We start from the raw sequence: 226,562 nt of genomic DNA on the forward strand, positions 1-226,562 counted from the left end.
TCTGCGGCACTACTAACACCAGTGTTAATATAGCGTCAAGCCGCCACCCAATTCTCCCGCGCAATGCCATAAAGCGAGAGGATCGCGGTCAGATCGCCTCGCTCGATCCACCCATCCGCCGCCGCACGCGCCTTGGGCTTGGCGCGATAGGCGATGCCGTGGGTCGCCGCCTCCAGCATCGGAATGTCGTTCGCGCCGTCGCCGGTCGCCAGCGAACCCACGCCCTCGCCCAGCAGCGCCGCCTCATCGAGCAGCACCTTGCGCTTGACCGAACTGTCGACGATCCCGCCGACCACGTCGCCCGTCAGCTTGCCGCCATGCACGCCCAGCCGGTTTGCCACGACATGCTCGAAGCCCAGTTGCTCCGCCACCGGATCGGCAAAGGCGTGGAAACCGCCCGTCACCAGCACCGTCCGCGCGCCCAGCGCCTTCAAAGTCGCAACCAGCGTGCGCGCACCGTCCATCGGGCGGATCCGCTCCTCGAGGCACTGCGCAATGGCGCCTTCCGAAAGGTCCTTCAGCAGCCCCACGCGTTCCCGCAGCGCCGCCTCGAAATCGAGCTCGCCCCGCATCGCCCGCTCGGTGATCGCCGCGATCCGTTCTTTCAGCCCTGCAAAATCCGCCAGTTCATCAATGCATTCCTGCCCGATCATGGTCGAATCCATGTCCGAGACAAACAGCCGCGGCACTTCGATGGCCTCGCGCGAAAGCAGGAGGTCAGTGCTCGGGAAGCACTCGTCCAGAATGCGCCGAACCGCGCCGACATCGGGCGCTACCGCTTCCTCGATCAGCTCCATCTCGAGCACGTCCTCGACTTCCGCGAGCATGCCTGCGCCGGCCACTTCCCAGCCCGCGTCCTCGATCTGCTCCATGGCGAGCGCAAGCCGATCACCTAAGGTGTCACCAAGCGTCTCGGGCTCTGCTATCAGCCTTGCGATGAGCACCAACCATTCCCCTTCAAGCGCGGCCAGCCTGCCGCCGCTCGCGCTCATTGCAGGGCCGACGGCCAGCGGCAAGAGCGATCTCGCCGTGCGCACCGCGCTCGCCGCCGCAGGCAAGGCCGTCGTCATCAATGCCGATAGCGCGCAGGTCTACGCCGATCTCGCCGTCCTCAGCGCCCGCCCGTCAGAAGACGAAATGCAGTGCGTGCCCCACCGCCTGTTCGGCGCGTGGGATGGGGCCGAGGCCTGTTCCGCCGCCGATTGGGCCGCCGCCGCCCGCACCGAAATCGCCGCCGCGCACGGGCAAGGTGCGCTCCCCATCCTCGTCGGCGGCACCGGACTTTACATCCGAACCTTGCTCGATGGCATCGCCCCCGTGCCCCCCATCGATCCCGAGGTGCGCGCCGCCGTGCGCGCCTTGCCGGTGGCGCACGCCTATGCTGCCCTCACCCGCGAAGACCCGGAGCGCGCCGCCGCGCTCGCCCCGGCCGACAGCGCGCGCGTAGCCCGCGCGCTCGAAGTGGTGCGCTCCACCGGCCGCCCTCTTGCGGCATGGCAAGCCGAGCGTACCGGCGGCATCGGCCACGCCGTGGCGCTGCGCCCACTGATCCTGATGCCCGATCGCCCATGGCTCTATGAACGCTGCGACCACCGCTTCGCGCAGATGTGGCGCGGCGGCGCGCTCGCCGAAGTCGAGGCACTGCTCGCCCGCACTCTTGATCCCGCCCTCCCCGTGATGCGCGCCATTGGCGTGCCGGAAGTCACTGATTTCCTTGCCGGCACGTGCTCTGAAGCCGAGGCCATCGCGGCAGGAAGCCAGGCCACGCGCCGCTATGCCAAGCGGCAATACACCTGGCTGAGGCATCAACCACCCCCCGCGTGGCCGCGCATCACGTTGCAAAATTCCCCGCCAGACAGCTTGATTGAAGCATTATTACGTGATTAGCGATTGACGCGGCATTTTATGTCGTATACGCCACACTCAACGCCGTGTAAGGATTCCAGTCCCTCCCCGGCATGCCTGGCCCGGTGCAGTCTGCCTCTGCTCCGGGCCGCATTTTTTGCGGGTTTTCGTGGGATTCGGCCCCGTATCGGGCAGATTTTGGTTTGAACGGCGCGGCGGCACGGCTAACGCGCCGGTTCGCAGCGGCATCCGGGGCAAGACCCAGTAGGGAACACCGGGCCGGGAAGGGAATTGAGCGTGAAGAACGAGCGCAGCGGCGCAGAGATTCTGGTCGAAAGCCTGGTTGCACAGGGAGTCGAATGCGTGTTCGGCTATCCCGGCGGTGCGGTGCTGCCGATTTACGATGCCCTGTTCGGTGAAGAGCGCATTCGCCACATTCTCGTCCGCCACGAAGCAGGCGCCGCCCACGCCGCGGAAGGCTATGCCCGCGCTACAGGCAAGCCCGGCGTCGTGCTCGTCACCTCGGGCCCCGGCGCTACCAACGCGGTCACCGGCATTGCCGATGCTTTCATGGATTCGATCCCGCTTGTCGTCATCACTGGCCAGGTGCCCACCGCGCTGATCGGTTCTGATGCGTTCCAGGAATGCGATACCGTCGGCATCACGCGCCACTGCACGAAGCACAATTACCTCGTGAAAGACCCCAATCAGCTGGGCGAGATCGTGGCCGAGGCGTTTCGCATCGCCACCGAAGGTCGCCCCGGCCCGGTCGTGATCGATATCCCCAAGGACGTCCAGATCGGCCTCGCGCCGTGGACGGGCAAGCCGCTGCGCGAACGCACGCGCTACAATCCGCAGCTTGAGGGCTCTCGCGAGGATATCGCGCTGGCCGTCCAGATGATCGCAGCCGCGCAGGCACCGATCTTCTACACCGGCGGCGGCGTGATCAATTCGGGGCCCAAGGCGGCCGCCCTGCTGCGCGAGCTGCAGGCCCTCACCGGCGCGCCGGTCACCTCCACGCTCATGGGCCTTGGCGCCTTCCCGGCAGAACATCCCGCCTGGCTTGGCATGCTCGGCATGCATGGCACCTATGAAGCCAACATGGCGATGAACCGTGCCGATCTCATCGTCGCCATCGGCGCCCGCTTTGACGACCGCGTCACCGGCCGGCTCGATGCCTTCTCGCCGAATTCGAAGCGCATCCACATCGATATCGACCGGGCCTCGATCAACAAGACCGTGCGCGCCGATCTTCCCATCGTCGGCGATTGCGCGAAGGTGCTGCAGCAGCTTCTTGGCGCGTGGCACGAAGCCCACCACGAGGCGGCAGACCTCACCGAATGGTTCGCCCGCATCGAAGGCTGGCGCGCGCGCAAATCCCTCGCCTATCCGCACCGTAGCGAGGCGATCATGCCGCAATATGCGGTCGAGCGGCTCTACGAACTGACGCGCAGGCACGATCCGATCATCACGACCGAAGTCGGCCAGCACCAGATGTGGGCGGCGCAGTATTTCCACTTCTCCGGCCCCAACAAGTGGCTCACTTCGGGCGGCCTCGGCACGATGGGCTATGGCCTGCCCGCCGCGATCGGCGCGCAAGTCGGCTTCCCCGATGCGCTCGTGATCGACATCGCGGGCGATGCCTCGATCCAGATGAACATCCAGGAGCTCGGCACCGCCACGCAGTATCGCTTGCCGGTCAAGGTCTTCGTGCTCAACAACGAATGGATGGGCATGGTCCGCCAGTGGCAGGAACTGACGTACGAGAGCCGTTATTCGAACTCCTATTCGGACAGCCTGCCCGATTTCGTGAAGCTCGCCGAAGCCTATGGCTGGAAGGGCATCCGCATCACCGATGAGAGCGAGCTCGACGCCGGCATTCAGGCGATGATCGACCATCCGGGGCCAGTCTTCGTCGATTGCCTCGTCGCCAAGGAAGTGAACTGCTACCCGATGATCCCCTCGGGCGCGGCGCATACCGACATGATCCTCTACGGCGACAGCGTCTCCGGCACGATGGACGACGCCGCCAAGGCGCTGGTTTGAGGAGGCCTAGATCATGACCGCCGAAACCCTGATCGCCGCTGCTGAGCGCCACGTCCTCACCATCACCGTCGACAACGAAGCCGGTATTCTCGCCAAGATCGCGGGGCTCTTCACCGCGCGCGGCTACAATATCGACAGCTTGACGGTGGCCGACATTACCGATGGCCACGACGTCAGCCGCATCACCATCGTCACCCACGGCCCGCCCGAGGTGATCGACCAGATCCGCGCGCAGCTCGAACGCCTCGTGCCCGTCCACAAGGTCGTCGATCTCACCGAAGTCGGCCCTTACGTCGAGCGCGAGCTCGCGCTGATCAAGGTTGCGGGCAAGGGCGAGAACCGCGTCGAGGCGCTGCGCCTCGCCGATGTGTTCCGCGCCAAGGTCGTCGATACCACCACCGGCAGCTTCGTCTTCGAACTTACCGGCGCGCCCGAGAAGATCGACAGCTTCGTCAGCCTGATGAAGGAGCTCGGCCTCGTCGAGGTCGGTCGCACCGGCATCGTCGGCATGATCCGCGGCGCTGAGGCGGCTTAGATATTACGGAAATTCGAGAACCTACAGCAACCGAACCACCAAACACCCGTCACCCTGAACTTGGTTCAGGGTCCATCTTGCCGCAAGCACGGCCTTTTCCGGAAGGCCACAGCGCGGGCGGCAAGATGGATGCTGAACCAAGTTCAGCATGACGCCCAAGACGCGAGGGAAGCATACTATGAAGGTCTACTACGACGCCGATTGCGATCTGAACCTCATCACGGACAAGAAGATCGCCGTGCTCGGCTACGGCTCGCAGGGCCACGCCCATGCCCAGAACCTGCGTGACAGCGGCGTCAAGGACGTCGCCATCGCGCTGCGCGCCGGCTCGGCCACCGCCAAGAAGGCCGAAGCCGCTGGCTTCAAGGTCCTTTCGAACGCCGAAGCCGCATCGTGGGCCGATATCCTCATGGTCCTCGCGCCCGATGAGCATCAGGCCGCGATCTACGCCGAAGACCTTCATGCCAACATGAAGCCCGGCGCGGCGCTGGCCTTCGCGCACGGCCTCAACGTCCACTTCGGCCTGATCGAGCCGCGCGCCGATATCGACGTGATCATGATCGCGCCCAAGGGCCCCGGCCACACCGTCCGCAGCGAATACGTGCGCGGCGGCGGCGTGCCCTGCCTGATCGCCGTCCATCAGGACGCGACCGGCAACGCGCATGATGTCGGCCTTGCTTATGCTTCGGGCGTCGGCGGCGGCCGCTCGGGCATCATCGAGACGAACTTCAAGGAAGAGTGCGAGACCGACCTGTTCGGCGAGCAGGCCGTGCTCTGCGGCGGCATCACCCACCTCATCCAGGCCGGGTTCGAGACGCTGGTCGAAGCCGGCTATGCGCCGGAAATGGCCTATTTCGAGTGCCTCCACGAAACCAAGCTGATCGTCGACCTGCTCTATGAAGGCGGCATCGCCAACATGCGCTACTCGATCTCGAACACCGCCGAATACGGCGACATCACCACCGGTCCGCGCATCATCACCGACGAGACCAAGGCGGAAATGAAGCGCGTTCTGGCCGACATCCAGTCGGGCCGCTTCGTGAAGTCGTTCGTGCTCGACAACCGCGCCGGCCAGCCGGAATTGAAGGCCGCCCGCAAGGCCGCCGCAGCCCACCCGATCGAGAAGACCGGTGCCCAGCTGCGCGCGATGATGCCGTGGATCGGCGCCAACAAGCTGGTCGACAAGGCCAAGAACTGATCCGAAAATGCGGAAGGGCGGGCCCATGCGGTCCGCCCTTCGACGAACGACATAAGGAAACCGCCCACCGGCGGTTGTGGATTTACCCCGAAGCCAATACCTCCATCTTCGAAGTATCGGGCATTTTCGAAGTATCGGGGAATTCAAAGAAATGACGTTTCGGTCTGGCGCGGCGGCGCTCGCATGGCTGCCGCTGTGCGCCGCATCAGCCCTGCCCCTGAAGGCAGAACCCGTAGCCCCTGATACCTGCAGCCTTGCTCTCACCGCCCGTTTTGTCGGCGCGCGGGCTGTTGCCGAAGTGCGCAACACCGTAGGCCAGGTTGCCCGCCCTCACCCCGTCCGCTGGATCGCCCCCGGGCAGGTCATCACCCTCGATCAGAATCCCGATCGGCTCAATGTGATCGTCGACGAAGCCGGGCGCATAGCTGTCATGCGATGCGGCTGATCGCGACGCGCTTGCTATCAGGCATCCTGCTGTGGCAGCCACGTTAGGACATTCGCACCGGAGACCGCCCGTGATACGCTTCCCCCGCGCCGCACGCACCACCCTGACGCTCGCCCTGCCCCTCGCGCTGGCCGCGCTCGCCGCGCCGTCGCTCTCGCAAATGCCCAGCACGCCCCCGGGCACGCTCGACAAGTCGCGCGTCACTGCCGGTAATTACACCGTCGATGCCACCCACTCGATGATCGCGTGGCGGGTCAACCATCTCGGTTTCAACGATTATTTCGGCCTGTTCGGCCAGCTCGGCGGTTCGATGACGTTCGATCCCGCCAATCCCGCCGCCGCGAAACTGACCGCGACGATCCCGGTCTCGAAGGTCGTCACGGTCGATCAGGCGCTCACCGCGCATCTCCTCAAGCCCGGTGCCGATGGCGGCAAGGCCGATTTCTTTGGCGCCAACGCGGCGGACGCCGTCTTCGTTTCGACCAAGGTGATCCCCGGCGCGGACGGCCTGAGCGCAACCGTCGAGGGTAACCTCACACTCAATGGCGTCACCAAGCCCGCCGCGTTCACCGCGAAATTCAGCGGCGCAGGCACCAATTTCTTCAACAAGGCGGCCACAATCGGCTTCCACGGCGAATCCACGATCAAGCGCAGCGATTTCGGCCTCGGCTTCTTCGCCCCGCTGGTGGCCGACGAAGTGAAGCTCGAAATCACCATCGCCTTCGAGAAGAAGGGCTGATTGCCTGTGCTCTCTCCCCTTCAAGGGAGAGAGCTTAGAAACTACCGCATCAGCGCAAACGCAGTCCGCAGCTCTCCCACGAAAGCTGCGGGCTGCTCCCACGCGGCGAAGTGCCCGCCCTTGGCCATCTCGCCCCAGTGGACGATATTCGCGCAGTGCCGCTCCATCCACTTGCGCGGCGTCGGTAGCACTTCCTTGGGGAAGGCACTTACCGCGATGGGCATCGCGATATCCCCGCCGCCCGCACTGCCGAAGCTCTCCCAATAGAGCCGCGCCGAAGAAGCGCCCGCCGCCGGCAGCCAATAGAGCATGATATTGTCGAGCATCGCATCCCGGCTCAGCGCGCTCTCGGGCATGCCGTCGTTGTCGGTCCAGGCCCACATCTTTTCATAGATCCAGCCTGCCAGCCCCACTGGCGAATCGACCAGCGAGTAGCCGATCGTTTGCGGCCGGGTGGATTGCTCCTTGGAATAGCCCGAATCCCAATCCTGATAGTACTTGAGCGCGCCCAACGCCTTGAGCTCCGCCGGCGAAGGGTTGGCCATATCCTCCGGCAGCGGCCGCGAAATCGGCATGTTGAGGTGGATGCCCGCACAGCCCTCGATGGCCTGAATGCCGATCTGCGTTGTCACGATGGAGCCCCAGTCGCCCCCTTGCGCAAACCACCGGGCATAGCCCAGCCGCGCCATCAGCACGCCCCAGGCTCTCGCGATCTTCTCGACGCCCCAGCCGTGCTTCTCCGGCTTTCCCGAAAGACCAAAGCCCGGCAAGCACGGGATCACCAGATGGAAGGCATCCTCCGCCCGCCCCCCATGCGCTTCCGGATCGGTCAGCGCGTCGATCACGCCGCGAAACTCGAGGATAGAGCCCGGCCACCCATGCGTCATGATCAGCGGCGAGGCGCCCTCATGCTTCGATTTCACATGCAGAAACCGGATCGCCACCCCATCGATATTCGTGGTGTAGAGCCCCAGCCCGTTCAGCCAGTCCTCGCACTTGCGCCAGTCATACGCATGCCGCCAATAGCGCACGAAATCCTGCAATGCCGCCAGCGGCACGCCTTGCGTCCAGTCGTCCACCGCTTCCTTTTCCGGCCAGCGCGCCATATCGAGCCGCGCATGCAGATCATCCAGCGCCGCCTGCGGAACGCGGTATTCAAACGGCTCGACTGCTTCAGACATCACGCTCTCCCTTGCTTTCATTCTGGACAAGCGCGGCGTCCTTCACCATAGGCTAAATTCATGATCCGCGCTCTGGACCTTACCCTGCGACTTATCCGCCCTTGGGCGTGAAGCAAGGCGGCCGATAGGCGCGCCTTCAGCGCCCAAGGGTCTCCCGTCATGAAGTCGCAATTGCCAGATCCGAAAGCCATCCCATGTCCATGATGAAGAATCCTTCGGTCAAGTACCGCCCCTTCCCGCAGGTCCCGCTGGAAAACCGCCAGTGGCCGTCGCGCACGATCACGCAGGCCCCTCGCTGGCTCTCAACGGATATGCGCGATGGCAACCAATCGCTGATCGATCCGATGGATGCGGACAAGAAGTCGCGCTTTTTCGATCTGCTGCTCAGCCTCGGCCTCAAGGAAATCGAAGTCGGTTTCCCCAGCGCGGGCGCAACCGAGTATGATTTCATCCGGGGGCTGGTTGATTCCGGCCGCATTCCGGATGACGTCTTCATCCAGGTGCTGACGCAATCGCGCGAAGACCTGATCAAAACCTCGTTCGAAAGCCTCGCGGGGGCGAAGCAGGCCATTGTCCACGTCTACAACGCGGTCTCGCCGCTGTGGCGCAAGGTCGTCTTCGGCATGGAACCGGCCGAGATCAAGGAAATCGCCCGCGCCGGCGCGACCTTCCTGCGCGATCAGGCCGCCCGCTTCCCTGAGACGGACTGGCATTTCGAATACAGCCCGGAAACCTTCTCCACCGCCGAACTCGATTTCAGCATCGAATGCTGCGAGGCGGTCATGGAAGTCCTCCAGCCCACCACGGACAAGCCGATCATCCTCAACCTCCCCGCAACGGTCGAGGCGGCAACGCCCAACATCTACGCCGACCAGATCGAATACTTCTGCCGCAACCTGCCGAACCGCGACCGCGCCGTGATCAGCCTCCACACCCACAACGATCGCGGCACCGGCGTCGCTGCCGCCGAACTGGGCCTCATGGCCGGTGCGGACCGCGTCGAGGGCTGCCTGTTCGGCAACGGCGAGCGCACCGGCAACTGCTGCCTCGTCACGGTCGCGCTCAACCTGTATACGCAAGGTGTTGATCCGGAGCTGGATTTCTCGGACATCGACAAGGTCATCCAGACGGTCGAATACTGCAACCAGCTCCCCGTCCACCCGCGCCACCCCTATGGCGGCGATCTCGTGTTCACCGCCTTCTCCGGCAGCCATCAGGACGCGATCAAGAAGGGCTTTGCCGCGCGCGAGACCCAGAACGATGAACTGTGGGCGGTCCCCTACCTGCCCATCGACCCCGCCGATCTCGGCCGCAGCTACGAGGCGGTCATCCGCGTCAACTCGCAGTCCGGCAAAGGCGGCTTCGCCTGGGTGCTCGAGCAGGATCAGGGCCTCAAGCTGCCCAAGAAGATGCAAGCCCACTTCTCGCGCCACGTGCAGGACCTCGCCGATGAAGTCGGACGCGAACTGCAGGCCGGCGATATCTGGGCCGTGTTCCAGAAGACCTACCACCTCGAAGGCGAGCAGCGCTTCACCCTCGTCGACTACGAGGAAGCCCGCGCGCCCGATGGTACCCGCGTGTTCGCCGGCAAGATCGCCGTCGATGGCGAAGTCCGCTCGGTCTCCGGGCGCGGTAACGGGCTGATCTCCTCGGTCGTCGCCACCCTCAAGGACGGCTTCGGCATCAGCATCGACGTACGCGACTACGCCGAGCATGCCCTCCAGGCCGGCAGCGACGCCCGCGCAGCCGCCTACGTTGAATGCACCGGCCCCGATGGCAAAGTCATCTGGGGCGTCGGCATCGACGAGGACGTCGCCACCGCCAGCGTCCGAGCGATCCTGAGCGCAGCGAACGCGGCGGGCTGATCCCGCCAGCTCCTCCCCATTTTCACGAAGTGCAGATGGGGAGGTGGCCCGCCGCAGGCGGGTCGGAGGGGCGTCCAGTGCCTGCGCCACAGGCAATCGCCATGCCGAAATGGACGCATCCCCGGCTTGCCGCCCAACCGCCGCCGCCATAGGCTTGGCTCCGTCCAAGGCCGATGACCGGGGGAAACGAACCATGCTGAAATCCACGCGGCGCACTGCACTGGCTGTCTGCCTGGCGGCGGCCTGTCTTGCTTCGCCGCTCCATGCCCAGCAGGTCGATGCGCCAGCGGCGACCGTGACCGTTGTGGCAGTCCCTGCCGCAGAAGCAGCCACCGATCCCGCCACCGCGCCGATTGATCCGGCCCGCCTCGAAGCCGCAAGGCAGACGGTCCAGTACATCTTCCCTGCCGGCACCTATGCCCGGATGATGGACCGCTCGCTCGAAGGCATGGTCAAGCCGATGATGGATTCGCTGGGCAAGCTTCCGCTGAAGGATATGGCCGCCCTGGCCGGGGTCGACGAGCAAGTTGTCGCAACCAAGCCGGGCGCGACGCTCGACGAGCTCATGGCGATCATGGACCCGGCCTTCAAGGAACGCACCGCCGCCACCATGCCGGCCATGTTCAAGGCGATGGGTTCGCTGTTCACCGAATTCGAGCCGGTCATGCAGGCCAGTCTCGCGCGGGCCTATGCGCGCCGCTTCGATGCCCGACAGCTCGCCGATCTCAACGCCTTCTTCGCAACGCCGACGGGCACTGTCTATGCAGGCAATTCGATGATGATCTTCACCGATCCCGAAGTGCTCGGCAGCATGCAGACGTTCATGCCCACAATGATGAAGCGCATGCCGGAGATCATGAAGGGCGTGGAGGCCGAACTCGCCCGCTTCCCCAAGCGCAAGTCCTACAAGGACCTCACCCCGGCCGATCGCAAGCGCATCGCCGAGTTGCTGGGGATCAAGGAGAAGTAGGCCCCCTTCCCTTTCCCGCCCCATCCGGCATACTCCCCCGCGCGCCCGTCAAGAGGCCGACCACGAGAGAGAGCCATGCCAGAAGCCCACATCGAAGAGATCATCGAACCCGATCTGCCGATCATCGACCCGCACCATCACTTGTGGGACCTGCGCCCGCTGGTCGCCTCGTTCCCGACTCCGCTGCATCCCTTTGTCGAAACGCTGGTTCCGGCGGCTTACTACAACTTCGACACCCTTCACGCCGATACGCACAGCGGCCACAACATCGTCGGCACCGTGTTCATGGAATGCGGCGCGTTCTATCGGAACGGGGCTGAGCATGCGCTGAAGCCGGTGGGCGAGGTCGAATTCGTCAACGGCGTAGCCGCACAGGGCGCCAGCGGACTCTATGGCAGCTACCGCCCCTGCGCCGCGATCATCGGCCATGCCGACATGACGCTGGGCGACGGCGCAGTGCCGGTGCTCGAGGCGCTGATCGCCGCAGGTAACGGCCGCTTCAAGGGCATACGCCATGCCGCAGCCTGGGATGCCGATCCCGAAGTGCTCGGCCCGCCATTCCATGCGCCTGCCGGTCTCTACAACAGCGATGCCTTCCGCGCCGGATTCAAGCACCTTGGCAAGATGGGCCTCACCTTCGATGCATGGCTGCTCGAACCACAACTGCCGGATGTGATCAGCCTCGCCCGCGCCTTCCCCGATCAGCCCATCGTGCTCGATCATTGCGGCACCCCGCTCGGCACCGCGAGCTACAAGGGCAAGCTGCACGAACGCTTTGACGTCTGGCGCGAGAGCATCCGCGAACTGGCGAAGTGCCCCAATGTCTCGGTTAAACTGGGCGGCCTTGCCATGGCCTTCTGCGGCATGCCCGAGCAAGGTCCGGCTGCCGGCACGGCTTCCGAAACCCTCGCCGCGATGTGGCACCCCTATATCGAGACCTGCATCGATGCCTTCGGGCCGGAACGCGGTATGTTCGAAAGCAACTACCCCGTCGACCGCTGGGGCGCGACCTACCTGGTGCTCTGGAACACCTTCAAGCGCCTCGCCCATGGCGCTTCGGCGGAAGAGAAGCACGCGCTCTTCGCCGGCAACGCGGCGCGGACTTACGGCATCGAGCACCTGCTGGCTGCCTAGCCATAAAGGGAGCGGTGCTGGCGTTTGACAGCGCCGCTTCTCCTGCCTAAACCCGGTTTAACCGCCCGCTTAAATCGGAGCTTCACGGATGCCGCTTCCCCCGCTGTTCAAGAACCTGCGCCTCCCCGTCATCGGTTCGCCGCTGTTCATCATTTCCGGCCCCGAACTCGTCATCGCGCAGTGCAAGGCAGGCATCATCGGCAGCTTCCCGTCGCTCAATGCGCGCCCGATCAGCCAGCTCGACGAATGGCTGCATGAAATCACCGAGACGCTGGCCGCGCACAACCGCGATCATCCGGAAAGCCCCGCCGCGCCCTTCGCGGTCAACCAGATCGTCCACAAGACCAACAACCGCCTCGATGAGGACATGGCGCTTTGCGAAAAGTGGCAGGTGCCCATGCTGATCACCTCGCTGGGCGCGCGGGAAGATATCAATCAGGCCGCGCACCGCTGGGGCGGCATCGTGCTGCATGACGTGATCAACGACCGCTTCGCCCGCAAGGCCATCGAAAAGGGCGCGGACGGGCTTATCCCCGTCGCCGCAGGGGCTGGCGGCCATGCCGGCGCGCTTTCGCCGTTTGCGCTGATGCAGGAAATCCGTACCTGGTTCGATGGCCTGATCGCGCTTTCGGGCGCCATCGCGCACGGCCGCTCGATCCTCGCCGCGCAGGCCCTCGGCGCCGATTTCGCCTATATCGGCTCGGCCTGGATCGCCACGACGGAAGCCCGCGCGGCGGAAGGCTACAAGCAGGAAATCGTCAGCAGCCGCGCACAGGACATCGTCTATTCGAACCTCTTTACCGGCGTTCACGGCAACTACCTGCGCGGCTCGATCGTCAAGGCCGGGCTCGATCCCGATAACTTGCCCGTAAGCGATCCTTCGGCGATGAACTTCGGCTCGGGCGGCAACACCGAAGCCAAGGCGTGGAAGGACATCTGGGGTTCGGGCCAGGGCATCGGCGCGGTCGACAAGGTCGAGACCGTGGCCGAGCGTGTCGCCACGCTCACCGCGCAATACCGCGAAGCCGCTGCCGGCCTGAGCGCCGACAGCGCGCCCTTCCTTTAAAGACTGCTCTCCGTCGCTTCCCACAGCATCTCGGCCATGCGGTCGAGGTGGCTGTAATCGAGCGCGGGATCGCGCTTGTTGAGCACGATTTCCTCACCCTTGGGCGGGCTCAACAGGCGGCGGCGCAGCGCGCGCTGCAGCAGGTCGAGCCGCATCAGCGCCTCCATGCTCGCCAGTTCGGAATCAAATTGGCGCGTGCGGCTCCAACCGAGTTCGATCTGGCCGACCCGTTCGGTAACCATTTCCGAATAGGTTCCATGTGGCCCCCGATGTAACGGCAGGCCGATCCGCTGCGCGCCGCTCTCCGTCGCCGGCAGCAGTAGTCCGTTGGCGCGAAAGTCGTGAAAACCGATGCGATCGGGCGTGAGCGCACCGATCATGCGGTTGAACGCCCGGCGATTGAGCAGCGCGCGGGGCAGCAGGTGATGACGCTGCAAACCGGGTGTATAGCCGGATTTGCCCGGCACATTCACCGAGCGGAAGGGGATCCTTCCCCTGGCCTTTTGTCCAGAAGGAACCATGCGCCCTTGTTTGCGCAGGTAAGTTAATGCCGCGCTCGCAAGCGTGCTTTAATTGCCGCCAGCAAGCTTCCTTTACCTAGCGCGGCGCCACGTTAAGCCTGTTGGCCCCGTCCGGCTCGATCCACACCGCCCCTACGCCGGCGAGAACCACTTCGCGCGCGGCATCAACGCGCCCATGCGTGACGAGCCAATCGGTGAGGCGCACCGCGATGCGGCTGTCCTCCCGGTTCGGCCCGCCGCCCCGCGCATGGAGGGTGAATTCCTGGCCCGTGAGGAAACCCAGCCCCTCGCTTTCGATCCCACTCTGGCTGCGCGCCAGCGCAGTCAGCGCGAGAGCGGGAAACGGACCGCCTGCCAGCCAGACGCCGACTGCTTCGGCAAACCACGCCGGCGACATCACGATCCGGGCCGGCCGCCAGACGACTGCCTGCAGGCCCTTCAACTGGGTCAAGTGGCGCAGGATGGCTGCCGCGACCCGCAGCACCGGCAGGAGATGCTCGGCACCGGCAAGGTGGGGGCCCACCAGAAATGATGCGGCCTCCAACGATTCGCAATTGAAATCATTAGACAAAGCGACGCGGTGTACCGCGGCCGGTAGGTCCTGCTTCGGCGCGGGGGCGAGCCCGGCAAGGTCGAAGGTCAACCCGTCCCGCAGCAGTTCTGCCTGCCCCTGTGGTGCCCGCCCGGCATTGAGGATTGAGAACCCGTCGGGCCCGACGGCGAGGTCGGCGACTTCAGACGCAGCCGGCCGGTCATCCCGACCGAACAGCAGCGCGGCAAGGGGCTCACGCCCTGCGGCACGCTCGATCACCACCAGATATGCTCCCTCACTCTGATAAGCAGAGACACCAATGTTATGCAGTCGTCGAGTCCCGTGCAGCCAAAACGGCACGGAATCGGATAAATCCACTGCGCCGACCCCCTAGAACAGGCCCATCGCCAGCCCGGCCGCAAAAGACAGTCCCAAATCATGGCATTTTTTCAGCGCCGCCGCAGGCACCGTCTTGGGTGCCAGAATGGCCGCTGGTGTCTGGGCTTCGAGGTTCACAATGAGCCCTTCGGCGATTCGCCGCAGCCGCCAGCCGGTGACGATCCGCTCGATCTGGCGCTCGGCGCCTGATCCATCCGATCCGGCCGAAATTGCCGTCGCAAAGGGGCGGCCCTCGATCTGCCCGAGCATCGGATAATAGCAGCGGTCGAAGAACTCCTTCATCGCCCCGCTCATCGTGCCGAGGTTTTCCGGGCACACGAACAGATAGCCCTGCGCGGCCAGAAGCTGCTCCGGCTCAGTCTCCTCGGCGGGAAGCAAGCGCGCAGCGCCCTCGCCGACTGCTCCCCGCAGCGCGGCCTCGGCCATCGCGCGGGCACCGCCGGTGCGGCTGTGCCAGATGATCAGCAGCATGGCCGGTTCAGCAACCATCCCCGCTGCCGCCGGCACCGCTCACCGCACCGCCCAGCGCGCCGCCGATCAGGCCGCCAAGCCCGCCCAGCCCGCGCTTCTTCGGCTTGGGCTGGCATTGCTGCTGCGATTGCTGGCCCTGGTTGCGACCGTTGCCGGCATCGGCCTCATCCATGCCCGGCATGCCGAGCAGGAACCCGGTCATCGAACGATGTCGGATATCGGCGGTCCATTCCGGCTTCCACGGTGTCTTGGGATTGGCCGGGCGCGGGGGATAGACGAAGCTTTCCTCTGGCCCATAGGCATAGAGCGTGACCATCTGGAACTGCGGCGCGGCTGCCTTGACCTCGGCAGGGACAGTGCAGGTGGTCGTCCCGGGCGCCAGCACGGTCTTGCTGGCCACCAGCTTGGCCACCGTCGCAGGCGAGAGCCAGTCCGAAAGCCCGCCGCCGAACTCGCGCGTGGCGCTCGAAGACCACCACACCATGTCGCTCATCTCGCTGCCCTTATCCATCTTCCCGCCGATCAGCGAGGCATGGTAGCCAGTCGCGTCGGGCAGCGCGTTCCAGCGCAGCAGGGTCGCCCCGCTGGGCTGCGGAGCGCTCGAAGTCCTGAGCGCGCCCATGAAGTCCTTGGTCAGGGTGAAATTCATTTCGGGCGAGTAATTGCCCGCAATCCTGTGCGCGCCGATCAGCGAACTGTCCGTCCGGACCGACGTCTTGCCCTCGTCGTTGGGCCAGGAGCCATAAGTCTTGCTGCTCGAATAGGAGACGCGGCGCTCCATCGGCACATTGCTTGTCCACAGGCCCGGCGGCATCTGCCCTGCGGCGATCTTCGCGAAGTCGATCACCACCGGCTGACCGGCAGGCGCATGTTCGCCGCAGCCCCAGAAGATCAGCATGCGCCCCTTGGGCCGTTTGAAGTCACGCTTCTCGACCGGTTCCTCGGGGCCGACCGGTCCCTTCACCGGCGTCTTCAGCGGCACCGACAGCCCGAGCCTGGCACCGGCGGGCATGAAGTGGTCAGCCTTGGGCGGACCGCCGGCGGGAACCCGGCTCGAACCCAGATCGAGCCACAGTTCGTGCTGCGGCGCGTTGCGATTGCCGCCGCCGAAGGCCATGCTCATCGCCGCGCCCATCCCTCCGCCACGCATGCCCGCCATGCCGCCCATCAGGCCGGAGGTGGTGCCGGCCCGCATTTCATAGCGGGCAATCGGTGCGGATGTCTGCGCCACGCCGATGCCGACGAGCACGACACTCGCGCTCCCTGCGGCAACGATCAGACGGATGCGGTTCTTGGTCATCGGCTCCAACCCCTTTTGCAAGAGCGGTGCCTGTGCCCCCCTCTGCCTGTTCGTACGGCGCGACCGGATTACCCTTTTGCCGGATGCGACCATATCCGCAGGCCTTCTGTCAATCGCGCTGCGGTGATGCGATGATCTGGCACACAGATATGCAGCGGAATGTGGGCAGCATCTGCCCCGCCCTTCCCCGCGCCGCCGCGATCGGTTAGCGCCTTCAGCATGATCCCGGTCACTGCCATCACCCATTCGCTGTCCGGCCTCGCCTGGCGCTGGCGCGGCGGCAACATGGACCTTGCCGGCGGCGCTCTCGGCCAGCTCGATGGCCTTGTTGATCAGCTGCTGCTGGCGCGCGGTGTGGAGCGCCAGGATCTGGAGCGCCACCGCCGCCCCACCTTGCGCGATTTCCTGCCCGACCCTTCGATCTTCAACGACATGGATGCAGCTGCCGTGCGCCTCGCCGATGCGATCGCCAGAGGCGAGGCGATCGCTGTCTATGGCGACTACGACGTCGATGGCGCGACCAGCGCCGCGCTGCTGATCCGCTTCCTCGCCAGCCTTGGCGTTCAAGCGCGGCCCTATATCCCGGACCGCCTGCTCGAAGGCTATGGCCCTTCGGCCGAGGGCCTCGTCAAGCTGGCGCGCGAGGGTGCGCAGCTCATCGTCACGGTCGATTGCGGCGCAATGGCCTATGAAGCGCTTTCGGCCGCGCGCGCGGAAGGTGTCGATGTCATCGTCGTCGATCACCACAAGTGCAATCCGGAGCTGCCCCCCGCCGCCGCGCTGGTCAATCCCAACCGGCTCGACGAAAGCGACGAGGCCGCCAGCCATGGCCACATGGCCGCAGTCGGCGTCGCGTTCCTCCTTGCGGTCGCAACGCTGCGAACCTTGCGCGCACGCGGCCTGGTCAGCGCTTCGGCCGCGCCCGATCTCATGGGCCTGCTCGATCTCGTCGCGCTCGGCACGGTGGCCGATGTGGCGCAGATCCGGGGCGTGAACCGCGCATTCGTGGCGCAGGGCCTCAAGATCATGGCGCGCCGCGCCAATGTCGGCCTCGCCGCGCTGATCGACGCCAGCCGCCTGACCCGCGCGCCCACTTGCAGCGATCTCGGTTTCGCGCTCGGTCCGCGCATCAATGCCGCGGGGCGCATCGGCGATTCGAGCCTCGGCGTGCGGCTGCTGACCACTTCGGATGCAGAGGAAGCCCGCACCATTGCGGCGCGCCTATCCGAACTCAACGACGAGCGCCGGGCCATCGAGCAGGTCGTGCAGGAAGCCGCCGAAGCGCAGGTTCTGGCGCAGCACAACCGCAGCGTGGTCGTGGTGCACGGCGCGGGCTGGCATCCGGGGGTGATCGGCATCGTGGCCGGCCGCATCAAGGAAAAGACCGGCCGGCCCACGCTGGTCATCGCCGAGGATGGCGATTCTGAAGGCAACGGCAAGGGCTCGGGCCGCTCGATCCCCGGCGTCGATCTGGGCGCGGCGATCATTGCGGCGCGGGCGGCGGGGCTGCTGATCGCGGGCGGCGGCCATGCCATGGCCTGCGGGCTGACCGTGGCCGCGGGCGGCACCGAGCGCCTTGCCGACTGGCTCGACGAGCGCCTCGCCCGTGATGTCGCGGCAGCGCGGCAGAGCCAGTCGCTGCTGCTCGATCTCAGCCTCGCGCCCGGCGGCCTCACCCCCGATCTCGTCGAACGGCTCGAGGCTGCCGGCCCGTTCGGCATGGGCTGGCCCGGCCCCCGCGTGGCCGTGGGACCGGTGCGCCTGATCAAGTGCGACATTGTCGGCGCGGATCATGTGCGGATGATCGCAGGCGGGCAGGACGGCCGCTCGTTCAAGGCCATGGCTTTCCGCGCGGGGGAGAGCGAGATGGGCCAGGCCCTGCTCCACGGCGCGCGCGGACGCCAGTTCTGGCTTGCCGGCCGTGCCAAGATCGATGACTGGGGCAGCCGCCCTGCCGCCGAACTCCATGTCGAGGATGCGGCCTTTGCCGACTGAGACCTTCCCCTTGGGACAGGCGTTTGCGTCTCCACAGGGAGGGGGTTGACCAATCCGATACTCCGTCCTAGACGCGCGGGCCTGCCACGTGGCCTCAGCCAGTGGCCCCTTCGTCTAGCGGTTAGGACGCGGCCCTTTCACGGCTGAAACACGGGTTCGATTCCCGTAGGGGTCACCAACTGAATGCCAGGCGCCCAACTCCTGCCAATGGGCGCGGGCAAGAAGAATACGACCGGGGCGGGACCGCCGACCCGGTTTACGGCAAGGCCCCTTCGTCTAGCGGTTAGGACGCGGCCCTCTCACGGCTGAAACACGGGTTCGATTCCCGTAGGGGTCACCAGCCGGACGGCACCGGCCACCTGGCAACCGCCTCCCGGCACATGGTCTGACATGCGAATGGCGCCATCGGCGCGGGATGCGATGGACTTCGATTCGCTCAGCTACACGGCGGAATTTGTCGGCCTCGGCGCGATCATGCTGATCTGCGGCTTGCTCGCCGGCCTGCGCGAGCGCCGTGAACGCCGCCGCCTCGATCTCGATCGCATCAGCGCGGTGCCCTGGGGGTTCATTTCGGCGCTCTGCTCGATGCTGGCGATCATCACCCTCTCAACGGCCGCCAAGTTCTACTTCGCCGGCACCTAGAGCAAAGGGCTTCAGAAGTTGCCCGTCAGCGCGACCGAAAAGACGTGGTCGTGATTGTCCGCAGCGCCGCGCACGAAACCGTGCTGCAGCAGGTAACCCGCCTCGATCCCGAGCTTTTTGCTGAGTGGCGCGGAAAGGCCCACGAAGTTGCGCATCCGCTCCTCGCCGCGCACGCGCTGGAAGGCAGAGGTGTTCAGATCGATGAAGCTCTCGTGGCTGGCGACAAGGTTCACCTTGCCCGCAACCGGCATGGATGCCTTGATGAATGGGCGCAGCCGCCATGCAGGGCCGCCCTGCCCTTCACGCCAGCGCTCCTCGAGCCGCACGCGGCCGGAGAACTTGATCCCGCCGATCTGCGCAAAGTTGTCGACATTCACCTGCTGGCGAAAACGGTGCTCCATGCGCGTGAAGTCGCCATGGTCATACTGGGGATTGTGCGTATAGCCGAGCCACAGCGTCACCTGCTTGTTCGGCTTGTAGCCGACCATCAGGTTGTCCTCCACCTCATAGAGTCCGCCACGGATATCGCTGAAGCGCAGCACGGTTTCGTTGCTGGCGCGAAAGCCGCCGCCGAGGTCGACATTGACGGTGGCCGCCGCCCAGCCTTGCGCATCGTCGCGCGCTTGGGCCGTACCGGCCACGGCGAGCGCCATGGCGGTGGCGAGGGCAGGAACAGCGATATGTACGAGTTTGCGGGACAAAGCGTGGGCCTTTCAGGACGGCCCCCGCGCACTATGAAGGTTTGATGACATTAATGTTACAGATTGTGTCAATCTTGATGTCTTTTTGACAATCAAGCGCCATTTGTGACAGCCAGCCGGAGCTCGGGCGAAAGTTGGCGGTAAAGCCGTAGTACCCCGGCTTGCATGCACCCTCCCGCCTCGCCTATTGGACCCTTGTCCGGAAAAAGTCCGGCGCCGAACGCCGTGGTCGCAGCGCTTGTCACGGGTCGGTAACACCGGTGGTATCAAGCAGCCTCATGGAATCGCCAAACCTTCCCTGGCCGAGCATGGTCGTTGCCCTTGGCACGGTCATCGCCATGGTCGTGCTCGGCACCAATCCGGGCCTCGGCGTCGCGGTCCTCATCCTCTGGTTGGGCACCTTGTGGCTGGCCCGGCCCGAACCGCAGATCGCCGTGCGCATGGCCGACGAAGGCACCGTCTCGCGCCAGGCCATGGTAGAGCTGGTCGAACCCTTCAGCGTGCCGGTGCTGATGCTTGATGGTCAGCGCATCGCCGCCGCCAATGCCGCCGCACGCGAGGCGCTGGGCTCGCATATCGTAGGGCAGGACGCGCGCGTCGCCCTGCGTCATCCGGAGGCGATCACCCTGCTCGACAAGCCGCAGGGGGATGCGATCGTGCGCGGGCTCACCGGTGCGCGCAGCCTGTGGCACGTGCGCCGTGTCAGCATCGACCAGCGCTATTCGCTGATCGAGCTCGTCAACCGCACCGCCGAAGCAGATATCAGCCGCTCGCATACCGATTTCGTCGCCAATGCCAGCCATGAGCTGCGCACGCCGCTCGCGTCGATCATCGGCTATATCGAAACGCTCGCCGATCCCGATGCCAAGGTCGACGCCGCGACGGCAGCGCGCTTCCACGCGACGGTGCTGCGCGAATCGCGCCGACTGCAGAACCTCGTCGAGGATCTCATGTCGCTCTCGCGCATCGAGGCGGAAAAGCACGATATCCCGCGCGAGACGCTCGATCTCGGCCAGCTCGCGGCCAGCATCAGTGGCGAGATGGGCGCGACGGTCGGCGAAAAGCGGATCGAGGTGCAGACGACCTCCGCCCTTGTCATCGGGGATCGCCAGCAGCTCGATCAGCTCATCCGCAATCTGATCGACAACGCGCTGAAGTACGGAGACCATGACCAGCCCGTGCGGGTAGACGTGGCAAGCGAGGGCGGCGAGGCCGTGCTCAAGGTGGTGGACCGGGGCGAAGGCATCCACGCCGATCACCTGCCCTATCTCACCCGCCGCTTCTACCGCACCGATCCGGGTCGCAGCCACGCGGCGGGCGGAACCGGGCTCGGCCTTGCCATCGTCAAGCACATCGTTGAAAGACACCGGGGCAAGCTCGACATTTCCAGCGAGCTGGGCAAGGGCACTTCCGTCACCGTGCGCTTTGCGCTCGCACCAACCACGCAACACTCGATGTCATAAAACTGTCACGCAAGGGTCACATGGCGCCGAGCGACGCTGCGTCAAAGGGAAAACATCAAATGACTGCGAATCGCCTCATATCCGGATCGGTGCTGGTCCTCGCCACGCTTGGTCTCGCCGCTTGTGGCGGCGGGCAGAGCGCAAGCCGCGATCAGGTCCGCGCCGTGGGTTCTTCCACGGTCTATCCGTTCGCCAAGGCCGTTGCGGAAGCGCTTGCCAAGGAAGACCCGTCCATCAAGTCGCCGATCATCGAATCGACCGGTACGGGTGCCGGCATGAAGCTGTTCTGCGCCGGTGTCGGCCCGCAGCACCCCGATATCGAGGACGCCTCGCGCCGGATGAAGAAGTCCGAGTTCGAGGAATGCCAGAAGAACAACGTGAAGGAGATCGTCGAGATCCAGGTCGGGCTTGATGGTGTCGCCTTCGCCGAAGGCAGCAACGGCCCTGGCATCGCGCTGACCCCCGAAGACGTCTACAAGGCGCTCGCCAAGACCCCGTTCGGCAAGCCCAACACCGCCAAGACGTGGAAGGACGTGAACCCCGCCCTCCCCGCCGAGCCGATCCTCGTCTACGGCCCGCCGTCGACGTCCGGCACGCGCGATGCGCTGAAGGAACTCATCCTCACCAAGGGCTGCGAGAGCGACCCCGCGATGAAGGCCCTCAAGGACAGCGACAAGAAGAAGCATGACGCGGTCTGCGGCGAAGTGCGCGAAGACGGCGCCTATGTCGATGCGGGCGAGAACGACAACCTGATCGTCCAGAAGATCGAAGCCAATCCCAAGGCGATCGGCATCTTCGGCTATTCCTATCTCGAAGAGAACCGCGACAAGCTGAAGGGCCTGACCATGGGCGGCGTCTCGCCGACTTATGCGACGATCACCGACTTCTCCTACCCCGGTGCCCGCCCGCTCTACATCTATGTGAAGAAGGCGCACCTCAAGGCGATCCCGGGCCTCCAGGCCTATGTGAACCAGTGGGCGAAGCTGTGGAGCAAGGACGGCGTCCTCGCCAAGGCCGGCATGGTCGTGGCGCCTGATGACGTGCTGGCCGCCAGCGCCAAGGCAGCGAGCGAGCTGCCCGTGCTCGATGGCTCGCAGCTGAAGTAAGGACCGGACAAGGGGCCATGTCGCCAGCCATTCTCTTCATTCTGGCTTTCGGGCTGGGTCTGGTTGGCTGGCTGGCCGGGCGCTCGCGCGCCTGGGCTTTCCGCAAGTCTGCGCCGGGTGGTCGCATCCATTCACTTCCCGATTTCCATGCATGGTATGTCGGTTTGTGGGTGGCTGTGCCCACCCTGCTCTTCGCACTACTGTGGGATGCGATCAGCCCGGGGCTTGTGCTGCAGCATGTCCTCGCCGATCCTGCCGCCGCCTCGCTGCCCGCGTTCGGCTTCGAGCGCGAGGCGATCATGGGCGAGGCCCGCGCGGTCGCCACCGGCGCGGCGCAGGCCGTCTTCAACAACGAATCGCAAGGGCTGGTCGAACCCTACCGGGTCGCGATCGCGCGCTACAACACCCTCGGCCTGATGGTGACGCTGGTGATCGCCTTCGCGGGCGGCGCTTTTGCGTTCCTGCGCCTGCGCCCGGATTTCACCGCACGCACGCGGGTCGAACGTGCGGTCATGGCGCTGCTGCTGATCGCGTCGCTGGTGGCGATCCTCACCACGATCGGCATCGTTGCCAGCCTCGTGTTCGAAACGGTGCGCTTCTTCGGCATGGTCTCGCCGCTCGATTTCCTGCTGGGCACGCATTGGGCGCCCGATCCGATGAGCACCGGCGCGCCCGATGGCGGCGCCTTCGGAGCGATTCCGTTGTTCTGGGGCACGATCTACATCGGCGCGATCATCGCCATGGCGGTTGCGATCCCGCTCGGTCTGATGAGCGCGGTCTACCTCACCCAGTATGCCGATGCCTCGGTACGCAAGGTGATGAAGCCCTTGCTGGAAATCCTCGCGGGCGTGCCGACCGTGGTCTACGGCTATTTCGCCGCGCTCACCGTCGCGCCCGCCGTGCGCGATTTGGCGCAGGCAATCGGCATTGCCAACGCCTCCACCGAAAGCGCCATGGCGGCCGGCCTCGTCATGGGCGTGATGATCATTCCCTTCGTCTCCTCGATGGCGGACGACAGCATCGCTGCCGTGCCTCAGGCGATGCGTGATGGCAGCCTTGCGATGGGTGCCACCCGCGCCGAAACGATCCGCAAGGTGCTGATCCCTGCGGCACTTCCCGGCATCGTCGCAGGCATCATGCTGGCCGTGAGCCGCGCTATCGGCGAGACCATGATCGTGGTCATGGCCGCCGGCGCCTCGGCCAACCTGACCGGCAACCCGTTTGCCTCGATGACGACCGTCACCTTCCAGATCGTCGCGATGCTCACCGGCGAGGGCAGCTTCGATCACCCGGCGACACTGTCCGCCTTCGCGCTGGGAATGGTCCTCTTCCTTGTCACGCTCACGCTCAATTTCATCGCGCTGCGCGTGGTGAAGCGCTACCGCGAAGCCTACGAGTAGGGCTGATCCATGTCGACCAACGATCTCGCAGCCACCCACGACCGCCGCGCTATCCGCCAGGCGCGCATGGAGGCCGGCCTTGCGCGCCGCTTCCGCGCGGACCGGTGGTTCCGCCTTGCTGGCCTCGGCGCGGTGAGCTTCTCCGCGCTCGTGCTCGTCTTCCTGCTGGGCTCCATGGCTTCCAGCGGCTGGGCCGGCTTCCACCGCACCGAACTGCGCTTTTCCATACCGATCCACGGCCACCTCGAGATCGATCCGGCACGCCTTGCCCAGCCCGATCCGCTCGGCGGGCTGGAATCGGCCGGCCTGCCCGGAGTGGTCAATGCCGCCGCGAACAAGGCCTTCGGCCCCGACGGCGAGGGTCTGCTTGATCCCGGTGCATGGCGTGATGTCGGCGCAAAGCTGATCGGCGATCCTGCCCTGCTGATGAGCGACGAACTCTCCGTTTCGCTCCCGGCCAGTGACGACCTCGCCAATGCCATGCGCGGCGGCGGTGAACCGGCGCTGCGCCAGCATGCCGCCAGCATGGCCCGCGAAGGCACGCTGGTGCGCGCTTTGGATACCGGCTTCCTCGTTCGCGCCGATGCGACCAACCCGCAAAGTGTGGGCATCTGGGGGGCGCTCAAGGGCTCGATGATGACGATGTTCATCACCCTCGTGCTGGCCTTCCCGGTCGGGGTGCTCTCGGCCCTCTATCTTGAAGAATACGCGACCCGGAACCGCTGGACGGACCTGATCGAGATCTCGATCAACAACCTCGCGGCCGTGCCCTCGATCATCTTCGGCCTGCTCGGCCTTGCGGTGTTCCTTGCGGCCTTCCCCAATTACCGCTCGGCCCCGCTGATCGGCGGCATGACGCTCGCGCTGATGACCATGCCGGTCATCGTCATTTCCGGGCGCAACGCGATCAAGTCCGTACCGCCCTCGATCCGCGACGCAGCACTCGCCATGGGGGCCAGCCCGGTGCAAGTGGTCTTCCACCACGTGCTGCCGCTTGCCCTCCCCGGCATTCTCACTGGCACGATCATCGGCATGGCCCGCGCGCTGGGCGAAACCGCGCCGCTGCTGATGATCGGCATGCGCGCCTTCGTCGCCAGCCCGCCGAGCGACTTCACCTCGCCCGCCACGGTCCTGCCCGTGCAGATCTTCCTGTGGTCGGACGAAATCGACCGCGGCTTCATCGAACGCACCAGCGCGGCGATTGTCGTGCTGCTGATCTTCCTGCTCGTGATGAATGGCATCGCGATCTACCTGCGCAACCGCTTCGAGAAACGGTGGTAACATGAACGCTCCAGTCCCTGCTGCAGATGCGGCGAACCAGCCTGCGGCGTCGGTGTTTCCCGATCCGGTCGGCCCTTCCAAGATCAGCGCACGCGGCGTCTCGGTGTTCTATGGCCAGAAGTGCGCGATCGACGATGTCTCGATCGAGATCCCCCAGAACTACGTGACCGCGTTCATCGGTCCTTCGGGCTGCGGCAAATCGACCTTCCTGCGCAGCCTCAACCGCATGAACGACACGATCCCCAGCGCCCGCGTGGAAGGCGAAATCCTGCTCGACGGGATGGACATCTATCGCTCGGGGATGGACGTCGTGCAGCTGCGCGCGCGGGTCGGCATGGTATTCCAGAAGCCCAATCCCTTCCCCAAGTCGATCTACGAGAACATCGCCTATGGCCCGCGCATCCACGGGATCACCGCGAGCAGGTCGGAGCTTGACGGCATCGTCGAGCAGTCGCTCCAGCGCGCGGGCCTGTGGGACGAAGTGAAGGACCGGCTGACCGACAGCGGCACCGCGCTTTCCGGCGGCCAGCAGCAGCGCCTGTGCATCGCACGCGCTATCGCAGTCGATCCCGAAGTGATCCTGATGGACGAGCCCTGTTCGGCGCTGGACCCGATCGCCACCGCGCGCATCGAAGAGCTGATCGACGATCTGCGTGGCCGCTATGCCATCGTCATCGTCACGCACTCGATGCAGCAGGCGGCGCGCGTCTCCCAGCGCACGGCGTTTTTCCATCTCGGCAAGATCGTGGAATACGGTACAACCTCGGACATCTTCACAAATCCGCGTGAGGAAAAGACCAAGGACTACATCACCGGCCGCTACGGTTGAGAGCACGGGTAAGGAATTGCAATGGCTGAACATACCGTCAAGGCGTTCGACGAGGACATCACCCGTCTGCGCGGTCTGGTGGCCGAAATGGGCGGATTGGCCGAACTTTCGGTGGCCGAGGCCATGGACGCGCTCGTCACCGGAAACCAGGAACTTGCCGATGGCGTGATCGCGCGCGACAAGCGGATCGATCAGCTGGAGGGTGAGGTCGACCGCCTCTCCGTCCGCGTCCTCGCCCTGCGCGCCCCGATGGCCGACGATCTGCGCGAGGTGATCGCCGCACTCAAGATCGCCGGCGTGATCGAGCGCATCGGCGACTACGCCAAGAACATCGCCAAGCGCGTCGGCCATATCGAGGGCCGCAAGCGGTTCGAGCCCCTGACCCTGCTGCCGGTGATGAACGAACTGGCGGGTGACATGGTCCACGACGTGCTCACGGCCTATGCCGCGCGTGATCCGGTGGCCGCGGCCGAGATCGTCAAGCGCGACGCCAAGGTCGATGCCTTCTACGACAGCGTGTTCCGCAACTTCGTCTCCTACATGGTCGAAAACCCGGCCACGATCAGCTCGGTCGCGCAGCTCATGTTCGTCGCGCGCAACATCGAGCGTATCGGCGATCATGCCACCAACATCGCCGAAATGGTCTATTACGCCGCGACGGGCGCCTATCTGCCGGAGCGTGACGAAGTCCTGCCACCAGCCTGACGCCCCTCGTCACGACGGCGTAACAATTGTCGTGTCTGCGCAAAGTCACTGTCATGACTGTCGTATCAGGGGTTCAAAATGTCCGCGCCGAAGCTGCTGCTGGTAGAGGATGATACCGCACTCGCCGAACTGGTCGAGTACCGGTTTCGCGGCGAGGGTTATGACGTCCGCACCACCGACGATGGCGATGAAGCCCTGCTCCTCGCCGCCGAGGACACGCCGGACCTCGTCCTGCTCGACTGGATGATCGGCGGCACCAGCGGCATCGAAGTCTGCCGTCGCCTACGCCGCAACAAGGCGACGGCCCACGTTCCCATCATCATCCTCACCGCCCGGAGCGACGAGGACGACCGCGTGCGCGGCCTCGAAACAGGCGCGGACGACTATGTCACCAAGCCCTTTTCCCCGCGCGAGCTCATTGCCCGCGTCGGCGCGGTGCTGCGCCGCGTGCGCCCGGCGCTGGCGGGCGAGACGATCACCGTCGGCGATCTCGCGCTCGATCCGACTGCGCACCGCGTCACGCGGCGCGGGCAGGCGATCAAGATCGGCCCTACTGAGTTCCGCCTGCTGCGCCATTTCATGGAACACCCGGGCCGTGTCTTCTCGCGCGGGCAGTTGCTCGATGCGGTGTGGGGCAGCGGCAGCGACATCGAGCTGCGCACGGTGGACGTCCACATCCGCCGCCTGCGTCAGGCCATCGCGATCCCTGGCGCGGCTGATCCGGTGCGCACCGTGCGCTCGGCCGGCTACGCGCTTGAAGGCGTCTGACATTACCCTCTCCCCTTCAGGGGAGAGGGGTTCTCAAATCCCCAGCAGGGGCGCGATATCCAGGTCTTGAATCGTGATCCAGCGGTTCACGTAGTTCGCGTAGTAGAGCCAGAACAGCACCGTCGAGAGCACGGTCGCGCGGAGCAGGATGCGGCGCGGATTGAAGTTCCCCGGCGCGCTGGGCGCTTGCCCCGGCACTTTGGCGATGCCCAGCTCATCAGAGGTGCGCACGCCGAACGGCATCACGAGGAATGCCGAGAGCACCCAGAACAGCGCCCAGATCGCGATGATCGATGTCCACTTCATCGCTTCACCCCTCCCGCAACATGACCTGAACCACGGGCTTCTTGCCCGACCAGCGCTGCGCCGCGCGCCGCACGGTCAGCCGCACGGTCTCGGATATACCGGCCCGGTCGCGCTTCTTGTCGCCCTTGATCGCGGTCACGGCCTTTTCGACATCGACCTGCGCTTCGGCGATGAACTCGTCCATGTCCTCTTCAAGCGGCAACCCGACTGCGGCAATCTCCACCGCAGACGTCAGCTTGCCCGCCGCCGAAACCGCCAGCGCTGCGACCACCAGGCCGCTTTCCGCCAGCTTACGCCGCTGCCCCATCGCACTGCCATCGGCAGGCGCGATGATGTCGCCATCGAGCACCAGCCGTCCGTTGCGCACTTCCGAGAGCTTCACCGGCCCGTTCGGGGCCAGCCGCACCACATCGCCATTCTTCTGGATGATCGTCCGGGGGATGCCGCTTGCCTTGCCCAGCCGCGCCTGCTCGGCCATGTGGCGCATCTCGCCGTGCACCGGCACAAGCATCTCCGGCCGGATCCAGCTGTAGAGCGCTTCGAGTTCGGGCCGCCCCGGATGGCCGGAAACATGGATCATGCCCTGCCGGTCGGTCAGGATTTCCACACCCTTCGCTGCCAGCTGGTTCTGTACCCGCCCGATGGCAATCTCGTTGCCGGGAATCTGGCGGCTGGAGAAGAGCACCGCGTCGCCCTTCTCGAGCTTTACGGGGTGCGTGTCCGAAGCGATCCGCGCCAGCGCCGCGCGCGCCTCGCCCTGCCCACCAGTGGCGAGCACCATGAGCTGCCCGCGCGGCACGTCCATCGCCGCATCCATGCTCACCGTCTCGGGAAAGTGCTCGAGATAGCCGCTCGCCTGCGCCACCCCGATGATCCGGTCGAGCGAACGCCCCGCCACACAGAGCTTGCGCCCGGTCGCCACGGCCACCTCGCCCAGCGTCTGCAGCCGCGCCACGTTGGAGGCGAAGGTCGTCACCACCACGCGCTTGCCCTTGAGGCCGGCCACCATCTCCATCAGCCCGTCACGCACCGCGCCTTCGGAGCCGGAGGGCTTGGGATTGAACACGTTGGTCGAATCGCAGACCAGCGCCAGCACGCCCTCGTCACCCAGTGCGGTGAGTTCGCCCTCGGTCGCCGGAACGCCGATCAGCGGCTCGTCATCCAGCTTCCAGTCGCCGGTGTGAAACACGCGTCCATGCGGCGTCTCGATCACCAGGGCATTGCCCTCGGCAATCGAGTGCGCCAGCGGCACATAGCGGATGTCGAACGGCCCGAGGCTCAGCGACGAATCGTTGGGAATCGTGTTGAGCGTGACCTGCTTGGAAATCCCCGCCTCAGCGAGCTTCTCCGCCACCAGCCGCGCGGTAAACGGCGTCGCAAAGAGCGGCACGCCGAGGTCCAGAGCAAAATAGGGCACCGCGCCGATATGGTCTTCGTGCGCGTGGGTCAGCACGATTCCGACCAGATCGTCGAGCCGCTCTTCGATGAACGACAGGTCTGCGAACACCAGATCGACGCCCGGATAATAGGGATCGGCAAAAGTCATGCCGAGATCGACCATCAGCCACTTGCCGTTGCAGCCATAGAGATTGACGTTCATGCCGATCTCGCCCGATCCGCCGAGCGCGAGAAACAGCAATTCCTTACCGGGTTTCACAGCATTTCCAGTTCACTAGTGGCGCAGTGGCCAAGGGTTTGCCGCGCGCTTGATTTTCAGCGCGCGGCCACGCGTTCGGCGAGGATGGCGATGCCGTCCAATGTCAGGTCCGTATCCACGTGGTCGAAGATCGAGGTGTGCTGGTCGAACAGCACCGCCAGCCCGCCGGTGGCAACCACCTTGACCGGGCGTCCGATTTCGTTGCGCAAGCGGGATATAAGGCCTTCCATCATCGCCACATAGCCCCAGAACACCCCGATCTGCATCTGATCTTCAGTGTTACGGCCGATAACGCTGCGGTTGTTGCCCTGCGGCGGCGCGATGGCGATGCGCGGCAGCTTGGCCGCCGCCGTTACCAGTGCATCGAGCGACAGGTTGATGCCCGGCGCGATGATCCCGCCCTTATAGGCCCCGCTCGCATCGACTACGTCGAACGTGGTCGCGGTGCCGAAATCGACCACGATCAGGTCGCCCTCATACTTGGCATGCGCTGCTACGGTGTTCACCGCGCGGTCCGCGCCCAGCGAGCGCGGCTGCTCGACATCGGCGACAAAGCCCCACTCCACCGGCGGCTGCCCGGCCACGAGCGGATCGATGCCGAAATACTTCTGCCCCAGCACCTGCAGATTGTGCAGCGCGCGCGGCACCACGGTGGAAATCAGAATCTGCCGGACACGCTCCGGATCGAAGCCCTGCAGCTTCATCAGCTGCAGCAGCCACACCGCATACTCGTCCGCCGTGCGCCGCGGATCGGTGGCCACCCGCCAGCGCGAACGGATTTCGCGCCCATCGAAGAGCGCGAACACGACATTGGTGTTGCCGACGTCAACCGCCAGAAGCATGGCTCTCTCCACTTGCGCCGATAAGCTCGACATCGCCGGCGTGGATGGCACGGACCGAACCGTCCGCCAAGCGCAGAAGGACCGCGCCATCGGGCTCCAGCCCTGCAAAACTGCCGATCACATGGCCCTCTTCGGTGAGGTTTACGCCGAGCAGCGTGCCCTTGGGCAGCGCCCTTGCCAGCCATTCGGCGCGCAGCATGAGCCAGCCGCCGGCATGCCATGTCGTCAGGTCTTCGGCCCAGGTCTCCGCCAGCGCCGAGGCAAACACATCCCGGCTCACCGCAAACCCCAGTGCAGCGAGCGACACCGTCTTGCGGCCCGCCACCTCGGGCGCTTCCGACAGATTGACCCCGATGCCAACAATCACCGCATCGCGCTGCCGCTCCAGCAGGATGCCGCCCAGCTTGGCTTCGCCCACCAGCAGATCATTGGGCCATTTCAGTGAAAGGCCGGAAAGCGCTGGGACGACCGCCTTGAGCGCCCGGTGCACGCTCACTCCCGCCACCAGCGCCAGCGTCTGCGGCAGGGCCTCGCTGTCACGCAAGGCAACCGCAGTCGATCCCATGAAGTTGCCGAGCCCGCCGGTCCACACCCGCCCGGCGCGCCCACGCCCGGAGGTCTGCCGGTCCGCCACCAGCCAGTGGCCTTCCGCCGGAGCCTCACCATTGGCCAGCCGTGCGAGCAAGGCCGAATTGGTCGAGGCGATCTCCGCGACGACCTTGATCAGCGGGTCCGGCACTGCCCGCTCAGCGTGTCATGCGATGTGGAACAATGCGGCCGCGGCATTGCCCGCCAGCACGCCCAGCGGCTTGGTCACCAGCCAGCCCAGCGGCGAAATCGCCACGACGGAGACGAACAGCAGCACGCGCTGCGCCATGTCGCTCTCGCCCGTCACCACATCGGTCGCCTCGTCGAAGTACATCACCTTGACGACCTTGATGTAGTAGAACGCGCCGATCACCGAGGCCGCGATACCGATGGCCGCGAGGCTGAGCAGGTTTGCCTGCACTGCAGCCTGGAACACCACGAACTTGCCCCAGAACCCGAACAGCGGCGGAATGCCCGCGAGGCTGAACATGACTGCCGCCAACGCCAGCGCCAGCATCGGACGGGTCTTGGAAAGCCCAGCCATCGCCGCGATGGATTCAACCGGTGCGCCGTCCGCATCCCGCAGCATCAGCACCGCAACAAAGCCCGCGACCGACATCGCAACGTAGATCGCCAGATAGACCAGCATCGCCGCCGCGCCCGCCTGGTTGGCGCAGGCAAGGCCGATCAGCATGAAGCCGACATTGTTGATCGACGAATAAGCGAGCAGGCGCTTGATGTTGTCCTGCCCGATCGCGCCGAGCGCACCGATCACGATGGAAAGCAGCGCGACGAAGATCACGATCTGCTGCCAAGCCCCCGGCTGCGCGCCAAAGGCGAACAGGCTGACCCGCATCAGCAACGCCAGCGCCGCCACCTTGGGCGCGGTCGCGAAGAAGGTCGTCACCGGGGTCGGCGCGCCTTCATAGACGTCGGGCGTCCACATGTGGAACGGCGCGGCACTGACCTTGAAGGCAAGGCCGGCCAGCACGAACACGATCCCGAAGGTCGCCCCCATCGAAAGCGGCCCGGCTAGCGCGGCGTGAATGCCGGCAAAGCTGGTGCTGCCGGTGAAGCCGTAGGTCAGGCTCACGCCATAAAGCAGGATGCCCGAGGCGAGCGAGCCCAGCACGAAGTACTTGAGGCCCGCTTCGGCCGAACGCTCGTCGCTGCGCAGGAACGCGGCCATGACATAGGCGGCAAGGCTGTTGAGTTCGAGGCCGATATAGAGCGCGAGCATGTCGGTCGCCGAAACCATCATGCCCATGCCCATCGCGGCAAACAGCACCAGCAGCGGGAATTCCGCGCGCATTGCATTGCTGCGCTCGAAGAAGGCGGGCGCGACGATCAGCGTGACCGCAGCACCGGCATAGATCAGCAGCTTGCCGAACGCGGCGAAGGCATCGCCGCTGAACTGGCCGTTCCATGCAACGACGCCGGGGCCCATCGCGGCCTGGCACAGCGCCGGTACGGTCAGCACCGCGCAGACGGTGAGGACGGCCACCGCCGCGATCGAAATCACGCGGCTGGCCTTGTCACCGCCCCATGCAGCGGCCAGCAGCAGGATCAGGCCGGAGATGCTGAGGACCTCCTCGGTCCCGGTGATCGCCAGCGAACGGAGCAGTTCCATCAGCGTGCTCCCTCATGCTGGGCTTCGGCCCCGTGGGATCCTGAGCCGTGTTCCATTGCATCCCCATGTTCATGTGTCGACGTGACCGGCGGAACAGCCGCCAGCTGCACATCGGCGTCGCCCTTGGGCCGCGCCTGTGCCAGTCGTGCTTCAAGGCCTGCGATATCCTTGCGCATCGGCGCGAGGAAAGTTTCCGGATAGACGCCCATCCACAGCACGGCGGCGGCCAGTGGCACCATCATCGCCCATTCGCGCGCATCAAGATCGGACATCGCCGCCGCGTCCTCGTTCTTCTGCAGGCCGAATATCACGCGGCGATAGAGATAGAGCATGTAGGCCGCGCCAAGGATGATACCGGTGGTGCACACCAGCGCCACCCAGCTCGATTGCGCATAGATGCCCAGCAGCGAAAGGAACTCGCCGACGAAGCCGCTCGTGCCCGGCAGGCCGACCGAGGCCATCGTGAACAGCATGAAGAACAGCGCATAAGCCGGCATGTTGATCGCAAGGCCGCCGTAGCGGTCGATCTCACGCGTGTGCAGCCGGTCGTAGATCACGCCCACGGCAAGGAACAGCGCGCCCGACACGATGCCGTGGCTCAGCATCACGATCATCGAGCCTTCGAGCCCCTGCCGGTTGAACGCAAACAGCCCCACCGTCACGATCGCCATGTGTGCGACCGAGGAATAGGCGATAAGCTTCTTCATGTCGTGCTGCACCAGCGCGATCAGCGAGGTGATGACGACCGCCGCCATCGAAAGCCCGTAGATCAGCGGGGCAAACTGCGCCGAGGCCTCGGGGAACATCGGCAGCGAGAAGCGGATGAAGCCGTAGCCGCCCATCTTGAGCAGCACGCCTGCGAGGATCACCGAACCTGCGGTCGGCGCCTGCACGTGCGCATCAGGCAGCCAGGTGTGCGTCGGCCACATCGGCATCTTCACCGCAAAGCTCGCGAAGAACGCCAGCCACAGCCAGGTCTGCGCCTTTACCGGGAAGCTGTAGGCCATCAGGGTCGGGATGTCGCTCGTGCCCGCCTCGTTCACCATCCACATCATCGCGATCAGCATCAGCACCGAACCGAGCAACGTGTAGAGGAAGAACTTGTAGCTGGCGTAGATGCGGTCCGCCCCGCCCCAGATGCCGATGATGAGGTACATCGGGATCAGGCCGGCCTCGAACATGATGTAGAACAGGAACAGGTCCTGCGCGGTGAAGACGCCGATCATCAGCGTCTCCATGATCAGGAAGTTGGCGTAGTACTCGCCCGCGCGCTTCTCGATCGCGTTCCAGCTCGCGCCGATGCAGATCGGCATGAGGAACACGGTCAGCGCGATCAGCAGCAGTGCGATCCCGTCGATACCCAGCTTCCATTCGAAGCCGGCAAACACCGAGGCATGTTCCTGGAACTGCCACTGCGGCCCGCCGATCTGGTACTGCGACCACAGCACCGCGCCGAGCACGAGATCGACCAGCGTCACCGCCAGCGCGATCGCGCGCGCAGCATCGCGCCCCGCCATCAGGCAGGCCACCGCGCCGACCAGCGGCACGAGAAGCATCAGGCTGAGAATGGGAAAGCCGCTCATTTCGCAATCACCCAGCTGACCGCGCCGACAAGGCCGACGAGCATGACCAGCGCATAGCTGTTGAGGTATCCGGACTGCAGCCGAACTGCGATCCGGCTGCTGCGGGCGACCAGCGCCGCCGCGCCATTGGGGCCGAAGCGGTCGATGATGCCGATGTCACCCTGCTTCCAGAACACCCGACCGAGCGCCATTGCAGGCTTCACGAACACCGCGTTGTAGAGCTCGTCGAAGTACCACTTGTTGAGCACGAACCGGTAGAGCGGCCCGATCTGGGCAGTGAACGCCGCCGGGAAGCCGGGGTTCGCGATATAGGCGAAGTACGCGATTGCAACGCCGGTCACCATCACGCCGAACGGAGCCCACTTCACCCACTCCGGCACGCCGTGCATCGCGTGGATCAGGTGCTCGCTGAAGGCGACGCTGCTCTTCCAGAATTCGCCGCTGCCTTCGCTGATGAACGCACCGTGGAACACAAAGCCCGCCAGCACCGCGCCGACCGACAGCAGCGCCAGCGGCACCAGCATCGAAAACGGGCTCTCGTGCGGGTGATAGCCCGCAGTGCCATCATGGCTGTGCGCATGCCCATGGTCGTGGCCATGATCGTCATGCCCGTGGTCGTGCGCATCATGCCCATGAGAATCGTGAACAGCGTGCTGGATATGCTCGGATTGCTCCCAGCGCGGCTTGCCCCAGAAGGTCAGGAACATCAGCCGCCACGAATAGAAGCTCGTCATCAGCGCAGCGATGATGCCGCACCAGAAGCCGAAGTGGCCCGCGCCCGTCCCGCTGGCATAAGCCGCCTCGAGGATCGAATCCTTGGAATAGAACCCTGCGAAACCGAACACGTCGACAATGCCGACACCAGTGATGGCCAGCGTGCCCATCATCATCGCCCAGAAGGTAAGCGGGATATGCTTCCTGAGGCCGCCATAGAAGCGCATGTCCTGCTCGTGGTGCATCGCATGGATGACAGAGCCCGCGCCAAGGAACAGCAGCGCCTTGAAGAAGGCGTGCGTGAACAAGTGGAACATCGCCGCACCCGGCGCGCCGACGCCCGCCGCCACGAACATGTAGCCGAGCTGCGAGCAGGTCGAATAGGCGATCACCCGCTTGATGTCCCACTGCGTCGTGCCGATGGTTGCGGCAAAGAAGCAGGTGGCAGCGCCGACATAGGTCACCACCGTCATCGCGGTTTCGCTCGTCTGGAACATCGGCGAAAGGCGGCAGACCATGAACACGCCCGCGGTCACCATGGTCGCCGCGTGGATCAGCGCCGAAACCGGGGTCGGGCCTTCCATCGCGTCCGGCAGCCAGGTGTGCAGGCCCAGCTGCGCCGATTTGCCCATCGCGCCGATGAACAGGAGAATGCACAGCACCGTCATCATATCGAGCCGGTAGCCGAGGAATCCGATTGTCGAGCCCGCCATGCCCGGCGCCGCCGCCAGAATCGCCGGGATCGAAACGGTGCCGAACACCAGAAACGTGCCGAAAATGCCCATCATGAAGCCAAGGTCACCCACGCGGTTGACCACGAAGGCCTTCATTGCGGCAGCATTGGCCGAGGGCTTGCGGAACCAGAACCCGATCAGCAGGTACGAGGCAAGGCCCACCCCTTCCCAGCCGAAGAACATCTGCACGAGGTTGTCGGCCGTCACCAGCATCAGCATCGCGAAGGTGAACAGCGAGAGGTAGGCGAAGAACCGCGGCTGATCCGGGTCCTCGTCCATGTAGCCCCAAGAGTACAGGTGGACGAGCGCTGAGACGCTGGTGATAACCACCAGCATGATCGCGGTCAGCGTATCGACGCGCAGCGCCCACTGAAAGTCGAGATCGCCCGAACGCACCCATTGCAGCACCGGCACCACCGAGGCTTCGGCGCTGCCACTCAGGAACGAAAGGAAGATCGGCCACGACAGCGCGCACGAGGTGAACAACGCCCCCGTCGTCACGAGCTTGGCCGGCACCTTGCCGATCAGCCGAGCGCCCAGTCCTGCGACCAGCGCCGCCAGCAGCGGCAGGAACACGATAATCTGGATCGGATGCACGGTGGTCTACCCCTTCATCCGGTTGACGTCGTCCACGGCAATCGTGCCGCGCCCACGGAAGTAGATGACGAGAATGGCGAGCCCGATGGCCGCCTCGCCCGCCGCCACGGTCAGCACGAACATCGCGAAGATCTGGCCGACAAGGTCGTGGAGGAATGCACTGAACGCAACGAAGTTGATGTTCACCGCCAGCAGGATCAGCTCGATCGCCATGAGGATGACGATCACGTTCTTGCGGTTGAGGAAGATCCCCAGCACGCCGAGCACGAACAGGATCGAGCTCACCACGACATAGTGTTCAATGCCAATCACGCGCGCAGCTCCATATTCCGCTCGCCCTGAGCTTGTCGAAGGGTCACAGCGTCACCCCCTGGCCCACGGCGGGCTTCACATTCACGGTCGCCTCTTCCGGACGCCGCGCGACCTGCCGGCCCACGTTCTGCCCGCGCGTATCGCTGCGCTGGCGGTGCGTCAGCACGATCGCGCCGATCATCGCGACGAGCAGGACGATGCCCGCCGCCTCGAACAGGAACAGATAGCGCGTGTAGAGCAGCGCACCGATGGCAGCCGTGTTCGAAAGCCCCTCCGGCGTCGCCGAAGCCCCGTTCGCGACGCCCAGTTGCAGCGCGCCGGTCTTCCAGGCGCCCACGCCCAGCACCAGTTCGCACAGCAGCACAGCGGCGATCATCAACCCCAGCGGCGCATTCTTGATGAAGCCTGCGCGCATTTCCGAAAAGTCGATGTCGAGCATCATGACCACGAACAGGAACAGCACCGCGACCGCGCCGACGTAGACGATGACGAGCAGCATCGCGATGAATTCCGCGCCCACCAGCACCATCAGCCCCGCCGCGTTGAAGAACGCGAGGATCAGCCACAGCACCGAATGGACCGGATTGCGGGCAAGGATCGTGATCGCGCCGGAGGCAATCACGAGGCTCGCGAAGAGATAAAAAGCGAACACCTGCATCATGTTGCGCGGCCCCTAGCGGTACGGTGCATCGGCTTCAAGGTTCGCGGCGAGCGCCCGCTCCCACTTGTCCCCGTTGGCAAGCAGCTTGGCCTTGTCGTACAAGAGCTCCTCACGCGTTTCGGTGGCGTATTCGAAGTTCGGCCCCTCGACGATGGCATCGACCGGGCAGGCTTCCTGGCAGAAGCCGCAGAAGATGCACTTGGTCATGTCGATGTCATAGCGCGTGGTGCGGCGGCTGCCGTCCCCCCCTGATTCTAGGCCGCGCGGTTCGGCCTCGATCGTGATCGCCTGCGCCGGGCACACCGCCTCGCACAGCTTGCACGCGATGCAGCGCTCTTCGCCATTGGGATAACGGCGCAGCGCATGTTCGCCGCGAAAGCGCGGGGAAAGCGGGTTCTTCTCGAACGGGTAGTTGATCGTCGCCTTGGGCTTGAAGAGGTACTTCAAGGTCAGCCAGTGCGCCTTGACGAACTCCCACAGCGTGAAGCTCTTGATGATCTGCGAGACGGTCATTTCTTGGCGTCCAGTTCATTGCAGGTCGGCAGGCCGGGAAGTCGCTCATTTGAACAGAGCTTGGCTTCGTATGTCCTGCCCGAGACCATTCCAGCTTCGTGCATGGGACCGTACCTGGTCACCATCAGGACCCCACTGATCGCGAACACGAAGAACAGCGAGAGCGGCAGGAAGATCTTCCAGCCCAGCCGCATCAGCTGGTCATAGCGGTAGCGTGGCACCGTCGCCTTGACCCAGCTGAAGATGAAGAAGAAAAACAGGATCTTGAGCAGCAGCCAGACGAGGCCCGGCACCAGATACAGCACCGGAATATCCAGCGGCGGCAGCCAGCCGCCCCAGAACAGCGTGGCGTTGAGCGCGCACATCAAGAGCACGTTGGCATATTCGCCCAGCCAGTATAGCGCGAACGCCATCGACGAGTATTCGGTCTGATAGCCCGCCACGAGCTCGCTTTCCGCCTCGGTCAGATCGAACGGCGCGCGCGCGGTTTCGGCCATGCCGGAGATCAGGAACATCACCCAGACCGGGAACAGCAACGGGTTCGCCACGAAACCGTTGATGATCCAGACGTGGTCCTTTTGCGCCTTGACGATCTCGTTCAGATTGAACGAACCCGCCCACAGCACCACGCAAATCAGGATGAAGCCGATCGAGACTTCATAGGAAATCATCTGAGCCGAGGCGCGCATCGCGCTGAAAAACGGGTACTTTGAGTTCGACGACCAGCCCGCGATCACCACCCCGTAAACCCCCAGCGACGAGATCGCGAGGACATAGAGCAGCCCGACATTGATATCCGCCAGCACCGCGCCCGAATTGAACGGGATCACCGCCCAGGCCATCAGCGCCACGGTAAACGTGATGATCGGCGCGATCAGGAACAGGCCCTTGTTCGCAGCCGAGGGGATGATGGTTTCCTGCAGGAACACCTTGAGCCCGTCCGCAAACGACTGGAGGATGCCGAATGGCCCCACCACGTTCGGCCCGCGCCGCAGCGCCATCGAGGCCCATATCTTGCGGTCGGCATAGATCACCAGCGCCACCGCCAGCATCACCGGCAAGGCGATCAGCAGGATTTCGAGGACCGTGGAAAGGCCCCAGGCGGCTTCAAAGGAAAGCCCGAGATTCTGGAAAAACGGGATCATTCCGCGGCCTCCGCAAAGCTTTCGCCATGCAGCAGTTCTGCCGAACAGCGCTGCAAGGTCGGGCTCGAACGCGCGATGGCATTCGTCAGATAGTGGTCCTTGATCGGGTAACCCGCGATCACGCCCTCGGCCTTCGCGCCCTTCGGAGCCGCAGGCAGCGCGCCGTAATCGGCAAGACCTTCCGAACCCAGCGCCGGCACTTCGGCAGTCATCGCCGCGCGCAGCTGCTCGAAGCTGTCGAAGCCCACCGCAACGCCCAGCGCATCGGCCATGGCGCGCAGGATCGTCCAGTCCTCGCGCGCGTCCCCGGGCGCATAGACCGCGCGTTCGGAATACTGCACCCGGCCTTCGGTGTTGACGTAAGTGCCGTCCTTTTCGGTGAAGGCCGCCGCAGGCAGGATCACATCCGCCGCATGCGCGGCCTTGTCACCATGATGGCCGATATGCACGATCATCGAGCCAGCAAACTTGGTGTAATCCACCTCGTCCGCCCCAAGCGAGATCACCATCTTCGGCTTCGCGGCGACCAGATCACCCAGCCCGCCAGCCTGCGCATAGCCCAGCATCAGCCCGCCCATGCGGCTCGCCGCCATGTGCAGCACGTTGAAGCCGTTCCATTCCTCGGTCACCAGCTTGAACCGCTCGGCAAACGCCAGACCTGCTTCGAGCGCGCCCTTGGCCAGGCCAGCGCCGCCGATGATGATCGCAGGCTTCTTCGCCCCTTCAAAGGCGGCGACAACTTCGGCGGGCACATCATTGAGAATGGCCGAATCTTCGCCAAGGAACATCGCCGGATACGTCGGCTCCCAAGCAGGGCCGATGATAAACACCTTCGCGCCCTTCTTCGCCGCCTTGCGGAGCCGCGTGTTCACCAGCGGCGCTTCATCGCGCACATGGCTGCCAACGATCAGGATTGCGTCGGCTTCCTCGATACCGTTCAGCGTCGAGTTGAAGGCCACGGCGGCCATGTTGCTCGCGGTATAGGCCAGCCCCGTCTGGCGGCCTTCGAGCAAGCTCGAACCCAGCGCGCGCGCCAGTGCCTTCGCCGCAAACATCGTCTCGCAATCGACCTGATCGCCCGCAATCACCGCGACCGAAGCGCCGGGATTGATCTTGGCCACCGCGTCGAATGCCTCGGCCCAGCTCGCCGCCGTCAGCTTGCCATCCTTGCGCAGCCACGGCTTGTCCAGACGGCGCCGCGTCAGGCCATCGACCACATAGCGTGCGCGGTCAGACAGCCACTCTTCGTTCACATCATCGTTCACACGCGGCAGGATGCGCAGCACTTCGCGGCCCCGGCTGTCGATGCGGATGTTGGAGCCGACCGCGTCGGACACGTCGATGCCCAGCGTCTTCTTCAGCTCCCACGGACGCGCCTCGAACGCATAGGGCTTCGAAGTCAGCGCACCCACCGGGCACAAGTCGATCACATTGGCCGAAAGCTCGTGCTTCGCCGCACCTTCAAGGTACGTCGAAATCTGCATCCCCTCGCCGCGATAAAGCGCGCCGATCTCGTCCACGCCCGCGATCTCTTCGGAGAAACGCACGCAGCGGGTGCAATGGATGCACCGCGTCATCGTCGTCTTGATCAGCGGGCCCATGTACTTGTCGGTCACCGCGCGCTTGTTCTCGTCATAGCGCGACTTGCCCCGGCCATAGGCGACCGATTGGTCCTGCAGGTCGCATTCGCCGCCCTGATCGCAGATCGGGCAATCGAGCGGGTGGTTGATGAGGAGAAACTCCATCACCCCTTCGCGCGCCTTCTTGACCATCTCGCTATCGGTGCGGATTTCCTGGCCTTCAGAGGCCGGCAGCGCACACGAAGCCTGCGGCTTGGGCGGCCCAGGCTTCACTTCAACGAGGCACATGCGGCAGTTGCCGGCGATGGACAACCGCTCGTGATAGCAGAAGCGGGGGATTTCCTTGCCGGCGAGCTCGCACGCCTGCAGCACCGTCGCGCCTGCGGGGACTTCGAGCTCTACGCCGTCTACCTTGAGCTTAGGCATTGCGGAGCCCCCTCAGATTGTTCGAATTGAGCGGCCTGTTCATCACTTCTGACCCTGTTTCGAAAGCGGATCCGACACGCGGAGCCGATAAAGCACCTCGACCAAGGCGTTGCGCAAAATGTTCCTTGAGAAGGCCAAGGTCTGGCCCTTTGGAAGGCAAGCCGAGAGATTTGGAGCAAGCGCACCGAAAGCCGAGTTTTCCTGACCTGATCCGACCACGCTGACGGCAAGAGTGTGGACACCCAAAGGACTTGCCCGCACTACACAGTCAGAAAATTGACGCAAACCAATAGCTTGCAGGTCCTTTTCCTGAGTACTGTCCGAACCGGCCGTGTAATCTGGTGAGGCACGGTCAGCAACGCTGTCTACGGATTTGAACGCGAATTCCTGGCGATAGAGTGCTTGGTAAGCGGCGCCCCGAAACGCGCTTTCGCTGAATTGGAGGCTACCGTTGTCGATACAATCGCTCACAGACAACCGAGCCGCCCGCTTGTTTGCCTCCGCGCTACCCGGGAATGTTCCAAGGTAGAACATGACCCCACCGCGATTGCGCTTGAGCAAACAGATTGCATACGCCGCCATCGTCTTGCGCGCAGCCGCCTGACCTGCCTTTTCGCCAAGCTGTGCGGGCTCCGGGCGGACAAGGCTTCCCGTATCCTGCGCCATAGCTGCGCCGGCAAGGCCGCAAAGCATGCCTCCCCCGATCGGCAGTGAGGCAACAAGATGATGGGCAAGCCTCACTCCGCGGCCTCCCGCTGATTCTCCGCAATCCGGCGTTCGATCTCGGGCCGAAAGTGCTTGATCAGGCCCTGGATCGGCCAAGCCGCCGCGTCGCCGAGCGCGCAGATCGTGTGGCCTTCGACCTGCTTGGTCACCTGCTGCAGCATGTCGATTTCCTCGACCGCCGCATCGCCGGTGCGCAGGCGTTCCATCACGCGCCACATCCAGCCAGTGCCCTCACGGCACGGGGTGCATTGGCCGCAGCTCTCATGCTTGTAGAAGTACGAAAGGCGGGCAATCGCGCGGACGATATCGGTGGACTTGTCCATCACGATAACCGCCGCCGTGCCGAGGCCCGAACCGACGGCCTTCAGCCCGTCGAAATCCATCGGCGCGTCCCAGATTTCCGCTGCCGGCACCAGCGGCACCGAAGACCCGCCGGGGATCACCGCGAGCAGATTGTCGCGCCCGCCGCGAATGCCGCCGCAGTGCTTCTCGATCAGCTCGCTGAACGGGATGCTCATCGCTTCCTCAACCACGCAGGGCTTGTTCACGTGCCCGCTGATCTGGAAGAGCTTGGTGCCCTTGTTGTTGTCGCGCCCAAAGCTCGAAAACCATGCCGCCCCGCGCCGCAGGATCGTCGGCGCAACCGCGATGCTCTCGACATTGTTCACCGTGGTCGGGCAGCCATAGAGCCCAGCGCCTGCCGGGAATGGCGGCTTGAGCCGCGGCTGGCCCTTCTTGCCCTCGAGGCTCTCGATCATCGCGGTCTCTTCGCCGCAAATGTAGGCGCCCGCGCCGCGGTGGACGAAGACATCGAAGTCATAGCCCGAACCGCAGGCGTTCTTGCCGAGCAGCCCCGCCTCATAGGCTTCGGCAACCGCGGCAAACAGCGTCTCGGCCTCGCGAATGTACTCGCCGCGAATGTAGATATAGGCGGCCCGCGCGCGCATCGCATAGCCCGCTACCAGCGCACCTTCGATCAGCTTGTGCGGAGCGTGGCGGATGATCTCGCGGTCCTTGCACGAACCGGGTTCGGATTCGTCGGCATTGATGACGAGGAAGCTCGGACGGCCGTCCTTGCTCTCCTTGGGCATGAACGACCACTTCATACCGGTCGGGAAGCCCGCACCACCGCGACCGCGCAGGCCCGAATCCTTGATTTCCTGAATGATCGCGTCCTGCCCACGCTCCATCAGGGCCTTGGTGTTGTCCCAGTCCCCGCGCGCCTGCGCCGCCTTCAGGTTCCACGGCTGGTAGCCATAGAGATTGGTGAAAATGCGGTCCTTGTCAGCGAGCATTGTCCGCTCCGTTGTTCTTCGGCGCATCGCCGCGCGTCGCGAAGGCGATCATCACTGCGGCAATCGCAATCGCCCAACCGCCCAGCGAACCATCGCGCGCCAGATCGAGCATTCCCAGTCCCATCAGCACCGCACCCACGGCAATCAGGATCTGCTTGAGGGCCATCACCATTCCCCCCGGTAATCGTGGTTCGCACCGACCATGGCGGTGAGCGTCGTCGGCCCGCCGATGGGCTCAACCGTGTGTCGGCCCGGCGCCTGCGTGCCCGTCTTGGGCTGCTTGCCCGCCGCGAGCTCATCGAGGATGCGCGTCATGTCCGCCGCGGTAAGGTCTTCGTAGTTGTCGTCGTTGATCTGGACCATCGGCGCGGAGGCGCAGTTGCCCATGCATTCCACTTCGGTCAGCGTGAACACGCCGTCGTCCGTCGTGTGGCCCTTCTTGAGCCCCTTCGCCTTGCACGCCGCCATGATGTCGTCCGAGCCGCGCAGCATGCACGGCGTCGTCCCGCAGACCTGCACGTGGAACCGGCCGATGGGGGCAATGTTGTACATCGTGTAGAACGTCGCGACTTCGACCACGCGGATGATCGGCATGTCGAGCTCTTTGGCCACGTATTCCATCACCGGAATCGGCAACCAGCCTTGCGTATTCTCTTCGGCGCCAACCTGGCGCTGCGCGAGATCGAGCAGCGGCATCACCGCCGAGCGCTGCCGCCCAGCCGGATAGCGCGCGATGATTTCCTTGGCCTTTTCAGCGTTTTCCGCCGTCCAGGCAAAGCTGCCCCAACGCGCCCTGAGCTCGGGGGTATCGGGTTCGATATGACGGTCAGCCATCAGCGAATGAACTCCACGCGGGCGCACTTGTCGCCCTCGAAACTGTAGATCGTGAGCACCTCGAACGGCTCCGCCGCCGCCGAACGCCGCACCAGTTCATGCAGCACGACGTATTCGCCCAGCTCGTAGGCCTTGACGATCTCGGCGCGGTTCTCGGGGAACTCTGCGAACATCTTCCTGAGACCTTCGCGCGTGCCTTCCTTGCCTTCGCGCACCACCGTGCCGCGATAGCCCGCCTCGCAGGCATCGTCGGTCATGTAGGACACGTAAAGGTCCGCATCTTGCGCGTTGTAGGCCTCGATCATGGCCGTTGCGGTGGCGAGCTTGCTGTAGCCGGCCATTATGAATTTTCCTCATTACGGCGCGATATGGCAACGAACTGCGAGACGCCAATCCATGCTGGAATAGCTGCAACAGCGAGCATTACAGCATAAGCCACCGGCGCGGGTATGAGAGTAAAGAACAATGCAATAAAGAGGACGTATTGGCTCCCGAACGGCAGCCAAGCAGCTAACAAAAGCAGTAAAACGCCAGCGATTGCTCGCATCCAAATTTCGGACGCCTTCACCGGTCGCACTCCCCGAACACCACGTCGATCGCGCCCAGAATGGCGGTCGCATCGGGCAGCATGTGGCCCTTCGACATGAAGTCCATTGCCTGCAGATGGCTGAACGCGGTCGGGCGGATCTTGCAGCGATAGGGCTTGTTGGTCCCGTCGCTCACCAGATAGACGCCGAACTCGCCCTTGGGGCTTTCGGTCGCGACATAGACTTCGCCCGCCGGCACGTGGAAGCCTTCGGTGTAGAGCTTGAAGTGATGGATCAGCGCCTCCATCGATTGCTTCATCTCGCCGCGCTTGGGCGGCACGACCTTGCGGTCGCTGCTCGAAACCGGGCCTTCGGGCATTTCGGCCAGGCACTGCTTCATGATGCGCGCAGACTGGCGCACTTCTTCCACGCGGACCATGAACCGGTCGTAGCAATCCGAGCGCGTGCCCACCGGAATCTCGAAATCCATGCGGTCATAGACGTCGTAGGGCTGGCTCTTGCGCAGGTCCCACGGAATGCCCGCAGCGCGGATCATCGGGCCAGAGAAGCCCCAGGCAATCGCGTCTTCGCGGCTCACCACCGCGATATCGACGTTGCGCTGCTTGAAGATGCGGTTGTCGACGACGAGGCTCATCGCGTCTTCGAAGATCTGCGGCAACCGCGTATCCAGCCAATCGGCAATGTCGGTCAGCAGCTTGAGCGGCACATCCTGATGCACGCCGCCGGGGCGGAACCACGCCGCATGCATGCGCGCGCCCGATGCGCGTTCGAAGAAGTTGAGGCAATCCTCGCGGATCTCGAACAGCCACAGGTTCGGCGTCATCGCGCCGACGTCCATGACGTGGCTGCCGAGGTTCAGCATGTGGTTGCAGATGCGCGTCAGCTCGGCGAACAAGACGCGCAGATACTGGGCGCGCAGCGGCACTTCGATGTTGAGCAGCTTTTCTACCGCGAGCACATACGTGTGCTCCATCGCCAGCGGCGAGCAGTAGTCCAGCCGGTCGAAGTAGGGCAGCGCCTGAAGGTAAGTCTTGTGCTCGATCAGCTTTTCGGTGCCGCGGTGGAGCAGGCCGACATGCGGATCGATCCGCTCGATGATCTCGCCGTCCAGCTCCATCACCATGCGCAGCACGCCGTGGGCCGCCGGGTGCTGCGGGCCGAAGTTGATCGTGTAATTGCTGATGACCTCGTCGCCGGTGGTGGGCGACTGTTCCAGTTGCAGGCTCATGGCTTTGCCCCCTCACCGGCCTTTTCATCGCCCGGCAGCACATAGTCGGCGCCTTCCCACGGGCTCATGAAATCGAACTGCCGCAGGTCCTGCGCGAGTTCGACCTTCTCGTAGACCACGCGTTTGTCTTCTTCCGAATAACGCAGCTCGACATAGCCGGTCAGCGGGAAGTCCTTGCGGAACGGGTGGCCCTGGAAGCCGTAGTCGGTGAGAATGCGGCGCAGGTCCGGGTGCCCGGCGAAGAGCACGCCGTACATGTCGTAGACTTCGCGCTCATACCAGCCTGCGTTGGGCCAGAGCACCGTCGCGGTCGGCACCGGGGTCGCCTCGTCGGTGGAAACCTTGACGATCAGGCGGTGGTTCTTCGTCAGCGAAAGCAGGCAATAGACCACCTCGAACCGCTCGGCATGCGAGGGGTAGTCCACCCCGGCAATGTCCATCAGCTGCTGGTAGTGGTGCTCATCGCGAAGGGCCCGCAGCACGTCGATGATCCGCTCGCGCACGACATGGATCACGATCTCGCCATGCTGCTCGCGCGCGGAGATGACATCTGCGCCAAGCGCGCCGCTCAGCGTTTCGAGCACGCCGTCGAACGGCGCGTAGCGGGGGGCGGAATGAAGCACGGTCATTTCGGCAATCCCCTCAACGCTCGATCGTACCGGCGCGGCGGATTTTCCGCTGCAGCTGCATCACGCCATACAGCAGCGCCTCGGCGGTCGGCGGGCAGCCCGGCACGTAGATATCGACGGGCACGATCCGATCGCACCCGCGCACCACCGAATAGCTGTAGTGATAATAGCCGCCGCCATTGGCGCAGCTGCCCATCGAGATGACGTATTTGGGGTCCGACATCTGGTCGTAGACCTTGCGCAGCGCCGGGGCCATCTTGTTGCACAGCGTGCCGGCCACGATCATCACGTCCGACTGGCGCGGAGAGGCGCGCGGGGCCACGCCGAAGCGCTCCATGTCGTAACGGGGCATGTTCACGTGGATCATCTCGACCGCGCAGCAGGCAAGCCCGAAGGTCATCCACCACAGCGAGCCGGTGCGCGCCCACTGGAAAAGTTCCTCGGTCGAGGTGACGAGGAAGCCCTTGTCCGAAACTTCGGCATTCAGGCTGTCAAAGAAGGCGGCATCGGGCGCGGACGGAAGGTCTGCAGCCGTTGCCGGGATGATCGATGAGGACGTCATGTTGCTCATTCCCAATCCAGCGCGCCCTTCTTCCAGGCATAGATGAAGCCGATGATCAGCTCGAACAGGAACACTATCATCGTGCCCCAGCCGGCCCAGCCGCTTTCCTTGAGGCTCACCGCCCAGGGAAACAGGAACGCCGCTTCAAGGTCGAAGATGATGAACAGGATCGCCACGAGGTAGAAGCGCACATCGAACTGGCTGCGCGGATCCTCGAACGCGGGAAAGCCGCATTCATACTCGCTGAGCTTCTCGGCATTGGGGTTGTGAGCCCCGGTCAGCCGCGAAACGCCCATCGGCAGGAACACGAACACGCAGGAAAGCGCGAGTGCGATGCCGAGGAAAATGAGGATCGGCAGATATTGCGCGAGGTAAGGCAGTTGCTCGGCCAAAGGATTGACTCGCCTGTTTCTATGTCGCCCCGCGCCCTAGTCCCGGGCGTGGCCTTGTGCAAGTGCGGCATCGCCCGATGAGGCTCAAAATCCAAGCTTTTGTCTGTGGATGACCCTGCTTCACGCCGTTTTCTGCGCCCGATGGCACTGCATACGAATGATCAGGAAGTGATACCGATTTGCAATATCACATCCCCTGCCACAAGAACACCGGCCACGCCGCCAGCGCCAGCAGGGTGCCGAGCGGCAGCATCGTATCGCGCGTGATGCGCTGCCCTGCGGCGCGTAGCACGGCGGCAACCGCCAGTCCGCCAAGGCTCGCCACCAACAGCGTGTGGATTACCCCCAGCGGCCCCAGCCAGAGCCCGATTGCGCCCAGCAGCGGCGGGTCGCCGCCCCCCAGCCCCTCCTGTCCGCGCCAGGCGAGATAGCCCTGCCCTAGCAGCCACAGCACCGCGAAGCCGAAGACTCCGCCCACCATGGACTGGACAACGGCCATCACATCCTCGGACCAATAGCCCATAACCAGTGCGAACAGCGCGCCGCTGGCCCCCAGTAGCGCCGAAAGCTGGCGCGGCAGCCACATATGACGCAGGTCCAGCATCGCGAGCAGCAGCAGCTGCCAGCCGAGCACCATCGCCCAGATCGGAAAGGTGCTCAGCATCACGGCCATCGCGCCGATTGCCGCCCCGCCCAGCTCCGCCGCAAGCTGCCAGCGATCGATCGCAGAGCCGCACTCGCGGCACTTGCCGCCCTGGATCACCCACGACAGGATCGGCACGAGCTCGAACGGCTCCAGTTCCTTGTCGCAGGTATCGCAGGTCGAACGCGCCATGACCAGCGGCCGCCCATCCGGCATCCGGATGAGGACCACGCCCAGAAAGCTGCCGATCGCCGCGCCCAGCACCATCGCGCCAAGAATGAACACGATCAGCATGCAGCCCGCCCTCGCATAGCTTTTGCGCCCCTTCGCGAATTGAAATCGTCTCGCCCGGGGTCTACATCAACCGTAACCCCGGGGCCTGGCGCGGTCCCTTAGCACAGGAATGGTTTCCATGGTCCAACTCTCCCCCGCGTTCTCGAGCGCCGATCCCGTCGTCATTCTGTCCTTCGCGCGCACCCCGATGGGCGCGATGCAGGGATCGCTGGCCGATGTCCCCGCCACCCAGCTCGGCGCCACGGCGGTCAAGGCTGCGGTCGAGCGTGCCGGAATCTCGGGCGACAAGGTTGAGCGGCTCTACATGGGCTGCGTGCTCCCCGCCGGCCTCGGCCAGGCCCCCGCGCGTCAGGCCGCGATCCACGCCGGGCTCCCCACTTCGGTGCAGGCGACCACGGTCAACAAAGTCTGCGGTTCGGGCATGCAGGCGCTGATCATGGGGGCGGAAGCGCTGGCTTCGGGTTCCATCGACATGGTCGTCGCGGGCGGCATGGAAAGCATGACGAACGCGCCCTACCTCCTCAAGAAGCACCGCTCGGGCGCGCGCATCGGCCATGATACGGCTTATGACCACATGTTCCTCGATGGCCTTGAAGACGCCTACGAGCCCGGCCGCGCCATGGGCACCTTCGCGCAGGACACCGCCAACGAATACCAGCTCACCCGCGAACAGCAGGATGCCTACGCCATCGAATCGCTGCGCCGCGCGCAGACCGCGATTGCCGAAGGTGCCTTTGTCGCCGAGATCGCGCCGGTCACGGTCAAGTCGCGCAGCGGCGAAACCGTGGTCGATACCGACGAGGCCCCCGGCAAGGGCAAGCCGGACAAGATCCCCGCTCTGAAGCCCGCCTTCGCCAAGGATGGCACGATCACCGCCGCCACGTCCTCCTCGATCTCGGACGGCGCTGCCGCGCTGGTGCTGACGCGTGAAAGCGTTGCCGCCGCCGATGGCCTCACCCCCATCGCCCGCGTCGTGGCGATGGCCGCGCACGCCCAGGCGCCCAAGGACTTCACCACCGCCCCAGTCGGCGCGATCACCAAGCTGCTCGACAAGGCCGGCTGGAGCGTCGCGGATGTCGATCTGTTCGAAGTGAACGAGGCGTTCGCCTGCGTTGCGATGTTCGCGATGCACGATCTCGGTATCAGCCACGAGAAGATCAACGTCCACGGCGGCGCCACCGCGCTCGGCCACCCCATCGGCGCTTCGGGCGCACGCATCGTCACCACGCTGATCGGTGCGCTCCAGCGCCACGGCAAGAAGCGCGGTGTCGCCAGCCTCTGCATCGGCGGCGGCGAAGCGACCGCAGTCGCGATCGAGCTGGTCTAAGCGGGAATCCTTAGGGGGCCTGCCTTGGCGGGTCCCCTTACTCGGCGCCCCCCCCCTACTCGGCGCCCCCCCTACTCGGCGCCCCCCTACTCGGCGCCCCCCTACTCGGCACCCCAAGCCGCGGCCTTGGCCACGTAGCCGCGCCGGCCATCGATATCGAACTTGCACCAGACCGGCCCGCAATCGCCGAGCTTGCCCGTAACGCCGGGCTCCACGCGCCACAGCAGTCGGCCGCTTCCATCCGAGTTCTCGCGGATTTCCGCCACCGTGCCTTTCACCGTCGCGGTGCGCGTGCGGGTCAGGAACTGGGCCAGCATCCAGCCCCGCGCACCGTCGATATCCTCGACCAGCCGCCAGCCGCCGATCGCGCGCAGCACCTTCATCGGCAGCCCTGCGCGCACATAGACCCAGCTGATGCGATACTCGCGCCCCGGCCCCACGCGCAGGTTGGCCGGCTGGCCGCGCAGCGAGACCCAGTAGGGGCCGTTCTCGTCGTCCGCCGCGCGCGCCGGTGTTCCCATCAGCATGCCGAGCAGGACAATGATCGCAATTCGCCTTCCAGACCGGGGCACGCTCAACCTTCCTTCATCTTCGCCGCCCGCGCTGCGATACAGCATTCGCGCGTCCGGGCAACCGGGTGCTTGACCGCAGGGCGCGAGGCGGCATAGCGATACGCCATGCCCGCAGCCCACACGCCCTCTGTTTCCCCAGGCGCCGACTATCGGCCCACCCGCCGGATCGAAGGCCGCCCCCGCGTCTTCGTGACCCGCCGCCTGCTGCCTGAAACGGAAGCGCGCATGGCAGAGCTGTTCGACGTCACGCTCAACCCCGATGATCGGGCGCTGTCGCAGGACGAGATCCGCGCCGCGATGCAGGAAGCCCACGTCCTCGTCCCCACTGTCACCGACCGGATCGACGCGGACCTCATTGCCTCCGCCGGTCCGCAGCTCGGCCTCATCGCCAGCTTCGGCGCAGGCACGGACCATATCGACCTCGCAGCGGCGCGTGCCCGCAAGATTCTCGTCACCAATACCCCCGGCGTGTTCACCGATGATACGGCGGACATGACGATGTCGTTGATCATCGCCGTCTCGCGGCGCCTTGCCGAAGGTGGCCGCGTGATCCGATCGGGTGACTGGGCCGGATGGGCACCCTCCACCCTTCTCGGCCACCGCATCAGCGGCAAGCGGCTCGGCATCATCGGCATGGGCCGCATCGGCCAGGCCGTCGCCCACCGCGCCCGCGCCTTCGGGCTCGAAATCGTCTACCACAACCGCCAGCGCCTGCCCGAAGCGTTCGAACGCATGGTCGGCGCGCGGTATGAGGCCGATGTCGATACGCTGGTGCGCGAGGCGGATATCGTCACCCTCCACTGCCCCTCGACCCCCGAAACGCACATGCTGATGGACGCGCGCCGCATCGCGCTGATGAAGCCCGAGGCCTATCTCGTGAACACCGCGCGCGGCGATGTGGTAGACGAGAACGCATTGATCGAGGCATTGCAGTCCGGCCGCATCGGCGGCGCCGGGCTCGATGTCTTCGCGCACGAGCCGAAGATCGATCCGCGCCTGCTCGCGCTTGGCAACGTCTCGCTCCTCCCGCACATGGGCAGCGCCACATTCGAAGGGCGCACCGCTTCGGGCGACAAGGTTGTTGCCAACATCCGTTTCTGGGCCGATGGGCATCGTCCGCCCGATCAGGTCCTCGAAGGCTGGGCATAAGAACAAAGCGAATCGCGTGGGGGAGTGTTCGGAATGAAGAAGTTCTTCGCGGTGGCCCTTGCCGCCTGCGCCCTTGCGCTGCCCGCGCTGGGCCACGCCCAGGCCGCTGATGCCGTGGATGCAGCAGATAGCGGCGATACCGCTTCGCTCCTCGCCTCCTCCGCGCTTGTCCTCCTGATGACGCTGCCGGGCCTCACGCTTTTCTATGGCGGGCTGGTGCGTGCCAAAGGCTTCCTCGCGGTTGCCATCCAGATCGGTGCGATTGCCGCGATCACCTCGCTGCTGTGGATCGTGGTGGGCTATACGCTGGCCTTCGGTCCGGTTTCGATCGGCTGGCTAGGCGGCGGCTCGGCGTGGATGCTCGGCCAGCTCGGCAATGTGCGCGAAGGCACGCTCGTCCCCGAAAGCGCCTACGTGCTGTTCCAGATGATGTTCGCGGCGATCACGCCCGCGCTGATGGTCGGCGCATGGGTCGATCGCGCCCGCTTCGGCTGGGTCGTCGCGTTCACGGCGCTCTGGAGCCTGATCGTCTACGCCCCTGTCGCGCACTGGATCTGGGGCGGCGGCTGGCTGGCGAGCCGCCTTGGCACGATGGATTTTGCCGGCGGCATCGTCGTCCACACCACCGCGGGCGTTTCCGCGCTGGTCGCTGCGCTGCTGATCGGCAAGCGCAGCGGCTTCCCGCGCACGCAGATGCTGCCGCATTCCCCCGCACTCACAATGATCGGCGCGGCCATGCTCTGGGTCGGCTGGTTCGGCTTCAACGGCGGCTCCTCGCTCGCCGCGACGGATGATGCCGCCTCGGCGATCATCAACACCCATGCCGCCGCCTGCGCCGCTGCACTCGCCTGGCTCGCCATCGAAAAGGTCAGCATCGGCAAGCCCACGTCGGTGGGCTTTGCCACCGGCGCGGTTGCGGGCCTGGCGACCGTGACGCCCGCAGCCGGCTTCATCGCGCCGGGCGCCGCAATCCTCTTCGGCCTTGCTGCCGCCGCCGTCTGCTACCCGATGATCCTGCTGGTCAAGCGCCGGATCGAGATCGACGATTCGCTCGATGTCTTCGCCGTCCACGGCATGGGCGGCATCGTCGGCTCGCTGCTGCTCGCGATTTTCCTCGAGCCATCGCTCGGCGGCACCGGGTATGCGGAGGGCATGGGCCTGTTCCGCCAGCTCTTTGCACAAGCCGCAGGCGTCGCCGCTGTCGCCGCATGGAGCGCGCTGGGCACCGTGATCTGCGCTCTCGCAGTCGCCATGGTGATCCCGATGCGCGTGACCGAGGACGAGGAACGCGAGGGCCTCGACCTCACAAGCCACGGCGAGCGCGCCTGGGAGTTTGAATAAGGTGAGCGTACGCAAGGCTCGCCTCGCTGCCTTCATCGAGTCCGTCTGGAACCGGGGTGAGGCAGAGGCAGTGACCGGCTACCTTGCCCCCGCCTACACCGTCTACCACGATCCCGGCGATCCGTGGGAAGGCCGCACGCTGGATCCCGCCGCGTTTACCGAGCGCCTGATCCAGTCACGAGCGCCCTTCCCCGATCAGCGTTTCACCGCGCTGCGCATGGCCGAAGACGAGGACGCCGTGATCATGACATGGACGTGGGAGGCCACTCATCTCGGCGATTTCCCCGGTTTCCCGGCCACCGGCCGCACGATCCGCATGTCTGGCGCGACTTCATACAGCTTCGACGCCGAGGACCGCCTCACCGGCCACTGGCAGATCGCCGACCGCCTCGGCGTGTTCCAGCAGTTGCAGGCCAACCGGGGCTGAAAACAGAGACCTCGCCCCTACCCCAGCTCCTCGCGCAGCAAACCCAGCACGGCCTGCACCGCCCCGCGCGCGCTTGCCATCTCGAAGTGCTTGAAGGGCACTTCGACCACCCGGTCCGCCTGCCCCGCCTCGCCCGCCGCGCTGCGCGGCGCAACGATGCCGTCGCGCCTTGACCATACCGCGATCGTGCGCACCGGCGGCTTCTCGCCCGGGTCCTCGGCAAAGGGCACCGCATCCACCGTGTGATCATTGAGCGCTTCATAGACGCGCCAGGCGTTGTTCGCCCGCCGGTCACCCGAAAAGGGCGAACCCAAAGTCATCACCAGACGGCAGGCATCCGGATGGCGCTGCGCCAGCACGCGCGCAAACATGCCGCCAAGGCTCCAGCCGATCAGCACGACCGGTTCGCCCGATTGCTCGGCCAGTTTGCAAATCCGCTCCTCCAGCCGCGCGATCTTTTCCGGCTGCGCACCGGTGTTGAGCCCCTGCTCCCAGCCTTCGACAACAAACCCCGCCTTGCTGAGCGAATTGCGCAGCAGGGCGGTCGAACGGTCATTCGAAAGCAGCCCCGGGATCACGATGACCGGTCGCCCTCGCCCGAACGGCGGCACCACGACCGGGCGGCGCAAGGGCGCGGCCTGAATCTGCGGCAAGGCCAGGAATTCCAGTGCCCAGCGCCAGCGCGGCGGGGCTTTAGCCCCTGCGGGATCGGACTCTGCTGCCAAGCCCTCAGTCCCCCGTCAGGATGCGGTCCACCAGTTGCTTCACAGTGGGCGTGAAGTTGTTGGAATAGAACGGGTCCTGCTTGAACCGGTACGCCGCGTGGCCGGCAAACATCAGGTTCTCGTCGATCGGCCCGCCATGCGCGATGTCCTGCAAGGTCTTCTGGATGCAGAAGCTGCGCGGATCGGCGAGGCGGCCGGTGGTGTAGTCGTCGTGGTCCTTCCACGATGAGAACCCGCAGTGCGAAAGGCAGCCCATGCAGTCCTTCTGGTCCTGCTGGATGGTCTCGCGCTCCGCCGTCGTCACGAAGATCACGGTGTCATCGGGCGTGCGCAGCGCATGGGTGAAGCCTGCGCCGAACCACGTGCGCGCACGGTCGCGGTCTGCCGGTGTCACCCAGAAGTTCTTGCCCTTCACGCCCACGTCGAGCTGCACGGTGTGCTCGCCCGCCGAAACCTTGGAATAAGGGATCTGTCGTTCGCTGCGGGCTTCGAGCGCGCGCAGGAACGGGTTGCGCACGGCGGAGGAATAGAACCCCGTCGGCGAAAAGCGATGGAGCAGCACGTCGCCCGGCTCCAGCGTGCGCAGATGTTCCTTCCACGCCTTGGGGATAGGGCTTTCCTCTGTCAGCAGCGGCCGGGTGCCGAATTGGAACGCGATAGAGCCGAGTTCGGGATTGTCGATCCAGTTGTCCCACTCGCGCAGGAACCACACGCCGCCTGCCATCACGATCGGCACGCTGTCCGGCACGCCTTCGGTGCGCATCACATCGCGCAGCATTTTCACGCGGGGGTACGGGTCCTCGGGCTTCTTGGGGTCCTCGGCGTTGGAGAGGCCATTGTGCCCGCCCGCCAGCCACGGATCTTCATAGACCACCGCGCCCAGCCATTCCGGAACCTTGTGGTAGGCCCGCTTCCACAGCGCCCGAAACGCGCGGCCCGAAGAAACAATGGGAAGATAATATACCTGATGCCGCGCCGCGATTTCCGAAAGCTTGTAAGGCATCCCTGCGCCGCAGGTGACCCCAGCAATCAGCCCGCGCGTCCGTGATAGCACGCCTTCGAGGATCGGCTGCGCGCCGCCCATTTCCCACAGCACGTTGATATTGATCGCGCCGTTTCCGCCCGCCAGGTCATAGGCCCGGCGGACCTGCTCCACCGCCCCGTCGATGCCATAGCGGATCAGCTGCTCGTGGCGTTCCTTGCGGGTCAGCTGCTCGTAGACCTGCGGAATGATCTTGCCGGTCGCGTCATAGCTGTCGGCATTTACAGCGCTGACCGTGCCGATGCCCCCTGCTGCTGCCCACGCGCCCGAACTCGCGTGGTTGGTTGCCGCAACACCCTTGCCGCCCTCGATCAGAGGCCACACTTCGCGGCCGCCATACAGGATCGGCTTCAAACCCTTGAACGCAGACATCGTCTTCCCTTAGAGACCCCCAACCTTGCCACCAGAGCCATTGGCACCGGCATGGCACGATTGCATCTTGCTCGGCTCAGGCGGCCCGCTGCCCGCGGGTACGAACTGAGCATAATAGCCTGATACATCCGGCTTACGGCGAAACGCGGTCAAGCGAAAGCCCGCTGTCTCGAATTCGCAAAAAAGCAAGGCGGGCGGCGTTCCGTGCCGGTCGGTCGGGCGATCGGCATCGACCACGATGACCGAGCCGCCGGGCTTCAGCGACGGCCACAGCCGCCAGAGGAACGGATAGGGCTCCGCGATCTCGTGGTACATGTGGATCATGAACACGCGGTCGAAGCTGTGCGCCGGCAAGCGCGGATCATCAGGCGCGCCCCGCAGAATCGAGACCGATGTGAGCTGCTCGCGCTCGATCCGCGCACCCAGCCGGCCAAGCGCGCCCTCATCGATGTCCTGCGCCAGCACCCGCCCCCTGGGGCCCACCCGTGCGGCGAGGCGCACCGTGTAATACCCCTCACCCGCGCCGATATCGGCAACGGTCATGCCCGAGGCCACTTCAGCCTCGTCCATCACGCTTGTCGCTTCGCCCTGCTTGTCGCGCGCTTCCTCGGGCGCCCACTGGGTCGAGACGACTTTCGCAACCGGACGGTCGGCACTGGGAAAGGCGCGATTGCGCGGCGCGCGATCAGTATCGCCGGCATCTGCCGCGCGGCAGGCCGTCAGCGCCATCAGCCCGGCCAAAAAGGCCGCAGCCGTTCTCAATCGTCGTCTTCCACGGTCACCTTCTCGCCCGTCACCCGCTGCGCCAGTGCCGCGGCCATGAACGGATCGAGCGCGCCATCGAGCACGTCGGTCGGGTTGGTGCTGACCACGCCGGTGCGCAGATCCTTCACCTGCTGATAGGGCTGGAGCACGTAGGAACGGATCTGGTGTCCCCAGCCGATCTCGGTCTTGGCGGCATATTCGCCGCTCGCCGCCGCCTCGCGCTTGGCAAGCTCCGCCTCATAGAGCCGCGCCTTCAGCATCCCCATCGCGGTCGCGCGGTTCTTGTGCTGCGAACGATCGATCTGGCTGGCCACGACAATGCCCGAAGGAACGTGGGTGATGCGCACCGCCGAATCGGTGGTGTTCACATGCTGCCCGCCCGCGCCCGAAGCGCGGTAGGTGTCGATCTTGAGATCGGCGGGGTTGATCTCGATGTCGATGTTGTCGTCGATCTCGGGATAGACCCAGACCGAGCTGAACGAGGTGTGCCGCCGTGCCGAGCTGTCATAGGGGCTGATCCGCACCAGCCGGTGCACGCCGCTCTCGGTCTTGGCATAGCCGTAGGCGTTTTCGCCCTTGATCAGCAGCGTCGCGCTCTTGATCCCGGCGGCTTCGCCTGCGTGATAGTCCAGCAGATCGACCTTGAACCCGTGGCGCTCCGCCCAGCGCGTGTACATGCGCTGCAGCATCTCGGCCCAGTCCTGGCTTTCGGTGCCGCCTGCCCCGGCGTGAACTTCGAGGAACGCGTTCGATCCGTCCGCCTCGCCCGCCAGCAGCGCCTGCACCTTGTCCGCATCGGCGCGCTCGGCCAGCGCAGCAAGGCTCGCCAGCCCTTCCCCGACCGTCGCTTCGTCGCCTTCCATCTCGCCGAGTTCAACGAATTCGATGGCATCGGCCATTTCGGCGCTGATCTCGTTCACCGTGCCGATCGACGCTTCAAGCCGCCGCCGCTCGCGCATCACCACTTCGGCCTGCTTGGGATCGTCCCACAGCTTCGGGTCCTCGACCCGCGCGTTGAGTTCATCGAGCCGCCGCACCGCGCGGTCCCAGTCGAGGAACTTGCGCACGAGCCGCAGCGCGGCCTCGATGCGGTCGATATGGGCCTGCCCTTCGGCACGCATGACGGGTCTCACTCCAAATTGCGGGAGCCCAGCCGCTTAGCGAAGCGGCGCGCCTTGTAAAGAGGCGCTTGGGGCTCGGCGCCTCGCGCTCAGCCCTTCTTGAGCTTCTGGACCGCCTCAAGCGTGAGCTTCACGTGATCCTTGTAGTCCATGTCCGAATGGACGAGCACGATCTTGCCGTTCTTCGCGATGACGTAGCTGGTGCGCTTGGTCAGTCCGCTCGAAATCCCGGCGACCTTCAGCGACACGTCATAAGCCTTGATGACGTCCTTTGACGCGGCGGCCACTGCAAACTTGTCGCGGCACTCGGCCGTGGAAAACTTCTGCAGCGTCGGCAGGTCGTCGTTCGACATGCCGATCACCGTGGCCCCGGCCTTGGCGAAATCGGCCGTCGCCTCGGCAAAGGCATGCGCTTCCATCGTGCAGCCCTGCGTGAAGGCCTTGGGGTAGAAGTAGAGCACAACCGGCCCCTTCGCGAGCAGCGCCTTGAGGTTGACCTTCATCGGCTTGCCGGCGAGTGCCCCCATCGTCGTGAAATCGGGCGCGACAGCACCCTGGGTCAGCTCCGCGTTGGCGGCAGCGGGGATAAGGAGGGCGAGCGCCGCAGCAGCGGACAGAACTGGCTTGATCATGAAACAGAGCCTATCAGCAAGCTTGCCTAGCGGGAACCGGCAATTGGTGCAGGAAAAATAGGGGCGGTCCCATTTTCCTGCCAGCCCGGCACGACTCAATAAATGCCGCCCTTGTCCTCGACGAAGTCGCCCTCTTCCACTGGCACGTCCTCGCCTCCGGCATCGCCCTTGGCCGCGCGCGCCTTGCGGATCGCCTCGAGCACCGCATCCTTCAGCGTCTGGTCTTCCGGCCGGAACGTGCGGGTCGGCTCGCTGTTGGGCTTGAACGCTTCCCAGATCACCGAAGCCTGCCGCTCATAATCCTGCGGTGTTCCGCCAAAGACCTGCCGTCCGGTTACCCGGTCGATCTTCACCATGCGGATGCCTTCGGGCACGGTAAAGGGCGTGTCGCTCCAGCGCGCCCGGGTCCGCTGCACGAATTCCTTGAAGATCGGCGCAGCGATCCGCCCGCCCTGGGCATAGCCGCCAAGGCTGCGCGGTTGATCATAGCCGAGATAGAGCGCGCTCACGATATCGGGCGAGCCACCGGCAAACCACACGTTGGTAGGCCCACTGGTCGTGCCTGTCTTGCCGAACAGCGGCAGGTTGAGGTCGGCCAGCGTCAGCGCCGTGCCGCGCACGACAACGCCTTCCAGCATATGCACCACCTGATAGGCGGTGCGGGAGTCCAGCACCTGCTTGCCGGTAGGCTTCATGCGCGGCATCGGCTTGCCGTCCCACTGCGCCATGTTGCAGCCGGAGCAATCGCGGTTGTCGGCCTTCCAGATCACCTTGCCATCGCGGTTCTGCACATAGTCGATCAGCGTCTGCTCGTGCTGGCGGCCATGGTTGGCAAGCGCTGCATAGGCATTCGTCATCTTCGCTGCGGTCGTATCGCCCGCGCCCAGCGCCATCGAAAGATAGGGCTGATAATCTCCGATCCCGACGCCCTTGATCGTGCGGACCACCTTGTCCATGCCGGTATCGTTGGCGATGCGCACGGTCATCAGGTTGCGCGATTGCTCAAGGCCCCAGCGCATCGTGTGGCTGCCCGAGCCGCCTTCATTGCCGAAGTTGCGGAAACATTTCTGCCCCAGCGCCGCACCCTGATAAACGCAGAACGTACCGTCGAGCACCATCGAGGCCGGGGTCATCCCGTTGTCGAGCGCCGTTGCATAGACGAACGGCTTGATCGTCGAACCCGGCTGACGCACCGCCTGCGTCGCGCGGTTGAACGAGCCCAGCCGGGAATCAAACCCGCCCTGCATCGCCAGCACGCGCCCGCTGAAGGGCTCTTCCACCACCATGCCGCCGGAAACTTCGGGGATGACGCGCACGGCCCAGCCGCCGCCCGAAGGCGCTACCGCGATCACGTCACCGGGCTTCATCGCGCTCGGCATCGCCCAGAGCGGCCCGGTGGTGCCGTCGGAAAATCCGATCCGCCCATCCCCTCCCTGACTATTGGCGCCGCGCTTCTCCAGCACCACGCCGATCCGCCAGTCCTGATAGCGGATCGCAAGGTTGCTGGTGACGAGTTCGGACTGCCAGTTCCCCGAAACGTCGAGCTTGGCGATCGGTCCGTTCCAGGCCCGTCCGCCGCTGAAGCGAAGGAGGCCTGTGCGCAGCGCTGTCTGTGCCGCTGTCTGGAGCTCGGTATCGAGCGAGGTGCGCACCCACAGGCCGCCAGCGTAGACGCTGTTGGGGCCGCCATCGGCATTCTCGCCAAACTTGTCGATCAGCTGGCGTCGCACTTCTTCGAGGAAATAGCCGGCATCCGCCGTGTAGTTTTCGGCACGCCGTGGCACGAGGCCCAGCGGCTGCGCCTTGGCTTCGGCCGCTTCCGCCGGAGTCGCCCAGCCGTTCTTGACCATCTGGTCGAGCACATAGGCGCGCCGTTCCAGCGCCTTCTCGGCAAACTTGGCGCGGCCATAGGTTTCCGGTGCCTTGGGCAGGATCGCGAGGAATGCGACTTCGTGGAGCTTGAGATCGCCCACGTCCTTGTCGAAATAGGCCCGCGCCGCTGCCTGCACGCCAAAGCTCTGCCGCCCCAGCGGGATCTCGTTGAGATAAAGCTCGAGGATCTGCTGCTTGTTGAGGACACTCTCGATTCGCCGCGCGAGGATCATCTCCTTGAGCTTGCGCGTGACCGAATATTCGTTGCCGATCAGGATGTTCTTGGCCACCTGCTGGGTGATGGTGGAGCCGCCGCGTGCGCGCTCGCCCGAACCGAATTTCAGCGTGTAGTCCACCATCGCGCCGATCAGGCCGGTAATGTCGACGCCGCCATGGCTGAAGAACGATTTGTCCTCCGCCGAAAGGAAGGCGTGGATCAGCGGCTCGGGAAAATCGACATAGCGCAGCTGCACCCGCCGCTCACGCGCATAGCTGGAGACGATCTCGCCATCATTGCCGCGCACCATGGTGGGCAGCGGCGGCTGATAGGTAAGCAGCTTGTCCGCCGATGGCAGCGTGCGGATAACGGTGACCCAGAGGATCAGATAGAGCACCGCCAGCACACCCAACGCATAGCCCGCACGGCGCACCCAGACCTGCGTGCGCCAGAGTTCCCGCGCCCGGCCCAGCAGCCCCGCTGCATTGCGCTGGATGCGCCAACGCACCGAAGTGCCATCACCGCCGGGAAGGTTGGGATCATTCGCCATCTGCGCGGCGCTTTAGCATGGCCTTTCGCGGAATTGCCAGTGGCGAGCTTCAGGGAACGACCGAGGCGATGTTGGTCCGCGCAAGATAGATCTCGATCGCCGTGGCAACGGATGCGGCAAACCCCTTGCGCCAGCCCGGATTGGCCAGCGCCCTCGCGTCGTCGGGGCTGCTGATGTAGCCAGCCTCGATCAGGGCCGAGGGCAGGTCGAGCGACTTCAGCACGACGAACGCAGCCTCACGCTCCGGATCGGTGTGGAAGCGCATCTTGCCATCTCCCTCGCGCAGCACAAGCGCCGCAAAGGCCCTCGAACGCTCGCGCATCTCGCGCTGCGAGAGGCTCACCAGAATCGCCGTCACCGCATCGGATTTGCCGCCCAGTTCCACCCCGTTCACGGTGTCGGACTTGTTTTCCCGCCGCGCGACTGCATCGGCCACCGCGTCGGAGCCCCGGTCGGACAGAGTATAAACCGTCGCTCCGGTTGCCTCGGGCGATTCCGAAGCATCGGCGTGGATGGAAACGAACAGATCGGCCTTCAGCCGCCGCGCGATTCCCGATCGTTCCTCGAGCGCGAGGAAGCGGTCGCCATCGCGTGTCATCGCCACCCGCACACGGCCGCCCGCGAGCAAGGCATCGCGCAGCGCCAGTGCGAGCGACAGCGTGATCTTCTTCTCCCGCTCGCCGTGCTGCCCGCTCGCGCCGGGGTCATGCCCGCCGTGCCCGGCATCGATCACCACGAGGGGCCGGCTCGCATCGGCCGGGCCTTCGATCTTGGGCAGCCCGATCTGCGCCGCCCCCGAAGGCAGGGCGATCCGGATAACATAGTCGGGATTGCGGGCCGGCGCGGCATACGCCAAGGCCATGAGGATCACGGCTGCCGTCATGACGGCCAACGGCACGCCCAGCACCACCCCGATCAGCACACGCCCTCTCATGGCTCGCGGCTATGCAATGCGGACTGCCGGGCGGTCCAGCAGGAATTGCTACGTGTTCCACCAGAGCGCCATCGGGGAGCGCCATCGGACCGCAGCCGCCCGGTCATGGTTTTAATTGCTGGTTGGCAATTCCGGTGCTAGCAGTGCCAATCTGGAACGAGCCCGGATCGGCCTCGGCTCCGCCTCCGAAACCTGCCGCAGTGCTAACGCGCGCGTCACAGATTATCGGGACAAGGCGTTGCCCTGACACGGTTTTTGCCCGGACCTGAAGTACCAGCGAAAAAGGGATCGCGGCCTTGGTTTTGGCCGTATTCGACCTTTTTCGCGCCAGAGGTTGATGTCTTGATGGAAATCCGTGCAACGTTCGAGCCGAGGAGCCCCACAGGGGCCCGCGCAGGCTTGGCGTGCATAGGTCCGTGCCAGTCGCCACGGACCATCCCACGGAATGCCATCTGGGCAGACACGCACCAACCGCCGCCGGGCGGCGAGCGCATCGGGCACGCAAAAGCGGCCTTTCCCGCGCTCCGAACCGGCAAACCCGCATTCGCGAAACGCCTCGCCCCGGCCCCGGCATCTGCCAGGCCCGGCCAAGACGGCTATCGCGCTTTCACATTGAACCGCGCCCAGAACCCGGGTTCACCCCCGTGGCCGCGCGGCTGGAGACTTTATAATGACCACGCGCATGCTGATCGATGCGCGCCACCCGGAAGAAACCCGGGTGGCGGTGCTCAATGGCAACCGGATTGAAGAGTTCGATTTCGAATCTGCTGATCACAAGCAGATCAAGGGCAACATCTATCTCGCCAAGGTAACCCGCGTCGAACCGTCGTTGCAGGCGGCTTTCGTCGATTTCGGCGGCAATCGGCACGGGTTCCTCGCTTTCAGCGAGATCCACCCCGATTACTACCAGATCCCCAAGGAAGACCGCGAGGCGCTCCTTGCCGAGGAAGCGGCCCACGCCGAGGAAGAAGCCGCGCTGCGCGCTGCCGACGAGGCCGAGCACGACGACCTCGATGACGAGGAAGGCGGCGATGACCGCTACGACTACGACGGCGACGAGGGCGTCACCGAAGTCGATACTTCGGAGAAAAACGAAGTCGCCACGATCGAGGGCGGCGTCGTCGAAAATGGCTTTGAAGACGAAGACGGCAACGGCGGCGACGAAGCCGGTGACGAGCAGGGCGAGGAAGGCTCCGACGACGAAGGCGGCCGCTCGCGCCGTCCCCGCCGCCAGCGCGCGCCCCGTGCCCAGGCGCGTGAGGCCGACGATCTGCGCGCCCGCCGCATGGCGCTGCGCCGCCGCTACAAGATCCAGGACGTGATCCAGCGCCGCCAGGTGCTGCTCGTCCAGGTCGTCAAGGAAGAGCGCGGCAACAAGGGCGCCGCCCTCACCACCTACCTCAGCCTCGCGGGCCGCTATTGCGTGCTCATGCCCAATTCGAGCCACGGCGGCGGCATCAGCCGCAAGATCAACTCGGCGGCAGACCGCAAGCGCCTCAAGTCGATCATGGCCGAGCTGGAACTGCCCCGCACGATGAGCTGCATCGTGCGCACCGCCGGCCTCCAGCGCACCAAGCCCGAGATCAAGCGCGACTTCGACTATCTCGCCCGCCTGTGGGACGAGATCCGCGAACGCACGCTCAAGTCCTCCGCGCCCGCGCTGATCCATTCGGACAGCGACCTCATCAAGCGCGCGATCCGCGACATCTACAATCGCGACATCGAGGAAGTCGTCGTCGAAGGCGAGCACGGCTACCGTGCCGCCAAGGACTTCATGAAGCTCCTGATGCCCAGCCATGCCAAGCGTGTGCGGCAATATGTCGATCCGGTGCCACTGTTCCAGCGCTATGGCGCCGAAGACCAGCTTACCGCGATGTACGATCCGGTCGTCCAACTGAAGAGCGGCGGCTACCTCGTGATCAACCCGACCGAGGCGCTCGTCTCGATCGACATCAACTCGGGCCGTTCCACCAAGGAACACGGCATCGAGCAAACTGCGGTCGCCACCAACCTTGAAGCCGCGCGCGAGATCGCCCGCCAATTGCGCCTGCGCGATATGGCCGGCCTCGTGGTGATTGACTTCATCGACATGGAGTACGGCTCCAACGTCCGCAAGGTCGAGAAGGCGATGAAGGAAGCGCTGCGCAACGATCGCGCGCGCATCCAGGTTGGCCGCATCTCGGGCTTCGGCCTGATGGAAATGAGCCGTCAGCGCCTGCGCACCGGCGTGCTTGAAGCGACGACCCGCGCCTGCCCGCACTGCGATGGCTCGGGCCTTGTCCGCACCGCGTCCTCTGCCGGGCTTTCGGCGCTGCGCATGATCGAGGACGAAGCCGCCAAGGGCAAGGGCACGATCATCTCGCTCTATGCCAGCCAGGAAGCGGCGATCTACGTGCTCAACGCCAAGCGCGCTGATCTGGCCGAGATCGAGGAACGCTATGGCGTCTCGGTCGAGGTAATCCCTGAGGGCGAGAACGAAGGCGCCAAGATGCGCGTTGCCTCGCGCGGGCCCAAGCCCTCGTTCGTGCCGCGCTTCGAACCGATCATCGAACCGGAAACGGATATCGACGAGGACGACGACTACGCCGAAGAGGAAGAGACCGAGGCGCAGGACGAGCCGCGCAGCGAACGGCGGGACCGCGATGAGGCAGATGGCGAAGGCGGTCGTCGCAAGCGCCGCAAGCGCCGCCGGGGTCGTGGCCGCGATCGTGATGGCAACGAGATCGCCCAGTCGGCAGCCGAAGAAGGCGAAGGCGGCGAAGGCGGCGAGGCTGACGGCGACGACGAAGGCGATGAGGACGGCGAGCGCAGCGAAGGCGGCGAACGCTCCGAAGATCGCAATGACGAGCGCGGACCGCGCAAGCGCCGCCGCCGCGGCCGTCGTCGGCGCGGAGGCCGTGGTGACGGCGATGCTCAGGGTGATGAGTCACAGCGCGACGAAGCGCAGGATGACGGGGCCCAAGGTGACGGGGCCAAGGCCGGCGACGACGCTGCCGAAGCCGCCGAAGCGCCCGTTCTGGTCGAGGCAGCCGAGGAAGCACCAGCCAAGCCGCGTCGCTCGCGTCGCCGCAAGGCAGATGCCCAGCCGGTCGAGGTCGAAGCCGAGGCTCCCGTATCCGAAGCCGCTGCGGAACCGGTAGTGGCCGAGGTCGAGACCGAAGCCCCCGCCAAGCCAAAACGCTCGCGCCGCAAGAAGGCCGAAGCCGCCGAAGCGGAAGCGCCGGTTGCCGAGGTTGTTGCCGAAGTCCCTGCGGCTGAACCGGTTGCAGAAGCGGAAGTCGAGGCCCCCGCCAAGCCGAAGCGCTCGCGCCGCAAGAAGAGCGATTCGCCCGAAGCAGAGGCACCCGCTGCACCCGCAGAGGAAACCGCTGCCACGGAGCCCACGCCGGAAACACCGGCTGAAGCACCGGCTGCCGCCGCTGCTCCGGCCGATGACAAGCCGGGTGAGCCGCGTCGCGGCTGGTGGCAGCGCACCTTCGGCGCCTGATCCAAATCAGTCAGGCGCACAAACACAAAGGGCCTCCCCGGCAGCCAAGCCGGGGAGGCCCTTTCGTTTGCTGGGACAGCGCGCCCTGTCAGGCGAGGCGCGTTGCGATGCCCCATTCCATCCACGCCGCCCAGCGCGGATTGCCGGGCAGATAGCCCTGGCCGATGGGGTCGACCTCAAACCCCGCATGACGCACCGCTGAAGTAACCGGGCGCGTCAGATGGCAGCCACCGGCAATCGGCTTCCAGAACGGCTCGATGCGCTGCTGCCAGCGCTGGACATCCTCATCTGGCGCGCTGCCGTGCTCGAGGAACAGGAACTGCCCGCCCGGCTTCAGGATGCGGCGCATCTCCGCCAGCACGCGCTGCGGATCGCTCACCGAGCACAAGGTGTAAGTGCACACCACCGTATCGAAGCTCTCGCTGGCAAAGGGAATCGCTTCGCCCACGCCATGGCGGATATCCGCTGCCCAGCCCTTCTTCGCCGCTTCCGCCCGCGCGAAATCAAGCAGCTTGTCCGATGGGTCGATCCCGGCGAAAGACGTTACCGCGCCTTGGTCATAGAACTGCTGGTTGTAGCCGCCGCCGCAGCCGATCTCGAACACCGCGCCGCGCGCCTTGGGCACAACCTGCCCGCGCAGATCCATGATCGCATCTGCTCCGCAGCAGGTGCGGATAAGCCGAGGCACCATGTGCCGATCCCAGAATGCCTTGAAACCCATGCCGCTAACCCCTCCATGCTGACTGGCGCTGTTGTTGCACGCCCCGGCGCAGACCGACAAGCGCCGCAGTGAAGCGTTTCACCGAGTCGATTGATTTCCATTTTGTGTCACAGTCTTCGCGCCAAACAGCCCGCTCAGCGCCACATCCACCTGATTCATAAAAGTATTTTACCGGCAGCCAAACCTGTATGCTCTTTTGCGCGTTAGGGGATTGTTAGAAGGTTGTGCGTAGATAAGGCCTTGCTCACCACGGAAGACACGAGGGGTGAGTGGCGCGTGGGGCGCCAACTCAGGAGATCGAACATGACGCTTTTCAAGAACATTCTCGCTAACGAAGATGGCGCGACCGCAATCGAATACGGCCTGATCGCCGCTCTCATCGCTGTTGCCGCCATCACCGCCATGGGCGCGCTGGGCAACTCGCTGTCGAACACGTTCACCCTGGTTTCGACCCAGATGAACAACGCTTCGGACGGCAAGCTCTAAGAGCTTCGCGCAAGCGAAACGTTCGGGGGCGGGGAACTTCGGTTCCCCGCCCCTTTCGTTTGTGCACCGTTCCTGGTGCGCGTTGTGGGCCGGTGCCACCATCCGCAGGAACAGAACAAGGGATTACCTGTCACCTTGGACAGGGTGCGAATGCCCCCCCTGCCCCCTTGCCCACGGCCACGGTTTCGCTAAGGACTGTTCATCCTTTTTTTCGAACCCGATCAACGTATCTGATCAACAAGGACGGCTCGATGGCGACCTTCACGCTTCCGAAGAATTCCAAGGTCAACGGCAAGTCGCGGCATTTCCCGGCGGCCACGCAAGGGAAGATCCAGAAGTTCAAGGTCTATCGCTACGATCCGGATAGCGGTGAGAACCCGCGTTACGATACCTTCGAGATCGATCTCGACCAGTGCGGCCCGATGGTTCTCGATGCACTGATCAAAATGAAGGGCGAACAGGACCCGACATTGACCTTCCGCCGTTCCTGCCGCGAAGGCATTTGCGGTTCGTGCGCGATGAACCTCAATGGCCGCAATGGCCTTGCCTGCACCACCGCGATTTCGGACCTCAAGGGCGAGATTCGCATCACCCCGCTGCCGCACATGGAAGTGATCAAGGATCTCGTCCCCGATTTCACCCACTTCTACGCGCAGTATGCCTCGATTCGTCCCTGGCTGCAGACAGTCTCACCCACGCCTTCGGGCAAGGAGCGCCTGCAAAGCCCCGAGCAGCGCGAAAAGCTCGACGGCCTCTACGAATGCATCCTGTGCGCCTGCTGCAGCACCTCGTGCCCCAGTTACTGGTGGAACTCCGACAAGTTCCTCGGCCCGGCCATCCTGCTCCAGGCCTATCGCTGGCTGGCCGACAGCCGCGACGAGATGACCGGTGAGCGGCTTGACGAACTGGAAGACCCCTTCCGCCTCTATCGCTGCCACACGATCATGAACTGCGCCAACGTCTGCCCCAAGGGCCTCTCGCCGGCGCGTGCGATCGCGGAAATCAAGAAGATGCAGGTCGAGCGCTCACTCTGACCTGCATTCGGCCCCGCGCCTGACATGCCCCCGACCGATATGACCGTCGACAACGCCGCCTTCACCTATGGCCCCGCCGCAGACCATCCCGGCTGGTATACCTGGGACCTGAAGGATCAGGACCGGTTCAATGCTTATGTCATGGGCCGGCTGCTGGTCCGCCGCGAGGACTTGCCCGGTGGCGGCCCGGCGGTGCGCCTGCGCATGTTTCCGGAGCGCCGCCACAGCAACCTGCTCGATGCGGTCCACGGCGCGATCACGCTCTCGCTGATCGACGTCTCGCTGTTCGCCTGCATGCGCCACGCGATCGATGGCGATGCTGCAGGCTCGGTCACGCTGGATCTGTCCACCCAGTTCATCGGTGCGGGCATTGTCGGCAAGCCGCTTGATGCCGTGGTGGAAGTCCTGCGCGAAACCCGCCGGCTTCTGTTCCTGCGCGGCACGGTGGTGCAGGACGACCATCTCGTCGCCGCCTTCAACGGAACCGTGCGCAAGCCCTCGGCGCGATGAGCGGCCTTGTGCAGCGCTATGCCGCGCTTGTCGCGGCTGGCGAGCTCAAACCCGATCCCGAACAGGCTGCCGCAGCCGCGCGGCTCGATTCGTTGCAGCAGGAGCTGGAGCGGCCCGCCCCCAAGCCCGGCCTCGTCGGCCGCCTGCTGGGAGCAAAGCCCCCTGCCCCGCCGCGCGGACTTTACATGTGGGGCGGAGTCGGGCGCGGCAAGTCGATGCTTATGGACCTGTTCCACGATACGTTGGAAGCAGGCCCCAAGCGCCGCGCGCACTTCCACGAATTCATGCTCGACGTTCATGCCCGCCTGCGCGTCGAGCGGCAGAAGGAGCGCGGCGACCCAATTCCCCCGGTCGCCGCTGCCATCGCGGCCGAGGCGCGCGTCCTCGCCTTCGACGAGATGGTGGTGAACAACAGCGCCGATGCGATGATCATGGGCCGTCTGTTCACCGCCCTGATTGCCGATCTCGGCGTCACAGTGGTCACCACATCGAATCGCGCGCCGAGCGAGCTCTACAAGGACGGGCTCAACCGCGAGCACTTCCTCCCGTTCATCGCGCTGATCGAAAGCCGGCTCGAGGTGATCGCGCTTAACGGCCCCACGGACTACCGCATGGCTCGCATGCAAGGTGTCGGCACCTGGCACGTGCCCAATGGCCCCGAGGCAACAGCAGCGGTGCGCGAGGCGTTCTTCCGCATGACGGACTATCCGCCGGAGGACAGCTTGCATGTCCCCACCGGCTCGCTCGATCTTGGCGGCGGGCGGATGCTGCACGTGCCGAAGAGCCTGAAGGGCGTTGCCGTGTTCAGCTTCAAGCGCCTCTGCGGCGAGGCACGCGGCGCGGCGGACTATCTTGCCATCGCGCGCAATTATCACACGGTTATCCTGGTCGGTATCCCCCGGCTGGGTCCAGACCAGCGCAACGAGGCCGCGCGCTTCGTCACGCTGATCGACGCGTTGTACGAGCACAAGGTTAACCTGATCGCGACTGCCGATGCGGAACCGGCAGATCTCTACCCTGCGGGTGATGGCCGTTTCGAATTCGAGCGTACGGTCAGCCGCCTGATCGAGATGCAAAGCCGCGAGTATCTCGCGCTTGGCCACGGCGAGGCCTGAACTTTCGCGTCGGCGTATGCAGCCACAGCAAAATCGCTCCAAATCCGAAGCGATTGCGTTAACCCTATTTCCACTTCGAAGGTCAGTCTGCGCGGCCCGACCAAAAAATATGAGCGCCCAAGGCAGCTGCACCTTGAGCGCTCATATTGAGCGATTCTCGCCATTCACGATGCAAGACCACCGGAAAACCGGCGATCTTGGAACGATCACTTAAAAAGCCAGTGCCAAAGCATGAGTGCCTCCCGAAAAGTGGACTGCACTCTTTTATCACTAATGGGTTTGGTTAACAACGTCTAAACGGTTCGCCGTCCCTGCCCCAGACTGGCATCGTAATCCTTCTCGAAGTCGGCAAAGGCGATCGGCTTGCCGAGGTGATAACCCTGCGCGCAATCGCACCCAAGGTCGCGCAGAAGCTGGAGCGTCGGCGCGTCTTCGATACCCTCGGCGACGACCCTCTGGCCCAGCGCATGAGCAAGATTGATGGTATTGGCCACGATGATCCGGTCGCGCGGGCTCGAGATCATCCGGGCGACAAACCGCCGATCGATCTTGAGTTCGTCACTCGGCAGGTCGGCCAGATAGGCAAGGCTGGCCTCGCCGGTTCCGAAATCGTCAATGGAAAGGCGGAAGCCCAGTTCACGCAGACGTGCCAGATTCTGGCAGGCTGCGGGCCGGTTCCGGACGCTGGAAGTCTCGGTGATCTCGACCGTCAGAAGCGCAGGATCGATACCCCGGCGGCGCACGATCTCGGAAAAGTTGCTGACAAGATCAGGCTTGTCGACCATCTGCGCCGAAAGATTGATGCTCATCTGGAACCGCGGTCCCCGCGCATTGAGCGCCAGTGTCGCGGTGATCGCCAGATCGAGCACCCAGTAGGTCAGGGCATCGATGCGGCCGGCGCGTTCCGCCTGAAGAATGAAGGCATCGGGCGCGATTGCACCACGTGTAGGATGGTTCCAGCGAATCAGCGCCTCGCCCCCGCAGATGCGATTGCTGGTCAGGTCGAACTGCGGCTGGAATGCGAGCCAGATCTCGCCATTGCGCAGGCCTTCCTCGATCCGTGCGTGCAGCGAAAGCTCCCACGGTGCCTCTGCAAGGCGGCTGGCCTCGAACATCTCGATCGATCGGCCGCTCGCCATGGCCTGGTTGGCGCTGGCGAGAGCCGAATTGAGCCGGGTCGGCACATCGAGCCCCTCGTTACGATCCAGGCCGAAATGGATGTTCGTATCGAACGTATGCGCCCCGATCTGGAGCGGCGAGGCAAACAGGGCGCGCAGCCCTTCGAGGTGGTCGAGCTGCGTTTCGAGCGGACGCGCTTCCTCGGACCAGGCAAACTGGCCGCTTTCGCCATGGTAGATCGTGTCCGTTCCGGAACCGGCGGTTATGCGTCTTGCGATAGCTCGGGCAAATTCGCCATGCAGTTCATGCGGCAAGGTTGCGAGCATTTCCTCATACCGCGCGACGACCGCCACGACCATGTCCGCCCCCACAGGCATCGTGCCGTTGGTGAACGCAAGGAGGTTGGGCAGGCCTGCGGCGCTCGTCAGCTGGATTCGCCGTGCTCGCTTCTGCCAAAGGCGCAGCGCGGCATAGACGGAGATGAAGATCAACGCGCAGTCCGGCGGGAACACGATACCTTGCGTGCGCAGAAGAGCAGGCAGGCCGATGACCGTGGCAACCGTCGCGATGTACCATGCCAGCTTGGTGCGCCGCCTTGCCCGTGCGCCTTGCACCACCAGCAACGCCGCCAACAACAGCATGGGAATCGAACCGAACTTCTGACCGAACGACACCGAGAACGGCAAGGCGAGCCCCGCCGCGCCAGCGATATCGAGCGCAACGGCCGGAACCAGCCGGTGGCCGAAGTACCGGATCGACGGAACCCGTTCGGGCGAGGTCACGATCACCGTACGCCCCGAGAGACCGGATGGCAGGGGTGCCCCGCTCAGAATGTCCTGCGAACGGACCCGGGGAATTGACTGGGGATCAATCGAAAAATCGGGATAGTAGTCGGATTCGAAGCCGCTCTGTACGCCTGCCAGCGCCGCGCCCAAAGTCTGGTATTCCCGGCCACGGATCGTGACCGTGTAGGGTGCGGAAATCGCATAGTAGACGAAATTGGACCGCCATGCGGACACCACGACCTTCGTGTTCCTCACCACCTGTGCCGATGGCAAGGTGAAGGCGTGGTCGTCGAAGTCGTCCATCTTCTCGGCGCGCGCGACAACGGCGATATCGGAATCGAAGCTTTGCAGCGCCTGCATCAAGGCGGTGTCGCCAACCTTGTCTTCTCCCGCCGGAATGACCGCATCAAAGAAGACCCGGCGCGGCATCTGCCGGCGGAGCTTGTTCAGCAGATCGGCCTGTTCGGCAGTCGTCCACCCGCTGCGGTCATCCACTGTCAGCAGCACAGTGTTCGTGGGAGCATCACGCCGAAGGTTTTTGAACACCACATTCCAGTAGGAATGCGCCAACGGCTCTCCGGTGGCGAACATTGCGAGGAGCAACGCCGCCAGCAGGGAAAAACCCAATGTTGATCGCAAAACCTGCCGCATGGACCGCCCAAATGGGGTTGGTGACACCCGGCCATAGCCCGAAATGGTTTATATAGATTTAAGATTCGACCATCGGATTCAGCTATGTATGCATTCAAGTATATGGTTTTAAAGAACTATCTTCAAACTTCTGTCCAGCATCAGCAATTGCCAGATCAGCCGGCTGTGATCGCTCGTCCCGGCAATATGCGCCTCTGCCAGAGCCGCCAGACGGGCGGTGTCGAACCAGCCCGTGCGGGCGAGAGTCCCGCCGGAAACCACCTGCCGCGCCTCTCCTGCAAGCGGCCCGCGCAGCCAAGCGGCGATGGGGGTGACGAAGCCCATCTTCTGCCGGAACAGGATATCCTCGGGAAGATAGCGCCGCATGGCCTCCTTCATCAGCCATTTGCCCGTCCGCCCGCGCACGCGCACCCGTTCGGGCAGCCGCGCCCCGAATTCGATCAGGCGATGATCGAGCAGCGGCTCGCGCGCCTCAAGGCTCACCGCCATGCTCGTGCGGTCGACCTTGGTCAGGATATCGCCGGGCAGGTAGAACTTGAGATCGGCATATTGCGCCCGGTCCAGCCCGCTGCGCGCCGGTGCCCCGCGCATCAGCTCCACGAACGGCTGCTCGGCGCGGTAATCCCCGCGCAGGCGCCGGAATTCGTCGGAATAAAGGCTCGCGCGCAGCTCCGGCCCGGTCACCGCCAGCGCCCGCGCGTAGCCCTCCTCGCCGGTCCCAGCGAGGCTGAGCAGCGTGGTCCTGGCGCGCAGCGGGCGCGGGGCCCAGTCCAGCTTTGGATAAGCTGCGCCGAGCCCGCCCAGCAGCGGACGGCGGAGCGCAGCGGGCAGGAAGGCGCGCACCTGCTCCTCGCGGTGCTGGAAGGTCTGGCGGCGATATCCGGCAAAGGCTTCGTCCGCCCCGTCGCCCGATAGCGCCACGGTCACATGTTCGCGCGCCAGTTGCGAGACGCGGTATGTCGGCAAGGCAGAGGCATCGGCGAACGGTTCGTCGAACATCGCCGCGAGCGTGTCGACCAGCGCGAAGTCTTCCGCGCCGACGATCCGCTGATGGTGTTCGGTGCCATATTGCGCGGCTATGCGGCCCGCATACTCGGTCTCGTCGAGCGCCTTAACATCGAAACCGATCGTGCAGGTCTTGACCGGCTCGCGGCTCGCCTCTGCCATCAGCGCGACGACGCTGGAGCTGTCCACCCCGCCCGAAAGGAAAGCGCCCAGCGGCACGTCGGCGACCATGCGCGAAGTCACTGCCTCGCGCAGGTGGTGCAGCAGATGCGCGCCGAGATCGGCCTCGCTCCCGCGCTCGCGGCGTTCGAACGAGACGTCCCACCACTGCACCGGCGGCGGCGGCGGGGCATCGTGGCGCAGCAGGCGGTAGTGCCCGGCCGGCAGCTTTTCCACGCCTTTCAGGATCGCGCGCGTATCGGGCACGAAGCCCCAGGTGAGGTAGTCCTCCACCGCCAGCGGATCGATCTCCCGCCGCAGCGAAGGGTGTGCGAGGAGCTGCTTCAGCTCGGACCCGAAGATCACGCTGCCATCGGCCAGCGTTGCCATATGGAGCGGCTTCACCCCCAGCCGATCCCGCGCCAGCAGGAGTGTGCGCTGCCGCAGATCATAGAGCGCGAAGGCGAACATGCCGTGGAGGCGCGGCAGGCAGTTCATCCCCCAGCGCTGCCAGGCCGCGAGGATCACTTCGCTGTCACCATCGGTGCGGAACGTCGCGCCCTCGGCCTGCAATTCGCGGCGCAGTTCGCGGAAATTGTAGATCTCGCCGTTGAACACCAGCATGGCCGCACCATCGGACGAGGCCATCGGTTGCGGCGATCCCGCAAGGTCGATGATGGCAAGGCGCAGGTGCCCAAGCCCCACCCCCGGAGCGGTCCAGACCCCCTGCCCGTCCGGCCCGCGATGCGCCGCGACCGCGCACATCCGCGCGACCCGGTCCGGATCGACGGGCTTCAGGCCCTCGGTATGGAAGATCCCGGCAATGCCGCACATGGGTCAGCGCTTACCGGACGCGCGCCGTGCGGTCCATCCACAGCGCGATGGGGCCGGTGGCGGCAAGGAAGCTGCGGATCGATTCATCGGGCGGCGGCGCGCCCTCGCCTGCCTCGGCGGAAAGGATCAACGCCATAGTCGGGCGCGCGCGCAGCAGAAGGCGGTCCTCCATGTTGGCGAGTTTGAGCCGGGTGTTGCTCCCTGTGAGCAGTTCACCGGTGCGCAGCCAGGTCACGGCAAGGCGGTGGATCGGGCCCGGCGCCTGAATCACGTCGCTGCGGGCATCGGCAAAGACCGGGCCCGGCTCCTCCCACGCCCAGCGGCTGCCGAGCGGCAAGGCGCCCTGGCCAAAGCCCCCGGCCTCCTTGCCATCGCCTTGCGCGGCGTAGAGCGCAAAGGACATATCGACCACGTGGCCCTTGCCATCGGTGTAGCGCGCCACCAGCCGGTGATCGGCGCCGCCGTGGAGCGGGTGCCACTCGGCTTTCGGGCTGCCGTTGTCGAACTGCCAGCCAGGTACTGTCTGAAGCGTGATGAGGCCTGGCATGGGTGCTGCGATCCGGCTTGCCGCCGCGCTCCAGGCAAGGCCCGCCAGAGCAAGGGCGGCGATCCCGCCAAGCGCAACCGTGGTGGGCAGTGCAAGGCGCTCCAGCCGCGCCAGCAGCGGCGAGGCTGCAATGGCAGCTCCATCTACCAGCGGCGCATCGATCTTGCGGTCGAAGAACCGCCAGCCAACAGCCATGACCAGCCCCATGACCAGTGCGAAGAACACCCAGCCATAGAAGATGTGGTCAAAGCTTGCGGCAAATTCGATCCCGCGCCAGCTGGCGATGTAGACCGTACCCCACGCCCTCACGCCGTTCGCAAGCACCGGCACCACCAGCGACAGCGCCATGAAGCCCGCTCGGCGCCGCCAGCTCGCAAAGCAGACGTTGGAAACGAGCGCGCCATAGGCGAGCATCGCGATCAGGAACTTCACCCCGGAGCAGGCCTCCGCCACTTCGAAGTAGCCGAAGCGCGTGGTGATGAACACGCCATCGATCGTTGCCGGAATCTGGCTCAGCGCCAGCAGCAGCATGGTCAGCTTGGCGGTGATCGTCTGGAGGAACGGGATCAGCTCATCGCCAAAGGGCACCAGCGTGAGCATGTAGCCCAGCGGAAAGAGCTGTGCGGCGGCAACCCTTGGCCCCAGCAGCGCCAGCGCAGCGCCCTGCAGCATCACCACGACCGCCAGTTGCCGCGCCAGATTAAGCCCCGAAAAGTCGCCCAAAACCCACAGGAACACTGCTCCGCCCGTCACGATCAGGCCCGGCCACCAGGCGCGCGGCACGATCTGTGCGGTTTCGGCGGCGCGCTGCATGGCCAGCCAGCCGAGGATCGGCGGAATGAGCAGGATATGGTTGTAGGTGGAACTCTCCCACCACTGCCAGGCCATGTCGCGCCAATCGCCGAGGAACAGGACGATCAGCGCCAGCCACACGGCGGCCAGCCGGATCAACGGCGCGCGCCAGTGGCCCGGCACGCGGGCAAACAGGCGCGACAGCAGGCCTTGGGGCCGCGCCGGAAGCGCGCTTTCAGGCAGCATCGGCCGCAGACTCCGGCGGACCGGCAATCAGTTCGCGCAAGGGCGCCAGCACACGGTCCCAGCCGCATTCGGCCACCACGAAGTGCCGCGCCGCAGCACCCAGGGCGGCAGCCGCAGCGCGGTCCGCCAGCAGCGCCAGCGCGCGATCCGCCAGTGCCAAGGGTGCCTCGGCCAGCGCGAAGTGCTCCCCGTCGGCCCCGCCGATGCCCGTCGCCGCAGCAGGCGTCAGCAGCACCGGGCGCGCCATGGCCATCGCCTCGAGCACCTTGTTCTGCACCCCGCGCGCGATGAGCAGCGGCGCCGTGACCAGATCCGCCCCCGCCAGCCACGGCCGCACATCGGCAACAGCGCCGGTCACGAAAGTGCCATTGATCCCCTCAAGCGCCCGCACCGCAGCCGTTGGCGCACGGCCGACGATGGCGAAGCGCGCCTCCGGATGGACCGCCCGGATGCGCGGCATCACTTCGTGCGCGAAAAGCTCCACCGCCGTCACGTTGGGCGGATAGTCCATCTGCCCGGTGAACACGATGCCGGGGCCTGCGCCCGCCAGTTCCGGTGCCGGTTCAACCATCGCCGGATCGAACAGTTCGGTATCGATGCCATTGCCCAGCGCGCGCACATCGGGCCGCGCGCTTCCGGCTAGGCGGCTTTCGAACAGCGCGCGCTCCTCGCGGCTGATGAAGAGGCTCGTTGTCGCGCGGCGCGCCGCCTTTTCCTCGAACCGGCGCAGCAGCCGCGCCTCGCGCGCATAGAGCAACCGGCGAGGCAGCGCGCCGGTCTGGGCATAGGCTTCGAACTTCGCTGAATCGACGTCGACGAAATCCATCACCACCCGCCCCCGGAATTCAGGCGGCACATATTGCGCCATCTGCCCGGAAAACACGAAGATCGCCGAAATCGGGCGGGTTTCCAGCAATTGATGCACCCAGCGCTGCAATTTGGCAGAGGCAAACGCGGCCAGGCTGACCGGCAGCCCCTGCCCAAGCGCTGCAAGTGCTGCGAGCGGAAGCGGCGCACCGCGGCGCACGATGCAGTGGCTGGTCGCAATCGCGGCGACTGCGCCTTCCTGCGCGAGGTCCGCCGCATCATCGGCCAGCGCGCCCACATGCACCGGCGCGATCTCCGCGATCCGGCGCAGCAGGTGGTTGGAGCGGATCTTGTCCCCCCGGTCGGGCGGAAAGGGCACGCGGTGCGCGAGGAACAGGACCTCGCTCATGCCAGCCCCTGCGCGATGAACGGCCCGATCCGGTTGGCGATGCCCAGCGGCAGCTTCTGCCACAGCGCGATCTTCGCCTTGTAGCGCGGGCTCAGCGGATTGACGTCGCGCGGCGGTGCGCCATCGGCGCTCCACACGGCATAGCTCAGCGGCTGCGGCGCAAAGCCCCAGTTGCGCTTGAAGTGATAGGCGCCGGTATCGGTCTTGGAGCGCCCGAAATCGAAGCGATCACAGCCCTTCCGCCGCGCATGGCACATCAGCGCGTAATACATGACGTCATTCGCCCGGAGCGCGCGCGCCGCATGCACCCCGCCGCCCCAGTACGGCATCACCGCGCCGCGATGATAGAGGCTGAGCACCGACGCCACCGCGCGGCCCTCGTGCAGCACGGTCAGAATGTCGGCATCCTCGCCGAACGCATCCATCACCGCCTCGAACAGGGCGCGCGGAAACACCGGGGTGCCCAGATTGCGCACGGATTCAGCATAGACGGCGTAGTGACAGTCCCGGTCCTGCCTATCGCGGCCGACGCGAATCTCCATCGCGTGTCCCAGCCCCTTGCGCACTTCGGCGCGCTGCTTGCGCGGAACCCACGTCAGCTGCGCCTCGTCATCCACGGCAAGCGGCGCGACGAAACCGGCATGGCTGTCGCGCTTGATGTGCCAGGCGGCATTCTCCGGCATCGTGCCGCCGCGTAGTTCGACCGTCGGGCAAGTCAGGCGCCGGGCGAGTTCGGTGGCCGCTGCAAAGAGATCAGGCGCAGCGTCCGCATCGCCCAGCAGACCGCCGCCGACAGCAAATCCGGTCGAGACCAGTGCCCGGCCAAACAGCGGCGAATGCACGGCATGGAGCGGCAGCAGCGCCGCGATCGCCCCTTCGCGTTCGGCGAGCAGCATGTGCGCCGGATGCCCCGCCGCACGCGTCACCGCCTCCAGCCATTCAGGCCGATGGAACGGCGTCGCGCCATCCGCCTCCGCCACGAAGCGGGCAATAGCGCCCCGATCTCCCGGATCGGCAAGGCGGACCCGGGTCAGCGACGGCCGAAAGGGTGCGTTCATGCCGCAACCTGCTCGGCATCAAGCCGCGCGGCCTCGGCAGCAACGACCGCATCCATACGCCCCCACTGGAACGCGCCGAGCAGCTTCCGGAGCTTGGGCGCCATAACCGAAAGATTGGTGTAATGCCGCAAGCGCGAACGCAGCGGCGCATCGGTGCGGCGAGGCTGATCGGGATCTACTTCCCACGGATGGAAGTAGAACGCCGCCGGCCGTCCATCGTGCCGGTTAACCCGGTCCACCGCCCAATGCGAGAGAGCATAGGGCAGCAAGCGGAAAAACCCGCCGCCGCCCGCCGCCATGCGCCGCCCGGCCAGTTCCACCGTCGTCACCGGCACTTCGACCAGCGGCGAGCCTGCCACCGGGCGGAACGCAAAGCGCGGTGCTTCGCGCCAGCCATAGTGATCGTGGACAATCGGCGCGACGCTGGAAGAATAGGTATAGCCGTGCCGCGCAAGCACTTCGTGTGCCCAGGGCGTGCGCGCATCGATCGAAAAGCTCGGCGCGCGGTAGCCGGTCACCGCGCTGCCGCTGGTGTCTTCCAGCACGGCGCGCGCCCGTGCGATATCCTCGGCAAAGGCCGCCTCGCCCATGGCAAACACGCGCTTGTGGTCCCAACCGTGGCTGGCGATCTCGTGGCCCTGCGCGGCGATCCGGCGCATCATTGCGGAGTGCTTCTCCGCCACCCAGCCGAGTGTGAAGAACGTCGCCTTGACCCCGGCCTCGTCGAACAGCGCGAGCACGCGGTCACAGTTCGCCTCGACGCGCCGGTCCAGCCCGTCCCATTCGCCGCGCCCGATCACATGTTCGAACGCGCCGACCTGGAACCAGTCCTCGACATCGACCGACATGCCGTTGAGCACGGCACCCGAGGGCTGCGGATGACCAAGATCGGGGCGGGACATGGCGCCATCGCTCCTTCAGGCCGCGCGCCGCGGCGTTTCGCTTTCGAGCCACTCGATCAGCATTGTCAGCACATGGCGGATCGCCTGCTCCTGCTCCGCGCCGCGTGCTTCGAGCGCCACGATGCGCTGCTGCAGCGCGCCGAGCATGGCTTCGAGCGTCTCGAACCGCGCGTCCGTGGCGGTAACCACCGTCGGCTGGGAGGGCATGTCGGCCAGCTCGAGCACGGCCTTCTGGAGTTCGGTGATCTGCTCGGCATGTCCCGAAATGGCTTGCTGCAGGCCTGCAAGACCGGCAATCGCGGCAGCGGGAACGGCGGCGACCGATGCCTCAGGCGCTTCCGGCGCGATCAGCGGAGCGGGCGCAGGGGCGGGTGCTGCCGGATCGGCCAGCGTGCCATCCTGCTCCAGATCGGCAATCACTTCGGCCAGCATGGCGCTGTCGATCTGCGACTTCTGCTCGACCGCGCCCATCAGCAGCAGACGGCCGACCACCTGATTGATCCGGCGCGGCAAGCAGCCGGTGACACGGGCAAGATCGGCGAACACACGTTCTTCGAACGCCGGATTGCCGCTCCAGCCCACGCAGGCCAGGCGGTGCATCACATAGGGGCCGACTTCGCGGGGCTCCATCGCCTCAAGGTGGTGCGTCGCGATCACGCGCTGGCGCAGCTGCTCCAGCCGCGGGGAGTTCTGCAGCAGATCGCGGAATTCGGGCTGGCCCAGCAGCAGGATCTGCAGCAGCGGATGCGCGCCCAGCTGGAAGTTGGAGAGCATGCGCAGCTCTTCCAATGCCTCGATCGAAAGGTTCTGCGTCTCGTCCACCACCAGCAGGCAGCGGCGCCCGGCGCGCGCTTCTTCGTGAAGGAACGCCTCGATCAGTCCGAGCGCGCTCGCCTTGTCGTGCCCACCCACCGCGATCCCGAAGGCACGCGCGGTCATGTGGACCATCTCGCCGCCATCAAGCCGGCTCGTCACGATCTGCGCCGCAGTCAGCCGCTGGCGGTCGATCGTGGCAAGGAGATGCGCCGCCAGCGTCGATTTGCCCGCCCCCACGGCACCGGTAATGACGATGAAGCCTTCACCCTGTGCAAGGCCATAACCGAGGTAGGACAATGCCTTGCGGTGCGTTCCGCTCTCGAAGTAGAACTCCGGATCGGGGGTAAGCTGGAAAGGCCGTCCGGTCAGCTGGTAAAACGTATCGTACATCTTGGGGGACGCCCTTTATCAGAAGTTGTAGCGCAGGCCGACCTGACCGGTGGCGATCACATCGTCAGCGAAAGCCTTGCGGTTGAGCGCATCGAGCCCGACCCCGGCATTGCCGACCAGCCGCTGCGTGAACTGGTGGGTGAGGCCTGCGTTGACGCCGATGGAGTTCACGTCGGCCAGATCCGAAACACCGGATTTGTACCAGCTGTCGTAAGCAGCGACGGTGAAGGAGGTGAGCCGGTCGATCGGCCCGGAAATCTGCCCGTTCACGTAGAAGGTCTGATCCGTGCGGCCATTGGCGGAGGCAAGGACGGTGCCGTTCGCGCCGATAAACTTGCGGCGCAGATAGCCCGCGCCCAGCCCCATGCGCAGCTTGCCCAGCTGATGGCTGTAGGATGCCGATACGCCCCGGTTGCGGAACGCCGCCGATGCGATCGAACCCAGCGCGCCGTTGACACAGCCGCCGCTCTGCGCACCCGCCGCGCAGCCCGAGATATCGCCGCTGAACGGATTGCGATCCGCCGTGAAGTCCGTCGGCAGGCCGCGCACGGCGTTGCCCACGGTCGAGCCGAAGCCGCTCACCGCATCGAACACGTCGATCTGCAGCGCATTGCGCGCGTTGGGCGTGTAGGAGAGCGAACCGTAATAGGTCATGCTGTCATAGCGGCGGCCGACGAAGGCGCTCAGCGAGGTGCGCCGGCTGGGGCGCCACATCACGCCGACATCCCAGGTCAGCCCGGTCACGTCATAGGCGATCTGGCGGGGCTTGGACTTGTCGGTCACATAGCGACCGTCGCTGCCGACCACCGGCACGCCGCCCGGCCCGCGAACCGCATCGCGCGAGGAAACCTTCACGTCCTGCCAGCCCACATCACCGATCAGCGCCAGTTCCGAATTGATCGGCAGCGTCGCCTGAACGCCCGCGCGCAGTTCGCGCACGCGCTGGTCGAGGTTGGCGATGTCTTCCTGGTTGTAGCCGGCGCTCGCGGTGAGGCCGATCGGCAGCACCGTGCCCGGCGCCACCCCGGCGGAGACCTGCGCGGACTGCGCAACCGAGTGATTGAAGATGTCGCCCTGCGGCTGCGGCTGGCCGGGGGGCAGCCCTGTCACCGGCAGGCGCGGCGTGTTCACTTTGGTGTAGCCGACGAGATAGGAGCCCTTGAGGGCGACTTCACCGACATGGGTCGAAACCGCAGGGCCTGCATAAAGCGAATAGACTTGCGCGACCCGGTCACCCGTTTCCACCGAGCCGAGACGCGAAGCGCCGCTCGCATCGAACTGGGTGCGCGTGGCAAGGCCGCCCGCCTCGATCGTCAGTTCGCGCGGGATGAGATCGTGGCGCACGCGGGCAAGACCCGAAATCGTATCGTTGCTGACGATGTTGCCGCTTTCGGCAAAGCGCCGCTCATAGCGCACCGAGACCGCGCCTTCGGTCCGCCGCCCCGCGAGAGACATGTCGACGCCCACCGCAACGCTCGAATAGGTCAGCACGTCATGGACCGGTTCCAGCCGGGCAAGCACGCTCTGGCTGAGCTCGATGTAAGGCTGGACCTTCACCCGGGCGGAACCGCCCGCGCTGCCCATGCTGCGTCCCCCGCGCCGGGCATCGCCACCGCGGGCCGAATCGCCGCCCGAGGGCGCGCCGTCCCCGTTCGAGATCCCCTCGCTGTCGCCGGGATCGCCGTAGGGCAGCGACTGCGCGTGTGCCGCGCCGGAGAGCAGCAGCATTGCCAGCGCACTGGCGACGAACGCATGGGTCGAGGTACGCGCCATGGTCATTCCTTGTACCCGTAGTAGGAGCCGAAGCGGCGTCCGGTGGGTGAGAATCGGGTGCAGTTGAGCAGCAGCTTGATGTCCTCGCAGCCCGCAAGGATGCCCACAGCATCGCGCAGCGCGGCCTCGCCGGTCTGATCGGCGCGCACCACCATCAGCGCCTGGCCGACATGGTGGGCAAGCTCGGACGCGGGCGATGCCGCAAGCACCGGCGGGCTGTCGAAGATGACGATACGGTTGGGCGACTGGGAGGTCAGCCGGTCGAGGACCTGCGCAGTATAGGCGGAGGCCAGGTGTTCGGTGTCATGCCCGGTCGAATTGCCTGCAGGCAGCACAAAGAGTCCGGCAATGTCGGTGCCGATGATGCAGTCCTCGACCGCGATGGCGGGATCGGCCAGTGCGTCCATCAGCCCACGCCCGCCCGGCAGGCCCAGCGCGGAAAGTACGCTGGGCTTGGCGAAATCGGCATCGACGAGGAGCACTTCGGTGTCTTTCTCCGCTGCCATCGACAGCGCGAGATTGACCGCGCAGAAGGTCTTGCCCTCACCCGGATGCGACGAGCAGACCAGAATGCGCTCGCCATGCCGCGCGCCCCTGCCGGCGCGCGAATCCGCCGCCGTCATCAGGAGGTGGCGCTTCACGATGCGGAATTCCTCCAGCAGGCCGGTCACCGGGCCCTCGGGCTCGATCAGGCACTGTTCGCGCAGATGCTTGCGGTCGACCGGATGGAACGTGCCGCGAAAGGCCTGCCGCGCCGGGATGCCATCGAAAGCAGGCGGCGGCGCGGCCGGATGCGTCGGCGCGGCACCGCGCTGCACCGGCTGCGCAGGTTCTGCCGCTTCGGCAGTGATCGGCGGCCGCTCGCGCGGTTCGGGCAGTTTCGGCGCGACCGGCGCCTGAAAGGCGCGCAAGTCGAAGGTCCCCGCCGCGCGCTCGATCAGCGAGCGGGCCTCGGAGGTGTCCTTGGGAAGCGGGATCTTGCTCTGTTCGGTCATGATCTTCTCAGGTTCCCTCAGGCGACCATGCCGCGTTTCATGAATTCGACCGCCAGCAGTACGACCAGCACCAGGGCGAGACTGGCGACGCCGCCGGCAAACCACTTGAGCTGGCGCCAGTATTGGGCCCGCGCACGGCGCGTCAGCGTCAGCGTGACCGAGCCGACCACCGGCATGCCCGTCGCGCGCTCAAGCTGCCCTGTCGTTGCATATGTCGAACGCAGCTGGCCCAAGGCAAACGCGCTGCCACCGCCCGCCGCAACACCTACGACCAGCACGAGGAACAGCAGCATCGGCCGGTCCGGCGCCGAAGGCTTGCGCGGCGTCGTTGGCGGATCGATCACTTCGAACTTCACCGCGTTGCGTTCGGTCTCGACCTGCCCGCGCAGGCGCAGTTGCTCGCGGTCGCGCAGCAGCTTGTCGTACTGCTCCTTGAGCACGTCATAGTCGCGGTTGATGCGGGAGGCCTCGGCTGCCAGGCCGGGTTCGCTGAACTGGCGGCCCGTCAACTGGGCGAGCTCCTGCGTGAGCGAGCCGCGGCGCGATTGCAGCGCGACGATGCTCGCCTCGCGATCCGCCTTGATCGACTGGAGCGAGGAGTAGGCCGGGTTGGGCATGCCTCCGGGGCCGCTGTCACCTGCCGCCGCACGCTGAAGCGCGGCAACCTGTGCTTTGAGGGCGATCACGTCGGGGTGGCTGTCGGTCAGCCCGCGCGCGCGCATGGAGCTAAGGTCGGCCTGGGCCTGCGCCAGCGAGCCGCGCGCGCCGCCGCTTGCGCCGGGCATCACGATCGTCGGCGGCGTGCCCGAAAGCTGCCCGCGGATCGAAGCGAGTGCGCTTTGCGCTGCGAGCAGATCGGACTCGACCCCACGCAGCTCGGCGCGCGCGCCCTCGATCTTGCTGGAAAGCGAGCCATTGCCCGGCATCATCTCGGCGTTCTTCGCCTCGAAGGCCTGGCGCTTCTGTTCCGCCGCCTCGAGGTCCTTCTGCCGGTCGGCCAGTTGCTGGTCCATGAAAGCCAGCGTGTCGCTCATCTCGCCGCGCCCGCCGGCAAGGTTCTCCTCGCGGAAGATGTCGATCATCTTCTGCACGATGTCCTGCGCCAGCTTGGCGTTCTGGACATCGGAATAGGCCTTGCTACCCGAATAGGCGGTGATCTCGAACAGGTTGTCCTGCTGGCTCACCACCTTGATGTTCTTGCCCAGCCCTGCGACCGCGGCTTCCATCTGCTTGTCGGACGTCACCTTGTCGCCCAGCCGCGTGGCGCGTACGACCTTGGAGAGATTGACCGAGCTGGTCAGCGTCTGGCGCACCCGCTCGATATCGCGCTTGCGGTCGCCGCCGATGCCGATCTGGTCCGAAAGCACATCGTCGATCTGGACGAAGATGCGCGCCTTCGATTCGTAGGTATTGGGCACCGTCGCCACGACCAGCCAGCCAAGCAGGCAGACCAGCCACGCGACGCCCAGCGCCAGCCAGCGCCGGTGCCAGATGCCGTAAAGCGCGATGCGCACTTCTTCGTAGATGCTCGTCATGCGGCCAGCATCCTCAGAACGTGCTTTCCGGGATGATGATCACATCCCCCGGCATGAGCATCACGTTGGCGCGTGTATCGCCCTTGCGCAGCAGATCGCCGATCTTCACGCCGTATTCCTTCTGCGTGCCGGTCTGCTTGTCGAAGCGCACCAGCCGCGCCTTGTTGCCGGCCGCGTATTCGGAGAGGCCGCCCACCGCGATCATCGCGTCGAGCAGGGTCATGTTGGCGCGGTAGGGGATCGAAGCCGGCTTGCTGGTCGCGCCGACGATGCGCACCTGCTGGCTGAACGTGCCCGAAAACTTGTTGACGATGACCGAGACGATCGGTTCCTGGATGTATTGCGAAAGCTGGAGCTTGATGTCCTCGGCCAGCATCGATGGCGTCTTGCCGACGGCCGGCATGTCGGTGATCAGCGGCGTGGTGATGCGACCGTCCGGCCGCACCTGCACCGAAGCGCCCAGTTCGGGATTGCGCCACACGAAGATGGTCAGGTCATCGAGCGGGCCGATTACGTATTCCTCGCCCGGGCCTTCCTGCAGCGCCACGAACGACGCGGGCGGCAATTGCGCACCGCCGCCCCCACCTGCACAGCCGCCGAGCGACAGGCTCAGCGTGGCCGCGATGGTCAAAGACCGGGCCAGCAGGCTGGAAATACGCGTATTCTTGGGCATTGACCGTCCTTTGCGCGCACTGGGCTGGCTGTCCCGCTCGTCCCGCAGCGGGACCACGGGGACCTCCCATGACTTCCGAGCTATCGCCAAAAAGGGTGAAGATACCGTTAGTCCTGATGCGTATGGCCGCAGCCGCACAAGCGCATTTCCGGCAAAGTCCCGTAACGGGACGGCGCCCCGGCTAAAGGTTAATACCTAGGAATCAGGGCCTTGCGTTAACCAGCAGTTCAGCCGCCGGGCCGTGCCCGAGGAAATGCACCGGGCTGGCGCTCGCGCCATAGGCACCGGCGCAGAACACCGCGACAAGATCGCCCTCTTCCGCGCGCGGGAATCCGCCCTTGTCGGCCAGCCGGTCAAGCGGGGTGCACAGGCAGCCCACGATGCTGGCCTCTTCCTCTACCGGCGCGCCGAACCGGGTGGCAATCGCGCTCGGGTAGTTGCGCCGTACCACTGTCCCGAAATTGCCGCTCGCCGCCAGTTGGTGATGCAATCCGCCATCCGTGACGAGGAAGACCTCGCCATGGCTTTCCTTGCGGTCGATGATCCGGGTCAGATAAACGCCAGCCTCGCCAACGAGATAGCGCCCCAGCTCGATACAGAACGCCGTTTCCGCCAGCACCTCGGGCAGGTCATCGAATTGCGCGCCCAGTGCGGCCCCCACCGCTGCAAGATCAAGCGCCGCATCGCCCGGGAAGTAGGGAATGCCGAACCCGCCGCCGAGGTTGCACGCCGGCAGCGTCGCCCCGCCAGCCTCCGCCAGCCGCGCCGCCAGCGCCAAGGTCGCCGCCTGCATTTCGGCAATCGCACTGGCGTCCAGCGTCTGGCTCCCGGCATAGATATGAAAGCCGCGCCATTCCGCCCCCGCCGCGATGATCCGCCGCGCCAGCGCGGGCACCCCCGCCGCATCGACACCAAAGGGCTTGGCCCCGCCACCCATCTTCATTCCCGATCCCTTGAGATCGAAGTCCGGATTGACCCGAATCGCCAGCCTTGGCGCACGCCCAAGCCGCTCGCCGATTGCCAGCGCCCGCTCCGCCTCGCGCGCGGATTCGAGGTTCAGCGTCACCCCGCGCGCAATCGCCGCCTCGAGGTCCGCGTCGCGCTTGCCGGGCCCCGCAAAGCTGATCCGCTCCGGCGGCAGACCCGCCGCCTCTGCCATGAGCAGCTCGCCGCCCGAAGCAATGTCGAAACCATCGACCAGCCCCGCCATATGCCGCAGCACCGGCACATAAGGATTGGCCTTCATCGCGTAGTGCAGCCCCAGCCGGTCAGGCAGCACCGCACGCAAGGCTGCAACCCGCGCCGTGATCAGCGCCGCATCATAGACAAACAGCGGCGATCCCGCCTCGGCCACCAGTTCGGACGCCTTGCACCCGCCGATGGCAAGCTCGCCATCGATCGCGGCAAATCCGGGAGGAATGGGGCCAAGCGGCTTCATGCTTCAGGCCTTTGGCACAGTGGCCGATAATTCCTGGTAAAGACCGGTCCGGTCGAGCTTGCCATTAGGGCTGAGCGGCATTTCCTCGCGCCAGTGGATCACGCGCGGCACCATGAAGCCGGGAAGTTCGCGCGCCAATGCGGCAGGCAGCGCCGCTTCTGCCGCTGCTTGATCGCCCTTGGCCCGCGCCACGAGGTGGATCGCCTGCCCCAGCGCCGAATCGGGAATCCCGAGCGCCACTGCCTCGGCCACCAGCCCGGTCGCAATCGCGGCGTCTTCCACTTCCTGCGGGCTTACGCGGTTGCCACTGGTCTTGATCATCGCATCGCGCCGCCCGGCAAAATGGAGCAGCCCCGCCGCATCGCGCCGCACCCGGTCGCCGGACCACACCGCCAGCCCGCCCATCCGCGAAAACCCCGGCGCCGGCCTGAACCGCTCCGCCGTCCGCTCGCCATCGCGCCAATATCCTTGCGCCACCAGCGGCCCGGCATGGACCAGTTCACCCTCCTCATCCGGCCCGGCTTCGTGCCCGTCATCGGCCACGACCATCACTTCGGCAAACGGGAATGCCCCGCCGATCGAAGTGGGATGCGCATCAACCAGCGCCGGATCGAGATAGGTCGAGCGAAACGCCTCGGTCAGCCCGTACATCGGAAACACACGGCCTTGCGGAAACCGCGTCCTGAGCGCCCGCACCAGGGGCTCGGTCAGCGCGCCCCCGCTGTTGGTCAGCCGCCTGAGCTTCGCCGCCACCGCCTCGGGCCAATCAAGCTCCGTCAATTGCAGCCACAAGGGCGGCACAGCGGCAATCGTGGTGACGTCATGGCGCTCCACCGCCTTCATCACATCGCGCGGCATCAGATAATCGAGCGGCACCACCGTCCCGCCCGCATACCAGGTCGAAAGCAGCTGGTTCTGCCCGTAATCGAACGCCAGCGGCAGCACCGCCAGTACGCGGTCGCCCTCACCCACGCCCAGGTAATGCGCCACGCTCACCGCACCGAGCCACAAGTTGGCGTGGCTCAGCATCACGCCCTTGGGCCGCCCGGTCGAACCGCTGGTATAGAGAATCGCGGCCAGATCATCCGAGCTGGCCTCGCTTGGTGCCAGTGGCGCGAATCCTTCTGCCGCTGCCCATGCCGCGCCTTCCTCCAACGCCTCCGCTTCGGCAAGATCGCTTGGCTCCAGCGTCGCCCGCCGCCCCGCATTCGAGATCAGCAGCCGCGCCCCGCTGTCGGCCAGAATATGCGCCACCTGCCCGCGCTTGAGCAGCGGGTTCACCGGGACATGCACCAGCCCCGCCCGCACCGCCGCCAAGGGCATCAGGCAGGCAAGCTCGCTTTTGGGTAGCCAGGTTGCCACGCGTGCCCCCCGCTCCGGCACTTCCGCCGCAAGCCACGCCGCCAGTTGTCCTAAACGCCGATTTAACGCCTTGTAGCTAAGCGTATACGTCTTGAAGATCAGCGCGGGCGCGTCAGGCTGTCCCCTCAGCGCAAGGTGATCAAGCGGGTAAACGGTCGGATCAGGCGCTGCAGGCAAGCGGCTCTCTCGGGCAAGATGGCAGGATCTGGGGCAGGAACGAAGACTTGAGTGTGACGGTCTATCACGCTGATTTGCAGGAAGCGCAAGCCGACCCGGCGCTCGCCGCGCTGCTTGGCCGCTCGCCCGCCAGCGCGCCGTTCGACCGGCTGGACTGGCTCGTGCTCCTTGCCGAGCATTGCCTTCCCGGCACCGCCTGCAAGCTCGCCATTGCCCGCGATGGCGATGCGCTGGCCGTCCTCCCGTTCCGGACAAGCCCCGGCGGCGCTGCGCCGCTGGGCACATGGTACAGCTTTTTCGTCCGCCCGCTCACCAACGATCCCGCCCGCGCGCCCGAACTTTTCGAAGCGCTGGCCCGCAGCCTCGCCCCCACCGGCGCCGTGCAATTCGCGCCGATGCCCGAGGCCGAAGCCACAGCGCTTGCCGGGGCCTTCCGCGCCGCTGGCTGGATCGGCGTCGCCGAAGCGTGCGATACCAATCATATCCTCGAGCTTAAGGGCCGCAGCTTTGCCGAATACTGGGCGGCCCGCCCCGGCCAACTGCGCGAAACTGTCCGCCGAAAAACCGCGCGCGGCAAAGTCTCGCTGCGCATCGAGACGGCCTTCAGCGCAGCCGACTGGGCCGCTTACGAGGCGATCTATGCCAGGAGCTGGAAGCCCGAGGAAGGCAATCCCGCCTTCCTGCGCGCCTTTGCGCAGGCCGAAAGCGCCGCAGGCGCGCTGCGCATGGGGATTGCGGAAATAGACGGTGAGGCTGTCGCCGCCCAGTTCTGGACGGTCGAGGGCGGCACAGCGTGGATCCACAAGCTCGCGCACGATGAAGCCCACCGTGCTCACTCCCCCGGCACGCTGCTGACCGCCGCACTGTTCCGCCATGTGATCGATGAAGACACCGTCCACACCGTCGATTTCGGCACCGGCAATGATCCCTACAAACGCGACTGGATGGAAGCGCAGCGCCCACGCTTCGCGCTCCGGTTCTATCGCCCCGCCGCCGTTGGCCACTGGCCCGCGCTCGCCCGCCTCGCCGCCAGTGCCGTCAAACGCCGGATGCTGCGTCCGCCCCCAAATCGGGCGCTTGTTTCACCGCAGGCCGCTGGCTAAAGCGCGCGCCATTCCTTTCATCACAAGGCCTTATCCGTGACGTTGACCGATCAGACCGACACCGACTTGCGCAGCCTGCTGAACGATGTGCTCGGCCTCGGCCCCGCGCGCGCTGCGGCAATGACGGCCGAAAGCGGCCTGTTCGGCGCCCTGCCCGAACTCGATTCCATGGCCGTCGCCGGGCTCCTCACCGAGATCGAGGACCGCTTCGACATCGTGATCGACGATGACGAGGTCGATGGAGACATGCTCGGCACCTACGGTGATCTGCTCGCCTTCATCACCCGCAAACGCGGCGAGGCCTGAGCCAAAGACCATGCCGGCAACCTGGCCTTGCCCCGGTCCCTCCGGCATTGCGGATGAATATGCGGTGCTCTTCGACCGCGCGCGCCCGGTCCGCCTGCTGATCGTACCCCCGCTGTTCGAGGAGATGAACCGCACCCGGCGCATGCTGATCGAAACGCAGCGCCGGTTGGACGGCCTCGGCATCGATTCAATGCTCCCCGATTTGCCCGGCTGCAACGAAAGCGCGCAGGCCTTCTCGGCACAAAGCCTCGGCAGCTGGCGCGATGCGATGGCCGCTGCGTCTCGGCACTTTGTCGCCACCCATGTCCTCGCGCTGCGCGGCGGCGCGCTGGTGTTTCCGACCAACCTCCCCGGCTGGGTGCTCGAACCGCAGAAGGGCAGCGCAATCCTGCGCCAACTCCTGCGCGCACGCGTGCTTTCCGCCAAGGAAGCAGGCGCTGAGGAAAACAGCACCGACCTGCTCGAACACGGCCGCAACCATGGCCTTGAACTCGCGGGTTATCGCCTCTCTGCGGCGCTGGTTGCCGGGCTCGATGCCGCCGTGCCGCAAGACGAAGGCCAGCGCGTGATCCGCCAGTCCGACCTCGGCGGCGGCCCCCTCTGGCTGCGCAGCGAACCGGGCGAAGACCCGGCCCAGTCTGCCGCCCTCGCCCGCCTGATTGCCGCCGAGGCAGGTGCCTGATGCGCCGCCACCTGACCTTCGCCTGCGGCCTGGACACCCTGGTCGGCACGCTCGACATCGAGGCAGCGACCGGCACCACCGGCCTGCTGCTCGTCACTGGCGGGCGCGAGATCCGCTCCGGCAGCTGGGGCGGACAGGCCCGGATCGCCGCCCGCCTCGCCGCCGCTGGCGTGCCCGTTTTCCGCTATGATCGCCGCGGCGTCGGCGAAAGCGGCGGCACCGATCCCGGCTTCCAGCACACCCGCGAAGACATCGCCGCCGCCCTCGCCGCCTTCCGCGCCGCCCTGCCTACGTTGCGCCGCGTGATCGCCTTCGGCAACTGCGACGCCGCCGCCGCGCTGATGCTCCACGCGGATGATATCGGGCTTGACGGTCTCGTCCTCGCCAATCCGTGGACGCTGGAATCGGATGAGGCAGACACCGCCCCGCCCGCGGCCTTGCGCCAGCGCTATCTCGCCAAGCTCGCCAATCCGCGCGAAGTTCTGCGCCTACTTACCGGCGGGGTAAACCTTGCCAAGCTCGCGCGGGGCCTTCGCCAGGCAGCGTCAGCCCCGGCCAAATCCTCATTGGTTGAAACCATGGCTGGTAGCCTGACGCGATTCGGCGGTTCCGTGACGATCCTCCTCGCCACCGGCGACCGCACGGCGCAGATGTTCGAAGCCGTGTGGCCCGCAGGCGATCCGCGCATCCAGCCCCACGCGAGTAGCGGCCACAGCTTCGCGGGCCCCGAGGCGCAGGACTGGCTTTTTGAACGGCTAATGGAAGCGCTGCGCTAGAACCCGTCTAACCCATCGCCATTGCAGAGCTACTCCGCCGCCACCGCCTGCGCTGCAGCAAAGGCATGCTCGGCCAGAAACCGCTCGGCATCGAGCGCCGCCATGCACCCCGTGCCCGCCGCCGTCACCGCCTGCCGATAGGTGTGGTCCATGACGTCACCGCAGGCAAACACGCCCGGAATGGCCGTCTTGGGCGTGCCGGGCTGCACCACGATATAACCGCTCTCGTCGAGTTCCAGCTTGCCCTTGAACAGTTCGGTCGCGGGCGCATGGCCGATCGCCACGAACGCACCATCGGTTGCCAGTGAAGAGGCCTCACCGGTCACCGTATCGACCAGTTCGACCGCTTGGAGCACGCCGCCCGCCGCGCCGGTGAAGCGCGTCACGGCCTTGTTCCACAGCACCTTGATGCGCGGATTGCTCATCAGGCGGTCCTGCAGGATCTTCTCGGCGCGCAAACTGTCGCGGCGGTGGATCAGCGTCACTTCGGGCGAATGGTTGGTGAGGTACAGCGCTTCCTCGACCGCGGTGTTGCCGCCGCCGATCACCACAACCTTCTTGCCGCGATAGAAGAACCCGTCGCAGGTCGCGCAGGCCGAAACGCCCTTGCCGCCGAACGCCTGCTCGCCTTCCACGCCCAGCCAGCGCGCCTGCGCGCCCGTCGCGATCACCAGCACCTCGCCCTCATAGACATCGCCGCTATCGCCGTGCGCGCGGAACGGCGGGCCGTCGAGGCTCACTTCGGTGATCGTGTCCCACAGCATCCGCGTACCGACATGCTCGGCCTGCGCCTGCATTTCCTGCATAAGCCAAGGCCCCTGGATCACATCACGAAAGCCAGGATAGTTCTCGACGTCGGTCGTGATCGTCAGCTGCCCGCCGGGCTGCAGGCCCTGCACCACGATCGGCTCCATCCCTGCGCGCGCACCATAGATGGCGGCGGAAAGGCCGGCCGGGCCGGAACCGATGATCAGCATGCGGGTTTTGTGCGTGGTAGCCATGAAGTCCTCCAGTGGGAGCGGGAAATAAGACGCACCCGCGCGGAATACGAGTCCCGCCTTGGGGCTATTCCCCGAATTAGCTGTGGCTGGCCTCGAACACCGACCAGCCCGTCCTCGCCGCCAGCCGCTCGAGCGCCAGTGCGCCAAGCTGCGAGTTCCCCTTGGCGTTGAGACCGGGGGACCACACCGCGATGCTCGCCGTGCCCGGCACCACCGCGAGGATGCCCCCGCCAACGCCGGATTTGCCCGGCAGGCCGACACGGAAGGCGAATTCCCCCGAATTGTCATAATGCCCGCACAGCATCATCAGCGCGTTGATCCGCCGCGCGCGCTGGGGCGTCACGATGCAGCGCCCCGTCGCCGGATCGCGCCCGTCATGCGCCAGAAAGCGGCCCGCCATGGCGAGCTGGCGGCAGCTCATCGCCAGCGCGCACTGGTGGAAATAGACGCCGAGCGCCTGCTCCACCGGGTGCTGCAGATTGGCGAACGCGCGCATGTAGTTGGCCAGCGCCATGTTGCGATAGCCCGTCGCCAGTTCCGCCGCAGCGACCTTGGCGTCGATGGTGATCGTCTCGTCGCCAGCCAGCGTGCGGACAAAGCGCAGCACGCCTGCAATCGCCTCTGCCGGCGTGCCGCCAGCCAGCAGCACATCGGCCACGACGATCGCGCCTGCATTGATGAACGGGTTGCGCGGAATGCCTTGCTCGGTTTCAAGCTGCACGATCGAGTTGAACGCGCTGCCGGATGGCTCGCGCCCCACACGGCTCCACAGCGCATCGCCCACCATGCCCAGCGCCAGGGTGAGCGAAAAGACCTTGGAGACCGACTGAATCGAGAACGGCTCTTCGGCGTTGCCGCCCAGATGAAGCGAGCCATCGGCCATGACCACCGCGATTCCGAACCGATCGCGCGAAACGCAGGCCAGCGGCGGAATATAGTCCGCCACCCGCCCACGCTCGGTTGCACCGCGCATCTCAGCCGTGATCTCGGCGACGATCGCACCAATGTCAGTCAACGGCTTGGCTGCCCTACTTCAGATGCTGCTTGAACCAGTCGACGATCCGCTCCAGCCGGTCGCGCTGGAAGCTGGGCCGCGCGATCCCGTGGTTTTCGTCCGGATAGCCCACCAGCCGGGTCGGCACGCCGGTAATCTTGAGCGCCTGATAGAGTTGCTGACCACCGATCAGCGGCACGTTGTCATCGGCAATCCCGCCCATGAACAGCGTCGGCGTCTTGATCCGGTCGGCATGGAAAAGTGGCTCGGACAGGCGCGTCCACAATTCAGGCTCCTTCCACGGCGTGCCCAGTTCCTGCGTGTACTGCTGGACATACTGATCCACCCCGAACAGCGCGAAGATATTGCCCTCGCCCGCCCCGCTGAATGCCGCCTTGAGCCGGTTGTCGCGCACGATCAGGAAGTCGGTCAGGATGCCGCCGTAGCTCCAGCCGCCCGCGCCCAGCCGCGCCGGATCGGCAAAGCCCTGCGCCACCGCCCAATCGAGCGAGGCGTGGAGATCGGCCACATCCTTCTGGCCCCAGTCCGCCGCAATCGCCGCCGAATAGGCATCGCCCCGGCCCGAAGAGCCGCGATAGTTGGGCATCAGCACCGCATAGCCCTGCGCGGCCAGCAGATCGGCGATCATGGTGTAACCGTCGACCGCGTGGATATCCTGCGCATTCGGCCCGCCATGGATCCACAACAGGGTTGGCACCTTGGCCCCGGCGGCCATGCCTTCGGGACGGAGCAGCAGCCCGTGGACTTCGTTGCCGTCCTTGGCCGTCGCCGCATAGTCCTCCACCTTGCCCCAGGCGACCCGGTCCGCCACCGCCTTGTTGTGCGATGTCAGCACCTTGAGGCCGCCTTTGGCATCAAGCACATAGAGTTCGGCCGGCTTGCCGTCTCCGCTCGCCACCACGGCCCGCGCCGCCCCGGGCACAGCCGAACCGCACTGCGCCAGCACGGAAAGCGTTCCGTCATTCAGCCGCCGCAGCGCTCCCTTGGCATCGACCACCGCAGGCACTTCATGCCGGTCCTCGGCGAGCACAGCGCCGATCTGCCCGCCACCAAGGTCTACCGGCGCGCTCACGAATATCCCGGCCGTCGCAGGCATAATCCGCGTCGCCCCGCTGGCGACCACGGTTTGCGCCAGATGCGGCTGGCCATACTGGTCCACCTTGCCGCCCGGCCCCACCAGATGCGTGATCTTCGTGCCATCGGCCGACCACAGCAGCGTCTGCCCCGGAGCACCGTTCAACTTCGCCACCACCTTCGGCGCTGCACCGGCCCGCGCTTCGATTACCGTCAGCCATTGCGCCCCAAGGTCGGACAAATCCGTCGTGTGATCAGCGATATAGGCGATGAACTTGCCATCGGGTGACCACTCCGCCGTCCCCGCGTCGAACGAATCCGAAGCGGTCAGCCGCGTCTCGGTCCGCGCCGCCACATCGAACAGCGCAAGGTGCGTGTGCGTTTCCGCCGTAATAAAGCCGACGCCGTCCTGCTTGATCTTCACATCATCGACCACCACCGGGAGCGGCCGCTCCGGATCGTCCTTCGGCGGCTCGGCCGCGGGATCACTGATCGCCAGCAGCAGTGTTTTCGAATCGGGCGACCAGCGGAATCCGGCGATTTCGCCCTTCACGTCGGTCAGCTTGGTCGCCTCGCCCCCCCGCCGGTCGAGCAGCCAGATCTGCGCCAGCTTGTCCTTTCCGCGCTTGGACAGGAACGCGATGGACTTGCCGTCCGGGCTGAACGAAGGCGCGCTCGCGCTGTCCTCGCCGCTCGTCAGTTGCAGCGGCGCGCCGCCAGCCAGATCGGCCAGCCACAGCGCGCTGCGGCGCTTGTCGGCCTTGAGATCGGCCTCGCCCACCACATAGACCGCCTGCTTGCCATCTTGCGCGCATTCAAGCCCGGAGAGCGAACGCAGCGCCAGAATGTCGTCGATCGTAACCGGATGGCGGGCAGTGGCCGCGCCTCCCTCCGCCATCGCCGGCAGCGCGCCCGCCAGCGCACAAGCCGCCATTCCCCAGCCAAGACCCTTGCGCCACGCCGTCGCCGCCATTGATTTTCCCCCAAGAAACCGGACAAGCCTCAAGACTAACCACACCATCGCGGGGCAGGCAATCAACACCTTATTCCGATGACATTGCGGCCAGCCGGGCTAGGATGTTGCGATGGCAGGAAATCTCGAATTCAATACCTCGATGAGCGATGTGCTCGTCGTGCTCGGCGCGGCAGGGATCGTCATCCCCGCATTCGCCCGTGCGCGCATCACGCCGGTGATCGGCTTCATCCTTGTTGGCGTGCTCGTCGGCCCGTTCGGGCTGGGCCGCCTCGTCGGCCAGTTCCCCGCGCTCTATTACGTCACGATCACCCGGCCCGAAGCGATTGCGCCCTTTGCCGAACTGGGCGTGATCCTGCTGCTGTTCGAAATCGGACTCGAACTCTCGTTCGGCCGCCTCTGGGCCATGCGTGCGCAAGTCTTCGGCCTCGGCGCAACAAAGCTTCTGCTCTGCGCCGCGCTCCTCACGCTGGTACTCATCGGGATGCGCCACGATATCTCCGCCGCCGCCGGGCTCGGCATCGCGCTCGCGCTCTCCTCCACCGCACTCGTCCTGCCCATTGCCGGCACGCAGGGCCCGGTCGGCCGCCGCGCGCTCGCCATGCTGCTGCTCGAGGATATCGCCCTCGTCCCGATCATCTTCGTCCTCGGCGCGTTCGGTCCGGGCGGCGAGAGCGGCGCCGCACTCTTTGCCACGCTCTGGCGCGGGGCCATCATCATCGCGGTAATGCTCACCCTCGGCCGCTTCCTCTTGCCCCGCCTGTTCGCCAGCGCCGCACGCACCAAAAGCCCTGAGCTCTTCCTTGCCTTCAGCCTCCTCGTGGTGATCGCCGCTGCGCTCGCCACGGCCGGCGCGGGCCTTTCCCCGATCATGGGCGCGCTGCTCGCCGGTCTGCTCATCGCCGAAACCGACTACTCGCGCGAGGTCGAGGCGCTCACCGCCCCGTTCAAGGGCCTCGCGCTCGGCGTGTTCCTGATCACCGTGGGCATGAGCATCGACGTGGGCGAGATCTGGCGCCAGCTCGGCCAGATCGCGCTCGGCGTCGCGGCAGTGCTCGCGGCCAAGGCGATCGTTACCGCGCTGCTGCTGCGCGTTGGCGGCGCGAGTCGGGGTGTCGCCGCCGAAGTCGCCCTGCTCCTCGCCTCCCCGTCCGAAACCACCCTGATCGTGCTGACTGCCGCCGCAGCCGCAGGGCTGGTCAGTCACGAAAATGCCCAGTTCTGGCAGATCGTCACCGCACTCGGCCTGACCCTCACGCCGCTGCTGGCCATGCTGGGCCGACGCATCGCCAGCGCGGTGGACCGCCCGGGCGATGCCCCCGCCGCTGCCGCCCCCAGCGACGCGACCGGCCAGGCGCTCGTCTTCGGATACGGCCGTGTCGGCCGCCTCGTTGGCGCGATGCTGGCCCGGCACGATGTCCCTTGGCTGGCGCTGGATGCCGATCCCGCGCTGGTCACGCAGGCCCGCGGCGCAGGCGAACCGGTGATCTACGGCAATGTCGCCAATGCCGCGCTGCTCGAAAAGCTCCACCTCGAATCCGCCCGCGCGGTCATCGTCACCATGGACGAGCCGGTTCTCGTCAGCCGCACCGTCCGCCGTCTCCGCGCCGCGCACCCAGACCTTCCGATCATCGTGCGCGCCCGCGATGCCGATCACGCCGCCGAACTCTATCGCGCCGGAGCCAGCGACGCCGTGCCCGAGACGCTCGAAAGCTCGCTCCAGCTTTCCGAGGCCGTGCTCGTCGACATGGGTGTCGCGATGGGTCCCGTGATCGCCTCGATCCACGAGATGCGCGACGAACTGCGCGAAACGATCATGCGCGATGGCGGGCTCGACCAGAAGCCGCGCCTCAAGGCAGCTGGGCTGCGGGACCGTTAGCCCGCGATGACAGCCTTCGCCGCCGCAATCGCTTCGGCGGCTTTGGCACCATCCGGACCGCCGCCCTGCGCCATATCGGGCCGTCCGCCGCCGCCTTTGCCGCCGAGCGCCTCGACACCAGCGCGCACGAGATCGACGGCACTGACCTTGCCCGCAAGATCCTCGGTCACCGCCGCTGCGATGCTGGCCTTGCCATCGTTCACCGCGACGATCACCGCCACGCCCGAGCCCATGCGCGTCTTCGCCTGATCGAGAAGGCCGCGCAGTTCCTTGGGGTCCATGCCCTCGAGCACCTGGCCCGAGAACGTGATGCCGCCAACCTGCTCGTCCGCCGGGGCAGCCGCCGCGCCGCCGCCCGAAGCGCCGGCCAGCGCCAGCGCCTTCCTGGCCTCGGCCAGTTCGCGTTCCAGCTTGCGCCGCTCGTCGACCAGCGCCGCCACGCGCGCCTCGACTTCATCGGGCGAGGACCGCAGCAGGCCCGCCGTGCGCCGCAGTGCTTCTTCGCGGCCAACCAGATAACTGCGCGCGCCTGCGCCGGTCAGTGCCTCGATACGCCGCACGCCCGAAGAAACTGCGCTTTCGCTCACCACGCGCAGCAAGCCGATATCGCCCAGCGCACGCACATGGGTGCCGCCGCAGAGTTCGACCGAATAAGGCTGCGCACCCGTCCCCATGCTGAGCACGCGCACCTCATCGCCATACTTCTCGCCAAACAGCGCCATCGCGCCCGCCGCAATCGCATCTTCCGGGCTCATCAACCGCGTCGTCACCGGCGCGTTGGCAAGGATTTCTGCGTTCACTTCATCTTCGACGGCCGCAATGTCCTCCGCCGTCAGCGCCGCCGGATGCGAGAAGTCAAAGCGCAGCCGCTCGGCCGAAACCATCGAGCCCTTCTGCGTCACATGGGCGCCAAGCCGTCGGCGCAGCGCCTCGTGCAAAAGGTGCGTCGCCGAATGGTTTGCGCGGGTCGCATCACGCCGCGCCACATCGATGGCAAGCTGCACCGGATCACCCACCTTGATCGAGCCAGCCTCGACCGTGCCCTGATGCGCGTGCAGGCGCCCCAGCGGCTTGGACGTATCGTTCACTGCAATGCGCAGGCCCTCGTTGGTGCTGATCGTGCCGGCATCACCCATCTGGCCGCCGCTTTCGGCATAGAACGGCGTCTGGTTGGTGATTACGGTGATGGTTTCGCCCGCCCCCGCCTCGGCCACTTCCTTGCCGTCTTTCACCAGCGCAACGACGACACCTTCGCCGATGTTGGCGGTATAGCCGGTGAACTCGGTCACGCCTTCGCGCTCGGCAATGTCGAACCACACTTCGCTGTCGGCGGTCTGCCCGCTGCCCTTCCAAGCCGCGCGGGCCGCCGCCTTCTGCTGCGCCATGGCCGCCTCGAACCCGGCGCGGTCCACGCTCACCCCGCGCGCCCGCAGGGCGTCTTCGGTCAGATCATAGGGGAAGCCGAAGGTGTCATAGAGCTTGAACGCGGTCGCTCCGGGCAGGCTGTCGCCCTCGCCCAGATCGCCTGCTTCCTCGTCGAGCAGCTTGAGCCCGTTCGCCAGCGTGCGCCGGAACTGCACTTCCTCGCGCAGCAGCGTCTCTTCCACCAGCGGTTGCGCACGGCCAAGCTCGGGGAAAGCCTGACCCATCTCGGTCACCAACGAACCCACCAGCCGGTGCATGAGCGGCTCCTTCGCGCCCAGCAGATGCGCATGGCGCATGGCGCGGCGCATGATCCGGCGCAGCACATAGCCGCGGCCCTCGTTGCTCGGCAGCACGCCATCGGCCAGCAGGAAGCTCGATGAACGGAGGTGGTCCGCAATCACGCGGTGGCTTGCGCGGCTGGCGCCCTCGGCCTTGGTGCCGGTCAGGCTTTCAGAGGCCGCGATGAGCGCGCGGAACGTATCGGTGTCGTAGTTGTCGTGCTCGCCCTGCATCACCGCGGCAATGCGCTCGATGCCCATCCCGGTGTCGATGCTCGGGCTCGGCAGGTTCGAGCGGGTGCCATCGGCGGCCTGCTCGAACTGCATGAACACGAGATTCCAGATCTCGATGAAGCGGTCGCCGTCCTCATCCGGCGAACCCGGAGGGCCGCCGAATATGTGATCGCCGTGGTCGTAGAAGATTTCCGAGCACGGCCCGCACGGCCCCGTATCGCCCATCGACCAGAAATTGTCCGACGTCGGGATGCGGATGATGCGGTCGTCCGAAAGCCCCGCAATCTTCTTCCACAGGTCGAACGCTTCGTCATCGGTGTGGTAGACCGTGACGAGCAGCTTGTCCTTGGGCAGGCCCCACTCGCGCGTCAGCAGGGTCCAGGCGTGAGTGATCGCCTGATCCTTGAAGTAGTCGCCGAACGAGAAATTGCCCAGCATCTCGAAGAACGTGTGGTGCCGCGCGGTATAGCCCACATTGTCCAGATCATTGTGCTTGCCGCCTGCGCGCACGCACTTCTGCGAGGACGTTGCCCGCTTGGTCGCACGCGTCTCAAGGCCGGTGAACACGTTCTTGAACGGGACCATGCCCGCATTGGTGAACATCAGCGTCGGATCGTTATACGGCACAAGCGGTGCGGAAGGCGCGATCTCGTGCCCGGCGGAGCCGAAGTACTCGAGGAAGGACCGGCGGATTTCGTTCGTCGAAGTCATGACAAGCCGATTAGGCGAGCGCTCGGCGCGGAACAAGCACGTTTCGGCTATTGCCGTGTGCTTGTCCCCATGTCGCAGGCCTTCACTGGTTGTCGGCTGTTGCCGTCACCAGCCAGGCCGCCGCCGGAAAACACACCCGCCCGCCGACATGGCGCGACTGGACAAGCTCCAGAAGCGCCCGTTCGAAGGTGGCGCGCTGCTGATCGGGCAAGGTCCGGATCGCGGCCGCAGCAGGGCCGATCCGGCTGAAGAACGAAAGCGCGTCCGCAACCGGATTGGTGCCCGATCCCGCAACGTAGGCGAAATCAAGCGGCTCGAACCGGATGTCGCGCCAGCCCTTGAGGCAGCGCCGCGCGTGATCGGGATCAGCAAAGGCAAAGGGACCGGGCGGAAAATCGACCGCTGGCGCAGGCTTCGCCGGCGGCAGCAACCGCGCGATCTCCAGCGCCCAGGGGTTCTCGGCGGCAGGGCGGAAGCAGGAAAACACCATGCGCGCGCCCGGCGCGGCATTGGCCGACAAATGGGCGAAGGCCGCGGGCGGATCGGTGAAGAACATCACCCCGTGGCGCGAAATATAGAGATCGGGTGCCGCACCGTCCGCCTGCCACGCCGAAGCATCCGCCACGGTGAACGCGAGGTTGGTCAGCCCCGCAGCACGGTGCCGCGCGGCCTCGATCAGTTCACCCGAGATGTCGACCCCGGTCACCTGCGCATCGGCGCGCGCTGTTGCAACCGCGATCGAAAGCTCACCCGCGCCGCAGCCCACATCGATCACCCGCTTGCCGGGTTCGGCAGCGATGGCCGCCAGAAGATAGGGCGTAAGCGCGGCAAAGCTGCGGTCGGTCCGCTCCCACTCTGCCGCCCAATTCTGGCCTACCCGGCCCTGCCACTCTTGCGCACCCGTCATGCCATGCAGGCTATGCGCCGGGGCGCCACCCGGCAAGTGCTAAAGCGGCAATCCGCGTCAGGTCGCGAAATAGGGGCCGCCCTTGGCGCGCGCCGCCTGCCATGCCGGGCGCGCATGGATTGCCGCGACGAAGGCGGCAAGCTTCGGAAAGGCCTCGCCCATGCCCTGCATGACGACGACTTCGGCGGGGAAGCTGAGCATCACGTCCGCACCGGTCCAGTCATCACCGATGAAATGGCCGGAGGGCCGCAGGATCTGCTCGAGGTAGCCGAAATGTGCCGCAAGCTGCTCATCGATGCGCGGCCGCAGCGGCGCCCCTGCCTCGCCTAGCCGCGAGACATAGAGGTTGAGGAGGATCGGCGTCATGGCCGAGCCCTCGGCGAAGTGCATCAGTTCGTTGTGCCGCAGTGCGTCGTCGGTACCGGGCTCGGGCTGCCATTTGCCGTCGCCGTAGGTGTCACACAGATACTGCACGATTGCGCCTGATTCCTCGATCACCCGGCCATCGACCTCAAGCAGCGGCGACTTGCCGAGCGGGTGCAATGCCTTGAGTTCTGCCGGTGCAAGGTTGGTCTCCGCATCGCGCTGATAGAGCTTGAGTTCATAGGGAACGCCCAGCTCCTCCAGCATCCAGAGAATGCGCTGCGAACGGCTGTTGTTGAGGTGGTGGAGGATGATCGACATCAGGCTTCCTTTCCGAGGGTTCCGGCCGGTGCCGGTGGTTGCGCGGACGCTAGGTGTTTTCGCCGAGGCGCGAAAGTGTCTGATGTGCGCAAGGCTGACCTGGCCGGAAGGAAGGCGCACTTGGGCCGTGAAGGAAGGCGCGCCTGGGCCGCAAGGAATGCGCGCGTGGCATCTGTGGCAAGGCCATCCCTCACCCCAAACAAAAACCGGCGCGTTCCTTCCCGGGAACGCGCCGGTCTTTGGACTGGCGGCGGGTGCGGAGGCAATTGAGGTGCCCCCGCCGCCTGAAGGATCAGATGTCGTCGTCCGCGTCCGGACCCACCATCAGCCCTTCGGCGACCTTGTCGGTCTGGCCGCGAATCGCGGCTTCCAACTTGTCGCAAAGCTCCTTGTGTTCGCGCAGATACGTCTTGGCGTTCTCGCGGCCCTGCCCGATGCGGATCGAATCGTAGCTGAACCATGCGCCCGACTTCTCGACGATGCCGGCCTTGACGCCGAGATCGAGAATCTCGCCGATCTTCGAAATGCCCTCACCGTACATGATGTCGAACTCGACCTGCTTGAACGGCGGAGCGACCTTGTTCTTGACGACCTTCACGCGGGTGGCATTGCCGACGATATCGTCGCGGTCCTTGATCTGGCCGGTGCGGCGGATGTCGAGGCGAACCGAGGCGTAGAACTTGAGCGCGTTGCCGCCCGTCGTCGTCTCCGGATTGCCGTACATCACGCCGATCTTCATGCGCAGCTGGTTGATGAAGATCACCATGCAGCGCGAGCGGCTGATCGAGCCGGTCAACTTGCGCAGGCTCTGCGACATGAGACGCGCCTGGAGGCCGACATGGCTGTCACCCATCTCGCCCTCGATTTCGGCGCGAGGCACCAGCGCGGCGACCGAATCGACCACCAGCACATCGATCGCGTTCGAACGCACCAACGTATCGACGATCTCCAGCGCCTGTTCGCCCGTATCGGGCTGCGAGACGATCAGCTCGTCGATGTTGACGCCCAGCTTCCTGGCGTAGACCGGATCAAGCGCGTGCTCGGCATCGACGAAAGCCGCAGTGCCGCCGCCCTTCTGTGCTTCGGCGATCACGTGGAGCGCCAGCGTCGTCTTGCCCGAGCTTTCCGGCCCATAGACCTCGATCACGCGGCCACGCGGCAGCCCGCCAACGCCGAGTGCAATGTCGAGCCCGAGCGAACCGGTCGAGATCGCCTCGACCTGCATGGTCTGTTTCGAGCCCAGCCGCATGGCCGAGCCCTTGCCGAATGCCTTGTCGATCTGTGCGAGCGCTGCATCGAGCGCTTTCTGACGATCCATGTCCTTGTCTTTGCCTTCCTGGATAAGCTTCAACTGCGCCGCCATGGCTTGCTTCCCCTTGCTAGAGATGGCTGACATGAACCGTCAACACCAGCCTTGTACCCAGTTTGTTCTATTGGAACAAGGGGAGAACGAAATTCCGCGCAAGATTGGCGACAAGTGCCCGCACATTGCGGAAATTCCTAAGGAATTTCCACTTTTGAGCGCAGTTCCAACCGGACTCTAGGGCAGATCCTGCAGAAACGGTGCAAAAATTTATTGGGGATCGCCGATTCGGAGTGGCCCCGGCCTGATTCCCGCCCGGCGCGGCAAGGCGGGGCCATCAGATCGTTGACTGCCTCGCATGCGATGCAGGCCAGATTGACAGGCCGCAGACCGGCATTAAGCTCTGCTGCATTGCACAACTGGCGGTGCGGCTGCCTGGCGGGGGAAAATTCAGTGAAGTCCTTGGTATCCTTCGCACTTGCCGCATCCAGCCTTGCGCTCGCCGCTCCAGCTGCCGCTGAGGACGCCGCCCATGCCGTCCGCGCCATTCCGATCAACGATCACCTGACCGCGTTCTACCAGGGGCGACCGGACGAAGCCTCGGTCCCGCCCGGCCCCCGCCAGTGGCCCGATCTCGGCGCGATCTTCGTCGGTGTCGCAACCTACGCTATCCATGATGGCGATACCGCGCTGGTCTACGATACCTTCACCGATCCCGCTTCAGCACAATGGGTGCGCGATTGGCTCACCAAGGCCGGGGTGCGCCGCTTTGTCCTCGCCACCAGCCACTGGCACCTCGATCACATCGGCGGCAACACGGTCTATGCCGACAGCATGCGCTTCGCGACCGAAGCGACCCGGGTGAAGCTGATGGAAAAGCGCGCCGCGATCGAGTCCGGCACCGAAGAAGGCCCCCCGGCGATCCGCCCGCTCATCCTGCCCAACATCGGGATCGCGCCAGGCAGCGTGGTGACGCTGATGATCGGCAGTGTGCGGGCCGAACTCCGCCCCGTCCCGATCCACTCCGCCGATGGTCTCGTGATCGAACTGCCGGACGACAAGCTGCTCCTTGCCGGTGATACGCTGGAAGACACCGCGACCTTTGTTGCCGAACCGCAATCGATCCCGCAGCAATACAAGGCGCTGGGCGCAATGCGCGGCTGGGGCTTCACGAAGATCCTGCCCAACCACGGCAACCGCGCGGTGATCGCGGCTGGCGGCTACGGCCTTGGCCTGATCGATGCGACGCGCGCCTATATCCGCGCGCTGGTCGAGCATTCGCATGACACCGATTTCCAGCAGCAGCCGCTTGTCAGCTTCGTCGGCGATGCAATCAAGCGCGGCGATGTCAGCCTGTGGTGGCCTTATCGCGATGCCCACGCCAACAACCTCGCGGTAGTGGCGAAAGCATGGAAGGACCAGCCGATCCCGACGTTCGACGCGGCGCCCTGATCGGGCTCAGCGCACCTTCAACACATCTTCCACCGCCGTGCAGATCTGCGCCACGCTGAACGGCTTGGCGAGGAAATACATGTTGGGAATGTCGATCTCGCGCCGCAGTTGCTCCTCGGCATAGCCCGACATGAACAGCACCGGCAGTTCGGGCCGCAACGCACGGATCTCGCGCGCCATGGCGGGTCCGTCCATGCTCGGCATGACGACGTCCGAAAGGACAAGATCGAACTCCTCGCCCGCCGCGATCATGCGGCCCAGCGCTTCGAGGCCGTCCTCACCGTCGCTGGCTGTCGTTACTTCATAACCCTGCCGCACCAGCGCGCGTTCGGCCACGGCGCGCACGGTGTCCTCGTCCTCGACCAGCAGCACACGCCCGCCGCCCGACCATTGCTTGCGCGGCGCCGGCAGCCTGGCCGCCGTGGCGGCTGCCGCCGCTTCGGCCACATCTGCCGCATCGGGCACGTGGACAGGCAGATAGATCGAGAAGCGCGTGCCCTTACTCACTTCGCTATCGGCAAAGATGAAGCCGCCCGATTGCTTGACGATACCGTAGACGGTCGAAAGGCCGAGCCCGGTGCCCTTGCCCTTCTCCTTGGTGGTGAAGAACGGCTCGAAGATCTTGCCGATCTGCGCGGGAGGAATACCGTGACCGGTGTCCTCCACGATCAGCGCGGTATAGTCGCCGATGGGGAGGATTTCGCTCTTCATCGCGCGCACGTCGGCGGCGGTCACCTTCTTCGTCTTGAGCCGCAGCACACCGCCGCCCTTGGTTGCCGGAATGCCACCCGAAGCGCCGTTGCCGGTCATGGCATCTCGCGCATTGACCGCGAGGTTGAGGAGCACCTGCTCAAGCTGCACCGGGTCCGCGCGGACGAGGCCGAGGCCCCGGTCATGCGTGACCTCGAGAAGTATCTTTTCGCCCAACAGACGCTTGAGCAGCGTGGAGACTTCCGCAACCACATCCGGCAGTTGCAGTACCTCGGGGCGCAGCGTCTGCTGGCGCGAGAAGGCCAGCAATTGGCGCGTGAGGCTTGCCGCGCGGTTGGAATTGGCGCGGATCTGCTGGATATCGTCATAGTCGCTGTCGCCCGGCGTATGGCGCATCAGCATGAGATCGCAGTAGCCGATGATCGCGGTCAGCACGTTGTTGAAATCATGCGCGACGCCGCCCGCCAGCTGGCCCACCGCCTGCATCTTGGTCGCCTGCGCGATCTCGCGCTTGAGGCGGGTCTCTTCGGATGAATCCTTGAGGCTGAGGATCACCGCGCCCTCACCCAGCCCACGCACCCCGGCAAGGCTGAGCGATACCGGATCCTCGGGCGCACTGCGCAGCCGCACCGCAACATCGCCCGCCCCGCCGGACCCTTGCGCAAAGCGGCGCACCGCATCGGCCAACGCCCCCTTGTCCTCGCGAATCACGAGGTCCGAGGGATAGGGCGGCGGGCCGCTCTCGTCATGCCCGGCCGCGCGCAGGAAGGCCTTGTTGGCAAACAGGAACCCCCCGTCGCGGTCAGTCATCGCAAGGCCCAGCGGCAGCCGCGCGAGCAGTGCTTCGATCTGCGGAATGCCGGTGCGAGTGTCGCCCACGCCGCCCTGGTTGTCGATGAGGAGGAACAGCGAAGCTGTCTGCGCCGGATCGGCCGCCATCGCGCTCGCGGCCACGGCCTCGGGGTCGGCGATCGGCACATGAAGCATGCGCACCGAAGCCCCGCGATTGCCTTCGCGTGCATAGAAGATGCGTTCCTGCTCGTCAGCGCTGAAATAGCCGACGAAATCGGTGCCCGCGACATCCGCCTCGGCCTCGCCCGTCGCGCGCAGCGCGAAGAGGGCGTTGGCTGCGTGAATCTGCCCGTCCGGAGCCACGGCGGCGATCTGAATGCCCTCACGCGCGAGCGCCTTGCCCACCTTGCCGCGCACGTGGCCGATCACATCCTGCAGCGGATCGCGGCGCACCACGGGAGCAAAACGCCAGATCAGGAAGTCCTGCCCGCGTCCCGCCCGCTCGATCTCCAGGCGCCATTCGCGCCCGCTGGCGGTGACCGGTTCCAGCATGGCCCGGCCGTCGCGCCAGGCGGCACGCGCGGCGTTTTCCAGCGCTTCGTTCTGCGCGCCTTCCAGCCCCAGCCGCGGCGGCGCCGCGCCGATGCCGAAGCATTCGGCAAAGCGCGCGTTGGCGCAGGTCAGCCGTCCGGCGCGGTCGATGATCGCGGTCGCTTCCTCTCCGCGCTCGATCGCAGCGTGGGTTACGGACCAGTCCGGCGGCGCATAGTCGCTCACCTCCGCCGCTTCGCGCGGGCGGGTTGCAAAACTCAGAGCGATCGCAAGGCAGCCCACGCCGAGCGCGTAGGCCAGTGCCGCCACCGCCTGCCCCGATGCCAGCCACAGCAGAAGCGCGCTGGCCAGGACCGCGAACGCCACCGTAAGTCGTTCGCGCCAGCGCGATGGGCCCGAATTGGCGGAGTCCGCAGTCAGGGTCGTCACGCTCATGCCCGGGGGGCTCCGGCAAGCCCGCGATTCAGCCGCATGCGCCGCCGCCGCGCGGTCCACCAGCGCCAAATCACGATCGATGCGCCGTAGCCGATCACGGCAGAAACCATCGCGATGGCCAGCAACCCCAGCAAAAGCGCCGGTGCGGCGGAGGAAACCAGCCACGCGGCCCACTCACCCAGGCCCGCGCCCCGGTCGATCAGCGACTGAAAGGTCGCTAGATCGGCATCGAGGCCCAGAAAGCTGCCCAGCCACAGCGCGCCAAGCAGGATCATCGGCGTCGTTGCCGGGTTCGAGAGCAGCGTCGCCCCGGCCGCGAGCGGGACATTGCCACGAAACGGCACGCACATCAGCGCCGCGCCGACAATCTGCACGCCCGGTATCATCGCGAAAATGCCGACAAACAGCCCCACCGCGATCCCACGCGGCACCGAGCGGCGGTTGTAGCGCCACAGTTCGGGCCGAGCCGCCAGCGGGCGTACGAAACGGCTTTGCACCAGCGTTTCGCGCGTCGGGATCAATCGCCGCGCGAAGTCGGACAACCCGCCCTTCATCCTGCCGCGATCATCCCCATGCGAAGGCGCCATCAGCCATGTTCGCGCATGATGCGCGCCTTGTCCCGCTGCCAGTCACGGTCCTTGATCGTTGCGCGCTTGTCCGCATTGTTCTTGCCCTTGGCGAGCGCGAGTTCGACCTTGGCGCGGCCTCTGCCGTTGAAATAGACCGAAAGCGGCACCAGCGTCATGCCCTTGCGCTCCACCGCGCCGGTAAAGCGGGCGATCTCGCGCTCTTTCAGCAGCAGCTTGCGCGGGCGCTTCGGCTCGTGGTTGTAGCGATTGCCGTGGCTGAATTCAGGCACGTTGGAGTTGACCAGCCAGACTTCGCCGTCCTTCACCTCGGCATAGCTCTCCGCGATCGAGCCTTCGCCGAAGCGCAGCGATTTCACCTCGGTGCCCGTCAGCGCGATGCCCGCCTCGTAGACGTCCTCGATGAAGTACTCGAAGCGCGCGCGGCGGTTTTCGGCGACGATCTTCTTCTTGTCGAAGGCGGGCGGGGTGGGACGGACCATGGTCATGGCCATGTAGGCCCCTCATGGCTGAAAGAAAAGGGAGCGTGCGCCGATCAGCCCTTGCCAAGCGCTCGCTGCGGTGCACAACAGACTTGGGGGCAGGAAAGACGCAACACGCGCGCAATCTTGGCGCGGCAAGGATCGAGCGGCATGGCCGGCAAGAAATCGCCTCCTCCAACAGCAACCACGGGCGAAGCCTCCGTGCTCGTGCTCCAGGGCGGCGGCGCGCTTGGTGCGTACCAGGCCGGCGTGTTCGAGGCGCTGGCAGCAGCCGGCCACGAACCAGCGTGGGTTGCGGGAATCTCCATCGGCGCGGTCAATGCCGCGCTCATCGCCGGCAATCCGCCCGAACGCCGCCTCGAAGCCCTGCGGACGTTCTGGGACCGCGCTTCCTCGCGGGTGCCCTTCCCCTCGCCCTTTGCCGATGGCTGGGGCCGCCGCCTGTTCAACGAAGCCGCCGCTGGCGTGATTGCGATGACCGGCATCCCCGGCTTCTTCGAACCGCGCACGACACCGCCGTGGCTCGCCCTGCCCGGCTCGCCCGAGGCCACCAGCCTCTATGATACCGGCCCCTTGCGCGAAACCTTGCTCGAACTCGTCGATTTCGATCTGCTCAACACTGGCCCGATGCGCTTCAGCGTGGGCGCGGTGAACGTGCTTTCGGGCAACTTCGCCTATTTCGACAACTGCGAGCGGCTGATCGGGCCGGAGCATATCATGGCGAGCGGCGCGCTGCCGCCCGGCTTTCCTGCCGTGATGATCGATGGCGAGCCCTATTGGGACGGCGGCATCGTTTCCAACACCCCGCTGCAATATGTGCTCGATACGCGCGGCAGCGGCGCACCGCTGCTCGTCTTCCAGGTCGATCTGTTCAGCGCGCGGGGCATGATGCCGCGCTCGCTGGGAGAGGCGGTCCAGCGTGAGAAGGATATCCGCTTTTCCAGCCGGACCCGGCTCGGCACCGATCTGCAGGTCCGGCTTGAGGCGATGGCCGCTGCCGCCTCGCGCCTCGCCGCGCGCCTGCCGGATGATCTTCAGGGCGACCCTGATCTGGCCGCGCTGCTCAGCCAGGCTTGCGATGATCCGGTGACGATCCTGCACCTCATCAACCGCGCCGAGGACTACGAATCGCAGGGCAAGGACTATGAATTCTCACGCGCGACGGTGACCGACCACTGGAATGCCGGCCGCCGCGATGCCAGCCGCTCGTTCGCCAGTCCGCGCTGGAAGAACCGGAACTTACCCGAACGCGGGATCGTTACGCTCGATCTCGTCTGAACCTGCCAAACCGGAGCCGACCTTCATGAAACTTGAAAACAAGATCGCCATCGTGACCGGCGCCGCCAGCGGCATTGGCCTCGCCATCGCCAAGCGCTACGCCGCCGCCGGGGCCAAAGTCGCCATCGCCGATCTGAAGCTGGAGGCCGCGCAAGCCGCCGCCGATGCGATCAATGCCGAACATGCTGGCGCCGCCATGGCCGTCGCAATGGACGTGACCAGCGAGGAACAGGTGAACGCCGGCGTCGCCGCTGTGGTCGCCGCATGGGGCACGGTCGATATTCTCGTCTCCAACGCGGGCATCCAGATCGTCAATCCGATCGAAGCCTTCGCCTTTGCCGACTGGAAGAAGATGCTCGCCATTCACCTCGATGGCGCGTTCCTCACCACCAAGGCGGTGATCCCGCATATGTACAAGCAGGGTTCGGGCGCGATCCTGTTCATGGGGTCGGTCCATTCGAAGGAAGCGAGCCCGCTCAAGAGCGCCTACGTCACCGCCAAGCACGGCCTCCTTGGCCTGTGCCGCACGGTCGCCAAGGAAGGCGGCCCCAAGGGCGTGCGCACCAACGTGATCTGCCCCGGCTTCGTGCGGACGCCGCTGGTGGACAAGCAGATCCCCGAACAGGCCAAGGAACTGGGCATCAGCGAGGAGGACGTCGTCAAGAAGGTCATGCTCGGCCAGACCGTCGACGGCGAGTTCACCACGGTAGAGGACGTCGCGGAACTGGCGCTGTTCTTTGCCGCGTTCCCGACCAATGCGCTGACGGGGCAGTCACTGATTGCCAGCCATGGATGGTCGATGGCATGAGCAGATATTCGAGCCCTGCTTGCGCAGAGATGTTTTGCCTAAACCGCCAGGAAAGAGAAAACCTCGCCCATGACCCATGTTCCGAAGCTTCGGGTTGCCCGACCCACAGATGATCTGGCGGCCTTGCTTCCATTTTATCGTGATGGCCTCGGGCTTGAAGTGCTTTATCAGTTCACCGACCATGATGGCTTCGACGGCGTCATGCTCGGCAGTCCGGGCGCACCTTATCATTTCGAGTTTACTACTGCCCACGGCCACACGGCAGGGCGCGCGCCGACGCCGGATAATCTCCTGATTTTCTACCTGCCTGACCGCAAGGATTGGCAAGCTGCTTTGGACCGCATGGCTGCAGCAGGATACTCAGCCGTCCCGGCTTTCAACCCCTACTGGGATCGCCAGGGTCGAACCTATGAGGATCCCGACGGCTACCGGGTCGTGATCCAACATGCGGCATGGGAGGCCTGAACATCGCAGGCTTGCGTTCGCTTCAGCAGCCTGCGTTGCACAGAATGATCTGTTAGGTCACCTTACATTGACGGCCGGGCTTGGCTAAACCATTCCGCAAGCCAGACCCGGCCCCTTCAATTGAGGCAAGACCCACCCATGACCAACCCCGCCCCCTCGGAACTCGCCCGCATCTTCGCCCTCCAGCAGGCGAACCAATGGAATGTGAAGGCCTCCAGCGCCGAGACGCGCAAGGCCAAGCTCGCCGGCCTCAAGGCCGCCGTCGAAGCCCATGCCGATGCCATCATCGCCGCCGTGCTGGAAGACACGCGCAAGCCCGAGGGCGAGATCCGCGTTACCGAGGTGCTCAACGTCACCGCCAATATCCAGCGCAATATCGACAATCTCGATGCATGGATGGCCCCGACCGAAGTCACCCCCTCGCTCAACCCCGCTGACCGCGCGCAGATCCGCTATGAAGCGCGCGGCGTCTGCCTGATCCTCGGCCCGTGGAACTTCCCGCTCGGCCTCGCGCTCGGGCCGCTTGCCGCAGCCGTGGCGGCGGGCAATTGCGCAGTGGTCAAGCTCACCGACCTTTGCCCCGCCACCGCCAAAATCGCCGCCAAGATCATCGCCGAAGCGTTCGATGAAGGCGAAGTCGCGCTTGTCGAAGGCGATGTCAGCGTCGCCACCGCACTGCTCGAGCTGCCGTTCAACCACATCTTCTTCACCGGCAGCACCCGCGTCGGCAAGATCGTCATGGCCGCCGCCGCCAAGCACCTCGCCAGCGTGACGCTCGAACTCGGCGGCAAGTCGCCCGTCATCCTCGATTCCGGCGCGGATATCGACAAGGTCGCGGCGCAGCTTGCCAGTGCCAAGCAGTTCAACGGCGGGCAGGCCTGCATCAGCCCCGACTACGTCTTCGTGCGCGATGAGAGCCAAGCCCGGCTCGTCGAAGGCTTCAAGGCCAACGTCACGAAGAACCTATATGACGAGAGCGGCGCGATCCGGAAAGAATGCATCGCCCAGATCGTAAATCAGGCGAACTTCAACCGCGTGAAAGCGCTGTTCGACGATGCCGTGGCACAGGGCGCGACCGTCGCGGTGGGCGGCACGATGGATGAGAGCGACCTCACCATCCACCCCACCTTGCTGACGGGCGTCACCCCGCAGATGAAGATCCTGCAGGAAGAAATCTTCGCGCCCGTCCTGCCGGTGATGAACTACGAGACGATCGATCAGGCCATCGATTACATCGCCGCACGCGACAAGCCGCTTGCGCTCTACGTCTACTCGGACGACGAGGCGAACATCGAGAAGCTCATCAGCCGCACCTCCTCGGGCGGCATGACGATCAACGGCGTGTTCTCGCACTATCTTGAAAACCACCTGCCCTTCGGCGGCGTGAACGCCAGCGGCACGGGCAGCTATCACGGCTACTTCGGATTCAAGGCGTTCTCGCACGAGCGGGCGATCTACCGGCATATGTGATTGGGTAGAACGACACCTCCCTTACCAATCCCCGCTCACCCTGAGCTTGTCGAAGGGTGCTCGCACCACGGTCGCGCATGATGCTTCGACAGGCTCAGCATGAGCGGGGTGGTTTGGGTAGACTGTACTTCCGCGCGCGCCAGCGCTGGTCAGATCAACCCCGCATGCTTCAAGGCCGCGTCCACCTCGGCGCGGGCCTTGTCGCTGCAAGGCACCAGCGGCAGGCGCAAGTCTTCGGTGATATAGTCATGCACCCGGCTCAACGCATACTTCACCGGCCCCGGCGAGGCATCCTCGAACATCGCGTAGTGCAGCGGATAGAGCAGATCGTTGATCTCGCGCGCCTTCTCGAAATCCCCCGACGCGCAAGCCGTCTGGAAATCGGCGCAGAGGCGCGGGGCAACGTTCGCCGTCACTGAAATGCAGCCCACCGCACCCGCCGCGTTGGCGGGGAGCGCGAGTTCGTCGTCACCCGATAGCTGGCAGAAATGCTTGCCGATGCCCATGCGGTGATCCGTCACGCGCGAAAGGTCGCCGCTCGCGTCCTTGATGCCCACGATCTTGTCCGGATAGCGGCGTGCCAGTTCGCACACCGTTTCGGGCAGGATGTCGGTCACCGTTCGGCCCGGCACGTTGTAAAGGATGATCGGGAGATCGCTGTGCTCGGCCAGATAGCCGAAATGCGCCAGCAGCCCCGCCTGGCTCGGCCGGTTGTAGTAGGGCGCGACGCAGAGCGCGGCCTTGGCGCCGCTCTTGCGCGAGAACGTCATGTGCAAGTGTGCGTTCATCGTGTCGTTGCTACCGCAGCCGGCAATGATCGGAACCCGGCCCGCCGCCTGCTCCACGCAGACCTCGATCACACGGTGGTGCTCGGCATTCGAAAGCGTCGAGGCTTCGCCGGTCGTGCCGCAGGGAACCAGCGCGGAAGAGCCGTTCTCGATCTGCCAATCGACCAGCTGGCGAAACGCTTTCTCGTCGAACACCCCGCCGCGAAAAGGTGTCACCAAAGCCGGAATGGAGCCGGAAAACATGGACTTTACCCTTCGATCTGCGCCACAAGGCGTCTGCGCGGCGCGTCAATTCACCACCGCTGCACGCGCCTGATAGGAAGACGAAAGCCGGAATGTCCAGCATGGAGATGAGTGTTACGCTGCGAAAGCTGCTGCTGGGCGGTGCATTGCTCCCCGCGCTTGCCGCTTCGGCAGCCTGCCATGCCAGCGATGTGGATACCGGCGCCACTGCGTGGGACGCCGCACGCGCCAAGCTCATCGCCCAAGGGCAAGGGCCGATGGCGCAGGCGATCAGCCGCTGGCAGATGCTGACCAGCTCCGATCGCTTCGCATTCAGTGATTATTCCGGCTTCATCCTCAGTTATCGCGGCTTTCCCGAGGAAGAGAAGCTGCGCCGCGCCGCCGAAGCCGCGCTCGATCGCCAATCGGCCGATGCCAGCACCGTCGTCGCCTTCTTTGATCGCGTGCCCCCGCTGACCAATCCAGCCCGCGCGCAATATGCCCTTGCCCTGAAGGCGCTCGGCCGCCCCGAAGCCGATACAATGGCCCGCGCAGCCTGGCGCGGCGGCTCAATGAGCGACGCGGCGGAAGTGGCCATCCTTGCTGGTTGGGGCGGAACCTTTTTGCCAGACGACGAGGACGCGCGGATGGACGCGCTGCTCTGGGCCGGAAATCCCTCTCCCGCCGCGCGCCAGACCGCGCGGGTCAGCCCCGCCCGGCGCGGGCTCTTTGCCGCTCGCCTCGCCACGCTCATCGGGCTTGATCCCTATGCCGCCGCCGATGGGACGGGCACGGATGTGCTCAATTCGGACCCCGGCTTCCTCTATTCCCGCGCCCGCCAGCTGCGCCGGCAGGGCAATGGCGCCGCCGCGCAGGCGCTGATCGCCAATCGGCCCCTGCTCGCCCGCCTGCCGCTCAGCCGCGACAAGTGGGTGGACGAACTCCTCGCCAACGCACGCGGCGCGGCTGCGGTCGGCGATGCGCGGACGGCCTGGCGCATCGCCGCCGGGATCGACGATGCTTTTGCGCAAGGCGAAGACGTCAGCCAGATGCCCTACGATCTGCGCGACGACTATACCTCGCTGATGTGGCTCGGCGGCCAGCAGGCGCTGCGCCAGCTCGGCAATGGCAAGGATGCCGCGCCGCTGTTCTGGCGCTATGGTTCGGCAGCGCGCACGCCGGGCACGCGCTCCAAGGGCTTCTACTGGGCCGGCCTTGCCGCCGCGCAGGCCGGTCAGGCGAGCGAGGCGCAGCGCTACTTTGAAATGGCCGCCGCCTATGGGGACCAGTTCTACGGCCTCCTCGCGCTCGAACGGCTCGGCCGCCCGGTCCCGCGCTTCGCCGCTGAAGCCGATGTCCAGCCCACGCCCGATGAGCGCGCCCGCTTCAACGCGGCGCTGCTCACGCAGGCGGTGCGCGAAGCCGCGCGCGATGCGGACTGGCGCACCACCGTCCGCTTCTTCCGCGAGATCAGCAACCAGCAGCAGAGCAAGGGCCAGCACGTCCTCGTCGCCGATCTCGCGCGCGAACTGGGCCGCCGCGATCTTGGCGTTATCGTCGGGCAGGCCGCCGCGGCGCGCGGCTACCTCGATTTCCAGCACATCGCCTTCCCGGTGATCCCCGTCCCGCAGGGCTACGAACATGCCTGGACGATGATCCACGCCATCGCCCGGCAGGAAAGCCAGTTTGCGCAGAACGCCGTCAGCCACGCCGGCGCGCGCGGCCTCATGCAGCTTATGCCCGCCACGGCCAACGAACAGGCCGGGAAGCTGGGCCTCTCCTATTCCAGTTCAGCGCTGATCGATGATGCGGGTTTCAACCTGCAAGTCGGCGGCGCCTATTTCCAACGCCTGCTGGATTACTACAACGGCAGCTATCCACTCGCCGTCGCGGCCTACAACGCGGGCGCGGGCAATGTGAACAAGTGGCTGCGCGCCAATGGTGATCCGCGCGCCGGGGGTATCGGCTGGATCGACTGGATCGAGCGCATCCCGCTTTCCGAAACGCGCAACTACGTCCAGCGCGTGATGGAAAACGCCGTGGTCTATGAAGCGATGTACCCGGACAAGGCCAGCTACACCGGCGCCAATCCGCTCAGCCACTTCCTGGGCAAGCCGACGCCGGGTTGATTCCCCTCCCGCATGCGGGAGGGGTCGGGGGTGGGCCTTCCGGCCTCGCCGGTCACTCCGGCAGCATGTCCTGCAGCCGCGCCAGCAGCTTCTGGATGTTCAGTGCCGCCAGCTTGAACGTCTCCACGTCTTCCTTGTTGTTGTCGGCGCGGGCTTCTTCAACAGCCTCGCCGTAGCCTTCAAGATCCGCCTCGAGCGCATCCACGAGAATCTCGAGTTCGTCTTCGGTCAGTGTCAGCGCGATCGTCTTTGCCATGATATCCTCGTCAGAAGCAGTTTGCCCCGCCCTAGGCGCGCGCCCGCGAGGGGGCAACCTTCCATGCAGGGCCATCCCCGGCTAGAGCGCAATCAATGCAAGTAGATGGCAATCCGATCACCCCCGCCGGCATGGCCGCGCTGCGCGCGCGCTACGACCATTTGCTCGACACCGAGCGGCCCGCCATCGTCGAGGTTGTGAGCTGGGCTGCGGGCAACGGCGATCGCTCGGAAAACGGCGATTACCTCTATGGCCGCAAGCGCATGCGCGAGATCGACCGCGAATTGAACTTCCTCGCCAAGCGGATGAAGGCCGCGCGCGTGATCGATCCCGCCCGCCAGCCAGACCAGACCCGCGTCCTGTTCGGCGCGACCGTCGAACTCGCGGATGAGGACGACACCCGCATGACCCTTACGCTTGTCGGCGATGACGAGCAGGACGCCACCGCCCGCCGCATCGGCTGGAGCGCCCCCATCGCCCGCGCCCTGCGCGGCGCCAAAGTGGGAGACCTGCGCAAGGTGCATCTGCCCGGCGGCGAGAAGGAATGGGAAGTGATCGCGATCAGCTATCCCGCCGCCTAAATTCCTCCCGCGGGGCTGACGGAGGGGCAACCCTTAACGAAACGGCGCGTTCAGCCGCACGATCGCCCAGTTCAGCCAGGCCGCAAAGCTCACCCACGCCAGATAGGGCAGGATCAGCTTCGCTGCGAAGGGCGAGATCGGCCAGAGCCCCACAACCAGCGCCACCAGCGAGGCCCACAGGAACACGACCTCGATGAGCGCCCAGTCCGGCCGCCGCAGCTTGAAGAACAGCGGGCTCCACAAGAGGTGGCACAGCGCATTCACGCCAAACAGGATTACCACGCTGGTGCGCGCCGCATCATCAGCAGCAGCGCTCCAGGCGGTTGCCGCAGACCACGCCGCGAGCCCCAGGATCACCGTCCACGCCGGGCCGAAAAGCCAATTCGGCGGTTGCAAGCGCGGCTTCCTGAGGTTTGCATACCAGGGGCCGATCGGCGTCATCAGCCCGCCCACGGCGCCAAGAGCAATCGCGCCGCCAGCGGCCACGAGTACGGGTGTCGATATCAAGGGAGTGCGCCGATCTTGCCAGAGGTTGCCTCAACATGGCAGGTTTATCCCGCCGGCGACAGGCCTTTCCCGCCGGCATCCTGATTCGGACGCGCCTTCCCCTTCGGCCCACGCTTCTCCGGCGCGCGCGGGCACGCACGCACAGGCGCAGCGTGATCAGGGCACCGTTGGCGATGCCTTCGCCCGCCGCCCCCTCGCCATCCTCCGCATCAGCCGCTATCACCGCCGCCATGTCCAGCCCCCGTTTCTTCATCATGCGCCACGGCGAGACGGTCTATAACGCCGCGCGCCGCCTTCAAGCGAACCACATCCACACCCCGCTCTCCCGCCTTGGGGTCGAGCAGGCGCTGGCCATGGGCGTCGCGCTGCGCGGCATGCTCGGCACCTCGCCCAAAGTCACGCTCCACGTCTCGGAAACCGGCCGCGCGCTGCAGACCATGGCGATGATCGCCGATGTGCTGGGGCTCGATTGGTTCGCCGCCCGCCGCACCCACGATCTCAAGGAAATCGACATGGGTTCGTGGTGCGGCCGGCTCTACGATGACGTCGAGGCCGAGATCGGCCCCATCGTCATCGCCGATCACCTGCTGCGCCCCGCCCCCGATGGCGAGGATTACCCGATGATCGCCGCCCGCCTCGCCAACTGGCTCGCCGAAGTCAGCGATGCGCCGGGTGATCACATCGTCGTCATGCACGGCATTTCCAGCCGCGTGCTGCGCGGGATGATGGCGGGCTATCCGGTCCACCCCGATCTTGGCGCGCCCATCGCCCCCTCGCTCGTGCAAGGCTCGATCGCGCTGCTCGAAAACGGCTGCGAAACCGTGCTGTTCGGCTCCGAGCGAGGCAGCGAGCACGCCTGATGGGCGAGATCGTGAACCTCCGCCTCGCCCGCAAGGCCGCCGCGCGCCGCAGCAAGGAGGCCGAAGCCGCCACCAACCGCGCCGCCCACGGCCGCACCCGCGCCGAGCGCGAGGCGACCCGCGCCGAAGCGACACGCGCCGCCCGCCTGCTGGACGGCGCCAAGCGCGAAGGCCACGATTGATGCGCTCGACCAGCGAAAGCACCAGCGTCCGGCTCTATCACCTGAGCGACGGCCCCGAAGGCGGCGCGGCGCAGACGCTGCTCTATGGCACGCTGACCGAAGCCCTCGCCCTTGCCGCGCAGCAGCCGGACGAGATCCAGGCCGATCTCTTCATCGCGACCGACAACGATGTTGTCGCCTATCTCGATCTGATCGATCCATGAAACGCGCCCTTCTTGCCGCCGCGCTGCTAGTCGGTGCCCCCACGGCATTCGCGCGCGACAGTCTCGGCATCTGGAACAGCTGGGGCGCCTTCTCCGATGCCGGCGTGCCGCGCTGCTATGCGATCGCCATGGCCGACAAGGTCGAGGGCCGCGTGAACGAGATGCAGCCCTATGTCACGGTCGGCAATTGGCCCCGTCGCGGCGCGCGCGGCGAAGTTCACGTTCGTCTCTCGCGCAAGATCGGCCCCGGCGCCACGGTATCGCTCTCGGTCGGCGGCCAGCGCTTCGCGCTCGTCGCCGGCGCGGCGGATGCATGGGCCGCCGACCAGCGCATGGACGCCGCTATCGTTGCTGCCATGCGCTCCGCCTCAAGCATGAGCGTGACGGCCCGCAGCGACACCGGCCGCACGTTTACCGACACCTACACTCTGGCCGGAGCCGCATCCGCCATGGACGCCGCCCTGCTCGGCTGCGCCCAGAACTAAAGCCGCAGCCCGACACCGCCGAGGAACTGCTGCCCGCGCAAGGTCCGGCCATAGTCGGAGAAGCGATACTCGGCCCTGAGAAACAGGCGCTGCGTCACATCGACTTCGCCGCCCCCGCCGACAGTCCAGCCGCTGCCATGAAATGCGCGGCCTGTATCGTAAGTCACCTCGTGATAGGCGTAGCCGCCGCGCACAAAGCCGCGCAGTCTGCTGGTGACCGGCACCGCGAGCCGCACCGCAGCCGAGGCAAACACACCCTGATCGGCGCGGCGCGTTCCAATGATCCGGTTTGCGCTCGAACCGCCCAGATCACCTTCCACACCTGCGATCACCGGGCCGAGTTGCCAGTCAAAGCCAAGCTGCCCGCCATAGTAGAACCCGTCGCTCGCCCCGGCCCCCGGTGCACCATCGGTGCGTTCAAGGCCGGCAAGCGCGGTCACCCGCAGGCCGGTGGGATCGGCCAGCGCGGGCGATGCGCTGGCGGCGAGGAGAACTGCGGCGGCAAGAGCGAGGCGGGCCATGGCATGAGACCTTTGCGAAGGGGACTTGTCCCAAGGTTCGCGTCAGACCGGCCAGCCGTTACAGCCCCACGGCCCGCAATTTGCACCCCAATTTGCACGGGCGCGCGCTTGCCCCTATATGCGCGCGATGCAGATTGAGCCCCAAATCTCGCCCATGTCGATCCCGGGACATTTCGATCCCGTACCTGTCCCCCGCGAGGTCACGCCGCGCGCCGACGGGCGGGTGGACCTGATCGGCCTGAGCCGCGCGCAGATCGCCGCGCTGTTCCTCGATGCCGGGCTCGATGCCAAGGCCGCCAAGCTGCGCGCCAAGCAGGTGTTCCACTGGCTCTACCACCGCGGCGTAACCGGCTTCGACGCGATGACCGATATCGCCAAGACCATGCGCCCATGGCTGACCGAACGTTTCGTGATCGGCCGGCCCGAAGTGGTCGAGGCGCAGGTCTCGAACGACGGCACGCGCAAATGGCTGCTGCGCACGGCAGACAATCACGATTTCGAGATGGTGTTCATCCCCGATGCCACGCGCGGCACGCTCTGCGTCTCGAGCCAGGTCGGCTGCACGCTCAACTGCCGTTTCTGCCACACCGGCACGATGCGGCTCGTGCGCAATCTCACGCCGGGGGAAATCGTCGGCCAGGTCATGCTCGCGCGCGATGTGCTGGGCGAATGGCCGCGCGGTTCGATGGCCGCGCCCGAACTCGATGATGCCGAGGATGATGAGGGCACCGACTATACGCCAGACGGCCGCCTGCTCACCAACATCGTCATGATGGGCATGGGCGAACCGCTCTACAACTTCGACCACGTCCGCGATGCGCTCAAGGTGGTGATGGACGGCGACGGCCTTGCCCTCTCCAAGCGCCGCATCACGCTTTCGACCAGCGGCGTCGTGCCGATGATGGCCCGCGCGGGCGAGGAAATCGGCGTCAACCTCGCGGTCTCGCTCCATGCGGTGACGAAGGACGTGCGCGACGAGATCGTGCCGATCAACCGCAAGTACGGGATCGAGGAACTGCTGCAGGCCTGCGCCGATTATCCCGGCGCATCCAATGCCCGGCGGATCACCTTCGAATATGTGATGCTGAAGGACAAGAACGACCGCGACAGCGACGCGCACGAGCTTGTCCGTCTGCTGCGTCAGTACGGCCTGCCCGCCAAGGTCAACCTTATCCCGTTCAATCCCTGGCCCGGCGCGCCGTATGAATGCTCGACGCCCGAGCGCATCAAGCGCTTTGCGGAGATCGTCTTCAACGCCGGTATTTCCGCCCCCGTGCGCACCCCGCGCGGCCGCGATATCGATGCTGCCTGCGGGCAGCTCAAGACCGCGGCCGAACGCAAGTCCCGCGCCGAGGTCGACCGGCTTCTCGAAGAAAAGCAGGCCGCGCTCGGCTGAGACTCCTTAGCTCGCCGAGAAGCTGCTCGAAAGCCGGAAGGTCGTCTGCGCACCCGCACCGTTGACATAGCGGACGCGGTACATCGTTGCCGTGCCAACCGCGCCGCACGTCCGCACCGAGATATTGGCACCGCTGCCTGCCGCCACCGCCTGGCTCGCGATCGCCTGATAGCTCGTACCGGTATCGAGCGACTGGTCGATGAACAGCGTGCCGGCCTGATCGGCAAACGCGGTCGCATTGAAGAAGGCGAACTGGCCCGCGCTGTTGGCACGGCCCGTCCCGGTGAACGTGGCCGAAGCGGCCAGCGCGGCCGTGCTGTCGGTAAATCCGTTCCCGAGGTTGACGCTGCCGGTGATCGTCGTCGTGCCGGTCACCGAAACGCTGCCAATGCCCGAAGCGCCAGCCGCGAGTGAAACGCCGCTCGAAGGGGCGACCTGCTGCTTCTGGCTGAGCACAACCGCAACAGTCCCGCTCGTATAGGTGGATACGCGCGCGCGGACGAATGCCGCCGAGGAGACGTAGGTATAGATCCCGGCGGCTGTCGATGTGGTAACCGGCGCCGCGTTGGCCGCCGCCGCCGAAACGACCGGCAGCGTGGCCCAGTTGGTGCCATCATTCGATTGCTCATAAGTGATCGTGCAGGTCGTGCCGGCGCTGGTCACCTGGAACGAGCCGCCCATGTAGAGGTTGTTGCTGGTCGAAACCACCACAGCGGCCGATGTCACGCTGCCCGCAAGCGTCGCACCCTCGCTACACGAACGGTAGATTGCCGAAAGCCAGCCGGTGATGCCTGTCCCGCCGGCGGGCATCGCGGTGCCCGTGATCGCTGCCGCGCCGGGCTCGATATTCGCAAGATCGCTGGCAAGCCCCACCGAAAGGCTTGCCGCAGAGGCCTTGGGCCCGAGGCTGGCGGGAAGCTGCCCGGAAATCGCGGCGAGCGAGGTGTTTCCCGACGTCTGGTTCGCAGCCGTCGCAGCGCCCGCCGGCAGCGGCAGACTGGCCGCGCTCACCGCCTGCGTCCCCACACTGCCAGCAAGTGCGACGGGAAGTGGCGCCTCGGCGCTGACAGTCTGTGCCGTCCCATCGGCGTTGGCGAAGGCGACGGCATTGGCGGGGGTGAACATCGCAGGAAAGGTCACGGGCGGATTGGGCATGGCTTTTTCTCCAGACAGACAGGGAAGGCGACAGAAAACTAACCCATATGGTTCGTGTAGGAAAGTTGTTTGATCCAGACCAGCGCTTCGTCGCGCCCTGCCCTCACCTCATCGCCTTTGGAGCGGCGTTCATCTTCGGTTGGGCATGATGCGCACAGGCTTGAGCCACTTGATCCGTCACGCCACGACACATCAGAAGGATGCTCATTCATGAACAGGTTCATCATCGCCGCAGCCCTCGCCGCAACGACCCTGGGCGCAGCCCCCGCGCTGGCTGATCCGCCATCGTGGGCACCAGCTCATGGCCGCCGTGCTCACAACGCCGAGTACGATCGATATGGCCGCTACGCCGAGCCGCGCCCCCTCACCAGCCGCGACCGCGTCTGGCGCGGCCGCGATGGGCGCTACTATTGCAAGCGCAGCAACGGCACGACCGGCCTCGTCATCGGCGCTGTCGGCGGTGCTCTCGTCGGCCGCACAATCGATACGCGCGGCGATCGCACCCTCGGCACGCTCCTGGGCGCGGCGGGCGGTGCCCTGCTCGGCCGCGAAATCGAACGGAGCGGTTCGCGCTGCCGCTGATGCATCGCTCTTATACGCTGCATGGCTTGCCCATGGAGCCACGGCGGGCCATAGGCCGAAACACTGGTTAACCGCTCTATGAGGTCGCCCGATGTCCATGATTTTGCTTGATGCCGCGCTGCGCCGTCTGGTGAAGCACGGAACGCTGACCTTGACCGAGGCTTCGGGCCGCCAGCGCCACTATGGCACGGCGGCCCCGGGCTGGCCCGATCTCGGCCTGAAGCTCCACGACGCGCGCGTGCCCGGCGCCATTGCGCGCAATCCCAGCCTCGGCATGGCCGAATGCTTCATGGACGGGCGGGTCACGATCGAGAACGGCGACATCCTGGATTTCGTCGGCTTCATCCGCCGCAACAATCCTTGGGAAAAGGGCGGCGATCTCGACAACCTGAACCTGTTCGACAAGGCCCGCGTGGCGATCACCGGCCGGCTCGATCAGATCAACCAGCGTCGCTCCTCGAAGCGCAACGTTGCGCATCACTACGATCTCGACGACCGGCTCTACGACTTGTTCCTTGATCCCGCACGCCAGTACTCCTGCGCCTATTGGGACGAAGGCGTCACGACGCTCGAAGAAGCCCAGATCGCCAAGATGGATCACATCGCGGCGAAGCTGGACCTCAAGCCCGGCATGCGCGTGCTCGATATCGGCTGCGGCTGGGGGGGCCTCGCACTGCACCTGCACAAGATCTCGGGCGCATCGATCCACGGCATCTCGCTGAGCGTCGAACAGATCGGCTATGCCAAGGCCTGGGCCGAGCGCGAGGGGGTCTCCGACAAGGTCACCTTCAGCCTCACCGACTACCGCGACCAGCAGGGGCCGTTCGACCGCATCGTCTCGGTCGGCATGTTCGAGCATGTCGGCGTGCCCAACTACGAGACCTTCTTCCGCAAGTGCCACGATCTGCTCGCGGTCGATGGCGTGATGCTGCTCCACACCATCGGACGCTCTGGTCCACCCAACATCACCGACGATTTCACCCGCAAGTATATATTCCCCGGCGGCTACATCCCCTCGCTGAGCGAGACGGTGAAGGCAATCGAGCCATGCAAGCTCATGCTCACCGATTGCGAGATCCTGCGCCGCCATTATGCCCTCACCTTGCGCGAGTGGTACAAGCGCTGCGCCGAGCAGGAAGAAACGATCACGCGCATCTACGACGGGCGCTTCTTCCGCATGTGGCAGTTCTATCTCGCGGGCGCCGCAACCGGCTTTGAACATGCCGATCTGGTCAACTTTCAGCTCCAGATCGTGCGCAACCGTGATGCCTTGCCGCTCACCCGCGACTACATCCACGAGACCGAACTGGGCTACCGCGCCGCGCGCAAAGGCTGAGGCCGCCTGCCGACAGGTTGCATGGCGCGCGCGGCCCTGCTAGCCGCCGCGCCATTCCTTGCACCAGTCCTATGGGAATCTCGCTGCCATGTCTGATCTCAAGCGCTCCGATATCAAGCGCGTCGTCCTTGCCTACTCCGGCGGTCTCGATACCAGCGTCATCCTCAAGTGGCTGCAGGTGACCTATGGCTGCGAGGTGGTGACCTTCACCGCCGATCTGGGCCAGGGGGAAGAACTCGCCCCCGCCCGCGCCAAGGCCGAGCTGATGGGCGTGAAGCCCGAACACATCTACATCGACGACCTGCGCGAGGAATTCGTGCGCGATTTCGTCTTCCCGATGATGCGCGCCAATGCCCGCTATGAAGGCGATTACCTCCTCGGCACCTCGATCGCGCGCCCGCTCATTTCCAAGCGCCTGATTGAAATCGCGCGCGAAACCGGTGCGGACGCGGTCGCCCACGGCGCCACCGGCAAGGGCAACGATCAGGTCCGCTTCGAACTCTCCGCCTATGCGCTCGAGCCGGGCATCAAGGTCATCGCCCCGTGGCGCGAGTGGGATCTCACCAGCCGCACCGCGCTGATCGCCTGGGCCGAGGAACACCAGATCCCCGTGCCGAAGGACAAGCGCGGCGAGAGCCCGTTCTCGACCGACGCGAACCTCCTCCACACCTCGTCCGAAGGCAAGGTTCTCGAAGATCCGTGGCAGGAGACGCCGGACTACGTGTACAGCCGCACGGTGAACCCGGAGGACGCGCCGGACGTGCCGGAATACATCACCATCGACTTCGCGCGCGGCGACGGCACCGCGCTCAACGGTGAGGCGATGTCGCCCGCCACGCTGCTTGCCGCGCTCAATGATCTGGGCCGCAAGCACGGTATCGGCCGGCTCGATCTCGTCGAAAACCGCTTCGTCGGCATGAAGAGCCGCGGGATGTACGAAACCCCGGGCGGGGAGATCTATGCCCGCGCGCATCGCGGCATCGAGAGCATCACACTGGATCGGGGTGCCGCGCACCTCAAGGACGAGCTGATGCCGAAGTACGCCGAGCTCATCTACAACGGCTTCTGGTTCAGCCCGGAGCGCGAGATGCTGCAGGCCGCGATCGACCACAGCCAGGCACGGGTGAACGGCACCGTCCGCCTCAAGCTCTACAAGGGCAACGCCTCCGTCGTCGGCCGCAAGTCGGCGGACAGCCTCTATTCCGAACGCCACGTGACGTTCGAGGACGATGCCGGTGCCTACGACCAGAAGGACGCGGCGGGCTTTATCAAGCTCAATGCGCTCCGGCTGAGATTGCTGGCGCAGCGCGGGCAATAAGCGCCAATGCCGTAACCCATTATCGCTCATGCTGAGCTTGTCGAAGCATCTGGCGCGACCGCCGCGCCAGCACCCTTCGACAAGCTCAGGGTGAGCGGATGGGGATCAGTACGAATCGTCACAAAACGAAAACAAAGCGGTTTCCGCAGCTTGCGAAGTTGTCCACCAGCCATTGGGCTGCCTGTGGATAACTTTGCATCTTGCTGCTTGTGCGACTCATCACTCAGGCGCAGCATCTGTCTTGTCGAGAGGGAATCGAAGCCCGAGAAAAGCGCCGCAAGGCACTGATTGAAAGGCAGAAATCTCCTGATCGGGCCGGACTGGAAAGTATGTTTTGAAACCACTTTCAGCGTGCTGAGGCGCGCTCTGGGAGGGGTGGAGTGCAGACCGGAAAGACCGGCACCGGAGGCCGAAATGGCGTCCCGAAGCAAGGCTGATGCGGCAAGGCCGATGGTCGCAAGACCGGGGGCAGCACCCAACAAACGCCAAGCGAGGGGCAGCACGCCAGGACGCGCGGAAGGGCCCTTGCCTTCCCGAGGGAGGCACCGTCCGAAGGTGAGGCCGCAAGGCCGGACCGGAGGGAGCGGCGCCCGAAGAAAGCGCAAGGAAACACGCTCGCAGCAGCAGGACGCGCGGCAACGCGCAGAATGCGGTACGGGCACCAGCGACTGCCAGGCCCATGTGGTCAGGAACTGCGGACGCCGCAGGACTGAAGGCGGAGCTGACAAGGAAGCGCCTGCTTGCAGGCGGGACCGAACGGCGAAGCGGACCGGAGGTGCATCGTTCGAAAGAACGGGCCGTTCGAAAGGACGGGAACCGAAGGGCAGGGAACGGCGGAAGGACGCGGTGAGCTCAGGCGCTGGAAAGCCAGAGTGCCAGCAGCGGCGACAGTGGGGGCCGGCAGCAATGCCGGCCCCCATTTGGTTTGGGCATCCGGTTTCTGCCCCCCATCCCAAGCCCGGCTCTGCGCCCCGCAGCGAGACGAAGTTGACACGGTTGACACAGTCCTGAGCGAAAACTGTCACCCCCCTCACCCCCCCAAACCCCTGCCCGCGCGGGGCCCGAAGTGGCGGGTTGTGAAGGATTCGCGAGGCATTCAGGAATCATGCCGCAGAGCGATGGCTGTAGGACAGCGGTTTATAAATAACAGACGCGTCTGTTATTTATGGAGGGGATGTGGGTGATCTCAGGAAAGGGACCTATATACGTGTGCGACCCACAGAAAGAGAAAGAATCCTGAGTTGCCAAAGGCTTGAAAAATTGTCTTTCCTCAGAACAAGTTACCGTTTGACAAGACCTTTCTGCGAGACTCTTTGGCAATCCGAAGGAGACACGCCATGTCCAAGGTTTCGCTGATTCAAGCCGATTGCCTGACCGCCATGAAGGCGATCCCAGACCGCAGCGTCAACATGGTACTATGCGACCTGCCCTACGGCACCACCCAAAACAGTTGGGACAGCGTAATGTAGATTTGCGCTGAGAATTGACCCGGGAGGGGCATAATTTCCACTGAGAAGTGACCCATGTTCTGACCTTCCCCCTGGCTGCCTGGTCGGGGGACATTGGAGTGATCGACATGGCTTTATTGAGCGTTATCCGGCGCTGGCACTTTCGTGATGAGATGCCGATCCGGGAGATCGAGCGACGCACAGGTTTGTCGCGCAACACGATCCGCAAGTACCTTCGTGCCGGGACAGTTGAACCCAAGTTCAAGGTTCCCGAGCGGCCGAGCAAGCTGGACCCGTTCGCCGAGAAGCTGTCGGGTTGGCTGCGGATCGAGGCAGGCAAGTCGCGCAAGCAGAAGCGCACGGCCAAGCAGATGCACGCCGACCTCGTCGCTTTGGGATATGAAGGATCCTACGGCCGGGTGGCGACGTTTGTGCGGGGCTGGAAGGCGGACCGGCAGCGTGATGCCCAGACCAGCGGGCGCGGCACGTTCGTGCCGTTGGTGTTCGAGGCTGGTGAAGCCTTCCAGTTCGACTGGAGCGAGGACTGGGCGGTGCTTGGTGGTGAGCGGGTCAAGCTGCAGGCCGCCCACACCAAGCTCTCGCACAGCAAGGCGTTCATCGTTCGGGCTTATCAGCTGCAGACCCACGAGATGTTGTTCGACGCGCTGACCCAAGCGTTCCGTGTGCTTGGCGGCGTTCCCCAGCGCGGGATCTTCGACAACATGAAGACTGCAGTCGACCGGATTGGTGTCGGCAAGGCGCGACAGGTCAACGCCCGCTTTGCCGCAATGGCCAGCCATTACCTGTTCGAGCCCGAGTTCTGCAACCCAGCCTCGGGGTGGGAGAAGGGACAGGTCGAGAAGAACGTGCAGGATGCGCGTCGCCGATTGTGGCAGCAGCTGCCGAGCTTCCCGGATATCGATGCGCTCAATGCCTGGCTCGAGGAACAGTGCATCACGCAATGGGGCGAGATCCAGCATGGCGGCTTGCCCGGCACCGTGGCCGACGTTCATGCCGCGGAGGTGGACAGCCTGATGCCGCTGGGGCGGCCCTTTGACGGATTTGTCGAGCACACCAAGCGGGTATCGCCGATCTGCCTCGTGCACTTTGAGCGCAATCGCTACAGCGTGCCCGCCTCGTTCGCCAACCGGCCGGTCAGCGTCAGGATTTATCCCGAGCGGATCGTCGTGGCCGCCGAGGGTCAGATCCTGTGCGAGCATTCCCGGATCATCGACCGGTCCCACCACACTGGCGGGCGGACGGTCTATGACTGGAGGCACTATCTGGCGGTGATCCAGCGCAAGCCGGGAGCGCTGCGCAATGGCGCACCGTTCGCCGAGATGCCCGAGGCCTTCAGGCAGCTGCAAAGCCAGCTCCTGCGCCGCCCCGGCGGCGATCGGGAGATGGCCGAGATCCTGGCGCTGGTGCTGCAGCATGACGAGCAGGCGGTGCTTTGCGCAGTCGAACTGGCGCTTGAGGCGGGCGTTGCCACCAAGACCCACGTCCTCAACCTTCTCCACCGCCTGACCGACGGGAAGGCACCTCCAGCATCCCCGATAGATGCGCCTCAGGCGCTGCGCCTTGCTCAGGAGCCTCTGGCCAATGTCGGGCGCTATGATGCCCTACGCGATGGAGGGCTGCGTCATGCGTCATGATCCTGCCAGCGCCGCTGTTGTTGTCATGCTCAAGGCGCTGAAGATGTACGGCATGGCCCAGGCGGTCGGCGACCTTATCGAGCAAGGCGCGCCGGCCTTCGACGCGGCCGTGCCGATCGTCTCCCAGTTGCTCAAGGCCGAGATGGCCGAACGCGAGGTTCGCTCGATCGCCTACCAAATCAAGGCAGCCCGGTTCCCCGCCTACAAGGATCTGGCCGGGTTCGACTTTGCCGCCAGCGAGGTCAACGAAGCACTGGTCCGGCAACTCCACCGCGGCGAGTTCATCGATGGTGCCGATAATGTCGTTCTGATAGGCGGGCCCGGCACCGGCAAGAGTCACATCGCGACCGCGCTCGGCGTCCAGGCGACCGAGCATCATCGCAAGAAGGTCCGGTTCTTTGCCACAGTCGATCTGGTCAATGCCCTCGAGCAGGAAAAGGCCATGAACAAGGCGGGCCAGCTTGCCGAGCGCCTGCTGCGCCTCGACCTCATCATCCTCGACGAGCTGGGCTACCTTCCGTTCAGTCCATCAGGCGGTGCACTGCTGTTCCATCTGCTCAGCAAACTCTACGAGCGCACCAGCGTCGTCATCACCACCAATCTCAGCTTCAGCGAATGGGCCCAGGTATTCGGCGATGCCAAGATGACCACCGCACTACTCGATAGGCTCACCCACCACTGCCACATCCTCGAAACAGGAAATGACAGCTTCCGCTTCAGGGCCAGTTCCGCTGTCCCCAAATCCAGAAAGGAAAAATCACCGGCTTGACCTACGTCCCGTACAGCGGGACATAACTTCCACCCGGGTCAATTCTCGATGAAAATCCCGGGTCAATTCTCAACGCAAATCTACAGCCCAGATGCTCTCGAACCCATTGGTGTTGATCAAATACTTACGAAAGCAATCCCCGCCGAATGGTTCACCGTGTGCTGGATGCAGACCCGTGACAAGCTCCGGAAAGAAGCGTTTTCATCAGTGACGAAAAGGCTGCCAGCTTCGTCATTCTCGTGCACGGCGGACTGAACATTTCGCGCCGATAGGTTGGTGTCAGGCCGGTACGCAACTTGCCTTCACGCTCCAGAATACCAAGGACGGCGACCTTGCAAACACCACCCTACCTGCCGCACGTCCGCTGCCAAACGTGCTTGTTCTTTTCCTTGCTGCCAACGACATTCTCATCTGCCTCAACCTCTCCGGTCAAGAGGCGATTGAATGACTGGGTTTGCGCGGCATGGCGAAGCCGGTGAAGAACAAACCACGCCGACTTCTGTGTGATGCCCAAGTCTTTTGCGAGCTTGGTGCTGGCGATGCCCTTCTTGTGCGAGGTGATCAGCCAGATTGCCAATATCCAGGTGCGCAAAGGTAACTTGCTATCCTCGAAGATTGTCCCGGCGCGAATCGACGATCGCTTCCGGCAGTCACCGCACTTATGGGTACGCTTGTCGGCAAAGTGATAGACCCGCGCAGAATTGCAGTGCGGGCAAAACTTGCCCTGCTGCCAACGGATCGCTGTGAAGTGGTCGATCGCAGTCTGCTCATCGGGGATTTCCTGCATCACTTCGAGCAGACTGCTGAAGGTTTTGGGCACCCTCGTTCTCCGTTCTGATGCTTGATGTATTGTTATATGTGCAACCAAAGTCAATGGGTCACCGAAGTAAACATACCTAAAGCAATCTCCACGCTCACAGAATGGCAGTGGTTATCATTGGCGTTGCCAAGTAGAAAAGCGAATTTCAAACATTCAACTTTAGCGACATGAAACCGCAAGCTCGGTTTACTCCACAGATCAGCGGCTAGTCGCTTGGCCGACCGACGCTTTGAGCAAGCCGACGGCAGAAGATGCAAATACTCCCGGGATGCAAGGGCGGTGGCCCTTGCCCGCCGGAGGCTCTTTCCTTTGGCTGGCTTGCGGTTTGGCGCTCTGGATTGCTTCGCTTTGCCCGCAATGACGAGGGGTGGTTAGCAGGATAGGCGGCGCGGTTGGTTCAACCGCTTAGCCAATCGGCGGCGATTTCGCCCTTGTGGCCCTCGGGTGCGAGGGCGGTGCGCAGGGATTGCAGGAGGGGCGGCAGGGTTTGGGTGAAGGCGTAGGGCGGGTTGATGATGAACAGGCCCGCGCCGTTGTAGATGCCGGGTTGGTCGCTATCGTAGAGCCAGTGCTCCACCCACAGCAGTTTCGGGATGCCGAGCCTGCGCAGTTGCTCCTTCCAGCGTTGATGCGCGGCGCGGTCTTTCAGGGGATACCAGATTACGGTTACGCCGTGCGCCCATTTGCGGTGTGCGGCGGCGAGGGTGGCGGTGATGCGGGTGCGTTCGTCGGTCTGCTCGTAGGGCGGATCGACCACGACCACGCCGCGCGGGGTGCGGGGTGGCAGCATCGCCAGCCAGAACTCGTAGGCGTCACGCTCGTGCACGGCGGCGGGGGTGCCGCGCATCGCGACGCGCAGGGTGTGGGCGTCCTCGGGGTGCTTTTCGTTGAGGATCAGGGAATCCTGCGGGCGGAGCAGCTGCGCCAGAATTCGGGGCGAGCCGGGATAGAGGTACGGCTCGGCGCCGGAATTCACGGCTTCCACGGCGGCGCGGTAGTCGATCAGCAAGGGGCTGGGATCGGCGAAGGCCCGCAGCACGCCTTGCGCGGCTTCGCCGGTGCGGCCGGCTTCCTCGCCTTGCAGATCATATAGCCCGCAGCCGGCGTGGGTATCGATCAGGGTCAGCGCGCTCTCTTTTAGCTGCAAGGCGCGCACGAGGGCGATGAGCAGGCTGTGCTTCACGACATCGGCGCTGTTGCCGGCATGGAAGGAATGGCGATAATTCATGGCAACTGAAAATCCTGACGCTCTGCCTTGTGCGGCCGGCCTGCCCGCGATTGCCGGGTGCGCGGCGATGGAAGCAACCAAAGAGGTGCTCGTATCGAACCGGGCGGAAACCTTCAAAGCCCTTCTGCGCGGGGGTTCATTCCTTGTGGACTGGCAGGCGGCACGGGCTAGTATGGCGGGATGGCATCGCCGCTTCCCCTCAAGCTCAAGCTCCAGATCCTGTGCGGCGATGAAGTTGCCATGGGGCCGGGCAAGGCCGATCTGCTGGAGGCAATCGCGCAGCATCATTCGATTTCGGCCGCGGGGCGGGCGATGGGGATGAGCTATCGGCGGACCTGGCTGCTGGTCGATGCGATGAACCGGTGCTGGCAGGGTCCGCTGGTTGCCACGACGCCCGGAAACCAGAAGGCCGGGGCGCAGCTGACGCCGCTGGGCGAGGCGATCCTTGCGCAGTATCGCGCGTTGCAGGACGAGGTGGAGCAGGTGAGCACGCAGCGGCTGACCGCGCTGGTCGACCAGTTGCTGCTACCCTCCCCCCGCCCCCAGCGGCATCGTGACAAGCAGGAGGGCGACAAGCGGGAGGGGGACGAGGCCCCGGCGGACGGACCTAGCGCCGCAGCCTGAGCGTGACGCCGACGGTGCGCGGATCGCTCGGTGTGCCGAGGATCAGCCCGGAGTTGCCGGCCTGAATGGTGAGGTTCTGGATATAGTTCGCCCCCAGCAGATTGCGCGCGAACACGGCGATTTCCCAGCCCTTGCCGTCCGCATCCTCGCGCCGGTAGCCGATGCTCGCGTTGGTGAGGTTGTAGCCTTCGATCCAGGTGTAGCGTGAGAGGGTGGGATCGCCGAAATAGCCGCTGCGCCAGTTGCTATCGGCATGGAGCACGAGCGCGCCACCGCCTGCGGGCACGGCATAGTCTGCGCCGAGAGTTTCGGACCAGCGCGGCAGGCCGGCGAGCCGCTGGCCGGTGAGATTGCAGGCTGCGGTGGCCGCTGTCTGCACTTCGAGCGGGCACGGGCCGGCGGGATAGCTGGTGTAGGTCCCCTCGCCATAGGCCAGCGCGCCGGTGAGGGTGAGCGCGCCGATCCGCAGCGCGGCATCGGCCTCGATCCCCTTCACGCGCACTTCGGGGATATTGGAGAGGTAGCCGCGCAGGGCGACGGTCTGGCTGGAATCGACGACGGTTGCCTGAAAATCGCGGACTGTGGTGTGGTAGGCGGCAAGGTTGAGGGTGAGGCGGCGGTTCCAGATCTCGGCCTTGATGCCGGCTTCCCAGGTCGTGTTGCGCTCGGGCCGGACGACGGCGGTGGCAAGCGCGGGCTGGTTGGCGGTGTCGAGCGGGAGGCCCGACATGTTGATGCCGCCCGATTTGAAGCCGCGCGCGAAGCTGGCGTAAAGCAGCACGGCTTCGAGCGGCTTCCACGCGATGTTGGCACGGCCGGAGAGGCTGCCGTCGGAAACGCTGGCGGAATAGCTCTGGGGTCTGAGGACGCCGAGCTTGGCGTTGTTGAGCGCGGTGCTGGCGGTGGTGAGGCCGCCGAAGACGGTGGTGCTGTAGTCGCCCTGCTTGTTCTCCTGCGTGTAGCGCAGGCCGCCGGTGAGGGTTAGGCGGGGGAGGATGCGCCAGTTCACCTCGGCAAAGGCGGCGTAGCTATCGACGGCGAAGCGCGTGTCGCCGGACTGGCCGTAGCCATCGAGGAGGTTGGCGGGGACGGGCGTGGCGTTTGCGCCGGTCGTCCGGCCGATCAGCCACGGCGCGGCATAGGGGCCGTAGACGCTGTCGGGATGGCCGCTCAGCACCTGGCGGAAATAGTAGAGCCCCGCAACGTAGCTGAGGGCATGATCGCCATTGGAGGCGAGGCGCAGTTCCTGGCTCAGCTGATCCTGCCGCGAGGGGATGCGCTGGATGAGCTGGATGGGCAGGCCGGTGTAGTCGCGATCATTGGCAGCATCCCAGTTCCAGAAGCGCCATGCGCTGATCGAGGTGATCGTGGCGGGGCCGATGGTCCAGTCCGCCGTGGCCGCGACACCGCCCTCGCTGGTTTTGACCGCGAGTGGCGCATCGATATCGGTGAGGCGGTCGTAGGGATTGGTGCTGGGGGGCGCGTAACCTGCCGCCGCTGCGAGTGCGGGGAACTGGCGGCCGGGGGCGCGCAGGCTGGTGCCAACGCGGAGATAGACCTGCGTGCAGCACTCGCTGCTGAAGTTCGAATAGTCCGCGATGAGCCGCAGCCTGAAATCCGCCGAAGGCTGCCACAGCACCTGCCCGCGCACCGCCTGCGTGCCGAGCGTGTTCTGATCCTGCCCGGTGCGCACGTTGCGCAGCACGCCGTCGCGGCGGGTGATGGTGCCCGATAACCGATAGGCCAGCGTATCGCCGGCGAGCGGCCCGGTTGCCGAAACGCGCGCCTGGACGAAGCGGCGCTCGCCCACGCTGAGTTCGAGGTTCGCGCCGCTGGTGAAGGCGGGCGCGGCCGAGACGATGTTGATCGCGCCCGCCGTGGTGTTCTTGCCGAACAGCGTGCCCTGCGGACCGCGCAGGACTTCGATCCGCTCGATATCGGAAAAGTCGAACGCCGCCGTGGCCGGGCGGGCATGGTAGACGCCGTCGACATAATAGCCGACGCCCGGCTCCAACCCGTCGTTCGCCTGGCTGACCGCGACGACGCTCGATCCCAGGCCCCGGATGGTGAAGGCGGTGTTGCGCGGATTGGCGGAGGAATAGTTGAGCGCGGGGACCAGCGTGGTCAGCCCCTGCGTGTTGAGCGTGTAGGACTGATCGAGCCACCTGCCCCCCACCACGGACAGCGCAGCCGGAACATCCTGGGCGTTCTCCGGTCGCTGCCGCGCCGTGACGATGATGGCTTCGCTGGTGCCGTCCGATGCCGGCGCTTCCTCCGCCATGGCGGGAACGGACAGGAGCAAGGCGGCGCCGGTGAGCAGGCCGGTCGCGAGAGTGGTGCGCAAGAAAGTCCCCCAAGGTTGTCCAGCAAATCTATATTTCAGCATATATAGATTGCGATGTGAGGCAAGCCGGGCCAGCAACCGATGGACGATCGGGTGTTCTGCCGGCGCAGGGGACTGGTTCGCGGGATCAGCATCGCGATCCCCGGGTCTGCGAGTGCGGGAGCGGAGCGGACTGCGAAGCTTGGCCGCGGGGTGTCGAGCGCGGCAAATCAGACTGGCTTACGGCTCGTCGAGATCGCACCTTCCATCGCGATCGAGCCACACGGCGACCGTCAGTCCTCGTTCGTTCACCAAGACAGATCGGGCGCGATGAGTCCTTCTACTCACCAAAGTCAGGACCGGCCACGCATTGGTCCCGCTCCAGCATTCGCTGAGGACCTCACCCTTGATCGGGCGGATAAAGAGTCTGTCGACAATACGCTCGCTTTCGACACCGCCTGTAGTGTTGCGCTCCACTGGTTCGGTCTTCACGACCCAAATGCCCTTGTCTCGAGCGCGCGAAAAAACGCCGTAGCAGCAGCCAAGCGCATCGGAGGGAACATCAGCGGGCGCATTCTCTGGCAGCCAAAGCCCGCCGCCCGCCCAATCCCAACCCGACACCACAGTGCCGGAATGCCCCCGAAAGACTGTTCCGACGCCGGGGCCGATATCCGCCGATTCAGCAGCCAGAGCTGGATACGAATAGCCAAGCAAAAGCAGCGCGCCAGACAGGCACTTGCGGAATGCTGGGATGGAACCAGATGCGGTTCGGCATCGATTCCGGTAGCTCACCCCTTGGCGAGCTGTCCGCGTACGGCACCGCCAGGGAAGTCTGCATTGTGGATGTTCACATAGTAGCCAGCCGGGTTGGCGATGATCGGCTTCAATTTGTCGGGCTCGACCGCGATGCACATGTCGCTGCCCTTGCCGGTGACGTCCATCGTGATGACCGGAGCACCGTTGGCACCGGCGGCGCCGGTGTGGACGTGAGCCATCGTCGGCGCGGCAATCTTTTCGCCGTAGAGCGTGTAGCAGAAATCGCCGGTATCGGTGTTGATCTCCACACGGAAGGCGCCGTTGCCTTCGGGCGCGCCGCCTCCCACTTCGTTGGCGCCGGAAAGGTTGGCCGTGAGGACCACCGTTTCAGCGGATGCGGCCACGGGGGCGAGCGCGAGCGCGGCGGCGCATGAGCTGAGGATCAGGGCGGGAAGCTTGGTCATCGCATCTTCTCCATGCAGGGCAGCGCGGCCAAAGCCTTCAGACTCGGGGCTTGTTTCCGCGCGCGAGGGGAGATTACGCCTTGTGGACGGGGGTGCAAGGTTTGGTGGCCTGCGGGGTTAGAAGGCGTTCTCGCAGAGATCGGAGAGCAGAAAGAGGGCGCACAGAAGCCGTGCCTCGATTCCGCGTCAGCGGCTACAGCGCGAGCGAACAATTGAGATTTGTGCGGCTTTGCCGCAGGTACGCCCTCTGCTTCCTCTGCGATCTCTGCGAGCCCCCCTCAATCAAAAGCTCTTCGGCAGGCCCAGAACGTGCGTCGCCACATGGCTGAGGATGAGGTTCGAGGAGATCGGCGCGACCTGATAGAGGCGGGTTTCGCGGAACTTGCGCTCGATGTCGTATTCCTCGGCAAAGCCGAAGCCGCCGTGGGTCTGCACGCACATGTCCGCCGCGAACCACGAGGCTTCGGAGGCGAGGAGCTTGGCCATGTTCGCCTCGGTGCCGGCGCCCTCCCCCGCATCGAACTTCGCGGCGGCGTCTGCCACCATCTGCGCGGCGGCGGTGGTCTGGATATAGGCGCGGGCGATGGGGAACTGGACGCCCTGGTTCTGGCCGATGGGGCGGCCGAAGACGGAGCGTTCCTTGGCATAGGCGCTGGCGCGATCGATGAAGAAGCGCGCGTCGCCGATGCATTCGGAGGCGATCAGGATGCGTTCGGCGTTCATGCCGGAAAGGATGTAGCGGAAGCCATCGCCTTCCTTGCCGATGAGATTTTCAGCAGGGACCGAGAGGTCATCGAAGAACAGCTCGGTCGTCGCGTGGTTGAGCATCGTGCGGATCGGGCGGATGGTGAGGCCGTTACCGACGGCTTCGCGCAAGTCGACGAGGAGGACGCTCATGCCTTCGGTGGACTTGGCGCATTCCTCGCGTGCCGTGGTCCGCACGAGGAGGACCATGAGGTCCGAATGTTCGGCGCGGCTGATCCAGATCTTCTGGCCGTTGACGATATAGCGGTCGCCATCCCGGCGGGCGAAGGTGGTGAGGCGCGTGGTATCGGTGCCGCTGGTGGGTTCGGTGACGCCGAAGGCCTGCAGGCGCAGCTCTCCGCGCGCGATGGCGGGGAGATAGCGATCTTTCTGTTCGTCGGAGCCGTGGCGCAGCAGGGTGCCCATGGTGTACATCTGCGCGTGGGCTGCGCCGCCGTTGCAGCCGGAGCGGTGGACTTCCTCGAGCACCGCCGTTGCCGCTGCCAGGCCGAGGCCGGAGCCGCCGTATGCCTCCGGGATGAGGACGGAGAGCCAGCCTTCGTTCGCGAGCGTGGTCACGAATTCGGTTGGGTATTTCCGATCACGGTCAAGCGCCTGCCAGTAGCTGCCGGGGAAGCGGGCGCAGAGTTTGCGCACGCCTTCGCGCAGGTCTGCAAAGGTTTCCTCGCCGTGAAGACCGTCCGTCATGCCTCAACCGCTCCCGCAAAGTGCTTGTCCGGGAAGGCTATTGCCTGCCTTTGGCCCGCCGTAAAGCTTGGACGGGAGTGCAAATTTGCTAGTCTGCGCCGAGGCGGTGGCGTTCGCGGCGCAAGTACACGAAGAGCATGATGAAGACCGGCACGATGACGAGCGCGGCGAAGAGGTCGTGCTCCACATGAACGCCGAACAGCGAAAGGCCGCCGCTGAGATAGGCGAGCAGCGAGACGGCGTAGTAGGTGATGGCGACGGTGGAGAAGCCTTCGACGAGGTGCTGAAGGCGCAGCTGCGTGCGCGTGGCGCTTTCCAGCGATTTGAGGAGCTGGGCGTTCTGATCCTCGATCCGCGTCTCGATCCGGGTGCGCAGCAGCGAGGTGAGCTGGGCGGAGCGTTCGGCCAGTTCCTGCTGGCGGCGCACGACCGTTTCGCAGGTGCGGATCGCGGGATGAAACCTGCGCTGGGTGAAATCGGCGAGGCTGGCGAAGCCGGGAATGGCGACGGGCGCGAGCGTGGCGAGGCGTTCGTCCACCAGCCGGGCATAGGCGGCGGTGGCGCTGAGCCGGTAGCGCGAATCGCTGGCGATGGTGCCAAGCTCGAGCGACATCGCGCAAAGCGCATCGAGGAGGTCGTTGTCGGAATTCTCGTCCGAATCGAGCTTGCGGCCAAAAGCGCGCAGTTCCTCTTCGGCGGCATCGAGCTTGGCCCAGCACGCGCGGGCCACGGGGAGGCCAAGGAGGGCCATGTTGCGATAATTGCCCAATTCCTGCAGCGATTGCACCGCGCGGGCGAGATCGACCGGGCCAAGCTGGCCAGCGGCGACGACGAGGCGGCCATAGCCCTCGTCCTTGATGCGGAAATCGGAGGAAAGCCGCGCGCCGCCGCCGAAATCGCAGCAGACAAGCTCCGCCGGATCGACATCGAACTGGGCCATGCGGGCAGCAGCAGCGGCGGCATCGGCTTCGATATCGATGAGCGTGGCGCGCAGCACTTCGCCCGGCGCGCCTTCCGCCCAGGCGCGCGCTTCGGCAAGGAGCGGTGCATCGGGGCTGGCGAAGACGGTGAGCGTGGTCGCTTCGCTATGCCGTTCCCAGGTGAAAAGGAGGCCTTCTGCGAGGATTCCCTGCATGTGGCGCTGGCCCGGCTCGGCAGCGAAAGCGGGGCCGCCGCGAAACGGGGGCAGGCCTTCGGAGGGGCCAAGACGCAGGATCTGGACGATCCGCATCGGCGGTGTGATGGGCGGCCAGCGCCGCAAATGCATCTCGCCGACAATCTCGCGCCGCAGCCGGTGCTCGTTCAACATGGCCTCTGGCACTCCCGTCCGGCGCGGCTTAGCGCCGGTCCATAGTCTTTCACAGCACACTTGCCGTTACAACCCGCATAGTCCAGATTGGTTGACACTATGAACCGCTTCCCCTTCTCCGCCATCGTCGCGCAAGACGAAATGAAGCAGGCCCTGCTGCTCGCCGCTGTCGATCCCGCTATCGGGGGCGTGATGGTCTTCGGCGATCGCGGGACCGGAAAATCGACGGCAGCGCGGGCACTTGCCGCGATTCTGCCGCCCATTGTGGCGGTGGAAGGCTGCCGCTTTGGCTGCGCGCCGACCGACGCGGGGACCTGTCCAGATCCCTGTACATCGAAGAAGACAGCGAAGCGCGCGGTGCCCTTTGTCGATCTGCCGCTGGGCGCGACGGAGGACCGCGTGATCGGCGCGCTCGATCTCGAACGCGCGCTGCGCTCGGGCGAAAAGCGCTTCGAGCCGGGGCTGCTGGCCAAGGCGCATCGGGGCTTTCTCTATATCGACGAGATCAACCTGCTGGAGGATCACCTTGTCGATCTGCTGCTCGATGTGGCGGCTTCGGGCGAAAACCTTGTCGAGCGCGAGGGGCTTTCGGTGCGGCACAAGGCAAAGTTCGTGCTGATCGGCAGCGGCAATCCGGAGGAAGGTGAACTGCGCCCGCAGCTGCTCGACCGGTTCGGGCTTTCGGTGGAAGTGCGCACCCCGCAGACGCTCGATGCGCGCGTGGAAATCATGCGCCGCTGCGCCGCGCATGAACGCGATGCAGCGACGTTTTGCGAGGAATGGGCGGCGGCGGATGCCAAGATCGTGCGGCGCATTGCGCGGGGGCGGAGCCGGCTGCCTTCGGTCGAGACGCCGGACGAAGTGCTCTACGATGCCTCGCGCCTGTGCATGGCCTGCAAGGCCGACGGGCTGCGCGGCGAGCTCACCGTGATGCGCGCGGCGCGTGCGCAGGCCGCGCTGGAAGGGGCCGATACGGTCAAGCGCAAGCACGTGATCGCGGTTGCCCCGATGGCGCTGCGCCACCGCCTGCGGCGCGATGTACTCGACGAAACCGGATCGACCATCCGCATCGAACGCGCGGTGGCCGAGGTGTTTGGATGACATCGCCTGATGCGCCGTCCGCCGCAGAGGATGCGGCGCTGGCGCTGCGTGCCTTTGCGCTCTGGCCGGCGGGCTTCGGCGGGCTCTGGCTGCGCGGCCCCGGCCCGGCGCGCGATGCGCTGGTCGAGCGGCTGGGCCAGACGGTGCGCCTGAGGCGCATGCCCGCGCATATCGACACCGAGCGCCTGCACGGCGGGATTGACCTGGCCGCGAGCCTTGCAGCGGGACGCAGTATCTCGCGGTCAGGCTTTCTGGAGGAAGCGCGCGGCGGCGTGGTGATTGCGCCGTTGGCCGAGCGGATCACCGCATCGCTTGCGGGCAGCGTGGCGCAGGCGCTGGACCATGCGGAAGCGGGCGAGCGTTTCGGCCTCGTGCTGCTCGATGACGGCGCGGAACGGGACGAGGTGCCGCCGCTGAGCCTGACCGAGCGCGTGGCGTTCGCTTGCGAACTGGGAAGCGCTGCACCGGGCGGACTGGCGCAGACGGAACTGCCCCAGCCGCTGGCTTCCCCCGCCGAGATCCCGGCCTGCAGCGCGGAAGGGCTGGAAGCGCTTGCCGCCGTTTCGCTGGCGCTGGGGGTCGATTCCGGGCGGGCGCTGCGGTTTGCCGCGCTCACTGCCGGGGCCAGCGCGCGGCTCGATGGGCGCGGTATTGTGCGCGAAAGCGATCTTGCAGCGGCGGCCCGGCTGGTGCTCGCCCCGCGCGCGACGCGCTTGCCGCCGCCCCCACCCGAGGATGAGGAGGAGGCCCCGCCCCCTCCCCCGCCGCCCGCGGACAGCGAGCCGGATACGCCGGGCGACGAGGAGCAGGAAGATAACGGGACGCCCGATCCGGACCAGCTTATCGAAGCGGCGGTGGCGGCCATTCCGCCCGGCCTGCTCGAGGCCCTGGCGGATGGCCGCACCCGGCGCGGAGCGGGGAGTGGCGGCGGCGCGCGGCATCTTTCGCCGCTGCGGGGCCGTCCACTGGCCGCACGACAGGGCCTGCCGCGCGGCGGAGCTAGGCTTGCGTTGATCGATACGCTGCGCGCGGCTGTACCGTGGCAGGCGCTGCGGCGGGCGGAAGGCGAGGCGCGCGCGGGCCTGCGGATCATGAAGGACGATGTGCGCGTCCGCCGGTTCGAGGCGCGCAGCGCTTCGGTCACGATCTTTGCAGTCGATGCTTCAGGTTCGGCGGCGTTTAGCCGGCTTGCCGAGGCCAAGGGCGCGGTCGAGCTGCTGCTGGCGCAAGCTTATGTGAAGCGCACGGAAGTCGCGCTTGTGGCGTTCCGGGGAAGCGATGCGCAGCTGCTGCTGCCGCCCACCCGTTCGCTGACCCGCGCGCGGCGGGCGCTGACGGAGCTGCCGGGCGGCGGCGGCACCCCGCTTGCGGCAGGCCTCTCGCTGGTCTGCACGCTCGGCACCGGCCTGACGCGGCGCGGTTATACACCGCTGCTGGTGATCCTGACCGACGGGCGCGGCAACATCGCGCTCGATGGCAGCGCCAACCGGGCGGTGGCCACGCAAGACGCGCTGAAAGCCGGGCGCGCGATTGCGGCGGCTGGCCTTGCCGGCGTGGTGATCGACATCTCGCCCCGCCCTCGCCCCGAAGCTTCAGCCGTCGCTGCGGCCATGCGCGCGCGCTATGTGCCGCTACCGCAGGCGAATGCGGCCACGCTGAGCAAGGTGATCGGGGCGCTGACATGAGCAAGCCGCTCGTCTGGGAAACCGACGGCCGCGATTGGCCGCATCGCGCGGCGAGCCGGTTCGTGCAGGCGGGGCCCCTGACCTGGCATGTGCAGGAGATGGGCGAAGGCCCGGCGGTGGTGCTGCTCCACGGCACCGGCGCGGCGACGCACAGCTGGCGGCACCTGATGCCGCTGCTGGCCAGGGAACACCGCGTGATCGCGATGGACCTGCCCGGCCACGGCTTCACGCGCGGGCGGCCGCCGGGCGGACTGACGCTGCCCGGCATGGCGGCGGCGGTGACGGCGCTGCTGAACCAGCTGGAGGTTCGGCCGGAGCGGCTGATCGGCCATTCGGCAGGGGCGGCGATTGCGCTCAGAATGATCCGCGAGGGGTTCGCGGTGCCCGAGGTCATCGGCCTCAATGCCGCCCTCTCCCCGTTTCCCGGGTTTTTCGCGCCGTTGTTTCAGGGGCTCGCGCGTGCGCTCGTGCTCAATCCGCTGGTTCCGCGTCTGTTTGCTGCCAGCGCGCGGACCTCAGGCGATACCGGGCGACTGCTCGTCCGCTCGACCGGTTCGCAGATCGATACCGATGGCGTGCGCTGCTACGCCATGCTGCTCGGCAACGCGCTGCATTGCCGGGGCGCGCTGGAGATGATGGCCGGGTGGGACCTTGCCGGGCTGCAGCGTGATCTGCCCAAGGTCGCGGCGCGGGTCCGCCTGATCCACGGCGCGAAGGACGCTGCCGTGCCGACCAGCTCGGTCGAGCAGGCGGCCAAACTGCTGCCGCAGGCCACGCTCAGCGTGCTTGCAGGACTGGGCCACCTGGCGCACGAAGAGCGCGCGGATCTCGTTGCGGAGGCCATTGCCGCCACCGCGCCGATACATGCTTGAGAGGGAGGCAGCGCGTGGCTCAGAACTTCGGTTGGATCGAGATGGTTGTCTTTGGCGGCATCGCGCTTTCGCTGGGCGTGTGGCAGCTCGTCTCCGTCAACCGCGAGATTGCCAGGGACAAGGCGAAGAAGGACGCGGCGCCGAAGGACTGAGCGCTCAGCGCCGCGCCCTCGGCATTCGGTGCGGGATCAGTTGCTGCACGATCGGTGAGCAGAAGCGGTCCAGCGAGAGCGTTTCCTGCATCGCCACCACCGGTTCGCCATAGAGCCGCGCATGGAGCGTCGAGCGGGTATAGAAGGGCGAATCCTCCCATGTCCGCCGCACCCGGGCGAGGCCGCGATCGGCGCGGGTCACACGCTCCATCTGCCACATCGTGTTGGGCAGCGGGGCCGTTGGCGGCAGGTCCGCTTCGTGCGGGACACCGGCGGAATCGAAGCGCAGCGCGCTCGCAAAAGTCGAACCATCGCGGCGCTGACCCTCATAGAACACCGCGACATGCTTGCCGAGATGGGCGCGCGACCAGTGCCACACGCGGAAGCCTTCCTCCAGCGACTCCGAACCGCGGTTGGAATCGAGATAGGCGCTGCCCTTCCAGCTCAGCTCGGGCGCCTGCATTTCAACCGAGATCCGCGCGCGCGGGGCAAGGCAGTGCCACAAGTGCTTGCCTGCGGGATCGAGCGCGAAGGCTTCGGTGTTGAGCATTTCGGGCCAGACCTTGATCTGCCCTGCCACACGCCGGCGGAACGGGTTCATGATCCGCTTGTCGACTTCCTCGATGTCGATGATCAGGCAGTCCCCCGCCCAGCGCACCGAGCTGGGCCCGATCGCGAACTGATCTGCCTCGGGCTTGACGGCGTGCTCGCCCCGCTCGGTCATCGTCCAGCGCGCCTTGGGGCCATAGAGCGCGACATTGAGCGCGCAGTGATCCAGCGGGTTCCCGCGTCCGGAACGCTTGAAATAGGGTGAGAACACGCTGCCGATGAAGGCGATCAGGGTGAGGCCGTGCTGCCCGTCGTCGCTCAGCGCATCGACATACCACCAGCTGTAGCCGCCCGGCGGCACCGGCGTATCGAAGCGGGGATGCGCATCACTGTCGCGGCTGCCGGGTGCGCGGACAAGGCGGTCATCCTCACCCCGGTTAAGCAGGGCCCAGGGATCGGGAGCGACCGGCGCGGGCGGCAGGGCGCCGTTCATCCGTGCAATGCCCTTCCACAGCGGCGGCCACTCCTCGGCCGTTTCGGGGCCACTGTCCTTGAACCGCAACGCACCATCTGCGGGGGTCTGGCCTCGCCACATGGTTCAATCTCCCTTGCCCCATCCGCGGAGCGTGCAGGGATGATTGACGCATTGCCGCTAAATGTCCAATGTAATTGACATATGGATATGTCCAATCGTCTGGATTTGCCCGAAAGGGTTGGCCTCCGGGAACGCTGGATCAGCTGGCGCAACCGCCTTCTGACCAATCCGAAGTTCCAGCAATGGAGCGCCGCCTTCCCGCTGACGCGCCCGATCGTGCGCTCCCGTGCGCGGCGGGCGTTCGATCTGGTGGCCGGATTCGCCTATGCGCAGGTGCTGACGGCCTGCGTCGAGGGCGGCTTGCTGGACCTGCTTGCCGAGGGCGCCTGCGATACGGCAACGGCGGCGAATCGCGCCGGACTGGGCATGGCCGCGACCGAGCGCCTGCTGCGCGCTGCCGCCTCGCTGGGGATCGCCGAGTCGCTGCCGGGCGGGCGCTGGACGCTGGGGATGGATGGCGCTGCGCTCCAGTGCAATCCGGGTGCGCGGGCGATGATCCGCCACCACGCGCTGCTTTACACCGACCTCGCCGATCCGCTGGCGCTGCTGCGCGCGGACCGCAAGGAACCGACCGCGCTGTCCGAATTCTGGACCTATGCGCGGGCCAGCGCGACGGGCGCAGTGCCGCCAGGGCGGCAGGGCGACGCGGACAACGCCCCTGCGGCAACCGCTTATTCCGCGCTGATGGCCGCCTCGCAGGCGATGGTCAGCGAACAGCTCGTCGCCGCCTACAAGTTCAGCCGCCACAAGGCGTTGCTTGATGTGGGCGGAGGCACAGGCGCATTTGTGCGCGCGGTCGGGATGGCGGCGCCTTCTCTGCGACTCGGCCTGTTCGATCTGCCCGACGTTGTGTCCGGAGCAGAGGCGACGCTCGGGCGCGACGCGCTGATCGCGCCGCGGCTTTCCCTGCACAAGGGCAGCTTTCTCCATGATCCGCTGCCCACCGGCTTCGATCTCGTGACGCTGGTGCGCATCCTGCACGACCACGACGATGAACCGGCGCTGCGCATCCTGCGGGCTGTGCGCGCCGCGCTGCCGCCGGGCGGCACGCTGCTGATCGGCGAGCCGATGGCCGGCGCCACGGGCGGCGCCGCGATGGGCGATGCATACTTCGGGCTTTACCTCTGGGCGATGGGATCGGGGCGCCCGCGCCGTCCGGCCGAGCTTGGCGCGATGCTCAGAAGCGCCGGGTTTGCGAGCTGGAAGGAGCTTCCGACCCACCTCCCGCTGGTCTGCGGCGCGATCGTCGCACGTGTCTGAGCCGGCCGCCCAGCGGCCCCTCGCAAAGTACCACCAAAACGGATCACCGGCGTTCCTGCACAGCTTGTCGCAGGAGCAGTCTGCACAAAAGTGTAGTGTCGAGTTGACACTTCTTGATGACAATGTAAGCTGACACTCGGAAAGCCCCCTAGACCGAACGGCACGCCGTCCGGCCTCGGGCTGAGGGGAAAAGTGGTCGTGGAAGCATTAGCGCTCATCATGGAGGCACCGGAGCAGTTGGCACTCCGCCCCCTCGCGCTCGATGCGCCGACCGGTTCCGACGTTGTCGTCGAAGTCCGCTGGAGCGGCATCAGCACAGGCACCGAAAAGCTGCTCTGGACCGGGAAAATGCCGATGTTTCCGGGCATGGGTTATCCGCTCGTGCCGGGGTACGAATCGGTTGGCCGGGTGATCGATGCTGGCCGGGATGCCTGGGCGCGAATCGGTGATTGGGTCTTCGTTCCCGGCGCCAGCTGCTTCCGCGATGCGCGCGGCCTGTTCGGCGGCTCGGCTCGCCGCCTCGTTCTCCCGTCGACCCGCGCACTCACCATCGACGAGTCGCTGCAGGCTGACGGCGTGCTCTTCGCCCTCGCCGCGACGGCGCTTCATGCGCTCGATGGCGGCACCCTGCCCGATCTCATCGTCGGCCACGGCGTGCTTGGCCGCCTGCTCGCCCGCATCACGATGGCGCTGGGCGCACCTGCCCCCACCGTCTGGGAAACCGATCCGCTCCGTACTGCCGGTGCAATCGGCTACACAGTCGTCGCGCCCGATGCCGATCCGCGCCGCGATTATCGCTCGATCTGCGATGCCAGCGGCGATTCGAACATTCTCGATACGCTGCTCTCGCGCCTCGCGCGCGGCGGCGAGATCAACCTCGCCGGGTTCTATTCGGACCGGCTGAACTTCGCCTTCCCGGTGGCCTTCCGCGCCGAGGCCCGCATTCGCGTGGCAGCGGAGTGGAGCCCCGGCGACCTCGACCGTACGCGCGATCTCATTCGCGACGGCCGGCTCGACCTCAGCGGCCTGGTTACCGACGTTCGCCCCGCGAGCGAGGCGGCCGAGGCTTATCCTGCGGCCTTCACAGACCGCAACTGCCTGAAAATGGTTCTCGACTGGAGCAACTGCGCATGACGACTCTTGAAGCATCTGCGCGCGTTCAAGCGCTTCGCGATGAAGCGGCGATCGAACCCGACGCGATTGTGCCTACCGAAGTGACCAAGGAAACGCAGATCATCGCGATCTACGGCAAGGGCGGCTCGGGCAAGAGCTTCGCGCTTTCCAACCTCAGCTACATGATGGCGCAGCAGGGCAAGCGCGTGCTGCTGATCGGCTGCGATCCCAAGTCCGATACCACCTCGCTGCTGTTCGGCGGCAAGAGTTGCCCGACGATCATCGAAACCTCTTCGCGCAAGAAGCTGGCGGGTGAGGAAGTGAAGATCGAGGACGTGTGCTTCCAGCGCGACGGCGTTTTCGCGATGGAGCTCGGCGGACCTGAAGTCGGCCGTGGTTGCGGTGGGCGCGGTATCATCCACGGTTTCGAACTGCTCGAGAAGCTGGGCTTCCACGAGTGGGGCTTCGATTACGTGTTGCTCGATTTCCTCGGCGACGTGGTCTGCGGCGGCTTCGGCCTGCCGATCGCGCGCGACATGTGCCAGAAGGTCATCGTCGTCGGCTCGAACGACTTGCAGTCGCTCTACGTGGCGAACAACGTCTGCAAGGCGGTCGAATACTTCCGCTCGATGGGCGGCAATGTCGGCGTTGCGGGCATGATCATCAACAAGGACGACGGCACCGGCGAGGCGAAGGCCTTTGCCGAGGCGGTCGATATCCCGGTGCTCTGCGCGATCCCGGCGGACGAGGACATTCGCCGCAAATCCGCCAATTACCAGATCATCGGCCGGCCTGACACGCAGTGGGGCAGCCTGTTCGAGGAACTCGCCGAGAACGTGGCCACCGCCCCGCCGCGCCGGCCCAAGCCGCTCGATCAGGACGGCCTGCTCGGCCTGTTCTCGCCCGAGGAAACCGGCGGCAGCGTGACATTGCTGCCCGCGACCCAGGCCGACATGCGCGGCGGCTCGTTCGAACCCAAGGCTTCGCTGGAGGTCGTCTACGATGACATCTGACGCGCGCCCCCCTGCTGACCGTATCGACGCCACACCGGACGCGCTCGTCCCCGCGGGCGACGGGGGCGGCTGCCATGGCGGCACGGACCGGATGCGCGAGGCGGCCCGCGCCGCAGGCAAGAGCGAAGTGCTCGATCGCTATGCCGCCGATTATCCGGTCGGCCCGCACGATCAGCCCCAATCGATGTGCCCCGCGTTCGGCTCGCTGCGCGTGGGCCTTCGCATGCGGCGCACCGCAAGCGTGCTCTCCGGCTCGGCCTGCTGCGTCTATGGCCTCACCTTCACCTCGCACTTCTACGGCGCGCGGCGCAGCGTGGGCTATGTTCCGTTCAATTCGGAAACGCTCGTCACCGGCAAGCTCTTTGAGGATATCAAGGAAGCGGTCGAGAACCTCGCCGATCCCGAGCACTACGATGCGATCGTGGTCACCAACCTCTGCGTGCCCACGGCCAGCGGCGTTCCGCTCCGTCTGCTGGGCAAGGAAATCAACGGCGTCCGGATCATCGGCATCGATGTCCCCGGTTTCGGCATTCCGACCCACGCCGAAGCCAAGGACGTGCTCGCCGGAGCCATGCTCGCCTACGCCCGCAGCGAGGCTGAAGCAGGCCCGGTGAGCGCGCCCCAGACGCGGCCCGACAAGCCGACCGTCACCCTGCTGGGCGAGATGTTCCCGGTCGACCCGATGGGCATTGCCCAGATGCTCGAACCGATGGGCCTGGCTGCCGGGCCGGTCGTGCCGACCCGCGAATGGCGCGAGCTCTATGCCGCGCTTGATTGCGCCGTCGTCGCCGCGATCCACCCCTTCTACACCGCCAGCGTGCGCGAATTCGAAGCTGCCGGGCGCACGGTCGTCGGCTCGGCGCCGGTTGGCCGCGATGGCACGGCCGACTGGCTCGCCGCGATTGGCCAGGCTTGCGGCGTAAAGGCCGATCTGGTCGCCGCCGCGCAGAACCGCATCCTGCCCGCGATCACCGCAGCGCTTGCAGCCCGCCCGATCAAGGGCCGGATCACCGTTTCGGGCTATGAAGGCTCGGAGCTGCTGGTCGCCCGCCTGCTGATCGAAAGCGGCGCGGACGTGCGCTATGTCGGCACCGCCTGCCCGCGCACGGTCTGGTCTGATCCCGATCGCGAGTGGCTCCAGGCCCGCGGCGTGAAAGTGCAGTATCGCGCCAGCCTCGAGCAGGACATTGCGGCGGTCGAGGAATTCCGCCCCGATCTCGCCATCGGGACGACGCCGGTGGTTCAGCATGCCAAGCAGATGGCGATCCCGGCGCTCTATTTCACCAACCTCATCTCGGCCCGGCCGCTGATGGGCCCGGCGGGTGCCGGCAGCCTGGCCATGGTGGTCAACACGGCCATCGCCGGCAAGGCGCGCTTCGACCGCATGGCTGCCTTCTTCGACGGCGTCGGCACCGGGCATGCCACCGGTGTCTGGGAAGATACCCCGCAGGACCGCCCAAGCTTCAAGAAGAAGTACGCGGCCTTGAACGAGGCTGCCCGCAAGGCGGCCGAGGCGGTGGGCTCATGATCTTTCTCATCTCCTACGGCGACCAGCGCCTCGCCATCACTGTCCAGCCCGCGCGGCAGCCGGCCGTTCAGCCATCAAGCCTGCCCTCCGACGAAACGTCGGTGCTGCTGTTCGGCCATAGCCTGGGCAAGGCCCTGAGCCAGATGTTCGGAGCGCGCGCATGACGCTGATCATCGATCACGATCGGGCCGGCGGCTATTGGGGCGCGGTCTACGTCTTTACTGCGGTCAAGGGCCTGCAGGTCATCATCGACGGCCCGGTGGGCTGCGAGAATCTGCCGGTCACCTCGGTGCTGCACTACACCGATGGCCTGCCGCCGCATGAACTGCCCATCGTCGTGACCGGCCTGGGCGAGGAAGAGCTCGGCAAGACCGGCACCGAAGCCGCCATGCGCCGCGCCTGGAAGACGCTCGACCCGGATCTCCCGGCGGTCGTCGTCACCGGCTCGATCGCCGAGATGATCGGCGGCGGCGTGACGCCCGGCGGCACCAATATCAAGCGCTTCCTGCCGCGCACGATCGACGAGGATCAGTGGCAATCGGCCGACCGCGCGCTGAGCTGGCTATGGACCGAGTTCGGCCCCAAGGCGATGCCCGCCCCCAAGGCGCGCAAGGACGGTGAGAAGCCCCGCGTCAACATCATCGGCCCGGCCTACGGCATGTTCAACATGGCCTCGGACCTTGCCGAAGTGCGCCGCCTGATCGAAGGCATCGGCGCCGAGGTGAACGTGGTCTTCCCGCTGGGCTGCCATCTTGCCGATATCCGCAAGCTGGCGGATGCCGACGCGAACGTCTGCCTTTACCGCGAGTTCGGGCGGAACCTGTGCGAAGTGCTCGAGCGGCCCTACTTCCAGGCGCCGGTCGGCCTCACGTCGACCACCCGCTTCCTCGAAGCGCTGGGCGCATCGCTGGGTCTTGATCCCGAGCCGTTCATCACGCGCGAGAAGCACACCACGATCAAGCCGCTGTGGGACCTGTGGCGCTCGGTCACGCAGGACTTCTTCGGCACGGCGAGCTTCGGCATCGTCGCCAACGAGACCTACACGCGCGGAATTCGCCATTTCCTCGAAGAGGACATGGGCCTGCCCTGCGCCTTCGCCTTCTCGCGCAGTGCGGGTGTGAAGCCGAAGAACGAAGACGTGCGCGATGCGATCCGCGCCGGCGCGCCGATGGTCGTGTTCGGCAGCTATAACGAGCGGATGTACCTCGCCGAATGCGGCGCGCGCAGCATCTACATCCCGGCGAGCTTCCCGGGTGCAGCGATCCGCCGCCACCCCGGCACGCCCTTCATGGGTTATTCGGGGGCGACCTACCTGATCCAGGAAGTGTGCAACGCGCTGTTCGACGCGCTGTTCCACATCCTCCCGCTGGCCACCCAGCTCGATGCGGTGCCCGCCACGCCGGCGCGGCTCCACCGCGAGCTGCCGTGGAGCGACGAGGCCAAGGCGCGGCTCGACGAACTGGTCGAAGCACAGCCGGTCCTCATCCGCATCTCCTTTGCCAAGCGCCTGCGCGACGCGGCTGAAGCCGCCGCGCGCCGCGAAGGCGAAAGCATCGTCAGCCCCGACAGGCTGGCAGATGCGCTGCTCGGTGCTTCCGCACCATGAGCCGCGCGCACGAAATGACCCGCGCCAACGCGGGCACCACCATTCCCTCGGTTTCGGCCGTTGGAATATCGCCGGGGGGCGATCGCCGCCTCTCGCTTTGCACGTCAATACTGGAGATGCAGAAATGAGCGATGATCGCCTTGGGCTCAGGACCTACCTGACCCCCGAAGAAGCCAAGGAATTCCACAAGCTGTTCATGAGCAGCTTCCTCGGCTTCACCGCAGTTGCCGTGGTTGCCCACGCGCTCGTGTGGTCGTGGCGTCCCTGGATTTCGTAAGAAATCCACCGACACAACTACCGCGTTTGGCCGCAACGGCCACCCGGCCTTTTCTTGGCCGAACATGTACGACCGCGCCCAGATGGCGCATTCACAAGGACAGATACCATGTGGAGAGTCTGGCTTATTTTCGATCCGCGCAGGGCCCTGGTGGCTCTTGCTGCCTTCCTGTTTGTGCTGGCAATCGTGATTCACTTCATCCTGCTCAGCACGCCTCGCTTCAACTGGCTCGACGGCCCGCACACTGCGGCCCCGGCAGCCGCAGCCGCTGGCGCGGCCGCACCCTGACCACCTGCAAGGCAAGAGGCGGCATCCCACCCATCTGATGGGGGACATGCCGCCTCCGGCACTGCCGGGGGGAACCGGTTGATTTTCCATGTACTTGTGCCCGCCAGGCTTGGGCGGGGGAGGATAGAGCTATGGCGCTCCTCAGTTTCGAGCGGCAGTATCGCGTGCGCGGAGGCACGTTGATCGGCGGGGACCTTTTCGACTTTTGGGTCGGCCCGTTCTACGTTGGGTTTTTCGGAGTGATCACGGCGATCTTCGCCTCGCTCGGAACCGCCCTCATTCTCTACTGTGCCTCACAAGGCGGCACGTGGAACCCCTGGCTGATCTCGATCGCCCCACCTGATCTCAAATACGGCCTGGGGTTTGCCCCGCTCAGTCATGGCGGATTCTGGCAGGTCATCACGGTCTGCGCGATCGTATCGTTCACATCGTGGGCGTTGCGAGAGGTCGAAATCTGCCGCAAACTCGGCATGGGCTTTCATGTGCCCATCGCCTTCGGGTTTGCGATCTTCGCCTACGTTTCGCTGGTGGTGATCCGTCCGGTCTTGCTGGGTGCCTGGCACTTCGGCTTCCCCTACGGGATCTTCAGCCACCTCGATTGGGTGTCGAACACCGGCTACCAGTACCTGCACTTCCACTACAATCCGGCGCACATGCTGGCGGTGTCGTTCTTCTTCACCACCTGCCTCGCGCTCGCATTGCACGGCGCGCTGGTGCTGTCCGCGGTCAATCCCAAAGAGGGTGAGACCGTCAAGACGCCGGAATACGAAGACACCTTCTTCCGCGATCTGATCGGTTACTCGATCGGTACCCTGGGCATCCACCGCCTGGGCCTGCTGCTGGCGCTCAACGCCGGCTTCTGGAGCGCGGTCTGCATCATCATCAGCGGCCCGCTCTGGACCAAGGGCTGGCCGGAATGGTGGAACTGGTGGCTCAATCTGCCGATCTGGTCGTGAAGGAGGACTAGCCATGGCTTACCAGAATATCTTCACCCAGGTTCAGCTCAGCCATGCCCCGGAAATGGGCATCGGGATGAAGCCCGGCAGTGATCCTCGCGGCACCGCCGTAGGGTTCAACCACCTCTTTGGCCGCTTTGGCCAGGCCCAGCTCGGCCCGATCTACCTTGGATGGACGGGGCTCCTCGCCCTCCTGTGCGGGTTCATCGCGTTCGAGATCATCGGGCTCAACATGATGGCATCAGTGAACTGGAACCCCATCCAGTTCGTCCGCATGCTGCCCTGGCTCAGCCTCGAACCGCCGGGGCCGGAATACGGCTTCTCGCCCATCGTTCCGCTCGCCAAGGGCGGCTGGTGGATCCTCGCCGGCATGTTCCTGACGCTCTCGGTCCTGCTGTGGTCGATCCGGACCTACCGCCGGGCCCGCGCACTCGGCATGGGCACCCACGTATTCTGGGCGTTCATGTCAGCGATCTGGCTGTACCTCGTGCTCGGCTTCATCCGGCCCGCCTTCATGGGCAGCTGGTCTGAAGCGGTGCCCTTCGGCATCTTCCCGCATCTCGATTGGACTGCTGCGTTTTCGATCCGCTATGGCAACCTGTTCTACAATCCGTTCCATGCCCTCTCGATCGCCTTCCTTTATGGCTCGACCCTGCTCTTCGCGATGCACGGCGCAACCATTCTGGCAGTCGGCCGCTACGGCGGTGAGCGCGAGATCGAGCAGATCACCGATCGCGGTACTGCATCGGAGCGTGCGGCCCTGTTCTGGCGCTGGACCATGGGCTTCAATGCCACGATGGAATCGATTCACCGCTGGGCCTGGTGGTTTGCCGTGCTGACCACGCTGACCGGCGGTATCGGCATCCTGCTCACCGGCACCGTTGTCGATAATTGGTACCTTTGGGCACAACAGCACCACTACGCGCCGGCCTATCCCGACACCGGGGTCGTCGATCCGGCATTGGGGAGCACGGGACAATGAGAAGCACCATGCTACTGCGCCTCGGCGCGGTCCTCGCCGGCGCGGCACTGCTCGGTGCCTGCCAACTGGAAACCAAGTCCGCCAAGCAATATGGCTATCGCGGCACCGGCATGGATCAGATCACGCTCGCTGCGGCGAGCAAGAAGATCGATCCGATCAATGTCGTGCCGCCGCCGCCCTATGATCCGCCCAAGCCGGGTGGCCGTCCTGCCAAGGAAGCCTATCAGAACGTGCAGGTTCTGGGGGACATCTCGGAGGACGAGTTCAGTTACACAATGGCCGCGATCACGCAGTGGATCGCACCGGAGCAAGGCTGCAACTACTGCCACAATCCGGCGAACATGGCTTCGGACGAGATCTACACCAAGAAGGTTGCGCGGCGGATGCTGCAGATGACCCGGAAAATCAACACGGGCTGGACACAGCACGTTAAGCAGACCGGTGTTACCTGCTACACCTGCCACCGTGGTCAGGCCGTTCCCACGGAAAACTGGGCGCTGCCGGCAAAGGGCAATCCGGACACGATCCTCGGCAACAAGCACGGCCAGAATGCGCCGATGGTCAGCACGGCCTATTCCTCGCTGCCCAACGCTGCTTTCGCAAAGTACCTGTTTGACGCGAATTCCAGCAACATCCGGGTCCAGTCGAAGTATAGCCACCCCTCGCCGCTCGACAAAACATCGGTCATGGATACCGAGGGCACCTACAGCCTGATGATGCACACCTCCTCGGCGCTGGGCGTGAACTGCACGTTCTGCCACAATACCGACTCGTTCCAGGCGTGGAACAGGAGTACCCCCAAGCGCGTTGGCGCCTGGTACGGCTACCGGATGGTGCGTGACATCAATGGTGAATACATCGGCACACTCGCCAGTGTGTTCCCCAAGCACCGGCTGGGCCCGCAGGGTGATCCGCTCAAGGTCAACTGCACGACCTGCCACCGCGGCATCAACAAGCCTCTCGGCGGTGTATCGATGGTCAAGGACTACCCGGCCCTGCGGCCGACCGGTCCGATGATCACGGCAGCGGCTGCTCCTGCCCCGGCAGTTCCGGCTGCGGCGGCAACCAAGATGCCCTGACCCCGGTCAAGCAACACAACACCCCCGCGCACGCAACCGGCGCGGAACACCTGGCCCCTGCGATCCCACACGGATCGCGGGGGTTTTCTTTTTGTGGGTGGGGCTACTGCGGAAATAAGTGCAGCATAGCGGGCATCAAGCCTTCTGGCGAGACAACCGCGCTGTTGCAGACCTTTGACGATGCGTTAGCCTGAACCATGCGTGACGTTCACCACCTGCAGATCAGTGCGATCCTTCGCGGCGATTCCATCCGCTGGCATCTTCTGGGCTTGGTGGCAGATCTCGGTCTGCCAGACTGCTGGATCGCGGCTGGATTTGTCAGGAATGCGGTCTGGGATGCCCTGCACAATCGCCCGCCACGGCCACCTTTGGGTGATGTCGATGTGATCTGGTTCGATCCAGACCGCAGTCAGGAATGGCATGATCGCAGTCTTGAAGATGCTCTCTGCGTTGCTGCGCCTTCCATTGACTGGTCGGTGAAGAATCAGGCGCGGATGCACACCCGCAACAACGATCCCCCCTATCAATCTGCAACCGACGCCATGCGGTATTGGCCTGAGACAGCGACAGCCGTGGCTGCGAGGCGCAGCGGGAGGGATCAGATCGAGATTGCCAGCCCGCTCGGCCTGGATGATCTCTTAAACTTGGTGCTCCGGCCGACACAGAGGTTCATAACTGAAAAACTGGCCATCTACGACGAAAGGATCAGTTCAAAGGACTGGACGACAGAGTGGCCGTTGCTAGCCTGCACGAAACCGCTCGCTACGTAACCTCGGTTCTTCTGACTACTGTCCGCGGCTGTGGTACACCCTATGCGGACACGTTACTGCCGAAGAACCTATTGACGCTGCCTTAAGCGTGCAGGCTCGTGGTAGGTGCTACCGTCGCTCTGGATTCCCGCCTTCGCGGGAATGACGAAGGTCAGGTGGCCCATCCGGTATTGTTGTGCTCTACCGCCCCCTGCCCCGGCGCAACATATCCGCCAGATGGACCGGGAACGACGCCGCCAGCGGCAGCGCGATCCACGGCCAGCTAGCGCCGACGAGTGCGGCGCGCAAGGCCAGCATCATGCAGGCGCCGGGGAGCAGGAGCAGCGCGACATCGATCGCGGGGCGGCCTGCGCGCAGCAGGATGAGGGCTTCCACCACGAGCACAGCAAGCACCAGATCGGCCGCGTGGCCGCTCGCGAAAAAGGTGGTGAGGTCGGGCATATCAGCCGGTAAAGGGCCCGTTGAGCTGGATCACCTGCCAGTTGAGTGCGCCCGCGACCGAGACCCAGGCGAGATAAGGCAGGAGAAGCAGCGCGGCGCTGCGCGAGAAGCGGCCGCAGGCGAAAATCAGCACGATGATCGAGAACCATAGCACCGAAAGCTCGACAAAGGCCCAGTCCGGCCGGCGCAGCTGGAAGAACAGCACTGTCCAGCTCACATTGAGCGCGCCGTTGATCGCGTAGAGGCCGATCAGCGTATCGGCTGAACGGCTATCGGGCGCGGCGCGCCAGGCGTTGACGCCGGAGGCGGCGATCAGCGTGAAAACGACGGTCCAGATCATGCCAAAGGCGGGCGGCGGCGGGTTCCAGCTGGGCAGGCGCAGGCTCAGATACCAGCCGGTCGTGTCCGTCATCGTGCCGCCCACCCCGGCAACCACGATCGCCGCGATCGCGGCAATGGCGATCGGCAGTCCCCAGGGCCTGTTACCCATGGGCGTGTTCAAGGGTGCGCTGCCCTGAGGCCAAGGAGATGCGCTGTGTCTTTCAGGAAGATCCTGAGGTGCGCCATCGGATCGGCGCGGACCAGCTTCTTGTTCATATAGGCCTGCCAGGTCAGCTTCTGCACATCGGGATCCGCGCACATTGCCACGAACCGCTCGCGGCGCTTGTCGCTGGAATACCAGAAGTATTGCATGATGCCGAGGATCAGGAACACGCGGCCATGTTCGCGCATGAAAGTGCGCCGCGCTGCCTTCAGCGCGCTGGGCTTGCCGGTGAGCAGGAACTGATGCGCGGCGTTGGCGGCATGGCGGCCGCAGGTCATCGCATAGTAGATCCCTTCGCCCGAGGCGGGCGCGACGACGCCGGCGGCATCGCCTGAGACGAGAACGTCGCGGCCGTTGTCCCAGCGCTTCAAGGGTTTGAGCGGGATGGGCGCGCCTTCGCTACGCACCGTTTCGCAATGGGCAAGACCCATCTCCTGGCGCATCGTGGCGACCGAACCGCGCAGCGAAAAGCCCTTGTTGGCGCTGCCGACGCCGATGCTGGCGGTTTCGCCATGGGGGAAGACCCAGCCATAGAAATCGGGCGAGACGCGCCCCTGGTAGATCACATCGCAGCGCGCCGGATCGTAGCCCTGATCGTTGGCCGGCGGAGACTTGATGATCTCGTGATAGGCGAAGACGCATTTGACGTTTTCACTGTTGGAAATGCTGTCGCGTGCGACGCCTGAACGGGCGCCGTCTGCGCCAATGACGAGCCGCGCGCGGACGCGGTGTTCCGGTCCGCCACGGTTTTCGCGGTAGACGACCACGGCGCCTTCGGCCCCGTCGCGATCGATCCGCTCGAAGGTGCCGGTACGGCGTTCTGCCCCCACTTGCGCGGCGCGATTGCGCAGCCATTCATCGAACACGTCGCGATCGACCATGCCGACATAGCCGATCTCGCCCACCGGCATGTCTACCGCGCGGTCCGACGGGGCGACCATGCGCGCGCTGCGGGCGCGGGCGACGAGGAGGCTGTCGGGAATGGCGAATTCTTCCATCAGGCGCGGGGGGACTGCGCCGCCGCAGGGCTTGATGCGACCTGCGCGGTCGAGCAGCATGACCGAATGGCCCATGCGCGCCAGATCCGCGGCAGCGGTTGCCCCGGAAGGCCCGCCGCCCACCACCACGACGTCGAATTCGATCCCGCTCATGCTTCCGCCTCCCGCAAACTGATTGACGCGCCCTGCCCTGCAATGCGCGCTGCCATGACCGCCGCAGCCATGAACAGCATGGCCTCCAGCGCAAAGATTGTCTGAAAGGCGCCGCCATCGCTTTCCGCATGGCGCGCCAGATCGACGCCGATTGCCCCGGCGAGCCCACCGAGCCCGAAGGCGATGCCCTGCGCCGCGCCCCACACGCCCATGCGCACGCCGGTATCGGCACCGGACCCGCTACCCGCCAGGCTCATCATCGCGCCGATGGCGGAGACCGCGAACACACCGTTGGCAAAGCCGAGCGCGGCGATGTTGGCGGCGAGCGGCCAGCCCGGCCCCACCCCGGCACCAACCGCAAGGCCCGCGAGCGCGAGCGCCGAACCAACGCAGCCGGCGGCGATCCAGCCCCGAAGTTCTCCGGCGGCGCGGCCAGCAAAGGCGCTGCCGCCGATACCGGCCACGATCATGCCGAGGAGCACGCCGCTGTGCTGGACGGCGGAGAGCGAGGTCGATTGCGCGGGGCTCATGCGGAACACGATCCCGGCGAAGGGTTCGAGGATGAGATCCTGCATCGAATAGGCGAGCATCGAGAGGAACACGAACACGGTGAAACGCCGAGCTGCGGTTTCAGCGAAGACCGCGCGCAGGGCATCACCGAGGCTGGTCTGGCTTGCAGGTTCGGGGGTGGCGGCCTGAACGCCGCGTTCCAGCCGGAAGGTGGCGAGCACCGTGAGCACGAGTGCGGCGAGCGCGATGCCACCCGAGACTTGCACGAGCCTGCCCCACGAGAATGGCTCGAGCAGCGCGCCAGCGGTGCCCGCAGACAAGACGATGCCCATCACCATCATGATCCAGGTGACGGCGGCGGCTGCGGCGCGGCGCTGCGGCGCGACACCTGCGGCGAGGAGCGCGAGGAGCGAAGTGCCTGCCGCGCCGACGCCCGCACCGATCAGGATGAAGCCGAGGAGCAGCAGCGCATTGCTGGGCAGCGGGGCGAGCGGCAGCGCAAGGACGGCGAGCATGGCGCCGAAACCCAGCACCGCGACGCCGCCGATGATCCACGGCGTGCGGGCATGGCCGCGATCCGAACCGTGGCCCCAGACGGGTCGCGCGAGCTGCACGGCATAATGGAGCGCGACGAGCCCGGCAGGGACGGCGGCGGCCATTCCGTATTCGACGACCATGACCCGGTTGAGCAGCGAAGTGGCCAGCATGACGATCGCGCCGATGGAGGCCTGAACCAGACCAAGCCGAGCGATGGAGAGCCAGCCGAAGCCGGAGGGCGTGCCAGCGCGGGCCATCACCAATGGCCGCCAAGGCCGCCAGCGGCTGCCAGCATGCCGAGGACGTAGAGCGTGACGCCAGTCCCGCCATACCACGGCGCGCGTTTGGCCGGGTCGGCGATCAGCTTGGGCATGAGCGCGAACTGCACGGCGAGCACCAACGCAACGATGCCAGCAGAGAGCATGAGGCCTTGCTGCACGAGGTAGATCGCGACGATCACTTGCGCGAGCGCCATGACCCCGCAAGCGAACAGGGCGGCGTTGCGCACGCCGAGCACGACGGGGAGCGAGCGCACCCCGGTCTGCTTGTCGCCCTCTACCGCCTTGAAATCATTGAGTGTCATGATGCCGTGCGCGCCGAGGCTGTAGAGCACGAGGACGACGAGCACTGGCGTGGACGGCAAGGTGCTGGTCATCACGGCGGCGCCGGTGAACCAGCTGAGGCCTTCATATGTGAGGCCGACGAGCGCAGGGCCCCACCAGCCGCTCGCCTTGAGGCGGAAGGGCGGCGCGCTGTAGGCCCAGGCGGCGGCAAGGCCGACGAGCGATGCGACCATGACCCAGATACCAAGCGCCGCGCCCACCGCGAAGGACAACACCGAGCCCACGCAGGCGATCCAGAGGCCCCAGCGGCCGGGGATACGACCCGAAGGGATCGGGCGATTGGGCTCATTGATGGCATCAACATGGCGATCAAACCAGTCGTTGATGGCCTGGCTGTTGCCGCAAACCAGCGGGCCGGCAAGGAGACCGCCCGCGACGATCGCGATCCAGTGGCCGGAAGCAGGCTGGCCCGACGACACGACCCCGCACATGAAGGCCCAGATCGGCGGGAACCAGGTGATCGGCTTGAGCAGCTCCAGCACGTCACGCGGGGCGGGGCGCCGAATGTTCTTGGCGGTGGCAGGAGCCCCGGGCTGGGCCGAAGTGGCAGGCTGCGTCATACCTCGGAGGGTATGGTTGACACCCACAAGTGTCAATTGATTCTTACACTTGCAGGTGGGACGCTATTCGCTCTCACCCACGAGATTGCCGAGCCCGTAGCGGTGCAGCTTGGAATAGAGGCTCTGGCGGCTGAGGCCGAGGATTTCGGCAGCCGAAGCGCGGTTGTCCGAGGTGTAGGCGAGCGCGGCTTCGATGCAGAGGCGCTCGATCAGGTCGGTACTCTCGCGCACGATTTCCTTGAGCGAGGCGCGTCCGACGAGCTCGGTCAGCTGCTCGACCGAGCGGGGCAGATCGAGCGGCGTGGGCGGCAGATCGCGCAGGCGGCGGCCGATCTCGCGGATCGCGAAGCCATAGCAGGGGTTGTCGCCCGAGGTGCGGACAGCGGACAGCTCCACCGGCTCTTCCAGTTCGGAATCGCGGGCGCGGACGACCGTGCTGACATTGCGGGCAAGGCCGTACTTGGTGAGTTGGCCTTCGATGAGATCGAGATCGATGCCGGGACGACCGACGAATTCGCCGAGCGGACGGCCGCGGATCTGATCGAGCGAGGCGGCGCGCGCCAGTTCGAGGAACGCGATGTTGGCCGCAATGATCCGCATGTCGGAATTGGCGACCACGAAGGCATCGGGCATGCGCTCGACAATATCGAGCAAAGTGGCCGCGCCTTCGGTGTTGCGGCTGCCGGGGCTGCCGAGCCGCACGAGCAGGTAGCGCCCGCCGAGCTGGCGGAAACCCGTGGCGGAAATGGTCAGTTGCTGGCGCGCGCGTTCAAGCTCGACCGAGAGCGGGGAAACCTCCGAGGTCGTCAGCACCGCGCCGAGATAGGCGATCAGCGCATCGCGCGAACCGCGCGCGACGAGGCTGGAAAGCTTGGCACCGACAAGGCTGCCGGGGCGCGCTTCGAGCACCGAATGCGCGGCCGGATTGGCTTCCTGGATGCGCTGGCTGTCCGCCTCCACCAGCAGGACCGGTTCGGAGGACAGATCGAAGAGCAGACGATAGCGTGTCTCGATCTGGCGAAGGCGCATGTAGTCGCGCTCGAGCGACTGTTGGGCCTGAAGAAGGCGTTGCTGCAGCACGACCGCATTGCGCATGTCGCGCCCGACCGCGATGAGGTGCTTGCTACCCTCAAGCCGGATCAGGAGATAGCGGACCGGGATATCGCCGGCGCTGCTGGTGTGGTTGATCTGGCGCCAGCGATTGCCCGCGTCACCATGTTCGCCCAGCAGCATGTCCTTGACCTTGCTGCGGCTTTCGACCGTGACGATGGCGTCGAAGTGCTGGCCGATCCAGCTGTCACAGCCTGGAAAGTCCTGCCGATTGGCGGCGACATCGAGGATGTGGCCTTCAGGATCGAGCGCGAGGGTGACATCCCCCGAGGCGATCACAAGGCGCATGGCATCGGCCGGGCCGATACCGTTGAAAGCGGATTCCAACCGTGAAAACGGTGTCTTGTCCGCGAGGGCGCGTTCGGGTTCTACCACGGTGGCGACCGGCCCTAGCCGGCGTTCACGGTCCGGTGCGGAGCCGCGCCGACCAGACGGTTGGCGAGAGCGAGCGCTCCGGGTGCATCAGCCGCCGAGCCATCTGCGCCGGCTTCGAGAGCCATCGCCGGATTGGCATTCACTGCTTGCCCCCCTACCAGAATACTGACGTCTTGGCACATGGACACGCTGCGGATCGCCTTGATCGTTCTTGCGAGGGACTCGGTAGTAACATCGCATGAAACGGTCAAGCCGACGAGATCATAGGATTTGTTGGCAACTTTCGCGACCAGTTGGCGCATGTCCGGGGCGACCAGAACTTCGCTGTCCCACGCGGCGCGGACGAACACTTCGTGCACCATCGTTGCGCCGAAGCTGTGCTGTTCGCCCGGGATGGGCGAGAACAGCGCACGGCGCGGGGCAATGAGCGGGCCGGTGATGATCGGGCTGCCCCAGGCAATCTCGCGCATCACTTCCTGAAGGCGCCAGAGGCCGATGGTGACATCGAGGAAATCGCAGAGATCCTCTTCCCAAAGGACGCCAAGGCGGCGCGCGGCGGGCGCCAGCAGATCGACGAAGATCGCATCGATACCGACCCCGCGCGCGAGGTACTCCTCGACATGGATGAGCAGTTCATCCGCCTGCAGCGTGAGCGGAAGCGCCGAGAAGCGCGCGACATCCTCGGCCGTGATCAGGCCGCCACCGCTGGCTACCGAGCGGCAGGGGCGAGTGCGGTGCGCGACCAGGAGCTGGGGGATGATCTCACCCTCGATCAGGGTGCTGATGGCCGCGTTGGAATTGGAGCCGGAACGCTGCTGACGCCGCGAGCTTCCGCCCCGACCGCCGCCGCTGTTACCGCCGCCAATGCCCTTGCGGCGACCGTTCACCGGCACGCCGGTATGTTCCTCGTAAGCAGCACCCGGGTCCGCCTTGCGGGGCCCCTGGCCACCTTGTGGCCCGCTCTTTCCAACCGCCAAGTCCATGTCAGACTCTCCCGTCTGCCGCGGCAACATGACCACGTGGGGATAGTGGTACAAGACACTCCGACTCTTTCCCGTAGGCAAGACGTACGCCGAATGCCGGACCTTGGCAAACCCAATGATGTCAATTTTTCTTGTCGTCCAATTTTATTGACAGTCCGTTCGAACGAGTCGTAAGCTGCTCGTTGCGAAGAGGATGGGACGCAAGAAATGTCGGAAGCTCGTACGACAGCGCTGCGCGGAATCAGGTCCGGATCGGACCACCGCCACAGCGCTCGCGGGTCGGCCCGGCAGGCCCGCCCGCTATACACTCCTGAAGAACAGCAACGGCGTGACAACACGGTGTGGACACTCGTCCAGGGCCTGCTCGCCCCGTTCCAGTTCCTCGTGTTCCTGGTTAGCCTCGCGCTTGTCGTGCGCTGCCTGCTGACGGGTGAAGGCGCCTTTGCGGCAGACCTTTCTGTGATCGCCAAGACGCTCACGCTCTATACGATCATGGTCACCGGCTCGATCTGGGAAAAGGTCGTCTTCGGCAAGTGGCTCTTTGCCCCGGCGTTCTTCTGGGAAGACGTTGTCTCGATGCTCGTGATCGCCCTGCACACGGCCTACATGGTCATGCTGGTGGGCAAGATCGGCACGCTGGAAGCACGCCTCGCCATCGTGCTCGCGGCCTACTTCGCCTATGTCGTCAACGCCGCGCAGTTCGTGCTGAAGCTGCGGGCGGCCCGGCTCCAGGCCCAGATGCTCAAGGGAGCCGCCGCATGAGCCCTGCACAAGCACTCGCCGCTGCAGAAACGTCGCGCGACGGCGGTCTCGAAATTCTGCGCGAGCGCGGCCAGCGCGAGGTTTTCTGCGGGCTTACCGGTATCGTCTGGCTGCACCGCAAGATGCAGGACGCCTTCTTCCTCGTCGTCGGTTCGCGCACCTGCGCTCACCTGCTGCAATCGGCGGCGGGCGTGATGATCTTTGCAGAGCCGCGCTTTGCCACGGCGATCATCGAGGAACGCGATCTCGCCGGCATGGCCGATTGCCACGCCGAGCTGGACCGCGTGGTGGATCGCCTGCTGGCGCGCCGCCCCGAGATCCGCACGCTTTTCCTCGTCGGCTCTTGCCCGTCCGAGGTGATCAAGCTCGATCTGAGCAACGCCGCGCAGCGCCTTGGCGCAAAGCACGTGCGCAGCGAAGGCCGCGAAGGTGTGCGCATCCTCGCCTATTCGGGCAGCGGGATCGAGACGACGTTCACCGAAGGCGAGGACGCCTGCCTGACCACGCTCGTGCCGGAAATGCCCGCCGAAGCGCCGGGTGCGCCGCTCTCGCTGGTCATGGTCGGCACGCTGCCGGACATCGTGGAAGACCAGTTCCTGCGCCTGTTTGCCGAACTGGGCATTGCCCATGTCGGCGTGCTGCCGGCGCGGCGATCTGGCGGCCTTCCGCCGGTTGGCCCCAATACGCGCTACATTCTGGCCCAGCCGTTCCTTGGCGAGACCGCGCGGGCTCTGGAAGACCGCGGTGCGGTGCGCATCGATGCGCCCTTCCCGTTCGGCGCCGAAGGCACCGCTGCATGGCTGACGGCTGCCGCCGCCGCCTTCCGAATCGACGAGATGCACGTCAACCGCGTGATCGCGCCGGGCCGCGAGCGGGCCAAGCGGGCGCTTGAGCGGTATGTGCCCACCCTGAAGGGCAAGCGCATCTCGTTCATGCCGGACTCGCAGCTGGAAATCCCGCTTGCGCGGTTTCTGGCCAACGAACTGGGCATGATTCCGGTCGAAGTGGGCACCCCCTACCTTCACCGCGCGCATCTTGCCGCCGACCTTGCCCGCCTGCCCGAGGGTACGCGGATCAGCGAAGGGCAGGATGTGGAGCGCCAGCTGGATCGGGTCCGCGCCGACCGGCCCGACCTTACCGTCTGCGGGCTTGGCCTTGCCAATCCGCTCGAGGCCGAGGGCCTTGCCACCAAGTGGTCGATCGAACTGGTGTTCTCGCCCGTGCACGGCTTCGATCAGGCGGGTGACCTCGCCGAACTTTTCGCCCGGCCACTGCGCCGCCGTGATGTGCTGAGGATTTAGGCCCATGCAACTTGCCGTCTGGACCTATGAAGGACCGCCGCATGTCGGCGCCATGCGGGTCGCGACGGCGATGCGCGGAGTGCATTACCTGCTCCACGCGCCGCAGGGCGATACTTATGCCGATCTGCTGTTCACGATGATCGAGCGGCGCAATGTGCGCCCGCCTGTCACCTACACCACGTTCCAGGCCCGCGATCTGGGCAAGGATACCGCGAGCCTGTTCCAGAACGCGGCGCGCGATGCGGTGGAACGGTTCAAGCCGCAGGCGCTGCTGGTTGGCGCTTCGTGCACGGCAGAGCTGATCCAGGACGATCCAGCAGGCCTCGCCAACAACATGGGCCTGCCCTGCCCGGTCATCCCGCTCGAGCTGCCCAGCTATCAGCGCAAGGAAAACTGGGGCGCAGCGGAAACGTTCTACCAGATCGTGCGCCATCTGGCGGATACCTCGGTGCGCCCCGCCCCGCGTGAAGGGCGCCGTCCGCGCGTCAATCTGCTGGGACCCGCTGCGCTCGGCTTCCGCCACCGCGACGATGTGATCGAAGTGCGCCGCATCCTCGACCTTCTGGGTATCGACGTCCATCTCGTCGCACCGCAGGGCGCATCGCCCGAGGATATCCGCACCATCGGTGCGGCTGACTTCAACATCGTGCTTTATCCCGAGATCGGCGATGAAGCCGCGCGCTGGCTCGACAAGACCTTTGCCCAGCCCGCGATCCGCACCGTGCCGATCGGCGTGGGTGCGACGCGCGCCTTCATTGCCGAAGTGGCCGCGCTCGCAGGCGTCGATCCGGCCCCTGCGCTGAACGACGGTGCCTCGCGCATGCCGTGGTGGAGCCGTTCGGTCGACTCGACCTACCTGACGGGCAAGCGCGTGTTCGTGTTCGGCGATGCGACCCATGCCGTGGCTGCCGCGCGGATCGCGCATGAGGAGCTCGGTTTCACGGTCTGCGGGATCGGCTGCTACAACCGCGAATTCGCGCGCGACATCCGCAATGCCGCCAAGGAATACGGCCTCGAGCCGCTGATCACCGACGATCACCTGACAGTTGAAGAAGCCATCGCTGCCGCCGCGCCCGAGCTGGTGCTCGGCACGCAGATGGAGCGGCATATCGCCAAGCGGCTCGGCGTGCCCTGCGCGGTGATTTCCTCTCCGGTGCACGTGCAGGATTTCCCGGCGCGCTTCAGCCCTCAGATGGGCTTCGAAGGCGCGAACGTGATCTTCGATACCTGGGTCCACCCGCTGGTCATGGGGCTGGAAGAGCACCTGCTTACCATGTTCCGCGACGACTTCGAGTTCAGCGACGCGGCAGGCCCGTCGCACCTTCACGGCTCGGCCCCGGCGCATAGCAAGCCTGAGCCCGTGCTCGCGCCTGCGGGCGATATTCTCATCAAGGAAGAAGCCGCGCCCGTCGCTGCTTCGGACGGCTCGGCCGACTGGACCGACGAAGCCGAGCGCGAACTGCGCAAGATTCCGTTCTTCGTGCGCGGCAAGGCCAAGCGCAACACCGAGAAGTACGCGAATGACATGGGGCTGCCGGCTATCACGCTCGACACGCTCTACGAGGCAAAAGCCCACTATGCGCGGTAAAGCACCCGTCACCACTCCGGATACACCGGTGCGCGTTGTCGTCATTACGCTCGACAACCACCTCTCGGGCGCGTTCCAGCGCGCGCAGGGGCAGTTCGCGCGCGCCGGGACCGGTGTGTCGATCGGTTTCCATGCGGCGGCAGACTGGGAAGAGAAGCCCGGTTCGCTCGACGCCGCGCGGGAAGACATCGCGCAGGCCGACATCATCCTGTGCACGATGCTGTTCCTCGAGGATCATATCCGTGCGGTGATGCCGGCGCTCGAAGCCCGCCGCGACAATTGCGATGCGATCGTCGGCCTGATGTCGGCCGGCGAAGTGGTCAAGCTCACCCGCATGGGTGACTACCGCATGGACAAGCCCGCCACGGGCATGATGGGCCTGCTCAAGAAGCTGCGCGGATCGGGCAAGCCGGGGGCAAGCTCGGGCAAGGGTCAGATGGCCATGCTGCGCCGCCTGCCCAAGCTGCTGCGCTTCGTGCCGGGCACCGCGCAGGATGTGCGCGCCTATTTCCTGACCTTGCAGTACTGGCTCGCGGGCAGTGACGACAACGTGGTGGACATGATCCGCGCGCTGATCGACCGCTATGCCTCCGGCGAGCGTGCCGCCCTGCGCGGCGCGATGAAGGCCGAAGCGCCGCGCGAATATCCCGAAGTCGGCGTCTATCACCCGGCGATGACGCCGCGCATGGCGGCGAGTGCTGCGGCCCTGCCCGCCAGCGCCACTGCGGGCAAGCGCGGTACGGTCGGCCTCCTCATGCTGCGCTCCTATGTGCTCGCCAAGGATGCGCGCCATTATGACGGCGTGATCGCGGCGATGGAGGCCCGGGGCCTCTCTGTGATCCCGGCCTTCGCAGGCGGTCTCGACGGGCGGCCGGCGATCGAGGCGCTGTTCATGAAGGACGGCAAGAGCACGGTCGATGCCGTGGTGAACCTGACGGGCTTCAGCCTTGTCGGCGGCCCTGCCTACAACGATACAGCAGCGGCCGAGGCGATCCTCGCCAAGCTCGACCGGCCCTACATCGCCGCGCATCCAGTGGAATTCCAGACACTTCAGGCCTGGGGCGCGAACCCGCAGGGGCTGCTGCCGCTGGAATCGACGATGATGATCGCGATCCCCGAGCTTGACGGGGCCATCCAGCCGATGGTTTTCGGCGGCCGTGCGGACGGCAGCGGCGAAGCCTGCACCGGCTGCGCCAAGGGCTGCACTTTCGCCGGATCCGGCGTTGCGGGGGTGCGGCAGATGGAAAGCTGCGCCGAACGCGCCGAAGCGCTCGCCGCGCGCGTGGTGAAGCAGATCGATCTGGCCCGCGCGGCGGCAGCGGAGCGGCGCATTGCGGTCGTGCTGTTCAACTTCCCCCCCAATGCCGGCGCGGCTGGCACGGCGCAGTTCCTCAGCGTGTTCGAATCGCTCCACGCCACGCTCAAGCGGTTGGCAAGCGAAGACTACACCGTCGAAGTGCCGGAAAGCGTCGATGCACTGCGCTCGGCGATCCTGATCGGCAATTCGGCGCGTTATGGCACCGAGGCCAATGTCCACACGCGGATCATGGCCGACACCATCGTCGCGCGCGAAACCTGGCTCAAGGACATCGAGGCTTCTTGGGGCCCGGCCCCGGGCAAGCTGCAGTCTGATGGCAGCGCGGTTCAGGTGCTCGGCGCGCAGTTCGGCAACGTGTTCGTCGGCATCCAGCCCGCCATTGGCATCGAAGGCGATCCGATGCGGCTGCTGTTCGAGGGCCGTTTTGCCCCGAGCCACGCGTTCGCCGCGTTCTATCGCTGGCTGCGCGAGGACTTCCAGGCCCACGCCGTGCTGCACTTCGGCACGCATGGCAGCCTTGAATTCATGCCCGGCAAGCAGACCGGCCTGACCGCGCAGTGCTGGCCGGACCGGATGATCGGCGATCTGCCGAATGTCTATCTCTACGCCGCGAACAACCCTTCGGAAGGCGTGCTCGCCAAGCGCCGTTCGGGCGCGACACTGGTGAGCTATCTCACCCCCGCCCTCACCCGCTCGGGCGTCTACAAGGGCCTCGCCGATCTCAAGGCCTCGGTTGAGCGCTGGCGTTCGCTGCCTCCGGGCGACGAGCAGGCCTTGCTCCTGGCCGAACTGATTGCCGAGCAGGCCGAAGCGCTTGACCTCGATGGCAGCGACGTGCCGGCACTGGCCGCGCGGCTTTATGAGATCGAGCGCGAGCTGATCCCGCAGGGGCTTCACATCGCCGGGCAAGCCGCGAGCCGCGAAGAGCGCATCGAGATGGTGCACGCCTCCGCCGAAGCGCGCGGCGAACCCCTCAGCCCGGAAGCCGCCGAACTGCTGGTTGATGGCCGGTTGAAGCTCGATACGCCGCTGCTCAAGGATATGGGCGCGCTCAACGCGGCGCTTTCGGTCAACCATGAGCTCGACGGCATCGTCCGCGCGCTTTCGGGCCGGTTCATCCGCCCCGTCTCGGGCGGGGACGTGTTGCGCGCGCCGGAGATCCTGCCGACCGGGCGCAACATCCACGGCTTCGATCCGTTCCGCCTGCCTTCCGCCTTCGCGGTTAAGGACGGCGCGGAACAGGCGAAGAAGCTGCTTGAGCGCAGCATGGCCGACAGCGGCCACCTGCCGCAGACTGTCGCGATGGTCCTTTGGGGCACCGACAACCTCAAGAGCGAGGGCGCGCAGATCGCGCAGGTCCTCGCGCTGATCGGTGCACGCCCGCGGTTCGACAGCTACAGCCGCCTTGCCGGAGCCGAATTGATCTCGCTCGAAGAGCTGGGCCGCCCGCGCATCGACGTGATCGCCACGCTTTCAGGCGTGTTCCGCGACTTGCTGCCGCTCCAGACCCGCATGCTGGCCGAGGCCGCGCTGCTTGCCGCGAGCGCGGACGAGCCGCTCGAGATGAACTTCGTGCGCGCCCACGCCATCGCGCACCAGGACGAGCATCACTGCGATTTCGAGACGGCGGCGCTGCGCGTCTTCTCCAACGCGCAAGGGGCCTACGGCGCCAACGTCAATCTGATGATCGACAACGGCGCGTGGACCGATCCGGACGAACTGGCCGACAGCTTCGAGCGCCAGAAGGGCTATGCCTACGGCGTGAAGGGCGTGCCGATCCGCCAGGCCGCGATCCTCGCCTCGGCGCTCAAGACGGTCGATTGCGCCTATCAGAACCTCGAAAGCGTCGAGCTCGGCATCACCTCGATCGATCAGTATGTCGACGCGCTGGGCGGCATCAGCCGGGCCGTCACGCGGGCCAAAGGCGGCGAGACCGCACCGGTCTACATCGGCGATCAGACGCAAGGCAGCGGCAAGGTCCGCAGCCTGCAGGAACAGGTCGCGCTCGAAACCCGCACCCGCATCCTTAATCCGGTGTGGACCGAAGGCCTGCTGCGCCACGGCTATGAAGGCGTCCGCGCGATCGAAGGCCATGTCACCACCACGATGGGCTGGTCCGCCACCACCGGCGAAGTCGATCCCTGGGTCTACCAGCGCATCAGCGAAACCTACGTGCTCGACGCCGCGATGCGCGAACGCATGTCCGCCCTTAATCCGCGCGCTTCGGCCCGCGTTGCCAACCGTCTCATCGAAGCGGTCGACCGCAAGTTCTGGTCGCCCGACGAAGCTACTCTCGCAGCCCTCCACGCCGCCAGCGACGAACTCGAGGACCGCCTTGAAGGCGTGATCCCCGCAGGCGTCGAAGCCGTCGCGGCATAAAGGAACCTACCCATGGCGCTACTCGATCCCCCTACCCGCAAGCCAGATGGCGACGGGTCTGTGCAGGTCCGGCTCGATCCCGCTGATCGCATCGGCAATGCCAAGGTCTTTGCCGTTTACGGCAAGGGCGGCATCGGCAAATCGACCACTTCGTCGAACCTGTCCGCCGCGTTCTCGATGATGGGCCACCGCGTGCTGCAGATCGGCTGCGATCCAAAGCACGATTCCACCTTCACGCTCACCAAGAAGCTGATGCCGACGGTGATCGACGTGCTCGAAACCGTGGAATTCCACGCCGAGGAACTGCGGCCCGAAGACTACATGTTCGAAGGCTTCAACGGCGTGATGTGCGTCGAGGCCGGCGGCCCGCCCGCTGGCACCGGCTGCGGCGGCTATGTCGTGGGGCAGACGGTCAAGCTGCTCAAGCAGCACCACTTGCTCGAAGATACGGACGTCGTGATTTTCGACGTGCTGGGCGATGTGGTGTGTGGCGGGTTCGCTGCGCCGCTGCAACATGCCGAACGCGCGATCGTCGTCGCCGCCAATGATTTCGACAGCATCTTCGCGATGAACCGCATTGTCGCCGCGATCAATGCCAAGTCGAAGAACTACGACGTCCGCCTTGCAGGGGTTGTCGCCAACCGTTCGGCAGGCACCGACGAGATCGACCGCTTCAACGACGCCATCGGGCTCAAGCGGCTCGCCCACTTCAAGGATCTCGACGCGATCCGCCGCTCGCGCCTGAAGAAGTGCACCTTGTTCGAAATGCCGGACAGCCCGGACGTGATCGCGGCGCGCGAGGAATACCTCAATCTTGCCCGCATCCTCTGGAACGGCACGCCTGCGCTTGAGGCGACGGCCATGAAAGACCGCGATATCTTCGATTTCCTGGGGTATGAATGATGGCGACGCGCGCATCTTCCGGCTTTGACGCCCAGGTCTCCCGCCACGGCTCGCGCTTCGAGGCCCAGCGCGACAAGCTGACGACCTATTTCGACAGCACGGCGCGCAAAGCGTGGATCGACCTGACTTCGGATGCGAAGGTCAGCGGGATCCGCGCCACCGTGCGCGCAGGCCGCGATGCCATGCGCGACGTGCTGCTGGACTGGCTGCCGCATGACCTGCGGCGGATGCGCGTGCTCGATGCCGGGTGCGGCACCGGCGCGCTGAGCGTGCTGGCGGCGCGGCGCGGGGCCGAAGTGGTCGGCGTCGATGTGGCGGGCGGGCTCGTCGCGATTGCGCGCGAACGCTGCCCCTCGTTCCTCGGCCATGGCCGCATCCACTGGCGTGTGGGCGACATGCTCGATCCCGCGCATGGCCGCTTCGACCATGTTGTCGCGATGGATTCGCTGATCCACTACCGCCCGGACGACATCGTTGCCACGCTGGTTTCGCTAGCCGAGCGCTGCGACGGCTCGATCGTGTTTACCCACGCACCTTCCACCCCGATGCTGCGCGCGATGCACACGATGGGCCTGCTTTTCCCCCGCAGCGACCGCGCGCCCGCCATCATGCCGGTGCGCGATGCGGACCTGATCGCGCGGATCGAGAAGGCCCTGCCCGGCTGGCATGTCGGCCGCAGCAAGCGGATCGGCACCGGGTTCTATATTTCCAATGCCCTCGAACTGGTGCGCGACTGACCATGACCGGAACGCCCGCCATGACCGACACAATCCCGCAGACCCGCCTTTCGCGGATGGCGGGCCAGTGGACGCGCGTGGCGGTGAGCTGGCTGCCCTTTGCCGATGCCGCCAGTGACGAACTGCCTCTGTCCCGCCTGCTGCGCCTTGCGCTGTTCCAGGTGAGCGTGGGCATGGCGACGGTGCTGCTCAACGGCACGCTCAACCGCGTGATGATCGTGGAGCTGCACACCCCGGCCTGGCTGGTTTCGCTGCTGATCGCGATGCCGCTGCTGTTTGCACCGCTTCGCGCGCTGATCGGCCACAAGTCCGATACGCACCGCTCGGTGCTCGGCTGGCGGCGCGTGCCCTATATCTGGTTCGGCACGCTGATGCAGTGGGGCGGTCTGGCGATCATGCCCTTCGCGCTGCTGCTGATGAGCGAGCAGCGTACATTCTATACCGGCCTTGGCGGGGGCGCGCTCGCGTTCCTGCTGACGGGCGCAGGGCTCCACGTGACGCAGACCGCCGGCCTTGCACTGGCGACCGACCTTGCGCGCGCGGACAAGCGCCCGCGCGCGGTGGCGCTGCTGTATGTGATGCTGCTGGTAGGCATGATGGTTTCGGCTTTCGTGATCGGCGGCCTGCTGGTGCCCTTCAGCCCGACCCGGCTGGTGCAGGTGATCCAGGGCGCCGCTGTCGTCACGCTCGTGCTTAACGTGACTGCGCTGTGGAAGCAGGAAGGCCGCAATCCCGGCCGGACCGCGAAGGACCGCGAGGCGCCCGAATTCAGCGACGTCTGGCGCGAGTTCATTGCCGAGCCCAACACGGTGCGCCTGCTTTCGGCCATCGGCCTCGGCGCGGCGGCTTTTGCGATGCAGGACGCGCTGCTCGAACCTTATGGCGCCGAGCTGCTGGGCCTTGCCGTTGGTTCCACCACCATGCTGACAGGCTCCTGGGCGATGGGCGCAATTGCCGGTTTCTCGATCTCTACCCGCGTGCTGGAGCGCGGCTTCGATCCGCTGCGGCTGGCAGGCGCGGGCATGGTCGGCGGAATCTGCGCATTCATTCTCGTGCTGCTGGCGGCTCCGCTCCATTCTGCGGCGCTGCTTGCCGTGGGTGCAGGCGCGATCGGCTTCGGCATCGGCCTGTTCTCGGTCGGCACGCTGATCTCGGCGATGTCGCTGGCGCAGCGCCGCGATTCCGGTGTGGCGCTCGGCGCCTGGGGCGCGGTGCAGGCGACGGCGGCAGGCAGTGCGCTCGCGGTGGGCGGCGTGATCCGCGACACCGTTTCCTGGGCAAGCGGCCCGGGCGGACGCGCGGCAGGCTATGCCACGGTCTACAGCCTTGAAATCGTAATGCTCATTGCAGCCCTGGTGGTCCTTGGACCGCTGGCGGGCAAGCGCCTTGGCCTCTCGGGCGATTTGCCCGGCGGGCAGATGGCTTTGCCGGAGTTTCCGACATGAGTGTTTCCAGCGTGAATGTGGTGGTGGGAATTGCGGCCTCCGGGGCCCTGATCCGGGAAAGGAACGTTCGATGAAAAGCGCATACGTAGTTGGCTCGATTGACGTGGCAGAGCTCGCGCTCTGGGCGTTCTTCCTCTTCTTCCTTGCCCTGGTCTTCTGGCTGCGGCGCGAGGATCGCCGCGAGGGCTATCCGCTTGAAGACGAAATGAACGGATTCATCGAGACCGTTGGCGGGCCGCTCTCGACGGCGCTGCCCAAGACCTTCCACCTGCCATTCGGCCGGGGCAGCGTGTCCTATCCGCTGCCGCGCACCGAAGGCCGCGAGCCGGTGGACATCGCCGCCAAGCGCTACGAGAACTTTGCCGGTGCGCCCTATGTCCCGACCGGCAATCCGCTGGTCGATGGCGTCGGCCCGGCATCCTATGCCAACCGCGCCAAATGGCCCGATCAGGACGCGCATGGCCGCGCCCGCATCGTGCCGCTTTCGACCGAGGATCACATCTCGGTATGGAAGGGCGGCCCTGATCCGCGCGGCATGAAGGTGACTGCGGCGGACGGCCAGGTGGCCGGCACCGTGACCGACCTGTGGATCGACCGTGCCGAGCACCAGGTCCGCTACCTTGCGGTGGAGACCACCAGCGGCAAGCATGTGCTCGCCCCGATGGCGATGGCGACGGTGAGCGCAGCAGGCGTGACCATCGATGCGATCAACGCGGCCGACTATGACGCCGTGCCGCAGCTTGAAAGCGCGACCGAGATCACCCGCTATGAAGAAGAGCGCGTGATCGGCTACTTCGGCGGCGGCTATCTCTACGCCAACGCCGGTCGTCAGGAGCCCATCCTGTGAGAGAGCACGATATCGAGCCGATCCGCGGCCTGCCGGGTGATCTGCCTGCGGGCGAGGCGATCCTCTGGCAGGGCACGCCCGATGCACAGGTGTTCGCCCGCAGCGCGCTGGGCGTGCGGTGGATCGGCGGATACTTCGTGGCTCTCGTCGGCTGGGCGCTGGTCGGCGGCACGCCGCTGGGGGCGCTCATCACGGCAGGCTTCGGCGTGTTGGCGGTGGGCCTCGCGTATGGCTTCGCGCTGCTGGTGGCGCGCAGCACGGTCTACACGATCACCAACCGCCGCGTTGTGCTGCGCATCGGCGTCGCGCTCAGCAAGTGCATCAATCTGCCGCTGGTGAAGCTCAGCGGCGCGGATCTGCGCAATCTGGGTGCGGGCTACGGCGATATCGCGCTGTCGCTCGATGGGCCGAGCATGCTCGGCTACGCGATGCTCTGGCCGCATGCTCGTCCCTTCCGCCTGGCCAAGCCGCAGCCGATGCTGCGCGCACTGCCCAACGCGGCTGAGGCGGCGGGCATTCTCGCCAAGGCAACCGCCGCGATCGTGCCGGTGCAGCAGCGCAGCGAAGCCGCACCCGCCGCAAGCGCACCGCGTCCGGCCTTGGGCGCAAAGGAGGCAATGGCATGAGCCTGGTTCACGATCATGAGCAGACGATGCCCAAGGGTGCCCTTGCCTCGGCGCTGGTCCTCGTAGGAACTGCACTCGCGCTCACCGCGCTGGTCAAGGTTGGCGTGCTGAGCCGCGAGGCGATCCCCGCTGCCGCCCGCACCGAAGCGCATGTCGCACCGGCGGTGGTGCGCCAGCTCACCTTCACCGACCGCGGTGACGGCGCTGTGGTGGTGCGCGATGTCTCCACCGGCGAGACGGTGCGCGTGCTGGTCGACGGCGTGCCCGGCAACGGCTTTGTGCGCGGCGTGATGCGCGGCATGGCGCGCGAGCGGCATTTCCGCGGCGTCGGCATGGCCCCGCCCTTCACGCTGACGCTGTGGAAGAACGGCACGCTTTCGCTGGACGACAAAGCCACAGGCCGTTCGATCGAGCTCGGCTCATTCGGGCCGGACAACCGCGCCGCCTTTGCTGCGCTCCTCCCCGGAGGCGCCGCCTGATGGCCTCCAGCAGGTTCGATACCCCCTGCCGCATCGAGATCGAGCAGACGCCGGAACACTTCCACGCGCATGTGCGACTTGCCGGCGATATCGAACTGCAGCCGGGAGACCGCGTGAAGGTCCACGGCGCGCCGATCCGTGTTGATTTCGGTCAAAGCCTCGCGATTGACCGGATGGCAACGGTGACGCGAGCCGGTCCGCTGGTGCGGGCGTGGATCAGGCTGGCCGCCTATTTCGACCTTACCGAACTCTACGAAGTCAGCTTTACGCCCGGGAGACCGTCATGAACGCCCCTACCACGATCGACCCGAAGTCTTCCGCGCATGAAGAGTTCAGCCGCGCCGCCGCCGCTGCCGGGCTCGACTTCGACAACGGCAGCAGCGCCAAGCTGGATACGATGGCCATGGCGCGCGCCGAAACGGTGCTGAGCCCCCGCTTCTATACCACCGACTTCGCCGCGCTCGATGCAATCGACGTCTCGCCCGTACGTGCCGAGTGGGACGACCTGATCGCCGAGATGCAGGCGGACCGCAACAAGCTGCACTTCAAGCGCACGGAAAGCTTTGAAGGCATCATCGAAGGGCTGGAGCCCGCGCTGCGCGAGGAGTTCACCGACTTTCTCGTCAGCTCGATGACATCGGAATTCTCCGGCTGCGTGCTCTATTCGGAAATGGCCCGGCGCACGCGCAACCCGGACATGAAGATGCTGTTCAAGCTGCTCGCGCGCGATGAAAGCCGCCATGCCGGGTTCATCAACGAAACGCTGAAGGACGCCGGGATCGGCGTCGATCTGGGCTTTTTGACCAAATCGAAGAAGTACACGTACTTCCGGCCGAAGTTTATCTGGTATGCGGTCTATCTTTCTGAAAAGATTGGCTATGCCCGCTACATCACGATCTACCGGCACCTCGCCAAGCACCCCGAGCACCGCTTCCATCCGATTTTCTCGTGGTTCGAGGAATGGTGCAACGACGAGTTCCGCCACGGCGAAGCTTTCGCACTGCTGATGCGTGCTGATCCGAAGCTGCTGACCGGCCTCAACCGCCTGTGGATCCGCTTCTTCCTGCTTTCGGTTTACGCCACGATGTATGTGCGCGATCATGCGCGCCCGCTGTTCCATGCGGCCCTGGGCGTCGATCCGACCGAGTACGACTACAAGGTCTTCTCGGTCTGCACCGCGATCACGCGGCAAGTGTTCCCGATCGAGCTGGAAACCGATGATCCAGCCTTCCGCCGACGGATGGACGACCTGCTGAACGCCAGCAACCGCATTGCGGCCGGCAAGGCGCGCGGCGGCGTGGTGGGGGCGTTCCAGCGCTACAGCGGTGTTGCTGCTGCGGGCCTCGCCTTTGCGCGGATGTACTTCCACCGCACGCGCGAGAACGCGCTGCCCGCCTCGGTGCGGATGCAGCCTTCGTGGTAAGCTTTTCCGGCCATGCAGTGCCCATGGTGGTCACGCTGCTCGTGTGGTTCTTCGCCACCGGGCTGATCGCTTGGCTGGACAACCGTGATCGCAAAACCTTCCCGCGCGCGCTGGCTCTCGCTGGGGCCGGCGGCATCCTCGGGCTTGTCGCGGTGGTGGTCGGCTCGGTCATGCCGGGCATGGCGGGGGCCTATATCGGTTTCGTCGGCGCGCTGATGGTGTGGTCGTGGCACGAGGCGAGCTTCCTGATGGGCGCAGTTGCCGGGCCCCGGCGCGAGCCGAGCAATCCCGCCGCACGCGGCTGGGACCGCTTCATCGATGCCGGATCGACGCTGATCTACCACGAGATCGCCCTCGCGCTCACCGCGCTGATGCTGCTTTCGCTCGGCTGGAATGCGATCAATCCCACGGGGGCCGAAGTCTTCGTGCTGCTGCTGGCGCTGCGTGTTGCCAGCAAGCTTGCACTCTTTGCCGGAGTGCCGAGCCAGGTCGGCGATCTGCTGCCCCCGCATCTCGATTACCTGCGCAGCTATTTCGGCCCGCGCCGCTTTTCGCCCGCGCTTGGGCTGGCACTCGTCTTCACGGTGGGGCTCGCCGCGCTGCTCGGCAATGCCGCGCTTTCCGCGCCTGCGGGCAGCACCGAAGCCGTCCGCGCCAGCCTGCTCTTCGCGATGGCGGCGCTCGGCGTTCTCGAACATGTATTTTTAGCCTTGCCGTTTCGCGACGGCGCACTCTGGGGCTGGGCTTTGCCTGGCCGCCGCAATCACCTGGGCGCTTGAGGGCCCGGATCTGAGTTTTAAGGGAAGGGGTATTTCGGCCATGGATTATGAGGCCTTCTTTACACAGGAACTCGATGCTGTCCGCGGCGAAGGGCGTTATCGCATCTTCGCCGAACTGGAGCGCCATCGCGGCTCCTTCCCCAAGGCGACCCGCCATGTGGACGGCGGCACGCAGGAAGTCACCGTGTGGTGTTCGAACGATTACCTCGGCATGGGCCAGCATCCCAAGGTGCTGGACGCGATGCACACGGTGATCGACGAATGCGGCGCGGGCGCAGGCGGCACGCGCAACATTTCAGGCACGAACCGGCACCACGCGCTGCTCGAAACCGAGCTCGCCGATCTCCACCACAAGGAAGCCGCGCTGCTGTTCACCTCGGGCTATGTCTCGAACTGGGCGGCGCTCGGCACGCTGGCCGCACGCCTGCCCGATTGCGTCGTGTTTTCGGATGCCGGCAACCACGCCTCGATGATCGAAGGCATTCGCCACAGCCGCGCTGAATGCGTGGTCTGGAAGCACAACGACTGGCGCGATCTCGATGCCAAGCTTTCGCAGGTGGCCCCTGGCCGCGCGAAGCTGGTGGCGTTCGAAAGCGTCTACTCGATGGACGGTGATATCTCCCCGATCCGCGAGATCATCGAAGTCTGCGAGAAGCATGGCGCGCTTTCGTACATCGACGAAGTCCACGGCGTCGGCCTCTATGGCCCGCGCGGCGCAGGCGTTGCCGAGCGTGAAGGCCTGATGGAGCGGATCGACGTGATCGAGGGCACGCTGGGCAAGGCCTTCGGCGTGATGGGCGGCTATATCGCGGCCTCCGAAGCGCTGTGCGACTATGTGCGCAGCTTCGCCTCGGGCTTCATCTTCACGACGGCGATCCCCCCTGCCCTCGCCGCCGGTGCCTGCGCCAGCATCCAGCACCTGAAGGTGAGCGGCTACGAACGCGCCCGCCACCGCGACCGGGTGAGCACGGTGCGCCGCAAGCTCAACGCGCTGGGCATCCCGCACCTCGACAACCCGAGCCACATCATCCCGGTGATGGTGGGCGACGCGCGCAAGTGCAAGATGATCAGCGACTGGTTGCTCGACAACCACGGCATCTATGTGCAGCCGATCAACTATCCCACCGTGCCGCGCGGCACGGAGCGGCTGCGCATCACCCCCTCGCCCGTCCACACCGACGGCGATATCGACCGGCTGCTGGAAGCGCTGAGCGACATCTGGTCGCAGTGCGAACTGGCGCGGCGTTCGCACGCCGCTTGAACTGAACTGAAGGAAGAGACCCGGTTCCCTGCGATGGCGGGGGGGCAGGGTTTTTTCGTGGTGGCCAGCTAAGGTTCGCGGCTGACCTGGAGCTGACCGGCGGCTGCCAGGCCGGTCACTTGCGCGGTAGCAAAGCTGATGCCGTGAAGGTTGCGCTGCTGGGGCACGCCTTCGATCGGGCGCGGATAGCCCGAGGCGTAGTGGACCCCATCTGCGCCGAGAAGGGCGGCGCCGCGCGGAACATCCCAATCGAGGCCCACCGCGATCACACCCGCCAGCATGCCCGGCCAGCATGGCGCATCGTCTGCCGCAGTGCGCGGGGCGACGATGCGCGCGGGGCTGCGCGCCACAGCCGCAGCGAAATGATCGGCGTGCGCCGGATTGGTGGTGCCAAGGCTGAGATTGCAGAAATCGGCGCCTTGGGCGCCCGCCCAATCCAGCGCGGCGATCAGCGCGCGGGGTGAGGCGCGCAGGCCATCGCGAAATACCCGGATCGGCAGGATCAGCGCATGCGGCGCCAATTCCTGGATCGCGGCGGTCACGGCGGTGCCATGGCCGACACGGTCCAGCGTCACGCCGTCTCCTTGTTCGATCGTGCCATCGGCGAGGATCGCCACGCCCGGCAGCAGGCGGCTGGCCACGATATGCGGATGGCCGGGGTGCGCGCCGCTGTCGATCACGGCGATGCGGAGCGGTTCAGCCACGCAGAAAGGCCTTTCCGTCTGTCAGGGTCACCACGATATCCGCGCCTTCGGTCAGCGCGGGGCGGTGCGTGATGATGATCAGCGTGGCATCGGGCAGCGCCTCGCGCAGGCCGGCGGCGACGCGCTGCTCGGTGGCTGCATCGAGCGCGGCGGTGGGCTCATCGAGCACCAGCACCGAGGGCCGCCGCAGCAGCGCGCGGGCAATCGCGATGCGCTGGCGTTCACCGGCGGACAGCGAAAGCCCGCGTTCGCCGACCGGGGTCTGCAAGCCTTGTGGCAGGCGCTGGAGCAAGGGGCCAAGCCCGGCGGCTTCGGCGGCGGCCTGCACCTCGGCAGTGGTCGCACTGTCGAGCGCAAAAGCGATGTTGGCGGCAATCGCGGCGTTGAACAGGAAGGGGGCCTGATCGACCAGCAAGACTTCGCGGCGCAGATCACCGAGCGCGACATCGCGGATATCCACTCCGTCGATGGTGATCCGGCCGCTCTGGGGGTCCTGAAGGCGCACCAGCAGATCGGCCAGCGTCGATTTGCCGGCACCGCTTTCACCAAGAACGGCGCAATGCGCGCCCGCCGGGATGATCAGGTCGATCCCGTCCAGCACCGCCTCCCGATCATGCCGGAAATGCACGCCTTCAAAGCGGATCGCGCTGCGCACAGGGCCCAGCGGCAGCGGATCGGCGCGCTGGATAACCTCGGGTTCGGTGTCGAACAGTTCGAAGATCCGTCCCAGTGACACGCGGGTGGACGCGAGCCCGGAGGAGAGCCCCAGCAAGGCCTGCACCGGCGCAAACAGCCGCGCGTGATAGGCCATGAAGGCGACCAGCGTGCCGATGGTGAGCTCGCCCGAAAAGACCCGCCAGCCGCCATAGAGCGTGACGGCGGCGGTCGAGATCGCCAGCAGCGCGCCGGGCAGCGCGCCGGTGAGGAACGAGGCGACCTGCATGCGCAGCATGGTCTGGACAAAGCGGCCATTGGCATCGGCGAACCGGGCCAGTTCATGCCGCTCGGCCCCCAGCGCCGTCACCACCCGCATGCCCATCACGGTATCGACCAGCAGGCTGCCCAGATCGGCGCCGCGCTCGCGCATGTCGCGCGTGATGTCCACCAGCCGACGCTGCAGCCGCACGAAGGCGAGGACGGCGAGCGGCACGAGCACGGTGCCGACCAGAAACAGGCGCCAGTCCAACCAGAGCATCAGCACCACGCTGCCGATCAGGAACAGCACGTTGCCCAGCGCCGCGAGCAGCGTATCGGCGGCGGCGCGCTGCACGTCGCTGACGTCGCTGTTGATCCGGCTCATGAGGTCGCCAAGCCGGAAGCGGGCGTAGAAGCGTGGGGAGAGCGTCTGCAAGTGGCGCAGCAGATCGACGCGGATATCGAACAGCATCGCGGCGGAGATCTTCACGTAGCGATAGCTGGAAGCGATATTGAGCGCATAGCCGCCCAGCGTAACCCCGATTGTCGCCGCCGCGATCCACCCCAGTGCCGCGAGGTTGTGCCCGAGCAGCGCCTCGTCGATCATCAGCTTCGAAAGGTAGGGCTGCGCAAGCGTGACTGCGGTCGCCATGAGGCTGAGTGCGAGCACGAAGGCGAGGCGGCCGCGATAGGGCATGATGTAGGGCAGGAGCCGCCGATACGTCCGCCACTGCGCAACCGGCGGAGCAGGATGTGCGCTGCTCATGCCGCCACCGTGCGCGGGGCGAGCCGGCTGCCTGTGAGCACAAAGGCGGGCTCCGGCTCCACCGCCAGCATGCTGGTGCACCAGGCGTGGCCCTCGGCGGTCGCCCTCGCCTGCTCCTGCCACCACGCGCCAGACCCGCCGCGCTGGTAGAACGGCAGGCACGCGGCGAGATGGCGGCGCAGCGCGGCAATCAGCATCGCGCGGTAGTGGCGCAGCAAGGGCCCGGGGTCTTGCCCTTCCGCGATCGCGCTTGCCACCGCACCCGCCAGAATGCCCCCGCGCGCCGCCATCGCCGTGCCGTCGCCGCAAAGCGGATCAAACGCGAGTGCGCCGCTGCCCAGCACAAGCCAGTCATCCCCCACCAGGTGTTCCAGCACGCGCGGTGCGGTCTCGAACCTTGCCTCCACTGCGCCCAGCGTGCCGATCGCCGGTGCGACCAGACGGCTTTGTGCCAGCAGCGCATCCGGGGCATCGCCCACTGCCAGCAGCCACGCGCATTCCGCCCCCAGCGGGATCAGGAAGAGCCAGCCCGCCGCAACTGCCTCGACCAGCACCGATGCGGCATCCGCCCCTGCCGCCAGCGTGACCGGCGCGGCCGCCGCCTTGCGCTCGCCGAATTGGTGCAAGGACGGTTTCGGCGGCCGTGCATGCAGCGAGAAGCGTGGCGGCGCAGCCGGGGGCGAGCCATGGGCAAGCGGGAGTGCCCCGAGCAAGGCCTGCCCGGAAAGCGCGAAAGCCTGATGCGGGATGGACACGGGCTCGGCCTCGTTCCACCGCACGATGCGCCGCGTGATGCGGTGCGATCCGGAAATGCGGCCCTTGCCAAACAGGCTGTCCAGCAGATGCAGCGCCTGTTCGCCCAGCATCGCGACAGGAGCCGAACCGCGCTCCGGGCCTTGCTCTGCAGAGAAACTGGTCGCGTTTTCGAGCAGCATGGCCTGCGCCGCCGCCACCCCGACCCCGCGCCCCATGACATGCACGGACGACCGCCCCCCGGCGGTCATTTGGCCAGCCTCACTTGAGGACCAGCATTCCGGCCATGGTTGCGTCGGCACCGAGATCCCAGGTCTTTTCCAGCTTCATCGTGGCAGCGTCGTAGACCTCGATATCGTAGCTGGCGCCGTAGATATAGAGCTTCGCGCCATCGCCAGACATGCCGAGCTGGAAGCGCGAGCGGCAACCGAACTCGGCCTTGTCCTTCAGCTTCAGGCTGGCCATGTCGAACTTCCAGAACTCGCAGCGCTTGTTGCCGGTCTGGCCGTTGGTGACCACGGTGTAGCCGGTCTTGCCGTCCGGCGTGATCTCAAGCCCGGACATGCCGGTGGTGATCGGCCCCATCGGCGTGAACTTGAACTTGCGCGTGTTGAGATCGAACTTGCCGAGGCCGAACACCTTGTTGTGCACATAGGGATCGGCAGCCGTGAACAGCGATACGAGCTCGCCCGCATTGGTCGTCTGGAACGATTCGACCCCGCCGCCAAAAGCCACGTTTTCATAGCCGGTGGATTCGGGCTTCTGCACGTCGATGCGGTCCACCACCTTCAGCTTGGCGGTATCGACCACCAGCACCTTGTCCTTGAAGAGGTAGAGCGTCTTGCCATCGGGTGAGACCATCATCGGCGCGCGCCAGCCGCCGCTGAGCGCGTCGTCCTCAGGTTCGAGATCGGCGGTCCGCACGACCTTTTTCAGCTTGGTGTCGATCACCGCGAACATCTGCTTGCTGACCTTCCATCGGTCGATCAGCTTATCCATGCGCAGCAGTGTCGTGTAGAAATAGCGCCCGGTCGGATCGGGGGCGCCGCCGTTGAAGCGGTAGCGCTCGGTCGGCGTGTTGAGATCGAACTGGGTGAGGATCGCGCGCGATTTCGCGTCCATCACGATCACGCTGCTGTTGGTGATCGTGGTCGCAAATATCTTCGATTGGTCCGGCGTGATCCGCAGCGAAACGGGCAGGCCGCCGGGCAACTGGATCTTCTCGCCGATCTTGCCGGTGCCCTCATCCACCGTGAACAGCTTGTCCGGATAAGTGCCCAGCATCAAGGTTCCGGCCATGGCAGGAATGCTGAATGCAAGGGCAAGCGCGGCGCTGCCGAGAACGGTCTTGCGGGCAAGCGAGATCATGCGATTAGTCCCTTCGCAATCAGCAATTCAGGCAGCAATTCAGGCAGCAGTCAGGCAGGCCAAAACCTTACGGGAAGACGATATCGAGGTTGCGCCAGTCCTTGGTCGCCGCCGCGCAATTGCTCGCCCAGTCGGCCGAATAGTTGACGTGGTCGGCCATCTGCACCGGCCAGAAGCAAGTGACGTAGCAATCGTAGATGTCGCGCTCAGCCGGCTGGCACAGGCCCGCCGTGCCGCCCGTGGCATCCACTTCCCAGCCCGGCGAGAACGAGAGCGAGCAGCCCAGCGGCACGTGCGGACGCGGCGTCTGCTGCAGCGCGACCACATCCTCTTCCATCGAGGCCATATCGGCTTCGATCTTGAAGGCCTTGGCGTTGATCGGTTTCAGGTGCTTCATGACAAGCCCTTTCGTTCGGCGAAACGGGTAAGAAATTCGGGATTGCGCTGGGCGAGCACGCCGTAGATCTGCAGGCAGCGATCGGTCCATTGGCGGATCCAGTCGCAGTAATGCAGGTTGGCGTGGCCGGTATCGCCATAGCGCACGAACGCCTCGTGGTGGCAGCCCCCGGCGCACATCGGGCGGGCCCAGCAGGTGCTGCATTCATACTTCGAGGCGACATGGCCCTTGGTCAGGAATGCCTCGCGCTTGGTCTGATCGAGCCCGGTATCGATGTGGCCCAGCGTGTGCGTATCGGCATCGGTGAAGCGGTGGCAGGGCGACAGATCGCCCGAGGGGCTCACGCCGAGCAGCCCCAGCCCGGCGCCGCATGGGTGCGATTTGTTGGTGCCCGCGATCAGTTCCGAGATCGTTTCGGACACATTGGTGAAGCCGTGGACCTTGCCTTGCAGTGCGTAGTCCAGCCATTCGTCCGCCAGCGCCTCGAAATCGGCGAGCACGCCGGTCATGGCGTCGCCGTCGAGCGCATAGTCGCGCTCCTCGCCCGCTGTAGTGACGGGCGCAAAGCCCACTTCGTGGAAGCCGATGTCGTGCTTGAGATGCTGGTAGATCCGCTTCACGTCGGTCACCCCGGCGCTCAGCGTGACGCGGGCGGTGACGGCGCGGGTCTTGTGCCCGGCGATCAGCTTGCGCAGGCGCGGCTCCATCACCGCATAGCTGCCCTTGCCGTTCTTGTAGACGCGGCGGGCATCCTGCAGTTCGGGCGGGCCGTCCATGGATACGGTGACGCCGATCGCGTGGTCCGAAAGGAAGGCGATGATCTCGTCGGTCAGCAGCGTGGCGTTCGTCGTCAGGCTGTAGGTGATGCGCTTGCCTGCTGCCTTCGCCGCCTCGTCGGCATAGACCACGACATCGCGCAGCAGGCGGAAGTTCATCAGCGTCTCGCCGCCGAAGAAGGTGATGTGCACCGCCTCGCGCCGGTCCGCGCTCCTGAGCAGGAAATCGACCGAGGATTTCGCCGTCTCCAGCGACATGTACTTGGGCTTGCCGGCAGGGGTCGCGATCTTGTCGGCCCCGAATTCGTAGCAGTAGGTGCAGGCGAGGTTGCACTGGTTGGTGACGTTGAGCACCAGCGCCTGCAGCGGATAGTCTGCTGGCGGGGCGGCAGGCATCAGCGCATGGACCACCTGCGTCGACTGGATGGCCCGCGCCAGCCGCAGTTCGCGCACCAGTTCTTCCGCATCGGTGGCCGAAACGCCCTCGCCTACCAGCGCGCGGACGAGATCGTCATGGTCCATCTCGCCATGCTCGCCCAGAAGATCGAGCACCTTGCGGGTCATGTCATCGGCGGCGAAGATCGCGCCCGCCGTCACCAGATAGATGAAATCCGCGCCCTGAGCCCGGAACTCGTGGATCTCGCCGCTGCGATAGCGGTGCGCGAGCCGAGTGGCTGTCATGGTGGTCACTGCGACACCCCCGGGTTGTCCCACCGCTTGTAGGCGGGCACCGTCACGACGAGATAGGAGCGCGCGGTCAGCGGCTGGCCCGTGGCGTCCTTCTCGTCCTTGGCAGTCGCCACCACCCAGACATCGCCGTAATTGTTGCGATTGCCGCTGCGCTGCGGGTTCGGCCCGTCGCTGGCGGGGGTGAAGAAGCCAGACGGGGTCAGCTTGCCGACGAAGTCCTTGTCGTCGTCGTAGTAGGTCGCCTGGAATTCCTCGATGTGGAACTCGGCGGGCACCACGCCGACTTTGACGTCATCGGCGGTATTGGGCTTGCCATCGGCTCCGGCGTCAAAGCCCCAGGCTTCGAACTGGGCATAGCCCGGTGTGCGCTTGCCCGAACCCAGCCGCGAGATGCCGGTTTCCGGGCTGACCTTGAGATAGGCGATCTTCTGGTAGACCGGCAACGCGCTGGCCAGCACGGCCGATCCGACCGAGACATCGTGCACCGAAGGCTTCACATCCGCCGCTGCATCGACGGTGACGACGACTTCACCGGGCGCTGCCGAAACCAGTTTGGTCACCGTGATCCCGGTGCCGAGATCGACGTCCCTGGCCGTCAGCCCTGCCGGGAAGGCATCGCCGTAGATATGCACCGTCTGCGCCTTGGCGCCGCTCTTGATCGCCGCAGGCCAGACCGCGCCGATCACCGGGCTGCCATCGGCGCGCGTCAACGTCACGTCGTAGCCGAATTCCTGATAGTCGCCCCAGAACCAGCGCCCGGTGGCGCTGCGGCGATCGGAACCGAACATCATCGTGCTGCGCAGCGGCTGGTTGAAGGCGTTCGGCGCGGTGGGCGCTGCGGCCGGCATCGTGCGGCCGCGCCAGGCATAGCCGCCATAGACGAGGCCGCCGCCCGGTGCGCTCAGCACATCGCCATCGGCCAAATTCTTCAGCGCCGTCTCGGTCTTGAACTCGCCCTCCGCCGCGCCGGGCGCAACGGTGAAGGTGCCGTAGAACAGGCCCTTGCCGGGCAGCCAAGCGCTCGCCAGCCACTTGCCAGCGAGGCGCGGCGCCTGCTTGCGGGCTTCCCATGCGGTCCATTCCTGTGTGCGCAGCGGGGCAGCCTTGCGCAGGTATTCGAGCGCCACCTGTCCCGACGTAACCGGAATCATGCCGGGCTTGCTGACGACCGGCTCGGTCTGGCCGAACACCGCGCCGGGACGGTCTACCGCCGGGCGGCGATACTGCGCATCCGCCTGCGAATAGAGCGCGACGTGGAATTCCTGCAGGTTCTTCCACTCCGCCGCCGAACGCCGCCACGAAAGCGGCTGGGCAAAGGCGTGGCAGGCGGCGCAACTGGTGCGCACCGATTCGCTCGGAATGTTGGTTTCGTCGATTACCCGCTTTTCGACGAGGTACTGCACGGGCTTGGCCTCTTCCGGCGCAAGGCCGTGCGTATCAGCAAGATAGCGCACGATATGGCGGGCTTCTTCGGGCGTCAGCGCGGCCCCGTTCAGGCGGACCATGCGCTTGATCGCCTGATCCCAGCCTTCGGGCGTGGTGCGGACCCACGAGATGCGCGAGAGATTGCCCTTGTCGTCCGCCGTGTGGCACGAACCGCACTTTTCGCGCGTGAGGCCATCGGTGACGGGGATGCCGTCTTCCTTCTCGATCCCCTCGTCAGCAGGTAGGCTGGCCTGCCCGATGACGGCAGAAGCGGAGAACAGGCTGGCTGCACCAAACAGCAACGCGGCGGTGAGTCTGCGGACGACTGGATTGCCGAGTGTATTCCTGGGGGGTGCGTTCGCTGAAGGCGCAGGGCCATTGCCAAGGGCCGATGATACTTGGTCTGCCGCGCCTGGAACGTCCATCTGCGTAAAGCCCCCTGAAGAATTGTCCCCGATGCACCCTCCGGCCTGATTCGAATTCTGTACAAGTGTACAGAATTGGTCAATCGCTAACTCGCGTCATTTGTTGCGCTTGCGAAGATTCTTTTTGCCCTGCGCAAAACGCCGCTCAGGCCAGCTGTAGCGGCAGGCTGCGCAGCCGCTTGCCGGTCGCCGCGCGGATCGCGTTCGCAACCGCGGGAATGACCGGCGGCAAGGTCGGCTCGCCCAGCCCGGTTGGCGGATAGTCGTTCTTCACCCAGCTGATGGCGATCTCGGCGGGCTTGGCATCCATCCGCAGCAGCGGGAAATCGCTGAACGTCACCGTCTGCACCGCGCCGGCTTCCTGCACGATGGGCTGCCAGACCAGCGCCTGCGCCAGCCCGTCGATCGCCGCGCCTTGTGCCTGATGCTCGGCATTGAGCGGGTTGATGATCTGCGAGCCGATGTCGCCCGCGATCCACACCTTGTCGACCTTGACCGCGCCATCGGCCACCGTCACGTCGACCACTTCGGCAAAGTAGCCGCGGTGGCTGAAGTAGAAGCCGAAGCCGCGGCCCTTGCCCGGCACTGCGGATGGCTTGCCTGTCCAGCCCGCGAAAGCCACCACGCGCTCGATCACCGCGCGCGCACGGGCCGTGCTGAACACGATGTTCGGGCGTTCTGTCGGCAGATCGCGCGGCGCACCCAAGGTGCGCAGCATCAGCGCGGGAAGGTCGGTTCCGGCCGCCTCGGCCACTTCGTCCATGAAGCTCTGGTAGACGAATGCCATCGCGTTCGAGGTCGGCGCGCGCAGCCAGCCGGTGGTGAGGTTGGTCGTCAGGAATGACTGCACCAGATGCGTATCGGGCACGACCGAGGCCGGAAACTCGGATGCCGGCATGTCCGCCGCGCGGATCGGCTTGCCGTTCGCGCCGAAGGTCACGAAGTGGTCCTTGAACGCCGTCAGCGCGCCGCTGGCATCGAGCCCTGCGGTGAAACGGTGCCAGCCGCCGGGGCGGTAGTAGTCGTTGCGCAGATCGTCGGTCCGGTCGAACAGCAGCTTGACCGGACGACCCGGCACGGCCTTCGCGACCTGCGCGACCATGACCATGTAATCGTTCATCAGCCGCCGGCCGAAACCGCCGCCGATGCGGGTCATGTGGATGGTGATCGCGTCGGGCGCGATGCCCATCATCGCCGCCACATCTTTGCGGCCATTGCCGGGGTTCTGGGTCGGCGCCCAGAACTCCGCCGTGCCGTCCGCATGCCACAGCGCGGTGCAGTTCTGCGGCTCGAGCGTGGCGTGGGCTAGGAAGGGATAGCTGTAATCGCCGGTGACCACCTTGGCGGCCTTGGCGAGGGCCGCATCGGCATCGCCCGCCTTGAACAGCGTGGCGTCGGGCGCCTTGGCCAGCGCCTCGGCGGCCTGCCTGGCATATAGCTCGGTCGAGAAGCCCTGCTGCGCGGCGATATCCCACTGCACCACCAGCTTGTCGCGCAGCTTCTGCACGGCCCACCACGAGGTGCCGACGATCGCCACCGCATCCTGCTTGCCTGCCGGGCACTGGCCGCTGCTGATCGGAACCACGGCCACGACCTCGCGCGCTGCCTTCACCGCCGAAGCGTCATGGCTCACCAGCGTTCCGCCAATCGCCGGGCACTTGACGATGGCTGCATGGAGCAGCCCCGGTAGCCGCGTATCGATGCCGAACAAGGGCTCCCCGCGCACGATCTTCGGCGTATCGACACCCTTCCTCGGGGTGCCGATGATGTGGAAATCATCCGGCTTCTTGAGCGCCACCTTGGCAAGATCCGGCGCTGGCTGCGCTGCCGCCGCCTTGGCGAGCGAGGCATATGTCGCACTGCGCCCGCTCGCCGCGTGAATAACCCGCCCGGCGGAAGTCTTGAGGCTTGCCGCGTCCACGCTCCATTGCGCCGCAGCTGCCCCCACCAGCATCGCCCGCGCAGCCGCGCCGGCCTGCCGCGCCGGCAGCCAGTTCATCGGCGTCGCGGTGCTGCCACCGGCCACTTGCGGGCCATAGGCCTTCTCGTTGGCGTCGGTCTGCTCGATCTTCACCTGTTCCCAGGCCACGTCGAGCTCATCCGCCAGCAGCATCGGCAGCATGGTCTTGATGCCCTGCCCGATCTCGGGGTTTTTCGCCCCGATGATCACGCTGTTGTCCGGCAGGATGCGGATGAACGCGTTGAGCACGGTCGCATCCGGCACGCCGGGGCCCGCCGCCAGCGCGAGCTTCGCCTCGAAAGTCAGCGCAGCCCCGCCTGCCAGCGAAGCGGCAATGAACGAGCGGCGGCTCAGTGCCACCTTGCCGGTGATCGCACTCATGCCTTGGTCTCCAGTCCGGCGGCCTCGCGGATGGCCCGCTCGATCCGCACATATGTCGCGCAGCGGCAGATATTGCCGTTCATGCCCAGCAGGATGTCTTCCGCGCTCGGCTTGGGGTTCGTGGTGAGCAGCGCAGTCGCCGACATGATCTGCCCGGCCTGGCAATAGCCGCACTGCGGAACATCGATGCGGGTCCAGGCATCGACCACTTTCTGCCCCGCCGGCAGCGCGGTCACGCCCTCGATCGTGGTGATCTGCTTGCCGGCGGCTTCTGCAATCGATGTCTGGCACGAGCGGACCGCCTGACCATCGAGCAGCACCGTGCAGGCCCCGCACAGGCCCGCACCGCAGCCGAACTTGGTGCCGGGCATATCGAGATCCTCACGAAGGACCCACAACAGAGGCTTGTCGGCATCGGCATCCACCGCCCGCTTGCGGCGATTGACTGTCAGCACCACGGACATGGGAAAACTCCGTTTCTGCGAGTGTCCCGCGAAAGAGGACCCAACCTGTTGGAAATCTGAACAGTCTTCAAGGATCGCGTCAAGCACCGAAGACCAGCGGCGCGGCTTCCCCAGGACCGGGACAGTGGACGGGCGGCGCCGTCGTGACCCTAGCCAATCACCCACCGCAGGGAAATCGAGCGGTATCGAGCGTGCTCCCGCGCAGATTTTTTGTGTTCGCGGTGAGCCGTTTTGCCGCTCGGCGTCGCCTTTGTCTTGTGAGTGAACAATTCGGGGGGAGAGGGCGATGCGCCATGCTGTCGGGTTTATGGGTGCAATGGCAATGGCGGCGACGGCAGCGACCGCAGCCCCGCCTGCTCGGCAACTCATCACCGTCGAGCCGGGTGGATCAACGACGGTGGCGGGGCTGAAGCTGGACGCCGCCGAGACCAGCATCGCCTTGGTCAGCCTCTCGAGTGAATTCGCGGCGGTCGCCGTGATCTCCGGGCGGATCGCATCGGACAAGCAGGCCGCGCGCGCAGGTGAGGCGCTGGTTGCGCCGCTCGATGGCGGCCGGATCCGCCGGTTCGGCTTCGATGCGCGCCGCCTCGCTGCGACAATGCCGGCCGAATGGGCCGCCACGACTGCCGCGCCGCTGCAGGCCATTGCCAGGCGGCAGCAGCGCCAGCGCTTCTGGGGGCGGATCGAGCCGGTCAGCATCAATGTCGGCGCCCCCGCCGCGCCGGAGCTGGAAGGCGTCCGGCAAAGCTATCTCGCCAATCCCACGGTCGCCGAACTCCGGCGGGCGGCGGCAAAGGACCCCGTCAAGCTGGCCAGCCTAACCGCCGCACGCTTTGCTGCCGCGCTGGCTGCGGGTGACGCGGCGACGCTCGCTGACCTCATCGACCCCAAGCCGTTTACCGATACCGGCGCAGACACCGCCGCATGGCAGGCGGCGCGCGCAGCCTTTGCGGGCAAGCTGGCGGCGGATGCAGCGCTGCAAGGCGCGATGGCATCGGCGCCGACATCGGTCGCTGACGACCAGACAGCCTTCGAAGCTGGCGGCTATCGCATCCGCGTGACCCCGCGCGATCGCGCGATGTTCGTGACGGCCGTGGAGGCGGTGCGATGAGGTCTCGCCACCACATCCTCCCCCGGAAGAACGGCTGCAAGGTCCAGTATCAGGTGCAAGGAGCCGCCGCATGACAAGGATCGCCAATTGCCTTGCGCTGGCCTTGCTGGCCGCGATGGCCCGGAGCGCACATGCCGAGGAACACGGCTTTGCCGCGAGCGATCTTGAGGCGGCCGCGCGCGCTAGCGACCCGGCAACCGCCGAGATTGCGAGCGAGACCGAGGCGCTGCGCCGCGCCATCGCCCTGAACACCGCCGCAGCGCTTGGCCAGCGCGGACGTGGCGAACGGCAATTGCTGGCGGATGCGCTCGGTACGGGCGACGGTGGCGGCGACCTTCGCGCCCGGTGGTTTGCCGGCGGAGCCATCGTGCAGACGATCACCGGCGGCGAGGCGCTGCTCTATCACCCTCTGGCACGCGGCTGGCTTGCGCTGGCGTGGCGCAAGGATGGGGACGGCTGGCGGATTGTCGCAGCAGAGGTCCGCGCCGCAGCGGCGGGCGGTTGGACCGGGAGCGAAAAGCCCTATCGGCAGGCGCTGGCGCAGGACTATGCCGCAACCCGGCGCGTGGTGCCGACCGCCGAAGGCGGGCTGGCCGGTGAGGCGGCGGATCGCTGGCTGGTCGGTCTGGCGGCCTGGCTGCGGCAACCCGGCGCGCAGACCGCGACCGACAGCGCGCGGCAGCGTATCATTGCCGGCACTACCGCCCGCTTCGGCAGCCCGACACTCGACCTGCTGCCAGCGAGGGTACGTGCGACCTTCTGGCCAACCGGCGCCATCGGACGCGCGGATGGCGGCGCGACGGTATTCTTCGGATCGGCTCTGCAACCGCAGATCATCGTCACCGCTGATTTCGCGAAGGGCCTGCGGCCTGCGCTGCAGAAACTGTCCATCATCAACCTCGATCATGCGGAGTTGGACCAATGAGACCCTCGATTGTGGCTCGTAGTTGTGCCTGCGTCGCCGTTGCGGCGCTGGTGATGGAACCGCTGCCGCTTGTTGGCCAATCGTTGCCGCAGGGACAGGACTATCCCACCGCGCCGTCCCCCAACCGCTCCCCCTCGCCGCGCCCGCGTCAGCCTGCCGGGAACGCCGCCCCGCCTTCGGGCGGAGCGACGATCTCGATCGATGGATCGGGAACGAATGCCGCCACCCCTGCCCCCGCTGCGCCGCGGCCAGTTGAACTGCCCAACATCGAGGTCCAGCTCGCCAATGGCTGGATCACGCAGCAGCAATACGACACGATCTTCGCTCAGGGGCGCGCGGAGAATGATCGGCTGGTCCGGCTGACGACAGACAATATTCGCGATGCGATCCGCACGCAGCGGCAGCTGAGCGATAGCCTGCTGGAATCCATCGGCAATCTGGTCGGCGAAGGAACGCCCGATGTCTCCAGCTTGCAACAGGCCCTGCGCGAAGCCGGCTATGAGGTACCGCCGGGAACATTCGTCGATGACCCCCGGCGTTCAGCCGAAGCGCTGATGAACCTGCTCGATCAGGCCGTCCGAACGGAGCAGAATGCCGGCAATGTCGTGCGGCCGATCATGCAGGAACAGAGCCGCATGGTCGATCGGCTTCTCGCGGCCAACATCGCCGCCCTTCGCGAAACCGGCCAGATCCCGCCAGAGATGCTGCGGGAGTATGACCGCCTTTCCGCCAACGTGCACGATCGCGCTATCGCACGGATCGACCGGCTGCTTTATGAGCATGACCGGCAGGTTGATCGCGTCGCCCGTCTGCTGAACGAACGACGTGACGTGTTGGTCACGCAAGTCGCCAGCGGGCTTGAGGCAGTCCGTAATCGCTATGGCAGCGATCCGCGCAACTGGCCGCAGGTCGCGCCCGGTGCCGCGCCACCGCCTGGCTTCACCTATGGCGGGATCCTGGCGACCGCCATGGGCTTGCCGGGTTCGGCGCCGCAGCCCCCTGCACCGCCGCCTCCACCGCCCAATCCGCGCGGCCTGCCGCCGCTCGGCGAGCGCACCGGCAGGCCGGTGCCGGGCACCGACGCCAACGACACGCCCTCGCCCAACCCGGAGCCGATATCCAACACGCCGCGACGGCCCGTGCAGCGCGGGACGATCCCCCCGGCGGACCCGTATGAAGGGCTGCGCGTGCCGCAGCAACGGCCCACCCCTCCGCAGCCAAGACCGACACCGCCGCCGCGCGTGCCCGATCCGGTCGTGCTGACCGAAGTGCGCCGCACGCCGCCCCCATCACCTGTCGTCCTGAACGAAGTCCGCAGAGACCCCGTTGCAGATGAACTGGGGCACGATACACACGCGCCGTCGAGCAGTTCGCGCGGTTCCGGAAACGGGAGTGGCGACATGATCGAAGCTGTCATGGCGCGCATCCCGCGCAACCGCGATGGCTCGATCGACTGGGCACGGGTGCCGCTCGCGATCCGCGCGCAGATCATCCTTTATCAGTCGCGGCGTACAACGGGCAGCGGGGCGTCGGGCGGCTTCGGCGAAGGCGGTGCGAGCTCGGACGACCCCCAGATCGCCGAGCTGGCCCGCGGTCTCGACGAGCAAATCAGGCTGCAGACCGCCGCTGCCCGCCAGTGGTCGCAAGATGCCGAATGGCGGCGACTTGTCGAGGCGCGCTTCGACGACGGTGCCTGGGGCGCCTTTGCACGGGGCGGCGGGCTGACCGTGCTCGAGCTTGAGCCGATCTACCGCGATTACGACCCCCTGCGTTCGGTGCCGCCGGCCCGCTCGCTATCATCGGCAGGCATGTCGCTGTCGTCGGCAGGCACATCGCTGTCGTCGGCTGGAACATCGCTCTCGGCTGTCCCCTGGTCACTGTCATCGGCGGGGCTCGACTACCGCGATCCGGCCGTCGAATCGCTTAATCAGGTGCTCTATGGCGTCGGCCAGTACCGGCGCAGCCCCTTTGCGAGCGGCGGCAGCGATATCGACACCGCACGCGCCGCGCAGATGGCGTACAATGCCGGCAGCTTCGACGTGCGGTACAACCGCGAGGGGCGCGAGAACTTCGCAAGTGGGGGCAGGCTCGTCGGCTCATTGTTCGGCTATGAGGAATCGTGGCTGCGCCTGCTCACGGCCAATGGCGCCGGCGGTATCGACACCATACTCGCCCAGCCGTTCAACGTTGTGCTGACATGGGGCGCGAAATCGTACGACCTCGACCTGCACATGACCGGCCCGCTGGGTCCGGATACGTCCAACCGGTTCCACATTTATTATGAGGCGCAAGGCAATCTGGCCGACCAGCCGTTCGCCCAGCTCATCAAGGACTGCATCTGCGCTTCAGGCTCGGAAGTCATCCTGACCTCCGCGCTCAACCGGGGCGGTGTCTACCGCGTGTCGGTCTTCAACTACGGAGACCCGTCAGCGACGTCTTCCAACCTCTCGGCCATGTCCAACGCGCGCATCGAGATCGTGCGTGGCGGCACAGCGCAGACGGTCGGCAATGGCACGACCATCATCGGTGGCCGCACGATCGTGTCCGTGGATGTGCCCAATTTCGGCGCCGGCAACACCTGGGTCGCCGCCGAGCTCAATCCCGCGAACGGCCGCATCACCAGGCCGGGAATCATCAAGCAATCGCCCGGTTCGGCCGGGGTCGAGTGAGAGGGGACCCTCCATGCGCATCATTCTCGGGCTCTTGGCCGTTCTCACCGCTTTCCCGGCGTTCGCCCAAACTGCACCGCCGCCAGCCGCACCACCGACAGGCGCTCCGCAGGGCAATATCGAGGAGCGCGCGCGCCGCCAGTTGAGTACCCCCAGCGAACGCGACCGGCAGGACTCGCTGATGACCGGCGACACCGACATCCTGCTGCTGCGGCGCACGCCCCTGTTCACGCTCACTGCCTCGGGCGATGTGACCTATACGTCCAACGCCGCACTATCGCCCACCGATGTTCGGGCGGACGGCATCGGGCAGGCCTCGCTCGGTCTGATGATGGGAACGCGCATCGGCGGCAAGGTCGATCTCTTCGCCAGCGCGGCCCTCGTCGGCGTGCGGTATTTCGACACGCCCGCTCTGAATTACAACGCCTTCTCGGGAGCGGTTGGCGCGCGCGCCAGTTTCGGCAGGTTGAGCGTGAGCGCAACGTATCAGCCGTCGATGGTGTGGAGCGGCGATTTCGGGCGCCGCCAGCTGACCTCGCACCGATTTCGCTTTGGCGCCGCCCTGCCCTTCCGGATCCAGAGCCTGACGGTGGAGCCGGAACTGCACGGCGAGCGGGCGATCACGGCACCGGGCTTCTACAGCGCCTGGAGTGCAGGCGGATCGCTCACGGTCAGCCGACGTGTCGGCCGACGGGCACCCGTCTTCCTCTATGCACAGATCGGCTATGATCGGCGCAGCTTCGATGACTATTTCGCCGCATTTGTCGGCACGCGGCGGCTCGACGACAGCCTTTCGGCAGGCGCGGGCGTGGTGTGGCGGCCAGGCAGCTGGGGCGAACTGCGGGCAGCGTACAATTTCGGGCGCAACTGGTCGACCAGTGACGTCAACGGTTTCACCGCGCATTCCGGCACGCTCGGCCTGACGGCGACGCTGCGCTTCTGATCGGCGTAATGCCGGTCTTTTGAACTTGTCCGCTGATCGATTAGGCTATCCTCCATGTCGCTGGATGCGCGTTCCCTGAAGATCGTCGAGGAGGCGCTGGCCCTTGAGGGAGCAGAGCGCGCCGCGTTCATCGCGGACTCCTGCGCGGCGGATGCCGCGCTGGCGGCACGCGTGCAGGCGCTACTGGCCCGCGACGACGAGGATTCGCGGCTGTTCCAGACCGAAAGCTTCCTGCGCCCGCTGACCATTGTCGAGGATCTTCCCGGCAGGTTCGGCCCCTATCGCGTCGTCGGCGAAATCGCGCGTGGCGGCATGGGCGCGGTGGTCAAGGCGGAGCGCGACGACGGCGTGTTTGCGGCGACGGTTGCCATCAAGCTGATCCGCGCGGACCTCGGCAACGACCGGGCCCGGCGGCGGTTCGAGCAGGAGCGGCGCATTCTGGCGCAATTGCGCCACCCGGGCATTGTCCGCATCGTCGATGGGGGTGCGGCGGACGGGCGGCCGTGGCTGGCCATGGATTTCATCGACGGCCGCCCGATCACCGAAGCGCTGGCCGATGCGCCGATCGCCGCGCGGCTGCTGGCGTTCGAGCAGGTGTGCGAGGCGGTCGCCTTTGCGCACCGCAATCTGGTGATCCATGCCGATATCAAGCCCTCCAACGTGCTCGTCGATGCCGGGGGGCAGGTGCAGTTGCTTGATTTCGGCATCGCCCGGCTGATTGCGGATCTCGACGCAGCAGAGGCAGGCGATCCCTATCCGCTCACCAAGGGCTATGCCGCGCCGGAGCGTGCGGTGGGCGTGGCGCCGACGATCGCCAGCGACGTCTTCTCGCTCGGCGTATTGCTGCTCGGATTGCTCGGCAAGGACGTGCCGCGTGATGGCGCGGCCTATGTACCCGGATCGCGCCTTCCGGTCGGCCAGCTCGAAGGCGACCTGAAGGCGATTGCCGCATGTGCGCTGGCGGAGCAGCCCGGGGATCGCTACCCCGATGTGCCGGGCCTGCTCGCCGACCTGCGCCGGCACCGCGCGTGGCTGCCGCTGGCGGCGCGCGCGGCCGAAGGGCACCGTTATAGTGCCGGCCGCTTCATCTGGCGGCATCGCAAGGGACTGGCACTGACGGCAGCGGCCATGATCGGGCTGGCCGGGGCGACCGTGATCAGCACCACCCAATATCTGCGCGCTGAAGCCGCCCGCGCCGAAGCCGATCACCGCTTTGCCGAACTGCGCCGGCTGGCGGACTTCATGCTGGTCGAATTGAACGACCGCCTCGCCGACTCGCCCGGCACGGTCCCTGCGCGGGCGCGGTTGGCGGCGGTTGCGGGCGGCTATCTCGATCGGCTCCGGCAGGTTCCCCATGCATCGGCCGACCTGCGGCTCGATACCGCGCGGGGGTATCGCCGGCTGGCATCGATCGAGGGCCTTTCAGGCACTGCCAGCCTGGGGCGGCCCGATCAGGCGCGCGCTGCTCTCCTGCAAGCCGATGCCCTGCTGAAGACCCTTCCAGACGAACCCGAGGTCTCCGAAGAGCGCGGCTGGGTCGCTTTGGGGTTCTGGACCCTGATGGCCGATGCACCGCCATCCCCCGCCAAGCTGGCCGAAGGATGCGCGCTGTTTGACCGCGTACACCGCGAATACCCGGCGCGCGAGAGCGCGACGCTCGGCGTGCTGACATGCCGGAAAAGCGAAGCCTATGACCTGATCTGGGGAGCGGACCGGCCATCATCGGCCATTCCGATCCTGCGGTCGGCGTTGGCCGATCTGCATGCGACTCCCTGGAGCCCGGCCTATCGGCGCGATGCGGCGTTGCTGGAGGTCAACCTGCTCGGGCGGCTGGGTGACGCGATCTACTTTGCGGGCGACAAGCCGGGGGCGCTTGCCCCGTATCAGGCGCAGGAATCGCTGGTGCGGCGCTGGCTGTCACGCGCCATGTCGCCCGTCTGGATCGACAAGCTGGGGGAAGCCACCTTCAACATTGCCGGCACTCTGGGCGAACTGCCCGGCCGCACCGCCGAAAGCCTGAAGGTTGCGGACGAAGGCATTGCCGCCGTTCGTGGAGTGCTGGCCTTTGGCACCGATGCCAATCTGGAAAAGCGCCTGGTGATCCTGCTGGGCCAGAAGAGCCTCGCGCTGGCCGAACTGGGCGACAGGCAGGCCGCGGCAGACGTCTCGGGCGAGAGCATCGAGATCCGGCGGCGGCGGCTTGCTGCAGCCCCCGGCGATCCGCAGCGACGCCGCGATCTGGCAGTGGCGCTGATCAACCATGCCGGCATTCTGGCAACAGCGGGCAAGCGCGATACCGCATGCGCGCTGGCGCACGAGGACGTCGCGCTATGGACGGCGATGGAGCGCGACCACCAACTAGGCGCGCGTGACCGGAGCAACGACCTGCCGAACGCCCGCAAGGCCGTTGCCGATTACTGCGGCTGATCGGGCTTCAGCGCATCGAGCAGCCACAGGCGCGCAGCCTGCCATCGCCGCTTGACCGTCGCCGGTGACTGATCGAGGACCACCGCGATCTGATCGACCGGGAGGCCGACAAAGAAGCGCAGTTCGACGATCCTCACCAGTTCGGGAGCAGCGCTCTCAAGCCGGATCAGCGCGGCATCGAGCGCTTCAATCTCGACATCCTGGGCCAGCGGCGTCTCGAGGAAGACATCCGGCGCCTGGCGCTTTGCTCGCCGCCGGCTGCGCACCGCATCGAGCATGGCCTGCCGCATGATGCGCGCGCTGGTTGCGAAGAAATGCTGGCGATCGTTCCAGCTCATCCGTTCAAGCCGCACGATCCTGATCGCCGCTTCATTGACCAGTTCGGTTGGCTGCAACGTCAAAAAAGGCGCCTCACGCCGCAGCATCCGGGCCGCCGCGGCGCGCAATTCATCATACAACGCCGTGAGCGTCGCATCCCGGTCGAGCACATCATTCCCCTGACGAGGTTTGCCGATTGGTCGACCCTACCGCGACTTCGGGGTGGGGGAAACGGGATTTGCGGCGCGCTGGTGTGCGTTGCCCCCGAATAGCCCGGCTCGGATCACGTGCCTGCCTGATCATGCGAAGGTGTGGGTGCCCAGCCCGACGGACGATTCAACCTGGCAGGCGGCGCGGGACCGAGCGGCTGCGCATAGCGGTGAGCGGTATCTGATCGCAGTGCAACTGGTGCAGCATTCGCACGCGGCGTGAGGCGAGCTTGATCTGTGCCGAGAGTGTCCCAACTCTCGCGCCCTTTGCATATTCAGCGCCAATCCAGATCGGACACCGCACAGGCCGCCATGATGAATGCTGCAGAACCGTAGAACTGGGTATCCGTTGCAAGGACATTGTCCGGACGGTCGCCAACTTGCTGCACCCAACCGACCTTGCCCTCGCGCGACATGGCTCCATGCAGTGCCAACCAGCCGGACCGGATAACCGGCTCATAGTCCTTTCGCGCAAGCAGGCCCGCTTTGACACCATATGCCATGCCGTAGACAATGAATCCCGTCCCGCTTGATTCAGGCGGAGAAACCGCAGCATTCGCCAATAGCGAAGGAGACCAGAACCCATCAGGGCGCTGAAGCTGCTTGAGGCGGGCTGCCATGCTCCGCAGAAGCTCTTCGTAGTATGGTCGGCGGGGATCGTTGGCAGGAAGTGCTTGAAGTATCCGTGCAACGCCTGCGAACACCCACCCATTGCCGCGGGCCCAGAGTATCTTTTCTCCGGCAGAGTCGCGGAGCTCAAGGAACCTGCTGTCACGAAAATAAAGGCTTTCCGCAGGGTCCAACAGAAATGCAGTCGTGGCCTTGAACTCACGATCAGCAAAGTTGGCATAGCGAGGATCGCCGGTGGCGCTGGTCAGCTCGAAATAGGTTGGCGGGGCCATGAACAACGCGTCCGCCCAGGACCATCGGTCGTCGGGATCGGGATCAGCGGGGTTTTCGCTCATCGCAAGCCCCGCCGGAGAAGGATGGCGAACAACAAAGTCGAGACCGGCGGCAACTCCGGCCAGAGCTTCACGACCGCCGCCATTCCGAGCAGCCCAAATGAACGGGGAGCCCACCAGGTGGTCATCCGCGTGGAACGGGCGATCCCCCAGCCGCCAACCGGTGGAACGACCGAGATCGAGCACAGCGTCGCGGTAGCGTCTCTTGCGGCTGCGATCGGCAAGCTTTGTCAGCGCGACGTAGAACGTGGCCTGCTGCCACCCGCGGATATCGCGCGTGTCGCGCGCTACCTTGCGAATCTGGGACGTGTCAGTCAGATGGGACAACTGCCAGTCCGCCGCCTTCTCTGCCAGAGCAAGGACGGCCGCGCGCTGCAAGGGCGGTTCCGCGTGAGCCGAGCTTACAATCATCACAAGCGCTGCAATCCAGCTCAAAGAGCGCATTCAGGCCCCCTGCCAACGGGAAACATGCTGTGCGATCTGTAACACACAGAGTTCTGCCGCAACGATTGGTTATGATGGAATCTACTGCAGCATTCTTGATTGACCATAAAAAAACGCCGCCCCCGTTCGGGAGCGGCGCTCTTTCTTGCGCTGAGAGCTGCGAGGCTTACTTCGTCGCGCTGGTCAGGTAGGCGATCACGTCCGCGCGGTCCTGGCCCTTGGCGAGGCCGGCGAAGGCCATCTTCGTGCCGGGGACGACGCGGGCCGGCTTTTCCAGATACTGGTAAAGCTTCTCGGGCGTCCAGGTGATGCCGCTTTCCTTGTTCGCGCTCGAATAAGAGAAGCCGGCGATCTCACCCGCCTTGCGGCCGATGATGCCGTGCAGCGAGGGCCCGATGCGATTCACGCCCGGATCAATCACGTGGCAGGTCTTGCACTGGGTGAAGACCTTCTCGCCTGCGGTTGCATCGCCCTTCATATCGGCGAACTTGGTGCCGTCGAGGGTGTCGGTCGCGTCGGCGGCAACCTTGGTAGCAGCAGCAGGTGCCGCAGCATCAGCAGCCGGTGCGGCCGCAGCAGGAGCTTCGGCGGGCGCCGCAGCTTCTTCCTTCTTGCCGCCGCAAGCCGCCAGGGCGGCAGACAGGGCGATCAGACCGAGGTATCCTCTCAAATTGCTCATGGCCACTCCTCTACGAAACTGGGACAGTTCAAAACTGCCGAACGATTATGACGAAATATCCGGACCGGCAACCGACAAACACGACTTGGCGGCCATGGACAGGCTTCCTTACGCACTTTTAATCTTCACCCGGATCAGCGCCCGGGCAATTGTCCTCAAGGGCATGTCGCGCGGGGCCGTCTGATCTGCCATCGCGCCGCAGTTTTGCGCGGTGCCCAGCACCCTTTGACAGCAGCGCCGGAGCGACCGTAAAGGCGGATGGGATGAGGGTATGGCCGTTCTCGGTACTGGTTGATACGCGCAGCGCAGCGGCGCGCGAAAAGCCCTTGGGCGAGCTGGCGCTTATTCTCCTGCTCAGCGCGCTGGCCGCCCTGCCCGCGATTGCAGCGCCGGTGCTGCCGCTGATCGACCTGGGCGGACACATCGCGCGCTATGCGGTGCAGCTCGATGCCGGTCGATCCGAAGTGCTCCGCAATTGGTACAGCTTCGAATGGGGGCTGCTGCCAAACCTCGGCGTCGATCTGCTGGTGCAGCTGCTCGCGCCGGTCATGGGGCTGGAGCCGGCGGTGCACCTCATCGTCGGGTCGATCCCGCCGCTGACGGTTTCGGGTATGCTGCTGCTTTCGCGCGCAGCGCACGGGCGGATCGGGGTGACTGCGCTCTACGCGCTGCCGCTCGCGATCTCGCTGCCCTATCTCTACGGTTTCGCCAATTTCGCACTGTCGATCGCGCTGGCCTTCCACGCCATGGCGCTGTGGATCGCGCTGGAGCGGCGGCCGGTGCTGCGCACGGCGCTGTTCGTGCCGATCGGGTCCCTGCTGTGGCTATGCCATCTCGTCGGCTGGGCGGTGTTCAGCCTGGTGGCGGGGATGACCGCACTGGTGGCGAACTGGCGCAGTGGTCCGGGAGGCGGCAGGGGTTTCGCAACCACGATAATCGCGACGGGCCTGATGACCGCGCCGCTGCTTCTCGGCCCGATCATCGGCGTGCTGACGCAGCGGCCGGCCAAGGAAGCCATCGCACTGCTGGCCAACAATGATGCGCCGCGCAAGATCGTCTGGCTGATCATGGCGATGGCGGATCGCTGGCTGGGATGGGATGCAGCCTGCGCGGGGGTGATTGCGCTGGTGCTCTATATCAGCCTGCGCACGCGCGGCTTTGTGGTGAACTGGGGGCTGATGGCCTCGGCGCTCGCGCTGCTGGGGCTCTATCTGCTGATGCCCGATACGATCATGGGATCGCGCTTTGCCGACATGCGGCTGGGCCCGGTCATCCTTGCGCTGCTGGTGCTGGCCAGCGCACCGGGCGAACACGTCGATCCGCGGCTGACGCGCTGGCTGCTGATCGGCGGCCTCGTATTCTCCGGGGCGCGGCTGGCCACCAACACCGCGAGCATGGCGCTGGCCGGCAACCAGTTTGCCGAGACGCTGACCGCGATCGAGGCGGCACCGCGCGGGGTGAACCTCGTCTCGCTCTATATCGACGAGTGCAAGGGCTGGAACACCGACCGGCGGCGGCACATCATGGGCTATGGCCTGGCGCGGCGGCACTTGTTCGACAATGGGCAGTGGCAGCTGCCGAGCGGACAGCTGATCAGCATCCACAACCCGCGCCTTGCCCCGTTCGACCGGGACCCTTCAACGATCACGTTCATGGAGCCCTGCGGCGATTCGCCCGCGCTGCCCGAAGTGGTCGCCGCGATCCCGCGCGCGGCGCGCTTCCTGTGGGTGATCCGGATCGATCCGGCGACGCGCCTGCCCGGCTGGGAACCGCTGCGCAAGACGGCGGACAGCGTGCTCTATCGCCGCTTGAAAACTCCACCAAATTGATTGACTATAACCATAACCTTCCAGAGCAGGATGCCCCGATGACCGACCTCAGCAAAGCCAAGCCCGAGACCCTTGCCCTCCATGCCGGCTGGCGCGCCGATCCGACGACCGGCTCGGTCGCGGTGCCGATCCATCAAACGACGTCTTACCAGTTCCATTCGACCGAGCACGCCGCGAACCTCTTCGCGCTCAAGGAACTGGGCAACATCTACACCCGGCTGATGAACCCGACGACCGATGTGCTGGAGCAGCGCATGGCTGCCATCGAAGGCGGCGTGGCGGCGCTGGCGGTCTCGTCCGGCCAGTCGGCGACGACGCTGGCGATCCTAAACCTGGCCAAGGCGGGCGACAATATCGTCGCTTCGACCAACCTTTACGGCGGAACCTGGAACCTGCTGGCGAACACGCTGCGCGATCTGGGCATCGAGACGCGGTTCGTCGATCCGGCGGACGTGGAAGGCTTCCGCCGCGCGACCGATGACAAGACGCGCGCCTACTATGCCGAATCGCTGCCCAATCCGAAGCTGGAAGTATTCCCCATCGCCGAAGTGGCGGCGATCGGGCGCGAATACGGCATTCCGCTGATCATGGACAACACCGCGGCGCCGCTGCTGATCAAGCCATTCGAACACGGCGCGGCGATTGTGGTCTATTCGGCGACCAAGTACATCGGCGGTCACGGCACCTCGATCGGCGGGTTGATCATCGATGGCGGCAACTTCGACTGGGAAGCCTTCCCCGAGCGCCAGCCGCACCTCAACACGCCGGACGCCAGCTATCACGGCGCGGTGTGGGCGCGCGACATCAAGCCGCTGGGGCCGATTGCCTACATCATCCGCGCGCGCGTGGTGCTGCTGCGCGATCTGGGCAACGCGCTCTCGCCGATGAGCGCGTTCCAGCTGATCCAGGGGCTGGAAACGATGCCGCTGCGCATCGAGCGGCACTGCGAGAACGCGGTGAAGGTGGCAGCGTTCCTTGCGGCGCATCCCAAGGTGGCTTCGGTGATCCATCCTTCGGTTGCGACAGGCCGGGCGGCGGACCTTGCCGCCAAGTACCTGACGCGCGGCCAGGGCGGGCTGGTCGGTTTCGAACTCAAGGACGGAGCCGAGGCGGGCAAGCGCTTCATCGATGCGTTGGGCCTGTTCTACCACGTGGCGAACATTGGCGATGCGCGCAGCCTTGCGATCCATCCGGCCTCGACCACGCATTCGCAGCTTTCCGTGGAAGAGCAGGCCGCGAGCGGCGTGACGCCGGGCTATGTGCGGCTTTCGATCGGGATCGAGCATATCGACGATATCCTCGCCGATCTGGGCGCGGCTCTGGACGCGGCGTAACTGTTTTCTCGCGGAACATCCCTTAACCCGCTCACCCTGAGCCTGTCGAAGGGTGCTGGCGCACCGGTCGCGTCAGATGCTTCGCCAAGCTCAGCATGAGCGGGTTTGGGGTTCGAAAGCGCGGCTTTGTGGTGGAGCTAGGCCCTAGTACCCCACCGCCATCCCGTCCTTGCGGTGGTCCGAACCGGCGCGGTAGGCGCCGGTTTTCGGATCGATCATGATGCCCTGATAACCGCCCATTTCCGAACCATCGTCGCGCATCACCTTGTGGCCGCGCGCGGCGAGATCGGTGCCGACGAGATCATAGAGGCCGCTTTCGAGGCGCAGCACGTTGGACTGCTGGCTGTGGTTGAAGCGGGCGGCGTCGCTGGCGCTCTGCACATTGGCCCCGAAGGCGAGCAGGTTGGCAAGGACCTGTGCCTGCCCCTGCGCCTGCTGGCCGCCCTGCATCACGCCGAAGGAATAGTAAGGCTTGCCGTCCTGGGTCACGAAGCCGGGGATGATCGTGTAGAACGGGCGCTTTCCCGGGGCCAAGGCATTGGGGCTGGCGGGATCGAGCGAGAAAGCATTGCCGCGGTTGCTCAGCGTGAAGCCGTAGCCGGGCACGGTGATGCCGGAGCCGAAGAAATCGTAGACCGAGTAGATCAGCGAGACGACGTTGCCGTCCTTGTCCGCCGTCGTGATATAGGCGGTGCCGCCGAGCGCGGGCGCATCAGGGCCGATGGCGGCGGCCTTCTTCATGTCGATCCGGCTGCATTGCTGCGCGGCGTATTCCTTCGAAACGAGGCGGGCGACGGGGATCGCGGAATAGTCCGGATCGCCATTGAAGCGCCTGAGATCGTCGTAGGCGAGCTTCTTGGCCTCGATCATCAGGTGCCAGTAATCGGCGGAGCGCGGGCCGAGTTTGGCGGGATCGAGCCCGAGTTTGGCCGGGCAGATTTCGAACATGTTCATGATCTGGAGCACGGCGAAACCCTGCGTGCTCGGCGGCATTTCGTGGATCGTGTAGCCCAGATACGTTGTGCTGATCGGTTCGACCCAGCGAGCGTGGATCGTATCGAAGTCCTTCAATGCAAAACCGCCGCCAAGGCTTTGGGATTTTGCGACAATCGCTTCGGCAATCGGCCCCTTGTAGAAGGCATCGCGCCCGCCGCTGGCGATGAGGCGGAAGGCCTTGGCGAGATCGGGATTGCGGAAGATATCTCCCCAACCGAGCGACTTGCCGCCGGGCATGTAGGTCTTGGCCGAGTCCGGATCCTTCGCCAGCAGCTTCGCGCTGACTTGCCATTCGCCGCCGATCCGTTCGGTGAGCGGGAAGCCTTGTTCGGCGATGCGGATCGCGGGCTGGAGCGCTTGCGCCATGCCGAGCTTGCCGTAGCGCGCCAGCAGAACAGACCACCCATCGACCGCACCGGGGACAAGCGCGGTGTGGATGCCTTCCTCCGGCATCGCCGCGCCGAACAGCTTGCGGTAGCGTTCAAGGCTGGCACCGCTGGGCGCACGGCCTGCGGCGTCGAGCGCGACGAGGCGCTTTTCCTTGGCGACCCACGCGATCACGAACATGTCGCCGCCGATGCCGGTCGCTTCGGGCTCCACCACGTTGATTGCGGCGGCTGTGGCAATCGCGGCATCGAAGGCATTGCCGCCGGCGTGCAGCACTTCAAGCCCGGCTTCGGCGGCAAGCGGCTGGCTGGTGGCGACCATGCCGTTCATCGCCATGACTTCGGAGCGGCTTTGCGGGGTCCAGCCCCCTGCCCTGTCGCCGCGAACGGCGTCGAACGGCACAGGATCGGCAGCGAGAGCTGGTGCAGCGAGGACGGCAAGTGCAGAGGCGGCAAGCAGGCGGCGCATCAGGCTTTCTTCCAATCGTGGGAGAGCAATTTCACGGTGACTTTGCCGGTGGCGACAGTGACGCCGTTTGCATCGAGCATCGGAAACTCGGCAAGATAGCCCGCGCTGCCCTTGCGTTCGAGATCAGCGAGGAGGCCTTCGAGCACGGGTTCATCGAGGCTGAATTCGGCAAAGACATCGCTGGCAGCCATCTTGTGAAAAGCGACCGCTATGTCCTTGATGATCGGGTAGAACCGCGCGGTATCGAGGATCGAGATGCCGGGGATCGCGGCGGTTGCCTCGGCCAGCACAGTGAAGGCGCCCATGTACATCACGCCGACGTGGTTTTCGTTCCCGGCGAGCGGCATGCGGTAGCGCGCGTGGCCTCGGCCCGTTTCCAGCAGTTCGAGGCCGGTGCGTTCGACGAATTCGACGCGGTAGGTCATTTGGGGGTCCTTATGCCTTGTACTTCACGTCGCCGCCCACGAGCGTTTGCTGGACGCGGATATCCTTGATCCTTTCGGGGTCCACGCTGGCAGGATCGCCGTCGAGGATTACCATGTCGGCCAGCTTGCCGGGGCTGAGGGTGCCCTTGAGGTCTTCCTCAAACGAGGCGTGCGCGCCGTTGGTGCTGAGGACCTTGAGGCCTTCCATCACGGTGATCTTCTGGCTGGCGCCCCAGATCTCCCCGTTCCAGCCCTTGCGCGTGACCATGCCCTGCAGCCCCATCAGCGGCGCGAACGGCCCCGGCGGGAAATCGGAGCCGGCGCAGACGGGGACGCCCGCGTCGACCATCATGCGGTAGGCCATCATGTGTTCCATCATCTCCGCGCCGTAGAAATGGAACTTGTCGGCATTGTAGTAGGCGTAGCTGGTGAACAGCGCCGGGACCGCGCCCAAGGCCTTGATCCGGCTGACAAGCTGCGGCGAGACATTCGTGCAGTGGGTGATCTTGGGGCGGCGGTCGGCAGGGCAGAGGAGCTTCATGCCGCGTTCGTAGGCGGTGAGCACCATGCCGATGGCGACATCGCCGTTGGCGTGGAAATTGGGCTGTATCCCTGCGCGCATCTGTTTTTCGACGAGGGCGTCGAGGCCCTCCTGCGTCTGCATGATATTGCCGTAATAAGCCGGCGTGCGGCCCGGATAGGGCGTGGCGCGCGACATCGTGCGTTCGGAGAAGGAGCCGTCGGAGAACTGCTCGGCCGTGGCGCCGAAGCGGATCCATTCATCGCCGAAGCCGGTGCGTACGCCATTGGCGATCATGGCATCGAGCATGGCGCCCGAGGTTTCGTACGTCACGCGGTGGAGCAGTTTGCCTTCGCGCCGGATCTGCTGGATCGCGGCGAAATCATCCGCAAGGCCGGTGCTCCCGCCGACAAGCCCCGGCGCGGTGTGGCACACGCTGGTGAGGCCGTAGCGGACGAATTCGGAACTGATCTTGGCCTGCCCGGCAATGGCGCGGGCGCGCAGCTGTTCGGGGGTGAGGTCGGGTTCCTTCGCGGCATCGCGCACGAAATTGAGTGCGGCATCGGTGAGGCGGCCGGTGAGATTGCCGTTTGCATCGCGGTCATAGGTGCCGCCGAAGGGATTGGGCGTATCGCGGGTGATCCCGGCGTTCTTCAGCGCAAAGCCGTTGACCACGCCGGTGTGGCCGCCGCGGTGGGTAACGATGACCGGGTGCGTGGTGGAGACCCGGTCAAGATCGGCCATGACGAGGGGGCGGCCGTCCTTGATCTTGGTATCATCATAGAACTCGCCGCGCACGAGGCGGCCCGGCGGGGTTTGCGCCGCGCGGTCGCGCAGCAGCGTGACGATGCGGTCGATGGTGAAAAACTCGACCTCGAAGGGATTGCCGACAAGCACATCGCCGAGGAGGCTTTCGCCCACCGCATGGAGATGCGCATCGTTGAAGCCGGGGACGATGGCCTGCCCGCCCAGATCGATCACTTCGGTGCGGGAGGTGGCAAGCGATTTGAGATCGGCCCAGGTGCCAACGCCGACGATGCGGCTGCCCGCGATGGCGATGGCATCGGCGGAAGGGATCGCGGGATCGAGCGTGTGGATCCGCGCACCCTTGTAGATGCGGATGGGCGCGGGATCGAGCACCGCGGCCATGGCGCGGGGCGAGATGCCGGCCAGCGTGAGCGCACCGCCGGAGCCGATGAAACCGCGCCGCGTGATTGCCAGTGATGCCATGGACTGCCCCCTGCCCCGATTGCTGGCGACATGGTGCGGGCTTGGCGCGGGGCTGGCAAGGGGCTTGAAAAGCGGGTGTCGGGATTCCTTACGGTTGACACAGTTGACACAGTCCAGAGCGAAAAATCCGATCCGGTTGCATCGAATGATTTCAGCGGCTTGGCGATTCAAAGAGCAAGGGCCTGCTCGTGCCATAAGGCGCGCGTTGTAGGAAAGCGGTTTGTGGCGCTATCCCGCCTTGGCGGTCTGCAATTGGCAGGTTAGACCAATGGCTTAAGCGAGGAACGAGCATGCGTTTAGGCTGGGACGAAATCAAACGGCGGGCCAAGGCGTTCAGCGAGGAGTGGAAGAACGCGCACTACGAGAAGGGTGAGACGCAGACCTTTTATAACGAGTTCTTCGAACTGTTCGGCATCAAGCGCAAGCAGGTGGCGATCTACGAACAGCGCGTAAAGCTCCTCTCCAACCGCCATGGGTTCATCGATCTGTTCTGGCCGGGCGTGCTGCTGGTTGAGCAGAAAAGCAGTCGGCTCGATCTTGGCAAAGCACAAGGGCAGGCTCTCGACTATGTGGAGGGCATCCACCCTACACTGCAACCGCGCTGGGTGCTGACCTGCGATTTCCAGAACTGGGTGCTGCTCGATCTGGAGAGCGGCAAGGAACAGCGCTTCCCCCTTGCCGACCTGCACAAGCACATTACCGCGTTCGATTTCATGCTGGGCCGCAAGGTGAACTTCGGCACGCAGGCGGGCGTGACGATCAAGGCGGCGGAGCTGATGGGCAAGCTCCACGATGCGCTGCACGAGGCGGGCTATCGCGGGCATGATCTGGAACAGCTGCTGGTGCGGCTGCTGTTTTGCCTGTTCGCCGACGATACCGGGATTTTCCAGCCGAAGGACATTTTCCTCCAGCTGATCGAGAACGACACGCGGCCCGATGGCAGCGATACCGGGCGGGTGCTGGGCGAACTGTTCGATGTGCTGGATACGCCCGAAGGCCAGCGGCAAAAGGGGCTGGCGGGCGAACTGGATGCGTTTCCTTATGTGAACGGGGCGCTGTTTCGGGGCCACCTGCGCACGCCGGTGTTCGATGCGAGAATGCGCGAGCATCTGATCGATGCGGCACGGCATGATTGGTCGGGCGTGAGCCCGGCGATCTTCGGCTCGCTGTTCCAATCGGTGATGGATGCCAAGGAACGCCGGGCCAAGGGCGCGCATTACACGACCGAGGCGAATATCCTGAAAGTGATCGGGCCGCTGTTTCTGGATGACCTCAAGGCGGAACTGGCGGCGATCATCGGGCGGAAGACGGGGCGCGAGCGGGCCTTGATGGAATTTCAGGCCAAGCTGACCCGGCTGACGTTTTTCGATCCAGCCTGCGGCTGCGGCAACTTTCTGGTGGTGGCCTACCGCGAAATCCGGCGGCTGGAACTGGAAGCGCTGCGCGCCCAATATGGCGATCAGCAGATCGACGCAGCGCTGATGTGCCGGGTTTCGGTCGATCAGTTCTATGGCATCGAATACGAGGAATTTCCGGCGCGCATCGCCGAAGTGGCGATGTGGATGATGGACCATATCGCCAACAACGAAATCAACGAGGCATTCCGGCTGAACTATGCGCGCATCCCGCTGAAGGATTCGGCCCATATCCTGCATGGCGATGCGCTGGAGGCGGAGTGGAACGACCTGCTGCCTGCGGCGAAGTGCAGCTACATCATGGGGAACCCACCGTTCGTGGGGCAGAGCTTCCAGTCCCCCGCGCAGCGCCTGCAGATGGCAAAGGTTATCGGCCATGCTTCGGGGCGCGCTGGCTCGCTGGACTATGTGGCGGCGTGGTTCATCAAGGCGGGGCAATATCTGAATGAGGCGGGCGCGCAGCCCCCTCCCCCAACCCCTCCCCACCGGGGAGGGGGGCAGGCAGTGCAGGCAGGCGAGGGGACGGGCAACCGGCGCATCCGGGTGGCGTTCGTTTCGACCAATTCGATCTGCCAGGGCGAACAGGTGGCGCAATTGTGGCCGATCCTGTTCGATCGGTTCGGGCTGGAAATTGCCTTTGCGCACCGCACGTTCAGCTGGGGCAGCGAAGCGCGCGGCAAGGCGCATGTGCATGTGGTGATCGTGGGGCTGGCGCACCGCGACCATGAGCCGGCGGAAAAGCGCCTGTTCAGCTATCCCGATATCAAGGGCGATCCGGTGGAGAGCCGCCATGCGGCGCTTACGGCCTATCTTTTCGACGCCAAGGGCGTGGCGAACCGGCATTTGGTGGTGCGGGACCGAACGACGCCTATCAGCGCAGAGAAGCAGATGCGCATGGGAAGCAAGATTGTCGATGGCGGGCATTTGATTTTCGACAATGTCGGCAAAACTGCCTTTCTCGCTGGCGAACCAAGGGCTGCTCGGTTCATGGTTCCTTTGGTTGGGTCGTATGAGTATATCAACAGCACAAGCCGTTGGATTCTATCTCTAAAAGGAGTCTCACCGGGTGACTATCGGGACATCCCGAGTGTGCTTGAGCGCGTGAAGGCAGTTCGGGAGTTCCGGTTGTCTAGCAGCAAGCAGGCCACTCGCAAGCTGGCTGACTATCCAACGGAGTTTGAGGTTACCACAATACCGGATGCCGACTTTCTGGTGTTCCCGGAAGTAAGTTCTGAACGGCGCGAATATGTCCCGATTGGATGGCTTCAGCCGCCGACGATACCTTCAAACCTCGTCCAAACCTTGCTGAATGCCGACCGATTTGACTTCGCAATCCTGACCAGCCGAATGAATATGGCTTGGCTCGCCCATATCGGCGGGCGGCTTGAGAGCCGGTTCCGCTACTCTATCGGCCTTGTCTACAACACCTTCCCATGGCCCGATGCCACCCCCGCGCAGCGGACGAAAGTGGAGGCGCTGGCGCAGGCGGTGCTGGATGCGCGGGCTGCGCATCCCACGTCCAGCCTTGCCGACCTCTATGATCCGGACACGATGCCCGCCGATTTGCGCCGCGCGCATGCCGCGCTCGATCTGGCGGTGGACCGGCTCTATCGATCCGCGCCGTTTGCTTCGGACCGGGACCGGGTGGAGCATCTGTTTGGCCGCTATGAGGCGCTGGTCAATCCGCTGGAGCGGCTGGGTGCGGCGAAGAATGCCCGGGTGGCGCGCAGGGCTGCTTCCCCCTCTCCCAACCCTCTCCCCTGAAGGGGAGAGGGCTTTTCACCGAAGGCTTGCGCGGCGATTGCGGTGTGCCATCAGGCAAGATGAAGGGATGCAAGGGCGATGGCCCTTGCCCGCCGGAGGCATCTTAACGCCCGCCCGGAAGCTTCTTCGTTCTGCCGCCTTACGCCTGATGCTCCAGCGCGCTGCGGGTGGCGCGGGTCCAGGTTTGGCTGCCGGTGAGGAAGGCGTACCAGCCGAGCGCGGCGCCGGCGTGGCGCAGGAGCTGGAAGCTGAAGGGCTCCAGCAGCGCGGCGACGAGTGCGGGGCCGAAGCGCAGGCCCTCGCGCCGGCCGGTCCAGCGCTTGTAGATGCCGAGCGACCAGAGGTGGAAGGTGAGATCGATCACGATCTTGGCCACCATCACGAGGAGGATCGGGAAGGCGAGAGTGAAGCGGCCCGTGGCGACGAGGAAGATGAGGATCGCGAAGGCGGCAAGGCCGTAGATCGGCTGCAGCGTATCGAGCGCTTTCACCGGCAGCATGCGCGTGCCGACGAGGCCGTAGCGGCGGTTGCCCACCATATCCCGGTTCCAGTACTGCGTCTGGAGGAAGCCGCCGAACCAGCGCTGGCGCTGCTTGAGGAAGCCGCGGATGGTGGCGGGCGCGTCGGTGCGGGCGAGCGCGCCGCCGACGACGCTGACCTGCCAGCCAAGGCCGTGATCGTTGGAATGGCGGTGGAGGCGGTGGATCAGCTCGTAATCCTCGACCATGCAATCGGGATCGAACCCGCCGACGGCCAGCACCGCCTCGCGCCGGAAGGCGGCGAAGGCGCCCGAGATCAGCAGCAGGCCGTTCAATTGCATCCATGCGTGGCGCGAGAGGAAATTGCGCACGTATTCGTAGGACTGGAACCATTCGAACAGGCGGCCCGAGAGCGACGGACCGCAGATCGGCTGGAGCACGCCGGTGGCGGCCACCAATGCGGGATCGCGCAGGAAGGCGGTGCGCATGGCGGCAATCGCGCCCGGCTCCAGCAGGGTATCGGCATCGACGGTGAGCACGACATCGGTGCGCGCGTGCTGCAGCGCCTGATTGAGCGCGCGGGCCTTGCCGCCATGGGGCAGGCGCAGCCATTGCAGGCGGGTCGCGCCGATCACCGTCTCGGCCATGCCGCCGATGCAGGGGGCGGCGAGGCCGTAAGTCTCGAGCATGACCGCCGGGGTTGCGTCGGTGGAGCCATCGTCCGCGATCAGGATCGCCTCGGGCGGCTGGGCCTGCGCGAGGAGGCGATTGATCGTGAGGTGGATGACGCCCGCTTCGTTATGCGCGGCGACGATGATGCCGAGGGTGGGCGCGCCAGCCGTATGGGAAACCGGACGACCGGTATCAGCCACCAGCTTGCGGATCTGCCAGGCCGTGAACAGCAGCAGCGCGGTATCGTAGAGGATATAGACCACGCCGACAGACCACATGCCAAGGCCCTGCCGATAAAACGCCTGCGCGGTGAGCAGGATGAACAGCAGCGGCGCGGCGATTCCGATCAGGCGGCTGACAAGCGGGATCGGGCGCGGTGTGAAGCGCGGGGACTCGGCGAGCAGAACGGCGTTGAGTGACGGCATGGGGGCGGGCCATAGCCTTGGCAACCTGAACCGGCTATTGCGTTTGAGGGGCAAGTACGTGAACAATCGGCAATGGTCCGATCGGAGCTGAGTCTATCATGATCAAGAAATACAGCGGCATAGCGATTGCTCTTCACTGGATCATCGCGCTGGGCATTTTCGTGAACCTGATGCTGCCCAACATCTGGGAAGCGGTGGGCGACGAGAACGTGCGGCCGCTGATCGATGCGCACAAATCGATCGGGGTGACGGTGCTGGGCCTTGCCGTGATGCGGCTGCTGTGGCGGCTGACGCACACCCCGCCTGCGCTCCCCGCCAGCTACAAGCCGTGGGAAGTGAAGGCGAGCCATGCGGCGCACTGGGCGCTCTATGCCTTCATCTTTGCCATGCCGCTGACGGGCTGGATCATGGATTCGGCATGGAAGGACGCAGCGACGCATCCGATGCAGTGGTTCGGCCTGTTCGAATGGCCGCGCATCAGCATGGTGATGGGGCTGGACGAAGTGACCAAGAAGAGCGTGCACGACAGCTTTGGCGAAGCGCACGAGATCCTGGGCTATGCGCTGTGGGCGCTGTTTGCGCTGCATGTGATCGGCGCGTTCAAGCACCAGTGGATCGACGGCGAGAAGGAATTGCAGCGCATGATGCCTTGAGGCGATGCGGATTGCCGAGTGGGGCGACTGACGGGGGGATTGTGATGCGGAAGATTGCGGTTTCGGGCGCGCTGGCGCTGGTGTTGGCGGCGTCGACTGCGGGAGCGAAGACCGCGCCGGCCGATACCGTGCTGCGCGGCGGGACGATCCTGACCGTGGATGCCAAGGACCGCGTGGTTCAGGCCATGGCGATCCGGGGCGGGCGGATTGTCGCGCTGGGCAGCGACAAGGCCATCCGCGCCTATATCGGCAAGCGCACCAAGGTGATCGATCTGGCGGGCAAGACTGCGACGCCGGGGATGATCGATGCCCATGCCCATGCGCTCGAAGGCGGGATCGACGAGGTTGCGAACCTGCAGCTGGGCGAGGCTTCCTCCGTCGCAGATTTCCTCGCGCGGGTGAAGGCGCGCGCGGCGGAATTGCCGGCGGGCGCATGGGTGACAGGTTCGGGCTGGAACGAGAGCCGCATTGCCGAACATCACCCGCCGAGCCTTGCCGAGCTGGACGCGGTTTCGGGCGGGCATCCGGTCGCGCTGGGGAACACGACGGGGCACTATACGCTGGTCAACAGCGCGGTGCTCAAGCTGGCGGGGGTTGACGCAAAGACGCCCGATCCGGCGGGCGGGCGCTTTGACAAGGACGCGAGCGGGGCGCTCAACGGCGTGCTTTATGACAGCGCGCAGGACGTGCTCGACAAGCTGGTGCCGCCGGTGGATGCGGCGACGCGGGCCAAGGGGCTGACCCATGTGATCGAGGGCGCGCTGTCCGAAGGGCTGACAGGCTTCAAGGACCCGCGCACCGGGCGCCTGCAGTGGGATGTCTATGCTGCGGCGGCGAAGCAGGCGCCGCTGAACGTCCATGTCTGCACGCTGACGTTCGCGCAGACCGACATGACGGCAGCGCGCGCGGCGGTGGACGACTATCGCCAGCGCAAGCGGGAATTGCTCGCGCTCAAGGGCCGCAACCTTGATGTGTGCGGGGTGAAGATATTCCTCGATGGATCGGGCGCGGGGCGCACGGCGTGGGTCTACAAGCCGTTCGAAACGGATGCCTCGCATGCCAATCCGGGCACCGGCTTTCCGATGATGGGCACCGATGTCTACCGCCAGATGGTGGACCTGTTCACGAAGGAAGGCATGCCGATCGGCACGCATGCGATTGGCGACCGGGCGATCGATACGGTGGTCGATGCTTATGCCGATGCGCTGAAGAAGTGGCCGAAGCAGGGCCTGCGCCACAGCCTGATCCACGCCAACTTGCCAACGGACCATGCCATCGATGTGATGGCGGACCTGCAGAAGATATACGATTCCGGCTATCCCGAAGCGCAGGCCGAATTCCTGTGGTTCCTCGGCGATGCGCTGGCGGCTGGCTGGGGGCCGGAACGCAGCGTGAGAATGATGCCCTACGCGACCTATGTGAAGCGCGGCATCGTCTATAGCGACGGATCGGACTATCCGGTGACACCTTATGCGCCGCGCTATGGCCTGTGGTCCTCCGTGGCGCGCGAGCCCGATGGGGACCGCTTCGGCAAGGCACCGTTTGGCACGGCGGAAGCGGTCGATATCCACACCGCGATGAAGAGCCACACGATCTGGGCGGCGCGGCAGCTGTTCCTCGAGAAGCAGACCGGCTCGCTCGAGGTGGGCAAGCTGGCGGACGTGGCGGTGTGGGACCGCAATCCTTATGCGGTGCCGACCGCAAGCCTCAAGGACATGACCTGCATGATGACGCTGTTTGGCGGCAAGGTCGTGTTCGTGAGGAAGTGAGGCTCCCTCATCTGCGCGCCTTGAGCCACGCCTTCCCGGCGCTCTGGATCGTAAGCAGCGCCTTGAAGGGCGAAATGCCGATATTGGCGCGGCCAGTGCGGGCGATGGCGTCGATCTGGGCGTAGTACCAGTAGGTGACGGCAAATCCCTCCACGGCGCGCATCATCTTGAGGCCGCCGAGGAAGGAGAGCCAGGGCGGGAGGAGCTTGAGCCTGTTTTCCCAGCGGTCGAGCTCGTCGGCGCCCGCCAGCAGCTTGGCGGGGCCGGCGGTATCGACGCAGAGCGGGCGGCCGAGGCCGATGACGTCTGCCCCGCCCTGCTCCAGCGCGGTGTTCATCGCGCGGCGGGTGCGGAAGCCACCAGTGACGAGGAGCGGCATGGTGAGCGAGGCGCGCATCGTCTTGGCGAAATCGACGAAGTAGGCCTCACGCGCGGCGGTAGAGGCCTTTTGCGGGGGCGCATCGGGGGCTTCCATGCCCTGAATGTCCATCATCGCGGGCTGTTCGTAGGAGCCGCCGGAGATTTCGAGGAGATCGACGCCCGCGTCCTGCAGCCAGCGGGCCACGATCACGCTTTCCTCGAAGGCGAAGCCGCCCTTCTGGAAATCGGCGGAATTCAGTTTCACGCCGATGGGGAATTCCGGGCCAACCCCGGCACGGACGCGCGCGACGACGGCCATCAGCATCCGCGCGCGGTTTTCGAGGCTGCCGCCCCACTGATCGGTCCGCAAATTGGCGCGCGGGCTGAGAAACTGCGAGAGCAGATAGCCGTGCGCGGCGTGGATTTGCACGCCGGTGTAGCCGGTGGCCTTGGCGATTTCCGCCGCCACGCCGAAGCGTTCGATGAGGTCGAGGATTTCCGGCTCGGTGAGCGCCTCGGGCAGGCCGAACTGCTTGCCGGGCAGGCCGACGGCGACGGCGGAAGGTGCCTTGGGGTGCGGGTTGACGGTGACTTGCGTCTGGCGGCCGGCGTGGCTGATCTGCATCCAGATATGGCCGCCCGCGCGCGTTCCGGCGCTCGCCATGGCGCGAAGGCCCGCAAGCGCGGCTTGGTCCTGCGGGCCGTGGATGATCACGTTGCCGGGGCGCTCAAGGTGGTCGCGGTCGATCTGGACGTTGCCGGTGATGAGCAGGCCCGAGCCGCCAGCGGCCCACAGGCCATAGAGCCGCGCGAGTTCAGGGGTGGCGCGGCCTTGCGGATCGGCCAACCCCTCGGTCATCGCGGCCTTGGCGAGGCGATTGGGCAGAACCGCGCCGCAGGGGAGGACGAGGGGATCGGCGATGGACGGCATGTCTGGGCTCTCCGGATAGGCCTCGCTTGCGGAGACCTTGCGCGCACACTTTAAGCGCGGTTGCGCCAGACCGACAAATCGCGTTTGCTGTGCATGAACAGGTTTCGGGGGAATGATGGTGCGGCAGTTGCGGGCCGATGTGCTGGTGATCGGCGGGGGCACGGCGGGTTTCGGTGCGGCGCTGGGCGCGGCGCGGCAGGGCGCAACCGTGCGGCTGATCGAGGGGACGAGCAAGATCGGCGGCGTGATGGCGTTCTGCCCGGGCATGCCCTGGGGCGGCGGCTATCCGACCGGGCGGAGCATCGGCGGCGTGTTTGGCGAGCTGACCGACCAGTTGCTGGCGATGAACCCGCCAATGGCCGAAGTGCGGCCTTCCACGCTGGAAAACTTCGGAGCCGAAGTGATCTACGACCACGAAGCGGCTGTTTTTGCGATGTTCCAGATGCTGGAGGATGCCGGCGTCGAGGTGCATCTGGGCACCTTTGCGGGCGCGCCGGTGCTGGAACAGGGGCGGATTGCCCGCGTGGAATGCACCGACCGCACTGGGCCGATGGTGATCGAGGCCGGGATGGTGATCGACTGTTCGGGCGACGGCGATGCCTCGGCGCGCGCGGGCGTGCCTTTCATGGTGGGCGATGGGCGCGGCAACATGATGGGGGTGACGCTCTCCTTCTCGATGGTGGGCGCGGACTGGGCGCGCGTGTTTGCAAAAGGCGATCCCTATTTCGAGGAAGAGGCCGCAGCCGGGATCGCGGCGGGGCTGCTGCATCCCGATCTTGCCAAGCTCTATTTGATGAAGGGTTTTCACCGCGACACGGTGTTCTGCAATTCGGTGCATATCCGGGGGGTGGACGGGACCGACCCGCAAGGCGTGGCGCGCGCGACGCAGGAGGGGCGGCGCAGGTGCCATCAGCTGGCACAGTTCCTGGTGGGCCATGTGCCGGGCTTCGAGGCTGCGCGGATGAGCGAACTGGGGCCGACGGTGGGCGTGCGCGAGACGCGCAAGCTGGAGGCGGTTCACCGCATACTGGCGCGCGATCTGCGCGCAGGGGCCAAGCCCGCAGACGGCATCGTGGCTTGCGACAATCCGATCGACGACGTGATGCGCGGGGATGCAGATATGACCCACGATGCCATCGTGGCTGGGGGGGATTACTACACGATCCCCTTTCGCGCGATGGTGCCAGAAGCGCCCGCGAACCTGCTGTTCGCCGGACGGCTGGTCTGCGCCGATCCGGCGGCCTTCGCCTCGGTGCGGGGGATGCCGCAGTGCATGGCGATGGGGCAGGCAGCGGGGACGGCGGCGGCGCTGGCGCTGGCGGAGGGCATCGCGGTGCAGGCGCTTGATCCGGCGCGGGTGGTTGCCTCGCTCGCCGCGCAGGGGATGCGCGGGATCGGCGGGGATGCGCTGGTGCGGCATGCGCGCGCGCTGGAGGACGTGGCATGACGCAGCGGCGCTGGACGCTGGCGCTCGCGCTGGCGGGGCTGCCGACGGGAGTGCCGGCGCAAGAGGCGCCCTCCTCTGCCCTGTCCGTGCGGATCGACCGCGACGGGTTTGGTGTGCCGCATGTGTTTGGCGAGACTTCGGAAAGCGTGCTCTTTGGCGCGGGCTATGCCGAGGCGCAGGACCGGCTGGCCGATATGGAGCAATCGCGGCGGCGGGCGCTGGGTCGGCTGGCCGAAGTGCTGGGGCCTTCGGCGGTGGCGTCCGACGTGGTCTCGCGCCAGCGGTTGCCGGACAGGGCCGAGCTTCTGCGCATGTATGGTGCGCTGGGGGGCGAGTATCAGCGGATGATCGCGGCCTATGTGGCGGGGGTGAACCGCGCGATAGCCGAGATCGAGGCCGACCCGGCGAAACGTACGCCGTATGAATTCACGCAGTGGGGCGTGAAGCCCGAACGCTGGGTGCTGACCGATTTTCTGGCCATGATCGCAAGCTTTCCGCGCGGGCGCGGCGGATCGGAAGTGACCAACCTCGCCTATCTGCAAGCAATGATCGCCAGGCATGGCGAGGCCAAGGGGCGGCAGCTGTTCAACGATCTGGTGCCGGTGCGCGATCCCGAGACGCCGACGGTGATCCCGCCGGGCGAGGATCTGGCCCCTGCCCAGCCCCTGCCGCAGGCGACGTTCCTGACGCTGGCACCGCGTGCCAAGCCTGCCGAACCGATCCCGGCACCGGGCAAGGATCACAGCCGCTGCCTCGTGCTAGGACCGCAGCGCACCGCGAGCGGCAAGGTGATCATGATGGAAGCGACGGCGGACGGGCCGGAAATCCATCTGCACGGCGGCGGTTTTGATAGCGCGGGGTTCACGATCCCGGCCTTTGGCGTGCCGATCATGGGGCGCGGGCCGCATCATGGCTGGCTGGTGACATCGGGCCATGGCGACACGACCGACACGTTCGCCGAGAAGCTCGATCCGAAAAATCCGGACCGCTACTGGTTCAAGGGTGCGTGGCGGCAGATGGTGCGGCAGGCACAGACCATTGCCGTCAAAGGCGCAGCGCCGGTTGTGCGCGAGCTGCGCTGGACTGTGCACGGGCCGGTGGTGAGCGAGGACCGGGCCGGCGGCGTTGCCTATGCCCAGCGCTTTGCGATGCGCGGGCATGAGCTGGAGAACTGGGCCGCGTTCGTTGATATGCAGCGGGCACGGTCCCTGGCCGAGTTTGGCGCGGCGATGGGCCGGGTCTCGACCAATTTCGGCATTTGCTATGGGAATGAAGGCGGCGAAATCGGGTTCTGGGAGACGGGGATGATGCCCCGGCGCGCGCCCGGCACCGATCCGCGCCTGCCCACCCCCGGCACCGGCGAGTACGAGTGGGAGGGATTCCTCTCGCCCGCCGAGCGGCCGCACATGGTGAACCCGAAACAGGGCTGGATCCACGCGTGGAACAGCAAGGCGACGACGTGGAGCCGCGAGGGCGATGACGCGCGGATGGGGGCGACGTTCCGCACCTGGCTGGGAGCCAAGCTGGCGGCGGGATCAAAGGGCGCGACGCTCCTCGATATGGTGGGATACAACCGCCAGATCTGGAACGCATTTGGCGCACGCGACCGGGCCAATGCGCCCCCTGCCATGTTTGCGCCATTCTTGCGCGCGGCAGCGGCGAGCGCGGATGATCCCGAGGTGCGGGAAGCGGTCAACCTGATGACCGCGTGGAACGGGCGCTATGAAGACCGCGATGGTGACGAACGCTATGACAATGCGGGGCTGACGCTGTTCCGCGCCTGGCTCGCGATCGCGCCCGAGGTGCTGTTCGGCCCGGTGATGGGCACGTGGTGGAAAGACATCGACGCCAAGCGCTATCAGAAATACCGCACCGCGCTGCTGTACCGCGTTCTGCAGGGACCGGCGGCAGGGCTGCCGGTGGAGTTCGACTATCTTGCGGGGCGGCCGCGCGAGGCTGTGGTGGCCGAGACGATCAGGCGCACGATTGCGGCAGTGCGGCCGCAGTTCGGCTCTACCGCGATGGCCGCGTGGAAGCGGCCGATCTTCTGGAAGTACTTCACCGACGATGCCGAGGACCCGGCCCGCCCGCCGCTGCCCGATGATGACGAACGCGGCAAGGCGCTGTGGGGCGAGCTTGGTCTGGGGCCGAAGATGATCCCCCTGAACGGCGGCGAAGGTTGGGTGGGGATGATGGAGCTGACCCCCGGCGCGCCCGCGATCTACACGATCACCGAAGTGGGCGGGCAGAACCAGTTCATCGATCCCGACAAGCGCGGCACGGTGCATCTGACCGATCAGGTGCAGATGCATGCGCAGAACCGGTTCAAACGGATCGATCTGGCACCCGAAGCGATTGCGGCGGGGCGGGAAAGCTCGGTAACGCTGGCTTACGCGCCCCAATAGTCCTGCCGGAACCCTCCACCACAACCCGCTCACCCTGAGCTTGTCGAAGAGTGTTGGCGCGACTGTTGCGCCTTATGCTTCGACAAGCTCAGCATGAGCGGGGTTGGGAACCCCTGCTCGGAGCTAGAAGATCACATGTTCCTGACCCAGCCAGAGCGGGGAGCGGGGGAGATCGATGAACTTGCGTTCGTCTTCGAGCAGGAGCGCGCCGGCGGCGATGGCTTCGGGACTGCTGCTGGCGAGGTCTTCAAAGTTGTCCCACCACAATTGCGCCACGCCGTCGTAGGGCTCGGGCGCACCGCGGGCCACGGCGAAGGGGGCGTTATCCGTATCGGGCAGCGAATGTAGCTGGACGTAGCGCCGGATCTTGAGCGCATCGCGGACGCTGGCAACGAGGGGCCCGTGCGTATTCAGCCAATAGTCCTGAAATTCGGCGCGGCTGAGGTGCGGCAGGCGGTGGAGGCAGAAGGTGAGCTTGATCATGGTTCTCTCTCAGACTGGTGGCAATCAGAGTGGGGGCAGGGGCAGGCTGGTGGTGTGTTTGACCCGATCGAGCACCACGCTGGAGCGCACGCTGGCGACATCGCCGTGCCCGAGCAGCTGTTCGTTCATCAGCTTGGAATAGCTGGCGAGATCGCGCGCGACGATGCGCAGGAGATAATCGGAATCGCCGGTGGTGGCGCGGCAATCGAGCACTTCGTCGAGCGCGGAAATGCGGTTGTGAAAACCGCGCACGACATCGGGCGCGTAGCTGGCCATGGCGACGGCGACAAAGGCTTCGACCTGCAGGCCCAGCGCCGCTTCGCTGAGCAGCGCGACGGTGGCGCGGATATAGCCTTCCGCTTCAAGCCGGGCGATGCGGCGGGAGACCTGGCTGGCGGAGAGGTTGACCAGTTTGGCAATGTCGGCGTGCGCGCGCGAGGCATCGACCTGGAGCAAGGCGAGCAGCTGGCGATCAAGTTTGTCCATGCGCAGGATCCTTCCTAGCCGGCCAGCGCGGCGACAATGGCGCGCTCGACAATCGCGCCGGCCAGATCGGCAGTGGTCATGGCGCCGGGCATGGGGCGGATCACGCCCTTGCGGCGCATCGAGGCGAAACCGTAGATCGCGGACCAGAATGCAAGGGTGCGCAGGTCTGCCGCTTCGCCATCAAGGCCGGGCATGCTGGCAGCGACTGCCGCGCGCACAGCGGCGTGACCGATCTGCTGGAACGCAAGAAGGTCTGGATCGAGCGCGGGGGACGTCAGCTCGCTTTCATACATCAGATCAACGAGATGCGGGTTCTCTTCGGCAAAACGGATGAATTGTGTGCCGAGCGCGCGCAGTTTGTCCGCCGGGTGATCGGCAGTGGCCGCAACCGCGTCCGACCGGGCGAGCATTTCGCGAAAGCCATCGAGCGCGAGCGCAAGGAGGAACGCACGCCGATCCGGGAAGTGGTGATAGGGCGCGCCGGGCGAGACACCGACCTGCTGCGCAAGGATGCGCATCGAGAGGCCGAGATGGCCGTGCGCTTCCACCCAGGCGCGACCGGCCTTGAGCAGATCGCCCCTCAGGTCCTCCTTGTGGTACGGCTTCTTCGTCGACATGCGCCTTCCCGGTCGTGACGCATCCGTACCATGTTTGCAGCGAGGCGCCAGTCAGGCCACGCAGAGCGTCGCGAGGCGGGCTTCGTGCATCGGGAACACGTGCACGTCGGGCGGAAAATAGGAATAGCGGATGCGGGCGAGCACTTCGACCTTGTGAATGCCGGGTTCGAGCCCGCCGGGCTTGTCGACAAGGATTTCGCCCCATTCGAGCAGACCCCAGCGCGCAGTGGTTTCCTCGCGCATTTCGGCAAGGGTGTAGACTTCATCGCGGATGCCTAGGCTATTCTGCTCGAAGCCGTAGACCTCGCCATCGACAGTGACGGTGAAGCCATCGAGCTGCGAAAGGCGGGTGCCGTGATAGTTGGGGATGCGGATGCGGACCGCAAAGCCGGTGCGCGCGCCCACAGGGCCGATGTTGCGGAAGCCGGTGCTCTGGATGAGCTGGTGTTCGAGCATCTTGGTGTTCCTATGAATTGTGACGCAGTGGGCGCTCAGGCGAGCAGGCCCAGATCGTAGTCGCGCTCCAGCTTGCGGAGCAGGACCTGCTGGCGGCGGACCTGATCGATGGCGCGCCAGGGGCTGCGCAGGCCTTCGTATTCGCTGGAGAGGTAACCGGAGTAGCCCGAGCGCTTGATCGCTGCGATGACCGGGCGCCACGGGATGTTGAGGTCTTCCAGAGTGTCGTCGATATCGTGGAACTTGGCCTGAATGAACACGACGTACTGCGCGATATCGAGGAACTGTTCGGGCGGCACCTTGATGCCGTTCAGGAAAGCCATGTGCTCGCGCATCTCGTCGTTGATCTGGTGTGAGCCCCAGTGGGTGAGCGGACGGTCCTGAAAGATGCCGGTATCGATCATCAGGCCGAAGTTCTTCGTGCCAGTGCGCTCGATGAATTCGATGTAGCCTTGGGTGACGCGGTGCTTGATCGGCGTGGGCGCGTGGATTTCCGGGCAGATGATGATGCCAAGCTGGTGCGCGAGATCGAGGTTGCGCTCGACATAGGCCTGCCATTGCGGATCGGGATCGAGCTCGTGCGAAGTGACGCCGAACTTGGGGCGCAGGAACTTGAAGCCGAGGCGGTGGGCGAGCCGCAAGTCCCGCGCCAGCTCGGCCGCGCCTTCCGCGATGGTGAGATTGCGGGTGAGCGTGATGCGGGTATCGACCCAGGCACAGAAGTTGGTCGGTTCGAGCTTGTAACGATCGACGAGCGCAAACCACGTATCGAGCCACGCGGATGATGGCTCGGGATAGCCTTCGACTTGCCCCTCGCCGAGGATCTCGATCCCGGTCGCGCCGGTATCGGCGATGTGATCGAACGCGTCTTCCAGCGTCATCACCGAACCGTAGTCGTTGACGTAGCTGTAGACCGAGACGCCGTATTGGAGAGAGCCCATTGTCCGCAAAACCCCTTGCGCACGAGGGCGCGATATGTGGACGGCAAGGTGCCGTCGGGGCTTTATCTAATCGCTGATTAAATTGCGCACAAGCCCTGCCCTTCGGGTGCTGCGCCGGAAAAACAGCCCAGCCCCGTCTCAAGCACCGGGCGACGGAACGCAGATCCGCGTAAAGTCGTCAGGCTCAGTGATTGTCGCGCGGTAGACCCATGGTCTGCGCGATGCGCTGGAACTTTTCCGCGCCTTCAAGAATGCCCCCCGTCTCCAGTTGGCCGACGCGCTCGCGGTAGATTTCCTGCCATGGCGTCTGCGAAGGGGGATAAGGATAGCCGCCGACAGCTTCGAGCGCGGCGCGGCGGGAGGCGAGTTCGCTTTCCGGTAGGAGGATGTCCGCCGTGCCCTTGCGAAGATTAATGCGCACCCGGTCGCCCGTCCGCAGCAAGGCAAGGCCGCCCATCGCGGCGGCTTCGGGGCCGGCGTTGAGGATAGAGGGGCTGCCCGAAGTGCCCGACTGGCGCCCGTCACCGATGCAGGGAAGCGCATTGACCCCGGCCTGGATCAGATAAACCGGCGCGCGCATGTTCACGACTTCGGCCGAGCCCGGATAGCCGATGGGGCCGGTGCCGCGCATGAACAGCACCGATTCCGGGGTGATCCCGGTCGCAGGATCGTCGATGCGGGCGTGGTAATCCTCCGGCCCATCGAACACCACGGCGGGGCCTTCGAAGGCTTCGGGATCATCGGGGTTGGCGAGATAGCGCGCGCGGAATTCCGGGCTGATCACGCAAGTCTTCATGATCGCCGAGTTGAACAGGTTGCCCGAAAGCACGATGAACCCGGCATCGTGGACCAGCGGCTGATCGAACGGACGGATCACGCGCTCGTCCTCGATTTCCGCGTCGCGGCAGTTCTCGCCGATGGTTCGGCCGTTCACGGTCAACGCACCTTCGGCGATCAGGCCTTGTGCCATCAACTGCGCGACGACGGCGGGCACGCCGCCCGCACGGTAATAATCCTCGCCGAGGTATTCGCCCGCCGGCTGGAGATTGACCAGTAGCGGCACCTTGTGGCCGAGCCGCTGCCATTCGGTGAGCGGGAGATCGACGCCGACATGTCGGGCAATCGCGGCCAGATGGACCGGCGCGTTGGTCGAGCCGCCGATGGCCGAATTGACGACAATGGCGTTGTGGAAGGCCTCCAGCGTCATGATGTCAGAGGGCTTGAGGTCCTCGCGCACCATTTCGACCGCGCGCTTGCCGGTGCGCCAGGCGCACTCCTGCCGGTCGCGGTAGGGCGCGGGGATGGCGGCGGAACCGGGGAGCATCATGCCCAGCGCTTCGGCGAGGCTGTTCATCGTCGTCGCCGTGCCCATCGTGTTGCAATAACCGGTCGAGGGCGCGGAGCTGGCGACGAGCTTGATGAAGCCCATCTCGTCGAGTTCGCCCTTGGCCAGCAGCTCGCGCGCCTTCCACACGATCGTGCCCGAGCCGGTGCGCTCACCCTTGAACCAGCCATTGAGCATGGGGCCGACCGAAAGCGCGATGGCGGGAATGTTGACCGTCGCGGCGGCCATGAGCAGCGCAGGCGTCGTCTTGTCGCAGCCAGTGGTGAGGACGACGCCGTCGATGGGATAGCCATAGAGCGCCTCGACAAGGCCGAGGTAGGCGAGATTGCGATCGAGCGCGGCGGTGGGCCGCTTGCCGGTTTCCTGGATCGGATGGACCGGGATTTCGAGCGCGATACCGCCCGCCTCGCGGATGCCTTCGCGCACGCGTTCGGCCAGCACGATATGGTGGCGGTTGCAGGGAGAAAGGTCGCTGCCGGTTTGCGCTATGCCGATGATCGGCTTGCCCGCGCGCAATTCCTCTAGGCTCAGCCCGAAGTTCAAATAGCGCTCGAGGTAGAGCGCGGTCATGTCGATGTTGTGCGGGTTGTCGAACCAGGCCTGCGAGCGCAGCTTGCGGGCGGACGGGGTGTCAGGCGTATCGGTCATGGCAGCTTTCCAGAGTCTTGGTGCAGCAGGTATCAGCGGGCCAAGGGCGCCTTGCCGACGCGGAAAAACACCGCGTGGCGATAGGGCTTGCCGGGATCGACGCGGGCGGAAAGGAAGCCCCGCTAGTTGGGCGCATCGGGGAACTTATGCGGCTCCTGCGCGCTGGCGGTTACGCAGAGCCATGCACCGGTGGGCGGTCGGCCTTTGGATTCCATCCTTATGTCCCTCTTCAACCCGCGCCGCAAAGCGCCATTGACGCTTGCATATCTCAAATATAGTCTGACAAATAGAATCCGCGCAAGACCAACGCGTTTCGCCCTGCGCAAGGACCGACCGAGAGGATGCGACCGACCATGCCGCCTGCGGCCCAGGCCCAGACAAGTGCCCGGAAAACGGAGGTATCTCCGCAGAACTTCGGCCCGGCGCTGACCTTGCTGGCGAGCCTGTTCTTCATGTGGGGCTTCATCACGGCCATCAACAAGACACTGCTGCCGCATCTGCGCAGCGTGTTTGATTTAAACTATACACAGACAATATTGTTCGAGTCCGTGTGGTTCATCGCCTACTTCGTCGCCTCCGTCCCTTCGGCCCGGCTGATCGAGCGGGTGGGTTACCAGAAATCACTGGTGATCGGCCTCGTGATCATGGCGGCGGGCGCGCTGGGCATGATGGTGGCGGCCTCGACCCCCTCCCGCGGCGTGACGCTGGCGATGCTGCCCAGTGCGACGGCGCGCTGCGCCTGATCGACGGCAAGCTCACACTCTGAAGGACTGCACACCATGGCAAATCGTCTGCTTCAGCACCGCGCCGAGGACGGCACGCGGTCGGTCGTTTTCGCCGAGGGTTCGGCGGCCCATGTGTTGCCCGGCGTGGGCTCGGTGCGCGAGCTTGCGCTCCGCGCGATTGCGGGCGGCATCAGCTTTGCCGAGGCCGCGCGGGCCTGCGGCACGGGCGCGGCGGTCGATCTGGCGGCGGAGTTTGCCGCCGGGCGCTTTCTGGCACCGATCGACCATGAAGACCCGGCGCATCTGATGCTGAGCGGCACCGGTCTCACCCATCTCGGTTCTGCCGAGGGGCGCGACAGGATGCACCGTGAGGCGGCAGCGGCGCAGCAGACCGATTCCATGCGCATGTTCCTCGAAGGGCTGGCGGGCGGGAAGCCAGCCGATGGCGGCGTGGGGCAGCAGCCCGAGTGGTTCTACAAGGGCGATGGCAACCAGCTGGTGGGGCCGGACGAAGCGCTGGAAATGCCATGCTTCGCGCAGGATGGCGGCGAGGAGCCGGAACTGGCAGGCGTGTACCTTATCGGGCCGGACGGCACGCCCTTCCGCCTGGGCTTCGCGCTCGCGAACGAGTTTTCGGATCACGTGACCGAGCGGCACAACTACCTCTGGCTCGCGCATTCCAAGCTGCGCCGCGCGGCGCTGGGGCCGGAATTGCTGATCGGTGATGCGCCAGCGGATATCCGCGGCACCAGCCGGATCGTGCGCGGCGGCGAGGTGATCTGGGAGAAGCCCTTCCTCACCGGCGAGGCGAACATGAGCCACAGCCTCGCGAACCTTGAGCACCATCACTTCAAGTATGGCCTGTTTCGCCGGCCCGGGCAGGTCCACGTGCATTTCTTCGGCACCGCGACGCTTTCTTACAGCGACGGCGTGCGCACCGAGCCGGGCGATGTGTTCGAGATCGCGGCGGCGCCGTTTGCGCTGCCTTGCCGCAATCCGCTGACCCGCGCGGCGGGCGATGCGGCGGCGGTGCAAGGTGTGACGGTGCTTTGAGGCGATGCTGCGGATTGCCGGGAGCGAAGCGGACTTTGCCAGCGTCGAGGCACTGCTGGAAAGCGGCATCACCATCGCTTGCCGAGCAGATTAGGTAGCGCTATCATAAATCGGCAATCGAGCGGCATACCGCAAGCAAAAGGTGCCGGATACGAGGAGGGATGCGGGGCAATGAAGGCAGGAATCACCGTGGCAGCGCCATGCCCTTTCCACGCTCTGGCCGTTGCTGCTTGCACGCAGGCCGGAACCCCTGCCCCGGGCCCTGCCCCGGTCAATGCAGACGGCACGATCCAGACGATCGATCCGCTGCAAGCGAAGTAGGCCGCGTATGTACCTTGGCATCGATTTCGGCACGAGCTGCGTAAAGGCGGTCGTCACGGCCGAAAGCGGCGAAGTCCTTGCGCAATCGAGCGCGGACCTCACCGTTTCACGGCCGCAACCGCTGTGGTCCGAGCAGGCGCCGGCAGACTGGATCGCGGCCACGCACAAGGCCGTGCTGGGGCTCGATGCTGCTTTGCGCGCCGGGGTGCGCGGGATCGGCCTTGCCGGCCAGATGCACGGCGCGACCTTGCTGGGAGCGGACGACAAGCCGCTGCGCCCGGCGATCCTGTGGAACGACGGCCGCAGCTTTGCCGAATGTGCGGCGCTGGAAGCCGCCGAACCGCGCAGCCGGGCGATCACCGGCAACATCGCCATGCCCGGCTTCACCGCGCCCAAGCTGGCATGGGTGCGCGCGCACGAGCCCGATGTCTTTGCCGCGACGCGCACGGTGCTGCTGCCCAAGGATTACGTGCGCCTCGCGCTCACTGGCGAGAAGGCGAGCGATATGTCCGACGCGGCGGGGACGCTATGGCTCGATGTGGCGGCGCGGGCATGGTCTGGCGAAATGCTGGCGGCGACGGGCCTCGACAAGACTCATATGCCGCGCCTCCACGAAGGGCCGGACGTGACCGGCTCGCTGCGCGAGGATGTGGCGCGCGGCTGGGGCATGGAGCGGGTGCCGGTGGTGGCGGGTGCGGGCGACAATGCCGCAGGCGCGCTGGGCGTCGGCGTGCTGGGCGAAGGACAGGGCATGCTTTCGCTCGGCACTTCGGGCGTGATCTTCGTGGCGAACGATGCGTTCCGGCCCAATCCGGCGCAGGCCGTCCATGCCTTTTGCCATGCCCTGCCCGGGGTCTGGCACCAGATGAGCGTGCATCTCTCCGCCGCATCGTGCATCGATTGGGCAGCGCGCGCGTGCAACGTGCCGGGACCGGCGGAATTCTTTGCGCTGGCCGAACAGGCTGGCGCGGCGTGCGGGCCGGAGCTGTTCCTCCCTTACCTCTCTGGCGAGCGCACGCCGCACAACGACCCGCATATCCGCGCGGCATTTCTGGCCCTTGGCAACGAGAGCACGACGCCGCGCATGGCCGCCGCCGTGCTTGAGGGCGTAGCCTTTGCCCATGCCGACGGGATCGACGCGCTGCGCAGCGCTGGCACGGGAATCGAGGAACTGGCGGTGATCGGGGGCGGTTCGCGCTCGGCGCATTGGGGCCGCATCCTCGCCAGCGTGCTCGGCGTGCGACTGGTCTACCTCCACGGCGGCGAAGTCGGCCCCGCGCTCGGCGGCGCAAGGCTGGCGCAAATGGCCGTGACCGGCGCAAGCGCGGCCGAAGTCTGCACCCGCCCACCCGTTCGGGCCGTGATCGAGCCCGATCTCGATCTCGCCGCCCGCCTCGCGCCGAAGCGTGCCCGCTTCCGCGCTGCCTATCAGGCGCTCCGCGCCATCGAGGAGTAACTCCGCCATGTCTGCTTCCTACTTCGATGCCTTTCCGACCATCCGCTACGAAGGCCCTGATTCCACGAATGATCTGGCCTACCGCTGGTACGACAAGAACCGCGTGGTCTTCGGCAAGCGCATGGAGGACTACCTGCGCTTTGCCGTGTGCATGTGGCACACCTTTTGCTGGCCGGGCAGCGACGTGTTCGGCGCGGGCACCTTCGACCGCCCGTGGCTGAACGGCCCGCAGGACGAAGCCGCAGCGCGGGCCAAGCGCGAGGCGGCGCTGGCGTTTGTCGAGAAGCTCGACCTGCCGTTCTACTGTTTCCATGATGTCGACGTGATGGCGCCTGCCGAAAGCATCGGCGCGTTTCGGGCGAGCTTTGCCCGCGCGGTCGATCATCTGGAAGAACTCCAGGCCGCGCATGGCCGCAAATTGCTGTGGGGCACGGCGAACCTGTTTGGCCATCCGCGCTATCTGGCAGGTGCGGCGACCAGCCCGCGCCCGGAAGTCTATGCCTGGGGCGCGAGCCAGGTGCGCGATGCGCTGGAAGCGACGCACCGGCTGGGCGGCGCAAACTACGTTTTGTGGGGCGGGCGTGAGGGTTATGACACGATCCTCAACACCGATCTCAAGACCGAGCAGGACAACTTCGGCCGCTTCCTCAGCCTTGTCGTCGAGCACAAGCACAAGATCGGCTTTGCCGGGACGATCCTGATCGAGCCCAAGCCGCACGAGCCGACCAAGCACCAGTACGATTTCGACACGCAGACGGTCTACGGCTTCCTCAAGCGCTTCGGGCTCGAGAACGAAGTCCGCGTCAATATCGAGGCGAACCACGCAACGCTTTCGGGCCATACGTTCGAGCACGAGATCGCGATGGCGGGGGCGCTCGGCATCTTTGGTTCGATCGACGCCAACCGCGGCGATCCGCAGAATGGCTGGGATACCGACCAGTTCCCCAACTCGGTCGAAGAGCTGACGCTCGCCTGCATCGAGATCGAGCGCGCGGGCGGGTTCACCACCGGCGGGTTCAACTTCGATGCCAAGGTCCGCCGCCAGTCGGTCGATGCGGAAGACCTGTTCCACGGCCATATCGGCGGGGTGGACGTGATCGCGCGGGCGCTGCTGCGCGCCGAGGCGGTGATCGCGGATGGCCAGCTCGACGCCTTCCGCGCCGGGCGCTATGCCGGCTGGCAGGGCGAACTGGGCCAGACGATCAGGAGCGCGAGCCTGTCCGAAATCGCTGACCTAGCCGTGGCGCGCGATCTGGCGCCGGGGCCGGTTTCGGGCCGGCAGGAGTGGCTGGAGAACCTGCTGGGCCGCTTTTGATACAGACGGTTCTGGCTGCGGCCAGACCTGCCGCCCGCACCGGTTGTGCCTCCTTTGTGCGGACGGCTTGAACAGGCCCGATATCCCTTCATGCGCTGGACTTTGGCGAATTTGCGCCCAAATAGGGACAGGGCGCAAGGAGCACAGGGTGTCGCGTAGCAAGGAACTGGGCACAGACGGGATCGACAGGTCTGACAAATCGCTGCGTCTGCATGGCAGCATCGCGCGCGATCTTGGCACTGCCATCGTCACCGGCAAATACCCGCCCGGCCACGTGCTGAGCGGCGAGCTCGATTTTGCCGAGCGCAACCAGATCTCACGCACCGCCTACCGCGAGGCGATCCGGATTCTGGCCGCGAAGGGGCTGGTGGAAAGCCGGCCCAAGGCGGGCACGCGCATAACCGATCCGTCGCGCTGGCATATCCTCGACCCCGATGTGCTGGCCTGGACTTTCGCGGGCGAGCCGAGCGTGACGGCGATCCACGACTTGTTCGAGCTGCGCATGATCATCGAGCCGGCAGCGGCGGAACTCGCGGCAAAACGGCGCAATGGCGGGCAACTGGCGCAGATGGGGCATGCGCTGGAGGAAATGGCGAAACACACGCTGGCCTCCCCGCTGGGGCAGGCGGCGGACCAGGCATTCCACACCACGCTGCTCAAGGCGACCGGCAATGCGGCGCTCATCGCGCTCGCCAGCACGATTTCGGCGGCGGTGCGCTGGACCACGATCTACAAGCAGCGCAAGCGCAAGCTACCGCGCGATCCGCTGCCCGATCACCGCGTGCTGTTCGATGCCGTGGCCAATGGCGATGGCCCCGGCGCACGCACCGCGATGCACAGGCTGATCGAGCTGGCCCTTGCCGATATCGACCTGCCCGAACGGCTGTAGCTCCGGTGCATCGGAACGGGCTTTCGGCAGTATAATCGTACTTATTCTGCAAGGGCGCGGGGTGATCCACCCGCTGCCCGGCTTAGGCCTGTTTAGGCAGATCGACCACCGAGATCGGCGGGGCGGAATTGGGCGGGGAAACGTTGCCGCACAGCGTGCGCGTCGCATCACCTTGCGGGCTGCCCTTGCCCGTCCTTCCTGTAGCAATCGCGCTTGCCAAGGAGCGGCGGCACGGTCAGGAAATCGCCAGCCGGAGCTCATGCAAGATGAACGAACCCCGATCGCGCCGCCGCCAGTCAGGCCGCCTCACTGTCAGCGATGTGGCGCGCTTCGCGAAGTGTTCGCAGATGACGGTGAGCCGCGTGGTCAACGGCGGCGCGGGGGTGCGCGAGGAAACGCGCCTCGCCGTGGAGGCCGCGATCAAGGAACTGGGCTATACACCCAACCGGGCTGCGCGCAGCCTTGCCGGTGCTTCGCAGCTGCGGATCGTGCTGCTCTATTCAAACCCCTCCGCCGCCTACCTCAGCGAACTGCTGATCGGTTGCATGGATGCGGCAACCCGGCTCGATGCCAACCTCGTGGTCGAGCGCTGCGATCCGGAGCGCGACCAATCGCGCATGATCCAGCGCCTGATCGAAAGCGCGGTGGACGGATTTCTGCTGCCGCCGCCGCTATGCGACGACACCGCGCTGCTGACGCGCCTGCTCCGAGCTGGCACCCATGCCGTGCTGATCGGGCCGGGGCAGGCTGAGGCGCACCACGGCGTAGTGATGATCGACGACTATCAGGCCGCGCACGACATGACACGGCATATCCTCGGGCTGGGGCACCGCCGCATCGGCTTCATCATCGGCAACCCGCACCAATCCGCCAGCGCACTGCGCCTTGCCGGTTTCCGC

At 65.7% G+C, this 226,562-nt stretch carries 204 protein-coding genes, 2 tRNA genes and 3 pseudogenes (1 of these 209 cut by a window edge); 102 read left to right on the forward strand and 107 right to left on the reverse strand.

The window, feature by feature from the left end:
- Window positions 1-35: 35 nt before the first annotated feature.
- Window positions 36-944, reverse strand: a complete 909-nt coding sequence (serB, locus tag ACO06X_RS05005) for a phosphoserine phosphatase SerB (RefSeq protein WP_421838875.1) — start codon at window positions 942-944, stop codon at window positions 36-38.
- On the opposite strand from serB, the gene miaA reads away from it, so the two are divergent.
- The 6 genes from miaA to ACO06X_RS05035 all read left to right on the forward strand — a co-directional run bounded on the left by miaA (window position 937) and on the right by ACO06X_RS05035 (window position 6,808).
- Window positions 937-1,887, forward strand: coding sequence for a tRNA (adenosine(37)-N6)-dimethylallyltransferase MiaA (gene miaA, locus ACO06X_RS05010; RefSeq protein ID WP_421838876.1), 951 nt, complete (start codon window positions 937-939; stop codon window positions 1,885-1,887). The genes serB and miaA overlap by 8 nt on opposite strands.
- A gap of 255 nt (window positions 1,888-2,142) precedes the next feature.
- A complete protein-coding gene (gene ilvB, locus ACO06X_RS05015; RefSeq protein WP_421838877.1) occupies window positions 2,143-3,891 on the forward strand; it encodes a biosynthetic-type acetolactate synthase large subunit in 1,749 nt (582 codons plus the stop codon).
- Between the two features lie 13 nt (window positions 3,892-3,904).
- Window positions 3,905-4,426, forward strand: a complete 522-nt coding sequence (ilvN, locus tag ACO06X_RS05020) for an acetolactate synthase small subunit (protein WP_421838878.1) — start codon at window positions 3,905-3,907, stop codon at window positions 4,424-4,426.
- Between the two features lie 178 nt (window positions 4,427-4,604).
- Window positions 4,605-5,624 (forward strand): ketol-acid reductoisomerase, encoded by a 1,020-nt coding sequence (gene ilvC, locus ACO06X_RS05025; protein ID WP_421838879.1) that lies wholly within the window; start codon window positions 4,605-4,607, stop codon window positions 5,622-5,624.
- A gap of 151 nt (window positions 5,625-5,775) precedes the next feature.
- Window positions 5,776-6,069 (forward strand): I78 family peptidase inhibitor, encoded by a 294-nt coding sequence (locus tag ACO06X_RS05030; RefSeq protein WP_421838880.1) that lies wholly within the window; start codon window positions 5,776-5,778, stop codon window positions 6,067-6,069.
- Between the two features lie 70 nt (window positions 6,070-6,139).
- On the forward strand, window positions 6,140-6,808 hold the full coding sequence (locus ACO06X_RS05035; protein WP_421838881.1) for a YceI family protein: 669 nt from the start codon (window positions 6,140-6,142) through the stop codon (window positions 6,806-6,808).
- Window positions 6,809-6,849: 41 nt separating this feature from the next.
- Here ACO06X_RS05035 and ACO06X_RS05040 read toward each other — a convergent pair whose 3' ends face one another.
- Window positions 6,850-7,989, reverse strand: a complete 1,140-nt coding sequence (locus tag ACO06X_RS05040) for an epoxide hydrolase family protein (protein WP_421838882.1) — start codon at window positions 7,987-7,989, stop codon at window positions 6,850-6,852.
- Between the two features lie 194 nt (window positions 7,990-8,183).
- Here ACO06X_RS05040 and leuA point away from each other — a divergent pair, with 194 nt between their 5' ends.
- The 4 genes from leuA to ACO06X_RS05060 all read left to right on the forward strand — a co-directional run bounded on the left by leuA (window position 8,184) and on the right by ACO06X_RS05060 (window position 13,024).
- The gene (gene leuA / locus ACO06X_RS05045; protein ID WP_421838883.1) at window positions 8,184-9,854 is read left to right on the forward strand and encodes a 2-isopropylmalate synthase; all 1,671 of its coding nucleotides are present in this window, start codon (window positions 8,184-8,186) and stop codon (window positions 9,852-9,854) included.
- 193 nt (window positions 9,855-10,047) lie between these two features.
- Window positions 10,048-10,824, forward strand: coding sequence for a DUF2059 domain-containing protein (locus ACO06X_RS05050; protein ID WP_421838884.1), 777 nt, complete (start codon window positions 10,048-10,050; stop codon window positions 10,822-10,824).
- 75 nt (window positions 10,825-10,899) lie between these two features.
- Window positions 10,900-11,958 carry an amidohydrolase family protein gene (locus ACO06X_RS05055; RefSeq protein WP_421838885.1) on the forward strand — a complete coding sequence of 353 codons (1,059 nt, stop codon included), beginning with the start codon at window positions 10,900-10,902 and terminating at the stop codon, window positions 11,956-11,958.
- A gap of 88 nt (window positions 11,959-12,046) precedes the next feature.
- Entirely contained in the window at window positions 12,047-13,024 is a 978-nt protein-coding gene (locus ACO06X_RS05060; protein WP_298167245.1) for an NAD(P)H-dependent flavin oxidoreductase, read from the forward strand.
- On the opposite strand, the gene ACO06X_RS05065 is transcribed toward ACO06X_RS05060, so the two are convergent.
- The 4 genes from ACO06X_RS05065 to ACO06X_RS05080 all read right to left on the reverse strand — a co-directional run bounded on the left by ACO06X_RS05065 (window position 13,021) and on the right by ACO06X_RS05080 (window position 16,247).
- Window positions 13,021-13,497, reverse strand: a complete 477-nt coding sequence (locus tag ACO06X_RS05065; protein ID WP_421838886.1) for an AHH domain-containing protein — start codon at window positions 13,495-13,497, stop codon at window positions 13,021-13,023. The two genes, ACO06X_RS05060 and ACO06X_RS05065, sit on opposite strands and share 4 nt — an antisense overlap.
- A 124-nt stretch (window positions 13,498-13,621) precedes the next feature.
- Window positions 13,622-14,359, reverse strand: a complete 738-nt coding sequence (locus ACO06X_RS05070) for a hypothetical protein (protein WP_421838887.1) — start codon at window positions 14,357-14,359, stop codon at window positions 13,622-13,624.
- 108 nt (window positions 14,360-14,467) lie between these two features.
- Window positions 14,468-14,965, reverse strand: a complete 498-nt coding sequence (locus ACO06X_RS05075) for a flavodoxin family protein (RefSeq protein WP_421838888.1) — start codon at window positions 14,963-14,965, stop codon at window positions 14,468-14,470.
- Window positions 14,955-16,247 carry a hypothetical protein gene (locus ACO06X_RS05080; protein ID WP_421838889.1) on the reverse strand — a complete coding sequence of 431 codons (1,293 nt, stop codon included), beginning with the start codon at window positions 16,245-16,247 and terminating at the stop codon, window positions 14,955-14,957. Before ACO06X_RS05080 ends, ACO06X_RS05075 begins: the two co-directional genes overlap by 11 nt.
- A gap of 219 nt (window positions 16,248-16,466) precedes the next feature.
- Here ACO06X_RS05080 and recJ point away from each other — a divergent pair, with 219 nt between their 5' ends.
- The 4 genes from recJ (at window position 16,467) to ACO06X_RS05100 (ending at window position 18,884) form a co-directional block, all read left to right on the forward strand.
- On the forward strand, window positions 16,467-18,242 hold the full coding sequence (gene recJ, locus ACO06X_RS05085; RefSeq protein ID WP_421838890.1) for a single-stranded-DNA-specific exonuclease RecJ: 1,776 nt from the start codon (window positions 16,467-16,469) through the stop codon (window positions 18,240-18,242).
- A 103-nt stretch (window positions 18,243-18,345) separates the two neighbouring features.
- Window positions 18,346-18,420 (forward strand) — tRNA-Glu (locus ACO06X_RS05090).
- A gap of 87 nt (window positions 18,421-18,507) precedes the next feature.
- Window positions 18,508-18,582, forward strand: a tRNA-Glu gene (locus ACO06X_RS05095).
- A gap of 56 nt (window positions 18,583-18,638) precedes the next feature.
- A complete protein-coding gene (locus tag ACO06X_RS05100; RefSeq protein ID WP_421838891.1) occupies window positions 18,639-18,884 on the forward strand; it encodes a hypothetical protein in 246 nt (81 codons plus the stop codon).
- A gap of 11 nt (window positions 18,885-18,895) precedes the next feature.
- On the opposite strand, the gene ACO06X_RS05105 is transcribed toward ACO06X_RS05100, so the two are convergent.
- Window positions 18,896-19,537, reverse strand: coding sequence for a DUF2490 domain-containing protein (locus ACO06X_RS05105; RefSeq protein ID WP_421838892.1), 642 nt, complete (start codon window positions 19,535-19,537; stop codon window positions 18,896-18,898).
- Between the two features lie 356 nt (window positions 19,538-19,893).
- Between ACO06X_RS05105 and ACO06X_RS05110 the strand changes: the two genes are divergently transcribed.
- The 7 genes from ACO06X_RS05110 to phoB all read left to right on the forward strand — a co-directional run bounded on the left by ACO06X_RS05110 (window position 19,894) and on the right by phoB (window position 27,137).
- The gene (locus ACO06X_RS05110; protein ID WP_421838893.1) at window positions 19,894-21,048 is read left to right on the forward strand and encodes a sensor histidine kinase; all 1,155 of its coding nucleotides are present in this window, start codon (window positions 19,894-19,896) and stop codon (window positions 21,046-21,048) included.
- A 59-nt stretch (window positions 21,049-21,107) separates the two neighbouring features.
- Window positions 21,108-22,154, forward strand: coding sequence for a substrate-binding domain-containing protein (locus ACO06X_RS05115; RefSeq protein WP_421838894.1), 1,047 nt, complete (start codon window positions 21,108-21,110; stop codon window positions 22,152-22,154).
- Window positions 22,155-22,171: 17 nt separating this feature from the next.
- On the forward strand, window positions 22,172-23,554 hold the full coding sequence (pstC, locus tag ACO06X_RS05120; RefSeq protein ID WP_421838895.1) for a phosphate ABC transporter permease subunit PstC: 1,383 nt from the start codon (window positions 22,172-22,174) through the stop codon (window positions 23,552-23,554).
- Window positions 23,555-23,563: 9 nt separating this feature from the next.
- Window positions 23,564-24,835: a phosphate ABC transporter permease PstA gene (gene pstA / locus ACO06X_RS05125; RefSeq protein WP_421838896.1), complete on the forward strand. Its 1,272-nt coding sequence runs from the start codon at window positions 23,564-23,566 to the stop codon at window positions 24,833-24,835.
- 1 nt (window position 24,836) lies between these two features.
- Window positions 24,837-25,664: a phosphate ABC transporter ATP-binding protein PstB gene (gene pstB / locus ACO06X_RS05130; RefSeq protein WP_421838897.1), complete on the forward strand. Its 828-nt coding sequence runs from the start codon at window positions 24,837-24,839 to the stop codon at window positions 25,662-25,664.
- 21 nt (window positions 25,665-25,685) lie between these two features.
- Window positions 25,686-26,369, forward strand: a complete 684-nt coding sequence (gene phoU / locus ACO06X_RS05135; RefSeq protein ID WP_421838898.1) for a phosphate signaling complex protein PhoU — start codon at window positions 25,686-25,688, stop codon at window positions 26,367-26,369.
- A gap of 78 nt (window positions 26,370-26,447) precedes the next feature.
- On the forward strand, window positions 26,448-27,137 hold the full coding sequence (gene phoB, locus ACO06X_RS05140; RefSeq protein WP_421838899.1) for a phosphate regulon transcriptional regulator PhoB: 690 nt from the start codon (window positions 26,448-26,450) through the stop codon (window positions 27,135-27,137).
- A gap of 33 nt (window positions 27,138-27,170) precedes the next feature.
- Here the strand turns inward: phoB and ACO06X_RS05145 are convergent, their stop codons facing one another.
- The 23 genes and pseudogenes from ACO06X_RS05145 to ACO06X_RS05255 form a co-directional block, all read right to left on the reverse strand.
- A complete protein-coding gene (locus tag ACO06X_RS05145; RefSeq protein ID WP_421838900.1) occupies window positions 27,171-27,443 on the reverse strand; it encodes a DUF1467 family protein in 273 nt (90 codons plus the stop codon).
- Window positions 27,444-27,447: 4 nt separating this feature from the next.
- Window positions 27,448-29,100 carry a ribonuclease J gene (locus ACO06X_RS05150; protein ID WP_421838901.1) on the reverse strand — a complete coding sequence of 551 codons (1,653 nt, stop codon included), beginning with the start codon at window positions 29,098-29,100 and terminating at the stop codon, window positions 27,448-27,450.
- Between the two features lie 56 nt (window positions 29,101-29,156).
- On the reverse strand, window positions 29,157-29,942 hold the full coding sequence (locus ACO06X_RS05155) for a type III pantothenate kinase (protein WP_421838902.1): 786 nt from the start codon (window positions 29,940-29,942) through the stop codon (window positions 29,157-29,159).
- On the reverse strand, window positions 29,926-30,681 hold the full coding sequence (locus tag ACO06X_RS05160) for a biotin--[acetyl-CoA-carboxylase] ligase (RefSeq protein WP_421838903.1): 756 nt from the start codon (window positions 30,679-30,681) through the stop codon (window positions 29,926-29,928). The genes ACO06X_RS05155 and ACO06X_RS05160 overlap by 17 nt, the downstream gene beginning before the upstream one ends.
- 15 nt (window positions 30,682-30,696) lie before the next feature.
- Entirely contained in the window at window positions 30,697-32,160 is a 1,464-nt protein-coding gene (gene nuoN / locus ACO06X_RS05165) for an NADH-quinone oxidoreductase subunit NuoN (RefSeq protein WP_421838904.1), read from the reverse strand.
- Window positions 32,160-33,743 (reverse strand): NADH-quinone oxidoreductase subunit M, encoded by a 1,584-nt coding sequence (locus tag ACO06X_RS05170; protein WP_421838905.1) that lies wholly within the window; start codon window positions 33,741-33,743, stop codon window positions 32,160-32,162. Before ACO06X_RS05170 ends, nuoN begins: the two co-directional genes overlap by 1 nt.
- A complete protein-coding gene (gene nuoL, locus ACO06X_RS05175; protein ID WP_421838906.1) occupies window positions 33,740-35,788 on the reverse strand; it encodes an NADH-quinone oxidoreductase subunit L in 2,049 nt (682 codons plus the stop codon). The genes ACO06X_RS05170 and nuoL overlap by 4 nt, the downstream gene beginning before the upstream one ends.
- A gap of 6 nt (window positions 35,789-35,794) precedes the next feature.
- Entirely contained in the window at window positions 35,795-36,100 is a 306-nt protein-coding gene (gene nuoK, locus ACO06X_RS05180; RefSeq protein WP_298166096.1) for an NADH-quinone oxidoreductase subunit NuoK, read from the reverse strand.
- A 43-nt stretch (window positions 36,101-36,143) separates the two neighbouring features.
- Window positions 36,144-36,761: an NADH-quinone oxidoreductase subunit J gene (locus ACO06X_RS05185; protein ID WP_421838907.1), complete on the reverse strand. Its 618-nt coding sequence runs from the start codon at window positions 36,759-36,761 to the stop codon at window positions 36,144-36,146.
- Window positions 36,762-36,773: 12 nt separating this feature from the next.
- Window positions 36,774-37,274 carry an NADH-quinone oxidoreductase subunit NuoI gene (gene nuoI / locus ACO06X_RS05190; protein ID WP_421838908.1) on the reverse strand — a complete coding sequence of 167 codons (501 nt, stop codon included), beginning with the start codon at window positions 37,272-37,274 and terminating at the stop codon, window positions 36,774-36,776.
- A gap of 107 nt (window positions 37,275-37,381) precedes the next feature.
- Window positions 37,382-38,419 (reverse strand): annotated as a pseudogene (gene nuoH, locus ACO06X_RS05195) (NADH-quinone oxidoreductase subunit NuoH); the annotation flags it as partial.
- On the reverse strand, window positions 38,416-40,425 hold the full coding sequence (gene nuoG, locus ACO06X_RS05200) for an NADH-quinone oxidoreductase subunit NuoG (RefSeq protein ID WP_421838909.1): 2,010 nt from the start codon (window positions 40,423-40,425) through the stop codon (window positions 38,416-38,418). The pseudogene nuoH and the gene nuoG, both read right to left, overlap by 4 nt.
- A 42-nt stretch (window positions 40,426-40,467) precedes the next feature.
- Entirely contained in the window at window positions 40,468-41,091 is a 624-nt protein-coding gene (locus ACO06X_RS05205) for a hypothetical protein (RefSeq protein WP_421838910.1), read from the reverse strand.
- 71 nt (window positions 41,092-41,162) lie between these two features.
- Entirely contained in the window at window positions 41,163-42,446 is a 1,284-nt protein-coding gene (nuoF, locus tag ACO06X_RS05210; protein WP_421838911.1) for an NADH-quinone oxidoreductase subunit NuoF, read from the reverse strand.
- Window positions 42,436-42,612, reverse strand: a complete 177-nt coding sequence (locus ACO06X_RS05215; protein WP_421838912.1) for a hypothetical protein — start codon at window positions 42,610-42,612, stop codon at window positions 42,436-42,438. The genes nuoF and ACO06X_RS05215 overlap by 11 nt, the downstream gene beginning before the upstream one ends.
- Complete coding sequence (locus tag ACO06X_RS05220) at window positions 42,612-43,280, reverse strand: complex I 24 kDa subunit family protein (RefSeq protein WP_421838913.1); 669 nt, start codon at window positions 43,278-43,280, stop codon at window positions 42,612-42,614. The genes ACO06X_RS05215 and ACO06X_RS05220 overlap by 1 nt, the downstream gene beginning before the upstream one ends.
- On the reverse strand, window positions 43,280-43,621 hold the full coding sequence (locus ACO06X_RS05225) for a nuclear transport factor 2 family protein (RefSeq protein ID WP_421838914.1): 342 nt from the start codon (window positions 43,619-43,621) through the stop codon (window positions 43,280-43,282). Before ACO06X_RS05225 ends, ACO06X_RS05220 begins: the two co-directional genes overlap by 1 nt.
- Entirely contained in the window at window positions 43,621-43,848 is a 228-nt protein-coding gene (locus ACO06X_RS05230; RefSeq protein ID WP_421838915.1) for a hypothetical protein, read from the reverse strand. The genes ACO06X_RS05225 and ACO06X_RS05230 overlap by 1 nt, the downstream gene beginning before the upstream one ends.
- The gene (locus tag ACO06X_RS05235; protein WP_421838916.1) at window positions 43,845-45,056 is read right to left on the reverse strand and encodes an NADH-quinone oxidoreductase subunit D; all 1,212 of its coding nucleotides are present in this window, start codon (window positions 45,054-45,056) and stop codon (window positions 43,845-43,847) included. Before ACO06X_RS05235 ends, ACO06X_RS05230 begins: the two co-directional genes overlap by 4 nt.
- Window positions 45,053-45,685 (reverse strand): NADH-quinone oxidoreductase subunit C, encoded by a 633-nt coding sequence (locus ACO06X_RS05240; RefSeq protein WP_421838917.1) that lies wholly within the window; start codon window positions 45,683-45,685, stop codon window positions 45,053-45,055. The genes ACO06X_RS05235 and ACO06X_RS05240 overlap by 4 nt, the downstream gene beginning before the upstream one ends.
- Before the next feature lie 13 nt (window positions 45,686-45,698).
- Window positions 45,699-46,256 carry a NuoB/complex I 20 kDa subunit family protein gene (locus ACO06X_RS05245; protein ID WP_421838918.1) on the reverse strand — a complete coding sequence of 186 codons (558 nt, stop codon included), beginning with the start codon at window positions 46,254-46,256 and terminating at the stop codon, window positions 45,699-45,701.
- Window positions 46,253-46,627, reverse strand: coding sequence for an NADH-quinone oxidoreductase subunit A (locus tag ACO06X_RS05250; protein ID WP_421839856.1), 375 nt, complete (start codon window positions 46,625-46,627; stop codon window positions 46,253-46,255). The genes ACO06X_RS05245 and ACO06X_RS05250 overlap by 4 nt, the downstream gene beginning before the upstream one ends.
- A 199-nt stretch (window positions 46,628-46,826) precedes the next feature.
- Window positions 46,827-47,576, reverse strand: a complete 750-nt coding sequence (locus ACO06X_RS05255) for a prepilin peptidase (RefSeq protein ID WP_421838919.1) — start codon at window positions 47,574-47,576, stop codon at window positions 46,827-46,829.
- A gap of 118 nt (window positions 47,577-47,694) precedes the next feature.
- On the opposite strand from ACO06X_RS05255, the gene ACO06X_RS05260 reads away from it, so the two are divergent.
- Window positions 47,695-48,903, forward strand: a complete 1,209-nt coding sequence (locus ACO06X_RS05260) for an acetyl-CoA C-acyltransferase (RefSeq protein ID WP_421838920.1) — start codon at window positions 47,695-47,697, stop codon at window positions 48,901-48,903.
- 101 nt (window positions 48,904-49,004) lie between these two features.
- On the opposite strand, the gene ACO06X_RS05265 is transcribed toward ACO06X_RS05260, so the two are convergent.
- Window positions 49,005-49,475, reverse strand: a complete 471-nt coding sequence (locus ACO06X_RS05265; RefSeq protein ID WP_421838921.1) for an SH3 domain-containing protein — start codon at window positions 49,473-49,475, stop codon at window positions 49,005-49,007.
- A 105-nt stretch (window positions 49,476-49,580) separates the two neighbouring features.
- On the opposite strand from ACO06X_RS05265, the gene ACO06X_RS05270 reads away from it, so the two are divergent.
- Genes ACO06X_RS05270 through ACO06X_RS05280 form a run of 3 tightly spaced genes read left to right on the forward strand, consistent with a single transcriptional unit; the run spans window position 49,581 to window position 52,392 of the window.
- On the forward strand, window positions 49,581-50,624 hold the full coding sequence (locus ACO06X_RS05270; RefSeq protein WP_421838922.1) for a 2-hydroxyacid dehydrogenase: 1,044 nt from the start codon (window positions 49,581-49,583) through the stop codon (window positions 50,622-50,624).
- A gap of 33 nt (window positions 50,625-50,657) precedes the next feature.
- Window positions 50,658-51,965 (forward strand): ammonium transporter, encoded by a 1,308-nt coding sequence (locus ACO06X_RS05275; RefSeq protein WP_421838923.1) that lies wholly within the window; start codon window positions 50,658-50,660, stop codon window positions 51,963-51,965.
- A gap of 1 nt (window position 51,966) precedes the next feature.
- Window positions 51,967-52,392 (forward strand): ester cyclase, encoded by a 426-nt coding sequence (locus tag ACO06X_RS05280; RefSeq protein ID WP_421838924.1) that lies wholly within the window; start codon window positions 51,967-51,969, stop codon window positions 52,390-52,392.
- Window positions 52,393-52,409: 17 nt separating this feature from the next.
- On the opposite strand, the gene ACO06X_RS05285 is transcribed toward ACO06X_RS05280, so the two are convergent.
- From ACO06X_RS05285 to ACO06X_RS05315, 7 genes are all read right to left on the reverse strand, one after another.
- Window positions 52,410-53,117, reverse strand: a complete 708-nt coding sequence (locus tag ACO06X_RS05285; RefSeq protein ID WP_421838925.1) for a lipase family alpha/beta hydrolase — start codon at window positions 53,115-53,117, stop codon at window positions 52,410-52,412.
- A gap of 4 nt (window positions 53,118-53,121) precedes the next feature.
- Complete coding sequence (locus ACO06X_RS05290; RefSeq protein WP_298173047.1) at window positions 53,122-54,531, reverse strand: NAD(P)H-dependent flavin oxidoreductase; 1,410 nt, start codon at window positions 54,529-54,531, stop codon at window positions 53,122-53,124.
- Window positions 54,532-54,540: 9 nt separating this feature from the next.
- Window positions 54,541-55,260, reverse strand: coding sequence for a class I SAM-dependent methyltransferase (locus ACO06X_RS05295; protein WP_421838926.1), 720 nt, complete (start codon window positions 55,258-55,260; stop codon window positions 54,541-54,543).
- Window positions 55,261-55,289: 29 nt separating this feature from the next.
- A complete protein-coding gene (prfB, locus tag ACO06X_RS05300) occupies window positions 55,290-56,417 on the reverse strand; it encodes a peptide chain release factor 2 (RefSeq protein WP_298173041.1) in 1,128 nt (375 codons plus the stop codon).
- Between the two features lie 89 nt (window positions 56,418-56,506).
- Window positions 56,507-57,049 carry a peroxiredoxin gene (locus ACO06X_RS05305; protein WP_421838927.1) on the reverse strand — a complete coding sequence of 181 codons (543 nt, stop codon included), beginning with the start codon at window positions 57,047-57,049 and terminating at the stop codon, window positions 56,507-56,509.
- Window positions 57,050-57,144: 95 nt separating this feature from the next.
- A complete protein-coding gene (locus ACO06X_RS05310) occupies window positions 57,145-59,688 on the reverse strand; it encodes a penicillin-binding protein 1A (protein WP_421838928.1) in 2,544 nt (847 codons plus the stop codon).
- A 49-nt stretch (window positions 59,689-59,737) separates the two neighbouring features.
- The gene (locus tag ACO06X_RS05315) at window positions 59,738-60,622 is read right to left on the reverse strand and encodes an N-acetylmuramoyl-L-alanine amidase family protein (RefSeq protein WP_421838929.1); all 885 of its coding nucleotides are present in this window, start codon (window positions 60,620-60,622) and stop codon (window positions 59,738-59,740) included.
- 670 nt (window positions 60,623-61,292) lie between these two features.
- Between ACO06X_RS05315 and ACO06X_RS05320 the strand changes: the two genes are divergently transcribed.
- Window positions 61,293-64,109, forward strand: a complete 2,817-nt coding sequence (locus ACO06X_RS05320) for an Rne/Rng family ribonuclease (RefSeq protein WP_421838930.1) — start codon at window positions 61,293-61,295, stop codon at window positions 64,107-64,109.
- Between the two features lie 88 nt (window positions 64,110-64,197).
- Here ACO06X_RS05320 and ACO06X_RS05325 read toward each other — a convergent pair whose 3' ends face one another.
- Window positions 64,198-64,830, reverse strand: coding sequence for a class I SAM-dependent methyltransferase (locus ACO06X_RS05325; RefSeq protein WP_421838931.1), 633 nt, complete (start codon window positions 64,828-64,830; stop codon window positions 64,198-64,200).
- A gap of 303 nt (window positions 64,831-65,133) precedes the next feature.
- Between ACO06X_RS05325 and ACO06X_RS05330 the strand changes: the two genes are divergently transcribed.
- The 4 genes from ACO06X_RS05330 (at window position 65,134) to zapE (ending at window position 67,975) form a co-directional block, all read left to right on the forward strand.
- Window positions 65,134-65,316 (forward strand): Flp family type IVb pilin, encoded by a 183-nt coding sequence (locus ACO06X_RS05330; protein ID WP_421838932.1) that lies wholly within the window; start codon window positions 65,134-65,136, stop codon window positions 65,314-65,316.
- Window positions 65,317-65,567: 251 nt separating this feature from the next.
- Window positions 65,568-66,350, forward strand: coding sequence for a succinate dehydrogenase iron-sulfur subunit (locus ACO06X_RS05335; protein ID WP_298165550.1), 783 nt, complete (start codon window positions 65,568-65,570; stop codon window positions 66,348-66,350).
- 39 nt (window positions 66,351-66,389) lie between these two features.
- Window positions 66,390-66,860 carry a PaaI family thioesterase gene (locus tag ACO06X_RS05340; protein ID WP_421838933.1) on the forward strand — a complete coding sequence of 157 codons (471 nt, stop codon included), beginning with the start codon at window positions 66,390-66,392 and terminating at the stop codon, window positions 66,858-66,860.
- On the forward strand, window positions 66,857-67,975 hold the full coding sequence (gene zapE, locus ACO06X_RS05345) for a cell division protein ZapE (RefSeq protein WP_421838934.1): 1,119 nt from the start codon (window positions 66,857-66,859) through the stop codon (window positions 67,973-67,975). Before ACO06X_RS05340 ends, zapE begins: the two co-directional genes overlap by 4 nt.
- Window positions 67,976-68,268: 293 nt before the next feature.
- Here zapE and ACO06X_RS05350 read toward each other — a convergent pair whose 3' ends face one another.
- The 13 genes from ACO06X_RS05350 to ACO06X_RS05410 all read right to left on the reverse strand — a co-directional run bounded on the left by ACO06X_RS05350 (window position 68,269) and on the right by ACO06X_RS05410 (window position 86,448).
- Window positions 68,269-70,470 (reverse strand): EAL domain-containing protein, encoded by a 2,202-nt coding sequence (locus ACO06X_RS05350; protein ID WP_421838935.1) that lies wholly within the window; start codon window positions 70,468-70,470, stop codon window positions 68,269-68,271.
- 168 nt (window positions 70,471-70,638) lie between these two features.
- Window positions 70,639-72,528 carry an XrtA/PEP-CTERM system amidotransferase gene (locus tag ACO06X_RS05355; protein WP_421838936.1) on the reverse strand — a complete coding sequence of 630 codons (1,890 nt, stop codon included), beginning with the start codon at window positions 72,526-72,528 and terminating at the stop codon, window positions 70,639-70,641.
- 10 nt (window positions 72,529-72,538) lie between these two features.
- Window positions 72,539-74,113 (reverse strand): exosortase A, encoded by a 1,575-nt coding sequence (gene xrtA / locus ACO06X_RS05360; RefSeq protein WP_421838937.1) that lies wholly within the window; start codon window positions 74,111-74,113, stop codon window positions 72,539-72,541.
- Window positions 74,103-75,329: a TIGR03087 family PEP-CTERM/XrtA system glycosyltransferase gene (locus ACO06X_RS05365; protein ID WP_421838938.1), complete on the reverse strand. Its 1,227-nt coding sequence runs from the start codon at window positions 75,327-75,329 to the stop codon at window positions 74,103-74,105. The genes xrtA and ACO06X_RS05365 overlap by 11 nt, the downstream gene beginning before the upstream one ends.
- Window positions 75,326-76,387: a FemAB family XrtA/PEP-CTERM system-associated protein gene (locus ACO06X_RS05370; protein WP_421838939.1), complete on the reverse strand. Its 1,062-nt coding sequence runs from the start codon at window positions 76,385-76,387 to the stop codon at window positions 75,326-75,328. The genes ACO06X_RS05365 and ACO06X_RS05370 overlap by 4 nt, the downstream gene beginning before the upstream one ends.
- On the reverse strand, window positions 76,384-77,289 hold the full coding sequence (locus ACO06X_RS05375; RefSeq protein WP_421838940.1) for an XrtA system polysaccharide deacetylase: 906 nt from the start codon (window positions 77,287-77,289) through the stop codon (window positions 76,384-76,386). Before ACO06X_RS05375 ends, ACO06X_RS05370 begins: the two co-directional genes overlap by 4 nt.
- Window positions 77,290-77,304: 15 nt before the next feature.
- The gene (locus tag ACO06X_RS05380; protein WP_421838941.1) at window positions 77,305-78,495 is read right to left on the reverse strand and encodes an AAA family ATPase; all 1,191 of its coding nucleotides are present in this window, start codon (window positions 78,493-78,495) and stop codon (window positions 77,305-77,307) included.
- 18 nt (window positions 78,496-78,513) lie between these two features.
- Window positions 78,514-80,268, reverse strand: coding sequence for a preprotein translocase subunit YajC (locus tag ACO06X_RS05385; protein ID WP_421838942.1), 1,755 nt, complete (start codon window positions 80,266-80,268; stop codon window positions 78,514-78,516).
- 2 nt (window positions 80,269-80,270) lie between these two features.
- Window positions 80,271-81,263: an AAA family ATPase gene (locus tag ACO06X_RS05390; RefSeq protein ID WP_421838943.1), complete on the reverse strand. Its 993-nt coding sequence runs from the start codon at window positions 81,261-81,263 to the stop codon at window positions 80,271-80,273.
- 17 nt (window positions 81,264-81,280) lie between these two features.
- Window positions 81,281-82,798, reverse strand: a complete 1,518-nt coding sequence (locus ACO06X_RS05395) for an XrtA system polysaccharide chain length determinant (RefSeq protein ID WP_421838944.1) — start codon at window positions 82,796-82,798, stop codon at window positions 81,281-81,283.
- Window positions 82,799-82,811: 13 nt separating this feature from the next.
- The gene (locus tag ACO06X_RS05400) at window positions 82,812-83,471 is read right to left on the reverse strand and encodes an XrtA/PEP-CTERM system exopolysaccharide export protein (protein ID WP_421838945.1); all 660 of its coding nucleotides are present in this window, start codon (window positions 83,469-83,471) and stop codon (window positions 82,812-82,814) included.
- Window positions 83,472-83,673: 202 nt separating this feature from the next.
- Window positions 83,674-84,909: a pyridoxal-dependent decarboxylase, exosortase A system-associated gene (locus ACO06X_RS05405; RefSeq protein ID WP_421838946.1), complete on the reverse strand. Its 1,236-nt coding sequence runs from the start codon at window positions 84,907-84,909 to the stop codon at window positions 83,674-83,676.
- 3 nt (window positions 84,910-84,912) lie between these two features.
- Window positions 84,913-86,448: an acyl-CoA ligase (AMP-forming), exosortase A system-associated gene (locus tag ACO06X_RS05410; protein ID WP_421838947.1), complete on the reverse strand. Its 1,536-nt coding sequence runs from the start codon at window positions 86,446-86,448 to the stop codon at window positions 84,913-84,915.
- A 53-nt stretch (window positions 86,449-86,501) separates the two neighbouring features.
- Between ACO06X_RS05410 and ACO06X_RS05415 the strand changes: the two genes are divergently transcribed.
- From ACO06X_RS05415 to ACO06X_RS05430, 4 genes are all read left to right on the forward strand, one after another.
- The gene (locus tag ACO06X_RS05415; RefSeq protein ID WP_421839857.1) at window positions 86,502-87,551 is read left to right on the forward strand and encodes a GNAT family N-acetyltransferase; all 1,050 of its coding nucleotides are present in this window, start codon (window positions 86,502-86,504) and stop codon (window positions 87,549-87,551) included.
- 42 nt (window positions 87,552-87,593) lie between these two features.
- Complete coding sequence (locus ACO06X_RS05420; RefSeq protein ID WP_421839858.1) at window positions 87,594-87,857, forward strand: phosphopantetheine-binding protein; 264 nt, start codon at window positions 87,594-87,596, stop codon at window positions 87,855-87,857.
- Between the two features lie 64 nt (window positions 87,858-87,921).
- Window positions 87,922-88,539: a hypothetical protein gene (locus tag ACO06X_RS05425; protein WP_421838948.1), complete on the forward strand. Its 618-nt coding sequence runs from the start codon at window positions 87,922-87,924 to the stop codon at window positions 88,537-88,539.
- On the forward strand, window positions 88,539-89,315 hold the full coding sequence (locus tag ACO06X_RS05430) for a hydrolase 1, exosortase A system-associated (protein ID WP_421838949.1): 777 nt from the start codon (window positions 88,539-88,541) through the stop codon (window positions 89,313-89,315). Before ACO06X_RS05425 ends, ACO06X_RS05430 begins: the two co-directional genes overlap by 1 nt.
- Window positions 89,316-89,344: 29 nt before the next feature.
- On the opposite strand, the gene trxB is transcribed toward ACO06X_RS05430, so the two are convergent.
- The 3 genes from trxB to ACO06X_RS05445 all read right to left on the reverse strand — a co-directional run bounded on the left by trxB (window position 89,345) and on the right by ACO06X_RS05445 (window position 93,378).
- Window positions 89,345-90,316 (reverse strand): thioredoxin-disulfide reductase, encoded by a 972-nt coding sequence (gene trxB, locus ACO06X_RS05435; RefSeq protein ID WP_421838950.1) that lies wholly within the window; start codon window positions 90,314-90,316, stop codon window positions 89,345-89,347.
- Window positions 90,317-90,392: 76 nt separating this feature from the next.
- Window positions 90,393-91,331 carry a glutaminase gene (locus ACO06X_RS05440; RefSeq protein ID WP_421838951.1) on the reverse strand — a complete coding sequence of 313 codons (939 nt, stop codon included), beginning with the start codon at window positions 91,329-91,331 and terminating at the stop codon, window positions 90,393-90,395.
- Between the two features lie 13 nt (window positions 91,332-91,344).
- Window positions 91,345-93,378: a S9 family peptidase gene (locus tag ACO06X_RS05445; protein ID WP_421838952.1), complete on the reverse strand. Its 2,034-nt coding sequence runs from the start codon at window positions 93,376-93,378 to the stop codon at window positions 91,345-91,347.
- 112 nt (window positions 93,379-93,490) lie between these two features.
- Here ACO06X_RS05445 and ACO06X_RS05450 point away from each other — a divergent pair, with 112 nt between their 5' ends.
- Complete coding sequence (locus tag ACO06X_RS05450) at window positions 93,491-95,257, forward strand: cation:proton antiporter (RefSeq protein ID WP_421838953.1); 1,767 nt, start codon at window positions 93,491-93,493, stop codon at window positions 95,255-95,257.
- Here ACO06X_RS05450 and alaS read toward each other — a convergent pair.
- The 4 genes from alaS to recA form a co-directional block, all read right to left on the reverse strand.
- Complete coding sequence (gene alaS / locus ACO06X_RS05455) at window positions 95,254-97,905, reverse strand: alanine--tRNA ligase (RefSeq protein ID WP_421838954.1); 2,652 nt, start codon at window positions 97,903-97,905, stop codon at window positions 95,254-95,256. The two genes, ACO06X_RS05450 and alaS, sit on opposite strands and share 4 nt — an antisense overlap.
- An 82-nt stretch (window positions 97,906-97,987) precedes the next feature.
- Window positions 97,988-98,812 carry a class I SAM-dependent methyltransferase gene (locus tag ACO06X_RS05460; RefSeq protein ID WP_421838955.1) on the reverse strand — a complete coding sequence of 275 codons (825 nt, stop codon included), beginning with the start codon at window positions 98,810-98,812 and terminating at the stop codon, window positions 97,988-97,990.
- Window positions 98,813-98,869: 57 nt separating this feature from the next.
- A complete protein-coding gene (locus ACO06X_RS05465; protein ID WP_421838956.1) occupies window positions 98,870-99,496 on the reverse strand; it encodes a glutathione S-transferase family protein in 627 nt (208 codons plus the stop codon).
- A 292-nt stretch (window positions 99,497-99,788) separates the two neighbouring features.
- Window positions 99,789-100,859 (reverse strand): recombinase RecA, encoded by a 1,071-nt coding sequence (gene recA / locus ACO06X_RS05470; RefSeq protein WP_421838957.1) that lies wholly within the window; start codon window positions 100,857-100,859, stop codon window positions 99,789-99,791.
- Between the two features lie 393 nt (window positions 100,860-101,252).
- On the opposite strand from recA, the gene ACO06X_RS05475 reads away from it, so the two are divergent.
- A complete protein-coding gene (locus ACO06X_RS05475) occupies window positions 101,253-102,251 on the forward strand; it encodes an MBL fold metallo-hydrolase (RefSeq protein ID WP_421838958.1) in 999 nt (332 codons plus the stop codon).
- Window positions 102,252-102,257: 6 nt separating this feature from the next.
- Here the strand turns inward: ACO06X_RS05475 and ACO06X_RS05480 are convergent, their stop codons facing one another.
- From ACO06X_RS05480 to smpB, 3 genes are read right to left on the reverse strand one after another with little or no spacing between them, the layout of a single operon-like run.
- Entirely contained in the window at window positions 102,258-104,741 is a 2,484-nt protein-coding gene (locus ACO06X_RS05480) for an ATP-binding protein (RefSeq protein WP_421838959.1), read from the reverse strand.
- Window positions 104,738-105,328, reverse strand: coding sequence for a DUF2062 domain-containing protein (locus ACO06X_RS05485; protein ID WP_421838960.1), 591 nt, complete (start codon window positions 105,326-105,328; stop codon window positions 104,738-104,740). The genes ACO06X_RS05480 and ACO06X_RS05485 overlap by 4 nt, the downstream gene beginning before the upstream one ends.
- The gene (gene smpB, locus ACO06X_RS05490; protein WP_067909775.1) at window positions 105,328-105,810 is read right to left on the reverse strand and encodes an SsrA-binding protein SmpB; all 483 of its coding nucleotides are present in this window, start codon (window positions 105,808-105,810) and stop codon (window positions 105,328-105,330) included. The genes ACO06X_RS05485 and smpB overlap by 1 nt, the downstream gene beginning before the upstream one ends.
- Before the next feature lie 150 nt (window positions 105,811-105,960).
- Between smpB and ACO06X_RS05495 the strand changes: the two genes are divergently transcribed.
- From ACO06X_RS05495 to ACO06X_RS05510, 4 genes are all read left to right on the forward strand, one after another.
- The gene (locus ACO06X_RS05495; protein WP_421838961.1) at window positions 105,961-107,088 is read left to right on the forward strand and encodes a patatin-like phospholipase family protein; all 1,128 of its coding nucleotides are present in this window, start codon (window positions 105,961-105,963) and stop codon (window positions 107,086-107,088) included.
- 25 nt (window positions 107,089-107,113) lie between these two features.
- Window positions 107,114-107,896: a 3-hydroxybutyrate dehydrogenase gene (locus tag ACO06X_RS05500; protein ID WP_421838962.1), complete on the forward strand. Its 783-nt coding sequence runs from the start codon at window positions 107,114-107,116 to the stop codon at window positions 107,894-107,896.
- Between the two features lie 69 nt (window positions 107,897-107,965).
- Window positions 107,966-108,361 carry a VOC family protein gene (locus tag ACO06X_RS05505; protein ID WP_421838963.1) on the forward strand — a complete coding sequence of 132 codons (396 nt, stop codon included), beginning with the start codon at window positions 107,966-107,968 and terminating at the stop codon, window positions 108,359-108,361.
- 138 nt (window positions 108,362-108,499) lie between these two features.
- Complete coding sequence (locus ACO06X_RS05510) at window positions 108,500-109,831, forward strand: aldehyde dehydrogenase family protein (protein ID WP_421838964.1); 1,332 nt, start codon at window positions 108,500-108,502, stop codon at window positions 109,829-109,831.
- A 149-nt stretch (window positions 109,832-109,980) separates the two neighbouring features.
- Here ACO06X_RS05510 and dapA read toward each other — a convergent pair whose 3' ends face one another.
- Window positions 109,981-110,862, reverse strand: coding sequence for a 4-hydroxy-tetrahydrodipicolinate synthase (dapA, locus tag ACO06X_RS05515; RefSeq protein WP_421838965.1), 882 nt, complete (start codon window positions 110,860-110,862; stop codon window positions 109,981-109,983).
- Window positions 110,863-110,963: 101 nt separating this feature from the next.
- Between dapA and ACO06X_RS05520 the strand changes: the two genes are divergently transcribed.
- Window positions 110,964-112,970, forward strand: a complete 2,007-nt coding sequence (locus ACO06X_RS05520) for a lytic transglycosylase domain-containing protein (RefSeq protein ID WP_421838966.1) — start codon at window positions 110,964-110,966, stop codon at window positions 112,968-112,970.
- A 52-nt stretch (window positions 112,971-113,022) separates the two neighbouring features.
- On the opposite strand, the gene ACO06X_RS05525 is transcribed toward ACO06X_RS05520, so the two are convergent.
- Window positions 113,023-113,226: a hypothetical protein gene (locus ACO06X_RS05525; protein WP_298167988.1), complete on the reverse strand. Its 204-nt coding sequence runs from the start codon at window positions 113,224-113,226 to the stop codon at window positions 113,023-113,025.
- 95 nt (window positions 113,227-113,321) lie between these two features.
- Here ACO06X_RS05525 and ACO06X_RS05530 point away from each other — a divergent pair, with 95 nt between their 5' ends.
- Window positions 113,322-113,807 (forward strand): GreA/GreB family elongation factor, encoded by a 486-nt coding sequence (locus tag ACO06X_RS05530; RefSeq protein ID WP_421838967.1) that lies wholly within the window; start codon window positions 113,322-113,324, stop codon window positions 113,805-113,807.
- A gap of 33 nt (window positions 113,808-113,840) precedes the next feature.
- Here ACO06X_RS05530 and ACO06X_RS05535 read toward each other — a convergent pair whose 3' ends face one another.
- Window positions 113,841-114,314 carry a TspO/MBR family protein gene (locus ACO06X_RS05535; RefSeq protein WP_298167982.1) on the reverse strand — a complete coding sequence of 158 codons (474 nt, stop codon included), beginning with the start codon at window positions 114,312-114,314 and terminating at the stop codon, window positions 113,841-113,843.
- Window positions 114,315-114,544: 230 nt separating this feature from the next.
- On the opposite strand from ACO06X_RS05535, the gene ACO06X_RS05540 reads away from it, so the two are divergent.
- Genes ACO06X_RS05540 through ACO06X_RS05555 form a run of 4 tightly spaced genes read left to right on the forward strand, consistent with a single transcriptional unit; the run spans window position 114,545 to window position 116,044 of the window.
- Window positions 114,545-115,174, forward strand: a complete 630-nt coding sequence (locus ACO06X_RS05540) for a histidine phosphatase family protein (RefSeq protein ID WP_421838968.1) — start codon at window positions 114,545-114,547, stop codon at window positions 115,172-115,174.
- Window positions 115,174-115,356 (forward strand): DUF4169 family protein, encoded by a 183-nt coding sequence (locus ACO06X_RS05545; RefSeq protein ID WP_298167976.1) that lies wholly within the window; start codon window positions 115,174-115,176, stop codon window positions 115,354-115,356. The genes ACO06X_RS05540 and ACO06X_RS05545 overlap by 1 nt, the downstream gene beginning before the upstream one ends.
- A complete protein-coding gene (locus tag ACO06X_RS05550) occupies window positions 115,356-115,559 on the forward strand; it encodes a hypothetical protein (protein ID WP_421838969.1) in 204 nt (67 codons plus the stop codon). Before ACO06X_RS05545 ends, ACO06X_RS05550 begins: the two co-directional genes overlap by 1 nt.
- Window positions 115,556-116,044, forward strand: coding sequence for an invasion associated locus B family protein (locus tag ACO06X_RS05555; RefSeq protein WP_421838970.1), 489 nt, complete (start codon window positions 115,556-115,558; stop codon window positions 116,042-116,044). The genes ACO06X_RS05550 and ACO06X_RS05555 overlap by 4 nt, the downstream gene beginning before the upstream one ends.
- On the opposite strand, the gene ACO06X_RS05560 is transcribed toward ACO06X_RS05555, so the two are convergent.
- A complete protein-coding gene (locus tag ACO06X_RS05560) occupies window positions 116,041-116,565 on the reverse strand; it encodes an outer membrane protein (protein ID WP_421838971.1) in 525 nt (174 codons plus the stop codon). The two genes, ACO06X_RS05555 and ACO06X_RS05560, sit on opposite strands and share 4 nt — an antisense overlap.
- Window positions 116,566-116,683: 118 nt before the next feature.
- On the opposite strand from ACO06X_RS05560, the gene rlmN reads away from it, so the two are divergent.
- Window positions 116,684-117,961 carry a 23S rRNA (adenine(2503)-C(2))-methyltransferase RlmN gene (rlmN, locus tag ACO06X_RS05565; protein WP_421838972.1) on the forward strand — a complete coding sequence of 426 codons (1,278 nt, stop codon included), beginning with the start codon at window positions 116,684-116,686 and terminating at the stop codon, window positions 117,959-117,961.
- A gap of 6 nt (window positions 117,962-117,967) precedes the next feature.
- Here the strand turns inward: rlmN and ACO06X_RS05570 are convergent, their stop codons facing one another.
- The gene (locus ACO06X_RS05570) at window positions 117,968-119,116 is read right to left on the reverse strand and encodes a hypothetical protein (protein WP_421838973.1); all 1,149 of its coding nucleotides are present in this window, start codon (window positions 119,114-119,116) and stop codon (window positions 117,968-117,970) included.
- Window positions 119,117-119,326: 210 nt separating this feature from the next.
- Between ACO06X_RS05570 and ACO06X_RS05575 the strand changes: the two genes are divergently transcribed.
- From ACO06X_RS05575 to ACO06X_RS05585, 3 genes are all read left to right on the forward strand, one after another.
- On the forward strand, window positions 119,327-119,698 hold the full coding sequence (locus ACO06X_RS05575; RefSeq protein WP_421838974.1) for a glycine zipper 2TM domain-containing protein: 372 nt from the start codon (window positions 119,327-119,329) through the stop codon (window positions 119,696-119,698).
- A gap of 97 nt (window positions 119,699-119,795) precedes the next feature.
- Window positions 119,796-121,034 carry a class I SAM-dependent methyltransferase gene (locus ACO06X_RS05580; protein ID WP_421839859.1) on the forward strand — a complete coding sequence of 413 codons (1,239 nt, stop codon included), beginning with the start codon at window positions 119,796-119,798 and terminating at the stop codon, window positions 121,032-121,034.
- Window positions 121,035-121,122: 88 nt separating this feature from the next.
- Entirely contained in the window at window positions 121,123-122,352 is a 1,230-nt protein-coding gene (locus ACO06X_RS05585; RefSeq protein WP_421838975.1) for an argininosuccinate synthase, read from the forward strand.
- A 26-nt stretch (window positions 122,353-122,378) separates the two neighbouring features.
- Here ACO06X_RS05585 and ACO06X_RS05590 read toward each other — a convergent pair whose 3' ends face one another.
- The gene (locus ACO06X_RS05590; RefSeq protein WP_421838976.1) at window positions 122,379-122,783 is read right to left on the reverse strand and encodes a hypothetical protein; all 405 of its coding nucleotides are present in this window, start codon (window positions 122,781-122,783) and stop codon (window positions 122,379-122,381) included.
- 906 nt (window positions 122,784-123,689) lie between these two features.
- Here ACO06X_RS05590 and ACO06X_RS05595 point away from each other — a divergent pair.
- The 3 genes from ACO06X_RS05595 (at window position 123,690) to istB (ending at window position 126,224) form a co-directional block, all read left to right on the forward strand.
- On the forward strand, window positions 123,690-123,821 hold the full coding sequence (locus ACO06X_RS05595; RefSeq protein ID WP_421838977.1) for a hypothetical protein: 132 nt from the start codon (window positions 123,690-123,692) through the stop codon (window positions 123,819-123,821).
- A gap of 107 nt (window positions 123,822-123,928) precedes the next feature.
- A complete protein-coding gene (gene istA, locus ACO06X_RS05600) occupies window positions 123,929-125,455 on the forward strand; it encodes an IS21 family transposase (RefSeq protein ID WP_421836316.1) in 1,527 nt (508 codons plus the stop codon).
- Window positions 125,445-126,224, forward strand: coding sequence for an IS21-like element helper ATPase IstB (gene istB, locus ACO06X_RS05605; protein WP_421839854.1), 780 nt, complete (start codon window positions 125,445-125,447; stop codon window positions 126,222-126,224). The genes istA and istB overlap by 11 nt, the downstream gene beginning before the upstream one ends.
- 346 nt (window positions 126,225-126,570) lie before the next feature.
- Here the strand turns inward: istB and ACO06X_RS05610 are convergent, their stop codons facing one another.
- A complete protein-coding gene (locus ACO06X_RS05610; protein ID WP_421838978.1) occupies window positions 126,571-127,044 on the reverse strand; it encodes a transposase in 474 nt (157 codons plus the stop codon).
- A gap of 397 nt (window positions 127,045-127,441) precedes the next feature.
- On the reverse strand, window positions 127,442-128,272 hold the full coding sequence (locus ACO06X_RS05615; protein ID WP_421839860.1) for a 23S rRNA (adenine(2030)-N(6))-methyltransferase RlmJ: 831 nt from the start codon (window positions 128,270-128,272) through the stop codon (window positions 127,442-127,444).
- Window positions 128,273-128,452: 180 nt separating this feature from the next.
- On the opposite strand from ACO06X_RS05615, the gene ACO06X_RS05620 reads away from it, so the two are divergent.
- Window positions 128,453-128,896, forward strand: a complete 444-nt coding sequence (locus ACO06X_RS05620) for a winged helix-turn-helix domain-containing protein (protein WP_421838979.1) — start codon at window positions 128,453-128,455, stop codon at window positions 128,894-128,896.
- Here ACO06X_RS05620 and ACO06X_RS05625 read toward each other — a convergent pair.
- The 5 genes from ACO06X_RS05625 to ACO06X_RS05645 all read right to left on the reverse strand — a co-directional run bounded on the left by ACO06X_RS05625 (window position 128,880) and on the right by ACO06X_RS05645 (window position 135,200).
- Complete coding sequence (locus ACO06X_RS05625) at window positions 128,880-131,282, reverse strand: TonB-dependent receptor (protein ID WP_421838980.1); 2,403 nt, start codon at window positions 131,280-131,282, stop codon at window positions 128,880-128,882. The two genes, ACO06X_RS05620 and ACO06X_RS05625, sit on opposite strands and share 17 nt — an antisense overlap.
- Before the next feature lie 177 nt (window positions 131,283-131,459).
- The gene (locus ACO06X_RS05630) at window positions 131,460-132,011 is read right to left on the reverse strand and encodes a hypothetical protein (protein WP_421838981.1); all 552 of its coding nucleotides are present in this window, start codon (window positions 132,009-132,011) and stop codon (window positions 131,460-131,462) included.
- The gene (locus ACO06X_RS05635; RefSeq protein WP_421838982.1) at window positions 132,008-132,439 is read right to left on the reverse strand and encodes a CHRD domain-containing protein; all 432 of its coding nucleotides are present in this window, start codon (window positions 132,437-132,439) and stop codon (window positions 132,008-132,010) included. Before ACO06X_RS05635 ends, ACO06X_RS05630 begins: the two co-directional genes overlap by 4 nt.
- 282 nt (window positions 132,440-132,721) lie before the next feature.
- A complete protein-coding gene (locus ACO06X_RS05640; RefSeq protein ID WP_421838983.1) occupies window positions 132,722-133,891 on the reverse strand; it encodes an acyl-CoA dehydrogenase family protein in 1,170 nt (389 codons plus the stop codon).
- A gap of 88 nt (window positions 133,892-133,979) precedes the next feature.
- Window positions 133,980-135,200: a DUF3422 family protein gene (locus ACO06X_RS05645; protein ID WP_421838984.1), complete on the reverse strand. Its 1,221-nt coding sequence runs from the start codon at window positions 135,198-135,200 to the stop codon at window positions 133,980-133,982.
- Window positions 135,201-135,299: 99 nt separating this feature from the next.
- On the opposite strand from ACO06X_RS05645, the gene bchI reads away from it, so the two are divergent.
- From bchI to ACO06X_RS05665, 4 genes are read left to right on the forward strand one after another with little or no spacing between them, the layout of a single operon-like run.
- The gene (gene bchI / locus ACO06X_RS05650) at window positions 135,300-136,301 is read left to right on the forward strand and encodes a magnesium chelatase ATPase subunit I (RefSeq protein WP_421838985.1); all 1,002 of its coding nucleotides are present in this window, start codon (window positions 135,300-135,302) and stop codon (window positions 136,299-136,301) included.
- Complete coding sequence (locus ACO06X_RS05655; RefSeq protein ID WP_421838986.1) at window positions 136,298-137,986, forward strand: magnesium chelatase subunit D; 1,689 nt, start codon at window positions 136,298-136,300, stop codon at window positions 137,984-137,986. The genes bchI and ACO06X_RS05655 overlap by 4 nt, the downstream gene beginning before the upstream one ends.
- Window positions 137,983-138,858, forward strand: coding sequence for an alpha/beta fold hydrolase BchO (gene bchO / locus ACO06X_RS05660; RefSeq protein ID WP_421838987.1), 876 nt, complete (start codon window positions 137,983-137,985; stop codon window positions 138,856-138,858). The genes ACO06X_RS05655 and bchO overlap by 4 nt, the downstream gene beginning before the upstream one ends.
- A 14-nt stretch (window positions 138,859-138,872) precedes the next feature.
- A complete protein-coding gene (locus ACO06X_RS05665) occupies window positions 138,873-139,010 on the forward strand; it encodes a hypothetical protein (RefSeq protein ID WP_298171255.1) in 138 nt (45 codons plus the stop codon).
- A gap of 4 nt (window positions 139,011-139,014) precedes the next feature.
- Here ACO06X_RS05665 and ACO06X_RS05670 read toward each other — a convergent pair whose 3' ends face one another.
- Window positions 139,015-140,154: a hypothetical protein gene (locus ACO06X_RS05670; protein WP_421838988.1), complete on the reverse strand. Its 1,140-nt coding sequence runs from the start codon at window positions 140,152-140,154 to the stop codon at window positions 139,015-139,017.
- An 87-nt stretch (window positions 140,155-140,241) separates the two neighbouring features.
- Between ACO06X_RS05670 and ACO06X_RS05675 the strand changes: the two genes are divergently transcribed.
- From ACO06X_RS05675 to ACO06X_RS05730, 12 genes are all read left to right on the forward strand, one after another.
- Window positions 140,242-141,414, forward strand: a complete 1,173-nt coding sequence (locus tag ACO06X_RS05675) for a methyltransferase (protein ID WP_421838989.1) — start codon at window positions 140,242-140,244, stop codon at window positions 141,412-141,414.
- A 198-nt stretch (window positions 141,415-141,612) separates the two neighbouring features.
- The gene (gene bchC, locus ACO06X_RS05680) at window positions 141,613-142,548 is read left to right on the forward strand and encodes a chlorophyll synthesis pathway protein BchC (protein WP_421838990.1); all 936 of its coding nucleotides are present in this window, start codon (window positions 141,613-141,615) and stop codon (window positions 142,546-142,548) included.
- Entirely contained in the window at window positions 142,545-143,540 is a 996-nt protein-coding gene (locus ACO06X_RS05685; protein ID WP_421838991.1) for a chlorophyllide a reductase iron protein subunit X, read from the forward strand. The genes bchC and ACO06X_RS05685 overlap by 4 nt, the downstream gene beginning before the upstream one ends.
- Window positions 143,530-145,068: a chlorophyllide a reductase subunit Y gene (bchY, locus tag ACO06X_RS05690; RefSeq protein WP_421838992.1), complete on the forward strand. Its 1,539-nt coding sequence runs from the start codon at window positions 143,530-143,532 to the stop codon at window positions 145,066-145,068. Before ACO06X_RS05685 ends, bchY begins: the two co-directional genes overlap by 11 nt.
- The gene (locus ACO06X_RS05695; RefSeq protein WP_421838993.1) at window positions 145,065-145,232 is read left to right on the forward strand and encodes a hypothetical protein; all 168 of its coding nucleotides are present in this window, start codon (window positions 145,065-145,067) and stop codon (window positions 145,230-145,232) included. The genes bchY and ACO06X_RS05695 overlap by 4 nt, the downstream gene beginning before the upstream one ends.
- Window positions 145,229-146,674, forward strand: a complete 1,446-nt coding sequence (gene bchZ / locus ACO06X_RS05700) for a chlorophyllide a reductase subunit Z (protein WP_421838994.1) — start codon at window positions 145,229-145,231, stop codon at window positions 146,672-146,674. The genes ACO06X_RS05695 and bchZ overlap by 4 nt, the downstream gene beginning before the upstream one ends.
- Before the next feature lie 124 nt (window positions 146,675-146,798).
- Window positions 146,799-146,951 (forward strand): light-harvesting antenna LH1, beta subunit, encoded by a 153-nt coding sequence (gene pufB, locus ACO06X_RS05705; protein ID WP_072383985.1) that lies wholly within the window; start codon window positions 146,799-146,801, stop codon window positions 146,949-146,951.
- Between the two features lie 108 nt (window positions 146,952-147,059).
- Window positions 147,060-147,239 (forward strand): light-harvesting antenna LH1, alpha subunit, encoded by a 180-nt coding sequence (gene pufA / locus ACO06X_RS05710; RefSeq protein WP_298171240.1) that lies wholly within the window; start codon window positions 147,060-147,062, stop codon window positions 147,237-147,239.
- A gap of 131 nt (window positions 147,240-147,370) precedes the next feature.
- A complete protein-coding gene (gene pufL / locus ACO06X_RS05715; RefSeq protein ID WP_421838995.1) occupies window positions 147,371-148,195 on the forward strand; it encodes a photosynthetic reaction center subunit L in 825 nt (274 codons plus the stop codon).
- A 13-nt stretch (window positions 148,196-148,208) separates the two neighbouring features.
- Window positions 148,209-149,177 carry a photosynthetic reaction center subunit M gene (gene pufM / locus ACO06X_RS05720; RefSeq protein ID WP_298168461.1) on the forward strand — a complete coding sequence of 323 codons (969 nt, stop codon included), beginning with the start codon at window positions 148,209-148,211 and terminating at the stop codon, window positions 149,175-149,177.
- An 8-nt stretch (window positions 149,178-149,185) separates the two neighbouring features.
- Window positions 149,186-150,256: a photosynthetic reaction center cytochrome PufC gene (gene pufC / locus ACO06X_RS05725; protein WP_421838996.1), complete on the forward strand. Its 1,071-nt coding sequence runs from the start codon at window positions 149,186-149,188 to the stop codon at window positions 150,254-150,256.
- A 197-nt stretch (window positions 150,257-150,453) separates the two neighbouring features.
- Window positions 150,454-151,026, forward strand: coding sequence for a nucleotidyltransferase family protein (locus ACO06X_RS05730; protein ID WP_421838997.1), 573 nt, complete (start codon window positions 150,454-150,456; stop codon window positions 151,024-151,026).
- A 180-nt stretch (window positions 151,027-151,206) separates the two neighbouring features.
- Here the strand turns inward: ACO06X_RS05730 and ACO06X_RS05735 are convergent, their stop codons facing one another.
- From ACO06X_RS05735 to ACO06X_RS05765, 7 genes are all read right to left on the reverse strand, one after another.
- Window positions 151,207-151,467 (reverse strand): hypothetical protein, encoded by a 261-nt coding sequence (locus ACO06X_RS05735; protein WP_421838998.1) that lies wholly within the window; start codon window positions 151,465-151,467, stop codon window positions 151,207-151,209.
- A 1-nt stretch (window position 151,468) separates the two neighbouring features.
- The gene (locus ACO06X_RS05740) at window positions 151,469-151,957 is read right to left on the reverse strand and encodes a TspO/MBR family protein (protein ID WP_421838999.1); all 489 of its coding nucleotides are present in this window, start codon (window positions 151,955-151,957) and stop codon (window positions 151,469-151,471) included.
- An 8-nt stretch (window positions 151,958-151,965) separates the two neighbouring features.
- Window positions 151,966-153,162, reverse strand: coding sequence for a geranylgeranyl diphosphate reductase (locus ACO06X_RS05745; protein ID WP_421839000.1), 1,197 nt, complete (start codon window positions 153,160-153,162; stop codon window positions 151,966-151,968).
- The gene (locus tag ACO06X_RS05750; protein ID WP_421839001.1) at window positions 153,159-154,466 is read right to left on the reverse strand and encodes a BCD family MFS transporter; all 1,308 of its coding nucleotides are present in this window, start codon (window positions 154,464-154,466) and stop codon (window positions 153,159-153,161) included. Before ACO06X_RS05750 ends, ACO06X_RS05745 begins: the two co-directional genes overlap by 4 nt.
- Window positions 154,466-155,392 carry a chlorophyll synthase ChlG gene (chlG, locus tag ACO06X_RS05755; protein ID WP_421839002.1) on the reverse strand — a complete coding sequence of 309 codons (927 nt, stop codon included), beginning with the start codon at window positions 155,390-155,392 and terminating at the stop codon, window positions 154,466-154,468. Before chlG ends, ACO06X_RS05750 begins: the two co-directional genes overlap by 1 nt.
- 63 nt (window positions 155,393-155,455) lie before the next feature.
- Complete coding sequence (gene ppsR, locus ACO06X_RS05760; protein WP_421839003.1) at window positions 155,456-156,877, reverse strand: transcriptional regulator PpsR; 1,422 nt, start codon at window positions 156,875-156,877, stop codon at window positions 155,456-155,458.
- 14 nt (window positions 156,878-156,891) lie between these two features.
- Window positions 156,892-157,860, reverse strand: coding sequence for a cobalamin B12-binding domain-containing protein (locus tag ACO06X_RS05765; protein ID WP_421839004.1), 969 nt, complete (start codon window positions 157,858-157,860; stop codon window positions 156,892-156,894).
- Window positions 157,861-158,100: 240 nt separating this feature from the next.
- Here ACO06X_RS05765 and bchF point away from each other — a divergent pair, with 240 nt between their 5' ends.
- From bchF to hemA, 14 genes are all read left to right on the forward strand, one after another.
- On the forward strand, window positions 158,101-158,622 hold the full coding sequence (gene bchF / locus ACO06X_RS05770; protein WP_421839861.1) for a 2-vinyl bacteriochlorophyllide hydratase: 522 nt from the start codon (window positions 158,101-158,103) through the stop codon (window positions 158,620-158,622).
- Entirely contained in the window at window positions 158,619-159,923 is a 1,305-nt protein-coding gene (locus ACO06X_RS05775; protein ID WP_421839005.1) for a ferredoxin:protochlorophyllide reductase (ATP-dependent) subunit N, read from the forward strand. The genes bchF and ACO06X_RS05775 overlap by 4 nt, the downstream gene beginning before the upstream one ends.
- A gap of 4 nt (window positions 159,924-159,927) precedes the next feature.
- Complete coding sequence (bchB, locus tag ACO06X_RS05780; protein WP_421839006.1) at window positions 159,928-161,511, forward strand: ferredoxin:protochlorophyllide reductase (ATP-dependent) subunit B; 1,584 nt, start codon at window positions 159,928-159,930, stop codon at window positions 161,509-161,511.
- Entirely contained in the window at window positions 161,501-165,208 is a 3,708-nt protein-coding gene (locus ACO06X_RS05785) for a magnesium chelatase subunit H (protein ID WP_421839007.1), read from the forward strand. Before bchB ends, ACO06X_RS05785 begins: the two co-directional genes overlap by 11 nt.
- Window positions 165,209-165,220: 12 nt before the next feature.
- Window positions 165,221-166,111: a ferredoxin:protochlorophyllide reductase (ATP-dependent) iron-sulfur ATP-binding protein gene (bchL, locus tag ACO06X_RS05790; RefSeq protein ID WP_421839008.1), complete on the forward strand. Its 891-nt coding sequence runs from the start codon at window positions 165,221-165,223 to the stop codon at window positions 166,109-166,111.
- A complete protein-coding gene (gene bchM / locus ACO06X_RS05795; protein WP_421839009.1) occupies window positions 166,111-166,848 on the forward strand; it encodes a magnesium protoporphyrin IX methyltransferase in 738 nt (245 codons plus the stop codon). The genes bchL and bchM overlap by 1 nt, the downstream gene beginning before the upstream one ends.
- A gap of 20 nt (window positions 166,849-166,868) precedes the next feature.
- Window positions 166,869-168,293: a BCD family MFS transporter gene (locus tag ACO06X_RS05800; protein ID WP_421839010.1), complete on the forward strand. Its 1,425-nt coding sequence runs from the start codon at window positions 166,869-166,871 to the stop codon at window positions 168,291-168,293.
- Between the two features lie 70 nt (window positions 168,294-168,363).
- Window positions 168,364-169,140: a photosynthetic reaction center subunit H gene (gene puhA, locus ACO06X_RS05805; RefSeq protein ID WP_421839011.1), complete on the forward strand. Its 777-nt coding sequence runs from the start codon at window positions 168,364-168,366 to the stop codon at window positions 169,138-169,140.
- Window positions 169,137-169,766, forward strand: coding sequence for a photosynthetic complex putative assembly protein PuhB (gene puhB / locus ACO06X_RS05810; protein ID WP_421839012.1), 630 nt, complete (start codon window positions 169,137-169,139; stop codon window positions 169,764-169,766). The genes puhA and puhB overlap by 4 nt, the downstream gene beginning before the upstream one ends.
- Window positions 169,763-170,245, forward strand: coding sequence for a photosynthetic complex assembly protein PuhC (puhC, locus tag ACO06X_RS05815; RefSeq protein ID WP_421839013.1), 483 nt, complete (start codon window positions 169,763-169,765; stop codon window positions 170,243-170,245). The genes puhB and puhC overlap by 4 nt, the downstream gene beginning before the upstream one ends.
- Window positions 170,245-170,532 (forward strand): hypothetical protein, encoded by a 288-nt coding sequence (locus ACO06X_RS05820; protein WP_298174058.1) that lies wholly within the window; start codon window positions 170,245-170,247, stop codon window positions 170,530-170,532. Before puhC ends, ACO06X_RS05820 begins: the two co-directional genes overlap by 1 nt.
- Before the next feature lie 110 nt (window positions 170,533-170,642).
- Window positions 170,643-171,668, forward strand: coding sequence for a magnesium-protoporphyrin IX monomethyl ester (oxidative) cyclase (gene acsF, locus ACO06X_RS05825; RefSeq protein ID WP_421839862.1), 1,026 nt, complete (start codon window positions 170,643-170,645; stop codon window positions 171,666-171,668).
- Window positions 171,662-172,447: a putative photosynthetic complex assembly protein PuhE gene (gene puhE / locus ACO06X_RS05830; RefSeq protein ID WP_421839014.1), complete on the forward strand. Its 786-nt coding sequence runs from the start codon at window positions 171,662-171,664 to the stop codon at window positions 172,445-172,447. The genes acsF and puhE overlap by 7 nt, the downstream gene beginning before the upstream one ends.
- A gap of 40 nt (window positions 172,448-172,487) precedes the next feature.
- A complete protein-coding gene (gene hemA / locus ACO06X_RS05835; protein WP_421839015.1) occupies window positions 172,488-173,708 on the forward strand; it encodes a 5-aminolevulinate synthase in 1,221 nt (406 codons plus the stop codon).
- A gap of 68 nt (window positions 173,709-173,776) precedes the next feature.
- On the opposite strand, the gene ACO06X_RS05840 is transcribed toward hemA, so the two are convergent.
- The 9 genes from ACO06X_RS05840 to ACO06X_RS05880 form a co-directional block, all read right to left on the reverse strand.
- Window positions 173,777-174,412, reverse strand: coding sequence for a S8 family serine peptidase (locus ACO06X_RS05840; RefSeq protein ID WP_421839016.1), 636 nt, complete (start codon window positions 174,410-174,412; stop codon window positions 173,777-173,779).
- Window positions 174,405-176,093: an ABC transporter ATP-binding protein gene (locus ACO06X_RS05845; RefSeq protein ID WP_421839017.1), complete on the reverse strand. Its 1,689-nt coding sequence runs from the start codon at window positions 176,091-176,093 to the stop codon at window positions 174,405-174,407. The genes ACO06X_RS05840 and ACO06X_RS05845 overlap by 8 nt, the downstream gene beginning before the upstream one ends.
- Window positions 176,090-177,097, reverse strand: a complete 1,008-nt coding sequence (locus tag ACO06X_RS05850; protein WP_421839018.1) for a hypothetical protein — start codon at window positions 177,095-177,097, stop codon at window positions 176,090-176,092. Before ACO06X_RS05850 ends, ACO06X_RS05845 begins: the two co-directional genes overlap by 4 nt.
- A 10-nt stretch (window positions 177,098-177,107) precedes the next feature.
- The gene (locus ACO06X_RS05855; RefSeq protein ID WP_421839019.1) at window positions 177,108-178,214 is read right to left on the reverse strand and encodes a YncE family protein; all 1,107 of its coding nucleotides are present in this window, start codon (window positions 178,212-178,214) and stop codon (window positions 177,108-177,110) included.
- Window positions 178,215-178,281: 67 nt separating this feature from the next.
- Window positions 178,282-178,611 carry a quinohemoprotein amine dehydrogenase subunit gamma gene (gene qhpC, locus ACO06X_RS05860; RefSeq protein ID WP_298167072.1) on the reverse strand — a complete coding sequence of 110 codons (330 nt, stop codon included), beginning with the start codon at window positions 178,609-178,611 and terminating at the stop codon, window positions 178,282-178,284.
- Window positions 178,608-180,068, reverse strand: coding sequence for a quinohemoprotein amine dehydrogenase maturation protein (gene peaB / locus ACO06X_RS05865; RefSeq protein WP_421839863.1), 1,461 nt, complete (start codon window positions 180,066-180,068; stop codon window positions 178,608-178,610). Before peaB ends, qhpC begins: the two co-directional genes overlap by 4 nt.
- A gap of 5 nt (window positions 180,069-180,073) precedes the next feature.
- On the reverse strand, window positions 180,074-181,804 hold the full coding sequence (peaA, locus tag ACO06X_RS05870; protein WP_421839020.1) for a quinohemoprotein amine dehydrogenase subunit alpha: 1,731 nt from the start codon (window positions 181,802-181,804) through the stop codon (window positions 180,074-180,076).
- 268 nt (window positions 181,805-182,072) lie between these two features.
- Window positions 182,073-184,268 carry a molybdopterin cofactor-binding domain-containing protein gene (locus ACO06X_RS05875; RefSeq protein ID WP_421839021.1) on the reverse strand — a complete coding sequence of 732 codons (2,196 nt, stop codon included), beginning with the start codon at window positions 184,266-184,268 and terminating at the stop codon, window positions 182,073-182,075.
- Window positions 184,265-184,732: a (2Fe-2S)-binding protein gene (locus ACO06X_RS05880; protein ID WP_421839022.1), complete on the reverse strand. Its 468-nt coding sequence runs from the start codon at window positions 184,730-184,732 to the stop codon at window positions 184,265-184,267. Before ACO06X_RS05880 ends, ACO06X_RS05875 begins: the two co-directional genes overlap by 4 nt.
- A gap of 307 nt (window positions 184,733-185,039) precedes the next feature.
- Between ACO06X_RS05880 and ACO06X_RS05885 the strand changes: the two genes are divergently transcribed.
- From ACO06X_RS05885 to ACO06X_RS05905, 5 genes are all read left to right on the forward strand, one after another.
- Window positions 185,040-185,843, forward strand: a complete 804-nt coding sequence (locus ACO06X_RS05885; protein ID WP_421839023.1) for a hypothetical protein — start codon at window positions 185,040-185,042, stop codon at window positions 185,841-185,843.
- Window positions 185,844-185,913: 70 nt separating this feature from the next.
- A complete protein-coding gene (locus ACO06X_RS05890; protein ID WP_421839024.1) occupies window positions 185,914-186,768 on the forward strand; it encodes a hypothetical protein in 855 nt (284 codons plus the stop codon).
- A gap of 11 nt (window positions 186,769-186,779) precedes the next feature.
- Complete coding sequence (locus ACO06X_RS05895) at window positions 186,780-189,437, forward strand: hypothetical protein (RefSeq protein ID WP_421839025.1); 2,658 nt, start codon at window positions 186,780-186,782, stop codon at window positions 189,435-189,437.
- Between the two features lie 13 nt (window positions 189,438-189,450).
- Window positions 189,451-190,380, forward strand: coding sequence for a hypothetical protein (locus tag ACO06X_RS05900; RefSeq protein ID WP_421839026.1), 930 nt, complete (start codon window positions 189,451-189,453; stop codon window positions 190,378-190,380).
- Between the two features lie 54 nt (window positions 190,381-190,434).
- Window positions 190,435-192,807: a protein kinase domain-containing protein gene (locus ACO06X_RS05905; protein ID WP_421839027.1), complete on the forward strand. Its 2,373-nt coding sequence runs from the start codon at window positions 190,435-190,437 to the stop codon at window positions 192,805-192,807.
- On the opposite strand, the gene ACO06X_RS05910 is transcribed toward ACO06X_RS05905, so the two are convergent.
- The 3 genes from ACO06X_RS05910 to ACO06X_RS05920 all read right to left on the reverse strand — a co-directional run bounded on the left by ACO06X_RS05910 (window position 192,795) and on the right by ACO06X_RS05920 (window position 195,419).
- On the reverse strand, window positions 192,795-193,295 hold the full coding sequence (locus tag ACO06X_RS05910; protein WP_421839028.1) for an ECF-type sigma factor: 501 nt from the start codon (window positions 193,293-193,295) through the stop codon (window positions 192,795-192,797). The two genes, ACO06X_RS05905 and ACO06X_RS05910, sit on opposite strands and share 13 nt — an antisense overlap.
- Window positions 193,296-193,609: 314 nt before the next feature.
- On the reverse strand, window positions 193,610-194,740 hold the full coding sequence (locus tag ACO06X_RS05915) for a glycoside hydrolase family 88/105 protein (RefSeq protein ID WP_421839029.1): 1,131 nt from the start codon (window positions 194,738-194,740) through the stop codon (window positions 193,610-193,612).
- Between the two features lie 166 nt (window positions 194,741-194,906).
- Window positions 194,907-195,419, reverse strand: a complete 513-nt coding sequence (locus ACO06X_RS05920; protein WP_421839030.1) for a c-type cytochrome — start codon at window positions 195,417-195,419, stop codon at window positions 194,907-194,909.
- Between the two features lie 263 nt (window positions 195,420-195,682).
- Here ACO06X_RS05920 and ACO06X_RS05925 point away from each other — a divergent pair, with 263 nt between their 5' ends.
- Together ACO06X_RS05925 and ACO06X_RS05930 are read left to right on the forward strand one after the other, a co-directional pair.
- Complete coding sequence (locus ACO06X_RS05925; RefSeq protein WP_421839031.1) at window positions 195,683-197,248, forward strand: GtrA family protein; 1,566 nt, start codon at window positions 195,683-195,685, stop codon at window positions 197,246-197,248.
- 38 nt (window positions 197,249-197,286) lie between these two features.
- Complete coding sequence (locus tag ACO06X_RS05930; protein WP_421839032.1) at window positions 197,287-198,582, forward strand: O-acetylhomoserine aminocarboxypropyltransferase/cysteine synthase family protein; 1,296 nt, start codon at window positions 197,287-197,289, stop codon at window positions 198,580-198,582.
- Between the two features lie 144 nt (window positions 198,583-198,726).
- On the opposite strand, the gene ggt is transcribed toward ACO06X_RS05930, so the two are convergent.
- The 3 genes from ggt to ACO06X_RS05945 are packed head-to-tail and all read right to left on the reverse strand — an operon-like array spanning window position 198,727 to window position 202,608.
- The gene (gene ggt, locus ACO06X_RS05935) at window positions 198,727-200,433 is read right to left on the reverse strand and encodes a gamma-glutamyltransferase (protein WP_421839033.1); all 1,707 of its coding nucleotides are present in this window, start codon (window positions 200,431-200,433) and stop codon (window positions 198,727-198,729) included.
- Complete coding sequence (locus ACO06X_RS05940; RefSeq protein ID WP_421839034.1) at window positions 200,433-200,858, reverse strand: PaaI family thioesterase; 426 nt, start codon at window positions 200,856-200,858, stop codon at window positions 200,433-200,435. Before ACO06X_RS05940 ends, ggt begins: the two co-directional genes overlap by 1 nt.
- A 10-nt stretch (window positions 200,859-200,868) precedes the next feature.
- Complete coding sequence (locus tag ACO06X_RS05945; RefSeq protein ID WP_421839035.1) at window positions 200,869-202,608, reverse strand: amidohydrolase; 1,740 nt, start codon at window positions 202,606-202,608, stop codon at window positions 200,869-200,871.
- A 290-nt stretch (window positions 202,609-202,898) separates the two neighbouring features.
- Between ACO06X_RS05945 and ACO06X_RS05950 the strand changes: the two genes are divergently transcribed.
- The gene (locus ACO06X_RS05950; protein ID WP_421839036.1) at window positions 202,899-205,787 is read left to right on the forward strand and encodes a DNA methyltransferase; all 2,889 of its coding nucleotides are present in this window, start codon (window positions 202,899-202,901) and stop codon (window positions 205,785-205,787) included.
- 139 nt (window positions 205,788-205,926) lie between these two features.
- On the opposite strand, the gene ACO06X_RS05955 is transcribed toward ACO06X_RS05950, so the two are convergent.
- Window positions 205,927-207,363 carry a glycosyltransferase family 2 protein gene (locus ACO06X_RS05955; protein ID WP_421839037.1) on the reverse strand — a complete coding sequence of 479 codons (1,437 nt, stop codon included), beginning with the start codon at window positions 207,361-207,363 and terminating at the stop codon, window positions 205,927-205,929.
- Window positions 207,364-207,461: 98 nt separating this feature from the next.
- Here ACO06X_RS05955 and ACO06X_RS05960 point away from each other — a divergent pair, with 98 nt between their 5' ends.
- The gene (locus ACO06X_RS05960; protein ID WP_421839038.1) at window positions 207,462-208,016 is read left to right on the forward strand and encodes a cytochrome b; all 555 of its coding nucleotides are present in this window, start codon (window positions 207,462-207,464) and stop codon (window positions 208,014-208,016) included.
- Between the two features lie 44 nt (window positions 208,017-208,060).
- Window positions 208,061-209,785, forward strand: coding sequence for an amidohydrolase (locus ACO06X_RS05965; protein WP_421839039.1), 1,725 nt, complete (start codon window positions 208,061-208,063; stop codon window positions 209,783-209,785).
- Window positions 209,786-209,792: 7 nt separating this feature from the next.
- On the opposite strand, the gene ACO06X_RS05970 is transcribed toward ACO06X_RS05965, so the two are convergent.
- Complete coding sequence (locus ACO06X_RS05970) at window positions 209,793-211,076, reverse strand: NADH:flavin oxidoreductase/NADH oxidase family protein (RefSeq protein WP_421839040.1); 1,284 nt, start codon at window positions 211,074-211,076, stop codon at window positions 209,793-209,795.
- Window positions 211,077-211,194: 118 nt separating this feature from the next.
- Between ACO06X_RS05970 and ACO06X_RS05975 the strand changes: the two genes are divergently transcribed.
- Window positions 211,195-212,523, forward strand: a complete 1,329-nt coding sequence (locus ACO06X_RS05975; protein WP_421839041.1) for an FAD-dependent oxidoreductase — start codon at window positions 211,195-211,197, stop codon at window positions 212,521-212,523.
- Window positions 212,520-214,928 (forward strand): penicillin acylase family protein, encoded by a 2,409-nt coding sequence (locus tag ACO06X_RS05980; RefSeq protein WP_421839042.1) that lies wholly within the window; start codon window positions 212,520-212,522, stop codon window positions 214,926-214,928. The genes ACO06X_RS05975 and ACO06X_RS05980 overlap by 4 nt, the downstream gene beginning before the upstream one ends.
- 123 nt (window positions 214,929-215,051) lie before the next feature.
- Here the strand turns inward: ACO06X_RS05980 and ACO06X_RS05985 are convergent, their stop codons facing one another.
- The 7 genes and pseudogenes from ACO06X_RS05985 to ACO06X_RS06015 all read right to left on the reverse strand — a co-directional run.
- Window positions 215,052-215,411 (reverse strand): EthD domain-containing protein, encoded by a 360-nt coding sequence (locus ACO06X_RS05985; RefSeq protein WP_421839043.1) that lies wholly within the window; start codon window positions 215,409-215,411, stop codon window positions 215,052-215,054.
- A gap of 24 nt (window positions 215,412-215,435) precedes the next feature.
- Entirely contained in the window at window positions 215,436-215,897 is a 462-nt protein-coding gene (locus tag ACO06X_RS05990; RefSeq protein WP_421839044.1) for an Lrp/AsnC family transcriptional regulator, read from the reverse strand.
- Window positions 215,898-215,911: 14 nt separating this feature from the next.
- On the reverse strand, window positions 215,912-216,514 hold the full coding sequence (locus ACO06X_RS05995; protein ID WP_421839045.1) for a TetR/AcrR family transcriptional regulator: 603 nt from the start codon (window positions 216,512-216,514) through the stop codon (window positions 215,912-215,914).
- Between the two features lie 51 nt (window positions 216,515-216,565).
- A complete protein-coding gene (locus ACO06X_RS06000; RefSeq protein WP_421839046.1) occupies window positions 216,566-216,970 on the reverse strand; it encodes a C-glycoside deglycosidase beta subunit domain-containing protein in 405 nt (134 codons plus the stop codon).
- A 35-nt stretch (window positions 216,971-217,005) separates the two neighbouring features.
- Window positions 217,006-217,911 (reverse strand): sugar phosphate isomerase/epimerase family protein, encoded by a 906-nt coding sequence (locus ACO06X_RS06005; protein ID WP_421839047.1) that lies wholly within the window; start codon window positions 217,909-217,911, stop codon window positions 217,006-217,008.
- 184 nt (window positions 217,912-218,095) lie between these two features.
- Window positions 218,096-219,904, reverse strand: coding sequence for an IlvD/Edd family dehydratase (locus tag ACO06X_RS06010; protein WP_421839048.1), 1,809 nt, complete (start codon window positions 219,902-219,904; stop codon window positions 218,096-218,098).
- Window positions 219,905-219,936: 32 nt separating this feature from the next.
- Window positions 219,937-220,065, reverse strand: a pseudogene (locus ACO06X_RS06015) (galactose-1-epimerase); the annotation flags it as partial.
- Between the two features lie 192 nt (window positions 220,066-220,257).
- Between ACO06X_RS06015 and ACO06X_RS06020 the strand changes: the two are divergent.
- From ACO06X_RS06020 to ACO06X_RS06045, 6 genes and pseudogenes are all read left to right on the forward strand, one after another.
- Window positions 220,258-220,620: pseudogene (locus ACO06X_RS06020) on the forward strand (MFS transporter); the annotation flags it as partial.
- Between the two features lie 63 nt (window positions 220,621-220,683).
- The gene (gene araD1 / locus ACO06X_RS06025) at window positions 220,684-221,682 is read left to right on the forward strand and encodes an AraD1 family protein (RefSeq protein WP_421839049.1); all 999 of its coding nucleotides are present in this window, start codon (window positions 220,684-220,686) and stop codon (window positions 221,680-221,682) included.
- Window positions 221,683-222,010: 328 nt separating this feature from the next.
- A complete protein-coding gene (gene xylB / locus ACO06X_RS06030; RefSeq protein WP_421839050.1) occupies window positions 222,011-223,459 on the forward strand; it encodes a xylulokinase in 1,449 nt (482 codons plus the stop codon).
- Between the two features lie 7 nt (window positions 223,460-223,466).
- Window positions 223,467-224,774: a xylose isomerase gene (xylA, locus tag ACO06X_RS06035; protein ID WP_421839051.1), complete on the forward strand. Its 1,308-nt coding sequence runs from the start codon at window positions 223,467-223,469 to the stop codon at window positions 224,772-224,774.
- A 148-nt stretch (window positions 224,775-224,922) separates the two neighbouring features.
- The gene (locus tag ACO06X_RS06040) at window positions 224,923-225,663 is read left to right on the forward strand and encodes a FadR/GntR family transcriptional regulator (RefSeq protein ID WP_421839052.1); all 741 of its coding nucleotides are present in this window, start codon (window positions 224,923-224,925) and stop codon (window positions 225,661-225,663) included.
- Between the two features lie 266 nt (window positions 225,664-225,929).
- Window positions 225,930-226,562 carry the 5' portion of a LacI family DNA-binding transcriptional regulator gene (locus tag ACO06X_RS06045; RefSeq protein ID WP_421839053.1) on the forward strand. Its footprint extends 420 nt past the window's final position, so 633 of the gene's 1,053 nt are visible here — the first part of the coding sequence; the start codon lies at window positions 225,930-225,932; its stop codon lies beyond the right edge, outside the window.

It is taken from the genome of Novosphingobium sp., from assembly GCF_965229225.1.
GTDB lineage: Bacteria > Pseudomonadota > Alphaproteobacteria > Sphingomonadales > Sphingomonadaceae > Novosphingobium.

What these genes read in the sequence shown, in the direction of transcription:
- miaA (WP_421838876.1), top strand. Translation starts at nt 937, where the DNA reads ATGAGCACCAACCATTCCCCTTCAAGCGCGGCCAGCCTGCCGCCGCTC.
- ilvN (WP_421838878.1), top strand. Translation starts at nt 3,905, where the DNA reads ATGACCGCCGAAACCCTGATCGCCGCTGCTGAGCGCCACGTCCTCACC.
- ilvC (WP_421838879.1), top strand. Translation starts at nt 4,605, where the DNA reads ATGAAGGTCTACTACGACGCCGATTGCGATCTGAACCTCATCACGGAC.
- ACO06X_RS05030 (WP_421838880.1), top strand. Translation starts at nt 5,776, where the DNA reads ATGACGTTTCGGTCTGGCGCGGCGGCGCTCGCATGGCTGCCGCTGTGC.
- ACO06X_RS05040 (WP_421838882.1), bottom strand. Translation starts at nt 7,989, where the DNA reads ATGTCTGAAGCAGTCGAGCCGTTTGAATACCGCGTTCCGCAGGCGGCG.
- leuA (WP_421838883.1), top strand. Translation starts at nt 8,184, where the DNA reads ATGTCCATGATGAAGAATCCTTCGGTCAAGTACCGCCCCTTCCCGCAG.
- ACO06X_RS05050 (WP_421838884.1), top strand. Translation starts at nt 10,048, where the DNA reads ATGCTGAAATCCACGCGGCGCACTGCACTGGCTGTCTGCCTGGCGGCG.
- ACO06X_RS05055 (WP_421838885.1), top strand. Translation starts at nt 10,900, where the DNA reads ATGCCAGAAGCCCACATCGAAGAGATCATCGAACCCGATCTGCCGATC.
- ACO06X_RS05060 (WP_298167245.1), top strand. Translation starts at nt 12,047, where the DNA reads ATGCCGCTTCCCCCGCTGTTCAAGAACCTGCGCCTCCCCGTCATCGGT.
- ACO06X_RS05075 (WP_421838888.1), bottom strand. Translation starts at nt 14,965, where the DNA reads ATGGTTGCTGAACCGGCCATGCTGCTGATCATCTGGCACAGCCGCACC.
- ACO06X_RS05080 (WP_421838889.1), bottom strand. Translation starts at nt 16,247, where the DNA reads ATGACCAAGAACCGCATCCGTCTGATCGTTGCCGCAGGGAGCGCGAGT.
- recJ (WP_421838890.1), top strand. Translation starts at nt 16,467, where the DNA reads ATGATCCCGGTCACTGCCATCACCCATTCGCTGTCCGGCCTCGCCTGG.
- ACO06X_RS05100 (WP_421838891.1), top strand. Translation starts at nt 18,639, where the DNA reads ATGGCGCCATCGGCGCGGGATGCGATGGACTTCGATTCGCTCAGCTAC.
- ACO06X_RS05105 (WP_421838892.1), bottom strand. Translation starts at nt 19,537, where the DNA reads ATGGCGCTCGCCGTGGCCGGTACGGCCCAAGCGCGCGACGATGCGCAA.
- ACO06X_RS05110 (WP_421838893.1), top strand. Translation starts at nt 19,894, where the DNA reads ATGGTCGTTGCCCTTGGCACGGTCATCGCCATGGTCGTGCTCGGCACC.
- ACO06X_RS05115 (WP_421838894.1), top strand. Translation starts at nt 21,108, where the DNA reads ATGACTGCGAATCGCCTCATATCCGGATCGGTGCTGGTCCTCGCCACG.
- pstC (WP_421838895.1), top strand. Translation starts at nt 22,172, where the DNA reads ATGTCGCCAGCCATTCTCTTCATTCTGGCTTTCGGGCTGGGTCTGGTT.
- pstA (WP_421838896.1), top strand. Translation starts at nt 23,564, where the DNA reads ATGTCGACCAACGATCTCGCAGCCACCCACGACCGCCGCGCTATCCGC.
- pstB (WP_421838897.1), top strand. Translation starts at nt 24,837, where the DNA reads ATGAACGCTCCAGTCCCTGCTGCAGATGCGGCGAACCAGCCTGCGGCG.
- phoU (WP_421838898.1), top strand. Translation starts at nt 25,686, where the DNA reads ATGGCTGAACATACCGTCAAGGCGTTCGACGAGGACATCACCCGTCTG.
- phoB (WP_421838899.1), top strand. Translation starts at nt 26,448, where the DNA reads ATGTCCGCGCCGAAGCTGCTGCTGGTAGAGGATGATACCGCACTCGCC.
- ACO06X_RS05145 (WP_421838900.1), bottom strand. Translation starts at nt 27,443, where the DNA reads ATGAAGTGGACATCGATCATCGCGATCTGGGCGCTGTTCTGGGTGCTC.
- ACO06X_RS05155 (WP_421838902.1), bottom strand. Translation starts at nt 29,942, where the DNA reads ATGCTTCTGGCGGTTGACGTCGGCAACACCAATGTCGTGTTCGCGCTC.
- nuoN (WP_421838904.1), bottom strand. Translation starts at nt 32,160, where the DNA reads ATGGAACTGCTCCGTTCGCTGGCGATCACCGGGACCGAGGAGGTCCTC.
- ACO06X_RS05170 (WP_421838905.1), bottom strand. Translation starts at nt 33,743, where the DNA reads ATGAGCGGCTTTCCCATTCTCAGCCTGATGCTTCTCGTGCCGCTGGTC.
- ACO06X_RS05185 (WP_421838907.1), bottom strand. Translation starts at nt 36,761, where the DNA reads ATGATGCAGGTGTTCGCTTTTTATCTCTTCGCGAGCCTCGTGATTGCC.
- nuoI (WP_421838908.1), bottom strand. Translation starts at nt 37,274, where the DNA reads ATGACCGTCTCGCAGATCATCAAGAGCTTCACGCTGTGGGAGTTCGTC.
- nuoG (WP_421838909.1), bottom strand. Translation starts at nt 40,425, where the DNA reads ATGCCTAAGCTCAAGGTAGACGGCGTAGAGCTCGAAGTCCCCGCAGGC.
- ACO06X_RS05205 (WP_421838910.1), bottom strand. Translation starts at nt 41,091, where the DNA reads ATGGCGCAGGATACGGGAAGCCTTGTCCGCCCGGAGCCCGCACAGCTT.
- nuoF (WP_421838911.1), bottom strand. Translation starts at nt 42,446, where the DNA reads ATGCTCGCTGACAAGGACCGCATTTTCACCAATCTCTATGGCTACCAG.
- ACO06X_RS05215 (WP_421838912.1), bottom strand. Translation starts at nt 42,612, where the DNA reads ATGGCCCTCAAGCAGATCCTGATTGCCGTGGGTGCGGTGCTGATGGGA.
- ACO06X_RS05220 (WP_421838913.1), bottom strand. Translation starts at nt 43,280, where the DNA reads ATGGCTGACCGTCATATCGAACCCGATACCCCCGAGCTCAGGGCGCGT.
- ACO06X_RS05225 (WP_421838914.1), bottom strand. Translation starts at nt 43,621, where the DNA reads ATGGCCGGCTACAGCAAGCTCGCCACCGCAACGGCCATGATCGAGGCC.
- ACO06X_RS05235 (WP_421838916.1), bottom strand. Translation starts at nt 45,056, where the DNA reads ATGAGCCTGCAACTGGAACAGTCGCCCACCACCGGCGACGAGGTCATC.
- ACO06X_RS05240 (WP_421838917.1), bottom strand. Translation starts at nt 45,685, where the DNA reads ATGACCGTGCTTCATTCCGCCCCCCGCTACGCGCCGTTCGACGGCGTG.
- ACO06X_RS05245 (WP_421838918.1), bottom strand. Translation starts at nt 46,256, where the DNA reads ATGAGCAACATGACGTCCTCATCGATCATCCCGGCAACGGCTGCAGAC.
- ACO06X_RS05255 (WP_421838919.1), bottom strand. Translation starts at nt 47,576, where the DNA reads ATGCTGATCGTGTTCATTCTTGGCGCGATGGTGCTGGGCGCGGCGATC.
- ACO06X_RS05260 (WP_421838920.1), top strand. Translation starts at nt 47,695, where the DNA reads ATGGTCCAACTCTCCCCCGCGTTCTCGAGCGCCGATCCCGTCGTCATT.
- ACO06X_RS05270 (WP_421838922.1), top strand. Translation starts at nt 49,581, where the DNA reads ATGCCCGCAGCCCACACGCCCTCTGTTTCCCCAGGCGCCGACTATCGG.
- ACO06X_RS05275 (WP_421838923.1), top strand. Translation starts at nt 50,658, where the DNA reads ATGAAGAAGTTCTTCGCGGTGGCCCTTGCCGCCTGCGCCCTTGCGCTG.
- ACO06X_RS05290 (WP_298173047.1), bottom strand. Translation starts at nt 54,531, where the DNA reads ATGTCTGCGTTCAAGGGTTTGAAGCCGATCCTGTATGGCGGCCGCGAA.
- ACO06X_RS05295 (WP_421838926.1), bottom strand. Translation starts at nt 55,260, where the DNA reads ATGGCGCTGACGGCCTGCCGCGCGGCAGATGCCGGCGATACTGATCGC.
- prfB (WP_298173041.1), bottom strand. Translation starts at nt 56,417, where the DNA reads ATGCGTGCCGAAGGGCAGGCCCATATCGACCGCATCGAGGCCGCGCTG.
- ACO06X_RS05305 (WP_421838927.1), bottom strand. Translation starts at nt 57,049, where the DNA reads ATGATCAAGCCAGTTCTGTCCGCTGCTGCGGCGCTCGCCCTCCTTATC.
- ACO06X_RS05310 (WP_421838928.1), bottom strand. Translation starts at nt 59,688, where the DNA reads ATGGCGAATGATCCCAACCTTCCCGGCGGTGATGGCACTTCGGTGCGT.
- ACO06X_RS05315 (WP_421838929.1), bottom strand. Translation starts at nt 60,622, where the DNA reads ATGAGAGGGCGTGTGCTGATCGGGGTGGTGCTGGGCGTGCCGTTGGCC.
- ACO06X_RS05320 (WP_421838930.1), top strand. Translation starts at nt 61,293, where the DNA reads ATGACCACGCGCATGCTGATCGATGCGCGCCACCCGGAAGAAACCCGG.
- ACO06X_RS05325 (WP_421838931.1), bottom strand. Translation starts at nt 64,830, where the DNA reads ATGGGTTTCAAGGCATTCTGGGATCGGCACATGGTGCCTCGGCTTATC.
- ACO06X_RS05330 (WP_421838932.1), top strand. Translation starts at nt 65,134, where the DNA reads ATGACGCTTTTCAAGAACATTCTCGCTAACGAAGATGGCGCGACCGCA.
- ACO06X_RS05335 (WP_298165550.1), top strand. Translation starts at nt 65,568, where the DNA reads ATGGCGACCTTCACGCTTCCGAAGAATTCCAAGGTCAACGGCAAGTCG.
- ACO06X_RS05340 (WP_421838933.1), top strand. Translation starts at nt 66,390, where the DNA reads ATGACCGTCGACAACGCCGCCTTCACCTATGGCCCCGCCGCAGACCAT.
- zapE (WP_421838934.1), top strand. Translation starts at nt 66,857, where the DNA reads ATGAGCGGCCTTGTGCAGCGCTATGCCGCGCTTGTCGCGGCTGGCGAG.
- ACO06X_RS05350 (WP_421838935.1), bottom strand. Translation starts at nt 70,470, where the DNA reads ATGTTCGCCACCGGAGAGCCGTTGGCGCATTCCTACTGGAATGTGGTG.
- ACO06X_RS05355 (WP_421838936.1), bottom strand. Translation starts at nt 72,528, where the DNA reads ATGTGCGGCATTGCCGGGATCTTCCATACCGAGGGCCTGAAGCCCGTC.
- xrtA (WP_421838937.1), bottom strand. Translation starts at nt 74,113, where the DNA reads ATGCTGCCTGAAAGCGCGCTTCCGGCGCGGCCCCAAGGCCTGCTGTCG.
- ACO06X_RS05365 (WP_421838938.1), bottom strand. Translation starts at nt 75,329, where the DNA reads ATGAGCGAGGTCCTGTTCCTCGCGCACCGCGTGCCCTTTCCGCCCGAC.
- ACO06X_RS05370 (WP_421838939.1), bottom strand. Translation starts at nt 76,387, where the DNA reads ATGAACGCACCCTTTCGGCCGTCGCTGACCCGGGTCCGCCTTGCCGAT.
- ACO06X_RS05375 (WP_421838940.1), bottom strand. Translation starts at nt 77,289, where the DNA reads ATGTCCCGCCCCGATCTTGGTCATCCGCAGCCCTCGGGTGCCGTGCTC.
- ACO06X_RS05380 (WP_421838941.1), bottom strand. Translation starts at nt 78,495, where the DNA reads ATGTACGATACGTTTTACCAGCTGACCGGACGGCCTTTCCAGCTTACC.
- ACO06X_RS05385 (WP_421838942.1), bottom strand. Translation starts at nt 80,268, where the DNA reads ATGGCGCGTACCTCGACCCATGCGTTCGTCGCCAGTGCGCTGGCAATG.
- ACO06X_RS05390 (WP_421838943.1), bottom strand. Translation starts at nt 81,263, where the DNA reads ATGACCGAACAGAGCAAGATCCCGCTTCCCAAGGACACCTCCGAGGCC.
- ACO06X_RS05395 (WP_421838944.1), bottom strand. Translation starts at nt 82,798, where the DNA reads ATGACGAGCATCTACGAAGAAGTGCGCATCGCGCTTTACGGCATCTGG.
- ACO06X_RS05400 (WP_421838945.1), bottom strand. Translation starts at nt 83,471, where the DNA reads ATGCCCAAGAATACGCGTATTTCCAGCCTGCTGGCCCGGTCTTTGACC.
- ACO06X_RS05405 (WP_421838946.1), bottom strand. Translation starts at nt 84,909, where the DNA reads ATGAAGCCGCTTGGCCCCATTCCTCCCGGATTTGCCGCGATCGATGGC.
- ACO06X_RS05430 (WP_421838949.1), top strand. Translation starts at nt 88,539, where the DNA reads ATGCGCCGCCACCTGACCTTCGCCTGCGGCCTGGACACCCTGGTCGGC.
- trxB (WP_421838950.1), bottom strand. Translation starts at nt 90,316, where the DNA reads ATGGCTACCACGCACAAAACCCGCATGCTGATCATCGGTTCCGGCCCG.
- ACO06X_RS05445 (WP_421838952.1), bottom strand. Translation starts at nt 93,378, where the DNA reads ATGGCGGCGACGGCGTGGCGCAAGGGTCTTGGCTGGGGAATGGCGGCT.
- ACO06X_RS05450 (WP_421838953.1), top strand. Translation starts at nt 93,491, where the DNA reads ATGGCAGGAAATCTCGAATTCAATACCTCGATGAGCGATGTGCTCGTC.
- alaS (WP_421838954.1), bottom strand. Translation starts at nt 97,905, where the DNA reads ATGACTTCGACGAACGAAATCCGCCGGTCCTTCCTCGAGTACTTCGGC.
- ACO06X_RS05460 (WP_421838955.1), bottom strand. Translation starts at nt 98,812, where the DNA reads ATGACGGGTGCGCAAGAGTGGCAGGGCCGGGTAGGCCAGAATTGGGCG.
- ACO06X_RS05465 (WP_421838956.1), bottom strand. Translation starts at nt 99,496, where the DNA reads ATGTCGATCATCCTCCACCACCTCAACAACAGCCGTTCGCAGCGCATT.
- recA (WP_421838957.1), bottom strand. Translation starts at nt 100,859, where the DNA reads ATGGCGGCGCAGTTGAAGCTTATCCAGGAAGGCAAAGACAAGGACATG.
- ACO06X_RS05480 (WP_421838959.1), bottom strand. Translation starts at nt 104,741, where the DNA reads ATGAGCGTGACGACCCTGACTGCGGACTCCGCCAATTCGGGCCCATCG.
- ACO06X_RS05485 (WP_421838960.1), bottom strand. Translation starts at nt 105,328, where the DNA reads ATGGCGCCTTCGCATGGGGATGATCGCGGCAGGATGAAGGGCGGGTTG.
- smpB (WP_067909775.1), bottom strand. Translation starts at nt 105,810, where the DNA reads ATGGTCCGTCCCACCCCGCCCGCCTTCGACAAGAAGAAGATCGTCGCC.
- ACO06X_RS05495 (WP_421838961.1), top strand. Translation starts at nt 105,961, where the DNA reads ATGGCCGGCAAGAAATCGCCTCCTCCAACAGCAACCACGGGCGAAGCC.
- ACO06X_RS05500 (WP_421838962.1), top strand. Translation starts at nt 107,114, where the DNA reads ATGAAACTTGAAAACAAGATCGCCATCGTGACCGGCGCCGCCAGCGGC.
- ACO06X_RS05505 (WP_421838963.1), top strand. Translation starts at nt 107,966, where the DNA reads ATGACCCATGTTCCGAAGCTTCGGGTTGCCCGACCCACAGATGATCTG.
- ACO06X_RS05510 (WP_421838964.1), top strand. Translation starts at nt 108,500, where the DNA reads ATGACCAACCCCGCCCCCTCGGAACTCGCCCGCATCTTCGCCCTCCAG.
- dapA (WP_421838965.1), bottom strand. Translation starts at nt 110,862, where the DNA reads ATGTTTTCCGGCTCCATTCCGGCTTTGGTGACACCTTTTCGCGGCGGG.
- ACO06X_RS05520 (WP_421838966.1), top strand. Translation starts at nt 110,964, where the DNA reads ATGGAGATGAGTGTTACGCTGCGAAAGCTGCTGCTGGGCGGTGCATTG.
- ACO06X_RS05525 (WP_298167988.1), bottom strand. Translation starts at nt 113,226, where the DNA reads ATGGCAAAGACGATCGCGCTGACACTGACCGAAGACGAACTCGAGATT.
- ACO06X_RS05530 (WP_421838967.1), top strand. Translation starts at nt 113,322, where the DNA reads ATGCAAGTAGATGGCAATCCGATCACCCCCGCCGGCATGGCCGCGCTG.
- ACO06X_RS05540 (WP_421838968.1), top strand. Translation starts at nt 114,545, where the DNA reads ATGTCCAGCCCCCGTTTCTTCATCATGCGCCACGGCGAGACGGTCTAT.
- ACO06X_RS05545 (WP_298167976.1), top strand. Translation starts at nt 115,174, where the DNA reads ATGGGCGAGATCGTGAACCTCCGCCTCGCCCGCAAGGCCGCCGCGCGC.
- ACO06X_RS05550 (WP_421838969.1), top strand. Translation starts at nt 115,356, where the DNA reads ATGCGCTCGACCAGCGAAAGCACCAGCGTCCGGCTCTATCACCTGAGC.
- ACO06X_RS05555 (WP_421838970.1), top strand. Translation starts at nt 115,556, where the DNA reads ATGAAACGCGCCCTTCTTGCCGCCGCGCTGCTAGTCGGTGCCCCCACG.
- ACO06X_RS05560 (WP_421838971.1), bottom strand. Translation starts at nt 116,565, where the DNA reads ATGGCCCGCCTCGCTCTTGCCGCCGCAGTTCTCCTCGCCGCCAGCGCA.
- rlmN (WP_421838972.1), top strand. Translation starts at nt 116,684, where the DNA reads ATGCGCGCGATGCAGATTGAGCCCCAAATCTCGCCCATGTCGATCCCG.
- ACO06X_RS05570 (WP_421838973.1), bottom strand. Translation starts at nt 119,116, where the DNA reads ATGCCCAATCCGCCCGTGACCTTTCCTGCGATGTTCACCCCCGCCAAT.
- ACO06X_RS05575 (WP_421838974.1), top strand. Translation starts at nt 119,327, where the DNA reads ATGAACAGGTTCATCATCGCCGCAGCCCTCGCCGCAACGACCCTGGGC.
- ACO06X_RS05580 (WP_421839859.1), top strand. Translation starts at nt 119,796, where the DNA reads ATGATTTTGCTTGATGCCGCGCTGCGCCGTCTGGTGAAGCACGGAACG.
- ACO06X_RS05585 (WP_421838975.1), top strand. Translation starts at nt 121,123, where the DNA reads ATGTCTGATCTCAAGCGCTCCGATATCAAGCGCGTCGTCCTTGCCTAC.
- ACO06X_RS05595 (WP_421838977.1), top strand. Translation starts at nt 123,690, where the DNA reads ATGTCCAAGGTTTCGCTGATTCAAGCCGATTGCCTGACCGCCATGAAG.
- istA (WP_421836316.1), top strand. Translation starts at nt 123,929, where the DNA reads ATGGCTTTATTGAGCGTTATCCGGCGCTGGCACTTTCGTGATGAGATG.
- istB (WP_421839854.1), top strand. Translation starts at nt 125,445, where the DNA reads ATGCGTCATGATCCTGCCAGCGCCGCTGTTGTTGTCATGCTCAAGGCG.
- ACO06X_RS05615 (WP_421839860.1), bottom strand. Translation starts at nt 128,272, where the DNA reads ATGAATTATCGCCATTCCTTCCATGCCGGCAACAGCGCCGATGTCGTG.
- ACO06X_RS05620 (WP_421838979.1), top strand. Translation starts at nt 128,453, where the DNA reads ATGGCATCGCCGCTTCCCCTCAAGCTCAAGCTCCAGATCCTGTGCGGC.
- ACO06X_RS05625 (WP_421838980.1), bottom strand. Translation starts at nt 131,282, where the DNA reads ATGCTGAAATATAGATTTGCTGGACAACCTTGGGGGACTTTCTTGCGC.
- ACO06X_RS05635 (WP_421838982.1), bottom strand. Translation starts at nt 132,439, where the DNA reads ATGACCAAGCTTCCCGCCCTGATCCTCAGCTCATGCGCCGCCGCGCTC.
- ACO06X_RS05640 (WP_421838983.1), bottom strand. Translation starts at nt 133,891, where the DNA reads ATGACGGACGGTCTTCACGGCGAGGAAACCTTTGCAGACCTGCGCGAA.
- ACO06X_RS05645 (WP_421838984.1), bottom strand. Translation starts at nt 135,200, where the DNA reads ATGTTGAACGAGCACCGGCTGCGGCGCGAGATTGTCGGCGAGATGCAT.
- bchI (WP_421838985.1), top strand. Translation starts at nt 135,300, where the DNA reads ATGAACCGCTTCCCCTTCTCCGCCATCGTCGCGCAAGACGAAATGAAG.
- ACO06X_RS05655 (WP_421838986.1), top strand. Translation starts at nt 136,298, where the DNA reads ATGACATCGCCTGATGCGCCGTCCGCCGCAGAGGATGCGGCGCTGGCG.
- bchO (WP_421838987.1), top strand. Translation starts at nt 137,983, where the DNA reads ATGAGCAAGCCGCTCGTCTGGGAAACCGACGGCCGCGATTGGCCGCAT.
- ACO06X_RS05670 (WP_421838988.1), bottom strand. Translation starts at nt 140,154, where the DNA reads ATGTGGCGAGGCCAGACCCCCGCAGATGGTGCGTTGCGGTTCAAGGAC.
- ACO06X_RS05675 (WP_421838989.1), top strand. Translation starts at nt 140,242, where the DNA reads ATGTCCAATCGTCTGGATTTGCCCGAAAGGGTTGGCCTCCGGGAACGC.
- ACO06X_RS05685 (WP_421838991.1), top strand. Translation starts at nt 142,545, where the DNA reads ATGACGACTCTTGAAGCATCTGCGCGCGTTCAAGCGCTTCGCGATGAA.
- bchY (WP_421838992.1), top strand. Translation starts at nt 143,530, where the DNA reads ATGACATCTGACGCGCGCCCCCCTGCTGACCGTATCGACGCCACACCG.
- ACO06X_RS05695 (WP_421838993.1), top strand. Translation starts at nt 145,065, where the DNA reads ATGATCTTTCTCATCTCCTACGGCGACCAGCGCCTCGCCATCACTGTC.
- bchZ (WP_421838994.1), top strand. Translation starts at nt 145,229, where the DNA reads ATGACGCTGATCATCGATCACGATCGGGCCGGCGGCTATTGGGGCGCG.
- pufB (WP_072383985.1), top strand. Translation starts at nt 146,799, where the DNA reads ATGAGCGATGATCGCCTTGGGCTCAGGACCTACCTGACCCCCGAAGAA.
- pufA (WP_298171240.1), top strand. Translation starts at nt 147,060, where the DNA reads ATGTGGAGAGTCTGGCTTATTTTCGATCCGCGCAGGGCCCTGGTGGCT.
- pufL (WP_421838995.1), top strand. Translation starts at nt 147,371, where the DNA reads ATGGCGCTCCTCAGTTTCGAGCGGCAGTATCGCGTGCGCGGAGGCACG.
- pufM (WP_298168461.1), top strand. Translation starts at nt 148,209, where the DNA reads ATGGCTTACCAGAATATCTTCACCCAGGTTCAGCTCAGCCATGCCCCG.
- pufC (WP_421838996.1), top strand. Translation starts at nt 149,186, where the DNA reads ATGCTACTGCGCCTCGGCGCGGTCCTCGCCGGCGCGGCACTGCTCGGT.
- ACO06X_RS05730 (WP_421838997.1), top strand. Translation starts at nt 150,454, where the DNA reads ATGCGTGACGTTCACCACCTGCAGATCAGTGCGATCCTTCGCGGCGAT.
- ACO06X_RS05735 (WP_421838998.1), bottom strand. Translation starts at nt 151,467, where the DNA reads ATGCCCGACCTCACCACCTTTTTCGCGAGCGGCCACGCGGCCGATCTG.
- ACO06X_RS05740 (WP_421838999.1), bottom strand. Translation starts at nt 151,957, where the DNA reads ATGGGTAACAGGCCCTGGGGACTGCCGATCGCCATTGCCGCGATCGCG.
- ACO06X_RS05745 (WP_421839000.1), bottom strand. Translation starts at nt 153,162, where the DNA reads ATGAGCGGGATCGAATTCGACGTCGTGGTGGTGGGCGGCGGGCCTTCC.
- ACO06X_RS05750 (WP_421839001.1), bottom strand. Translation starts at nt 154,466, where the DNA reads ATGGCCCGCGCTGGCACGCCCTCCGGCTTCGGCTGGCTCTCCATCGCT.
- chlG (WP_421839002.1), bottom strand. Translation starts at nt 155,392, where the DNA reads ATGACGCAGCCTGCCACTTCGGCCCAGCCCGGGGCTCCTGCCACCGCC.
- ACO06X_RS05765 (WP_421839004.1), bottom strand. Translation starts at nt 157,860, where the DNA reads ATGGACTTGGCGGTTGGAAAGAGCGGGCCACAAGGTGGCCAGGGGCCC.
- ACO06X_RS05775 (WP_421839005.1), top strand. Translation starts at nt 158,619, where the DNA reads ATGAGCCCTGCACAAGCACTCGCCGCTGCAGAAACGTCGCGCGACGGC.
- bchB (WP_421839006.1), top strand. Translation starts at nt 159,928, where the DNA reads ATGCAACTTGCCGTCTGGACCTATGAAGGACCGCCGCATGTCGGCGCC.
- ACO06X_RS05785 (WP_421839007.1), top strand. Translation starts at nt 161,501, where the DNA reads ATGCGCGGTAAAGCACCCGTCACCACTCCGGATACACCGGTGCGCGTT.
- bchL (WP_421839008.1), top strand. Translation starts at nt 165,221, where the DNA reads ATGGCGCTACTCGATCCCCCTACCCGCAAGCCAGATGGCGACGGGTCT.
- bchM (WP_421839009.1), top strand. Translation starts at nt 166,111, where the DNA reads ATGGCGACGCGCGCATCTTCCGGCTTTGACGCCCAGGTCTCCCGCCAC.
- ACO06X_RS05800 (WP_421839010.1), top strand. Translation starts at nt 166,869, where the DNA reads ATGACCGACACAATCCCGCAGACCCGCCTTTCGCGGATGGCGGGCCAG.
- puhA (WP_421839011.1), top strand. Translation starts at nt 168,364, where the DNA reads ATGAAAAGCGCATACGTAGTTGGCTCGATTGACGTGGCAGAGCTCGCG.
- puhC (WP_421839013.1), top strand. Translation starts at nt 169,763, where the DNA reads ATGAGCCTGGTTCACGATCATGAGCAGACGATGCCCAAGGGTGCCCTT.
- ACO06X_RS05820 (WP_298174058.1), top strand. Translation starts at nt 170,245, where the DNA reads ATGGCCTCCAGCAGGTTCGATACCCCCTGCCGCATCGAGATCGAGCAG.
- acsF (WP_421839862.1), top strand. Translation starts at nt 170,643, where the DNA reads ATGGCCATGGCGCGCGCCGAAACGGTGCTGAGCCCCCGCTTCTATACC.
- hemA (WP_421839015.1), top strand. Translation starts at nt 172,488, where the DNA reads ATGGATTATGAGGCCTTCTTTACACAGGAACTCGATGCTGTCCGCGGC.
- ACO06X_RS05845 (WP_421839017.1), bottom strand. Translation starts at nt 176,093, where the DNA reads ATGAGCAGCGCACATCCTGCTCCGCCGGTTGCGCAGTGGCGGACGTAT.
- ACO06X_RS05850 (WP_421839018.1), bottom strand. Translation starts at nt 177,097, where the DNA reads ATGACCGCCGGGGGGCGGTCGTCCGTGCATGTCATGGGGCGCGGGGTC.
- ACO06X_RS05855 (WP_421839019.1), bottom strand. Translation starts at nt 178,214, where the DNA reads ATGATCTCGCTTGCCCGCAAGACCGTTCTCGGCAGCGCCGCGCTTGCC.
- qhpC (WP_298167072.1), bottom strand. Translation starts at nt 178,611, where the DNA reads ATGAAGCACCTGAAACCGATCAACGCCAAGGCCTTCAAGATCGAAGCC.
- peaB (WP_421839863.1), bottom strand. Translation starts at nt 180,068, where the DNA reads ATGACAGCCACTCGGCTCGCGCACCGCTATCGCAGCGGCGAGATCCAC.
- ACO06X_RS05875 (WP_421839021.1), bottom strand. Translation starts at nt 184,268, where the DNA reads ATGAGTGCGATCACCGGCAAGGTGGCACTGAGCCGCCGCTCGTTCATT.
- ACO06X_RS05880 (WP_421839022.1), bottom strand. Translation starts at nt 184,732, where the DNA reads ATGTCCGTGGTGCTGACAGTCAATCGCCGCAAGCGGGCGGTGGATGCC.
- ACO06X_RS05885 (WP_421839023.1), top strand. Translation starts at nt 185,040, where the DNA reads ATGGGTGCAATGGCAATGGCGGCGACGGCAGCGACCGCAGCCCCGCCT.
- ACO06X_RS05890 (WP_421839024.1), top strand. Translation starts at nt 185,914, where the DNA reads ATGACAAGGATCGCCAATTGCCTTGCGCTGGCCTTGCTGGCCGCGATG.
- ACO06X_RS05900 (WP_421839026.1), top strand. Translation starts at nt 189,451, where the DNA reads ATGCGCATCATTCTCGGGCTCTTGGCCGTTCTCACCGCTTTCCCGGCG.
- ACO06X_RS05905 (WP_421839027.1), top strand. Translation starts at nt 190,435, where the DNA reads ATGTCGCTGGATGCGCGTTCCCTGAAGATCGTCGAGGAGGCGCTGGCC.
- ACO06X_RS05915 (WP_421839029.1), bottom strand. Translation starts at nt 194,740, where the DNA reads ATGCGCTCTTTGAGCTGGATTGCAGCGCTTGTGATGATTGTAAGCTCG.
- ACO06X_RS05920 (WP_421839030.1), bottom strand. Translation starts at nt 195,419, where the DNA reads ATGAGCAATTTGAGAGGATACCTCGGTCTGATCGCCCTGTCTGCCGCC.
- ACO06X_RS05925 (WP_421839031.1), top strand. Translation starts at nt 195,683, where the DNA reads ATGAGGGTATGGCCGTTCTCGGTACTGGTTGATACGCGCAGCGCAGCG.
- ACO06X_RS05930 (WP_421839032.1), top strand. Translation starts at nt 197,287, where the DNA reads ATGACCGACCTCAGCAAAGCCAAGCCCGAGACCCTTGCCCTCCATGCC.
- ggt (WP_421839033.1), bottom strand. Translation starts at nt 200,433, where the DNA reads ATGCGCCGCCTGCTTGCCGCCTCTGCACTTGCCGTCCTCGCTGCACCA.
- ACO06X_RS05940 (WP_421839034.1), bottom strand. Translation starts at nt 200,858, where the DNA reads ATGACCTACCGCGTCGAATTCGTCGAACGCACCGGCCTCGAACTGCTG.
- ACO06X_RS05945 (WP_421839035.1), bottom strand. Translation starts at nt 202,608, where the DNA reads ATGGCATCACTGGCAATCACGCGGCGCGGTTTCATCGGCTCCGGCGGT.
- ACO06X_RS05950 (WP_421839036.1), top strand. Translation starts at nt 202,899, where the DNA reads ATGCGTTTAGGCTGGGACGAAATCAAACGGCGGGCCAAGGCGTTCAGC.
- ACO06X_RS05955 (WP_421839037.1), bottom strand. Translation starts at nt 207,363, where the DNA reads ATGCCGTCACTCAACGCCGTTCTGCTCGCCGAGTCCCCGCGCTTCACA.
- ACO06X_RS05960 (WP_421839038.1), top strand. Translation starts at nt 207,462, where the DNA reads ATGATCAAGAAATACAGCGGCATAGCGATTGCTCTTCACTGGATCATC.
- ACO06X_RS05965 (WP_421839039.1), top strand. Translation starts at nt 208,061, where the DNA reads ATGCGGAAGATTGCGGTTTCGGGCGCGCTGGCGCTGGTGTTGGCGGCG.
- ACO06X_RS05970 (WP_421839040.1), bottom strand. Translation starts at nt 211,076, where the DNA reads ATGCCGTCCATCGCCGATCCCCTCGTCCTCCCCTGCGGCGCGGTTCTG.
- ACO06X_RS05980 (WP_421839042.1), top strand. Translation starts at nt 212,520, where the DNA reads ATGACGCAGCGGCGCTGGACGCTGGCGCTCGCGCTGGCGGGGCTGCCG.
- ACO06X_RS05985 (WP_421839043.1), bottom strand. Translation starts at nt 215,411, where the DNA reads ATGATCAAGCTCACCTTCTGCCTCCACCGCCTGCCGCACCTCAGCCGC.
- ACO06X_RS05990 (WP_421839044.1), bottom strand. Translation starts at nt 215,897, where the DNA reads ATGGACAAACTTGATCGCCAGCTGCTCGCCTTGCTCCAGGTCGATGCC.
- ACO06X_RS05995 (WP_421839045.1), bottom strand. Translation starts at nt 216,514, where the DNA reads ATGTCGACGAAGAAGCCGTACCACAAGGAGGACCTGAGGGGCGATCTG.
- ACO06X_RS06000 (WP_421839046.1), bottom strand. Translation starts at nt 216,970, where the DNA reads ATGCTCGAACACCAGCTCATCCAGAGCACCGGCTTCCGCAACATCGGC.
- ACO06X_RS06005 (WP_421839047.1), bottom strand. Translation starts at nt 217,911, where the DNA reads ATGGGCTCTCTCCAATACGGCGTCTCGGTCTACAGCTACGTCAACGAC.
- ACO06X_RS06010 (WP_421839048.1), bottom strand. Translation starts at nt 219,904, where the DNA reads ATGACCGATACGCCTGACACCCCGTCCGCCCGCAAGCTGCGCTCGCAG.
- araD1 (WP_421839049.1), top strand. Translation starts at nt 220,684, where the DNA reads ATGGCAAATCGTCTGCTTCAGCACCGCGCCGAGGACGGCACGCGGTCG.
- xylB (WP_421839050.1), top strand. Translation starts at nt 222,011, where the DNA reads ATGTACCTTGGCATCGATTTCGGCACGAGCTGCGTAAAGGCGGTCGTC.
- xylA (WP_421839051.1), top strand. Translation starts at nt 223,467, where the DNA reads ATGTCTGCTTCCTACTTCGATGCCTTTCCGACCATCCGCTACGAAGGC.